At 68.0% G+C, this 227,738-nt stretch carries 194 protein-coding genes, 1 tRNA gene and 2 pseudogenes (2 of these 197 cut by a window edge); 84 read left to right on the forward strand and 113 right to left on the reverse strand.

All coding sequences use genetic code 11. The features are described from left to right. Both JJ685_RS30245 and JJ685_RS08540 read left to right on the forward strand, forming a co-directional pair. A protein-coding gene (locus JJ685_RS30245; RefSeq protein WP_201673833.1) for a methyl-accepting chemotaxis protein crosses the window boundary here: on the forward strand, window positions 1-537 show its 3' end. The gene continues 1,107 nt to the left of window position 1, outside the view; the window shows 537 of its 1,644 coding nt (coding positions 1,108-1,644); its start codon lies beyond the left edge, outside the window; its stop codon occupies window positions 535-537. Between the two features lie 216 nt (window positions 538-753). After that, on the forward strand, window positions 754-2,973 hold the full coding sequence (locus JJ685_RS08540; RefSeq protein ID WP_236598848.1) for a patatin-like phospholipase family protein: 2,220 nt from the start codon (window positions 754-756) through the stop codon (window positions 2,971-2,973). A 188-nt stretch (window positions 2,974-3,161) separates the two neighbouring features. Here JJ685_RS08540 and JJ685_RS08545 read toward each other — a convergent pair whose 3' ends face one another. Next, complete coding sequence (locus tag JJ685_RS08545) at window positions 3,162-4,295, reverse strand: RNA methyltransferase (protein ID WP_201673835.1); 1,134 nt, start codon at window positions 4,293-4,295, stop codon at window positions 3,162-3,164. 53 nt (window positions 4,296-4,348) lie between these two features. Here JJ685_RS08545 and JJ685_RS08550 point away from each other — a divergent pair, with 53 nt between their 5' ends. Beyond that, on the forward strand, window positions 4,349-4,738 hold the full coding sequence (locus JJ685_RS08550; RefSeq protein WP_236598849.1) for a hypothetical protein: 390 nt from the start codon (window positions 4,349-4,351) through the stop codon (window positions 4,736-4,738). Window positions 4,739-5,103: 365 nt separating this feature from the next. Here JJ685_RS08550 and JJ685_RS08555 read toward each other — a convergent pair whose 3' ends face one another. Further along, on the reverse strand, window positions 5,104-5,613 hold the full coding sequence (locus tag JJ685_RS08555) for a hypothetical protein (RefSeq protein ID WP_201673836.1): 510 nt from the start codon (window positions 5,611-5,613) through the stop codon (window positions 5,104-5,106). Between the two features lie 78 nt (window positions 5,614-5,691). After that, window positions 5,692-6,186 (reverse strand): DUF2938 domain-containing protein, encoded by a 495-nt coding sequence (locus JJ685_RS08560; RefSeq protein WP_201673837.1) that lies wholly within the window; start codon window positions 6,184-6,186, stop codon window positions 5,692-5,694. 194 nt (window positions 6,187-6,380) lie between these two features. Between JJ685_RS08560 and JJ685_RS08565 the strand changes: the two genes are divergently transcribed. Further along, the gene (locus tag JJ685_RS08565) at window positions 6,381-7,319 is read left to right on the forward strand and encodes an alpha/beta hydrolase family protein (protein ID WP_236598850.1); all 939 of its coding nucleotides are present in this window, start codon (window positions 6,381-6,383) and stop codon (window positions 7,317-7,319) included. 402 nt (window positions 7,320-7,721) lie between these two features. Here the strand turns inward: JJ685_RS08565 and JJ685_RS08570 are convergent, their stop codons facing one another. Beyond that, the gene (locus tag JJ685_RS08570; RefSeq protein WP_201673838.1) at window positions 7,722-8,720 is read right to left on the reverse strand and encodes a hypothetical protein; all 999 of its coding nucleotides are present in this window, start codon (window positions 8,718-8,720) and stop codon (window positions 7,722-7,724) included. A gap of 97 nt (window positions 8,721-8,817) precedes the next feature. Between JJ685_RS08570 and JJ685_RS08575 the strand changes: the two genes are divergently transcribed. The 5 genes from JJ685_RS08575 (at window position 8,818) to JJ685_RS08595 (ending at window position 14,650) form a co-directional block, all read left to right on the forward strand. Beyond that, complete coding sequence (locus tag JJ685_RS08575) at window positions 8,818-9,084, forward strand: hypothetical protein (protein ID WP_201673839.1); 267 nt, start codon at window positions 8,818-8,820, stop codon at window positions 9,082-9,084. Between the two features lie 307 nt (window positions 9,085-9,391). Beyond that, the gene (locus JJ685_RS08580; RefSeq protein WP_201673840.1) at window positions 9,392-10,039 is read left to right on the forward strand and encodes a hypothetical protein; all 648 of its coding nucleotides are present in this window, start codon (window positions 9,392-9,394) and stop codon (window positions 10,037-10,039) included. Window positions 10,040-10,109: 70 nt separating this feature from the next. Further along, window positions 10,110-12,098 carry a hypothetical protein gene (locus JJ685_RS08585; protein WP_201673841.1) on the forward strand — a complete coding sequence of 663 codons (1,989 nt, stop codon included), beginning with the start codon at window positions 10,110-10,112 and terminating at the stop codon, window positions 12,096-12,098. Between the two features lie 15 nt (window positions 12,099-12,113). Next, window positions 12,114-13,190: an ATP-binding protein gene (locus tag JJ685_RS08590; protein WP_201673842.1), complete on the forward strand. Its 1,077-nt coding sequence runs from the start codon at window positions 12,114-12,116 to the stop codon at window positions 13,188-13,190. Window positions 13,191-13,642: 452 nt separating this feature from the next. Next, window positions 13,643-14,650 (forward strand): hypothetical protein, encoded by a 1,008-nt coding sequence (locus tag JJ685_RS08595; protein ID WP_201673843.1) that lies wholly within the window; start codon window positions 13,643-13,645, stop codon window positions 14,648-14,650. A 363-nt stretch (window positions 14,651-15,013) separates the two neighbouring features. Here JJ685_RS08595 and JJ685_RS08600 read toward each other — a convergent pair whose 3' ends face one another. After that, complete coding sequence (locus JJ685_RS08600; RefSeq protein ID WP_201673844.1) at window positions 15,014-15,388, reverse strand: hypothetical protein; 375 nt, start codon at window positions 15,386-15,388, stop codon at window positions 15,014-15,016. A gap of 254 nt (window positions 15,389-15,642) precedes the next feature. After that, window positions 15,643-16,905, reverse strand: a complete 1,263-nt coding sequence (locus JJ685_RS08605) for a type II restriction endonuclease (protein WP_201673845.1) — start codon at window positions 16,903-16,905, stop codon at window positions 15,643-15,645. Between the two features lie 200 nt (window positions 16,906-17,105). On the opposite strand from JJ685_RS08605, the gene JJ685_RS08610 reads away from it, so the two are divergent. Continuing rightward, entirely contained in the window at window positions 17,106-17,573 is a 468-nt protein-coding gene (locus JJ685_RS08610; protein ID WP_201673846.1) for a DUF411 domain-containing protein, read from the forward strand. Window positions 17,574-17,829: 256 nt separating this feature from the next. On the opposite strand, the gene JJ685_RS08615 is transcribed toward JJ685_RS08610, so the two are convergent. Further along, complete coding sequence (locus JJ685_RS08615; protein WP_201673847.1) at window positions 17,830-18,087, reverse strand: hypothetical protein; 258 nt, start codon at window positions 18,085-18,087, stop codon at window positions 17,830-17,832. Window positions 18,088-18,273: 186 nt separating this feature from the next. Further along, entirely contained in the window at window positions 18,274-18,711 is a 438-nt protein-coding gene (locus JJ685_RS08620; RefSeq protein ID WP_201673848.1) for a hypothetical protein, read from the reverse strand. Window positions 18,712-18,834: 123 nt separating this feature from the next. On the opposite strand from JJ685_RS08620, the gene JJ685_RS08625 reads away from it, so the two are divergent. The 5 genes from JJ685_RS08625 to JJ685_RS08645 all read left to right on the forward strand — a co-directional run bounded on the left by JJ685_RS08625 (window position 18,835) and on the right by JJ685_RS08645 (window position 27,911). Continuing rightward, on the forward strand, window positions 18,835-20,124 hold the full coding sequence (locus JJ685_RS08625; RefSeq protein ID WP_201673849.1) for a TolC family protein: 1,290 nt from the start codon (window positions 18,835-18,837) through the stop codon (window positions 20,122-20,124). Next, on the forward strand, window positions 20,121-21,764 hold the full coding sequence (locus JJ685_RS08630; RefSeq protein ID WP_330901732.1) for an efflux RND transporter periplasmic adaptor subunit: 1,644 nt from the start codon (window positions 20,121-20,123) through the stop codon (window positions 21,762-21,764). The genes JJ685_RS08625 and JJ685_RS08630 overlap by 4 nt, the downstream gene beginning before the upstream one ends. 9 nt (window positions 21,765-21,773) lie before the next feature. After that, on the forward strand, window positions 21,774-24,962 hold the full coding sequence (locus JJ685_RS08635) for an efflux RND transporter permease subunit (RefSeq protein WP_201673850.1): 3,189 nt from the start codon (window positions 21,774-21,776) through the stop codon (window positions 24,960-24,962). Window positions 24,963-25,097: 135 nt separating this feature from the next. Next, a complete protein-coding gene (locus tag JJ685_RS08640; protein WP_201673851.1) occupies window positions 25,098-27,347 on the forward strand; it encodes a copper-transporting P-type ATPase in 2,250 nt (749 codons plus the stop codon). Between the two features lie 189 nt (window positions 27,348-27,536). Continuing rightward, on the forward strand, window positions 27,537-27,911 hold the full coding sequence (locus tag JJ685_RS08645) for a DUF4148 domain-containing protein (protein WP_201673852.1): 375 nt from the start codon (window positions 27,537-27,539) through the stop codon (window positions 27,909-27,911). Window positions 27,912-28,065: 154 nt separating this feature from the next. Here JJ685_RS08645 and JJ685_RS08650 read toward each other — a convergent pair whose 3' ends face one another. Further along, window positions 28,066-29,481 (reverse strand): bifunctional enoyl-CoA hydratase/phosphate acetyltransferase, encoded by a 1,416-nt coding sequence (locus JJ685_RS08650; protein ID WP_201674709.1) that lies wholly within the window; start codon window positions 29,479-29,481, stop codon window positions 28,066-28,068. A gap of 263 nt (window positions 29,482-29,744) precedes the next feature. On the opposite strand from JJ685_RS08650, the gene JJ685_RS08655 reads away from it, so the two are divergent. Then, window positions 29,745-30,044 (forward strand): hypothetical protein, encoded by a 300-nt coding sequence (locus JJ685_RS08655; protein WP_201673853.1) that lies wholly within the window; start codon window positions 29,745-29,747, stop codon window positions 30,042-30,044. Between the two features lie 108 nt (window positions 30,045-30,152). On the opposite strand, the gene JJ685_RS08660 is transcribed toward JJ685_RS08655, so the two are convergent. Genes JJ685_RS08660 through JJ685_RS08680 form a run of 5 tightly spaced genes read right to left on the reverse strand, consistent with a single transcriptional unit; the run spans window position 30,153 to window position 33,488 of the window. Beyond that, a complete protein-coding gene (locus JJ685_RS08660; protein WP_201673854.1) occupies window positions 30,153-31,952 on the reverse strand; it encodes a DUF3141 domain-containing protein in 1,800 nt (599 codons plus the stop codon). After that, window positions 31,952-32,221 carry a hypothetical protein gene (locus tag JJ685_RS08665; RefSeq protein ID WP_201673855.1) on the reverse strand — a complete coding sequence of 90 codons (270 nt, stop codon included), beginning with the start codon at window positions 32,219-32,221 and terminating at the stop codon, window positions 31,952-31,954. Before JJ685_RS08665 ends, JJ685_RS08660 begins: the two co-directional genes overlap by 1 nt. Before the next feature lie 55 nt (window positions 32,222-32,276). Further along, a complete protein-coding gene (locus JJ685_RS08670; RefSeq protein ID WP_201673856.1) occupies window positions 32,277-32,540 on the reverse strand; it encodes a TrbC/VirB2 family protein in 264 nt (87 codons plus the stop codon). 31 nt (window positions 32,541-32,571) lie between these two features. Next, entirely contained in the window at window positions 32,572-33,225 is a 654-nt protein-coding gene (locus JJ685_RS08675) for a methyltransferase family protein (RefSeq protein ID WP_201673857.1), read from the reverse strand. After that, window positions 33,222-33,488: a DUF2933 domain-containing protein gene (locus JJ685_RS08680; RefSeq protein WP_201673858.1), complete on the reverse strand. Its 267-nt coding sequence runs from the start codon at window positions 33,486-33,488 to the stop codon at window positions 33,222-33,224. The genes JJ685_RS08675 and JJ685_RS08680 overlap by 4 nt, the downstream gene beginning before the upstream one ends. A 302-nt stretch (window positions 33,489-33,790) precedes the next feature. On the opposite strand from JJ685_RS08680, the gene JJ685_RS08685 reads away from it, so the two are divergent. From JJ685_RS08685 to JJ685_RS08705, 5 genes are all read left to right on the forward strand, one after another. After that, complete coding sequence (locus JJ685_RS08685; RefSeq protein WP_201673859.1) at window positions 33,791-34,189, forward strand: hypothetical protein; 399 nt, start codon at window positions 33,791-33,793, stop codon at window positions 34,187-34,189. A 448-nt stretch (window positions 34,190-34,637) separates the two neighbouring features. After that, window positions 34,638-36,077 (forward strand): TolC family protein, encoded by a 1,440-nt coding sequence (locus JJ685_RS08690; RefSeq protein WP_201674710.1) that lies wholly within the window; start codon window positions 34,638-34,640, stop codon window positions 36,075-36,077. Between the two features lie 29 nt (window positions 36,078-36,106). Next, window positions 36,107-37,507, forward strand: coding sequence for a multicopper oxidase family protein (locus tag JJ685_RS08695; RefSeq protein ID WP_201673860.1), 1,401 nt, complete (start codon window positions 36,107-36,109; stop codon window positions 37,505-37,507). 35 nt (window positions 37,508-37,542) lie between these two features. Continuing rightward, window positions 37,543-38,034 carry a cupredoxin domain-containing protein gene (locus JJ685_RS08700; RefSeq protein WP_201674711.1) on the forward strand — a complete coding sequence of 164 codons (492 nt, stop codon included), beginning with the start codon at window positions 37,543-37,545 and terminating at the stop codon, window positions 38,032-38,034. A gap of 189 nt (window positions 38,035-38,223) precedes the next feature. Further along, window positions 38,224-38,571, forward strand: coding sequence for a copper-binding protein (locus tag JJ685_RS08705; RefSeq protein ID WP_201673861.1), 348 nt, complete (start codon window positions 38,224-38,226; stop codon window positions 38,569-38,571). A 53-nt stretch (window positions 38,572-38,624) separates the two neighbouring features. Here the strand turns inward: JJ685_RS08705 and JJ685_RS08710 are convergent, their stop codons facing one another. Continuing rightward, on the reverse strand, window positions 38,625-40,112 hold the full coding sequence (locus tag JJ685_RS08710) for a heavy metal sensor histidine kinase (protein WP_236598851.1): 1,488 nt from the start codon (window positions 40,110-40,112) through the stop codon (window positions 38,625-38,627). Further along, the gene (locus JJ685_RS08715) at window positions 40,112-40,786 is read right to left on the reverse strand and encodes a heavy metal response regulator transcription factor (protein WP_201673862.1); all 675 of its coding nucleotides are present in this window, start codon (window positions 40,784-40,786) and stop codon (window positions 40,112-40,114) included. Before JJ685_RS08715 ends, JJ685_RS08710 begins: the two co-directional genes overlap by 1 nt. A 207-nt stretch (window positions 40,787-40,993) precedes the next feature. Here JJ685_RS08715 and JJ685_RS08720 point away from each other — a divergent pair, with 207 nt between their 5' ends. From JJ685_RS08720 to JJ685_RS08730, 3 genes are all read left to right on the forward strand, one after another. After that, window positions 40,994-41,428, forward strand: coding sequence for a hypothetical protein (locus JJ685_RS08720; protein WP_201673863.1), 435 nt, complete (start codon window positions 40,994-40,996; stop codon window positions 41,426-41,428). 104 nt (window positions 41,429-41,532) lie between these two features. Beyond that, window positions 41,533-41,757, forward strand: a complete 225-nt coding sequence (locus JJ685_RS08725) for a hypothetical protein (RefSeq protein WP_201673864.1) — start codon at window positions 41,533-41,535, stop codon at window positions 41,755-41,757. Window positions 41,758-41,930: 173 nt separating this feature from the next. Further along, on the forward strand, window positions 41,931-42,320 hold the full coding sequence (locus tag JJ685_RS08730; RefSeq protein WP_201673865.1) for a hypothetical protein: 390 nt from the start codon (window positions 41,931-41,933) through the stop codon (window positions 42,318-42,320). Window positions 42,321-42,345: 25 nt separating this feature from the next. Here JJ685_RS08730 and JJ685_RS08735 read toward each other — a convergent pair whose 3' ends face one another. Further along, a complete protein-coding gene (locus JJ685_RS08735; RefSeq protein ID WP_201673866.1) occupies window positions 42,346-42,678 on the reverse strand; it encodes a hypothetical protein in 333 nt (110 codons plus the stop codon). Window positions 42,679-42,798: 120 nt separating this feature from the next. Next, window positions 42,799-43,059 carry a heavy-metal-associated domain-containing protein gene (locus JJ685_RS08740; RefSeq protein WP_330901755.1) on the reverse strand — a complete coding sequence of 87 codons (261 nt, stop codon included), beginning with the start codon at window positions 43,057-43,059 and terminating at the stop codon, window positions 42,799-42,801. A 132-nt stretch (window positions 43,060-43,191) separates the two neighbouring features. On the opposite strand from JJ685_RS08740, the gene JJ685_RS08745 reads away from it, so the two are divergent. Then, entirely contained in the window at window positions 43,192-43,815 is a 624-nt protein-coding gene (locus JJ685_RS08745) for a hypothetical protein (protein WP_201673868.1), read from the forward strand. Between the two features lie 151 nt (window positions 43,816-43,966). On the opposite strand, the gene JJ685_RS08750 is transcribed toward JJ685_RS08745, so the two are convergent. Then, entirely contained in the window at window positions 43,967-47,818 is a 3,852-nt protein-coding gene (locus JJ685_RS08750) for a helicase-related protein (protein WP_201673869.1), read from the reverse strand. Then, the gene (locus tag JJ685_RS08755; RefSeq protein ID WP_201673870.1) at window positions 47,811-50,705 is read right to left on the reverse strand and encodes a hypothetical protein; all 2,895 of its coding nucleotides are present in this window, start codon (window positions 50,703-50,705) and stop codon (window positions 47,811-47,813) included. The genes JJ685_RS08750 and JJ685_RS08755 overlap by 8 nt, the downstream gene beginning before the upstream one ends. A 421-nt stretch (window positions 50,706-51,126) precedes the next feature. Between JJ685_RS08755 and JJ685_RS08760 the strand changes: the two genes are divergently transcribed. Together JJ685_RS08760 and JJ685_RS08765 are read left to right on the forward strand one after the other, a co-directional pair. Further along, complete coding sequence (locus JJ685_RS08760) at window positions 51,127-51,447, forward strand: helix-turn-helix domain-containing protein (protein WP_201673871.1); 321 nt, start codon at window positions 51,127-51,129, stop codon at window positions 51,445-51,447. Between the two features lie 1,212 nt (window positions 51,448-52,659). Further along, entirely contained in the window at window positions 52,660-53,682 is a 1,023-nt protein-coding gene (locus JJ685_RS08765; protein ID WP_201673872.1) for an IS110 family RNA-guided transposase, read from the forward strand. Between the two features lie 346 nt (window positions 53,683-54,028). Here the strand turns inward: JJ685_RS08765 and JJ685_RS08770 are convergent. From JJ685_RS08770 to JJ685_RS08810, 9 genes and pseudogenes are all read right to left on the reverse strand, one after another. After that, window positions 54,029-54,241, reverse strand: a pseudogene (locus tag JJ685_RS08770) (transposase domain-containing protein); the annotation flags it as partial. Between the two features lie 287 nt (window positions 54,242-54,528). Continuing rightward, window positions 54,529-54,948 carry a BPSL0761 family protein gene (locus JJ685_RS08775; protein ID WP_201673873.1) on the reverse strand — a complete coding sequence of 140 codons (420 nt, stop codon included), beginning with the start codon at window positions 54,946-54,948 and terminating at the stop codon, window positions 54,529-54,531. Window positions 54,949-55,026: 78 nt separating this feature from the next. Next, window positions 55,027-56,139 carry a site-specific integrase gene (locus JJ685_RS08780; protein ID WP_201673874.1) on the reverse strand — a complete coding sequence of 371 codons (1,113 nt, stop codon included), beginning with the start codon at window positions 56,137-56,139 and terminating at the stop codon, window positions 55,027-55,029. Between the two features lie 314 nt (window positions 56,140-56,453). Beyond that, window positions 56,454-57,260, reverse strand: coding sequence for a DUF2971 domain-containing protein (locus tag JJ685_RS08785; RefSeq protein WP_201673875.1), 807 nt, complete (start codon window positions 57,258-57,260; stop codon window positions 56,454-56,456). Between the two features lie 208 nt (window positions 57,261-57,468). Continuing rightward, complete coding sequence (locus JJ685_RS08790; protein WP_201673876.1) at window positions 57,469-58,797, reverse strand: AAA family ATPase; 1,329 nt, start codon at window positions 58,795-58,797, stop codon at window positions 57,469-57,471. Between the two features lie 3 nt (window positions 58,798-58,800). Continuing rightward, on the reverse strand, window positions 58,801-59,727 hold the full coding sequence (locus JJ685_RS08795) for a reverse transcriptase domain-containing protein (protein ID WP_236598852.1): 927 nt from the start codon (window positions 59,725-59,727) through the stop codon (window positions 58,801-58,803). Window positions 59,728-60,095: 368 nt separating this feature from the next. Further along, on the reverse strand, window positions 60,096-60,899 hold the full coding sequence (locus JJ685_RS08800; RefSeq protein WP_236598910.1) for a DUF5677 domain-containing protein: 804 nt from the start codon (window positions 60,897-60,899) through the stop codon (window positions 60,096-60,098). A gap of 308 nt (window positions 60,900-61,207) precedes the next feature. Beyond that, a complete protein-coding gene (locus JJ685_RS08805) occupies window positions 61,208-61,957 on the reverse strand; it encodes a hypothetical protein (protein ID WP_201673879.1) in 750 nt (249 codons plus the stop codon). Between the two features lie 505 nt (window positions 61,958-62,462). Continuing rightward, the gene (locus JJ685_RS08810; RefSeq protein ID WP_201673880.1) at window positions 62,463-64,001 is read right to left on the reverse strand and encodes a recombinase family protein; all 1,539 of its coding nucleotides are present in this window, start codon (window positions 63,999-64,001) and stop codon (window positions 62,463-62,465) included. Window positions 64,002-64,302: 301 nt separating this feature from the next. Here JJ685_RS08810 and JJ685_RS08815 point away from each other — a divergent pair, with 301 nt between their 5' ends. The 5 genes from JJ685_RS08815 to JJ685_RS08835 all read left to right on the forward strand — a co-directional run bounded on the left by JJ685_RS08815 (window position 64,303) and on the right by JJ685_RS08835 (window position 70,332). Further along, entirely contained in the window at window positions 64,303-64,740 is a 438-nt protein-coding gene (locus JJ685_RS08815; protein ID WP_201673881.1) for a helix-turn-helix domain-containing protein, read from the forward strand. A 637-nt stretch (window positions 64,741-65,377) separates the two neighbouring features. Continuing rightward, the gene (locus tag JJ685_RS08820; protein WP_201673882.1) at window positions 65,378-66,067 is read left to right on the forward strand and encodes a hypothetical protein; all 690 of its coding nucleotides are present in this window, start codon (window positions 65,378-65,380) and stop codon (window positions 66,065-66,067) included. After that, the gene (locus JJ685_RS08825) at window positions 66,064-66,945 is read left to right on the forward strand and encodes a ComEC/Rec2 family competence protein (protein WP_201673883.1); all 882 of its coding nucleotides are present in this window, start codon (window positions 66,064-66,066) and stop codon (window positions 66,943-66,945) included. The genes JJ685_RS08820 and JJ685_RS08825 overlap by 4 nt, the downstream gene beginning before the upstream one ends. Before the next feature lie 451 nt (window positions 66,946-67,396). Beyond that, window positions 67,397-68,014 (forward strand): hypothetical protein, encoded by a 618-nt coding sequence (locus tag JJ685_RS08830; RefSeq protein ID WP_201673884.1) that lies wholly within the window; start codon window positions 67,397-67,399, stop codon window positions 68,012-68,014. Window positions 68,015-68,715: 701 nt separating this feature from the next. Then, complete coding sequence (locus JJ685_RS08835) at window positions 68,716-70,332, forward strand: metallophosphoesterase family protein (protein ID WP_201673885.1); 1,617 nt, start codon at window positions 68,716-68,718, stop codon at window positions 70,330-70,332. Window positions 70,333-70,456: 124 nt separating this feature from the next. On the opposite strand, the gene JJ685_RS08840 is transcribed toward JJ685_RS08835, so the two are convergent. The 5 genes from JJ685_RS08840 to JJ685_RS08860 all read right to left on the reverse strand — a co-directional run bounded on the left by JJ685_RS08840 (window position 70,457) and on the right by JJ685_RS08860 (window position 74,763). Then, complete coding sequence (locus JJ685_RS08840; RefSeq protein ID WP_201673886.1) at window positions 70,457-71,875, reverse strand: hypothetical protein; 1,419 nt, start codon at window positions 71,873-71,875, stop codon at window positions 70,457-70,459. Window positions 71,876-72,175: 300 nt separating this feature from the next. After that, on the reverse strand, window positions 72,176-72,643 hold the full coding sequence (locus tag JJ685_RS30385) for a DUF6527 family protein (RefSeq protein WP_408015468.1): 468 nt from the start codon (window positions 72,641-72,643) through the stop codon (window positions 72,176-72,178). Window positions 72,644-72,683: 40 nt separating this feature from the next. Then, window positions 72,684-74,036 (reverse strand): HesA/MoeB/ThiF family protein, encoded by a 1,353-nt coding sequence (locus JJ685_RS08850; RefSeq protein WP_201673888.1) that lies wholly within the window; start codon window positions 74,034-74,036, stop codon window positions 72,684-72,686. Further along, complete coding sequence (locus JJ685_RS30390; protein ID WP_201673889.1) at window positions 74,033-74,431, reverse strand: E2/UBC family protein; 399 nt, start codon at window positions 74,429-74,431, stop codon at window positions 74,033-74,035. The genes JJ685_RS08850 and JJ685_RS30390 overlap by 4 nt, the downstream gene beginning before the upstream one ends. Then, the gene (locus tag JJ685_RS08860; protein WP_201673890.1) at window positions 74,431-74,763 is read right to left on the reverse strand and encodes a multiubiquitin domain-containing protein; all 333 of its coding nucleotides are present in this window, start codon (window positions 74,761-74,763) and stop codon (window positions 74,431-74,433) included. Before JJ685_RS08860 ends, JJ685_RS30390 begins: the two co-directional genes overlap by 1 nt. A gap of 286 nt (window positions 74,764-75,049) precedes the next feature. On the opposite strand from JJ685_RS08860, the gene JJ685_RS08865 reads away from it, so the two are divergent. Then, entirely contained in the window at window positions 75,050-75,997 is a 948-nt protein-coding gene (locus JJ685_RS08865; protein WP_201673891.1) for a DNA-binding protein, read from the forward strand. Between the two features lie 156 nt (window positions 75,998-76,153). On the opposite strand, the gene JJ685_RS08870 is transcribed toward JJ685_RS08865, so the two are convergent. The 3 genes from JJ685_RS08870 to JJ685_RS08880 form a co-directional block, all read right to left on the reverse strand. Next, window positions 76,154-77,464 (reverse strand): HipA domain-containing protein, encoded by a 1,311-nt coding sequence (locus JJ685_RS08870; RefSeq protein ID WP_201673892.1) that lies wholly within the window; start codon window positions 77,462-77,464, stop codon window positions 76,154-76,156. Window positions 77,465-77,764: 300 nt separating this feature from the next. Beyond that, window positions 77,765-78,124, reverse strand: a complete 360-nt coding sequence (locus JJ685_RS08875) for a hypothetical protein (RefSeq protein WP_201673893.1) — start codon at window positions 78,122-78,124, stop codon at window positions 77,765-77,767. Between the two features lie 240 nt (window positions 78,125-78,364). Beyond that, window positions 78,365-78,898 carry a hypothetical protein gene (locus JJ685_RS08880; RefSeq protein WP_201673894.1) on the reverse strand — a complete coding sequence of 178 codons (534 nt, stop codon included), beginning with the start codon at window positions 78,896-78,898 and terminating at the stop codon, window positions 78,365-78,367. A gap of 476 nt (window positions 78,899-79,374) precedes the next feature. On the opposite strand from JJ685_RS08880, the gene JJ685_RS08885 reads away from it, so the two are divergent. Then, window positions 79,375-81,759, forward strand: a complete 2,385-nt coding sequence (locus JJ685_RS08885; RefSeq protein ID WP_201673895.1) for a S1/P1 Nuclease — start codon at window positions 79,375-79,377, stop codon at window positions 81,757-81,759. Window positions 81,760-82,542: 783 nt separating this feature from the next. After that, entirely contained in the window at window positions 82,543-82,911 is a 369-nt protein-coding gene (locus JJ685_RS08890) for a hypothetical protein (RefSeq protein WP_201673896.1), read from the forward strand. A 38-nt stretch (window positions 82,912-82,949) separates the two neighbouring features. On the opposite strand, the gene JJ685_RS08895 is transcribed toward JJ685_RS08890, so the two are convergent. From JJ685_RS08895 to mltG, 6 genes are all read right to left on the reverse strand, one after another. Continuing rightward, window positions 82,950-83,609 (reverse strand): ankyrin repeat domain-containing protein, encoded by a 660-nt coding sequence (locus JJ685_RS08895; protein WP_201673897.1) that lies wholly within the window; start codon window positions 83,607-83,609, stop codon window positions 82,950-82,952. After that, window positions 83,606-84,412, reverse strand: coding sequence for a TatD family hydrolase (locus tag JJ685_RS08900; RefSeq protein ID WP_201673898.1), 807 nt, complete (start codon window positions 84,410-84,412; stop codon window positions 83,606-83,608). Before JJ685_RS08900 ends, JJ685_RS08895 begins: the two co-directional genes overlap by 4 nt. Before the next feature lie 73 nt (window positions 84,413-84,485). Beyond that, entirely contained in the window at window positions 84,486-84,848 is a 363-nt protein-coding gene (locus JJ685_RS08905) for a PilZ domain-containing protein (protein ID WP_201673899.1), read from the reverse strand. Beyond that, complete coding sequence (locus tag JJ685_RS08910) at window positions 84,845-85,840, reverse strand: DNA polymerase III subunit delta' (protein WP_201673900.1); 996 nt, start codon at window positions 85,838-85,840, stop codon at window positions 84,845-84,847. The genes JJ685_RS08905 and JJ685_RS08910 overlap by 4 nt, the downstream gene beginning before the upstream one ends. Next, window positions 85,837-86,481, reverse strand: a complete 645-nt coding sequence (tmk, locus tag JJ685_RS08915; protein ID WP_201673901.1) for a dTMP kinase — start codon at window positions 86,479-86,481, stop codon at window positions 85,837-85,839. The genes JJ685_RS08910 and tmk overlap by 4 nt, the downstream gene beginning before the upstream one ends. Next, the gene (gene mltG / locus JJ685_RS08920) at window positions 86,478-87,473 is read right to left on the reverse strand and encodes an endolytic transglycosylase MltG (RefSeq protein ID WP_201673902.1); all 996 of its coding nucleotides are present in this window, start codon (window positions 87,471-87,473) and stop codon (window positions 86,478-86,480) included. The genes tmk and mltG overlap by 4 nt, the downstream gene beginning before the upstream one ends. A gap of 45 nt (window positions 87,474-87,518) precedes the next feature. Here mltG and ygfZ point away from each other — a divergent pair, with 45 nt between their 5' ends. Beyond that, the gene (gene ygfZ / locus JJ685_RS08925) at window positions 87,519-88,424 is read left to right on the forward strand and encodes a CAF17-like 4Fe-4S cluster assembly/insertion protein YgfZ (protein WP_201673903.1); all 906 of its coding nucleotides are present in this window, start codon (window positions 87,519-87,521) and stop codon (window positions 88,422-88,424) included. Here the strand turns inward: ygfZ and JJ685_RS08930 are convergent. From JJ685_RS08930 to JJ685_RS08940, 3 genes are read right to left on the reverse strand one after another with little or no spacing between them, the layout of a single operon-like run. Further along, on the reverse strand, window positions 88,400-90,652 hold the full coding sequence (locus JJ685_RS08930) for an O-antigen ligase family protein (protein WP_201673904.1): 2,253 nt from the start codon (window positions 90,650-90,652) through the stop codon (window positions 88,400-88,402). The two genes, ygfZ and JJ685_RS08930, sit on opposite strands and share 25 nt — an antisense overlap. 5 nt (window positions 90,653-90,657) lie before the next feature. Further along, window positions 90,658-91,527, reverse strand: coding sequence for a YbgC/FadM family acyl-CoA thioesterase (locus JJ685_RS08935; protein ID WP_201673905.1), 870 nt, complete (start codon window positions 91,525-91,527; stop codon window positions 90,658-90,660). Continuing rightward, window positions 91,524-92,435, reverse strand: coding sequence for an alpha/beta hydrolase (locus tag JJ685_RS08940; protein WP_201674713.1), 912 nt, complete (start codon window positions 92,433-92,435; stop codon window positions 91,524-91,526). The genes JJ685_RS08935 and JJ685_RS08940 overlap by 4 nt, the downstream gene beginning before the upstream one ends. Window positions 92,436-92,534: 99 nt before the next feature. Here JJ685_RS08940 and JJ685_RS08945 point away from each other — a divergent pair, with 99 nt between their 5' ends. Further along, window positions 92,535-93,671 (forward strand): iron-containing alcohol dehydrogenase, encoded by a 1,137-nt coding sequence (locus JJ685_RS08945; protein WP_201673906.1) that lies wholly within the window; start codon window positions 92,535-92,537, stop codon window positions 93,669-93,671. A 156-nt stretch (window positions 93,672-93,827) separates the two neighbouring features. Here JJ685_RS08945 and JJ685_RS08950 read toward each other — a convergent pair whose 3' ends face one another. From JJ685_RS08950 to JJ685_RS08965, 4 genes are read right to left on the reverse strand one after another with little or no spacing between them, the layout of a single operon-like run. Further along, window positions 93,828-94,916: a patatin-like phospholipase family protein gene (locus tag JJ685_RS08950; RefSeq protein ID WP_201673907.1), complete on the reverse strand. Its 1,089-nt coding sequence runs from the start codon at window positions 94,914-94,916 to the stop codon at window positions 93,828-93,830. A gap of 14 nt (window positions 94,917-94,930) precedes the next feature. Beyond that, window positions 94,931-96,013 carry a serine/threonine-protein kinase gene (locus JJ685_RS08955; protein WP_201673908.1) on the reverse strand — a complete coding sequence of 361 codons (1,083 nt, stop codon included), beginning with the start codon at window positions 96,011-96,013 and terminating at the stop codon, window positions 94,931-94,933. Window positions 96,014-96,030: 17 nt separating this feature from the next. Then, window positions 96,031-97,002 (reverse strand): peptidase associated/transthyretin-like domain-containing protein, encoded by a 972-nt coding sequence (locus JJ685_RS08960; protein ID WP_201673909.1) that lies wholly within the window; start codon window positions 97,000-97,002, stop codon window positions 96,031-96,033. 4 nt (window positions 97,003-97,006) lie between these two features. Continuing rightward, the gene (locus tag JJ685_RS08965; RefSeq protein ID WP_201673910.1) at window positions 97,007-99,328 is read right to left on the reverse strand and encodes a Tex family protein; all 2,322 of its coding nucleotides are present in this window, start codon (window positions 99,326-99,328) and stop codon (window positions 97,007-97,009) included. 133 nt (window positions 99,329-99,461) lie between these two features. Between JJ685_RS08965 and JJ685_RS08970 the strand changes: the two genes are divergently transcribed. Then, the gene (locus JJ685_RS08970) at window positions 99,462-100,136 is read left to right on the forward strand and encodes a hypothetical protein (RefSeq protein WP_201673911.1); all 675 of its coding nucleotides are present in this window, start codon (window positions 99,462-99,464) and stop codon (window positions 100,134-100,136) included. A 7-nt stretch (window positions 100,137-100,143) separates the two neighbouring features. Here the strand turns inward: JJ685_RS08970 and JJ685_RS08975 are convergent, their stop codons facing one another. The 14 genes from JJ685_RS08975 to JJ685_RS09040 all read right to left on the reverse strand — a co-directional run bounded on the left by JJ685_RS08975 (window position 100,144) and on the right by JJ685_RS09040 (window position 117,058). Then, window positions 100,144-100,692, reverse strand: coding sequence for a methylated-DNA--[protein]-cysteine S-methyltransferase (locus tag JJ685_RS08975; RefSeq protein WP_330901733.1), 549 nt, complete (start codon window positions 100,690-100,692; stop codon window positions 100,144-100,146). A 5-nt stretch (window positions 100,693-100,697) separates the two neighbouring features. Next, window positions 100,698-101,651, reverse strand: coding sequence for a glutathione S-transferase family protein (locus JJ685_RS08980; protein ID WP_201673912.1), 954 nt, complete (start codon window positions 101,649-101,651; stop codon window positions 100,698-100,700). A gap of 4 nt (window positions 101,652-101,655) precedes the next feature. After that, a complete protein-coding gene (locus JJ685_RS08985; protein ID WP_236598853.1) occupies window positions 101,656-103,323 on the reverse strand; it encodes an isovaleryl-CoA dehydrogenase in 1,668 nt (555 codons plus the stop codon). Between the two features lie 31 nt (window positions 103,324-103,354). Continuing rightward, a complete protein-coding gene (locus tag JJ685_RS08990; protein ID WP_201673913.1) occupies window positions 103,355-104,368 on the reverse strand; it encodes an NADP-dependent oxidoreductase in 1,014 nt (337 codons plus the stop codon). 10 nt (window positions 104,369-104,378) lie between these two features. After that, window positions 104,379-104,807, reverse strand: a complete 429-nt coding sequence (locus JJ685_RS08995; protein WP_201673914.1) for a PaaI family thioesterase — start codon at window positions 104,805-104,807, stop codon at window positions 104,379-104,381. 4 nt (window positions 104,808-104,811) lie between these two features. Then, on the reverse strand, window positions 104,812-105,600 hold the full coding sequence (locus JJ685_RS09000; RefSeq protein ID WP_201673915.1) for an SDR family oxidoreductase: 789 nt from the start codon (window positions 105,598-105,600) through the stop codon (window positions 104,812-104,814). An 82-nt stretch (window positions 105,601-105,682) separates the two neighbouring features. Beyond that, window positions 105,683-107,248 carry an ArnT family glycosyltransferase gene (locus tag JJ685_RS09005; RefSeq protein ID WP_201673916.1) on the reverse strand — a complete coding sequence of 522 codons (1,566 nt, stop codon included), beginning with the start codon at window positions 107,246-107,248 and terminating at the stop codon, window positions 105,683-105,685. Continuing rightward, window positions 107,241-108,314: a glycosyltransferase family 2 protein gene (locus JJ685_RS09010; RefSeq protein ID WP_201673917.1), complete on the reverse strand. Its 1,074-nt coding sequence runs from the start codon at window positions 108,312-108,314 to the stop codon at window positions 107,241-107,243. The genes JJ685_RS09005 and JJ685_RS09010 overlap by 8 nt, the downstream gene beginning before the upstream one ends. After that, complete coding sequence (locus tag JJ685_RS09015; RefSeq protein WP_201673918.1) at window positions 108,311-109,240, reverse strand: hypothetical protein; 930 nt, start codon at window positions 109,238-109,240, stop codon at window positions 108,311-108,313. The genes JJ685_RS09010 and JJ685_RS09015 overlap by 4 nt, the downstream gene beginning before the upstream one ends. Beyond that, on the reverse strand, window positions 109,237-110,109 hold the full coding sequence (locus JJ685_RS09020) for a phosphatase PAP2 family protein (RefSeq protein ID WP_201673919.1): 873 nt from the start codon (window positions 110,107-110,109) through the stop codon (window positions 109,237-109,239). The genes JJ685_RS09015 and JJ685_RS09020 overlap by 4 nt, the downstream gene beginning before the upstream one ends. A 101-nt stretch (window positions 110,110-110,210) precedes the next feature. Further along, entirely contained in the window at window positions 110,211-112,037 is a 1,827-nt protein-coding gene (locus JJ685_RS09025) for an acyl-CoA dehydrogenase (protein ID WP_201673920.1), read from the reverse strand. 144 nt (window positions 112,038-112,181) lie between these two features. Continuing rightward, window positions 112,182-113,357, reverse strand: a complete 1,176-nt coding sequence (locus JJ685_RS09030; protein WP_201673921.1) for an acetyl-CoA C-acyltransferase — start codon at window positions 113,355-113,357, stop codon at window positions 112,182-112,184. Between the two features lie 25 nt (window positions 113,358-113,382). Further along, complete coding sequence (locus tag JJ685_RS09035; protein ID WP_269117394.1) at window positions 113,383-114,894, reverse strand: M20 family peptidase; 1,512 nt, start codon at window positions 114,892-114,894, stop codon at window positions 113,383-113,385. A gap of 64 nt (window positions 114,895-114,958) precedes the next feature. Beyond that, window positions 114,959-117,058: a 3-hydroxyacyl-CoA dehydrogenase NAD-binding domain-containing protein gene (locus tag JJ685_RS09040; protein WP_201673923.1), complete on the reverse strand. Its 2,100-nt coding sequence runs from the start codon at window positions 117,056-117,058 to the stop codon at window positions 114,959-114,961. A 339-nt stretch (window positions 117,059-117,397) separates the two neighbouring features. On the opposite strand from JJ685_RS09040, the gene JJ685_RS09045 reads away from it, so the two are divergent. The 4 genes from JJ685_RS09045 (at window position 117,398) to JJ685_RS09060 (ending at window position 122,574) form a co-directional block, all read left to right on the forward strand. Further along, window positions 117,398-118,054, forward strand: a complete 657-nt coding sequence (locus JJ685_RS09045; protein ID WP_201673924.1) for an N-acyl amino acid synthase FeeM domain-containing protein — start codon at window positions 117,398-117,400, stop codon at window positions 118,052-118,054. 42 nt (window positions 118,055-118,096) lie between these two features. Beyond that, on the forward strand, window positions 118,097-119,839 hold the full coding sequence (locus JJ685_RS30250; protein ID WP_201673925.1) for a hybrid sensor histidine kinase/response regulator: 1,743 nt from the start codon (window positions 118,097-118,099) through the stop codon (window positions 119,837-119,839). Window positions 119,840-120,051: 212 nt separating this feature from the next. Then, window positions 120,052-120,762, forward strand: coding sequence for a hypothetical protein (locus JJ685_RS09055; RefSeq protein ID WP_201673926.1), 711 nt, complete (start codon window positions 120,052-120,054; stop codon window positions 120,760-120,762). A 42-nt stretch (window positions 120,763-120,804) separates the two neighbouring features. Further along, on the forward strand, window positions 120,805-122,574 hold the full coding sequence (locus JJ685_RS09060; RefSeq protein WP_201673927.1) for a hybrid sensor histidine kinase/response regulator: 1,770 nt from the start codon (window positions 120,805-120,807) through the stop codon (window positions 122,572-122,574). Between the two features lie 23 nt (window positions 122,575-122,597). Here the strand turns inward: JJ685_RS09060 and JJ685_RS09065 are convergent, their stop codons facing one another. The 8 genes from JJ685_RS09065 to JJ685_RS09100 form a co-directional block, all read right to left on the reverse strand. Continuing rightward, window positions 122,598-123,320 carry an ABC transporter ATP-binding protein gene (locus JJ685_RS09065; RefSeq protein ID WP_201673928.1) on the reverse strand — a complete coding sequence of 241 codons (723 nt, stop codon included), beginning with the start codon at window positions 123,318-123,320 and terminating at the stop codon, window positions 122,598-122,600. Between the two features lie 82 nt (window positions 123,321-123,402). Continuing rightward, the gene (locus JJ685_RS09070; protein ID WP_330901734.1) at window positions 123,403-124,188 is read right to left on the reverse strand and encodes an ABC transporter ATP-binding protein; all 786 of its coding nucleotides are present in this window, start codon (window positions 124,186-124,188) and stop codon (window positions 123,403-123,405) included. After that, window positions 124,185-125,483, reverse strand: coding sequence for a branched-chain amino acid ABC transporter permease (locus JJ685_RS09075; RefSeq protein ID WP_201673930.1), 1,299 nt, complete (start codon window positions 125,481-125,483; stop codon window positions 124,185-124,187). Before JJ685_RS09075 ends, JJ685_RS09070 begins: the two co-directional genes overlap by 4 nt. A gap of 4 nt (window positions 125,484-125,487) precedes the next feature. Then, complete coding sequence (locus JJ685_RS09080; RefSeq protein ID WP_201673931.1) at window positions 125,488-126,435, reverse strand: branched-chain amino acid ABC transporter permease; 948 nt, start codon at window positions 126,433-126,435, stop codon at window positions 125,488-125,490. Between the two features lie 107 nt (window positions 126,436-126,542). Further along, a complete protein-coding gene (locus JJ685_RS09085) occupies window positions 126,543-127,778 on the reverse strand; it encodes a branched-chain amino acid ABC transporter substrate-binding protein (RefSeq protein WP_201673932.1) in 1,236 nt (411 codons plus the stop codon). Window positions 127,779-127,980: 202 nt separating this feature from the next. Further along, window positions 127,981-129,609 carry a 3-(methylthio)propionyl-CoA ligase gene (locus JJ685_RS09090; protein WP_201673933.1) on the reverse strand — a complete coding sequence of 543 codons (1,629 nt, stop codon included), beginning with the start codon at window positions 129,607-129,609 and terminating at the stop codon, window positions 127,981-127,983. A gap of 74 nt (window positions 129,610-129,683) precedes the next feature. After that, complete coding sequence (locus JJ685_RS09095; protein ID WP_201673934.1) at window positions 129,684-130,850, reverse strand: hybrid sensor histidine kinase/response regulator; 1,167 nt, start codon at window positions 130,848-130,850, stop codon at window positions 129,684-129,686. Between the two features lie 33 nt (window positions 130,851-130,883). Then, window positions 130,884-131,786, reverse strand: coding sequence for a response regulator (locus tag JJ685_RS09100; RefSeq protein WP_201673935.1), 903 nt, complete (start codon window positions 131,784-131,786; stop codon window positions 130,884-130,886). Between the two features lie 203 nt (window positions 131,787-131,989). Between JJ685_RS09100 and JJ685_RS09105 the strand changes: the two genes are divergently transcribed. From JJ685_RS09105 to JJ685_RS09125, 5 genes are read left to right on the forward strand one after another with little or no spacing between them, the layout of a single operon-like run. Beyond that, window positions 131,990-133,480 carry a protein adenylyltransferase SelO gene (locus JJ685_RS09105; protein ID WP_201673936.1) on the forward strand — a complete coding sequence of 497 codons (1,491 nt, stop codon included), beginning with the start codon at window positions 131,990-131,992 and terminating at the stop codon, window positions 133,478-133,480. Continuing rightward, window positions 133,477-133,911 (forward strand): peptide-methionine (R)-S-oxide reductase MsrB, encoded by a 435-nt coding sequence (gene msrB / locus JJ685_RS09110; protein WP_201673937.1) that lies wholly within the window; start codon window positions 133,477-133,479, stop codon window positions 133,909-133,911. Before JJ685_RS09105 ends, msrB begins: the two co-directional genes overlap by 4 nt. Beyond that, window positions 133,908-134,468: a septation protein A gene (locus JJ685_RS09115; protein ID WP_201673938.1), complete on the forward strand. Its 561-nt coding sequence runs from the start codon at window positions 133,908-133,910 to the stop codon at window positions 134,466-134,468. The genes msrB and JJ685_RS09115 overlap by 4 nt, the downstream gene beginning before the upstream one ends. Beyond that, entirely contained in the window at window positions 134,468-134,752 is a 285-nt protein-coding gene (locus JJ685_RS09120) for a BolA family protein (protein WP_201673939.1), read from the forward strand. Before JJ685_RS09115 ends, JJ685_RS09120 begins: the two co-directional genes overlap by 1 nt. A 25-nt stretch (window positions 134,753-134,777) precedes the next feature. After that, window positions 134,778-135,557: a foldase protein PrsA gene (locus JJ685_RS09125; protein WP_201673940.1), complete on the forward strand. Its 780-nt coding sequence runs from the start codon at window positions 134,778-134,780 to the stop codon at window positions 135,555-135,557. Window positions 135,558-136,091: 534 nt separating this feature from the next. Here the strand turns inward: JJ685_RS09125 and JJ685_RS09130 are convergent. The 4 genes from JJ685_RS09130 to JJ685_RS09145 form a co-directional block, all read right to left on the reverse strand. Then, complete coding sequence (locus JJ685_RS09130; protein WP_201673941.1) at window positions 136,092-141,446, reverse strand: calcium-binding protein; 5,355 nt, start codon at window positions 141,444-141,446, stop codon at window positions 136,092-136,094. A 267-nt stretch (window positions 141,447-141,713) separates the two neighbouring features. After that, window positions 141,714-142,190, reverse strand: coding sequence for a hemerythrin domain-containing protein (locus JJ685_RS09135; protein ID WP_201673942.1), 477 nt, complete (start codon window positions 142,188-142,190; stop codon window positions 141,714-141,716). A 33-nt stretch (window positions 142,191-142,223) separates the two neighbouring features. Further along, window positions 142,224-144,653: a catalase gene (locus JJ685_RS09140; protein ID WP_201673943.1), complete on the reverse strand. Its 2,430-nt coding sequence runs from the start codon at window positions 144,651-144,653 to the stop codon at window positions 142,224-142,226. 136 nt (window positions 144,654-144,789) lie between these two features. After that, window positions 144,790-145,542 carry a heparan-alpha-glucosaminide N-acetyltransferase gene (locus tag JJ685_RS09145; RefSeq protein WP_330901735.1) on the reverse strand — a complete coding sequence of 251 codons (753 nt, stop codon included), beginning with the start codon at window positions 145,540-145,542 and terminating at the stop codon, window positions 144,790-144,792. Window positions 145,543-145,647: 105 nt separating this feature from the next. Here JJ685_RS09145 and JJ685_RS09150 point away from each other — a divergent pair, with 105 nt between their 5' ends. From JJ685_RS09150 to JJ685_RS09175, 6 genes are all read left to right on the forward strand, one after another. Beyond that, complete coding sequence (locus JJ685_RS09150; protein ID WP_236598854.1) at window positions 145,648-146,535, forward strand: metal-dependent hydrolase; 888 nt, start codon at window positions 145,648-145,650, stop codon at window positions 146,533-146,535. Beyond that, window positions 146,535-147,350, forward strand: coding sequence for an ABC transporter substrate-binding protein (locus JJ685_RS09155; RefSeq protein ID WP_201673945.1), 816 nt, complete (start codon window positions 146,535-146,537; stop codon window positions 147,348-147,350). Before JJ685_RS09150 ends, JJ685_RS09155 begins: the two co-directional genes overlap by 1 nt. 55 nt (window positions 147,351-147,405) lie before the next feature. Then, window positions 147,406-148,383, forward strand: coding sequence for a Bug family tripartite tricarboxylate transporter substrate binding protein (locus JJ685_RS09160; protein WP_236598855.1), 978 nt, complete (start codon window positions 147,406-147,408; stop codon window positions 148,381-148,383). 7 nt (window positions 148,384-148,390) lie between these two features. Further along, a complete protein-coding gene (locus JJ685_RS09165) occupies window positions 148,391-149,998 on the forward strand; it encodes a gamma-glutamyltransferase family protein (RefSeq protein WP_201673947.1) in 1,608 nt (535 codons plus the stop codon). 16 nt (window positions 149,999-150,014) lie between these two features. Continuing rightward, window positions 150,015-150,587: a hypothetical protein gene (locus tag JJ685_RS09170; RefSeq protein ID WP_201673948.1), complete on the forward strand. Its 573-nt coding sequence runs from the start codon at window positions 150,015-150,017 to the stop codon at window positions 150,585-150,587. Window positions 150,588-150,681: 94 nt separating this feature from the next. Further along, window positions 150,682-152,688 (forward strand): peptidase U32 family protein, encoded by a 2,007-nt coding sequence (locus JJ685_RS09175; RefSeq protein WP_201673949.1) that lies wholly within the window; start codon window positions 150,682-150,684, stop codon window positions 152,686-152,688. A 35-nt stretch (window positions 152,689-152,723) separates the two neighbouring features. Here JJ685_RS09175 and JJ685_RS09180 read toward each other — a convergent pair whose 3' ends face one another. Beyond that, the gene (locus JJ685_RS09180) at window positions 152,724-153,182 is read right to left on the reverse strand and encodes a hypothetical protein (RefSeq protein WP_201673950.1); all 459 of its coding nucleotides are present in this window, start codon (window positions 153,180-153,182) and stop codon (window positions 152,724-152,726) included. 241 nt (window positions 153,183-153,423) lie between these two features. Between JJ685_RS09180 and JJ685_RS09185 the strand changes: the two genes are divergently transcribed. Continuing rightward, window positions 153,424-156,033 carry a cation-translocating P-type ATPase gene (locus JJ685_RS09185; RefSeq protein WP_330901736.1) on the forward strand — a complete coding sequence of 870 codons (2,610 nt, stop codon included), beginning with the start codon at window positions 153,424-153,426 and terminating at the stop codon, window positions 156,031-156,033. A 1-nt stretch (window position 156,034) separates the two neighbouring features. Here the strand turns inward: JJ685_RS09185 and JJ685_RS09190 are convergent, their stop codons facing one another. The 3 genes from JJ685_RS09190 to purL all read right to left on the reverse strand — a co-directional run bounded on the left by JJ685_RS09190 (window position 156,035) and on the right by purL (window position 161,472). Further along, window positions 156,035-156,298: a hypothetical protein gene (locus tag JJ685_RS09190; protein ID WP_201673952.1), complete on the reverse strand. Its 264-nt coding sequence runs from the start codon at window positions 156,296-156,298 to the stop codon at window positions 156,035-156,037. Window positions 156,299-156,505: 207 nt separating this feature from the next. Further along, window positions 156,506-157,495, reverse strand: a complete 990-nt coding sequence (locus tag JJ685_RS09195; protein WP_201673953.1) for a Bug family tripartite tricarboxylate transporter substrate binding protein — start codon at window positions 157,493-157,495, stop codon at window positions 156,506-156,508. Window positions 157,496-157,518: 23 nt separating this feature from the next. After that, window positions 157,519-161,472 carry a phosphoribosylformylglycinamidine synthase gene (gene purL / locus JJ685_RS09200; protein WP_201673954.1) on the reverse strand — a complete coding sequence of 1,318 codons (3,954 nt, stop codon included), beginning with the start codon at window positions 161,470-161,472 and terminating at the stop codon, window positions 157,519-157,521. A gap of 96 nt (window positions 161,473-161,568) precedes the next feature. Here purL and map point away from each other — a divergent pair, with 96 nt between their 5' ends. After that, the gene (map, locus tag JJ685_RS09205; protein ID WP_201673955.1) at window positions 161,569-162,372 is read left to right on the forward strand and encodes a type I methionyl aminopeptidase; all 804 of its coding nucleotides are present in this window, start codon (window positions 161,569-161,571) and stop codon (window positions 162,370-162,372) included. After that, window positions 162,369-165,044 carry a [protein-PII] uridylyltransferase gene (locus tag JJ685_RS09210; protein WP_201673956.1) on the forward strand — a complete coding sequence of 892 codons (2,676 nt, stop codon included), beginning with the start codon at window positions 162,369-162,371 and terminating at the stop codon, window positions 165,042-165,044. Before map ends, JJ685_RS09210 begins: the two co-directional genes overlap by 4 nt. Before the next feature lie 10 nt (window positions 165,045-165,054). Here JJ685_RS09210 and JJ685_RS09215 read toward each other — a convergent pair whose 3' ends face one another. Beyond that, entirely contained in the window at window positions 165,055-166,074 is a 1,020-nt protein-coding gene (locus tag JJ685_RS09215; RefSeq protein ID WP_201673957.1) for an SGNH/GDSL hydrolase family protein, read from the reverse strand. 73 nt (window positions 166,075-166,147) lie between these two features. Then, window positions 166,148-166,684, reverse strand: a complete 537-nt coding sequence (gene def, locus JJ685_RS09220; RefSeq protein ID WP_201673958.1) for a peptide deformylase — start codon at window positions 166,682-166,684, stop codon at window positions 166,148-166,150. Window positions 166,685-166,732: 48 nt separating this feature from the next. Between def and JJ685_RS09225 the strand changes: the two genes are divergently transcribed. Beyond that, window positions 166,733-167,155 carry a YbaN family protein gene (locus JJ685_RS09225; RefSeq protein ID WP_201673959.1) on the forward strand — a complete coding sequence of 141 codons (423 nt, stop codon included), beginning with the start codon at window positions 166,733-166,735 and terminating at the stop codon, window positions 167,153-167,155. 3 nt (window positions 167,156-167,158) lie between these two features. On the opposite strand, the gene ligA is transcribed toward JJ685_RS09225, so the two are convergent. From ligA to smc, 3 genes are read right to left on the reverse strand one after another with little or no spacing between them, the layout of a single operon-like run. Then, window positions 167,159-169,237 carry an NAD-dependent DNA ligase LigA gene (gene ligA, locus JJ685_RS09230; RefSeq protein WP_201673960.1) on the reverse strand — a complete coding sequence of 693 codons (2,079 nt, stop codon included), beginning with the start codon at window positions 169,235-169,237 and terminating at the stop codon, window positions 167,159-167,161. After that, complete coding sequence (locus tag JJ685_RS09235; RefSeq protein ID WP_201674717.1) at window positions 169,234-170,259, reverse strand: cell division protein FtsZ; 1,026 nt, start codon at window positions 170,257-170,259, stop codon at window positions 169,234-169,236. Before JJ685_RS09235 ends, ligA begins: the two co-directional genes overlap by 4 nt. After that, entirely contained in the window at window positions 170,259-173,771 is a 3,513-nt protein-coding gene (smc, locus tag JJ685_RS09240) for a chromosome segregation protein SMC (RefSeq protein WP_201673961.1), read from the reverse strand. The genes JJ685_RS09235 and smc overlap by 1 nt, the downstream gene beginning before the upstream one ends. Before the next feature lie 150 nt (window positions 173,772-173,921). Between smc and JJ685_RS30395 the strand changes: the two are divergent. Both JJ685_RS30395 and JJ685_RS29725 read left to right on the forward strand, forming a co-directional pair. Further along, a pseudogene (locus JJ685_RS30395) lies at window positions 173,922-174,116 on the forward strand (DUF72 domain-containing protein); the annotation flags it as partial. Window positions 174,117-174,159: 43 nt separating this feature from the next. Next, window positions 174,160-174,291, forward strand: a complete 132-nt coding sequence (locus tag JJ685_RS29725) for a DUF72 domain-containing protein (protein ID WP_236598856.1) — start codon at window positions 174,160-174,162, stop codon at window positions 174,289-174,291. 12 nt (window positions 174,292-174,303) lie between these two features. On the opposite strand, the gene JJ685_RS09250 is transcribed toward JJ685_RS29725, so the two are convergent. Next, window positions 174,304-174,687, reverse strand: a complete 384-nt coding sequence (locus JJ685_RS09250; RefSeq protein WP_201673963.1) for a VOC family protein — start codon at window positions 174,685-174,687, stop codon at window positions 174,304-174,306. 174 nt (window positions 174,688-174,861) lie between these two features. Here JJ685_RS09250 and JJ685_RS09255 point away from each other — a divergent pair, with 174 nt between their 5' ends. Further along, window positions 174,862-175,638 (forward strand): C40 family peptidase, encoded by a 777-nt coding sequence (locus JJ685_RS09255; protein WP_201673964.1) that lies wholly within the window; start codon window positions 174,862-174,864, stop codon window positions 175,636-175,638. On the opposite strand, the gene JJ685_RS09260 is transcribed toward JJ685_RS09255, so the two are convergent. Both JJ685_RS09260 and JJ685_RS09265 read right to left on the reverse strand, forming a co-directional pair. Next, on the reverse strand, window positions 175,635-176,105 hold the full coding sequence (locus tag JJ685_RS09260) for a hypothetical protein (RefSeq protein WP_201673965.1): 471 nt from the start codon (window positions 176,103-176,105) through the stop codon (window positions 175,635-175,637). The genes JJ685_RS09255 and JJ685_RS09260 overlap by 4 nt on opposite strands. Window positions 176,106-176,223: 118 nt before the next feature. Next, window positions 176,224-177,258, reverse strand: a complete 1,035-nt coding sequence (locus JJ685_RS09265) for an alkane 1-monooxygenase (protein WP_201673966.1) — start codon at window positions 177,256-177,258, stop codon at window positions 176,224-176,226. Between the two features lie 59 nt (window positions 177,259-177,317). On the opposite strand from JJ685_RS09265, the gene dapC reads away from it, so the two are divergent. The 8 genes from dapC to JJ685_RS09305 all read left to right on the forward strand — a co-directional run bounded on the left by dapC (window position 177,318) and on the right by JJ685_RS09305 (window position 185,540). Next, complete coding sequence (gene dapC, locus JJ685_RS09270; protein ID WP_201673967.1) at window positions 177,318-178,535, forward strand: succinyldiaminopimelate transaminase; 1,218 nt, start codon at window positions 177,318-177,320, stop codon at window positions 178,533-178,535. After that, window positions 178,532-179,356: a 2,3,4,5-tetrahydropyridine-2,6-dicarboxylate N-succinyltransferase gene (gene dapD / locus JJ685_RS09275; RefSeq protein WP_201673968.1), complete on the forward strand. Its 825-nt coding sequence runs from the start codon at window positions 178,532-178,534 to the stop codon at window positions 179,354-179,356. The genes dapC and dapD overlap by 4 nt, the downstream gene beginning before the upstream one ends. 57 nt (window positions 179,357-179,413) lie before the next feature. After that, window positions 179,414-180,571 carry a PilT/PilU family type 4a pilus ATPase gene (locus JJ685_RS09280; protein WP_201673969.1) on the forward strand — a complete coding sequence of 386 codons (1,158 nt, stop codon included), beginning with the start codon at window positions 179,414-179,416 and terminating at the stop codon, window positions 180,569-180,571. A gap of 4 nt (window positions 180,572-180,575) precedes the next feature. Beyond that, the gene (gene dapE / locus JJ685_RS09285) at window positions 180,576-181,721 is read left to right on the forward strand and encodes a succinyl-diaminopimelate desuccinylase (RefSeq protein WP_201673970.1); all 1,146 of its coding nucleotides are present in this window, start codon (window positions 180,576-180,578) and stop codon (window positions 181,719-181,721) included. Next, complete coding sequence (prmB, locus tag JJ685_RS09290) at window positions 181,718-182,590, forward strand: 50S ribosomal protein L3 N(5)-glutamine methyltransferase (protein WP_408015461.1); 873 nt, start codon at window positions 181,718-181,720, stop codon at window positions 182,588-182,590. The genes dapE and prmB overlap by 4 nt, the downstream gene beginning before the upstream one ends. A 7-nt stretch (window positions 182,591-182,597) precedes the next feature. Next, a complete protein-coding gene (locus JJ685_RS09295; protein ID WP_201673971.1) occupies window positions 182,598-184,544 on the forward strand; it encodes an ABC-F family ATP-binding cassette domain-containing protein in 1,947 nt (648 codons plus the stop codon). A gap of 340 nt (window positions 184,545-184,884) precedes the next feature. Further along, window positions 184,885-185,115, forward strand: a complete 231-nt coding sequence (locus tag JJ685_RS30255) for a hypothetical protein (protein WP_330901737.1) — start codon at window positions 184,885-184,887, stop codon at window positions 185,113-185,115. Window positions 185,116-185,174: 59 nt separating this feature from the next. Continuing rightward, a complete protein-coding gene (locus JJ685_RS09305) occupies window positions 185,175-185,540 on the forward strand; it encodes a SemiSWEET transporter (protein ID WP_201673972.1) in 366 nt (121 codons plus the stop codon). A gap of 79 nt (window positions 185,541-185,619) precedes the next feature. On the opposite strand, the gene JJ685_RS09310 is transcribed toward JJ685_RS09305, so the two are convergent. After that, entirely contained in the window at window positions 185,620-186,519 is a 900-nt protein-coding gene (locus JJ685_RS09310; protein ID WP_201673973.1) for a hypothetical protein, read from the reverse strand. A gap of 190 nt (window positions 186,520-186,709) precedes the next feature. On the opposite strand from JJ685_RS09310, the gene JJ685_RS29730 reads away from it, so the two are divergent. From JJ685_RS29730 to JJ685_RS09325, 4 genes are all read left to right on the forward strand, one after another. Further along, window positions 186,710-187,690, forward strand: coding sequence for a sensor histidine kinase (locus JJ685_RS29730; protein ID WP_236598857.1), 981 nt, complete (start codon window positions 186,710-186,712; stop codon window positions 187,688-187,690). After that, window positions 187,687-188,331, forward strand: coding sequence for a response regulator (locus tag JJ685_RS29735; protein WP_236598858.1), 645 nt, complete (start codon window positions 187,687-187,689; stop codon window positions 188,329-188,331). Before JJ685_RS29730 ends, JJ685_RS29735 begins: the two co-directional genes overlap by 4 nt. Before the next feature lie 63 nt (window positions 188,332-188,394). Then, window positions 188,395-190,614: a TonB-dependent receptor gene (locus JJ685_RS09320; protein ID WP_201673975.1), complete on the forward strand. Its 2,220-nt coding sequence runs from the start codon at window positions 188,395-188,397 to the stop codon at window positions 190,612-190,614. 129 nt (window positions 190,615-190,743) lie between these two features. After that, a complete protein-coding gene (locus tag JJ685_RS09325) occupies window positions 190,744-190,983 on the forward strand; it encodes a hypothetical protein (RefSeq protein ID WP_201673976.1) in 240 nt (79 codons plus the stop codon). A gap of 280 nt (window positions 190,984-191,263) precedes the next feature. On the opposite strand, the gene JJ685_RS09330 is transcribed toward JJ685_RS09325, so the two are convergent. The 7 genes from JJ685_RS09330 to JJ685_RS09360 all read right to left on the reverse strand — a co-directional run bounded on the left by JJ685_RS09330 (window position 191,264) and on the right by JJ685_RS09360 (window position 200,562). Further along, the gene (locus JJ685_RS09330) at window positions 191,264-192,241 is read right to left on the reverse strand and encodes a VTT domain-containing protein (protein ID WP_201673977.1); all 978 of its coding nucleotides are present in this window, start codon (window positions 192,239-192,241) and stop codon (window positions 191,264-191,266) included. 351 nt (window positions 192,242-192,592) lie between these two features. After that, complete coding sequence (locus JJ685_RS09335) at window positions 192,593-194,020, reverse strand: YlbE family protein (protein WP_201673978.1); 1,428 nt, start codon at window positions 194,018-194,020, stop codon at window positions 192,593-192,595. A gap of 4 nt (window positions 194,021-194,024) precedes the next feature. Beyond that, window positions 194,025-195,566: an acyl-CoA synthetase FdrA gene (gene fdrA, locus JJ685_RS09340; RefSeq protein WP_201673979.1), complete on the reverse strand. Its 1,542-nt coding sequence runs from the start codon at window positions 195,564-195,566 to the stop codon at window positions 194,025-194,027. Between the two features lie 22 nt (window positions 195,567-195,588). Beyond that, window positions 195,589-196,566 (reverse strand): DUF2877 domain-containing protein, encoded by a 978-nt coding sequence (locus tag JJ685_RS09345; protein WP_201673980.1) that lies wholly within the window; start codon window positions 196,564-196,566, stop codon window positions 195,589-195,591. A 31-nt stretch (window positions 196,567-196,597) separates the two neighbouring features. After that, window positions 196,598-197,785 (reverse strand): ankyrin repeat domain-containing protein, encoded by a 1,188-nt coding sequence (locus JJ685_RS09350; RefSeq protein WP_201673981.1) that lies wholly within the window; start codon window positions 197,783-197,785, stop codon window positions 196,598-196,600. A 10-nt stretch (window positions 197,786-197,795) separates the two neighbouring features. Continuing rightward, complete coding sequence (locus JJ685_RS09355) at window positions 197,796-199,337, reverse strand: xanthine permease (protein WP_201673982.1); 1,542 nt, start codon at window positions 199,335-199,337, stop codon at window positions 197,796-197,798. Between the two features lie 190 nt (window positions 199,338-199,527). Continuing rightward, window positions 199,528-200,562: a carbamate kinase gene (locus JJ685_RS09360; RefSeq protein ID WP_201673983.1), complete on the reverse strand. Its 1,035-nt coding sequence runs from the start codon at window positions 200,560-200,562 to the stop codon at window positions 199,528-199,530. A gap of 322 nt (window positions 200,563-200,884) precedes the next feature. Here JJ685_RS09360 and JJ685_RS09365 point away from each other — a divergent pair, with 322 nt between their 5' ends. Continuing rightward, complete coding sequence (locus tag JJ685_RS09365; RefSeq protein WP_201673984.1) at window positions 200,885-202,111, forward strand: amidohydrolase family protein; 1,227 nt, start codon at window positions 200,885-200,887, stop codon at window positions 202,109-202,111. Between the two features lie 69 nt (window positions 202,112-202,180). Continuing rightward, a complete protein-coding gene (allS, locus tag JJ685_RS09370) occupies window positions 202,181-203,146 on the forward strand; it encodes an HTH-type transcriptional activator AllS (protein ID WP_201673985.1) in 966 nt (321 codons plus the stop codon). A 128-nt stretch (window positions 203,147-203,274) separates the two neighbouring features. Here allS and JJ685_RS09375 read toward each other — a convergent pair whose 3' ends face one another. Further along, window positions 203,275-203,994 carry a Crp/Fnr family transcriptional regulator gene (locus JJ685_RS09375; RefSeq protein ID WP_201673986.1) on the reverse strand — a complete coding sequence of 240 codons (720 nt, stop codon included), beginning with the start codon at window positions 203,992-203,994 and terminating at the stop codon, window positions 203,275-203,277. Window positions 203,995-204,373: 379 nt separating this feature from the next. On the opposite strand from JJ685_RS09375, the gene JJ685_RS09380 reads away from it, so the two are divergent. Next, window positions 204,374-204,832 carry a response regulator transcription factor gene (locus tag JJ685_RS09380; RefSeq protein ID WP_201673987.1) on the forward strand — a complete coding sequence of 153 codons (459 nt, stop codon included), beginning with the start codon at window positions 204,374-204,376 and terminating at the stop codon, window positions 204,830-204,832. 46 nt (window positions 204,833-204,878) lie between these two features. Here JJ685_RS09380 and JJ685_RS09385 read toward each other — a convergent pair whose 3' ends face one another. After that, window positions 204,879-205,508 (reverse strand): response regulator, encoded by a 630-nt coding sequence (locus JJ685_RS09385; RefSeq protein ID WP_201673988.1) that lies wholly within the window; start codon window positions 205,506-205,508, stop codon window positions 204,879-204,881. 319 nt (window positions 205,509-205,827) lie between these two features. Between JJ685_RS09385 and JJ685_RS09390 the strand changes: the two genes are divergently transcribed. Both JJ685_RS09390 and JJ685_RS09395 read left to right on the forward strand, forming a co-directional pair. Beyond that, entirely contained in the window at window positions 205,828-206,016 is a 189-nt protein-coding gene (locus tag JJ685_RS09390) for a hypothetical protein (RefSeq protein WP_201674769.1), read from the forward strand. Window positions 206,017-206,029: 13 nt separating this feature from the next. After that, window positions 206,030-206,644 (forward strand): hypothetical protein, encoded by a 615-nt coding sequence (locus tag JJ685_RS09395; RefSeq protein WP_201673989.1) that lies wholly within the window; start codon window positions 206,030-206,032, stop codon window positions 206,642-206,644. Window positions 206,645-206,895: 251 nt separating this feature from the next. Here JJ685_RS09395 and JJ685_RS09400 read toward each other — a convergent pair. The 6 genes from JJ685_RS09400 to JJ685_RS09425 form a co-directional block, all read right to left on the reverse strand. Beyond that, window positions 206,896-206,971: transfer RNA gene (locus JJ685_RS09400), tRNA-Lys, on the reverse strand. 41 nt (window positions 206,972-207,012) lie between these two features. Further along, the gene (locus tag JJ685_RS09405) at window positions 207,013-207,801 is read right to left on the reverse strand and encodes a tRNA threonylcarbamoyladenosine dehydratase (protein ID WP_201673990.1); all 789 of its coding nucleotides are present in this window, start codon (window positions 207,799-207,801) and stop codon (window positions 207,013-207,015) included. Window positions 207,802-207,817: 16 nt separating this feature from the next. Beyond that, window positions 207,818-208,603 carry a tol-pal system protein YbgF gene (gene ybgF / locus JJ685_RS09410; RefSeq protein WP_201673991.1) on the reverse strand — a complete coding sequence of 262 codons (786 nt, stop codon included), beginning with the start codon at window positions 208,601-208,603 and terminating at the stop codon, window positions 207,818-207,820. Window positions 208,604-208,608: 5 nt separating this feature from the next. Further along, window positions 208,609-209,148: a peptidoglycan-associated lipoprotein Pal gene (gene pal / locus JJ685_RS09415; protein WP_201673992.1), complete on the reverse strand. Its 540-nt coding sequence runs from the start codon at window positions 209,146-209,148 to the stop codon at window positions 208,609-208,611. A 32-nt stretch (window positions 209,149-209,180) separates the two neighbouring features. After that, window positions 209,181-210,467: a Tol-Pal system beta propeller repeat protein TolB gene (gene tolB / locus JJ685_RS09420; protein WP_201673993.1), complete on the reverse strand. Its 1,287-nt coding sequence runs from the start codon at window positions 210,465-210,467 to the stop codon at window positions 209,181-209,183. Between the two features lie 68 nt (window positions 210,468-210,535). Then, entirely contained in the window at window positions 210,536-211,291 is a 756-nt protein-coding gene (locus JJ685_RS09425; protein WP_201673994.1) for a glycosyltransferase family 2 protein, read from the reverse strand. 70 nt (window positions 211,292-211,361) lie between these two features. Between JJ685_RS09425 and JJ685_RS09430 the strand changes: the two genes are divergently transcribed. Further along, window positions 211,362-212,180 carry a glycosyltransferase family 2 protein gene (locus JJ685_RS09430; RefSeq protein ID WP_201673995.1) on the forward strand — a complete coding sequence of 273 codons (819 nt, stop codon included), beginning with the start codon at window positions 211,362-211,364 and terminating at the stop codon, window positions 212,178-212,180. Here the strand turns inward: JJ685_RS09430 and JJ685_RS09435 are convergent. Continuing rightward, on the reverse strand, window positions 212,162-213,469 hold the full coding sequence (locus JJ685_RS09435; RefSeq protein ID WP_201673996.1) for an O-antigen ligase family protein: 1,308 nt from the start codon (window positions 213,467-213,469) through the stop codon (window positions 212,162-212,164). The genes JJ685_RS09430 and JJ685_RS09435 overlap by 19 nt on opposite strands. Window positions 213,470-213,565: 96 nt before the next feature. Here JJ685_RS09435 and msbA point away from each other — a divergent pair, with 96 nt between their 5' ends. From msbA to JJ685_RS09450, 3 genes are read left to right on the forward strand one after another with little or no spacing between them, the layout of a single operon-like run. Beyond that, entirely contained in the window at window positions 213,566-215,368 is a 1,803-nt protein-coding gene (gene msbA / locus JJ685_RS09440) for a lipid A export permease/ATP-binding protein MsbA (protein WP_201673997.1), read from the forward strand. Beyond that, the gene (locus JJ685_RS09445) at window positions 215,365-216,471 is read left to right on the forward strand and encodes a glycosyltransferase family 9 protein (RefSeq protein WP_201673998.1); all 1,107 of its coding nucleotides are present in this window, start codon (window positions 215,365-215,367) and stop codon (window positions 216,469-216,471) included. Before msbA ends, JJ685_RS09445 begins: the two co-directional genes overlap by 4 nt. Next, entirely contained in the window at window positions 216,471-217,463 is a 993-nt protein-coding gene (locus JJ685_RS09450; protein WP_201673999.1) for a hypothetical protein, read from the forward strand. The genes JJ685_RS09445 and JJ685_RS09450 overlap by 1 nt, the downstream gene beginning before the upstream one ends. A 69-nt stretch (window positions 217,464-217,532) precedes the next feature. On the opposite strand, the gene rng is transcribed toward JJ685_RS09450, so the two are convergent. Beyond that, window positions 217,533-219,008: a ribonuclease G gene (gene rng / locus JJ685_RS09455; RefSeq protein ID WP_201674000.1), complete on the reverse strand. Its 1,476-nt coding sequence runs from the start codon at window positions 219,006-219,008 to the stop codon at window positions 217,533-217,535. A gap of 80 nt (window positions 219,009-219,088) precedes the next feature. On the opposite strand from rng, the gene JJ685_RS09460 reads away from it, so the two are divergent. The 3 genes from JJ685_RS09460 to JJ685_RS09470 are packed head-to-tail and all read left to right on the forward strand — an operon-like array spanning window position 219,089 to window position 222,786. Then, a complete protein-coding gene (locus tag JJ685_RS09460; RefSeq protein ID WP_201674001.1) occupies window positions 219,089-220,489 on the forward strand; it encodes a PAS domain-containing protein in 1,401 nt (466 codons plus the stop codon). Window positions 220,490-220,538: 49 nt separating this feature from the next. Then, window positions 220,539-221,882 (forward strand): DUF3300 domain-containing protein, encoded by a 1,344-nt coding sequence (locus JJ685_RS30075; RefSeq protein ID WP_201674002.1) that lies wholly within the window; start codon window positions 220,539-220,541, stop codon window positions 221,880-221,882. Window positions 221,883-221,895: 13 nt separating this feature from the next. Further along, window positions 221,896-222,786, forward strand: a complete 891-nt coding sequence (locus tag JJ685_RS09470) for a DUF2950 domain-containing protein (protein WP_201674003.1) — start codon at window positions 221,896-221,898, stop codon at window positions 222,784-222,786. A gap of 72 nt (window positions 222,787-222,858) precedes the next feature. On the opposite strand, the gene JJ685_RS09475 is transcribed toward JJ685_RS09470, so the two are convergent. The 7 genes from JJ685_RS09475 to purD all read right to left on the reverse strand — a co-directional run. Beyond that, window positions 222,859-223,479 carry a hypothetical protein gene (locus tag JJ685_RS09475; RefSeq protein WP_201674004.1) on the reverse strand — a complete coding sequence of 207 codons (621 nt, stop codon included), beginning with the start codon at window positions 223,477-223,479 and terminating at the stop codon, window positions 222,859-222,861. A gap of 82 nt (window positions 223,480-223,561) precedes the next feature. Continuing rightward, window positions 223,562-224,170 carry a Maf family protein gene (locus tag JJ685_RS09480; protein ID WP_201674005.1) on the reverse strand — a complete coding sequence of 203 codons (609 nt, stop codon included), beginning with the start codon at window positions 224,168-224,170 and terminating at the stop codon, window positions 223,562-223,564. After that, window positions 224,163-224,630, reverse strand: coding sequence for a 23S rRNA (pseudouridine(1915)-N(3))-methyltransferase RlmH (rlmH, locus tag JJ685_RS09485; RefSeq protein WP_201674006.1), 468 nt, complete (start codon window positions 224,628-224,630; stop codon window positions 224,163-224,165). Before rlmH ends, JJ685_RS09480 begins: the two co-directional genes overlap by 8 nt. A 2-nt stretch (window positions 224,631-224,632) precedes the next feature. Further along, window positions 224,633-225,364 (reverse strand): ribosome silencing factor, encoded by a 732-nt coding sequence (gene rsfS / locus JJ685_RS09490; RefSeq protein WP_201674007.1) that lies wholly within the window; start codon window positions 225,362-225,364, stop codon window positions 224,633-224,635. Continuing rightward, on the reverse strand, window positions 225,364-225,951 hold the full coding sequence (nadD, locus tag JJ685_RS09495) for a nicotinate-nucleotide adenylyltransferase (RefSeq protein ID WP_201674008.1): 588 nt from the start codon (window positions 225,949-225,951) through the stop codon (window positions 225,364-225,366). The genes rsfS and nadD overlap by 1 nt, the downstream gene beginning before the upstream one ends. A gap of 8 nt (window positions 225,952-225,959) precedes the next feature. Continuing rightward, the gene (gene hemF, locus JJ685_RS09500; RefSeq protein ID WP_201674009.1) at window positions 225,960-226,874 is read right to left on the reverse strand and encodes an oxygen-dependent coproporphyrinogen oxidase; all 915 of its coding nucleotides are present in this window, start codon (window positions 226,872-226,874) and stop codon (window positions 225,960-225,962) included. Between the two features lies 1 nt (window position 226,875). Further along, window positions 226,876-227,738: the 3' portion of a phosphoribosylamine--glycine ligase gene (gene purD / locus JJ685_RS09505; RefSeq protein ID WP_201674010.1), read on the reverse strand. It continues 421 nt past the right edge of the window; 863 of the gene's 1,284 nt are visible here — the last part of the coding sequence; its start codon lies beyond the right edge, outside the window; it ends in the stop codon at window positions 226,876-226,878.

Below are 227,738 nucleotides of genomic sequence, written 5' to 3' on the forward strand. Positions count from 1 at the left end.
CAGACCAACATCCTGGCGCTCAACGCCGCCGTGGAGGCCGCGCGCGCAGGCGACCAGGGCCGCGGCTTCGCGGTGGTGGCGGCCGAAGTGCGCACCCTGGCGCAGCGCTCGGCGAGCGCGGCCAAGGAAATCAAGCAGCTGATCACCGACTCCGTGGAGAAGGTGGACGCCGGCGGCAAGCTGGTCGATGCCGCGGGCCGCAGCATGGACGACATCGTGGCCTCGGTGAAGCGCGTGGCGGACATCATGGGCAAGATCGCCGCGTCGAGCACCGAGCAGCGGGCGGGGATCGAGGCGGTGGACGTGGCCATCGAGCAGATGGACGAGATGACCCAGCGCAACGCGGCCCTGGTGGAAGAGGCTTCGGCGGCCGCCCAGAGCATGCGCGACCAGGCGAAGACGCTGGTGCGCACCGTGAGCGCCTTCGAGCTGGGACAGGGCGACGTGCGCGTGTTCGCCGATCGCCCCGTGCCGCACGGGGGCCACGCGCGCCTTGCGGGCGCCGCGCTCGCGCTGCCGGAATCGGCGGCGGCCTGAGCGGCCCGGGGCCCAGCGCGCCTGGGCCCCGGTGCCTTCGTGGCCGGCGATCGACCGGGTGGCGCAGCAGCGCGCCACTTGGCAGCAGGCCCATGACGATCTTCGACCGGCGTAACCGGTTACCGTGACGCGCGGGCCGGAACGATGTGCCGGCCGCGGTCCAGTCGGACCAATGGGCAATTGACCCCACCTCGCCCGCCCTGCACGGTAGCGTCCATGCTCCGCGTCCTGTGCATCGCGATCGCACTGGCTACCGTTGTCGCATCGGCCCACGCCCAGCAGCCTCCACCCGGGGCGGCGGGCACGCCCTCCGTCCGCCCCCGGATCTGCCTGGTCCTTTCCGGCGGCGGCGCGCGCGGCGCGGCCCACGTCGGCGTGCTGAAGGTGCTGCACGAATTGCGCGTCCCCGTCGACTGCGTGACGGGCACCAGCATGGGTGCGATCGTCGGCGCCGCCTACGCGTCCGGCACGCCGGTGGCGGAGATGGAGGCCCTGCTCGGGAAGCTCTCCACGGAGCTCCTGTTCGAGGAACTGCCGCCCCGGGAAGAACGGGCGGTGCACCTCAAGCGGGACGACGCGACCAACCTGGCGCCGCTGGACATGGGCGTGGACTCGCGCGGCCTCATGCTGCCGCAGGGCCTGGTCTCCGGGGTGCAGCTCGAGACCGTGCTGCGCGAACTGGGACGCACGCATGGTTTCGTGCGCTTCGATGCGCTGCCGATTCCATTCCGGGCGGTGGCGACCGACCTGGTGAGCGGCAAGCCGGTCATCCTGTCGCAGGGGGAGCTGGCCTCCGCGATGCGGGCGAGCATGTCGGTGCCCGGCGTGCTGCAGCCCGTGCGCATCGACGACAAGCTGCTGGTGGACGGCGGGCTCACCAACAACCTGCCGGTCGACGTGGCGCGCGCCCTCGGGGCGCAGGTCGTGATCGCGGTCAACCTGGGCACCCCCCTGCTCAGGCCGGAGCAGCTGGGCACCGTCCTGGGCGTCACCGGCCAGATGGTGAACATCCTCACCGAGCAGAACGTGCAGGCCTCGCTCGCCTCGCTGGGCCCTCAGGACATCCTGGTGGTGCCGAAGCTGGGCGACTTCTCCGCCTCCGACTTCGACCACCTGCCCGTCACCGTCCCCATCGGCGAAGCCGCGGCGCGCGAGGTGGAGCAAAGGCTGCGGCAATACGCCGTGTCGCCGCAGGCCTATGCCGCCTGGGAGGCCCGGCGGACCACCGCGGTGGCCGCCGCCAATCCGCCGATCGACGAAATCCGGTTCAACGACCTGAAGCGGGTGAACCCGGAGATCGCCCGCGGCGTGATGGCCACCAGGCCCGGCGAGCCCATCGACCAGGCCGTCCTCGACAAGGACATGCAGCGCCTGTTCGGCACCGGCGATTTCGAGCACGTGAGCTACCGCATCCTGGAGGAGCCCGGCAAGCGCATCCTCGTCGTCGACGCGGTGGAGAAGTCCTGGGGGCCCAACTACCTGCGCCTCGGCCTCGGGCTCTCGTCCGACTTCAAGGGCGATGCCTTCTTCGACCTCGTGGGCAGCTATCGCATGACCTGGCTGAACCGGCTCGGCGCCGAATGGCGCTGGGATGCGCAGGTGGGCCGCACCACCCGCCTGTCCACCGAATTCACGCAGCCGCTGCAGCGCGGGCAGGGGCTGTTCGTCTCCCCGCGCTTCGAGTTCCTCCGCCGGCCGGTGGACGTGTTCCAGGCGGACCAGCGCATCGCCAGCTACGACACCACCGAAACCCAGGCCGGGGTGGAACTGGGCGCGCAGTTCACCCGCTACGGCGAAACCCGCGTGGGCCTGGTCCTGGCGCGCACCCGGGCCACGCTCGACACGGGCCTGCCGGTCCTGGAAGTGGCCAGCGACTATGTCTCGCATACCGCGTTCACGTGGCGCGCGTTGGTCGACCAGTTGGACAACATCAGCTTCCCCCGCAAGGGCTACGGGGCGTCGTTCGAGTTGATCGCCGCCCGCAAGGCGCTGGGCGGCGACCTCGACTACACGAAAGGGGAGCTCTCGGGAACCTATGCCCATTCGTTCGGCGAGCACACGGTCGCCCTGTCCGCGCGCCTGGGCTCCGCGCTCGGCTCGAAGCCGCTGCCGCCCGGGCGCCAGTTCCAGTGGGGCGGCTTCCTGCAGCAATCCGGCTATCCGACCGGCGCGCTGCTGGGGGAGGAACTGCGATTCGGCCGGGTGGTGTACTACAACCGCCTGCACAGCTGGAGCGTATTCGGCGGCCTCTACGGCGGCGCCTCGTTCGAAGTGGGCCGCATGGGCAAGCCGCTGGTGCCGGGCAACCAGGAGGGCACGCTCTATTCGGGCGCGCTGCTGCTGGGGGTGGACACGCCGATCGGCCCGCTGTACCTGGCCTACGGGCACGCTTCGCGCGGCCTCAATGCGTGGTACCTGTTCCTCGGCCGGCCCTGAGCGGCCACGCGCGTAAATCTCGAGGGCAGTTGCAGGTTCAGTCCGAGGGGGATGGCGCAGGTGCCGCGTCGGTCCGTGGCGCGCAGGCCACCATGGACCAAGAGCCAATGTGCGCCAGGGAGCTCTTCGGCTTCAATGCAGGCGTGCGGGGCGTCGCAGAAAGCTGGAGGGGATCCTGACCGACCGATTCACCAATCGCCCCCCTCCGGGGCTGCGTCGCCCCCGCCATCCATTCCTGCGCTGCCCGCTGTTCCTGCGGGCATCCTGGGCGGGGCCACCAATGCCTGGCGATCCGTGGAAGCCGCCGCCGGTGCGACGGACATCCTGATCACGGAGCGCGCGCGCAACTGGCCGCAGCCGCCCTCCACGTCCTGCGCCGCCGACTGGCGCAGCTTGGTGAGGATGCCGCGCTGGTGCAGCGTGCGGGCGATCCCGGCCGCGCGCTCCCACGAAGGCCGCCTGAAATCCAGCCCGTCGACCTTGTTGAAGGGGATCATGTTCAGCACGCCGTACCGGCCGGAAAGCAGCCGGACGATGCCCTCGATTTCGTCCTCGCCGTCGTTGACGCCCTCCAGCAGCGTCCACTGGTACTGGATCGGATAGCCGCTCGCGCGCCCGTAGGCATCGGCGGCTTCGACCAGAGCCTGCGGCGTCATGCGGGGGGCGCGCGGCAGCAAGGCCTCGCGCAGTTCCGGCTTCGTGGTGTGCAGCGACAGCGCCAGGGCCGGCTTCACGTGTTCGCGCGGCAGGCGCTCGAACACGCGCGGGTCGCCCACCGTGGAGAACACCAGGTTCTTGTGGCCGATGCCGCCGGCGGTGCCGAGCAGGGCGATCGCGTCCAGCACGGCGTCGAGGTTGTGGGCCGGTTCGCCCATGCCCATGAAGACCACCTTCTTCACCGGGCGGCGCGCGCGCGCCGTGGCGACCTGGGCCACCATTTCGGCACTCCCGAGCTGCCGCTCGAGGCCGCCGCGGCCGGTCATGCAGAAGCGGCAGCCGACGGCGCAGCCGACCTGCGAGGAGATGCAGAGGCCCTCGCGCGGCAGCAGCACGCTTTCGACGGTCTGGCCGTCGCGCAGCGCGACGAGCAGGCGCTCGGAGCCGTCGGCGCCGGGATGGACCGAGGCGATCCGGGCCAGGCCCTGCAGCTCGGCCTCGATGGCGGGCAGTTCGGCGCGCAGGCCGGCCGGCAGGAAGTCCTCGATGCGGCGCTTGCCGCTGTCCATGGGCAGCGCGTTGCTCCACAGGCGCAGGATGCGGCGCTCGTGGGTGGGGCCGGCGCCAGCGGCGCGCAGGCGAAGTCGCAGGGTCTCGAGATCCATGGGGTACCCCGGATTGTGCCGGCACGGCGGGAACCGCTCGCGGACAATGCCCCATGCCCCTGAAGCTCCAGCCCTTCGTCCAGGTCGACGACACCCCGTTCTCGGTGTCGCCGGAAGACATCCTGCGCACGCACGGCAAGCCCTGGCGCTCGGGCCGCAATGGCGTCGGGCTCCACGAGATGGACTACGGCCACGTCGTCTACCGCTTCCAGGACTGCGGCCGGCTGGAGGAGGTGACCCTGCAGGCACAGGTGGTGGCCATCGGCAACGTCGCGGTGCCCTTCGATGCGCTGGCCGGCTTCATTCGCGGCCAGGATCCCCGGGCCTTCGAGCGGGCCGGCTTCCTGGTCAGTCCCGGTTTCGGGATGGCCTTCGACCCGCGGGAGCCCTTCTGGGTCACGGCGCTGGCGCGCCACTGCCTGGGGGAGTGGGAGGCCTTGTGAAGGAAGAACGGGCCGCAAGCGCGGCCCGTGAAAGACCCGTGAGGAGTTTGCAGGGAACCTTCAGGAGCACGGGTGAAGGGATGCTAGGCAGCGGAGCCGCCGGACCCTAGGCACCTTCTGCGCGGTGTCGCAGCACCCCTGGGTCGGTCGACAATTCCCGGCGGTGGCCCTTGAAGGTGGGGTCAGGGCTGCCTATCAGTGGGAAAGCCGGATGCGGCGCGGCCCATCCCCGATACGCTCGGCCTGCCGTGCGTGCGCGGCGGTTCGGCACCTTGGTTCCTTGTGTCGCCGTGTAGTGGTTGTATCGGGACGTGTAGCGGCGGTCGAACCTCACCGCGCAGCCCCGCCGCGATGGGACAGCCGGCCTATTTGCGGGGGAGGGCGGACTCGCGGTCCACCATCATCTGAATCATCTGCTCCAGCATGGCCATCCGACGCTCCATGGCGCCGTGCATCCCCATCATGCCTTCCATGCCCTGGGAGCAGCCCGCTTCGGGCGCGGCCTCGGATGACTTCGGACCGGCGCCGTCGCGCTGCCCGTGCATGCCGCCCATCCGGCCCATGCCCATGCCGCGCGGGCCTGGGGCTGGTTCCGCCTCGGACAGCAGGGCCATGCCGGATCGCATCAGCTTCATGTGTTCGTCCATGAGGCCTTGGCGTTCGGCCGGCGTCCTCGCCGCCTGCATGCGCTTGTGCATGTCCCGCATCTTGTCCATCTGCGCGCTGAACTCGTCACCGGAGCCAGCCCGCGGTGCGACCGGACCCGAGGCTGCTGCCGCGGGGTGGTGCGCAGCGTGGTGGTCGGGGGAGGGGGCCTGGGCGAAGACGGGCGTCGCGAACGCGGCAACGACGAGCGCAAGTGCGTTGGCTTTCATGATGGTTCCTCCGGAACTGGAATCCAGCATGGGCGCTCGGGGCCGGGCCGTGTTGATGCGCGTCAGGAATGGGGATCGTCAGCGAGGAAACTGCGCGATGGCCACGGCGGCGAAGTACATGCCAGCGCCGAACACGGAGTGGTTTGCAATGCTTCGCAGGCAGTTCCTGAGCGGGGCAGGGGTCTTCAAGGCAAGGAATCCCGACCCCATGGCGGGCTGCATGACGAAGAGCGGCGCCACCACCGTGAGCAGACCGAAGGCCAGTGCCGGAACGAAGGTGGGCTGTTCGGCCCACTCGGCGCCCACCCATGCAATGAGCCCGGCGGCATACGCGATGCCGATGACGTAGTGGGTCATCCAGCCGAGTGCGAGTTCGCCCCGTACCGCAGGCGCCTTCGCGATGGGCGCGTGGGCAAATTGCCCTCGAGGCATATGCCCGACCCAGCGACCAACCAGGCCCCAGTTCGTCGTGGGCACTCCGAGGCGACCGAGCAAGACCAGCCACGCGTCCATGACGACCGTGGCGCCTACGCCGATGAGGAAGACGGTTCCGATGTCGTGGGCCGAGAGCATGGGGGTCCTTTGCGTTGACGGGTTTCGAGGCTCGAATTCTTCACGCTCGCGGTCATTCGGGCTTGAACGCAGAGGCTGTCTCCGCAGCCTTCTTGTACACCGCGAGCCCGCCTGTCGCAGCGCATGGCCGTCTGCTGACGGCACGCTACAGTCGTCGCTCGCCGCTGCCCCCCCGCGGTTCCTGGAGGCACTCCGTGCGCCTGCTTCGCGTCTTGCTGCGCCCCCGCGTTCTGGTCGCCTTGGCTCTGCTCTCCCTCGCGGGCCATGCGGGAGCGCAGCATGCCGGATACCGGACGTTCATCGTCGCGGAAGAGCCTCCCACGACGGTCGCGCTGTTCTATCCGACGGCAGTAGCAGCCCGTACCGTGTCCATGGGGCCCTGGCAGCCTGTGGTTGCCCCTGGTGGCGCAGTTGCCGAGGGGCAGTTCAGGGGCCTGATTCTGGTGTCGCACGGCACGGGTGGCTCGGAGTTCAATCACCACAACCTGGCCACGAGGCTGGCCAGGGACGGGTACCTCGTTGCGGCCGTGCGCCACCAAGGAGACAACTACCAGGACCGTTCCCTGGTCACTTCCGGCCGCTACTTCGCCGAACGCCCCCGGCAGCTCAGTCGAGTGCTGGATGCGCTGCTGGCGAGCACTGAATGGGGGGCCCGGATTCCCGCCGGGCGCATCGGTGCCGTAGGCCATTCCGCCGGGGGCTACAGCGTGCTCGCGCTCGCGGGTGGGCAGGCCGAGCCCGCGCGCGCGGCGCAGCACTGCCGCGCGGTGCAGGACGACCCGGGGTTCTGCTCCTTGGCCAAGGGACCGGCCGGCGCGGAGTCTCCCGGGGTACAGGACGCATCCCCCGCCAGGGTGACGTCGCCAGAACAGCGGGTATCCGTCTCCGACGGTCGCATCCGCGCGGTGGTCGTCCTCGCTCCGATGGCGGTGGTGTTCACGGCAGAAAGCCTGGCCGCCATCAAGGTGCCCGTACGCGTCATGATGGCCGAACGCGACGCTGCTCAACGGCAAGTACCACGGCGGACACGTGGTTGCCAGCCTGCCCACGGCTCAAGCCAGCACCGTGGCCGGCGCGGGGCACTTCGCCTTCATGGCGCAATCGGCAATTCCGCTGCCTTCTGCGGCAGGTGACGCCGCAGCCAATCCACCCGGTTTCGACCGTGCGGCGTTCCTGCCCGAACTGGAGAACCAGGTTTCGAGGTTCTTCGAAGACCACTTGCGTTGAGCGCGCGATCTCCGGCAGGCGCTCCTGCGGGCCCGCGGTCCGGACTGGGCGCCGCGGTGAGGGCGTAGCTGCGCGAGCCGGGTCAACTCCTCTAGTGTCGGCGAGCGATAAGTTGCTGATTTCATTGGATACTTGGTTCTGTGGGCACATGAATTAACTTCAGTGGACGCGGATGTAAGGTCGAACAGCCGGAGCCCGTAGAACGACACGTCGCAGAGCGGTCGCGGACCGATGGCAAGTCGAAGCGTTGTCCCAAGGCGGAAGTCAGGTCCTCTAGATGTCCCCGAAACCACTGCTGGGGGCGCTTGTCATCTTGCCAACGATGTGCGAGCAGGGTCAGACAGGTCAAGAAAGGCTCCAAAGCCGCGGATTCGCGCCTTGATTCCATTCAGCATGACCGGGTCCGCTGCCTCCCAGGGCGCGTTCGACGTCGCTGCGGCCTCGCTGTACCACAACGGATCAAACAAGGCTCCGCATCGGCCGTCGAAGAGTAACTGGACCATGACTTGTCGATGCTGCTCGGCAGACAGCTCTAAAGTCGAGCGCAGGTAGAACGGAGCCATTTGCAGGCAAGCGGCACTTTCTAGGAATAAGTTTGGCAAGGGCGCTACCAGCCGGCCGTCATGTCGCAGTCGCGTGAGGACTCGTTCGAACATGTTCATGACAACGATCTTCAAAATGCCACTGCGGTCCAGCAGCACGGCATCCAGCTGCATCTGCCAGTACGTCCATTTGGTGAGATCCCATATCGCCCTGCCGACGCGGCGGGCGCATGCAAGCAGGAGCAGACAGGCAAGGTGCACGAGAGCTGCGCCAGTCGAGTGGGAGAGAAGCGCTTTAGCTTCACTTGAAGTCAAACGCAGCCTCGGTCGATGGTGAGGTCCTTCCAGGATTGCAGCGAGTTCCTGAGGGTGGCTAGTGGGAAAGCGGTACTTTTGAGGGCTCTGGCGGCAATCAAGGAGCAGCAGAAGAGGATGGAAATAGGCCGAAAAACTGCCAGGTACGATGAGTTCAACCCGCAGTAGCTGGTCAAGGCTGGGGTGGGTCCTTCCGCACTGATACTGAGACCATTTACCGGTGTGCTGCCGTTTGCCTGACTCATCGCGGTAATGGCACTCGGGATCGAGCCAGCGCTGAAGTTGGGTGATCCCGTGCGCTTCGGTCGCGGCAAACAGGAAGGCAAGCCAGCTGGCAGTTCTCGCCGCATCTTCCGGGTGGCATCCCTTGGCGGCGCGCACGCTATCCCACTGTCCGGCATTGCTCAACAGCGAACGGACGCACTGGTGCATTTCCTCAAAACGGGGCATGGACGCTTGGCCAGTGAGTAGCACAGTTCCGCTGATGCTACTCAGTTGCGAGTCGCCCTGACCAGACTCATGATGTCCCGAACTAGGCGTAACCAGCATGAACGGAGAAGCCCTCGAAGCGCAGCTCTTTGCCATCCATGGCCCAGTGATGGGCGGGGAAGCATTGCGCAAGGCGCTGGCGTACCCCTCTCAGGAGGCGTTCCGCATGGCCGTTGCTCGAGGAAAGTGCCCGGTGGCGGTATTCAGCATCCCTTACCGCCGTGGTCGATTTGCACTGGTGGAAGATGTGGCGGCCTGGCTACGGAGCCAAGTACACGGCGCACAACCATCTCAGCAGCATAGCTCCTCTGGAGGAACCCAATGATCTAGCCAACAAAAAGGCCTCGCGCGCCAACGCGAGGCCTCTCTGCCCTGAATCCTCAGTACCCTGATTCCTCAGGCATGCAAACGTGCATGGCAGCAGTCACTGTCCGTGCATTATCCAGCCCCCCTCGGACGGCCGTCAAGGGCCCGCCCGCATGCCTGCCGCTCGCGTTCTTGACCTAGCGCGGGAGCTCTTCTGATCCAGAACGTCCGTGGAGGTCATCCATGGAAAACGACTCGCCTGCAAGCGCGAAGCGAGGTCACAGCTTCGCGACTCCCGTACACAAGCACCGCAAGGAGCCCGCGCCATGTGGGAGCTGAAGGACCACAAGTTCGGGGGGCTGCCGGGTGTTCACCCACGCGGAGAGGCACGCTTTATCGACCCCGTCGAAGTCCAGTTTGTCTCCGTTCGCAATGAATTGCACGCCGAGAACTGGATGTTGCGCCGCTTCGATCCCGAAACGCTCCGATTGGAGGTGCCTCAATCGGCTCACACTGCCGTCATTGGTGGCACAGCCTACCAGGAACGCTTTTCTTTGATCGTGGATCGGCGTGATGGCACGCGTTTCGCCGACGTCGTCGTTGCCCGCCCAATCTCGGACGTGCGACAGCATGCTCTGCGCGCAGTAGCCGCTGAACATGGCTTGCAGGCTTGCGTGCGAAGCCGCGAGATGGTGCGAGCGAACGGAGTCCACATAGCCAATGTCTCGATGATGCGGCAGCGCATGACGCTCTATGCAAAGATCCCGTGCGAGATCGAGCAACAAGACGTCGTGCGTTCCTTGGTCCGCGAACCGATGACGCGCATCGAACTGATGGAGGTGCTGCGGAACAGCAAGGGCCTCCAATACGTGGAGCAGATGGATTGCCTGATCTTTCGAGCTTACCTCGCCAAGCTCATCGACTTTGACATCCAAGTGCCCTATGGCCCCAGAACCGTCCTCCAAGCGCTATAAGGCTGATCGCCGCTGCTGGCCTCCAGCGCTTTTTGTACTGGAGGATTGGCCTGCCCCGGATATGGCGCGTATGGGGCCGTCCGACCGCAAGCGGTACGAACGGCTGCGTGCCGCGTTCGAGGCATACGCAGCCTGGCAGCCACTGCAGGAGTGCCTCAAGAAGGCGGGGGTGAGCTACGCCCGTTTCCATCAACTTCTTGGGCGCTGCCTGGCAATGCATCGTGACGGAAGGATCCAGGGATTCCGGGCACTTAAGCGAGGTGCACACTTGCGCCCCAAGCGCCGGCAGGCTGGTGTCACAGCCGCGAAAGACCCTCGAGGGGGATTCTCTGGAGCCTTCGGCCAACTCCTCGAACTCCATTCCGCCATCAAAGAAGGCTTGGAGGCCTTCCTGCTCGCGAAGAAGCCTCATGGTCGGCGGCCGAACAGGGCAACCCGGCACGAGCTGAAAAAGGAGCTAGAAAGGCTTTGCCGCCTCGAGGGGCTCACCGAAAGGGAGTATCCCTTCAACACCGGAGATAAGGCCGGCTGCGCGGTATGGAAATGGAAGAATACAACGTTCCTTGAGGAACACGCCCTTGATTTCATCCGTGTCGAAAATGGAGAGTTGGCGGCCAACCTCTGGGAGTTCGGCGAAGGCGACGGGGAGGGCAAGCCCTTCTACGGTCCTATGGAAGCATGGGTAATCGACGAATACACGGCGGACGCACGCGGCAAGAAGCGCATCAAGTCGGAGTCTCTCGGTTGGCTGCACGCCGAGGCCCAGCGATTCACTGGCATAGCCATGTCAGATCTCAACTCGTCGGCCTCCCTAGGGGACAGGTTGATCTTTGACAGCGCCGTCACGGTGAGCGACTTGCTGGAACTCGTTTGCGACGCCATCTTTGGGAGTCAGCCTCCGATTGCTGATCTGCCAAATGAGCTGGAGCCTGGCGCAGCATTCCCGGTGGATGCCGAAGGACTGTCTCACTATTTGCGCTACAAGGTGCCCAAGGCCATCTATCTCGATCGCGCACTTGCGCATCTTGCCAACGAGTTCCAGTTCGCGCTGCACGCACTTCTTGGCGGGTTGGTGAAACTGGACTTCCCGTACCAGCCGCACTCCCGTGCCCAGATCGAGCAAAAGAACTCGGCACGCACCCACCTGCTGCACCAACTCATCGGAACTACCGGCACAGGACCGCAAGATCCTGTGCGCAAGGTTGCTGACGCGGTTCCCAAAGACTTGATAGACGCAGACGTCCTTGCGGGAGCGGTATCGGCGTTTTCCCGCAATCAGAACGTTCTGCCGTGCGAGGCCGTTGCCTATCTCACGCCATTGGAGTACTTGCGCCGGCGCGCACAGCGAGGGGACATTACGCTGGAAAGTCTGCCCGTTGATTGTCGTCACAGGTACTTCTTCTGCCTGCCCAGAAGGGTGACCATTCGCATGGACCTCACGAAAGGCAGAAGGCCGCACTTCATATTTGAGTATGCGGAGTACCGAAGCGCGGCACTGAACAGCCGTGTGGACCTCGACAGGCGCTTCATGTGGGTGCGTTACTGGGGGGCAGACCTTCGCACCGTCATGTTGTATTACCCGGACGGCTCCCCCTTCGGAGAGGTGCATGCCGTCGGCCGATGGCAGAAGTTTCCCCACTCCATGTGGTTTCGCCTGCTCTTTGGGAAGCTCAAGAAACATAAGGCGTTAGGGCCGAGGGCTGAGGATCGGCCGCTTGAAGCCGTGTACCACTACTTGCGCGATGTAGCTACCCAGGACCGTCGGGCGGCCGCTCAGCTCGCGCGCGTGGAGCAGATGCTCATGGCTAGCGATGGAATAGAGTTCTTCGAAATTCGGCGAGACATTGAAGACCTTCGGGTTCAGGAGGCCCGGGTCGCCGAGGCACTGAACCCGGTTGGGGATCGTACACCAGACGGGTCTGTCTCTAACGATGAGACCACTGCTGCAAGCGACCAACAGCCCGTGCCCGACGCACAGAACCTTGCCCGGCCTGAGCCAGGGGTCGCGACGCCCCCCCCAACTGCGCCTGGCGCAGTGTGGAAGCCCTTGCGACGCTGACCAAGGAGTTTGCAAATGCCTTTCCCCCCTGAAATGCAGCCGAAGGAGATTTCCTTCCCACCCTTGCCACTGACAATTAGGGAGATCGCGGAAAACGACAAACGACGCGCGATTCTCGCTCCCGTGGCAGTGTGCACGCCGGAGATCATGCGATTGGCAAAGGCAATACGTGACTGGATTGCGACGGATCTTCCGGGGGCCGCGGTGTACGGAAAGATGCGCAATGGCAAGACATGGGGCGTCGAGTACGCAGTGGCCATGCTTCCGCACCTGCTCGATATGCCATTGGGTATCGTTCGCTGGGAGATGGACACTGAGCACGAACGCACTCCAAGCCGACGGGAATTCATCCAGGACCGTCTTGTGCAAGCAGGCTGCTATGCGATCTCTCACAGGGATATCGCACAACTCAAGCGGCGTCTGTACGACCATCTCGAGGGTATTGCAATGAAGGCGGGAACACATCGCCTCCTGCTGGTCATGGATGAAGCCCAGGTACTGAATCTCACCCACTACTTGGTACTCAAAGGCATCTGCATCCAACTTGTTAAGCGAAAGCTGATGCCGTTCGTGTTGCTTGTCGGCCATCCGGAACTCTCGGATGTGAGCACTGGGTTCGTGGAGACCAGCGCGGTGCACCTTCTGGCTCGATTCTTCTGTCGCGAGCATTGGTTCCGCGGTGTGGCCAAAGAAGATTTTTCCACAGTGCTGCCCGGATTCGACGAACCTGATCAGGATGATGGGACATGCTCGGTGCAGCGCGAGTTTCCCACGGCCTGGAATGCGGGTTTTCGCGTAGCTGGACTTGCGAGTTCGTACATCAAAGCCATCGAAGCGATCGAGTCAAAGCAGCAAGTAAAAGGGGGCTTACGTTTACCTATGGAGTACATGCGGATCTCGCTCGCGGTGTTGCTTCAGCAGTGTCAAGAATCCGGCAAGGATCCTGGAAAACTGGAGGCCTCGGATGTCTTGGAGGCTATCCACAGTTCAGGGTTCTTCAAAGTACTGATGTACTACACCAAAGCGGAAGAGCATGAAAGCGATCTGGACAAGAACTGGTTCAAGCATTCGACGCCGAAGAGAAAATCTTGAATAGGCCGATCTCCATGGCGCGAAGTGCGCCAGACACAGTAGCTCCTGTACCTGATGCGAGCCTGCATCTTCCCTCGACGGCCTCAATTTACATGGCGTGGTGCACCTATATCACGCGCACCGGTACGTCATTAGCGGAAGTCATGGCAAAGATTCCGGGTAAGACGGAGAAGATGCAGTTTCACTCGAGCCCCGTCTGGAGTAGCTACAGGCTGGGAACCCACAGGCTTGTGTTGGAGCGATTTGTCACTGCAGAACTCGGGCTTGATCCCGGGCGGGGACAGGTCTTGTTTGGACGCAGCATCATGGACATTCGCGGCCTCGCAGTCCTGGACAGGGATCTTCGCTCTTGCGCAGCTTGCCTGAGGCAAGGTTTTCACAGCATTGTGTACCAGCACCCGGCAGTAACTACGTGTCCGGTACATCACAGCCTATTGAACAGCCGCTGCTTCATGTGCGAATTCCGCCAGCGCGTGACCTTCGTGGACATGACGGCCGATCCATTCGCGTGCCCCGAGTGCGGCTACTTGTACCTTGACCCGACGGCCGCGTCGCAAGACAGTGCGCTGCTCAATGCGCGAACCGAAGAAATTCATCGGGCACTCCAAGTGGAGGAGAGACCTCGCGACTATGGGCTCTTTGGCGGACGCTTGAGTCATTCCTCGAGCGGAGTTGTAGTGCTGCCCGAGGAAATGGCGACCGCCGCGCGGGTTGCCAGCAGATGCGCGGCATTCCCCAACGAGGGTTCGAAAGCCGGATTTCCGCGATTTCGGGCGCTGTGTTTCGGCGTACCGTCAGAGGGCAGCGACCCCTATGGCGAGGCGCGAAAAAGGGCACGCGAGAATGTTACGAAGGAGGTCATTGGCTGGGTTCGGCGACAGTTTCCGTCACATGCGCAAGCTGCAGCGCGGGTACTGCCTCTGATCGGGAGGGAACCGGGTGGCCTGCGCCTGAACGTCCGCATGCCTATGTTGACTGCAGCCATTTGCACCATGCTTGTCAACTACCGGCTGCAGGCGCCGTTCTATCACCTCGTGGTAGAGGAATCCGGCCGTGAGTGGACGAGGCTGGTGCCATTTGATCCCATTTCTCATTCCGAAGAGCCGCTCACGGCCGGCGCGGCGGGATGCGTGATGCTGCTGGAAATGCTCGGATGCCTAGCTTTCTGCATAGCCAGACTGGCTCGCCTGAAATACACAAGGGAGGTTGCCTGGCCGTTGAGCAGCGCCGAGTGCACCTACTTCGTGGCAGCTTGTGGGCGTATGGGACACGACCGGTCACTGTTGCGCGTTCGCACGCGAGCCGACGAAGTATCGGTCATTCGGCTTGCGTGGCGATACGCAAACCGATGGCTCGATGGAGATTCAGGTGCCGTGACTGTAGGCAATCTTCTTCTGCCTCCATACGTGGGTCATATCAATATCAAACAGATCCAGCGCCTTGGTCGGTGCGTCGTCTAACCAGAGGTTTTCGACAATCTTGGCCCGGGGCGGATTTGATGTCGCGTGTCGCGCTCAACTCAATGCTCAGTGCTCGTGTGATCGACGTCTGCGCCTCGGGAACGCCGATATACACTCCCGTTGCAAGATCGCGCTCTGACGAGTTCTGAAAGATGCGCAAGCATTGACTTGCCCTGATCGTCGAACCGTTTATTCCTGGGGGACGGGTCGGATGGGGACGGGCGGATAGTGGTGGCGACGGCCCAGCGCTGCCGAGGCAAGTATGCACCGATGCGCGTGAAGGGAGCTCTTGGACCTCTGGCTGACTCGGACGTGCTGCTATCGCGCTCTCAACTTGCGGATTCCCCCCAATTAACCACACATTTATCCTGCCGGCCCAGGCCCCGCGCCGGTGATGGCGGCAGCGATCGCGCCTTGCACCTCCGGCGTCACGTCGCGCTCGGCAGAGATCATGTTGATCTCCTTCCATCGCTTCCAGGTGTGGCGCGCGTCGGCATGGCCACCTGCCTGTCCCTGCAAGCGGTAGATTCTGCCGCTGCTGGTTCGACCGCACCCCGTCGCAGGATCGAAGCTTTCGACGGCGGAGCTGACCTGGCCATGCCGATCCTCGACGGAGTGGCCGACGAAGTGCCGCGTCCACGGCTGGCCATCGCCGAGCAGCGGTACTTCGTACACGCTCCATGAGCGCAGAGTGACGCTAGGGCGGTCTTCCACGGGTGCAATGAGCCAGACAGGCATGCGGATCTCCTGTGCCCATGTACCGAACGTTCTTCCGGATAGCTCTAGGCGGGGGCCGGGAAAGGTCGATGCACGAACTGTATGTATGTACAGTCTACTATAGCCTGTTCCCCTCCGACAACAGGAAAGCCTAGCCCGTGATTACCTGCGAAATTCAGGGCGGCTCACGTACCCATGCGGCGTGCAACGACCACCGTGTCCGGATAGCGATCGCTCGATGCGGCCAAACGCAAGCAGTGCAGCGCCTGGGAAGTTCAGAGTTGCTCGGAAATCTCCAGCAGCGGCTTCAGACCAGCCCCGAAACGACGAATGGCAGGCCCGTGCTCCTTCACCTGGCTGTACGGCAAGTACCTGATGCCCAGGTCGGAAACCTTCGAGAACGCCGGACGCCGCACTTGCTGCGCGACCTCATCGCGGCGGTTGTCGGGCGCCACCAGAAACAGCTTGCCGGAGGATGCCATCGGCGTGCCGAGCGCCAGGTCAAGCATTCGGACGATCCCCGAAAAGATGGAGGTCGAATGCTCCACCTCGAACGCAGCGACGATCTGATGCGAGGCACGGTCTAACCAGACCACATCGATCAAGCGCACCGACTCCAGCCCAGAGGAAGCGGAAGTAGGCATCTCCGTGAGACAACCATCTCCCAGTACACCGTCTGCGTACGACCGGCTGCGGTCGTTCGAGGCAATCCAGACATCAAAATCCAGTGAGCGGCCGATGTCGCGCAAGGTGCCCTGCATGGCCGTATGGGTGGTATCGCCCGCATCGGCCTCCGCCCAAGCCTTTCGCGCAGCTGCGGTTTCCTCCCGTACGCGCGCCAGGTCGGTCTCCCAGCCGGCCAGCACGCTGTCGTCACCGGTCCGTGGCGGCGCAGGATAGCGGCCGCTGCCGATGTCGAACAGCAAGCCGGCAATCGCGCCGAGGTCGTTCGAAAGCTGCTGTCGATGCGTATCGTTCAGCTTCAGGACTCCGCTGCGCATCGTCAGGTAGTGATCCCAGCGACCGAGCTTCACGTTGCCACCGGTCAGGGCATTGAAACCCTTCACGATTGCTGTATTGAACGGGGGTACCAGCGTGGGATGAATGAAGTACAGCAGGTTGGCAACTGCGGGCCCAAGTCCCTTGATGCAGCGTGCGTCAATCTTTCGAATGGCTTCGATCACCTCGTCGGCGGTGCTGCAGCAGTTGCATGTATCGAGCAGCCGCGCGAAAGCGCGCTGGTTCTCCGCGTTCTCGTAGATGTCCGGGATGCGCAGCTTCGGCTTCCAGAGGAACGCGTGGTCGGCCCCCTTGAAGATCTGGCGCTGCTCCGCGACGGACCCGACCACGGTTTCGAGCGAGGAGCCGCGGTACGTCACGCCGAAGCTACCTGCTTCGATCTCCCGCACCACCTGCGAAATGCCACGCCGGATGGAGCGGAAGTTCTTCAGCCGCTGATCCCAGAGAAACCAGGTGCGGTAGGTGCTGCGCGGGTCGTCTTTCCAGCGGGAAATCAGGGTGGCTACAGGGTCGCTCATTGCTGCTTCGGGTTCCAGTGCCGAACCACTGTACTTCAACACTGGTGCCGGTCCATTCTTGCCCGTTGACGACGCGCAACCGGCACGCAGATTACGGTTTTGTCATCTTGCGCGGATCCGTCGGGCCGAGTTGCTCTCGCTCAAGTCCAGCGGCGGGTCGAACCCTAGGATCGCCTCATGCAAGTGACTTGGAGAAACCGATGAACACCGTGATCAGCCGCCGCGCGCTCTTGCTGGCCGTGGGCAGCATGCCTTTGGCCGGCTTGGCGCAGCAGTCCCGGAAAGTGCCCGTGGAGGTCTGGAAAGACCCGAGCTGCGGGTGCTGCAAGGACTGGGTCAAGCACCTGGAGCAGAACGGCTTTTCAGTGACCATGAACGACACTGGCAACAACCAAGTACGAGCTCAGCTCGGCATTCCGCAGAACCTGGGCTCCTGCCATACCGCGGTCGTCGGCGGGTATGCGATCGAGGGACACGTTCCCGCGCGGGAGATCCAGCGCCTGCTAAAGGAGAAGCCCGCGGCTATCGGGTTGAGCGTGCCTGGCATGCCGGTGGGTGGGCCTGGCATGGACGCGCCTTCGTACAACGGCCGCCGCGACCCGTACGATGTGCTTCTGGTCCTGAAGGGCGGCGGCGTCCGGACCTACGCGTCGTACAACAAGGCCTGAGTTCAGGGCGCGGCGCGGCATCACCGCGTCGCCATCATGGGGCCGGATCAGCAGCAGCCGTGTCCGCCTGGGGGATACCGGCCGGCTGTCCTCCTACAGTCACCGTCGCGCGACGCGTCTGCTCCGGGCTCGCTATCCACGCCGGATAGGGCGGCTCGCAACGCGAGCAGGATCAGGACGCCGGCACCAAGGATGATCAGGATCCAGCTGAAAGGGAGCATTCGGGTCTCGTGGTAATGCCGGGACGCACAAGTGCTCAGTCTTTCGGATGATCTGGTTCGACTCGCTTGCTCACCGGATCAATCACCGCCTTTTCCTCCTTCGACGCATGCTCTTGCGGCTGCTTCAGGCTCTTCTGCGCGTGCTTCTTGGCCACGTGTTTCGGGCCTACGGCAGTCGCGGGCTTCTCGCTTCCAGAGGTCTGCGGCTGCGCATGGCCCACGTTGCATGCAAGGCTCCCGAAAGAGGTGCCCGCAAGCAGAGCCGCGATCAGTGCCGGAACGATCTTCTTCATTGAGTCTCGGTGTGTGCGTGTTGTTCGGAACCCGCCGAGCGCGGGAGTTGTGCGGAATATAGGATTCAACCGCGCGTGCACTCGTGATTCACATCAACGTCGGCTGGAGGCGGCGAGTGAATTGAGGCGCGCCTGCCACTGATGAATTGCAGTCGCGATGAAATTGACAAATCGGTAATGTCGGTGTCACCCATTCGTTATCGCGAGCGGTAGCCGTGCTGCCAAACTCACGGCGGCTCCAAAGCCGTTGACTGACATCAACTGCAGAGCAGGTATGACACCTATGATCGATTTCACCTCCTGCGCCTCAGCATGCCACCGCTTCGCAAACACCTCCGCCATGTAGCTGCCCTCGTGCTGCTCGTGTGGCTGTTTGCGGCCGGCGCTGCCATCGCGAAGGTGTGCGTCGCGCACGTGCACATGGAGGATCCCGAGGGCTGCTGCGCCACCATGCAGGTGGCAAGCGCGCGCGTGGATGTCATGGCCGAGGCTGTTGCTCCCGCACAGCCCGCGCAGCCCTGTCTCGCGGATGTCCGCCCGGCACAGACCATTGCGGCTCCTGCACGGCAGCATGCCCAGCACCCCATTCCTCCTTCCTGGAACGACAGCGGTCAGCAGATACATCTGGTGCTCCAGCGCCTCGCGTTGTAGCGGCCAGTCCTGCCCCCGTATCCGCCACCTGCCGTGCGTAGGTGCTCGTGGACGCGGCTCTGCCGCATCCTGTCACCCGTTCCCTGGAGTATCTTCATGTCGCCCCTGTCGCGCCGTATCCGCCTTGGCACGCGCGTCCTCTTGCTCCCCCTCGCTATCGCAGCCGCGTTCGGAACCTCCGCCCAGGTCGCACCGCTTGGCTCTGACCTGCCTTCGCTTCTTGAATACGCGCGCAGCCACAACCCCGAACTAGCTGCCATGCAGCGCGAGGCCGATGCCGCCGCCCAACGCATCCAGCCCGCCGGTGCCCTGCCGGACCCCGTGCTGCGGGTGGAACTGGAAAACATCAACAACTTCGAAAACGGCGGCAACTTCAGCCTCCTGCCGAGCAAGGTTGGCGAGACCAAGTACACGCTGATGCAGCAACTGCCGTTCTCGGGCAAGCGCGAATTGCGGCGTGCCGCGGCTTCGGCCGACGCCAACCAGGCGCAGGCGCGAGCCGCCGCGACCTGGGCCGAGCAGGCCATGAAACTGCGCACCGCCTTTGCACAGTATTACCTCGCCAGCCACTCGGAACGCATCACCCGGGATCTGCTGGACTTGGTCGTGCGCCTGGAGCAGGTTGCCCAGACCCGCTACGCCGGCGGCCTCGCGCCGCAGCAGGATGCGATTCGCGCGCAGCTCGCACAAACTGCGATGCGCGCTGAGTTGATTGGACTATCAAAGGAAAAGCGCCAGTTGCAGGCCCGCATGAACGCACTGCTCGGCCGCGCGCCTGGCTCGACTCTCGCGGATCCAGTGGCGCTTCCGCCCGTACCCGCCGAAGGGGCTCTGAATCAGTCCGTCCTGCTGGAGCGCGCGCGCGCGAACAACCTGAATGTGAGGACGGAGACTGCGCGTTTGCAGGCCGCGCAGGCCAACCGCGACCTCACCGTCCGCAATCGCTACCCGGACTTCAACGTCGGGCTCTCGCCCACCCAGATGGGCTCCCGCATCACGACCTGGGGGATCATGGTGGAACTGAACATCCCCCTGCAGCAGGACACGCGCCGCTCGCAGGAAAGCGAGGCTGCCGCGATGGTGGAGGCGGCCCGGTCGCGAGCCGAAGCGGCGGCGATCCAGGCGGCAGCGGATGTCGAGGAGCAGCTGTCGGCACTCGAAGCTGCGCGCCGCAATGAGAGCCTGATCGGGACCCGCCGCTTGCCGCAGTCCCAGCTAGTGCTGCAATCGGCGATCGCTGCCTACGAAACCGGCAAGGTGGACTTCGCCACATTGATGGACGCCCAGCGCGAGACCGGCACGGCGCGGCTAGACCTGCTGAAGGCACAAGTGGAAGCGCAGCTGCGCATCGCTGAAATCGAACGTACCCTGGGAGAGCCGCTGTGAAGAACAGTACCGTCGCAACCCTCGCCGTAGCCATGGCCCTTGCCGGTGTCTTCGTCGGCAAATCGTGGGACTCGCGCCACCAGACTGCGGCGCAAAGCGCAGGGCCGGTCTCCGGCACGGCCGCGCCGGCGGCGTCGGAGCCTGCGGCCCGCAAGATTCTGTACTACCGCAATCCCATGGGCCTGCCGGACACCTCGCCGGTGCCCAAAAAGGACCCGATGGGGATGGACTACATCCCCGTGTACGAGGGCGAGGACCAGGGTGGCGGCTCCGGCGGCGCCTCGCAGGTCCGCATCAGCCCGGACAAGGTGCAGAAGCTTGGGGTCCGCGTGGAAGCTGCCGCCATGCGCCCCCTCGGGCGCCTCGTCCGCGCCAGCGGCCGGGTGGAGCCCGACGAGCGGCGCGTGTACACCGTCACGGCCAAGTTCGAAGGCTACGTCGAGAAGCTGCACGTCAACGCGACCGGCCAGCCGGTGGGCCGCGGCCAGGCCCTCTTCGAGGTGTACAGCCCCGAGCTCGTGTCGGCGCAGCGTGAATACGCGATCGCCGCGCAGGGCATGCGCGCGCTGGTCGACGCGGGCAGCGAAGCCGCCGGTGGCATGAAGCAACTCGCCGAGTCGAGTCTGCTGCGTCTTCGCAACTGGGACATCCCAGCGGAACAGGTGGAAGCGCTGGCGCGTTCCGGGGAGGTACGCCGCACCGTCACCTTCCGCTCGCCGATCTCGGGCATCGTCACCGAGAAGAAGGCTGTCCAGGGCATGCGCTTCGGGCCGGGCGAGACGCTCTACCAGGTCACCGACCTCGGCGCCGTCTGGGTGATCGCGGATGTCTTCGAGCAGGACATCGGGACGATGCGTCCTGGCGCTCGTGCCACCGTGCGGATCAACGCGTATCCGGACAAGACATTCAGCGGCACGGTGAGCTATGTGTACCCGACACTCAAGGCCGAGACGCGGACAGTGCCGGTGCGCATCGAGCTGCCGAATCCGGGGCAGTTGCTCAAGCCGGCCATGTTCGCGCAGGTGGAGCTGCCTGCGGGCGATACGCGGTCGGTGCTGGCGGTGCCCGATTCGGCGGTGATCGACAGTGGCACGCGAAGCATGGTGCTCGTGCAGGTGGGGCCGGGCCGCTTCGAGCCGCGCGAGGTGAAGCTCGGAACTCGCGGCGAGAGCCATGTGCAGGTACTGGAAGGCGTGCGCGAAGGCGAGGAGGTGGTCGTGGCGGCCAACTTCCTGATCGACGCGGAGAGTAACCTCAAGAGTGCCGTGCACTCGCTTGGCGGCCACGCCGGCCATGGCGTTCCCGCTCTCGGCGCCGCATCGGCACCCGTCCCGGCCGCCCCTGCGGGGGCGGGACACAAGGCCGAAGGGGTGGTTGACGGCATCGATGCCAAGGCCGGCACGGTGAGCCTGAACCATGGCCCGATCGCCAGCCTGAAGTGGCCGGCCATGACCATGGAGTTCAAGGTCGCCAATGATGGACTGCTGCGCGGGGTGAGTCCGGGCGCGAAGGTCCAGTTCGAGTTCGTGGAGCGCCAACAGGGCGAATGGGTCATCACGTCGATCGCCCCCATGGGCGGCACGGCTCCTGCCACGGCGCCAGCGCGACCGGCGGCCAAGCCCGGCCATTCGGGTCACTGAGGGGCCGGCATGCTATCGAAGATCATTTCCTGGTCCGGGCGCAACCCGTTCCTGATCCTGCTGGCGACGCTGTTCGTCACCATCTGGGGTGTCTACGCCGTCATGAAGACGCCGCTGGACGCCCTGCCGGATCTCTCCGACGCTCAGGTGATCGTCTACACCGAGTACCCAGGCCAGGCGCCGCAGGTCGTGGAGGACCAGGTCACCTATCCGCTCACCACCGCCATGCTGGCGGTGCCCAAGTCGAAGGTGGTGCGCGGCTTCTCGTTCTTCGGCGCATCGTTCGTGTACGTCATTTTCGAGGACGGCACCGACATCTATTGGGCACGCAGCCGGGTTCTCGAATACCTGAACTTCGCCTCGGGGCGCATGCCCAAGGGCGTATCGCCGCAGCTCGGGCCGGACGCGACCGGCGTGGGTTGGGTCTACCAGTACGTGCTGCTGGCGAAGGACCGCACGCTTGCCGAGCTGCGCAGCATCCAGGACTGGTTCGTGCGCTACCAGCTCACGAAGGCGCACGGCGTGGCCGAGGTGGCCTCCATCGGCGGCTTCGTCCAAACCTACCAAGTCACGGTCGATCCGGCCAAGCTGCGCTCCTTCGGCATCCCGCTGTCCAAGGTCACACAGGTGATCCGCGACTCGAACCGCGACGTCGGCGGCCGGGTGGTGGAGATGGCCGAGACCGAGTACATGGTGCGCGGCAAGGGCTACCTGCGCGGCCCGGCCGACATCGAGCAGCTCGCCGTCAAGAGCGAAGGTGGCACAGCGGTGCTGATCCGCGACATCGCCCGGGTCGAGCTCGTTCCTGACGAACGTCGCGGCCTCGCCGAACTGAACGGGGAGGGCGAGGCAGTCTCCGGCATTGCGATGGCACGCTATGGCCAGAACGCGCTCGAAGTGATCCACAACCTGAAGCAGAAGATCACGGAAATCTCGTCCGGGCTGCCCCCAGGCGTCACGATCGAATCGGTCTATGACCGCTCCGACCTGATCCATCGCGCCATCGACACCCTCAAGCGCACCCTGCTGGAGGAAAGCCTGATCGTGGCCGCGGTCTGCATCGTGTTCCTGCTGCACGTGCGCTCGGCGCTGGTCGCCATCCTGATGCTGCCGGTGGGCGTGCTGATCGCATTCATCGCCATGCGCTTGCTGGGCATGAACTCCAACCTGATGAGCCTGGGGGGCATCGCGATCGCCATCGGAGCGATGGTGGACGCCGCGATCGTGATGATCGAGAACGCCCACAAGCATCTGGAGCGGCTGCCCGCCAGCCACACAACCCGCGATCGGGCCACGGCGATGCTGGAGGCCTGCAAGGAGGTGGGGCCAGCGCTTTTCTTCTCGCTCCTGATCATCACCGTGTCCTTCCTGCCAGTGTTCACGCTGGAGTCCCAGGAAGGGCGCCTGTTCTCCCCGCTGGCCTACACCAAGACCTTCTCGATGGCGGGCGCAGCGCTGCTGTCGGTCACGCTCGTGCCGGTGCTCATGATGCTGTTCATCCGCGGCCGCATCATGCCGGAGGCGAAGAACCCGGTGAACCGCTTCCTGATCTGGGCGTACCGGCCGATGATCGCCTGGGTGATGCGGTGGAAGAAGACCACCATCCTGGCGGCCGTGCTGATCCTGCTGGCAACCGCGTATCCCGCGAGCAAGCTGGGCTCCGAGTTCATGCCGACGCTCAATGAAGGCACGCTCCTGTACATGCCCTCCTCGCTGCCTGGCATGTCGATCACCAAGGCGGCCGAACTGATGCAGACGCAGGACAAGATCATCAAGAGCTTCCCCGAAGTCGCCTCGGTGTACGGAAAGGCCGGACGCGCCAACACCGCGACGGACCCGGCGCCGGTGGAAATGTTCGAGACGGTGATCAACCTGAAGCCCGAATCCGAGTGGCGTCCGGGCATGACCACTGACAAGCTGATCGCCGAGCTTGACAAGGCGCTGCAGTTCCCGGGCGTGTCGAACGCCTGGACCATGCCGATCAAGGCCCGCATCGACATGCTGTCCACCGGCATCCGCACGCCGATCGGCATCAAGGTGTTCGGCAAGGACCTCGGCGAGATGGAGAGGCTCGCCAAGCAGATCGAGGCTGTCGTCAAGACGATTCCGGGCACCACCTCGGCCTTCGCCGAGCGCATCACAGGCGGCTTCTATCTGACCATCGAGCCCGATCGCGCGCAGCTCGCGCGCTACGGGTTGTCCGTTGGCGAACTGCAGGACGTGATCGGAACCGCACTGGGAGGCGAGCTGGTGACCCTCACAGTGGAGGGTCGCGAGCGCTACGGCGTGACGGTGCGCTATCCGCGTGGTCTGCGCGCGAACCCGCAGCAGATCGAGCGCGAGGTGCTGGTGGCCACCGCCGACGGCCGTACGATGGTTCCGCTGGGCCAGGTCGCGAAGGTGCAGGTGACGCGCGGAACGCCCGGCATCCGCACCGAGAACGCGCTGCTGTCGGCATACATCTACGTGGACATTCGCGACCGCGACATCGGTTCGTACGTTGCCGAGGCGCGCAAGGCAGTCGCCGATCAGGTGCAGTTCCCGGCCGGCTACTACGCCACATGGAGCGGCCAGTTCGAGTCCATGGAACGGGCGATCGAGAGGATGAAGATCGTCGTCCCCGTCACCCTCCTGATCATCTTCTTGCTGCTCTATCTCAACTTCCGGCGACTGACCGAAACGCTGATCGTCATGCTCTCGGTGCCGTTCGCACTGGTAGGTGGCGTGTGGCTGATGTGGTGGCTGGGCTACAACATGTCCGTGGCGGTCGCGGTTGGCTTCATCGCTCTAGCTGGCGTGGCGGCGGAAACCGGCGTGGTGATGCTGATCTACCTGGACAACGCCTGGCAGGAGATCCGCCAGAAGTGCGTCATCGAGGGCCGCACGCCCGGCGTGGCCGATCTGTACCACGCCATCATGGAGGGCGCCGTGGAACGCGTGCGCCCTAAGATGATGACGGTGGTGGCCATCATGGCTGGCCTGCTGCCGATCATGTGGGGGACGGGGACCGGTTCCGAGGTCATGAGCCGGATCGCGGCGCCGATGGTCGGGGGAATGATCTCCTCCACGGTACTGACGCTCGGCGTGATTCCGGCCATCTATGCCCTGGTGAAGGAGTGGGAGTTGCGCCGTGCCGGCAAGCGTGCCGCGATGCATGCCGCGCAGGCCCAGGGCGCTGCTGTTCCTGGCGGAGGCTAGCCGGACCTCCTTGGGAGCAGTCTCGGATTGTGCGCCGCCCATCGGCAGGGTGGCGCACCTGGCGGCTGGGCTTGACCTTTCCACGATGGGAAGGTTGAGACTTGGAGAGAAGCCAATCAGAACAAGAGGCTATCCATGCAAGACCATACCGCGCACAGGCACGACGGGCACGAGCATCACCATCACCACGTGCACGAGGAGGGCGGTGCGCAGCACGAGCACCAAGGCCATCCGGGTAGTCATGCTGGGCCTGGCGCCTCAACGGCGGCCGTTCCGGCTGCGCCAGCGGCCGGCACGATCTACACCTGCCCGATGCACCCGCGGATCCGCCAGGATCACCCGGGCCACTGTCCGATCTGCGGGATGTCGCTGGAACCGCTGATGCCCACCCTCGAGGAGGGTGACCCCGAGCTCGAGGACTTCCGTCGGCGCTTCTGGTGGACGCTGCCGCTGACGGTGGCCGTGACGCTCCTGGCAATGTTCGGGCACCGTCTGGGCTGGATGGATCCGGGAACGCAAAGCTGGGTCGAACTGGTGCTGACCGCGCCGGTCATCTGCTGGGCCGGGTATCCCTTCTTCGTGCGTTTCGCCCAGTCGATCGCCAACCGCAGTCCCAACATGTGGACGCTCATTGGCCTGGGGACCGGCGCTGCCTTCATCTACAGCACCGTGGCGACCATTGCGCCGCAGGTGTTCCCGCACTCCTTCGTGGAGATGGGGCGGGTGGCGGTGTATTTCGAGGCCGCGGCCGTGATCGTGTCACTCACCCTGCTTGGGCAATTGCTGGAACTGAAAGCCCGCTCCCAGACTTCGGCGGCCATCAAGGCGCTGCTGGGGCTTGCGCCCAAGACGGCACGCCGGCTAAAGCCCGATGGCAGCGAGGAGGACATCCCGCTCGATCACGTGCACGTGGGCGACCTGCTGCGTGTCCGTCCCGGCGAGAAGGTTCCAGTCGATGGCGTCGTGGTGGAGGGAAGAAGTTCAGTCGATGAATCGATGATCACCGGCGAGCCGCTCCCGGTAGGCAAGCGGCCGGGTGCCAATGTGATTGGCGCGACGATCAACACCAGCGGTGCCCTGGTCATGCGCTCGGAGCGGGTCGGCTCCGCGACCATGCTGTCGCAGATCGTGCAGATGGTGGCGCAGGCCCAGCGCTCCCGCGCGCCGATGCAGCGCATGGCCGACAGCGTGGCCGGCTGGTTCGTGATCGCTGTGGTAATGATCGCGGTGCTGACATTCTTCGTCTGGGGCATGTTCGGCCCGCAGCCCAGCTGGGTACACGGCCTGATCAACGCCGTCGCGGTCCTGATCATCGCCTGCCCCTGCGCCCTGGGGCTTGCCACGCCCATGTCGATCATGGTGGCGACGGGCCGCGGTGCGACGCAAGGGGTGTTGTTCCGGGATGCGGCGGCCATCGAAAACCTGCGCAAGGTGGACACGCTGATAGTCGACAAGACCGGAACGCTCACGGAAGGCCGGCCGGCATTCCGCCGCGCCGTGGGAAGCAATTGGTACAACGAGGAGGAAGTGCTGCGCACCGCAGCGAGCCTGGACCAGGGCAGCGAGCATCCGCTCGCGATGGCGATCGTGTCGGCCGCCCGGGAAAAGGGGCTCGTACTGGTAAAGCCTGAAGGCTTCGACTCGGAATCCGGTATCGGCGTGCGCGGCACGGTCGACGGCCGTTCGGTGGAGCTCGGCAACACCGCGCTCATGGCGCAGCTCGGGGTCGACGTGCAGTCCCTCGCGGCGGATGCGGAAGAACTGCGCACCGAGGGCGCAAGCGTAATGTACCTGGCCGTCGACGGGCAGCTCGCCGGGCTGCTGGCGGTCGCGGATCCCGTGAAGGAGACCACTCCTGCGGCACTGGCCGCGCTGCACGAGGCTGGCTTGCGCGTGGTGATGGCGACCGGGGACGGCTGGACGACGGCGCGTCACGTGGCCCAGCGCCTCGGGATCGACGAGGTGCATGGCGAGGTCAAGCCGGCCGACAAGCTCGCCCTGGTCGAGAACCTGCAAGGAGGCGGCCACGTCGTCGCCATGGCGGGCGACGGCATCAATGACGCCCCGGCGCTCGCGCGTGCCGACGTCGGGATTGCGATGGGAACCGGCACCGACGTCGCCATGAGCAGCGCGCAGCTCACGCTGGTCAAGGGCGACCTCCGCGGCATCGCCGCGGCGCGGCGGCTGTCCGACGCCACGGTGGGCAACATGAAACAGAACCTGGGCTTCGCCTTCGTCTACAACGTGGTCGGCATCCCGATCGCGGCGGGCGTGCTGTATCCGTTCACGGGGTTGCTGCTCTCGCCGATGATCGCCGCCCTTGCCATGAGCCTGAGCTCGGCCTCTGTCGTCTTCAACGCGCTTCGGCTGCGCCGGAGTGCCTGAAATCAGCATGAGAGGGCGGCATGGGAGCGTGCAGCCTGCTTCGGCCGGAAGCACCAGGCTCAGCGATGGCGAAAGCGTAATGTGCAGGTCACAGCGTGGTCAGCGCCCGACACCTACATTGAGAGCGTGAGAAGGGTTTTCTCACTGCTGCCCGAGGGCAGCCACATAACGATCCAACGGAGGTAATCCATGTTGACCCGCAAGAACACCATAGCCCTAATGCTCGCCGTCGTTGCTGCGCCTGCAGCGTTCGCCCAGGCCGATGCTGTCTGGGTTGGCGGTGAAATCGGTTGGGCCAGCCGGCAGGTGCAGGGAACCCTCACCCGCGCGCAAGTGCAGGCCGAATTCGAGCGGTTCCGCGCCAACCCGATGCTGGCCGACGGCTCTACGTACGTCGGTGGCGAGCGCGGCTACCTGGAGCACCGGCACACCTATGACGTGCGCGACGGCGTGATGGTTCATAAGCCGCCGTTCACCGCAACGATGGGCATCAATGCCGCTTCGCCGTATGAGCGCTCCCAAGTGCGCCCCGGCCGGGAGCCCTGGGAAGTGATGCCGTATTGAGCTTTGTCACACCAATGGGGCCTCCGGGCCCCTCTTGACGTTCAGCGGCATTCTCTGGCCGATCGATCCGGGGCTGGCTGCGCAGCAGTGAGCTCATACAGCCCCAGCTTGATCGAGGAGGAGCCGGCATTGAGCGCCAGCACGAGATGTTCCGTCATGCCGGCAAGCTCACGCTTTCGCGCCGCGCGGCCACGAGGCGGCCCAACGCCGCCGATGCCAGCCGCACGCGCACCGAGTCGGCACGGCTGGTGAGGATGATGGGTACGCGCGCCCCCACCACGAGCCCGGCGGCATCTGCGTTCGCCAAGTACATCAGCTGCTTCGCCAGCATGTTGCCCGATTCGAGGTCCGGAACCAGCAGCACGTCGGCCTGACCGGCTACCGGGGAGACCAGCGCCTTCGTCCGCGCCGCGTCGAGGCTGATGGCGTTGTCGAATGCAAGGGGCCCGTCTACGATGGCGCCCTCGATCTGCCCTCGGGTGCTCATCACCGTCAGGGCGGCGGCGTCCAGGGTGGCGGGCATGGCCGCGTTGACGGTTTCGACCGCCGCCAGCACCGCTACGCGCGGACACGCGACGCCCATGACATGCAACAGGTTGACGGCGTTCTGGCAGATGTCGCGCTTCTGCGCGAGCGTCGGTGCGATATTGACCGCGGCATCCGTGATCACGAACGGCTTCCCATAGCTCGGCACGTCCATCACGAAGGCGTGGCTGATGCGCCGCCCGGTGTGCAGGCCGGATCCGGGAGCCACCACCGCCGCAAGAAGTTCGTCGGTGTGCAGGCTGCCTTTCATCAATGCGCCCACGCGCCCATGCACTGCCAGTTCGACGGCACGGCAAGCTGCGGCATGGCTATGTTCCACTGGGTCGATCGCGACGCCCTCGAGCGAAACCCCAGCCTGCTCCGCCGCGAGCCGGATTCGGGGCTCTGGGCCGATCAGCACCGGGTCGAGCAGGCCCTGGTCGCGTGCTTCAATTGCGGCGACCAGCGCGTCCTTCGAGCAGGGATGGACGATCGCCGTGGGCAGGGCGCCGAGGCCGCGAGCCTCGCGCATCGCCTCCTCGTAGCGGTCATGGCGCTGCACCATCACATCCGGCCCGGGCACACGGGGCCACTCGACGGGCTGAAGCGGAGCGAGAACGGTGGCGACGCCCCTCAGCACCACTTGGCCGCGCTGGTTCGAGCATTCCGTGGCCAGCCGCACGCGCCCGTTGTCCAACTTCTCTGTCACGGTGACCGTGGCTGTGACCAGATCTCCTGGCTCCACGGGAAGTGTGAAGGAAAGCTCTTGTCCGAGGTAGATCGTGCCCGGCCCCGGAAGCTCGGTCCCCAGCACGGCCGACACGAGCGCCGCCGTCCACATCCCGTGGACGACGATGTGCCCGAAGCGCTGCGTTGCCGCGAAGCGCGAGTCGAGGTGGGAGGGGTTGACGTCGCCGGAAACCGCGGCGAACAGCGCGATGTCGCGATCGGAGGCGACCCGCGTCAGGGACGCGCTGTCCCCAATCCGAAGATCGTCGAAGACGCGGTTGCGCATGACGGCGGCGTTTCCCGCAGGAGCAAGCATCGCACTCATTGTTGTTCTCCCATGGCGCTGCGCAGCAGCGTTGCATCATGATCCGGCGCACTGCGAGGGTGTGCCTTGACGCGGGGCAAGCCCGCACGAGAGTCCACATGGAACTTTCGCAGTGATCGACGCGCGAGCGGTCGAAAATGTAATGCGAGGGTCACGGCAGCGTCGGCGCCCGCCGCCTACATTGACATCGTGAGACGGGGTTCTCACTGCCACCCGAAGGGCGGCACCCCACAACGATTCAACGGAGGTCACTCATGTTCGCGTTCAAGAGCACCATCGCCCTGCTGTCGGCGACCCTGTCCGCATCCCTCGCTATCGCTTCGCCTGCGCAGGAACCCGAAACGCCCGGCACCGAAGGCCCGAAGATGGCGGCCGAGGCGATCCACAACGCGAAGGAGCACGGCATCTCCAATGCCGCGAAGCAGCCGATCGCGCAAGCGGCCGGGAACGCGAAAGCCCAAGCGGTTGCCGAAGACATTCACCTGAAGAAGCAGCACGGCAAGATCAACGATTCCGCCGATCAGCGGATGCTGCGGGAGGCGTCCAGGCTGTAACGCGCGCAGCGGGAACGTTTCCGGTTCGTTCCTGAACAGCACCAGCATGCCCGCCAGCCGCTACGCTGGCGGGCTTTTTCATTCCACGACGTTCCTCCAGCAATGCGCTCATGCAGGACTGCCGCTCAGGATCGCGCAATGCTCGGAAAATTCGCAGCACCCGGTTGCGCCCGCGCCGAGGTGGCGCGCGCTGCAGGTGGCGCACTTACTGGCTACATTGGGTGGGTTGGGTTTCGGCACACCGGAAACCGACGCTCCGAACAGCCAAAGAAACCAGGCTTCCGCCGCCAGGTCGCGCCACTGCCGCCAAGCCTGGATGCCGTCGTGCACTGCGTCCGACGCAATGCGTTCCAGTCGGTACCACGTGTTGGTATCGCGCTGCGCCGGCTGCGCTGCGGCAGCCCGCGCGCCCTCCTTGAGCCGAGGCAGGACTGCCATGGCGGCGACTTTGCGTGGTGACCAGCATTGCCGGCTCACGCGCATGGGGTGCCAGTGCGCAAGGAGGTCGGCGCTCTCCCGCGATGCCACCAGCCGGAGCCACGGCGACAAGAAGGCTCCGTACAGCGCGTCCAGCGCCTCCGACAGTTCGTGGGCGGCTGCGAACCCGGGGGGTTGTGGGTCGAAGGCGAGGTCCTCGAGCCTGCGCGGCTCGAACACCGCGCCGCCACCCGCATCGACGCGCATCTGGTAAAGCCCGGGAGGCAATGACTGGATCTCGCGCACGTGGCGCAGGATGGCGCGATGCTGGTGCAGGGCAATGTCGGCCGAGACAAAGATGCCCAGGTGACCGATCCGCGCGTCGATGAGGTACACGATGCGCTGCCCTGCGGCGACCAGGTCCGCCGTGGAGCCGTGGATGGCGCGCAGCCAGCCGAGCGCCTGGTGCGGCGGGGTGATGTTGTCGCCCCAGGAACAGAAGATCACGAGAGGCGTGGCGAACCGCCGAAGGTCGGCGCGGCAGTGGCCGTCCACGACCACCTGGCCACGTTCCAGCTTGTTGCCGATGAAGAGATCGCGCACGATCGAAAGGATCTCCTCGCGTCCCAGGAAGTAGAAAGCGTTCCACCAGCGTTCGAACTCCAGGAAGCGGTCGTGCTCGCGTTCAGGCTGCGCCCACAGGCCGTCGTACTTCTTCCAGACCGCCTCCGGCTGGAGCAGCTCGAAGTTTTGCACCAGCCCCGCACCGTCGAAGCGCCCCGCGCCCAGGTCGGCAGCCAGGTGGGCCAGCCACGCGCCGCCGCCGAAAGCGCCGCCCAGACGCATCGGGTTCACGCCCGGCGCACCGGCCCAGTACGAGAGCGGGGAGCCATTCAGCACGGCCAGGCCCGTGCGGCGTCCGCAATGCGACAGCGCCATCATGACGGCCCAACCGCCCTGGCAGTTCCCGTAGACGATCGGCTGCTGACGGGGATGCCGGCGACACACGATGGCGATGAAGCGCGCCACGCTCTCCACGACTGCGGAGATCGTCTGGCCTTCTACCGGCAGCGGATCGAACACCACGAAGTAGACGGTATGACCCTCACGCAGGGCCATTCCCACTTCGGAGTCGCGCCGGAAGCCTCCGATACCGGGACCGTGTCCCGCGCGCGGATCCACGACGATGACGGGCGCGGCATCGGGGCGCACGAAGCGCTCGAGCCCGTCGGTGCCGCAGCGCGTGATGTGCAGCAGGCGATAGTTCGAAGGCGGCGAGAAGTCATGGGCGTCCGCCACCTCCTCGGCGTTGAAGTGGAGCAGGGGCGGCATGCCGGCCTTCTCATGCTCCTCCATGTTGTCGGAGCGCTCGCGCAGGGTGTCCATGGTGGCCGCCGTGCGCCAGAGAACGTCCCCGCAGTAGTCGATCCACTGCATGTGGAGACCTGCCGCTACGGGTCGCGCGGACGTCGTCGTTGGTTCCTTCTTCATCAACTCTCCTCCGGGGCGTTGCTGATCAGGATCGCCTTGACGGCGTCCGTCGGTCCGGCGTCCTTCCAGTGCTGCGCTATGGAACGACGAGGTGCATCCTCGGTGCTTCCATGGCGGCAGTTGATTCGCCAATGGCGCTGCAGGACGCGCAGGCAGAAGTCGAATGAGATCGTGCTCGGATCACATCCCAGCGCCGCGGCCAGTTGCTCGCACTCGCAGTGGCCGCCGTGGGTACCGCGCTGCACTTGATAAGGATCGCGCATCATCATGGCGCCGCGTTGGCGCGCGCCGCCGCGTGGGATGGGCCGGCGCGCGGGGAATGCCTTACTGGTTCTTGTGCACCTTGCCGTGATCGTGGCCCTGGATGGGGTCGGTCTTCTTCGCCTTCGGTTGGGCCTTGCCGACCTTCTCTGCGGCCTTGCAGCCAGTCTGGGGCATGGGCATCTGCCGTTCGGCACCGTGGTCATGGCGCTTCACGCAATCCTGCCTGGTTGCCGGCGACTCGGCGGGCATATCGGCGGACTGAGCGGAAGCGACGGAAGCCATCAGGGCAAAAGTGCAGGTGGCAGCGATGCGGTGGGGTTTCATGATGACCTTTCGATGAAGAAGCTGTGAGTGCTCAGGCGGAGCGGTGCGCCTGCGACCTGCTACGTGGCAGGAACCGCGGGGTACGTTTGGCGTATTCGCGCCAGGCGTCCCCGAAATCGCGCTCCATGTCCGTTTCCTCGCGCTTCGCCAGGCGTGCGTACATCAGCGTGAGGATCGGGAACATCGCCAGTGTGACGAGCGTCGGCCATTGCAGCAGGAAGCCGAACATGATCATCACGAAGCCGACGTACTGCGGATGGCGAATCCGGGCATAGATGCCGGTGGTCGCAAGCCGATGATCGCGTTGCGCGCGGTACAGCGCATTCCAGGCGGAGCCAAGCAGCATGAATCCACCGAAGATGAAGAGGCTGCTCAATAAATGGAACGGCCCGAAATGAGGGTTGCCCCGCCAGCCGAACATCACTTCCAGCAGGTGCCCGGCGTCGTGCGAAAGGAAGTCGACGCCCGGGAAGCGCGACGTGAGCCAGCCTGACAACAGGTAGATGGTCAACGGGAAGCCGTACATCTCGGTGAACAAGGCCAGCAGGAACGCGGAGAAGGCGCCGAAGGAGCGCCAGTCGCGCGAGCTCTGCGGCTTGGCGAAGCTGAACGCGAAGATGATGAACACCAGCGAGTTCAGCGCCACGAGGCTCCAGAGGCCATACGCGGGGGGTTGTCCGCTCATGATCTGTGCTCCTTCAGGTCCGACTCCGCGCTTTCGCGACGCTGCTCATGGTCATGGGCGGCATGGCCACCGTGGCCGCTGTGGTGGAACAGGTGCATCAGCGGGCAAGCGAGGATCAGCAGATACGGCAGGATGCCGACAAGGTGCGCGCGGTGCTCGAGAATGAGGAAGAACGCCGCGATTGCGAGCATGACCACGAAGGCGATCTTTCCGCGACCATATCGGGAAGGGTGCGGCCCCTCGTGGTGATGGTCATGATCCATGGTGGATGTCCTTTCGCGAAGCCCGCTGATGAACTCAAGATAGGTTCCGGTTCGACGAGACCTGTTGACACGGCTCAAGACAGGGTGCGTCGGCGGTTCAGATGACGGAACTGTCATGTTCCGGTGAGGTTCGGGCCAGCTTTGGCGGCTGAACCTTTCAGTTCTGTAATCCTGCTGTTCGCGCTCCGAAGGCGTTCGGTTCCTACACTGCGCAAGCGGTCAAGCGTTCGCTCCGAAGCCATCGTGAGCAGGTGTTGTCCGCAGGCCCACGAAAACTGCGACCCTCTCTAGAATCCATCCGCATGTCGCGCCTTCGGCTGCTGTTCTTCTGGCTGCTCGTACTCGCGGTCCCGTTCCAGGGATTTGCCGCCACGACGAAGCTGCTGTGCGGCAGTCCTGGACTGGTCGCGCACCATCGTGCTGAGGCAGAGCGCATCGGCGGAGAACACTTCTACGCGCACCACGGCAGCGGCGAGGTGCCGCCCCACAGTCAAGTGCTTCCAGTCGCCTCTGCTTCAGCGGGCATGGACGCTCCGGGACACCAGTGCGGCCTGTGCGCCGCCTGCTGCCATGCGCTGGGCTCTTCCCCCGCCTATCAGCTCGCGTTCGCTTCCCCCACCACACAGGGGAACGCTCCAGAGGTCCTGACGCGTATTGCGGACATCGGCCTGAGGCAGCCCGACAAACCGCCTCGCAGCTGAGCCGCCTCTTCCGGCTCGTTCCCGCTCCCGGCCTTCGCCGGATCCTTCCTTGCTTTGGCGCTTGCCCGCGCCGGCGCCTGCCTTTGGCCCGAGAGAAGTCCCATGTCTCGATACTTCCAGCTGCTGCCACTGGCCGCACTTTCCCTTGCCGCCGCTGCGGCAGCGCAGTCACCGCCGGCAGCGGTGACGGGCGGCGAGCCACAACTGCCAGTTGCGCCGATGTCGTACAGCGCCCCGCTGTCGGGGTACCAGCCCTTTTCCGACGAACAAGTGCAGTCCTGGAGGGATGCGAACGACATGGTCGGCCGCATTGGTGGATGGCGTGAGTACGCGCGGGAGAGCCAGCAGTCGGGCGGCGCTGCGCCGGCAAGCGTGGCTCCCGCCTCTGCGCCTGCGGCTCCCACAGGCCACGACGGCCATGCGAATCATTGAGAACCGCACGATGAGCATGCGAAGAGATCTCCGTCTCGGAGCCGTCGCCGCGGCGCTGCTCGCGCTGGCGGGCTGCGCGACAGTGAATATCGACCAGGCAGTCGCTGACACGGACCAGGCGCTGCCCGGATTCACCGAGGGCAACCTGGAACTCCGTCGCACGCCGCAGCAACTCGAGGCGAGAGAGCAGCTTGCCTCCGAGCTCCTGGCTCGCCCCCTCGCCATGGACGATGCCGTGCGACTCGCGCTCGCCAACAGTCCGACCGTGCAGGCGCTGATCGCGCAAGGCTGGAACGACATGGCGCTCGCCGATCAGGCGGGCCGCATCGCCAATCCGGTCTTCACCTTCGAGCGCATGCGCCTGGGCGAGGAGCTAGAGATCGCCCGCCTCCTGTCCATCGGCCTGCTGGACTTGATCACCCTGCCGCAGCGGCAGGCGATTGCACGCAGCCAGATCGAGCAAGGCCGGGTGCAGCTGGCCACGCGCATCGTGGAGCACGTGAACGCGGTGCGCCTGGCATGGGTACATGCCGTGACCTCCCAGCAGTCGCTGGGGTACGCGCAGCAGGTGTACCAGGCTGCCGAAGCCAGCGCGGAGCTTGCGCGCCGCATGCACCAGGTAGGCAACTTCACCCGGCTGCAGCGCGCACGACAACAGGCCTTCTATGCGGATGCGGCCGCCCAGCTGACGTCGGCCACGCACGCGCGCACCGCGGCGCGCGAGGAGCTGGTGCGGCAGCTCGGACTCAACACCACGCAGGCGGAGCAGCTGAAGCTGCCGGAGCGCCTTCCGGACCTGCCGAAGGAACCCCGCCAGCCTGCCGAAATGGTCCTCATGGCCTTCCAGCAGCGTCTCGACGTGCAGCTCGCACGGCTTCAACTCCAGGTCGCGGGCAAGGCGCAGGGTCTCAATCTCCTGAACAGCGTCGTGGACGTGGAGCTCGGCGTGCGTCACGATACCTTGTTCGACAATGCGCCCGACCAGCCTCACTTGGGCGCGGACCGCGAAAACCGCAACGGGTTCGAGCTGAGTGTCCGCATCCCGCTTTTCGACTGGGGCGGTGCCCAACGTGCAGCGATGAACGCCCAGTCGCTCGCGGCCGCGAACCGCTACGACGCGGTGATCCGCACTGCTTCGTCGCAGCTGCGCGAGAGCTATTCCGCGTATCGCAGCGCATACGACCTGGCAAGGCACTACCGGGACGAGATCGTCCCTCTGCGCCAAGCCATCTCGGAGGAAAGCCAACTTCGCTACAACGGGATGCTGATCGGCGTATTCGAGCTGCTGGCCGACACGCGCGACCAGATTGCCACCGTCACTGCCTCCATCAACGCCTTGCAGCAGTTCTGGCTGGCTGATGCTGGCCTGGCTTCCACGCTCGTGGGCAAGCCGGTGGCCAGCGGGAGCACGCGTGTGTCCACGAGTTCTGGTAGCGGCGGCGACGCAGGGCATTGAGCCCCGGCCCCGCCAACGTACGAGATTCCATGACAAGCAGACGCAACTTCCTGACGGGCGCCGGTGCGATCGCTGGTGCCGCCACTGCCGCGGCGGTGAGCAAGGTGGCCATGGCCGCGCTTCCAGACGCGGTCACGCAGGCCAAGCCGGACACCATGCCGCCGGTCGTTCCGAACACCGGCCGTCCCTACAGCCCCGTGGTGACCCTCAACGGCTGGACGCTGCCTTGGCGCATGAACGAGGGCGTCAAGGAATTCCACCTGGTCGCCGAGCCGGTCGTGCGCGAGCTCGCGCCCGGCGTGAAGGCCCACCTGTGGGGCTACAACGGGCAGTCGCCGGGACCCACCATCGAAGTGGTCGAAGGCGACCGCATGCGCATCTTCGTCACCAACCGGCTGCCCGAGCACACCAGCATCCACTGGCACGGGCAGCGCCTGCCCAATGGCATGGATGGGGTTGGCGGCTTGACGCAGAAGCACATTCCCGCCGGCAAGACCTTCGTCTACGAGTTTACCGCGCGCCGGCCAGGGACCTTCATGTACCACCCGCACGGCGACGAGATGGTGCAGCTGGCCATGGGGATGATGGGTTTTTGGGTCACGCACCCCAGGGGCGCGCACCCGCTGATCGACCGGGTGGATCGCGATTTCGTGCTCCTGCTCAATGCCTACGACATCGAGCCGGGGGCCTACACGCCCAAGGTGAGCACGATGCTGGACTTCAACCTGTTCACGTTCAACAGCCGGATCTTCCCCGGCATCGATTCGATGAACGTGCGCCAGAACGACAAGGTGCGCATCCGCATCGGCAACCTGAGCATGACCAACCACCCGATGCACCTGCACGGGCATGAATTCGTGATCACGGGAACCGACGGTGGGCCCACCCCGAAAAGCACCCGTTGGGCGGAGGTCACCACCGACGTCGGCGTCGGCCAGATGCGGCAGATCGAGTTCGTGGCGGACCAAGAAGGCGACTGGGCCTTCCACTGTCACAAGAGCCATCACACGATGAACGCGATGGGCCACGACGTGCCGACCATGATCGGCGTGGATCACCGGGGAGTGGCCAGAAAGATTACCAGCCTCATCCCCGACTACATGGTGATGGGCGAGCGGGGCATGGCCGATATGGGCGAAATGGAGATGCCCATCCCGCACAACACGGCGCGGATGATGGGCGGGGAGGGCCCCTTCGGCAACATGGAAATGGGCGGCATGTTCACCACCGTGAAGGTGCGGCGCGACCAGAAGCCGGGCGATTACAGCGACGCAGGCTGGTACCACCACCCCGCGGGCACCGTGGCCTATGAATTCACCGGCACGTTGCCGAGCGCCCCCCGCGCCGACGTGCCCGCGCGCCCCGCACCGGGCAGCAAGGATGTCGAAGTGCAGATTCGCAAGCCCTCGGGCAGGCACTTGGGCCATTGATTCACTACTACCGTCAATCACAAAGGGACTCGCACATGAGGTTCATTCACGCCCTGTTCGCCGCCGCGGTGGCCGGCCTTTCGTTCGGTGCCGCCGCGCATGGCGAAGCGGAGCACCCGAACAAGGAAGACGCACCGGTCCGCAAGGAGCAAAAGGATTGGGGCATTGCCGGCGAAGCGAGAGATGCGAGGCGCACGATCGAACTCACTATGAGTGACAACATGCGCTTCACACCCGATCACATCGAGGTGAGACAGGGCGAGACCGTGAGGCTGGTGGCCAGGAACGCGGGAAAGGTGATGCACGAGCTGGTGCTCGGAACCCGGAAGGAACTGGACGAGCACGCCGCAATGATGGCCAAGTTCCCGAGCATGGAGCACGACGAGCCGTACATGGCGCATGTCGGCCCCGGCAAGTCGCGGGAACTGGTTTGGACGTTCAACCGTGCCGGGGAATTCGACTTCGCCTGCCTGATCCCCGGCCACTACCAGGCCGGCATGGTTGGCAGGGTGGTCGTAGCCCGGTGAGCCCCCAACCGGCGGCCCCTGGGCTTCCGCGCAATTCCAACAATCTTGTAATCGGAGGGTCAGCGTCTGTTGGGGCGCCGACCCGTAAATTGGAGACATGCGTGCAGCCGTGCATGCCCGCCCGCGAGCGCGTGACCTCTGGAACTCAGCGCCCGGCCAGGGCTCGATCCAATATCCGAGGAGTAAGTGATGAAGCTGAAAGAGAAGGCGGTGGTGGCCGCGGGCGTGCTGGTGCTGGGACTGACCGGCAGTGCGATCGCTGTGGGAGAGCCGCAGCAGCTAGTGGCCGCACCTGCCGCCACTGCTGTCTCGGCCACCCTGACCGCCGGCGAAGTGCGGAAGGTGGACGTGGAGCAGGGCAAAGTGACGATCAAGCACGAGGCCATCACCAATTTGGACATGCCGCCAATGACAATGGTCTTCCGGGCCGTGAAGCCGGAACTACTCAAGGACCTGAAACCGGGTGACAAGGTGCGCTTTCATGCCGAATCGGTCGGTGGTGCCCTTGTCGTGACACAGATCGAAGCGGCCAAGTAAGCAAGCCGTTGACCCTGCGAGGAGGCCCTTGACGCCGAGCGCCAAGGGCCTCTTCATTTGGTGGCGAAACTCGAAGCCGCTGGCGGAGATTTGCGAGGCGCCTTGATGGCGGTTCGATCCTCGAACGCCGCCGCGCCGTGCGCCTGTTCAGGAAAGAACAGAGTGAAAACCGTGGTCCCCGTGGCGGGATCGCTTGCTGCCGTGACCTCGCCGCTGTGCGCTTCCATGATGGACCGCACGATGGCAAGCCCGAGCCCGGTACCGCCGCTCAGGCGCGTTCGGGAAGCATCCACGCGGTAGAAGCGGTCGAAAATCCGGTCCAGGTGCTCGGCGGCGATCGCCTCGCCGGTGTTTGCCACGTGCAGACGCGATCCGTCTGCGTCTTTGGCGATGTCCACCCGGACAGTCGAGTTCGGCCGCGCGTGCCGGGTCGCATTGGACATCAGGTTCGTGATCGCGCGCTGGACGAGCAGCCGTTCAGCGTCGACTTGCGCGTTGCCCTGCAGCACCACCCTGACTCCCTTCTCTTCCGCGACGACAGACAAATAGTCCATCACCCGGCCTGCCTCCTCGTGCAGGTCGACGGGTTCGAGCTTCAGCGCCGCGGGGCCGTGTTCGGCCTGCGCGATGAACAGCATGTCGGCGATGAGGCGGGAGAGCCTCTCGAGCTCCTCGATGTCCCCTTCCAGCACGTCGCGCAGCTGTGCTTCCGTGCGCCGCTGCGACAGGGCCACCTGGCCGCGGCCCATGACGGTCGCGATGGGCGTACGCAGTTCATGCGCCAAGTCGGCGGAGAACTCTTGAAGGCGACGGTAGCCGCGATCGATGCGCTCCAGCATGGCGTTGAACTCGCGCGCCAGCTCTGCGAGTTCCGCGGGAAGGTCTGCTTCGGAAACGCGCTGGTCGAGCGACTTTTCGCCAATTGCGGCAGCCAGCCGCCGAAAACGCAGCAACGGTGCCAGGGCCATTCGGGCGATCAACCAGGCGCCCAGCGCCACAACTGCGAGCAGAACCGGCACGGCGAGCATGCTGGCCCGCACGAACCCACTCAGAAGCTTGACGTCCTCGTGCCGGTCGATGGACAGGTAGTACCGCACAGGCGTGCCGTCGCTCAGTTCAAGCGTGGCCTTCATCGCCTCCACCCGCGTACCGCGGCCGGGGCGAGCGTGCCCCGCGATGGCTGTCGACGGGGCGCCGCCGGCAACCGGGGCGGCTTCGGCGGCAGGACCGGAGTAGTTCGCGATCAAGGTGCCCGTGCGCGCGTCCTCCAGAGCCAGATAGAGGTCGTCGTGGCCGATCAGAACGTCGGTAAATCGGTGCCGACTGGACTGCAGCCCCTGGATGGAGCTGGCCTCCGTCAGCAGATGCTCAACGAGTTCGCGCCTTCCGTTCATTTCGGCGGCCGCTCGCGCATCGAGCTGCCGTGACAGCGACCAGTAGCCGACCGCCAAGCCTACCACGATGAGTACCATGCCGAAGAGGGTGGTGGCGAGTGCAATGCGCACCGCCATCGAGAACCGCGGCAGTGCCGGGGTGGCCATCAGGTCCGCCGCTCCAGGACGTATCCCACTCCCCGGACGGTGTGGATCAGTTTCTCGTCGAAGGGGTCGTCGATCTTCGCCCGCAGGCGGCGCACCGCAACCTCCACCACGTTGGTGTCCGAATCGAAGTGGATGTCCCACACGAGGGACGCGATCTGTGTTCGCGACAGGACCTGGCCGGCCTTCTGTGCGAGCAGAGAGAGCAGGGCGAATTCCTTCGCCGACAGATCGATGCGGCGCCCCGCGCGCGTGGCGCGGTGGCGCACCGGGTCGATCTCGAGGTCCGCGACGCGCACCACTGGGTCCGCCGGAATCGCCTGGTTGCGCTTCAGCAGCGTGCGAACGCGCGCCAGCAGTTCGGGAAACTGAAAAGGCTTGACCAGGTAATCGTCGGCCCCCAGGTCGAAGCCCCGGACCTTGTCGTCCACGCGATCGCGTGCAGTGAGCATCAGGACGGGAACCTGCCGGGACGTTCGCAGCGCCGAGAGGACGGCGAAGCCGTCGATCCCCGGCAACATCACGTCCAGGACCACGAGATCGTGGTCACCGTTCGCCGCGAGGTGCAAGCCGTCGGTGCCGTTGCCCGCCACCTCCACGGCGTAGCCACTCTCCGCCAGGCCCTGGCGCAGGTATTCGGCGGCCCTGGGCTCGTCTTCTACGACAAGAATCTTCACGCATGCTCCTCGAGACTCCGGCCGCCATTGCCATTGCGACCGTAGCCGTGCCGATGTTAGCTCGACGCACTGCGGCTACGAGTGAGCCTAGTCCCAGCGCGCTCAAGAAATGCTACGGATGACCAATTTGTAATCCGGTGGTCACCCCGCAGGTGCGTTCCGCGTCCTAAGTTGAAACAACGACACGCATATCACGGGGAGGTCGTCATGGCACGCCAGATCACGCGTCGCGGATCGCCGATTGAACTTTCGATAGGCATGCTAAAGGCCACGGTGATGTCCGCGGCCGCCGCCGCACTCCTTTCCGGATGTTCCACCCTGTTCGAGGGCAAGTACGACTTCCGGGACGGATGGCGCCGGGGCAAGGTGGAGCGGATCGTCAGCGGCGAAGCAGTGCAGCAACCACGCTACTGGCGCTGCACGCGCGGATTGTCCCCCGGAGAACTGGCTGGTCACCGCTATGTGATCCTGACCTATCAGGTACCGTCCCGCGGAGGCGTCCGCCGGCACTTGGTGACTCTGCCACCGGATCTCAACCTGCATCCGGGACAGCTCGTTTACGTCAATGCGTTCCTGTGCCAGGACGCCATGGCGGTCCCCGCGGGGCTCCCGCACGCCGAACCTGCCGAGGGCCGCGGCTGATCGAACTTTGTCGCCCGTGGCATGCAAATCTGTAATCCTCCGGACAAGCCCGGGAAAGCACCTAGAGCGCACATTGGAGCCATCACATGCGGAAGGAGAACATGATGAGGACCACAACGATCACCCTGCTCGCGCTCGCGTTCCTCGGCGGACCGGCGTTCGCGCAGTCGCAGCCTGCATCGCAGGCCCCTGCCGAAGCAAAGACGTATCACTACTGGCTGCACCCAAAGCTGGGAATGGTGAAGGTCGACAAGAAGACCCACGCCATGCTCGTTGGACGGCCCGCGCAGCAGCAGACGTCCACGCCTGGTACGGCCTGCTCCAGCTGACCGCGCCGGTGGCGGGCAAATCGCCCGGTGTTGCACGGCCTTCGCGCGCCGAGCTCTGACACCTGCGATTTCGCTCGCCGCCACGTTCGTGAGAAGCCAGCCGAGTAGGATGGCGATGTCGTTGCTGCTCCGCCTGCCTGCATCGGCAGTCTGTTCCCAAACGATACGCGCCAATGAAATCGGATCGAGCATCGAGGAACTTTCGCGCGCGTCGGATTCGTCGCAATCGGGGGGCGTACGTGGTCGTGAACGGGCTGGCAGCCCTGCTCATGACGGCTGCGGCAATGCTTGTACCTGCCTGGATGACGCAGTTTTATCCCGCCGTGCTCACCTGGGTTCCCGTGGCGGGATTCTGGGGCGCGGCGCTGGCCGGCCTGAGGCTCACCCCGGGGTGGCAGTTTCTGGCACTCGCGCTCAACGCTGCCTCGGTTCTTGTTGTCGGTGGGTTCGGGTTGCTGGCCGTAAGTTATCTGGATATTGCGCGCCTCGGATTGCCATTCGCCGTGCCAGCTGCCGCTCTAGCGGGCTGGAACGTGTATCGACTATCAGCTGAAAGCCCTTAGCGTCAGCACTGTCCTCGGGCCACCTTCAGACAAAGCGGGTCAGGACCCATACTGCGAGGCCGCCCAGGCAAGCCCAGCAGAGCCAGAAGAGAACCACTTCCCACCACAGCGACTCCCGCTCCTGCTGCTCCAGCCTGTATTTCAAGGTCATGCCGACGCCGTGGACGAGGGCGCCTGCAGCGAGGATGGGGACAGCCAATTCGCGCAGTACGGCCGGCGCAAGCAATGCCAACCCCGCGCCGAGCGCGATCGCACCGAGACCGGAGGCGAGCTCGGCTGCCTTGGCCGCGCTCGCCAGAGGGGCTGAGCGTACTTCAACAGTCGGCTCGGAGAGGGGATTGTGCTGTTGCTGCTCCATGACGAACCTCAGGAAAGGCATGGACTTGCGCGCAGCATGTGTTCCTTCCTCGCGCGCTCCGTTGACTGACGTCAATAAACACCGCCCCCGGGGACCGAAACGCCCCGGTCCGCACATGCCTCAGGCGGCTGGTTCCGTCACTTCCTCGGGGGTGTACCCGGCGTCACGGATGGCCGCCAGGAGCGCAGCCGGTGGCTTCGTGGCCGAGATTCGCACAAGGCGCTGAACGATGCTGACTTCGACTTGCGCGTGAGCATCGACGGCCGCAATCGCGCGCTGGACGCGTTTCGCGCACCCGCCGCAGGTCATATCGTTGATCCGGATGGCGAGCATAGCGTTCCCCGTCTGATGTGATGCGGCTAGTATTAACCTTTCCACCATGGGAAGGTCAAGGCCCGAAGTCAACGGACATGGAACCTCGTTTCCGCCGTGAGCGCTCGCCGGCACCGCGCCAACGTACGAGGTCGTCCACAGGCCTCGTCGGAGTTAAGCTGCGGACAGGAGGTTAGTCCGATGGCGCTGACAGCATCCGCTCGTAAACTCCTCTTCACGGCTCACTTGGTGTCCTCCCTGGGCTGGGTGGGCGCTCTGGCTGTGTTCCTGGCTCATGGCCTTGTCAGTCTGTGGACGGCGGACCATCGCGTCGTCCAGGCCTTGTCGATCGCCATGGCAGCCACGGCTTGGCTCGTGATCCTTCCCCTCAGCGTGGCTTCGTTCATCACAGGATCGCTTCAGGCGCTTACCACGGCCTGGGGATTGCTGCGCCACTACTGGGTAGTCTTCAAGTTGGCCTTGACCATGCTGGCCACGGGCGTGCTCCTTATGAAGCTGGGCCCGATCAGCATGCTCGGAGAGCAGGCCTTGGTCTCGAATGCGGCAGAGGTCAGCAGCGAACTACGCCTCTCGCTTGCGGTGCACGCCGCGGCAGGACTCGTTGTGCTCCTTGCCGCCACTCTGCTCGCTGTCTACAAGCCGAGGGGACTCACGCGCATCGGAGGCCGGCGCGAAGGGCGGGAGGTCGGGCCCGCGCCGACGTGGGTCAGAATCTCGAGCGGCGTGGCGCTCGCGTTCGCTGTTGCGCTGATCTTCATGGTCGCCCTGGGAAGTCACGGCCCCGGAATGCACGTCCGCCATTGAGCCGGCGGCGGGCGCGACCCAATGCGCGTCTCGCGTCTCGCGCGGGCAGAGGGCGCATGCCTCCGCCGATCCTAAGGGCGTCGCCGACTAGAGATGGCAGCAGAGGCGCCTCTTTCAGCTCCGCCGCGTCGCGAGCGACCCGATCCCGCCGTCAATCGCCATGCCCGTCAGCCAGTAGCAGGGTGTTCAATAGGTTCAACTCGTTGGAAGCCATGAAGTACCGATCGTCGAAGACAGTTTCGAACTTCAGCGGATTGGCGTTCCCGACCGATGCGGCCCACGGGTATTCGGCGTAACGCGCAACTGGCGGCATCACTGCGCTAGTGGCGCTGAGGCTCTGGGCCAGCATATCCCGCCATGTGTCAGGGTCGTCGACCACGAATGGCTCGCCCTCCAGCCGCCGGTCATGCGCCATGAACTGGATGTACCCAGTAGGCAGGGCGACCCAAGTGTTGGGCGATTTCAGGCTCTTGAGCGTATTGAACTCGTTGGCCGCGTCCTTCTTCTCCCGCTGCAGGATGCGCAGCAGGTTGGCCGCTGGCTGCCGCAGGCCCAGCGGCAAGGACCTGTCCTTGTCGATCTCATACAACTGCGCGACGACGCGTCGGGCCGTCTGCGTCACCTCCGTCGTGTGGCCCTCGAAACTGAAGGCTTCCATCTTGTCGAAGTCGCCCCATCTCTCGATGAACGCCGGGCCGGAAACGAACAGATGCTCGGCGATCGAAGTGCCCGTGGCGGCGTGTACGAACAGCGGGCGCAGCGGCCCGGAGGCCAACTCCACCAGTTCCTTGGCGTCCTCGTAGCGCACCATCGTGCGCCGGTCCTCCGCCCGTGCCATCACGGCCTGCAGCTTCGTGTGGGAAAAGAGCTCGATGACGTTGGCTTGCGCGTTCTTCACGAGGCGCACCTTCTCTTCGTCCTTCTCCCTTCGCCATACCGCATCGGCTTCCCGAATGAACTGGGTCACGTACTGCGACATGAGGCTCACGAGTTCTTCAAGGCCCACTGCGCCTACCGGAACCAGCGCCAGGTCTTGGCGCAACTGAGCATCCCCCGTGATCCGGGTGAAGATGGTCGAGCGCAGCATCACGAGCAGCGTGAGCAGGTCAATGGACTGCCGCAGCCACTGCCGTGGATCGGGGTCCTCGTCGCCTTCGAGCAGGTAGTCGTCCACCAACATTACGAGCCGCCGCGGCACGGTGTCGCCGGAAACCGGTTCTCCCTTGTCGTTCAGGTAGCCGCCGCGCCCGCGGTAGATCAACTGCGCGATCTCCATCAGCGCGGCTTCGACCTTGAATCGCGGCACGGCTGCGATGATGCAGTCCGTCTTCGGGAATGACACGCCGCGTGCGCCGGAAGAGGTCATCAGGAAGACCTTTTTCCGGTCACGCCTGGCAGGTTCAACCAGCCTCTTGCGCACGTGCCCCGGCACCGAGGAATCCAGGATGGCCACGGAGCCGGATCCGACTTCTTCCTCGGCGCTGAGCGCGCCCGCCAGCTCGCTCAGGAAGTTCTTGTCCTGGGCGAAGTAGATCACCTGCGACGAGCCGGCGCGCAGTGCCTGCAGGATCTCATCCCGCGCGCCGTCCAGGACGGCTTCTCCGGCAACACGGCGCACCGCCTGGCGGGCGGTTTCCATTTTCCCGGTGTCGCGCGCCTGCGGGGTGACCGAGGTGAGCCGCACCTTGTATTCCACGGCAAGGGAGCTGGCCGGGAAGCTGTTGGTCATCACGTGCAGGGTGGTCTTGGGGCCGCCACTACCTATGGGAAGCCGGGACACGGCAAGGTCGAATTCCCGCTGACCGTGGGACTTGGAGACGAGGACCTTGTCGGGAGTGCGAGGGCCTGCAGCCAGATAGCGTGAAAGCACGACATCGTTGGCCAGGGACGCGTCGGAGATGACCAGCGTCACCGTGAACGGACTAGGCCCCTCCTCGAAGCACCCGATGAACTCGTTGTGCAGCCAGGAGGCCACGGCGTGGACGAACGGAGCGCCGGCGCCATCGCCAGCCAGTTCATCCACCATCACCACGATGTTGGGGATGCGGCCCGCGAAGGAGCGGCGCTCCCGTACGCCGGGCGGGTCACCGGCCTTGCTGCGAAAGAGACTCGAGAGCGCGTCCATGGTGGTCTTGCCGCCGGCCTTCTCTCGAAACCCCTGCAACGCCGCCGTCATGACGACCTGGTTCACATCGGGGTTGATGGCCAGCAACTCGCGCGTCGTAGTGGACATGCAGGCCAGTACTCCGGTCATCACGCGCTCATCGACGATGTCCTCGTTCTCCGAGATGGTCTTCTTGCCGATCCGCGAGCCCGCGTGCCCCGCCTCGATCTCCTGCTCCTCCTCAGGGCTGATCATGAGAATGGGGCCATTGGGCTTCACCAGGGAGAGAACGCCGTCCACCACGACCGCGCCGTCCACCCGCTTGGGTGCAGCTCGCCCGGCCTCCACCTCGGCCTTGTGCCAGCGCGGCGCCGAAGAGATGAGCGCCGCGTTGGTGGTTACCGTGAGAATGCCGGAGGCTGCGCCCGCCTTGCGCGCCAGGCTCTGGGTTACGTCCCGGTTGATGACAACTCGCGGACTCACGTAGAGGAACAGGTAGCCCTCCGGCTTCTTTTCCAGGTGCTCGCGCACCGCCGTCGTCTTGCCGATGCCGGGGTTTCCTTCCAGGGCGATTACGTTGACCCGTCCCGGGGCGGAACGGCCCATGGCCGCCACAATGGCCGCGGCGTGGATGTCCCGCAGCGTCACCTTCCCCTCCTTGGCGCGCCCTGCGAGCAGGGGCTCCAGCGCGCTGGCTGCCGGCTGGCCGAAGAACTCGGTCAGCCCTGGAGTGGTCGGCACGAGCCGTAGCGCTGCGTCCTGGTCGTAACGGTCCGCCGGGTTGGCGAACTTGCCCATCTCCTCCCTGAACTCGAACAGGTAGTCCTCACCGGCCCGAGGGTGCTTCCCGAGAGTTCTGAGACCGTCCTTCAGACCCTTGGGCAGCCGCCGCAGCATGTTCTCCCAGACGCTCTCAATCTGGATGCGTAGGCCTTGCTCGTCACCGTCCGGAAGCTTCCGCACCTGGCGGTAGGCGTTGCCCATCTGCTCCATGAGCTGGCGACGGGGATCGCTCGGGTTGTCCTCCAGAAAGCGCGCGCAGAGGCTTTCCAGCCCATTGGGCGTGATCGCCAGCGCGCGCACGTTACACGGCTTGATCAGCGCGCCGTCGCGGCGCAGCCAGCTGGCCGTGCTGGAGGCGTAGGCGCTGCCCTGACACAGCTTGTAGAAGGGCTTGTTGCCGCTGGTGAGCGCGCCCAGGTGGTGCCGGATGTCCTCGGAGATCTCGAAGGACTCGCCGTCGACTTCGGCGGTCACACGGGCGAAGACTCCACGGCCGTCGATGAGCCGGCGATGACGTGTGAACTCCTGCAGGTGCGCGTCCTGGTCCGCGAAGTCAGCGATCGAGCGCGGCATGTCGAACGAGTACTCCTGCACCAATAGGTAGTCCTCGCGGTAGTCCCCAGAGAGCCACAGGATGAAATCCGCGTTGGCGGGCCGGCCCTTGCCGGAGAGCTGTGGGTCGAGCACGCCCCTGAGCGTGAACTCCTTGTGGAAGGCCTCGCGGTCGCGGCGCATGCGCTCTTCGGGTTCCTGGGTGTCTCCGGGCAGCACCAGCGGACACCACAACGCGCGCAGCTTCAGCCGCAGCCGAGCGGCCTTCGGCAGGGCGAGCAGGTATTCCCGCATGGCGGTGTATCCAACCCCGAAAGCCGTCAGGGCCATGTGCTCAACGGCGCTCTTCACACGAGCGCGCAGCGTCTCATCGATGATTTCCAGACGCTGGTTTAGCGCCTTGGAGAGCTCCAGCAGCTGGTGCTGCTTCCAGGGCGCTAGTTGCGGGTGGTCCCCCGGCAGGAGCCCGTACTCGTACAGGCACGCAAGCACACCGCGCTTGACGAGGACCTCGTAGGCTTGGCCCCAGAGCTCGGCCTCCTTCTGGAACAGTAGATCACTCATCGCCCACTTTCTCCTTGTGCAGCACGCGGGTGACGTTCCACAGCAGGGCCGGCAGGGACAGCAGAATGGTGCGGCCGCCGCGCCGCGAAACCACCTCGAGCTCGCCGGCGGCCGCCGTGCGCGTGGGAGTGGCCCAGTCGAACGGGTCCAGCACCGGCAGCAGCCTGTTCTTGTCCGACGGCTTCTCGCTTTCCATGAAGTGGATGGCGCGCAGCACGCTCACCAGGGAACGGCGCTTGGCATCAGCCTCGTTGGTCCCCAGGATGTTCGCGCGGGTGCTCTCCTGCAGCCCGAAGTTGGCGATGCGGTGCTCGGAATCGAAGAAGTAGGTGCAAAAGCCCGACTGCGGGCGGGACTCGTCACCCACCACGTGCAGGGTCGCGAAGGTGTAGATGGGCCGCAGGCTTCGCAGGATGTTGGCGGCACCCTCCTGGTACATCTTCTGGTGGGCGTCGTAGCGCAGCACCTCGAAGGCGCTTTCCATTGCATCGCGCGGGCGAAGGCGCGTGGCCGGAAAGACGTCGCGGCGCAGCGGGTAGATGAAAACGTCGTCGAAGCGGGTCGTGGCTTCGTCCAGGAACTCCAGGGTGGCGTGCGGCGAGTGCCGCTCCGCGGCACGGCCGCGGTGCCGGTTGCCGTAGTGGTGCGACAGCATCAGGATGTGCTGGTAGCCCGCTTTGCGCAGCTGCGCGATCTGCTCGAGGATCAGGTGCGGGATCCCGAAGTCCTTGCGGCTGTCCACCCGGCGCGAAAGCATCTGGCCGACCTTGAGCAGGGTCTGGCCGCCCTCGCTATCGGCGAGGTAGGTGCGGCTGACGAACAGGTGCCCGTCCGAAGCAGGGTAGGCCGGGTGCACATCGCAGGGGCGGGTGACGTAACTGAGGACGGCCACCTTGTCCAAGGAGCCCTCCTGCGCGAAACGCACGGGCTGGCCGCCCAGCAGCGCTGCCAGGGAGCCGCGCTTTCTCCAGTGCGCCGAATCGTCCGCGTCGTTCAGGGTCGTTATGCCCTGCAGCTTCACAGGCAGTTCGCGGGCCAGGGCTTTTTCGAGTGCCTGGCTGAGCGCGTAGATCGCCGTGTTCCCGTCCTGGGCATCCGACTCCCGGTCCTTCTGCTTGCCACTGTGCTGCAGACGCACGAGTGTCATCGTGAGCCCCGGGCGGGCCGCCTTTGCCCGCAGCGCGAGTTCGAAGAGCACCACATACAGGAGGACTCCCATGGCTGCCACGGTGGCCGCGCGCAACTGTTCGGCGAGCGCCTTCTCGTTGTCCTTCCTTTTCGTGAGGGTCAGCGGCCGCAGGCTGTATTCGAGGTCCACGCCCCGACCCGTGTCGAACAAGCCCGCATCGGGCACGGCAGGCAGCCAGGCATCGTCGCGCCACAAGTAGGGCACCAGCCGCACTGGCAGAACCGGGAGGTCCAGGCTCTTGCCGATGGTCACCTCGTGAGGCTCGCCGGTCACCGTGAGCGAGCGCTCCTGCAGGTTCGTTTCGACCCAGATCGAGGCGACGCTGGAGGGCCAGGGCTCCCTGCTCACCCGGATGCGGCTGAACCAAGCGACCGTGTCCGGGCCGCCTTCGGACTTCTTCAGGACCTCCTCCTTCTCGGAGGCGAGACCGCGCACGACGGGCCACTCGAAGATGTCCTTCTGGATCGAGATGTACAGCTTGTCCGCCGCGCGATTGGCTAGCGTCACGAACGAGGTGGACTTCCGCTTGAGCAGCTGAACCATCTCCCTGGCGATCTCCTCCATGACGTGGACGCGCGATAGCAGACTGCGGTGGATGCGGGTGATCTCGTGCAGTGGGTCATCCTTCAGCGCAGCGGCGACGGCCGCCGCCCGTGTGCGGACGTCCCCTTTCGCCTCCTCATGGATCGAGGGCGGCAACACCAAGTAGAGGAACACGAGCTCGGCGACGTGCCGCTTCACGTTTTCCACCGTGGCAGGGGAGTCGAGCAGGCGCTCCTCGAGGCCCTTCAGCCGCGCCTCGAACGCCGAGCGGCCAGTCTCGGGCTTGATCCCGTTGACGCGGAAGCGGTAGGACACTTCGCGCACGGTGGGCTGGTTTTGCTGCGGGTCGATGCGGCGCTCGAAGAGCTGCACCGAGCCTTCACACCAGACCGGCAGACACTGGTAGAACAGCGCCTTGCGCAGCTGCTCTGCGAGGTCCGTGTCGTTCGCCACGCCGTAGACGCGACCGACCTCCAGGGGCAGGGGGTCGCCTTCGTGGCCTGCGAACGCCTCGAAGGCGTCGCGCACGCTGCGCACGTAGCTCTTAAAGCCCGCTCTCGGGCTCTGGGCGGCCACGGCGTCCATGATGCGCATGCACACCTGCATGCGCACGCGCGCCATGGCTTCGTCCTCGAGGAAATCGAGGAACTGACGAATCTGCGTGCCCGGATGCTCGCTTTGCCGCCGAATCGCACCCGTGATGGCTTCGATGTCGTCGGGGTCCTCGTGATCGGACTGGAGCTGGTTCGTAACGCCGGTGAGCATCACCTGCAACCAGTCGCGCCCGTCGACGGACTCGATGCCGGACAGCACCCGGCCGATGTCATCCTCGCGCTTGGCGAGCGGCCGCCCGGTTTCGGCGAATTCGACCGGCACCATGAACGCCTTCTGCGGCGCCGGCGGCACTGAGGCGCCCACCGTCTGCGCCATGGCCTGAAGTGCCTCTCCCAGCGACTTCTCGCAAAGGGCTGCGTAGTCGAACTCCCCCAGGGCGTCCTCGAGTTCCTTTACGACGAATTCTCGAACCCCATCGACGGCCTTCGCGATGGCGGACTCGGTTCCGTCCAGCAGGCGGCCGCCCACCTTGGCGCTCGTGCCTAAGGGCGGAAGATCGGCGTCCCGTAGGAACCCGGTTTCCTTGCCAGGCGCGAACACGACCTTGAAGTCGGGATCGGCCAGCAGGCGCTTGATCACCCCGTGTGTGTTCACCCGCACGCGGTCGCCATCGAGCGAGAACAGCTTGAGCGCGGCGACGCTGGTGTCGGCGCCCGGGACCGGGCCGATGGATTTGGAAAGGAGTTCCACCAGCTTTGCGAGGTGGATGGACGGGGCACGGTCGCGCGCGGAAATGCGCGAACCACCCCGGATGCGGGATGCCGTCATGGTCAGCTCCTTTAATGGCAGGTTGGGCCACGTCACCGTGCGAACGGACCAGGTCCACGCGGCGGGTTCAGTCAATGGGTGAGGCAATGTAACCAGTCAGCTCGAGCTCGGCGAGATCCCAAGGCCTTCGGGACGCAGTTATCCACAGATTGCAACCAGATTTGGTGCCAAAATTGGCCCACTGGGAGTCACCATGGATCCTCATCGCGAACACGAATACCTGCGCGCGTGCACGACCGTTCAGGCCTGCCAATACCTTGCGGGCAAGGTGCGGCAGTGGCGCGTGGCCGAGGGAATCTCCCAGGTGGAGCTGGCGGTGCGGGCGGAGGTGCCGCTTCGAACGTACAAGCGGTTCGAGAGCCACGGCAAGGCGAATCTAGCTACCTTCGTGCAGGTGCTGCGCGCGATCGGACGCACGAAGTACCTGTTCATGCTTTTCCCTGGCCCGGCGCCGCAGAGGGTCACCTTCGACGAGCGTCTGAAGCAGCTCACTCCGACTAAGTTCAAGGCTTGATCGAACTCCGGCGTGCGCGGCAGGTTACCGGCGCGGCAACACCCCCGGACAAAAACTGGCCATGTTCTTCTCCCGGAGCAGGCCTTCCAGCATCAGAAGGCGCGGGCTTCGTCACTCGCGACGTTGCGTGCAAGGGCAGTGTACGGGCGGAAGTCCCCTGTGGCTTGCTTCAGCGCCCAAGCAGGGCCCGGCTGGCGGGAGGGCCCAACGTGGCGGACCTAGTTCACGGTCGGGCCGGATCGCGCCCATAGATTGTGGGATCAACGACTACTGGAGCGGAACCCACCCGGACCGGGTCCTGCCGCAGTGCTGGCAGGACGCAAGGTCGCGGTCGGTCCGCTCGCCACAATGCGCGCACTTGCGAGTGGTCTGACGAACTACCATCTTCGCTGCGACTCCGAACAGCAAGCCAAGAATCAGCAGCAACGTGGCAACACGGCCGTACCAAGATCCTCCGGCCATGAATCCAGAGAACACGCACGCGACAATGATGCAAGCCCACGCAGCCCCGTAGAGAATCAATCGCATACTGAAATCAATCGCATCCTGGAATCAATCGTAGGCTCTGCGCGATCGGCTCGTCCCGGAACGAAGGTGCCGAAACGGATTGGCGGTTGTGCGCAATCTCTGGCGGTCCTGAGCCACTTTTGCGTGAACTGGGAGGCACCAAAGACTTTGCGCGAAAGGCACTGTCGCCGCGAACGAATGGACCACAATTCGCTGCCAAGGTGGGTTGGCGGCATCACTGAACACTGCGAGGATGACTTCAGTCGCGCGGCTCCTGGTCCCTCCCTCCTCACGCGAGACACTCACACGGCCGCTGCTGCGGCCGTTTTCTTTGGGCCCCTGTACGCAGGGCATCGAGGACGCCAGCTTGCTCCTCTAGGTGAGGGCACGGATGCTGGCTCGATGCCTCACCCTCCTGAGGCCTCCCGCGGGCTTGCGACCGCCATAGCGGCCGTTTCTTTTGCCGGCGCACCGCCAGAAGCTTCCGCCGGAAGGGAACCCGCGGTTGCGGGAGAGGCGGCTGGATGGGACGTCCATCCCCATCGACCTTGCGGTTTGCCGCACGCTCTCCTAGATGTTCTGAGCTACAGCCGCGGCCGCATTATCAGCGTAAGCAATGGGATGGACGCCCCCACCCGATAGCGGCAGCGCGACGTGCCAGAGTGGAAGTGTCACCGACCACTCGACCCGGAAGGAGCGTCCACCATGCAGATTACGACAGTCGGCCTCGATCTGGCCAAGAACGTGTTCCAGGTTCACGGCGTGAACCGACACGGCAAGGTCGAACTGCGCAAGCAGCTGAAGCGCGACCAGGTCGCCGCATTCTTTGCCAACCTGCCGGCCTGCATGGTGGGCATGGAGGCGTGCTCGAGCGCGCACCACTGGGCGCGCAAGCTGCAAGCCATGGGACATACCGTTCGGCTGATGGCGCCGCAGTTCGTCAAGCCCTACGTGAAGAGCAACAAGAATGATGCGGCTGATGCCGAGGCAATCTGCGAAGCTGTAGCGCGACCGTCCATGCGCTTCGTGCCAATCAAGAACATCGAACAGCAGTCAGTCCTCTCGCTGCACCGGGTTCGCCAGGGCTTCGTCAAGGCCAGAACCGCGCAGGCGAACCAGATCCGCGGTCTGCTCGGTGAGTATGGGCTGATCGTGCCGCAGGGCATTGCATATATCGCCCAGCGTGTACCGGACCTCATCGAGGATGCCACGCTCGAATTGCCTGGATCGTTCCGTCTGCTGATCGACAGACTGATCGAGCACTTGAAGCTGCTGCACCGGCAGGTCGAGGAGATCGAGGTGCAGATCAAGGCCTGGCATCGCGCCAGCGATGCGAGCCGACGACTGGAGAAGGTTCCGGGTATCGGGCCGTTGACGGCGACGGCCGTGGTGGCCAGCGTCGGCGACGCAAAGAACTTCGATAACGGGCGCCAATTCGCGGCCTGGCTCGGCGTCGTCCCTCGCCAGCACTCCAGCGGCGGCAAGCCAAACCTGCTCGGCATGAGTAAACGCGGAGATGCATACCTGCGAACGATGCTGATCCACGGCGCCAGGTCGGTCATCTACCGTGCGACACAGCGGGCCGACGCCGAGAGTTGGTTGGTGAAGCTCACCACCCGCCGCAACAAGAACATTGCAGCCGTGGCGCTGGCGAACAAGACCGCAAGGACCATCTGGGCGTTGCTCGCTCACGATCGCGAGTTCAGGGCCGACTACGCACCGGCGTAGAGGCATCCACCCATCCCCCCGCCCTTCCCGCCAGCGGGAAGGGGGCCCCAACGACGGCCAGAAGACAGGAGATTCCTACCGCCGATTGCTCTGGCGATCAGCAAGTTGATGGCACGATAGGTCAGACCGTGGTTGGCACAGCCCGCGCCAGACGAGGCACCCAGAGTGCGTGTAAGCGATCGAGGCGCCAATCAGCAGAACCCATCAGGGACAGCGAGTTCGTCTCGCACCAAAAGTCCGGATGTACGGGAGCAATCTTCTCCTTCGTGCCGCAGCAAACTGAAAGCTTGGCAAACCGGGGGCGTCCATGTACGTCCGGTGATCCCGTCTTGACGCCGTCCTCCGTTCAGGGATTCGTCGTCGGGGCGGTCCAGCGATGCAGCAGGAGTTCTTCGATGCGGTTGGCCGGCCGCGTCGGTAGCCGCTCGAGCACGTCGCGCAGGTAGGCGTGTGGTTCGTGCCCATTCATCCGGGCGGAGTGGATCAGGCTCATGATCGCTGCGGCACGTTTGCCGGCACGCAGGCTGCCCGCGAATAGCCAGTTGTTGCGCCCGATGGCCACGGAGCCGATCCAAGTGCCCAAGGTCTTCGAGCGTCAGGTGCCGCCCTGCTTGATCATCCGCGAGAGGGATTGCTACAGGGGCTGTCCGATGATCAAGGCGCTTACTGCTTGATCTTCCGAAAACCAGCTCATGGCCATGTTGGTGAGCCGGCCGCTACGAAGGGCTTCTAGGTCGCGACGCTGGTTGGCGCGCTTGAATGCCCACAGGCTGTCTGCAGGTTCTCGCTGCTCCTGGTGAGTACGCCGCTCCCGCTGCTGACGGCGCTTGAAGTTTCGAACTTTCATCAACGGGGCCGGAGATGCATAGGCTGTCCAGTGACATCCCTCTCGAGTTTTCTGTCCGCCAGCATGATGTCCCCCATCGGTGCACCGAGTTCTAGCAGTTTCCGCCAGTGAGCGAACTGTGCCGGAAGAGGGTAGTGACGCAATGTCACAGCCACCGCCCGACGAACTTCAGCGTCGGCCAGGTGCTGGCCGGCTGACGTGAACAGGTTGTAGGCAGCCTCGATAGCATCGATCGCGGCCGATATCTCGGCGTGGCCCGTGTCGTTGAGCCGGGCAATTTGATCCAGGTCGGGAACTTCAGCCAACAGGTTCAATGCCGAATCACGCAGTTCAGATCCAGCAGGCGCATGATCCGCAATGTCCTGCAGCATTGATCTCGTCCAGCCCAGATTTCGCCTGTGTTCCTCGGGTGTGGTCACTCGCAGTTCCTCCGCCCTCCATCTGTTAGTTGCTGCGGCACAGTTTCTCAGACCGTTGTTCATTGATCTTCGGAGATGCTATTCGGGGTCAGTCAGCACGGCTGCCTGCTTTCGCAATGGAGCAGAGGAGTTGAGGATCTTGCGCGCCAATGTCCCTTGAGTGTTTGCAGCGACCCGGGTGTAGCCGAGCACCGTCTGCGCACTGCGATGACCGCTCAGCGCCATGGTCTCCGCCAGTGGGGCGCCGTTCTGACCGGCCGCGGTGATGAAGCCGCTTCGCAAGGAATGCGCTGAAAAGTCGCCAGCGACACCTGCCGCTGAACAGTGCTTGCGCACGATGTCCGCAACCGCATCGCCCGAGAGACTATCGCCAAGGTGATTGCCTCGACGGACCTCGCGAAAGATCCGACCCTCGCGGATCTGCGCCGCATCGAGCCACTCGCGTAGCGCTTGCGCCGCATCACCAACGACTGGTTTGTAGTTCTCCGGGCGATCCTGTCCCGACTGGTTGGTCTTGGAGTGGCAAAGCTGATATACGAATTCCCCTTGCGGCGCGGACTTCAGAAAAGCCATATCAGCGGATGCGACTTCGGAGCGTCGGCGACCTCCCGTGGACCAGGCAAATAGCAGCAGCGCGCGATCACGCTTGCCGCGCAAGGAATCGTCGCAGGTGGCAAGAACAGCCTGCAGGGGCTCAAGCGTCAGCGCGTCCTTTTTCTGGGGTAGGGCGCCTCTTTTTGCGTAGGCCCGCCTTGTCAGGGAAAGCAGTTCGCGCACCTTGGGGTCTTGGCAAGGATTCTTCACTTCCCGCAGTTGGTGCGCTTTGCTCAGCACGGCGATCCGGTGGACGACCGTGTTGAGAGACAGTGGCCCATGTTGACCCTTGATCCCGGATTCGACGAGAAGGTGGTCGATAGCGGCCGGCAACTCGTGCAGCAGCCCGCGATCTCCCGAGCGCTGGGCGTGATCGACGATGAACTGCAGCACTGCTGCCGCAGGCACGGGTAGGGTAATGTCAACGCCATACCGCAAGGAGAACCATCCGGCCCAATATCGCAGGGCGGCACGGTAGCTTGCCAGGGTGTTCTGCGACTGGCCTTCCCGCATCAATTCATCGACGGCGCGCTGAGAAGCCGCGCAAAGCTCCTGCGGCTGAAGCGTCGTTCCGGATCTTAGAGTTGGCAATCGCATGACGTTCGGATCTTCTCGGTGTGCTGCGGCTGCTCCCAGAGGCGCCCCACCGCTCGCTGCAACATGGACCTCTGTGTCCCAAACACTACTGGACGCGTAAGGTTCCGCGTGGTGTCCCCAGCGCACACGCGCAGTGCGCACAGGATCATACGGGCGACGCTCCCAGTAATCAACGCTTATCGGGAGCGTCCGACACAAAGCCTGGGGCAGCGGCCCTACGTGCGGATGTGCGCCAAGGCGCCGAATGCAACGGCTGCAACCGGGCGAAATCGGTTGTCGCGTGGGGCTTTGAAGGGTAGGCCCTCGTCGCTCCGCTACCGATAGGTCGCTGACGACCTCCGAATGCTCACCTTTCCTAGTTCGTTGAGAGCAAGCGCCAGTTCGATGTCTGCGACCCGCGCCATCGAGCGCGGCCCGAGCCATACTTCCTTTATGAAACCAGCTGCCGGGTCGGGAAAAGGATACTCGAAGTAAGTGACGATCCGTGCATTGCTGACACGCTGGCGCGCTCTCCAACTGGCGCCGATCGCTGTGTGCGAATTAGCCTCGTTCGTCATCATCAACGGCGTGTATACCAGTCGCCATTCTTCCTCCTCGGAGAACGCGGAGTTCTTGAGTAGTGGGCCGAGCCCTGCGACTTGCATTCCGAGTGAGGCGTAGTCGCGGCTATCTGGTTGGGCACGCGCATCGAAGAAGGATCGAATAAGCTGTCTCTGGAGATGCTGGTCATATAGAACCTGCCAGAGACCGACCGTCAGCGAATCTCCCAGTCCGTGAGCAGGCAAACCTGGTCGCCGCGGAAAGCGGTTGGCATCGAATCCGATCGCAACGCCTGTGGCATCGGCCGCGTACGCTCTCCACTGGCTCAGAATGTCCCCCTTGGACGAGAGGCAGAAGAGGTACGGACGGCGCACATTCAAGTTATAGCCATGGGCGAAGGCGCGACACTCATCATCCGACAAGCTCGGCTTGATCTCGTTGAGAACTCCTTGGACAAGCTGGTCCGCCCATTTGCCCTCATGCGAATCGTTCATAGTCGACGCGTCGCCGAGCCAAACCTTTTTTGACTCGAGAATTGCCAAGAAGCTTTCGAGCGAGCAGTAGTGGTAAAGGAGGCTCATGTCAGCTGCACAGAGGCGTTTCGGACCGGTAGTTCGCCGCCCAGAGTTGAGAGCGAGCGCAATACAGCGATTGTCCTTATGCCGTCGGCGCCGTCGATCCGCAGTTCGGGGTGGAGCGGGCGATGCACAGGGCACGATTCACGCCTGCCCCCCGCGCGCAGGTAGATGGCGACTTTCGGTCGGGGTGGGTAGTGCAGACGCAGGCGCATCAGTTCGCTGCCCGCCCCAGGAACCGCGTTAGCAGGGCGGAGAACTCCCGCATCTCTGCATCGTGGGCTTGGCAGATGATGGCGAAAATTTCCGCCTCCGAAAGCAGGCTCCTCCGGACGATTTGCTTGTAGAGGCCCTTGGGATCGAGCGCCTCACCACCAAGAAACTGGACAGAAAATCCAGGCTCCCGGTAGGCGCGGTGGAGCGCGGTCTCCACGTTGACGATCGGGATGCAATGCTCCCCGCGTGCAGCAGCCTTTCTGGACATGTCGCCGTCCAGGATGGTGATCACGTTGGCATCGGGACCCAAGAACTGACTCCGGCGATTGCGACGCATCATCTCCACCGCTTGCGGGCCACTGCCCCCTGTCACGATCACGTACTTCTGGAATGGCGGCGGGCAGTACTTTCCGATCACGAATTCGAGAAATCCTTTCAGCACCTCGTCTTCGGCGATGATGAAACGGTCGTAGCCTGGAAAGCCGAACATCAGGAACTTGACAAAGCTGAAAGACATAGGCGTGAGCGAAGCTTCGGTTTCGCCCCTTTCGAGGTACAACAGTTCGCCATCCTCCAGCGTCTGCATCAAGGCGAGGGAATGACTGGTAAACACCAGCTTCACTCCGAATTCGTGGCATAGCGAGCGCAGGTGCTGTGCGAGTCGTGCCTGAGCGCTGGCATCTAACGAGATATCGATCTCGTCGATCACCACCAAGCGACTGCCTTCAGTGACCTTTCTGAATAGGCTGATCAGGAAATACTCGCCGGAGCTGAAGTAGTCCTCGCGAAGGTAGCGACCGTCCTCACGCACGATGCAGCAGCACCTTCCACCGCGGAAGGGCACCTCAATAAGGTCGTCGAAACGGCTGTCGCCATAGATGCCCGAGAGGAACGCGATGAGGCGCTCCGGGCGCTCGTATCGGCCCAGCACGATCCTGCTGCGGATGTCGTGGTCGGCATTGAACAAGGTCTTGAAGAAATTGAACCGATGCCCATGCGGCATAGGCAGCTCGACCGAAACCAGCCTTCTCAGCGCCGCCGGGACGGGTGCCCGTGTGTTGATGGTGCCCAGGGCCGAGTCATACCTGTACTCGTAGATTCCGCCATCCAGGGAATAGCGGACGACGCTGTCGGCGCTGAAGATGCCGTCGGCCGCGGTGCGCGTGAAGGTGTCTGCCAGCGTGAAGTTCATGATCGCGCGGGCAAGCGTCGTCTTTCCCGCGCCGTTCTTGCCGGCGATGCAGACGATGCCGGGCTGAGCTAAGTCGGCGGAGAACTGCAGCTTCAGTACAGGCTGGACCTGCTCGATTTCGACGGTGAACTGCATTCGTCAACCGAAGGAGCGATGGATAAACAAGTCGATGGGCGCAGCGCCGAACTTGTGGCGCAACTTGTCCAGATAGGATTGGTCCACCGTGTTCGCGTAGTTCAACAGGCCTGCCAGCCGCGCCTCCACTTTCCGCTCGTCTCCCTCCCCCATGGCGGCGAACTTGGCTCGGTCGCGCAGGTAGAAATGCAGGAGAACTTCGATTTCGGACTTCGTCGCACCGTCAATGGAAATCCGTCCGTTTGGGAGCAAGACCATCCCCAGCAACTTGATCTTCCGGCCCACATGAAGGAACTTTGACTTTTCCGGTCGCAGTTGGAATTCCCCGTGCATGGCCTCGCGCAGGTGGCATTCGCAGAAGGCTTGCGCCCGCTCGACAACGCCCGCATCCCCGCCCGAAATCACGAGATCGTCTGAATACCGGGTATAGACAAGGCCGAGTGCCCCGCACTCCTTGCGCATGGCCTGATCGAACGGCCGGAGTGCGGCGTTGCTGATGGCTGGCGACGTCGAGAAGCCGACAGGCAACTCGCCATCGAGGCACACAAGTTCGACAATCCGCTCCATCCACGCGTCCAGATCGGAGATTGGACTGATCCCGCGCCCGGTCTGGATGATGCTCAGGACGCGGTCACGCTTGATGCTGGGAAAGAAGTCCGCGATGTCGGTGACGAAGAAATGTCGGCTGCTGGCATGCTGTTTGACTGCATCAAAGGCACCCACTCCCTTGCGGTACGAAAACACGAGATCGATTTCCACGGGCAGGAAGTCGAGCAGGAAAAGCCGGATGAATTCGTGGCAACCCCTGAGCTTGTCGCTCGGGATGACGATCCCGCGGGTCCTGCCCTTATGCGTGAAGCTCTTGCGCGTGCAGCTGGCCGCAACATTCAAGGATGCGAACTCCGAGACCTTGCGCTTACCCCGGTACATGGCGGTGAAGAGCTCCTCCAGCGACCTGGGTCCTGAGGGCAGAAGAGCAGTTTTTGCACCCATAACTGATTCAATTGTTGTACAATTCGCACATGCCAGCGACCAGGAGTATCTCCGGTCACACGTGCTGGCCTCTACGGCGTCTGGATCTACTTGTGTGGTGAGCCTTCGTGGCTCCCACACAAGATGTAGAAGCCGCCAACATCTCTGCTGTCTTCCTCTCCGCCTCTGACCATGGCGCCTCACGCTCCGGTCGGCGTCGAACGACACAGGCCTGCTCTGGACGCGCGGAGCAACGTCAAAGCATCGCTGCCGCGCCCCAAGTGACACAGCTCTAAGGGCCGGCCGTTAGGACCGCCGCGGGAAACCTAGCGCCGCGCCTGCTCGTCGAACGGTCGAATGATCTCGTTCCACCGATTCTGGAAGTCCTCTCCGGCCTGCAGAGCGTCCTCTCTGCGAAAAATCCTTCCGACAAACCGTAGGCTTGCTGGGAGCGAGATGGCCAGCACAGCGAACGCTCGGGGAACCTTGTCGTAGTCCGGCCCGATGTGAATCCTGAGAACGCCACCCTGAGCCCGAAGAAGTTGGCTCACGGCCCCAACCGTCGCGTGAGCCGCCGCGCCCGACGCGCCTCGGTAGAAGATCTCGTACTCCGCTCTTAATCCCGCCTTTACAGCCGCGGCTGCCACGGCGTGCTCGTCGCGTGCGCGCAGCGATGCGGCTTCGTCAATCGCTTTGGCGATCTCCGGCCCGAACGAGCCAGCTGTATCGCCCCTCAAGAGGTCTCTTATGGCACGGGCCTGCTTCTGCTCGTGAACGCGGTGGGCAGCTTCCAGAGTATCGATGTAGCTGGGATCCGCAGCGATAGCTCCAAGGACGATGGCGCACTCAAGGGCAGTCCGGCTCAGGATTTCGCTCTCAACGGACATTCCGCGCGAGAGCAAAAGAAGTGCGCCCTGGAACGAGTTCAGGGCCTTTAGGTAAAAGAGGACCCCATACAGTTCCAGGCGCTCCGATCGCCGCGCGTGAAGTTCGGCGAGCAGCTGTATGCCGTAGCGATTCAAACCCTCGCAGAACGCGAACATCTCGCCGCGAGAGTCACCGCGAAGTATCGCCTGATCGTCGAGAGAGAGCTCGGCGAGAAATCCATCTGCAGGAATTTGGGACAGCATCGTCAATGTACTGTGGCGGGCGCCTGCATCTTAAACCCCCGCGCGGCCCCAATCCCAGCGTAGATCTAGAACGCGCCCCACATGGCCGCGGACCAATGGGCCGAAGCTGTCACGGCCGCTGGTTCGCGGCATGCAGAACGCGGGGCAGAACGAGAAGCGCAGGCCGAGCACGTCGCCTGGGTTGGAGCCTGAGCTCCTCCGCGGCATGACTACATGTCTGGTGGCAGATTCTGGCGAGTAATGGAAGCGCCGACGCTCTCAGAGGACCGAAGAGGTAGACCGAGCCTACGACAACCTTGGTGTGCCGGCTACTGGCTATACGGGCTCAGGACTGGTGCTGGCGACTCGGTGATGATCTCAAATAGCCGGCGCCGAACCCGCGCGGCCATTGAAGATTGCGCCGACGGATGATGTATTCGGTAGCAGCGGTAAGTCTCATGCAGTTCGAACTCCCAGAGATGCCCTTTCGGAATACCCTCATGTTCCCAGTCGCGACGGCCTTGGCACACCTTGTCTTCCCCAGCGATAGGGAAGAAATCGCGCCTGATTCCAACTGAGTCCATCCCGTTTGCGAAGACGATCGCGTCAGGCTGAAAGTGCTCAATTTGCGCGTCCAGCAGGAGCTTGGACACCTTTTTCACCACCGGAAAGTGAGAGGAGCGACGCGGGTCGCGCCCCATTGAGTCGAAGCAGAAAAGGTTCGAATAGATGAGGCCGCGTTGGCCGGTTTTGAACGCCAAGCGCTTCATGAAGTGAAAGAATGTCCCAGGTCGCGCCGGTTTTTCCATCTTCTCGGCGAAGAACTTGCGATGCTTCGCGAGCGCCGTGTCCACATAGGTCTGAGGGCCACCACCTTGGTACGGAACGCGCCAGCCGCGCCCACCAAATTCCCTACCGATGACCATGATCCGCCGAGCGCCAGGGTCTCTGGGGCCGCTCACTAGAAAGGGGCTGGAGAGCCTTCCCGATTCATCGGCTGTCCGCTCTAGGTATGCAGTATCGATGTCCGCAAGAATTTCAACGTATCGTTCTTCGAGGGATTTCTTCGGAGATTCCATCCAGGGGATTGTGCAAGATCGCTGCAGAGGCTCGAATGGAGAGGTGCTGTACGCCGCGACCTTCGTGGCGCCGCGGCTGTCCCGCCTTGTGAGAGGACGCGATTCAAGCCACGAGCGGCCTATGGTGCTCGGCGCCAAGGCAAAGGTGCTCGATCGTTCGATGATGGTCGCGTTCGCACGCGCCGGACGCGCCACGTGGTGGGCGGGGCCTCAGTCAGGCCCGTCGCGCGCTACTCGGCCTACATGACGACCCCACCGCCAGGCGCGCGGGAGACCTGGGCAACTTGGCGGCTGCGCCGTAATGCGGCGCGCTCCCGGTATTGCTCGGAGGGGGGCCGGATGCCCTCACGCGCGAGAATTTCACGCAGGCGCGGGGCTGGCGGGCCGATGAAGTCAGTCGGACTGGAAGAGGCTTTCCTCATGCCACCAGTATGCGGGGGGCGACGGTGCGCGCGCAGTGACGGGCTTCACCTCTTCCACGTGCGGAGTGGAGACCTTCGACCCGTCAACTCCTTGGGCCGGCGGGATCCGTCTCGATGACGCTTCTCACAGCTGAAAGCAACTCCGCGGCGTTGTGGATTTGCACCACGAACTGCGGCAAATGCTCCCAGGACCACGGCGGGGAACTGCGGTACACCGCCCGGGAAATCAAGAGGAAGTCCTGTGCGGTTTCGTCCTGGTTCATGCGGGCAATGAGGAAGTGGTCGCAGGGGCCCGACCACACGTGCTTGGATAGGTGCCATTGAGCGCAACCCTGGTGCAGCAGTTTCCACATCAGCTGGATGCGTACTCGCGTTCCATTGGCGAAGACGAACAGGTGCTGCCGCCGGGGGCGCATCCATTTGATTCCGTGGGATGTGAACAGGGCTTCCAAGTCGTGGACGATGGCCCGGGTCACTCTCCAGCCCCGCAGCTGCCGCTGCACCCTGCGGGCATGTACCGCTGCGTAGTCACGCCCGGCCAGCCGGAAAGCCGCTTCCATCGACCCGAACAGCTTGGTAAACGTCGTGCGCGCGCCGCACGCGAGCGAGGGCAGCTCCTTCACCGTGACCGACGGGTTTTCTAGCAGGGCGGCACGCAGGTGTGCCAGCAGCTGCGGCTTGCTGCGAAAGACGCCCTTCTTCCAGAAGCGCTTGGTCTGCACCCGGTCCCATGTCTCCCGATCGATGATCGGTTCAATGGTCCCAATGGTCCTGCGGAACATCGGATCCGTTTCGGTACGCCGCCGCTGGTTGCCTTCGCATCTCTTGCTCCAGACGAAGTTGCCGATGAACGATTCACAATCGAGGATGTGGCGGACCATCGTTTCGGTGAAGGGTTGCCCGTCCTTGCTTCGGATGCCTTCCGAGTTGAGGAGGTTCACGATGTCTGGCATGTGCATGCTGGTGTAGCCGTAAAGCTGGAAGATCCGTTGTACCAGCGCGACCTCGGAGGGCGGACCGGGGATCCACTTGATGTGCTCCGAAGGGCCGGCCTTGCGTTCGCCGGTCTGGAGCACGCGCGTCCTGCCCGGGTCCTTCGCCACAGCCATGCGCCGCAGGCCAATGGCAGGCAGGTTGCCCATGTGGAATCCCAGGTCGATCGCGCGGTCCTGCCCGGCCCTGACCTTGATCCCGAGCTCGCGGCTGTATTCGGCCGCCATGGCACGCTTGAAACTCTTGATCAGTGCGTTGATCGGGGACTCCTCGGTGCTGAACGGCTCGTTGACGTACCGAACCTGTACGCCATTGAGCCGGCAGTGGAATTCGTAGTAGGCCGATTCATCCGTGTCCTTGAAGCGGCCCCAGCGGCTCACGTCGTACACCAGGATCAATTCGAAGGGACAGCCTTCACCCATCACGTCCCTGAGCAGCCGCTGCATGCCACGGCGCTGCTTTAGCGTGAGGCCGCTGCGTCCCTCGTCCTCGTACTTCGCCACCAAGTGGATTCCCCGCTGCTCGGCGTACTGCCGGATGGCCTGTTCCTGGACGCCCAATGAGAGATCCTGGACATCGGTAGACATCCGCAGGTACTGCGCCGCGCGCAAACCCTCATGCTGGACCATGTCATTCTCCGGAATGCAGGGCGAAGCTGCCCCGCCTCGTACATCCGGGTCCATGACAAACTGTTTAGGGTTCGCAAATTGCGGAATCAATGGGCCAAGTCGTCGGTCTTCCGGGCGACATCTGCTCTGGCCCAAACCGTTCTGTTCAAGGCGGTCGGGTGGACGGACAGGGCTCATGCGGATCGGGTGCGGGGCCCTGTTGCGGCGAAAGAGACGAATAGCCGCGTTCTGCTAAACGGGACTCGTTTCCCCGCAACAACTCCGTGCAAGTTCAGATTAAATCCCGTCTTATGATGGGCAGATGCCAAACATCGCCGTAGCACTGAAAGAGGAAATCGCGCGAATCGCCCGCAAGGAGGTGAGGAGCGAAGCAGAGGACTTCAGGAAAGCTTCCGCTCAGTACCGCCGCCATATCGCGGCGTTGCGCCGTCGCATCGAGGAGTTGGAGCGACAACTGAAGAAGGCCGGAAAGGGGCAGCCAAAGGCCGACCCTCAGGGAGCGGCCGAAACCCCGGAAGGTGTGGCGCGGCGTTTCAGCGCGACGCGGCTTGCCGCCACGCGCAAGAAACTTGGATTGTCGGCAGCGGACTTCGGCGCCTTGGTCGGTGTCACCGGGCAGTCGATCTACAAGTGGGAAACCGGGGGAGCCCGCCCGAGGGCCAAACAGCTGGAGGCGATTGCCGCCGTGCGTGCACTGGGCAAGCGGGAGGCCGCCAGGCGGCTGGAGGCGCTCGGCTGAAGGAGGCCACGCCGTGATCGCCGCGCTGCCGCGCAGTGGTACCGAACCAAAGGTCGGTGGTGCAAAGGGGCTGCCGGCGTGGATCGCATGTTCGCCCGAGTCCGCAGGCCGGTGAAGCATCGCAACTGCGCTTGCCTGCCCGATGGGTCGTGGCCAGGCCGCCACGGCGCCGGTGCAACCCACTTCACACTTGCGAAGTGATGGAGCACGCTGCGCAGCCAGCCAGTGCGCTGGCAATCTTCCAGGATGGCGTCGTTCCTTCTTTCGCATGAATTGCACGGCAGCGCCGATCCGGCGCTCAGTGAGCGCGAGGGAGCATTGCTGCGGCCAGGCACCTGGTGCAGTTCGTGCGTGCGGGAAGGGCGCCCATTGGCGGCCAGGCGCCTGGATTTCGATCTGTTCACAAGAAGAGGCATCTCGCAGCTGGGCGCCGTCGGACTTCGGCGGGACGGCGCCAGCGAACCCGAGCGTCTGATGCGTCGAGGTCCTGACCTCATCCGGCGCCCGTAGCTCGGGCCGGACCAGTCGCTGCGCAATGGGGTTTCTAGGCGATGGAATGGCAGCAGGCACTACGAAAGGGTGATTACCGATCGCAAACGGCTAAGTAAACTGCTGAGCAAGAACTGGGAGCGTTCGATTGAACCAGAATTTCCCGTTTACCAGCTACGACTTTTGGGCGTATCTCACGTCCGGCGGATTGCTCCTCGCCGCCATAGACCTTGTCGCCGGGACCGGTTTCCTGGGACAGAAGGACTGGACCTGGGCCCAGACAGCGGTTGCCGTGGCGTCGGCATACATCGCGGGACAGCTCACGGCCGCACTCTCCTCACCCATTTTCGAGCGGGGGCTCGTTGGCACGGTCCTTGGCTACCCACGGGACAACCTTTTCGGGCAATGCATCGCGCCGTCGTGGCTCCGCAAGTGCCTGCCGGCCTACTACCAGCCCCTCCCTCCAGCTGCACAGAAAGCAGCCCTGACCAAGGGCGCAGCCCTTGGCGTTGACGGCCCCGGCGAGCGGCTGTTCTGGCCCGCGTTCAGCGTCGCCAAGGAGAGCAAGGTAGCCAAAGAGCGGATGGATAACTTCATCAACCAATACGGGTTCGCCCGCAACATCGCGTTGGTGTCGTTTGTGGACGCGGCCATCTTGGCCTGGTCCTATAACTGGCACGGCGGCAAGGCGATGCACGGCAACTTGGCGCTCGTGGCTCTGGGCGTTGGGGTGGGGATGACTTTGCGCTACATCAAGTTCTTCAGGCACTACGGCTTGGAGGTATTCACGACCTTCGCGTACTCCAAGGAGAAGGACAAGGAAAAGGAGGCGAAGTGAATTGGCTACCAGTACGTGACGGCCTGCTCCAGATTTTCGATGTGGAGCATGGCGCCTGCGCGATGTTGACGGTCAACGACGGAGCAGTGCCGCGGCGCCTGATGATTGACTGCGGGCACAACAGCACCACCGGGTTCAATCCTGGTGGGCATCTTGCAAAACTGGGGGTGCGCCACCTCGAGCAACTCGTCGTCACGAACCTGGACGAGGACCATGTCTCCGGCTACCCCACATTTGCGAAGAACGGAGTGACGATCGGCTGGCAGCTATTCAACCCGAGCGTTCGCGGCACCGATATCGCCGACTTGAAGAGCGAAACTGGCATGGGCACGGGCATGAGTGCGTTGGTCACGGGACTTGCCGGTCGCACGACGCTCACACCCGCGCAGTGCAATACCCTGGCGACGGTTCTGCCGGGTGTGGAGATGCAGTGGTTCTGGAATAAGTACCCTCACTTCGACGACGAGAACAATCTGAGTCTGATGCTACTGGTGAAGCACAGAGGCTTCTGGTTCCTGTTCCCTGGTGACATGGAGCAGACCGGCTTCAAGAACATGCTCGAGACAAACGAGGCCTTCCGGAAAGTCGTCCCGCTGGTGGACGTGCTCGTGGCCTCCCATCACGGACGCGAAAGCGGCATATACAAACCGATGTTCGAGCAGTACGGCTGCAATCCCAAGCTAACGGTCATCTCGGACGATGTGAAGAAGCACGAGACCCAGGAGACCACGAACTACTACGGCAGCAAGACGCAGGGCATTTGGTTTCAGGGGCCGACGGACAGCAGAATCCGAAGGGTGCTGACTACGCGCAGCAACGGAGAGATTCGTTTCAGCTTCCGGGACGGCGACTGCTTTGCATCATTCGAGCGAAGCTGACACATTTGGCAGATCGCGTTTGGGAGGAGCAGTATGGCTTTCTTGACCTCATACCCAAGAGGCTATGTTGCCTGGCAGCCCGGGACGCCCCAGATCCTGCAGGTGGGGCATGCGGGCAGGGCGCGACGGAGGAAGATGACGGGCTGGGTTCTCGCTGAGGCCCCGAGAGGTGAATCTCGGTAGCGAGAAGCATGCGTGGGGAACTGTGCGTTCGCGCTCAAGGAACTGGATGCCTACTTGGGAAGGGACCAGCAGCGACCACAGGCCCCGTGTGCAAGCCTAATAAGCCCCTTCGTGTTCCGCGCATTGACCCGTTCGGCGATTGTCGACCGGGCGACAGAGTGAGGGAGATTCGCGTTTTGCATAGGACGGCACGGCCTAAGAAGGTCGAGTTCTAATCGGGTTAGCCAAAGCATTCGCGTATAGTTCCACTCCGAAAAATGGGTGGGGAATGACAACGAGGAACTCAGATCACAGGCGCCTTCGGAAGGCTTGGCATACCTTCGCGCGTTGTGTCTCATTCGAGTGGCTGCTCACGCCAACGCGCCCCAATGGTGGCGATATTGTCCTGGCACGTTCTATTGCCGTCGCGACGCTTCTTTGCGCAACGTCGCTGCTCCTGCGCAACGCGATCGATCCTGACCTGAAAGGTCCGATGTCCTGGGCTGGCCTCGGAAGGCAGTTTATCGAAACGGCTCCGTGGTTCGCCGCCGCAGCCGGCGCGGTATACGCGGCCCTCTATGCTCGATTTAGCTCGCAGTGGAGCTACTTGGCAGCCCTTTACAACCAGATCAAGCAGGCTGAAATTGAGTTGTTCTGCGCGGACAGTTGCAATGAAGGGTCGGCGAAGAAGAAGTTGGCTCAATGGAAGGCCGGTTACATAGAAGATGCGCAAGACCTGCACCTTCACACGAAGGGCAACATCGCGGGAATCATTCATTTCTGGGGCGAGGATTCCGATGTTGCGGACGCCTTTACGAGCTGGGCGCCCGGCGCGGAAATGAGGTGGCAGCGGGTGCGAGCAGAAGTCGAAGCTGCTTTCAAGGCCGCGGCTGATAAGTATAAGTAATCGAAACGGGCGCTACCACCCAAAGACAGTCAACGAATCGCTCCAGTCGCAAACTGCAGCAGTTGGTCGCCTACCATACGTCCAGAGCTGCACGAGCCGGAAAAGAGCAGACCGACCGTTTGCAGGCTCCTTGCAGTACGCAAACACTAAGGAGTAGCAGGCTTGGAAACATCTCCAGTGGCATGGTACGCGGCGATTTTGTCGACCGTGGTATTCGCATGGGATCTCACCAAGTGGTGGCGTGCTGAGCCTCGCCTTCGTATCTCCGCACACGCGGAGGTGAGCTACTTGGATGCAGAGATCGTCCACCGAGACCGACAGCCCGATGGTGCTGAAGTTGCGTGCACAGCATCGTACTGCCACGTAGAGATTGTGAATACGGGCGGGCGCCCCACCACATTACTTGAAGTAGAGGCGATTGCCCGCCAGAAGAGGGGGAATAAGCCCGGTCTCGAGCTGTCAAGCAGCAACTTCAACATTCACAGGGGGAGCGATCAGCTTCCGGCGAAACTAGCGCCTGGAGAAATGTGGAGTGCAAGAATTGACATGAGAAATCTCGCGGCACTTCAGCGGATCGGCGCTGTTCACATCCGGGCACGTGCGGCGTACCGCGCCCGGGCAATCGAAGTGCAAATGCGGCAGGCCGGCAACCTGCTCGACGGAACACCCACTCCTTCTTAAGCTTGCACCGCAAACCACAGATGCCGGAATCTCAGATTTACGATTTCAACGAAGAGGACGCAGAGGACCGCTGGATCCGGGACGCGAAAGGAGTGATCGCGGATACCCGTCAACGCAGGGGCATCTGGTATTCCGCGGTCCTTGCGATTGTGGCGCTGGCTGGGATGCAAATCGTCGCGAAGAGCGTCGTAGGGGATGCGCTGCTCCTGGTTGCCGCAGTAGCGCTGTATCCTTTCCTGTACCGAGGGGACGTCCAGGCCGAAGGGAACTCGACGGGATGGATCCGCCGCTATGGCAGCTTGCTGCGAAGGGCAGCCGATCAGCTGGTGTGGCAACGGTTTTTGTCGTTCTGTTGCGTCCCGTCGGCGTTCGCACTCGTCTGGTTCGGTCCCAAGCGGCGCTACCTGCCGCTGCAGGTACCGGTTACGGCCTTCGCAGCGACGTTCGTGGCACTTCTCTGCCTGGACATGCTGTCCACAGATACCGTGGTTGGCCTCCCGCTCGTCGGCCCCCAACTGTCCGAGCTTTCTCATACTTTGTCGGTCGGGCCGTTCCTATCGCGGTGGCTGATGGGCGTTGACGCGCTCGCCTCTCGTGTTTTGTGGGGCATCGTGGGGATCGTCACCTTGCTTCTGCTGCACCTTGTGATCCTCACATTCGCCGCGTGCCTGGGCGCAGTTGCTGCGACTCTAGTCGCATCGCCGTTCGCCCGGCGAATCGAACACGAAGGCGGCGCCGACCCTGGTTGTGATCATGCTTCTGACCTTCATTTCACGAAGGCGGGCGAGGCACCGATCGAAGCGTCGTCGATAACGAACGCGCAGCTCGGTGAAAAGCTGCGCAGCGCGGCCGGTGCGGAGGCTCGTGCCCTCGTGATCTCCGGCGACATCACCGACTCGGGCGGTCGCGAAGAGTGGCTTTCCTTCTTTCACGCCCTTGAATCAGATGAATGCATGCGCGGCGTCCCAATCATCTTGGCGCCGGGCAACCACGATCTCTTCCCTTACATGCGCTCGTACGTGCCCCGGTTTGCGAGCATCCCGCTTTCATCCGCGGTGGTGCGGTTGCGCAAGATCCGATTTCTGGCGGCGGTGCTACGGGTCTGCCCGGAGATGCACGTGCTGGCGAATGGGCGAGAAAAGTCCCTTCGCGACCACCTCCACGCGCACGTGCACATGATTCAGAAGTGCGCCGAAGACGGTAACGAGGACCTGAACGCGCTAGACGAGCTGTGGGACGCGTGCTTTCCAATGCATTGCGTCGTCGGCGTGCATGCATATGTCTGCCTGGATACGAATCGCCCGACGTCCAATGTGACGACTTCAGCGTTTGGCCATTTGGCACGAGCACAGGCGAACCGGCTGGAGCTCTTGCTTACACGCTTGCGCGGCAGGCCCGGCTTGACCGTCGTCATTGTCGGGCATCATCACATGTTCACGCCATTCACGTCGCGACTGCGTGGCTGGAGAATTAAGCATCTGGAGATCGTGAGTGGTCGCCACGCGTTCAGGTCGGCGAGCTGCAGCGCCGACTATTACCTCCACGGTCATCGGCATTTGCCGTTCGGCTTCAGGATCAACCGACTCCGGGTGATCTCCGCCGCGTCTCTGCGGTTTCCGGAGCAAACATCGAAGTGAACCACGTCAGGAGAGCTGTTCAACCGGTGAGCGCTGCGAGCGTCTGGTCAAAGGTGACCTGGCCGGACGCATACGCTAAAAGCAGCCGCGGGTCCCGCGCCGCGGCCCGAGCGAGGCCTAAATGTCAGGCCAGACTTGAACGAGTCCGCTTTAGACTCTCCGCCAAGTTCGCAGCGAGTTTCATGAAAGTCGGTCTGCGGTGATCTTGCTCGCCAGGATCTTTGCGCAGCGTGTGCCGCAACAGTTGAATTGCTACCGCTTGGGCGTACTCGCCAACCGTGAGCTGTTCCGAAAGCGCGAACTGACGAATTTGTCTGATGACATTCCAAACTCCACTCAGTGGCTGTGTAGGCGCACGCGATTGTGGGAGAGTCACCAGGTTACTCCACGAATACAGCTCATCCGCAGTTCTCGCCCAATCTGCTGGATCTGACGTAATTTTTAGAAAGAGCCATGTCTCCAACGCGGCGGGGTCCTTGACAAGCGGGCCGTCTGCGACGTTGACAAAGTCAATTAGAACTGCGCGCCCGTCGACCGCTACGACGTTCTCGCCGTGCAAGTCACCATGCGCGAGCGCTCGACGATGCACAACAGGCGGCAGGGCGTCGAGCATGTCACCTATCTGCGTCGGGCTTAGTGTCAATCCATTGGACCTTCTTGACTGGGCCTCGCACTCGCTCGCCTTGCGCAGAAATCGCGCGTCACGAAACGAGCGAATGGCTCCTTCCGGTTCCATGGCCTGAGCGGGCGGCGGATCCTGCCTCCAATGGGCTTGCGCTCTCCAGCCCCTGAGCGCGTGATTAAAAAGAGAGTCGATCACGGGACAATACGACGCACTGCGCTCAACGACACGAATCAGCGCTTCCGAGCGCTCCACAAAATTGCCAACGATCAGGCCCCGCTCGGCGCCGAGCAAACACCGCCTCTCGTCGATATTCGGCCGCGCATCGAACGGAACGAACAGTGCCGTGCAGTCTGCGTAGTTCCGAAGCTCCTTCGAGGCTTTCGGATACCGATCTACCTTGATGAAAAATGGCAGCGGCACCGGGCCTGCGCGTGAGTCACGCAGTGTTACGAATCCCTGAAACACACTCGCCGTTCCGGAATCCATCTTCCGGAGCTCCAGCTGGGTGCAATCCGCAAATGCCCGCCGCAAAAGAATCTCGTCTTCGGCGGGTGCGCCGCCTGTCAGACCGATGATGTTCAGCGCGGCGGGGGGGGCATAACTCGGCCCAGCGTCGAAACGCGCGCAATTCTCCGGAATTTGCTTGAGGCGAGTGGATTCAAGAAACTGAAGCTGACTGTGGTACGCAAGCGGGCGCAGCCGCAAGTCAATGTCGCCGATACGTCCGATCTTGGCGACGATGTAGATGCGTAGCCCGTGAGCCAAACACGACCCCAGCAGTTTGCTTGACAGTACCTGAAGCAAAGTATCTGTCGGATCATGGATGATGATCGCTCGGGCGGGGGCGAGCGAACTTGCGTGCAGAGAAGGATTTGCAGCGAGGAGAGTCAGATCACGCTGGCTGAACTCTCTCGTCAAGTCCGTTGACGGAGATTGTTCGCTTAGCCAAAGAACTGTTGCTCTATGCCCTGTCACCACTGTGGCGCGCCATGCATAGTAGGCGGACGAGAATAAACCCGAACGGGCCGCTGAGTATCAAGATCCACGACGCTTTCGTCGTCGATTACCAGGTCTTCTCGTGCATCGTCGCTCTCGAGAACAAGAGCATTGGACGCAGGTACCCCCGACAAAGCACGGATATCCACACCCCGGAGACGATCAACCTCAACTATGTACGACCGACCATCGACGACGATCGTATATTGAAGCGAGGACTCGTCACTCATCGCGGTCGGCTCTGATCCGGAACCATGTGTGCCTCGCGACATCGACCTTGCCTTCGATGCGAAGGCGCCTGCATGCCCATACAACCTCCCATGGTGAGGCATCGACTCTTTCGCCCAGTTCTTCCGCCTCGTGGAACCGGTCCGGAGATTCACCCAACTCCCGCAGAATGGCAGCCGCCAACGACTGGTCCGACCACGATGGATAACCCTCGTCATCCCCGTCGCACCACAGAATTGCATTGCGCCAGATGATGAAATGTGATCTGCATCCGTCGTGACGCCAAATCGAAGGGTAGAGCGAGAGTCCTTGTGCTGCGTGGCGCCGTAGTCGCCAAGCCTTGCCTGATCTATGGTCGAGATTAACTGTTAGTGTCTCGCCACAACCGTCCGGGCACTTCATGACGATGGCGCGATCGACTCCGCGCTTGTCAATGGCCAAATCGCCGGGCCTGTGCAGCATCTTGCGAGCTGCAGCGTGCCCCTCGGTTTCCCCGAGGAAATTAATGATTCGAGCCTTCGCCACGTCTTCTCACCGGAAGAGGAAAGGCATCGCCTGTGCCAGCGGTCGAGGCATCGCCACAGAACGCGCAGGCGTGATCGCGTTGAACCTTTAACCCGTTCATTCTTGCTCGATTGCCGTCGTAGTGGATGTAGCGAGTAGGGGCCGGCACGCCGGCTACTGCGGACAGCAGCATCGTGACCGCAGCTGAAGCGACAACGCCATTCAAGCTGATAACCGCCGGTTGAACCACCGTGGCAGCACCCTGGACATACGGGTCGGCTTGTCTTTGTTCCGCAGTCATCATCTCTCGACGCAGTGCCTCCGGGTCGAGATGATTGCAGCACCACAGGCATGGCAATCCAGGGCTAAGCATCTTTACGTGGCCAGCAAATCGCGCGTGCATATTTGCATCCACAGTGACAGAGACCCCCATGTCTATCACTGGCACCATATATTGGTAAGCCGCCTGATTCAAGACATGCCTGCTCGATTGCGTGTCCGTGCAGTTGAAAATGATGTCCGCTTCGATCACGCGCCGAACCACATCTTCGGCCGTTACGTCTCCGCGTAGCACCGTCGGCTCTTTGCCACCCAGGCCTTGAATCAAGCGCTCGGCGTACCGAGTCTTGGGCTCTCCGACGTCGGCGAGCGTAGCGCCTACCACGCGGTTTAGGTTTGTGACTTCCACCGAGTCCGGATCAACGAGGATGAACTGCTGGATACCCAAGTGCGCGAGCTGCTGCAGCACGTGCGAACCGGTCCCCCCAAGCCCGACGATGGCGACAACCAATGTCGATAGTCTCGCCTGTCCATCCGGGCCAAATGCCCGCACCTGGCGATCGAATCGTTCTTCGAGCAACTCCGGCTCGGTCGCGTCGTATGCTACCTGCACGTCGTGCCCGAGCTCCATTACACGCACTGGAATTCGTGAGCCGATTTCGCGCGCGATAAGGTGGTGCATGCCAAGCAGAAGCGAGACATGCGGCACTTCGGGGCACCGCATTTGGAGGTAGGAACTCAAGCCGTTCTCAGTGTCATCGTCGATCTCAGAGAACTCGGGTGTGTGCTGCTTGGGATGTGTATGCACATAGACGAGAGACCACTTGTTCAGCCGAGCCCTCTTCTCAATGCGCAGGCAGAACTCCGTCTTTATCTGAACGCGCGTAGGCGACCTGACCTCGTAGTTAGCTTCTGTGGGAACGTGCATCTCCCGCACCATCAGTCGCCAGCCGCCAGCCGATCTGAGCTGAACAGGTACGCACAGCAAGACCGCGGCACTTTCCAGCTCGTCGTCGCGGATTGAGCCCCATAGTTCGCGCAAGGCGGGGTGCGCAAAAACCAGCGTCGTCATTGCGGCCGCCGGAACCTCTCGGCAATGATCCCTACATAGGTAGTGAGGGTGTCGCGGTTGGGGTGCCAGCTGGCCGCCGGGTCGGTAACGTGCCAAGAAAACCAGAGGCCCACGTCCCCTAGCTCAGGAATAGGGTTCGGATCTTGGCTGGCCTGCGGCATTGAGCCATTTTGAAGCCTTAGGCCCGAGCTCGCCCAAAAGCAATCTGGTGCCGGGCCCGGATACCCGACGGGCACCACGAACCTGACCACGGTTGAACTGGACGACCATCCTGCGGGAAGAGGGAAGTCCGGGATCGTCACCACTGCCGCCCCTGAAGGCATCTCGCGGAGATCTGCCTGCGGGTACCGTTGCTTCAACGACTCGAACTGCGCCAGCGTGTGCGGATGCAGCATCACGCCTTCCCGAAATTCGTCGGAGGGCGGGTGTAAAAGTGTTTCGGGCCGGTGCCGTGGCCGTGGGTCAAAGTTACGGGTTCGCCGTCGCGGATCTGCTGATCTTCTCCAGGGCCGTTGGCTTGAAGAATGAGGTCGTGCTGCAAGTTCAATGTGGGGTCAACCTTCAGGGTCGCCTCCTTGATTTGCATACCCGTCAACGATTCGGCGTCGACCTCGACCTTCTTGTCATTGCAGAAGAAGAACACGTTCGGCACAGAAACCTCCACCAGAGCGATAGGGCCATTATGTGCCAGCGCTGGCGATTTATCCAGTCCCATGTCGACTTCCAATGCGTTCGCGGGTTCCTACAACACCAGTTGGAAAGCTCGCGACAGGAGGTCAGTGCCGGCCTAGCGGCAACTGGAGACCTCTGCAGCATTGGCCGTCAACGGACTTGCTTCGGCAACAGCCGACTGCCAAGGCGATTTGGGCTCTCTTAGGCGTGCACTTCAGGCGAACGTCGCACTGGGGAACTTGAATTCTCATATGTGGCACGTATGATTTACTACGAAACCAAGCTCATGCCCCCGATAAACAGCACTTATCGGGAGCGTCAAATCACGGAGGAGGGCGGTCATGGCTCTGGAAAATTCGAGAGGCGTGCAACAGCACGAAGTGGACGCAGCAGCCGATGCGCTGGTCGCGCAGCGCCTGCGCCCGACGGTGGAGCGCGTGCGCGCCCAAATCGGGCGCGGCTCCCCGAATCGCGTGGGACCGATGCTGGAGCGCTGGTTTTCAGGGTTGGCGCCGCGGCTAGGCATCACCCCGCCAGACGGTGAGGAGGTCCCAGGCGCCGCGCCCGCGGTCGTGCGCCACGCCTTCGACACGCTTTGGTCAAGCGCGCTGCAGGCGGGCAGGGCGGCCGCCGAAGGCGAACTGCAGCGCGAACGCGATTTGCTTGCGCAACAACTTCAGGAACTCGACTCGTCCCGCGCCGCCCTGCAACGGGACGGCGAGGCCCTCGCGGCGCGCGAAGCCGATCTGCGCCAGGACCTGGAGCTGCTGCGTTCACACCTGGCCGATTCGGCCGCCCGGGTCAAGGAGCTCACGCAGACGGTTCAGGAGCGAGAAGCGGCTCTCGCGAAGTCGCGCCAAGCCACCGCCGACCTGGCGCAGGAACGCAGCAGCGAGCGGCAGCGCTACGACGAACAGCTGCAACTTCATGCCCAGGAACGCGAACGGCTGCAGCAGCACTTTGCGAGCAATGAGCGGCGCTGGCTCGAAGAAGTCGACCGCGCGCGGCAGGACGCCAAGCACGCCCGCCGCGAAGCGCTTCAAGCCGACGAGCGCTGCGCGGTGAGCGCGAAAGATAGCCAGCGCACCATCGACGCACAGGCAACGCGCCTCCAAGAGGCCCTGTTGGAATTGGCAACCATGCGCGAGCGCGCAGAAGCCGCACGGCAGCGCATCGTCACTCTCGAAGGGGCGCTGGCAAGCGCCGACCAGAAGCAGCGTGGAGCAAGCGCGAAGCCAAGGAGGCGCAAAGTGCCCGGCGCCGCAGCGGCAGCCCGTGTTCAGCGATAGCGTACCAAGCTGACCCCTGCGACTTGCAGAGGGTTCTTTATTCCGCTTTGGCTAATTTGAGTCGAGCTTCAGACAACATAATCATGAATAATCGACCATAAAGCGGCCCTTCCCCAGCGCGGGGAAAGGGGCGATCGGTGCCATCCCCATGGGTATTCAAGGCATCTCTTCCTGGATGGTTTCAGCCATCTGTTGGGCCATGATTCGCAGATCGCGACTGACTGCCTGCAGGCCCGCCAGGGCTTGCCAGAACTCCAATGCGATCGGCGCTGCTTGTGAGGCGAGCGCGCGGGCATCCGGACTGAAGCGCATGTAGTCGGCAGCGCCCCCTGACCTCGCATCGGGTCTCCAGCGCATCGGCAGCATGTCGTAGACCGGCGCGAGCCTGAAGCGGCCCTTCTTGACGTCTTGCAATTGCACGAACAAGGCCAGGTTGCCGCTGTGCATGTCCGTGTTTCCGATCAGCCGTCCGAAGTCCAGGAGCGTGCGCGCCACGCCCGCATCCTCGCGCGTGAGGCTGCCGCGGCTTGCGAGCGCGTCGCAGCTCTCTGCCCAGTTGCGGTACACGCCGTGCACAAACGCGCGATGAGCATTGCCGATCGATACAACGTGGCAGCGGCCGGTGGCACCAATGCGATCAAAGCGCTCCGAGATCAAGTACGCCCGCTGGCCAGTCAGGCGCAGTTGCGCGGCTGCGGCGGCGAGGCCGTGCTTAGCCAACGTCAAGGATGCGAGGTGCTCCGCGTGGAGCAGATCGCACCAGCGACGGCCGCCAGGCGTGTCCAGGGGCGGAGAGAACTTCACGATCACTGGCCCATGGTCTTCGAATTGCGCGAGGAACTTGGGCTGTTCGCCTCCGACCAAGGATCCTGCGGGGAGTGCCGTGGCCACAGCTCGCGCGGCACCGTCCAACTGCTCGTCAATCCCGTGTGCGGTGATCCTGGGGCTTTGGCTGCCTTCTTCCTGGAAGCCAAGGGTGATGGCCCCAGGGGAATCGTGGGCCTGCAACGCAGCGTACAGAATGGTCTCGGTCGACCAGCGGTCTGGCTCGCTCTCGACGCGCAGTGCCGCCATGGAGCGCGCGGCGATGCGACCCAGGAATCCCTCGGCACGCAAGGGCATGAGGTACCAAGGCAGCGACTCGCCCGTGTAGTCCCCCAGCTTGGCGGACTCCACATCGATGGTCCCATTGGCCAGGAGCGTCAGCGTGCCCACATCCGTGCGTCGCCCCTGCGCATCCTTCCACCACAACGATTGCTGCGCAGGCCTCCCATGAATAGATTTCGGTAAGCCATATCGGGTGGCCCTGGCCTTCCCGATCCTCACAATCTGCGCTGCCATGTCCGCCAGCAGACGCGACACGGTGGGCTGGCTCTTCCCAGTGACAGCGACCAGATCGGCTGCCGTGGCCGTGCCACGGTTCGAGAGTAATCCCAGGATCAGGTGATGGTCGGAAGTTAGGCTCACGACCGAATAGTAGATGAATAGATATATCCATCAAGCCTGCAACCTCGGTCTGCAATGACCTTCGCACGTCATCCGTCCGAATGATAAGGAATGCGAAGCGTTGCGGTTTATGGTTGCCCGATAAACTGCCAAATCTCGCTTGATCCGCACGACGTGATGTGACGGGCGACGCGGTCGACAACGAGGCTTGCGCTTCGGTGGCCTCGCAGGCTGCGTCGAACGCTCATCGTCGATGCCAACGAGGTAACGGTTCGGTCCTGAACGAACGAGGGAAGTCTCGATACGTACTGGTTGCAGACATCAGTAGTCAAGGGCCGCTGTCGCGGCCGCGAGCGCGCAGCGATGGCGGGCGAACGCCCGCGTCAACTCCAAGGGCAGGCCAGAGCGCTCGGGTACGCCACCCCAGCTCGTCCACATGCATTCCCACACCCGGTCGGAACTGGTGATGTACTCGGCCGCCTCTGCGTTCAGCTCACGCCATGAGGCAAGAACCTCCTTAGACGCCGGGTTTACTGCACCCTCGAGGTCTTGCTCCAGAAGGTCGAGGGCCTGATCCTGGATGCAGCAAAGCAACTCCTCGCCCATTCCATCCTCCGTGCACGCCGTCCACAGCCAGTCGCTGAGCGACCGCAATTCGTTGATCCACTGAAGGTTCTGCATTGCGGGCGTTTCGTGAACGAGGACAGGCCAATAGCTTGGCACTCCTGCCTAAATCGATCAAGCGACAGGCACGAAGTCGTTGCCCAGGCCGGATCCGTGAACTGGACGGGCGGCGTCCGGCGTTCTCCAGCTAACACGTGCCGAGCTTCCTTCTTGCAATGATGTCTTTATAGCCTTTTATAGCACCGAGCTTTAATTCAAGCTCAGCGGTGAAAAGCGTGCAGGTGAGGGCAATCGCGTTCAGTGGTGACACTTTCCCTTCAAGAACGGTGACACTTTCCCTTCGACGGATGCAGGCGCGTCGTGCACCTGCAGCGCGGCATACAGGATGGTCTCCAGCGACCAGCGATCTGGCTCGCTCTCGACGCCCAGTGCCGCCATGGAGCGCGCGGCGATGCGCCCCAGGAATCCCTCGGCACGCAAGGGCATGAGGTACCACGGCAGCGACTCGCCCGCGTAGTCCCCAAGCTTGGTGGACTCTACATCGACGCTCTCGTTGGCCAGGAACGTCAGCGTGCCCACACCCGTGCGTCGCCCCTGCTCATCCGTCCACCACAATGTGTGCTGCGCCGGCCTTCCATGAATAGATTTAGGTAGGCCGTATCGGGTGGCTCTGGCGTTCCCGATCCTCACAATCTGGGGTGCCATGTCCGCCAGCAGACGCGACACGGTAGGCTGGCTTTTCCCGGTTGCGGCAGCGAAGTCGGCGGCCGTAGCCGTGCCACGGCTCGACAGTAATCCCAGGATCAGGTGATGGTCGGAGGAGAGGCTCACGACAGAATAGTAGATGAATAGATATTTCCATCAACCCTGCAGCCTCGGTCTGCAATGACACTTCCACGCGTCCTCCGTCCGAACGACAAGGAATGCGAATCGTTGCGGTTTATGGTTGGCCGACAAACTGCCAGATCTCGCTTGATGCGCACCGACGTGAACTGTGTGCGACCGAGACGGAACTCCAGAGCGTGGCCCGCATCGTATCGGTCCACCACCCCGATGCAGCAGCGAGGCGGGCGCGAAGTCCTTGATGCGCCGCTTGCCGCAGTCCTGTGGCAAGGCTCGGGACCAAAGGCGGAGGACTTTGCCGTCAACGGATGGACATCGCTTGAAGGTTCGCTGTCAACGCCGATCAAGAATTGCATGGGTGCAATTTACGTCCGCCACCCACAGGTTCGCCCGCAAAACTCCTCCGAATGGGAGATGACAGTCCGGTCGCTCCTGCCTTATACCGCCCCGCGAGGAGGGGCACCATGTCGGTCTTGGACCTGGACTACAACTTTGCCGGGCTGTCGCTGCAGGATCTGCTGGAGGCACGCGAGCTGTACCACTGGCATCTTCTAAGCAAGCCCAACGTGGTGGGCACGGCGATCGGGTACTACCTGATTCGCAAGGACGAGGCCTGGCCCTCCAAGCCGGGAGAGGGCCGCAATCCACGCGCGAAAAAGAGCTACGCGCGCACCCTGTTCAATTCCGAGGTCCGAGACTACTCCTGGCCCTGCATCCTGGCGTTCGTGCGCCAGTGGGAACCGCGCAAGGCATTCGCAGAAGGTGGCTCGCGCAAGGCGTCGGAGATCGTTCCCAAAACCCTGTACATGCCGGACGGTCGAGCCGTCCCGGTTTGCGTCGTCGAAGTCGGTGATGAACAGCCCATCGCCGTCCTGCCCCCTGTGGACGGACCGCGGCCCTCGTTTCCCCTGGGGGGCGGCTGCCCGATCACGCTGGACGCGCAGGGAGAACGCCGCTCCGCCACCGCGGGTTGCCTGGTGACTGATGGGCACACCACCTATGTGTTGACGGCTCGCCATGCCTGCGGCGAGCCAGGGCAGATCGTGAGCAGCGTGTTGCGCGAGGGCGAGGAACGCATCGGCGTTACTGCCGGCAAGCAGCTCAAGCGCCTCGAGTTCTCAACGGTCTACACGCGCTTTCCGGGGGGCCGAGCGTATTCCGCCTTGGATGTCGGCCTGGTGCGTGTCGATCGCGTGGCGGACTGGACCTGCAACACCTATGGGCTGCCCGCGCTGGGGCCCCTCGCGGACGTGCACGAGGGCAACCTGTCGCTACGCCTAATTGACCAGCCGGTGGTTGGCTATGGCGCCGCGTCCGGCTTGCTTCGCGGTTCGATCAAGGCGCTGTTCTACCGTCATCGGTCGGTGGGCGGCTTTGACTACGTCGCGGACTTCATGATCGCACCAGGCGATGGCGTCCAGACGCGGCCCGGCGACAGCGGGATGGTCTGGCACCTGGACGTCACGCCCAACATCCGTGACAACCCCGATCTGCCGGTGTCGCAGCGTGTCTTGAGGCCGCTGGCCATGGAGTGGGGCGGGCAGCTGATCGGAGACAGCCCCCGCGCGCAACGCTTCGCGGTTGCCACCAGCCTGAGCAGCATCTGCCGGCTATTGGACGTCGAACTGGTCACCGACGTAGGCCGTGGCGTCTCCGGCTATTGGGGACGCACCGGTCACTACAGCATCGCGGCGCTGGCGATCGAGCACGTGCACAACGCCAAGTTGAAGAAGTTCCTACGCGCGAACGCCGCCATCCTGAGCTTCGACTTGGGGACCATCGCACAAACGGGCTTCGACAAGTCGGTGGGCCAGCTCAGTGCGGCCGACGGCTTCGTGCCGCTGGCTGACGTGCCGGACGAGATATGGAAGAAGTTGTCCAAGTCGAAGGGCGGGCGCACCGGCGGCCGCGACACCACGGGCGGCGCCCAAAGAAGCAACGGCCCCGAGCATCCGAATCACTATGCAGACATCGACGCTCCTGGCCCCACTGGGAAGTCGCTGCTCGAGCTGTGCCGCGAGGATCCCGACACTTACCTCAACCCCGATGCTTGGCTGCAGTTCTATGCCGACATGGCAATAAGGCTGAAAGAGGCTGGCCACGCGGACCAGGCCAAGCAGTACACGAGCAAACTCAAGCAGGGACTGCTTCCATTTCGGCTGTGGCAGTTTTTCGATGCCATGGTGGGATTCGTCCAGGACGGCGACATCGAGGGCTTTCTCACCGCCGCCGGCACCGCGGCCCACTATGTGGGAGACGCCTCGCAGCCTCTACATGGTTCGGTCATGGCGGACGGGAACCGAGAGATGGAGAGCCCGCGCATCGACCCAGAAACCAACGAGCCGTTCATCTACGGGAAGGGCATTCATAGCGCCTACGAGACCAAGATGGTCTCACGCTACGCCGAAGACCTGATCCAGCAGGCGGGCGCCATGTTGTCGGATGCGGCGCCACTGCAGGCCTGCAAGAGCGGTGCCCAGTACGCGCGGGCCGTGATCGAACTCATGCACATCGTCGCCAAGAAGCTGCCCCCACAGAAGATCCTCGACGAGTTCGAGGAGGCAGGCGGCGAGTCGAAGGTGGCGACCCTGGATGGGATGTACGAGAAGTTGGGGCGGCCGACGGCCGCTGTGCTGGCCGAGGGGGTTCGGTTTCTCGCGCTCTTGTGGGAGTCGGCATGGACTGCCGGTGGGGGCGCCCAGCAGGCGGCATCCAGTCTGGTGGCCTTGGAGAAGGCCGACATCCGCAAGCGCTACCTCAAGATCAACTTCGTGCCTTCGGTGACCCTCGACGAGATCGGCAACCACTTGACCGCGGACGGCGCGTCGGCTTCGGGCTGGTCCATCTAGAACGCGTAGCGTAGTTGGCCGGGCTTGGGTCGGTACACGAGCGCTTCCATGATTGTCAGCTCCCAGAGACCAAGTCCCTGGCCGGTAGTGCAACTTGCATCGCGCCAGTCGTGGCACTTTCGGTTCAAAAGAAAGTGACGCGCTCGATTCAACGGATGACCTTTGGTCGCAAGCACTCGGCCGGCCGGCTTCGTTCGGTCACGCCGGTCAACTCGGACCGATTTGCGCCAAGGCAGCTGAAGGCACGCCGGATTTCGCCCAGCTTGGACGCTGAGTTGCTCGGAATCCGTGGGCACGCGTGTGAGCCAGATCCGTGAACTGACGGGCGGAGTGCGGCATGCTCCAGCTGACACGGGGCGAGCTTCCTTCGTGCAACGATGCTTTTATAGCCTTTTATAGCACCGAGCTTTAATTCAAGCTCAGCGGTGAGCAGTCCTTGCATACCCGAGGACGCGCAGAGTCCTACCACTAGCCGATCGGCCACCTGAGTCCGAGGTCAGGCCCTATGGGTGTTCCGGATCTAATGTCATTTGCTGAAGCTGTCGCGAAAAAGCGGTGCCTGTACAGAGGCTGGAGGAGTTGCCATCCGCTATCTCTATGGAATGACTGGGTTCGAGCAGTAGCCGAGCTGAGGACGTTCCGGAACGCAGACTGGATTTGAGATTTGACATAATACGCATCGTATCAACGTGCCGGCCAGTTACAGCGGGGCCCCGATCACCGCGAACGACTGTAAAAAGTGTGGCGCCGCGGAATGAACCGCGGCCACGATTGGGAGATTCCATGCACTTGATCACGCGACTTTCCGTCGTCGCGGCCGTCGTCGTGCTGGCGGGCTGCGCCTCGCAGACCACCACCGGCGGCGCGTCGGGCGCCGGCAAGCACCTGGTTTACCGGGACAGCGCCGGCAACGTCATCCGCCAGTTCGACTATCCCGACGACGCCTTCTGCCGCCGCGTCGAGAACCTGACCGGCCGCACCGCGCGCTGCCAGGACACCCCGGCGCCCGGGCTGACCGCCAAGGCCACGCTGCGCTACAACCCGCCCGGCGTCCTGGTCGAAGGCCACTATGCGGACATGGCGCGCTGCCGCGCCGACACCGGAACCATGTCGGCCGGCGTGGAGCTGATCAATCCCTGCACAGCCAAGTAATCAAGGACCGTACTTGAAGTCCTGGCGGCAAGTGGTTGTCACCACTTGCCTTTCGGTCTCGCGTTGCGGATCGCGGCCGAGATGAGCTCGACCGCATCGCGGCGGTTCGCCTGCTGCGCGAAGTCGAGCGCCGTCAGGCCCAGCTCGTTGCGCAGGGTCGGGTCGGCGCCGGCCTCCAGCAGCAGCTTCACGGCCGAGGGCGTGCCGTATTTCGCCGCCATCATGAGCGGCGTCGACTTGTTGGGCGACTCGGCGTCGATGTAGGCGTGCTCGTCCAGCAGGATCTGCATGATCTCCAGGTGCCCGTTCGTGGCCGCGTAGTGCAGTGGCGCCCAGCCCGTCTTGTTGACGTCGGCGTCACGGGCGACCAGCTTGCGCACGATGTCGGTCTGGCCCTTCAGCGACGCCATCATCAGCGGGCTCTCGTCCTTGGGGCTGCGCCATTCCACCTTCGTCTGCGGCCAGGCGATCAGCGCCGCGGCCGCCTTCAGCGAGCCGTCCCTGACCGCCAGGAACAGCCCGTGGTTGCGGGCGGGATCGAGCGCATTGGCGTCGAAACCGCGCCGCAGCAGCTGGTTCACGGTCCCGGCGTCGTCCTGCTTGATGGCCCGGAAGAAGTCCTCGTAGGAACCCGCATGCGCCAGGGAAAGCGAAAGCAAGGCAACAAGATAGAAAAGCCTCTTGAAGTACTTTCTCATGATTTTTCCGGCTTGAACAGGGTCTCGAAATTGCGGCTGGTGAGCTCGGCCACCTGCTCCACGCCCAGCCCGCGCAGCTCCGCGATCTGCCGGGCGACGTAGGGAACGTAGGCGGGGATGTTCAGCTTGCCGCGGTACGGCACCGGCGCCAGGTAGGGGCTGTCGGTCTCGATCAGGATGCGATCCTCGGGCACGAAGCGCGCCACCTCGCGCAGGTCGGCGGCATTCTTGAACGTGATGATCCCGGAGAAGGAGATGTGGAAGCCGAGGTCCAGCGCCGCGCGCGCCACTTCCGCCGTCTCGGTGAAGCAGTGGAACACGCCGCCCACGGAGCCGGCGGAGCCGTCCTCGCCCTCCTCCTTCAGGATCGCGAGGGTGTCCGCCGACGACGCCCGGGTGTGGATGATCAGCGGCTTGCCGCAGCGGTGCGCCGCCCGGATGTGCGTGCGGAAGCGCTCCCGCTGCCACTCCAGGTCCGCGATGCTGCGCCCGCCCTTGCGCTCCTCCATCTGGTAGTAGTCCAGCCCGGTCTCGCCGATGCCCACCACGCGGGGCCGGGCGGCGAGTTCCAGCAGTTTCTCCACCGTGGGTTCGGCGATGCCTTCGTTGTCCGGGTGCACGCCGGCCGAGGCCCAGAAGTTGTCGTGATCCATCGCCAGCGCGTGGACGGCCTCGAATTCCTCCAGCGTGGTGCAGATGCAGAGGGCCCGGTCCACGCCGGCGGCGGCCATGGCCTGGCGGATCTGCGGCAGTTGGGACGCGAGCTCGGGAAAGCTCAGGTGGCAGTGGGAATCGACGAACATCGGAAGTCCAAAACGCGAGCGCCGCGCGGTCACAGTCGACCCGCGGCGCGGCCAGGGTGGGATTCTAGGGAATCTAGATGGTCTGGGTGGGACGCTCGGACGCGAGGTGGCCCCCCAGCAGTTCCTCGATCTTGATCTTGAGCAGCTTGGACTTCTCGTCCGACGGGAAGCGGACGCCGACGCCCTGCGTGCGGTTGGCCGCGGCGCGCGCCGGGGTGACCCAGGCCACCTTGCCGGCCACCGGGTAGCGCTGCGGATCGTCCGGCAGCGACAGCAGCACGTAGACGTCGTCGCCCAGCCGGTACTCGCGGGTGGTCGGGATGAACACGCCGCCGTCGGAGAACAGCGGGATGTAGGCGGCGTAGAGCGCCGCCTTTTCCTTGATGGCGAGCTGGATGACGCTCGGGCGGGGCGTGTTGGGGGCGGCGGTACTCATGGCTGGCTCCTCGAGTGTAGGGCTGCCCGCGCCTGGGTCACAAGGTCTTCCAGCAGGAGCCCGGCGTTGAAAGGGTGTTCGACCGTGCGGGAAGTCGCGGCCAGGCTGCGCCACCACGCGGTCAGGGCTTCCACCGTGGCGGCGGGCGGCAGGTCGGCGGCCTCGAAGAAGCGAGGCGCCGCCCCGGAACGCACCGCCAGCAGGTCGTGGCAGAGCTTCTGCAGCGCCTCCACCAGGTCCGCCGGCCCCCAGCCGGCGATCGCGGAGGTGTCGCCGCGGACCAACGCCTTGGGCCATTGCGACCAGGCCCGGGCGTCCAGGCCGGCCTGGTGCAGCCGCAGGGCGTCCTCCGGCCGCCCGCCGGCGGCGCGCAGCAGTACCGGCGCGGCCGCCGCGGCGACGCCCTCTTCCGCCAGCCACGCCGTGGCCTCGCCGGCCTGCGGCCAAGCCATGCCGTGACCGAGGCAGCGGCTGCGGATCGTCGGCAGCAGCAGGTGCGCGGCCTCGGTGGCGAGCACGAAGCGCACGTCGCCCGGCGGCTCCTCCAGCGTCTTCAGCAGCGCGTTGGCGGTGATGGCATTCATGCGTTCGGCCGGATAGACCAGGACGACCTTGCCGCGCCCGCGCCCGCTGGTGAGCTGGGCGAAGTCGATGGCGTCGCGCATCGCCTCGACCCGGATCTCCTTGCTCGGCTTGCGCTTCTTGTCGTCGATGTCGGCCTGCGCCTTCTCGCCCAGCGGCCAGTCGCGGGCCAGCATCTCGGTCTCGGGCATCAGCACCGCCAGGTCGGTGTGACTGCGCACCTGCACCTGGTGGCAGCTGTCGCACTGCCCGCATGCGCCGTCCGGCGTCGGCCGGTCGCACAGCCAGGCCTGCGCCATGGCCAGCCCCAGCTGGTACTGCCCCAGTCCCGACGGTCCGTGCAGCAGCCAGGCGTGGCCGCGCTGGGCGAGCAACCGCCGCAACTGGGCGCGGATCCAGGGAGCGCTCATGCGAGCAGGCCCCGCTGCTTCAGTCCGGCCTCGACATCGCGCCAGACCGCCTCGCGCGGCTGGTCCGCATCGACGCGCAGGAAGCGGCCCGGGTCGGCGGCGGCCCGCGCCCCGTAGCCGGCGGCGACGCGGGCGAAGAACGCCTGCGGCTGCGACTCGAACTTGTCCGGCACCCGGGCGCCGGCGAGGCGCTGCGCTGCCACGGCCGGCGCCAGGTCGAACCAGACCGTCAGGTCCGGCTGCCGGATCCCCGGCGCATCCACGGCCGGCACGGTCTGCACCCAGCGCTCCAACCCGGCCAGCACCTGCAGGTCGAAGCCGCGGCCGGCGCCCTGGTAGGCGAAGGTGGCGTCGGTGAAGCGGTCGCACAGCACGGCGTCGCCGCGGGCCAGGGCCGGCTCGATCACCTGCAGCAGGTGGTCGCGCCGGGCCGCGAACATCAGCAGCGCCTCGGTGAGCGGATCCATGGGGTCGTTGAGGGCCAGCGCCCGCAGCTTCTCGGCCAGCGGCGTGCCGCCCGGCTCGCGCGTGAGCACCACGCTGCGGCCGCGCGCCCGCAGCGCCGCCGCCAGGGCGTCGATGTGCGTGGACTTGCCCGCGCCGTCGATGCCTTCGAAGCTGATGAACAGGCCGCGTGTCATTGCCCGCGCTGGTATTTGTTGACGGCGCGGTTGTGCTCGTCCAGCGAGGCGCTGAAATGGCTGCTGCCGTCGCCCTTGGCCACGAAATAGAGGAAGTTGCCGGGCGCGGGCTGGACCGCGGCCAGCAGCGATGCCTTGCCGGGCAGGGCGATCGGCGTCGGCGGCAGGCCCGCGCGCAGGTAGGTGTTGTAGGCGCTGTCGGCCTGCAGGTCCGCCTTGCGCAGGTTGCCGTCGAACTTCTCGCCCAGGCCGTAGATCACGGTGGGATCGGTCTGCAGCGGCATCCCGATGCGCAGCCGGTTCTGGAACACGGCGGCGATCAGCGTGCGGTCGGCCGCCTTGCCGGTCTCCTTCTCCACGATGCTGGCCAGGATCAGCGCCTCCTCCGGCGTCTTCAGGATCGACTTCGGCGAGCGCTGGGCCCAGGCCTGCGCCAGCCGCTTGTCCATCGCCCGCAGCGCCCGCTGGAACACCTTGAGGTCGCTGGAGCCCTTGGAATAGGTGTAGGTGTCCGGGAAGAAGCGCCCTTCCGCCGGCACGCCCTCGCGCCCGAGCAGCTTCATCAGGTCCGCCTCGGCGAGATTCAGCGTGTCGCCCTTCAGCGCCTCCGCCTTGGCCAGGGCCGCGCGCATCTGCCGGAAGGTCCAGCCTTCCACCAACGTCACCGCGCGCAGCGACTCCTCGCCGCGGGCCAGTTTGTCCAGCAGGCGTTCGGGGGTGATGCCGCGCTCCAGCTCGTAGCTGCCGGCCTTGATGCGCTGGCCCTCGCCGGAGATCCGGAACCAGGCGTACAGCACGCGCGGATCGACATCGACGCCCGCCTCGCGCACGGCCTGGGCCACGCCGCGCGGCAGCGTGCCGGGTTCGATCGACAGGTCGAGGGTGGCGGCGGAAAGGCGCAGGGGCTGGTGGACCCACCACCAGCCGGCGCCGGCAACGGCAGCGGCACCCAGCAGCGCCAGCGCGAACAAAAAGGTGATGAAACGTCGCACGTCCTTGCTCGGCGTCTGGAATCAGCGGGCCATGATAATTCACCCATGTCCCATCCCCTGAATGGTGTTGCCGCCCTGCCTCACCTCGGCGTGATCCGAGCGCAGGGCGAAGAGGCGGCGAAGTTCCTGCACAACCAGCTGACCCAGGATTTCGCCCTGCTCCAGCCCGGCGAGGCGCGGCTCGCGGCTTTCTGCACGGCCAAGGGCCGCATGCTGGCGAGCTTCATCGGCTGCAAGCGAGGCAGCGACGAGATCCTGCTGGTGTGCAGCCGCGACGTGCTGCCGGCCGCGCTCAAACGGCTGTCCATGTTCGTGCTGCGCTCCAAGGTGAAGCTGAGCGACGCGACGGCGGAGCTCGCCCTGTATGGCCTCGTCGGCGAGCCCGCGGCCACGGCCGATCCGCCTTGGACCGTGCGCGAGGCCGCGGGCGCGCTTCGCGTACAGCTCTATCCGGCCGACGGCCAGCCGCGCGCGCTGTGGATCGGTCCCGCGGGCGCGCCCGCTCCCGCCCAGCCGGACCTGCCCCTGTCCCTGTGGCAATGGGCCGAGGTGCGCAGCGGCGTCGCCACCGTCACCCAGCCCATCGTCGAGGCCTTCGTGCCGCAGATGCTGAACTACGAGTCGATCGGCGGCGTGAACTTCAAGAAGGGCTGCTACCCGGGCCAGGAGGTGGTGGCGCGCAGCCAGTTCCGCGGCACCCTGAAGCGGCGCGCCTTCGTCGTGCACAGCGCGGGCGAGCTCGTCGCCGGCCAGGAGGTGTTCCGCTCGGCGGAGCCCGAGCAGCCCGCCGGCCTCGTGGCCGAGGCCGCCCCGGCGCCGGAGGGCGGCTGGGACGCGATCGCGTCGCTGCAGCTGTCGGCGGCCGACGCCGGCGACCTGCATGCCGGCCGCGCCGACGGCCCTGCCCTGAAGCTGCTGCCCCTGCCCTACCTGCTGCTGGCCGACGTCTGAGCGCCTGAAGCCGCCACCTGCGCGCGGAAGGCGGCGGGGATTTCCTCGGCCAGCACGGGCCGCTCCAGCGGCGTGGCCGCGGCAAGGCCTTCGCGGAAGTACTGGAGGGCGCGCTCGGACTGGTTCTGCTCGCTGGCGATCAGGCCCTGCTGCACCAGCCCGCGCGCGCGGCCTTCGGGCCAGCTGCGCATGCGCTCGTCCAGCAGTTGCCGCGCGAGCGCATAGTTCCTGGCGCGCCAGGCGAGCAGGAAATAGGTGTTGACCAGGTCGTAGTCCTTGATCCCGGCCTCGTAGGCCTCGCGGGCCAGCTGGGTTGCGCGCTGCTCGTTGCCCCCGCGCGCCAGCAGGATCACCTCGAGCGAGCGCACCGCCGGCGCGCGCGGCTGGATGCGCTTGGCGCGCTCCAGGTAGGCCAGCGCCTTGTCGGTGCGGCCCATGCTGGCATAGCCGCGGGCGGCGTTGCTGATGATCGCCACCACGTAAGGCCGCGATGCGAGCACGCTGTCCCAGATCCAGGTCGCGTTGGCCCAGTCGCCCCAGCGCGCCAGTTCGTCGGCGACGATGGGCGTGATCTTGCGGTAGTGCGGGTTGAGCGCGATGCCCTCGCGCACCAGTTGCAGCATCTGCTTCTTCAGCGGCGCCAGGCGCGGATCGTTGGGATTGCCGGTGGCCGTGATGGACACGGCGATCTTGGCGGCGCTGACCAGCTTGTGTTCGCTCTCGGCCGCGCGCTGCGTGATCGCCACGGCGAGCACGAGGCACGCCGCGCCCAGTCCCAGCACGACCTGGGCGATGCGGGGCGACCAGCGCAGCGGCGACGCGAGCAGCCGGCGCGCCGCGCCCAGGCGCGCATCCGAAGCCGCGAGCCCGCCCAGGCCCACGGCGAACAGCGCGCCCGTGGCCGCCATGCGCCACGGGAAACCGGCATTGCTCACCATCAGGAGGGCCAGCAGGCTGGCCAGCAGGACCGCGCGCCAGGGCTGGTCGGCCTGCCCCTCCGGCGTGGCGGGCGCCCAGCTGCGCCCGAAGGAGGCGATCAGGTAGGCGAACAGCAGCAGCACGAACACCCAGCCGACCGCGCCGTATTCCGCCACCAGCTGCAGGTACTCGTTGTGGACGTAGTAGTCCGTCTCCAGCTGCGAGCCTTCGGCCTGGTAGCGCGGGATCTCGCTCTCCCAGGCGCCGGCGCCCACCCCGGTGAGCGGCCGGTCCGCGATCGCCCGCAGCGTGGCGCGCCACATCACGAGCCGCATGTCGATGCTGGCGTCGCCCGGCTTGAGCGACTGCGCACGGTGCAGTCCGCGGTCGATCGGGGTGGCGCCGAAGTTGTCCTCGAGGATCTTCGGGTTGGTGGTCGGGATGAAGCCGAGGGCCAGCACCACCGCCGCCACGGCGCCGGCGGCGAGCAGGCGCAGCCCGGGCGACCAGCCGGACCACGCCAGCGCGCGCCGGCAGCGCCAGGCGATCAGGGGGAGCACCACGCCGGTGAACATCCCCAGCGCCAGCAGCGCGGACCGGGTGCCCGTCATGAGCAGGGCCGTCAGCACCAGGCCGATGCTGGCGGCCAGCAGGGCGACCATCGCGCTGGTGCGTGCGCGGGCCAGCAGCAGCACGCCGAAGGGCAAGGTGCAGACCGTGAATTCGGCGAAGAAGTTGCGGTTGATGAAGGTGGACGCCGGTTGCGGCCCCTGCGGGAACAGCGCCATCCCGCCCCAGAACTGCGCCATCGCCCACAGCGAGGCGATGAGCCCGGCGCCGTGGAGGGCCCAGGCGAGCAGCGGCAGCCGTTCGCGCGTGAAGGTGTTGAGCCCCACCCAAGCGATCAGGGTGAAGACGAACCAGCGCACCGCCTCCACGCCCCCGAGGTAGGCATGCGACCAGGCCATGCTGCCCAGGGCGTAGGCCATCAGCAGCAGCGGCAGCCAGAGCACCGCGTGCCAGCGCAGCGGCTCGCCGCGCGCGCGCTGGGCCAGCACGAACAGCAGCGCCGCGGCCAGCGCGCCGAAGGCGATGACGATGGACTTCAGCGTGTCCTGCAGCATCTCCTCGCCTGGCACGCCCAGCACGGGCGCGAGGAACAGCGCGACGGCCAGCACCGCGACCGCCCCGCCGTCGCGGGCGGGCTCGCGCGGCAGCGCGGATGCCGCCGGGGCGGCGCCGGCGCGGGCCCCGGCCGCAGGCGCGGGATCGGTCCCGGCCGCGGGCGCGGGGCGGCGTTTGCGGGCCACTTGCGTCAGCGCTCCAGCGGCAGCGCCCGGGTCATGGTCACGTGCGGGATGCCGGCTTCCTCGTAGGTCTCTCCCTGCGGCTCGAAGCCGAGCCGGGCGTAGAACTCCTTCGCCGTGCGTTGCGCGTGCAGTTCGATGGCGCGGTCGCCGCGCGCCTGCGCCACGGCGGACAGCGTGCGCAGCACCTGCTCGCCGAAGCCGCCGCCGCGCAGCGCCTGGTGCACCGCCATCCGGCCGATCTTCGCTACGCCGCCTGAGGCCGGCAGCAGGCGCCCGGTGGCGATCGGCTGGTCGAGGCGGTTGTAGGCCACCGCGTGGACCGCCGTGGCATCGGCCTCGTCCCACTCGAGTTCGGCCGGGATGCGCTGCTCCTGCACGAACACTTCGGTGCGGATGCGGCCGGCGTCGGCGCCGAGCTCGTCCCAGTTGCCGGTCTTCACTCGGATCATGGGCTCGCCCGCCTCGTAGCCGGTGAGCATCTCCCGCAGCAGGGGCGGCACCGGGCGCGAGGTCTGCGTCGCCGGGTCGGCGAACACGTAGACCAGCTCGCAGGTGATCAGCAGTTCCTCGCCGCGGAAGATCGCGCCGCTGAACAGCATGGAGGAGTTGCCGAGCCGGCTGCACCTGAGCGCCACGTCCAGCCGGTCGTCCATGCGGGCGGAGGCGTGGAATTCGACGGTGGCCTTCTTCACGTAGAGGTCGCCCTGCAGCTGGTGCATGGCTTCCTCGTAAGGCATGGCCAGGGCGCGCCAGTAGTCGGCCACCGCGGTGTCGAAGTACATCAGGTAGTGGCCATTGAAGACGATCTTCTGCATGTCCACCTCGGCCCAGCGCACCCGCAGCCGGTGAAAGAAACGGAACTCTTCTCTTTTCATGCTCGCATTGCGCGTTGGAGGGCCGCGGCGGCATCCGCGTGCGCCTGCCGGGCCTCGGGCAGCGCGCGACCCATCTTGATGAATTCGTGCGTGACGCCGCGGAAGATCTCCAGCTCCACGGGCACGCCCTCGGCCCGCAGTTTATCCGCGTAGGCGATGGCGTCGTCCACCAGCGGATCGCATTCCGCCAGGCCGAACCAGGCGGGCGCCACGCCTTCGAGGTCGGGCGTGTTCAGCGGGGCGAAGCGCCAGTCGTCGCGTTCCGCTTCGTGGATGTACTGGCCGAAGAAGTACTCGATGTGCGACTGCTCCAGGATCAGGCCCTGGTGGTAGCGGCGGTGCGAGCGGGCCTCCTGGCGGGCGGCGCAGCCGGGATAGAACAGCAGTTGCAGGCGCAGCGGGAGGCCGGCGTCGCGCGCCAGCGTGGCGCACACGGTGGCCAGCGTGCCGCCGGCACTGTCGCCGCCGATCGCGATGCGCTGCGGGTCCAGCCCCAGCGAGGCGGCGTGCTGTGCCAGCCAGCGGGTGGCGCTCCAGGCATCGTCGACCGCGGTGGGAAAGCGGTGCTCCGGCGCGAGCCGGTAACCCACCGAGACCACCGCGCAGCCGGAAAGGCTGGCCAGCGTGCGGCACAGCGTGTCGTGCGATTCGATGCTGCCGATCGTGAAGCCGCCGCCGTGGAAGTACAGCAGCACGGGCAGCACGCCCTGCCCCGGCGCGTAGAGGCGCGCCGGGATCGAGGCATCGCCGCCGGCCGGGATCGCCAAGTCCTGCACGCGCGCAAGGGGCGGCTCAGCCGGCTCCAGCACCTGGGCGCCCTTCTCGTAGGCGGCGCGCGCCTGCTGCGGCGAAAGCCTGTACAGCGGCACGTGGCGGGAGCGGGCCATGCCCTGCAGCACGGAGCGCATGGCGGGCGTGAGTTCGGGAAACTGCGGTAGGAAAGTCACTCGGGCGGCGGGAAGCCGGGGTTAAAGTCAAGCTCCCCATCCTAAGCGACGGAAGCGGCCATGGCTTTCATCTACTACGTCACCCAGATCCAGTTCGAGTTCGGCGCGATCCGGCTGCTGAAGTCCGAGTGCGAGCGCGTCGGCATTACGCGGCCGCTGGTGGTCACGGACGCGGGCGTGCGCGCGGCCGGCGTGCTGCAGAAGGCGCTGGACGCGCTGGGCGGCCTGCCGCATGCGGTGTTCGACGGCACGCCCTCCAACCCCACCGAGGCGGCGGTGCGCGCGGCCGCGGAGATCTACCGCGGGCAGCGCTGCGACGGCCTGGTCGCCGTGGGCGGCGGCTCGGCGATCGACTGCGCCAAGGGGGTGGCGATCCTGGCCACGCACGAGGGCCCGCTGACGCGCTACGCCACCATAGAGGGCGGATCGCCGCGCATCACCGACAAGGTGGCGCCGCTGATCGCGGTGCCCACCACCAGCGGCACCGGCAGCGAGGTCGCGCGCGGCGCGATCGTCATCGTCGACGACCATCGCAAGCTCGGCTTCCATTCCTGGCACCTGGTGCCGAAGACGGCGATCTGCGATCCGGAGCTGACCCTGGGCCTGCCGCCCAAGTTGACCGCCGCCACCGGCATGGACGCGATCGCGCACTGCATGGAGACCTTCATGTCGGCGGCCTTCAACCCGCCGGCCGACGGCATCGCGCTGGACGGGCTGGAGCGCGGCTGGTCGCACATCGAGCGGGCCACCCGCGACGGCAGCGACCGCGAGGCGCGGCTGAACCTCATGAGCGCGTCGATGCAGGGTGCCATGGCCTTCCAGAAGGGGCTGGGCTGCGTGCATTCGCTGAGCCACAGCCTGGGCGGCGTCGATCCGCGGCTGCACCACGGCACGCTCAATGCGATGTTCCTGCCGGCGGTGGTGCGCTTCAACGCGCAGTCGCCCTCGGTGCAGAAGGACCGGCGGCTGGACCGCATGGCGCATGCGATGGGGCTGCGGTCCGGCACCGACATTCCGGACGCGATCCGCGACATGAACGCGCGCCTGGGGCTGCCCGCGGGCCTGGCGGCCATGGGCGTGCAGCGCGAATCGTTCGAGAAGATCATCGACGGCGCGATGGCGGACCATTGCCACAAGACGAATCCGCGGGAGGCCTCGCGTGACGACTACCGGCAGATGCTGGAAGCGTCGATGTAAGGCGGAAAAACCAAACAGCCGAACGCAGAGGGCGCAGAGGGTTCCCAGAGGACGCAGAAGAAGACAAGAAAAACAAAAGATTCTTCTTCGGGTTCCTTCTGCGTCCTCTGCGCTTTCTCTGCGCCCTCTGCGTTCGGCTGTCTTGTTTTCAGCGGCCTACAACGCCTCCACCCGTTCCGGATCCGGCCGCTCCAGCCATTGCGCGAATTCGTCGGCGAGCTGCTGGCTCGCGGACGCCGCCCCCGTCCAGGCCCGGATCCGTGCCTGCAGGTCGGATCCGTACCGCGCGAAGTCCGTCCGGTCCGGCAGCTTCTCGTTCGGCAGCGACTTCACCCACTGCGGATCCGGCGCGAGCACGATCATCCGGTCGAGATACGCCGTGGCGCGGTGCCGCCACTTGAGGCCCTTGTCCAGCCATCCCGGAACCACCGCCTTCTGGAAGTGCGGATAGAGCACCAGCCCCGGCCCCGGGCCGCAGTCGTACTTCAGGTGCAGGTGGTAGTCCGTGATGCCGCCGTCCCAGTAGGCGCCGCGCGGCGCACCGGGAATGTCGTGCACGGCCTGCAGCAGGAAGGGGATCGAGCAGCTCGCCTGCAGCGCGGGACGGAAGTTGGCTTCGCTCAGCGCGACCTGCCGCGTCGGGAAGTCCTCGGTGCCGAAAGGCAGCGGGCACGCCGCGCCCTGCTCCGGCGCCGAGAACACCACGCGCTCCAGCCAGGCCCCCATGGCGCGCCGGTGCAGCGTGTTCGCGAGGAAGGCGCCGAGGTAGCCGAGCGGCGTGGCGAGGCGGTGCTCGCGCCGCAGCATATGGCGGCCCCGCGCGGTCACGATGTGCAGGCGGAAGCGCGGATGCTCCAGAACCTCGCGGATGCGGCCGCCGTAGAAGGCCTCCAGCCCCTCGCCGAAGCGCTGCGACACGTGCGCGGCGGTCGGCGCGCGCCGCCCCGGCGGCACGTCGTAGTGCTGCGCGATGTAGTCGCGTTCGAGCCGCTCGAAGGCCTGCACCGGTTCGCGCAGGCAGGCCGTCGCCATGCGCCAGGCGCCGATCGAGGCGCCGACGAGGTGGATGGTGTGGTCGGTGGCGGGCAGCCACTGCCCGAACAGGAAGCGGTCCAGCGGCCCGAGGACCAGGCCCTTGGGCCCGCCGGCTGCGGCCGGGACCACGCCCACGTCGCGCGCGGCCAGCCCGTGTTCCGCGATGTGGCGGCGCGCCGCCGGCCCGGCGTAGATGCGCAAGGCTTGCATCGCGCGGATTCCATTCAGCCGAACGCGAGCAGCAGGCCCACCCCGGCTGCCACGAGATAGCCGCAGGCCCAGGCCGTGGCGGCCCAGGACACGCCCTGCCGCACCGGCGCCGCCGCCCGCCCCTCGGCCAGCGCGCGCAGGCCGGCGGCGGAGTCGAAGCCGGGCGCGAGCGTCCAGCCGACCTGCCCCGCCGGGACCGTCGCGTTCAGGTCCACTGGCGCCGTCGCCGCCAGAGGATCCCCGGGCCTGGCCGGATCGCCCCCCGTGCCGGCTCGGCCCAGCAAGGCGCGGCATTGCGCCAGGTCGCGGGCCATTTCGGCGGCATCCTGGTAGCGCGCGGCCGCATTCTTCTGCAGGGCCCGCGTGATCACCAACTCGATCGAGGCCGGCAGCCCGGGCCGCACTTGCGAAGGCGGGACCGGGGTGCCGTGCATGACCGCGCCCAGCAACTGCCCGAGGTTCTCGCCCTGGAAGGCCGTCTGCCCCGTGACCATCTCGTACAGCAGCGCGCCCAGCGAGAAGACGTCGCTGCGCTGGTCCACCATGTGGCCGCCGACCTGCTCGGGCGACATGTACTTGGGCGAACCGATCATGGTGCCGGTGACGGTGCGCACCTCGGAGCTCTTCATGCGGGCGATGCCGAAGTCCATGATCTTGGCCTGCCCGCCCGGCAGCACCATGATGTTGCCCGGCTTCACGTCGCGGTGAACCACCCCGCGCTCGTGCGCCGCCGACAGGCCCGAGGCGACCTGCGCCGCGATGTCCAGCGCCCCGTCCAGCGGCAGCAGGCCGCCTTCCATGAGCTCGCGCAGTTCCACGCCCTGCAGCCGCTCCATCGCGATGTAGAGCCAGTTGCCCTCGCGGCCGAAGTCGTAGATGGTGATCGTGTTGGGATGGCTCAGCGCGCCGGCGGCCTTCGCCTCCTGCCGGAAGCGGGCCTCGAGCTCTTTGCTGTCGCGCGGGTTCTCCGGCAGCAGCAGCGTCTTGATCGCGACCTGCCGCTGCAGCGTCTCGTCCTCGGCCAGGTACACGGTGCCCATGGCGCCGCGCCCCAGCTCGCGCAGGATGCGGTAGCGGCCCAGGTGGGTGAAAGGCAATGCGTTCGCCACGGCCGTCACCAGAACCTGAAGCGCTCGAACGGGCCGGGCGCCGGTGCCGGAACCGGCTTGCCCTTGGGCGGCGCGGCCGGCCGGCGCGGCGGCAGCGGGAAGACGTGCTGCAGCGACAGCTCCTGGCCCGGCTGCAGATACACTTGCACCACCAGCGGCTTGGCACGCGCGCCGCGCACCTCGATCGTGTGCGCCCCCGGCGGTACGGGCAGGCGCGTCAGCGGCGGGCTGGTGCCCTGCGGCACGCCGTCGACGAAGATCTCGCCGGAAGGCCGGATGTCCAGCAGCACCAGGGCCGGCCGGTGCGCCGCCTCGTAGCTCTCGCGGGCGATGCGGCCGGCCGCGCCCGCGCCCAGCAGGGCCACGATGCCGCCGGCGGCCAGCAGCGAGCGCCGCTGCGCGCGCTGGCGCGCCAGGGCCATGTCATCGCGGTAGAGGGCGTCGCCGTCGTGCGTGGAGACGTCGCTGGCCGCATCCAGTTCGCGCGCGAGCCTGGGCGCGTCGGCCGCTAGCGCCTGGCGGAAGGTTTCGGAGACCAGCGTGCGGGTGCCGGCGAGACTGGCCAGGAGAGCCGCGCGCGTGAGGCTTTCGCCGGCGACGCGCTGCCCGTCCAGCACGCGCACGGGCCCGTGGTGGAGGGCCAGCACCACCTGGCCCGCCTTCGGGTGGGCCGCGGCACGGCGGGCCGCCAGCAGCGCCACCGAAGGCGCCACGAAGCCGACGAGGGCGAGCCCCTCGCCTGACTGCAGCACCGCACGGTAGCCGGCATCCCAGCCTGCCGCGGCCGCCTTGGCGACGGCGCGCAGAACGTCCTCGCCCGTGCCCGGCCCGCGAGGCCGCAGCGCCAGGATGCAGGCCGCCGCGGACCCGGGATCCTGCTTCATGGCTTCGACGACGCCACCTGCATGGGCCCCATTCTGCCCGCCGGCCATGGCGCGGCCCGGCGGCAGGGGGACGCGGGCGGCGCTCGTTGTCACGAAGCTACTTGCGCAGCCCCTGCAGCTTGGCGAAAGCGCCCTGCATCGCCGAACCGAGAGCGGGATTGCCGGGGGCGCGCTGGCCGCGGCCGGCGCCCTCGAAGCGGTTGTCGCGCGGGCGGTCGCGCCCGCCGACCGGCGTGCCCAGCTTCATCGTGAGGCTGATGCGCTTGCGGGCGGCGTCCACTTCCAGCACCTTGACCTTGACGATGTCGCCGGTCTTCACCACCTCGCGCGCGTCCTCCACGAACTTGTGCGAGAGCTGGCTGACGTGCACCAGGCCGTCCTGGTGCACGCCCAGGTCCACGAAGGCGCCGAAGGCCGCCACGTTGCTGACCGTGCCTTCCAGCTCCATGCCGGGCTGCAGGTCGGCGATGTCGTCCACGCCCTCGTTGAAGCGGGCCACCTTGAAGTCGGGACGCGGGTCGCGGCCCGGCTTCTCCAGCTCGCCCAGGATGTCCCTGACGGTGATGACGCCGAACCTTTCGTTGGCGAACAGCTCCGGCTTCAGCGTCTTGAGCATCTCGGCGCGGCCCATGAGTTCCTGCACCGGCTTCTTCACCGTCTCCAGGATCTTCTCGACGACCGGATAGGTCTCGGGGTGCACGCCGGTCATGTCCAGCGGGTTGTCGCCGCCGCGGATGCGCAGGAAGCCCGCGCTCTGCTCGAAAGTCTTGGGGCCCAGGCCGCTCACCTGCAGCAGCTGCTGGCGGTTGCGGAAGGCGCCGTTGGACTCGCGCCACTGCACCACCGCGCGCGCCACCGAGGCCGACAGGCCCGAGACGCGCGACAGCAGCGGCGCGCTGGCGGTGTTGAGGTCCACGCCGACCTTGTTCACGCAGTCTTCCACCACGGCGCCCAGCGTGCGGGCCAGCTCGCTCTGGTTCACGTCGTGCTGGTACTGGCCGACGCCGATCGACTTGGGCTCGATCTTCACCAGCTCCGCCAGCGGGTCCTGCAGGCGGCGGGCGATGCTCGCGGCGCCGCGCAGGCTCACGTCGACGTTCGGCATCTCCTGCGATGCGTACTCGCTGGCGGAATAGACCGAGGCGCCGGCCTCGCTCACCACGATGCGCTGGATCTCGCCGCCCAGCAGCTTGCACAGTTCCGCGGCCAGCTTGTCGGTCTCGCGGCTGGCGGTGCCGTTGCCGATGGCGATGAGGTTCACGCCGTGCTTCGCGCACAGCTGCGCCAGGGTGCGCAACGAGCCGTCCCAGTCGCGGCGAGGCTCGTGCGGGTACACCGTGGCGGTGTCGACCAGCTTGCCGGTGGCGTCGACGACGGCGACCTTCACCCCGGTGCGGATGCCGGGGTCCAGCCCCATCACCACGCGCGGGCCGGCCGGGGCGGCCAGCAGGAGGTCGCGCAGGTTCTCGGCGAAGACCTTGATCGCCACCTTCTCGGCCTCCTCGCGCAGGCGCGAGAACAGGTCGCGCTCGGTGGACAGCGACAGCTTCACGCGCCAGGTCCAGGCCACGCACTTGCGCAGCAGGTCGTCGGCGGGGCGCTTCTGGTGGCTCCAGCCGAGGTGCAGCGCGATCTTGCCCTCGGCGATGGAGGGCTGGCCGGGTTCGGGTTCCACCGGCAGCGCCAGCTTCACGTCGAGGATCTCCTGCGCGCGGCCGCGGAACACGGCCAGCGCCCGGTGCGAGGGCGCCTTGCCGATCGGCTCGTCGTAGTCGAAGTAGTCGCGGAACTTGGCGACGTCGGGGTTGTTCTCGTCCTTGCCGGCGGCCAGCTTCGACTTGAGCAGGCCCTCGGTCCACAGCCACTGGCGCAGCGACTGCACCAGCGCCGCGTCTTCGGCCCAGCGCTCGGACAGGAGGTCGCGCACGCCGTCGAGCACGGCGGCCACGGTCGTGAAATCCTCCCCACCTTCGCCCTTTTCCTTCTTCACGAAGGCGGCGGCTTCGGCGGCGGGGTCGCGCATGGGATCGGCCCACAGCAGGTCGGCCAGCGGCTCCAGTCCGGCCTCGCGGGCGATCTGGCCCTTGGTGCGGCGCTTGGGCTTGTACGGCAGGTAGAGGTCTTCCAGCTCCTGCTTGGTGGGCGCGGCTTCGATGGCGGCGCGCAGCGCGGGGGTGAGCTTGCCCTGCTCCTCGATGCTCTTGAGGACGGCTTCGCGGCGCTCTTCCAGCTCGCGCAGGTAGCCCAGCCGCGCCTCCAGTTCGCGCAGGTGGACGTCGTCGAGGCCGCCCGTCGCTTCCTTGCGGTAGCGGGCGATGAACGGCACGCTGGCCCCGCCATCCAGCAGGTCGACGGCGGCGCGGACCTGGCTTTCCTGGACTCGGAGTTCGGCAGCAATCTGCCTGAGGATTTTTTGCATCGTGTTACTGGCTGCGGAGCACCGGAGAGCGGGCGAGTTTGCCACACCCCTCGCACAGCCAAACAGGGCCCCCGCTGACACCTGTGGCGGGGGAACTGCAGAGAATCTTGACACGCACATCCAAGGAGATCCCATGCGCTCACGACTCGTCCTGCTCGTGGTGGCCATCCTGCTGGTGGCAGGCTTCGTCGCCCTCAACTGGTCCGAGGTGATGCGGCCTTCGCCGCTGCTGTTCGGCGCCTTCGTGGCCGATGCCCCGCTGGGGGCGATCCTGCTGGCGCTGCTCGCGCTGGCCGTCGTCGCCTTCGTGCTGTCGGCGGGCACGATCCGCACGCAGTCGCTGCTGGAATCGCGCACCCACTACAAGGAACTGCAGGCCCAGCGCTTGCTGGCCGACAAGGCCGAGGCTTCCCGTTTCACCGAGCTGCGTGCCTACCTCGAGGAGAACCTGCGCGAACTGCGCGAGCGCGACAGGATGCTGACGAGCGAACTGCAGCGCGAGATGCGCGCGCAGACCGAGACGACCAACCGCATGCTGGCGGCCCGCCTCAACGAGCTGGAAGCGCGCTTCGATCGCGGCGGCTGGAGCCGGGGCGCGGCCACGGTGCCGGTGACGCCGCTCGAACCCGTGCGCAGCGAAGTCGTGCACGAGCACGCGATGGCCGAGGAGGCCCGCCAGGCGCAGCTGCGCGAGGAAGAACGCATGCGTGACGAGCGCATGCGCGATGAGCGCATCCGCGAGGAACCGGAGCTCCGGCGCGAGGAACGGCCGGGCGAGCAGCCGACGGGCTGGCGGCGCTGGTTCTGAGGCGTCGTCAATCGAACAGGCCGGGCCCCTGCCCGAGCCGGGCCTGTTCGATCTCCAGCATCCGCAGCTTGGTGTTCGTTCCGCCCTCCGCCGAGAACCCACCCGACTTGCCGCCGGCCGCCAGCACCCGATGGCAGGGGACGACCGGCGCGAACGGGTTGTGCCCGAGCGCCTGGCCGACGGCCCGCGCGGCGCCGGGTTCGCCGAGCCGGCGGGCCACCTCGCCATAGGTCAGCACTTCGCCGGGAGGGATCGCACGCGTCACCGCGTAGACCCGCTGGTGGAAGGGCGGCACGCTCGCCAGGTCCAGCGGCAGGTCTGCGAGGTCGTCTTTCGCGCCGGCCAGCAGTGCCTGGATGCGGGCGATGGCGCCCTGCACGAAGGACGGTGGCTCGCATTCCGGCACTCCGGCGCCGACGTGCCGCCGAAGCCGCGCCAGGGTGCCCGCCCGGGTGGTTTCCGGCAACTGCACGCCCGCAAGGACGTCATCGGCCCACGCGATGGCGCAGGGCCCGATGGCCGTGTCGAACAGGCAGCAGCCCTGCGCCCGTGCCACGGCACTCAGCTCCCGGCGACCGCCCGCAGCGCGTAGCCGAGCCGCGGGAAGTGCACGTGCACGACGCCGGCGCGCGGGTCCTCGCGCCGCAGGCTGTAGTGGGTGCGCGTGGCGGCGATGAGCTCGCCTTCGGTGGGCTCGTTGCCGAAGGATTCCGGGGTCACCGTGACGCGGCTGCCCAGAGGGATGCCGTGGTCGTCCTGGAAGGCGCTGTCGATCAGCAGGTTGGACCCGGACGGCTGCGGTTCGGCGGCGCTGGCCATCGCGAGCGCGTCCTCCGGCGTGAGCCGCGTCATCGGCCCGTGCCCGATCGCCTCCACGCGGTTCGCCCATTCGGCCACCGAAGGCGTGGGGTTGAGGATGTCCGCCAGCAGCGGAACCTGCGTGCGCGTGTACCAGATGCCGTGGTAGGCCGCGAAGTCGGCCACGCAGGGCTCGACCCCGAACAGGAAGTCGTGCTCGTCGGCCATGTTGGCGATGCGCCGCAGGTAGGAGCGGTAGGCCGAGGTGGCGTCGCCGGGACGATGGCGCACCATGTTGACGGACATGGCCTTGCGGTCCTCGGCGAACGCCTTGGCCATGTCGGGCGGCGCCTTCGCGAACACGTGGGCCGCGCCCCGGGGCTGCAGGTTGTAGCCCATGGCGGCCCAGAACAGGGTCGAATCCGCCCACTGCGCGAAGATGCGGCACACGCCCTTGAGGTGCGGCGGGTACAGCGTGGGCTCGGGGCGCACATGTTCCAGCACGTCGCAAATAAGGGCCGTGTCGCAGTAGATGTCCGCCCCCACCTGCAGCACGGGCGTGCGGCGGTAGCCGCCGGTCAGCGCGGTCACGTCCGGTTTCGGCAGGATCGCCGGCACGTGCACCGACTTCCACGGCAGCTTCTTGAAGCCGAGGACGAGGCGGATCTTTTCGGAGAACGGCGAGCTGGGGTAGTGGTGCAGGATCAGGTCGTTCATGTTCTCAGCGGGGAAGCGCGCGCAGCAGGATGGCGTCGAAATCGGTGCGGCCGGACAGGGTGCCGAAGGCCTGGCCCCAGTCGCCGTCCAGGCGCGAGGCGCAGAAGGCGTCGACCACCGCCGGCGGCGCGGTCTGCGCGAGCAGCGCGGCCTGGACGGCCAGCGCGACCTCCTGCGCGAGCCGGCGCGCCTCGACCTCGGTGGCCATCTCTTCGACGCGCGCGGGCAGGCTGGAGGCCAGCCGGTCGAGGGCCGGGTGCGCGCCCCTGGCCGCGGCCAGTTCGTGGGCCAGCGCCGCGCCCGCGTCGCCGCTGCGCAGCGCCCGCAGCAGGTCCAGCGCCATGATGTTGCCGGCGCCTTCCCAGATCGAATTGACCGGCATCTCGCGGTAGATCCGGGCCATGACGCCCTCGCCGCCCTCTTCCACGTAGCCGTTGCCGCCCAGGCACTCCATCGCCTCCTGGGCGAAGGCGCTGCCGCGCTTGCAGATCCAGAACTTGGAGATCGGCGTCAGCAGGCGCGCGATGGCGGCCTCGTGGGCATCGCCGCGCTTGTCGTAGCCGCGCGCCAGCCGCAGGGCCAGCGCCGTGGCGGCCTCGCTCTCCAGCGCCAGGTCGGCCAGCACGTTGCGCATCAGCGGCTGCTCGATCAGGCGCTTGCCGAAGGCCATGCGCTGCCGCGTGTGGTCCAGCGCCAGCGCCAGCGCCTGCCGCATGAGGCCGCTGGTGCCCAGCGCGCAGTCGAGGCGCGTCAGGGTTCCCATCTCGAGGATCTTCGGCACGCCCCGCCCTTCCTCGCCCACGAGCCACGCGGTCGCTTCCTGGAATTCGACTTCGGAGCTGGCGTTGGCCTTGTTGCCGAGCTTGTCCTTCAGGCGCTGGATGCGCAGCGCGTTGCGGCTGCCATCGGGCAGCACGCGCGGCAGGAACAGGCAGCTGAGCCCGGCCGGGGTGTTGGCGAGGATCAGGAAAGCGTCGCACATGGGCGCCGAGAAGAACCACTTGTGGCCCGTGACTCGGAAGCGCGGACCCCAGCCGTCGCTGCCGTCGGCGACGGCGCGGGTGCTGTTCGAGCGCACGTCGGAGCCGCCCTGCTTCTCCGTCATGCCCATGCCCATCGTGACGCCCGGCTTCTCCGTGAAGGGCTTCAGCAGCGGGTCGTAGCTGCGGCTGGTGAGCTTGGGGGCCCAGTCCGCGTACACCGCGGCGTTGGCCCGCAGCGCCGGCGTGACCGCATAGCTCATCGAGATCGGGCACAGGATGGAGGGCTCCAGCCCGGTGAAGAGCATGAAGCCGGCCGCGCGCAGCACGTGCGCGCCGGACGCCGACGTGCCCCAAGGCGCACCGTGCAGCCCCGCCCGCACCGCCGCGGCCATCAGGGCGTGGTAACTGGGGTGGAACTCGACTTCATCGAGGCGATGGCCGAAGCGGTCGTGCGTGCGCAGCTCGGGGGTGTGCACGTTGGCGAGCCGTGCGTGCGTCTGCATCTCGGCCGAGCCGGCCAGCGCGCCGAGTTCGCGCAGCGGCGCCGGGTCGAGCTCCGGCGCGTTGAAGCGCAGCGCGTCCTGCAGGGCCCGGTGCGTCTCGAACAGGTTGACGTCGACCAGCGGCCCCGGCTGGTTGAAGACTTCGTGCGTGGCGAACTCCGGCATGGCGGCTCCCGGCGCTGGCATGACCGCCCGAGTATCCACCAGCCGGCTGTTCTCAGACCAGCTTCACCACCTGCTTGCCGAAATTGCGGCCCTTGAGCATGCCAAGGAAGGCGTCCGGCGCCGACTCCAGGCCCTGCGCCACCGATTCGCGCGGCCGGAACTTGCCCGAGCCCACCAGCTGCCCCAGCTCCTGCAGCCCCTGCGGCCACAGTTCCATGTGCTCGCTGACGATGAAGCCCTGCACCAGCAGGCGGCTGCGCAGGATCACCTGCGGGTACGCCAGCGGGATCGGCTTGCCTTCGTAGCCGGCAATCATGCCGCACACGGCGATGCGGCCGAAGTCGTTCATGCGCAGCATCACCGCATCCAGGACCATGCCGCCGACGTTCTCGAACAGGCCGTCGATTCCACCCGGGCAGGCCTCCTTGAGGGCGCGCGCCAGCGACGGCGCGTCGGCGTACTGCCGGTAGTCGACGCAGGCGTCGAAGCCCAGTTCCTGTTCGACGTAGCGGCACTTGTCCGGCCCGCCGGCGATACCGACCGCGCGGCAGCCGCGCTGCTTCGCCAGCACGCCGACCGCGCTGCCCACCGCGCCGCTGGCCGCGCTGACGACCACCGTCTGGCCCGCCTTGGGCTGGATGATCTGCGTGAGCCCGTACCACGCAGTGACGCCCGGCATGCCCACGGCGCCGAGATAGTGCGACAGCGGCACATGGGTGGTGTCCACCTTGCGCAGGCCGCCCTGCTCCGCCGACACCACGGCATATTCCTGCCAGCCGCCCATGCCGACCACCTTGTCGCCGGCCTGGAACCTCGGGCTGCGGCTCTCGACCACCTCGCCCACGGTGCCGCCCTGCATCACCTGCCCGAGCGGCTGCGGCGCCGCATAGCTCTTCGCGTCGTCCATGCGCCCGCGCATGTACGGGTCGAGGCTGAGGTAGTGGTGGCGCACGAGCACCTCACCTTCCTTCAGCGCCGGGGTGTCGCCGGTCACCAGCTTGAAGTTGTCGGCGCGCGCCTCGCCTTGCGGGCGGCTGTCCAGCAGGAACTGCCTGTTCTGGGGCATGGGGGCCTCCTCAATCGGTGGAGATGACGTTGGACTGCGCCGTGGGTGCCGGGCGCTTGACGTACTTGAAGGTGCCGGTGGCATGGGCGCAGGCCCGGCCTTCGGGATCGTAGACCGTTCCCTCGGTGAAGGCCATGGACTTCGTCCGGTGCATCAGCCGGCCCTTGCCGGTCAGCAGCCCCTGGCAGGGCTGCATGAAGGTGGTCTTCATCTCGATGGTCACGACGCCGGTCTCGAGGTCGAGGCTGCGCGCCGCCGTGGCCATGGTCACGTCGAGCAGTGTCATGATCGCGCCGCCGTGCGCCACGAAGAAGGAGTTCATGTGCTCGCGCCTCGGCTCGAAGCGCAGGATCGATTCGCCGCCTTCCATCTTCACCAGCTCGAAGCCGAGGTGCTCGACGAAAGGGATCTCGACGCCAAACAGCTTGGGGGTCGTCACTCGTTCAACCTCCCGCGATGCAGGACACGCCGCCGTCGACGGCGAGCCACTGGCCGGTGATGTGCTTGCCGGCGTCCGAGGCGAACAGCAGGCAGGCGCCCTTGAGGTCCTCGTCGTCGCCGAAGCGGTGCAGCGGCGCGTTCTTCAGCAGCTCGTCGCCCATGGTGTCCAGGGTGTGCTTCGTCATCTTGCTCGGGAAGAAGCCGGGGCAGATCGCATTGACGTTGATGCGGTGCCGGCCCCACTCGGCGGCCAGCGCCTGGGTGAAGGTGATCACCGCGCCCTTGGAGGTGTTGTAGGCGATGGTGTTGTGGCCCTCGGGGTTGCCGCCCAGCCCGGCGATGGAGGCCACGTTGAGGATGCGGCCCTGCCGGCGCGGGATCATGCTGCGCTTGCCGATCTGCTGGCTCAGGAGGAAGTAGCCGCGGATGTTGAGGTTCATCACCTTGTCCCAGGCTTCGGTCGGATGGTCCTCGGCCGGCGCGCCCCAGGCGGCGCCCGCGTTGTTCACCAGGATGTCGACCTCGCCCATGCGCGCCAGGGTCTGGTCGGCCAGGCGGCGGATGTCCTCCTCGCGGGCGCAGTCGGCGGCGATCCAGCGGGTGTCGATGCCGGCGGCCTGCAGGTCGGCGCTGGCCTCCTCCAGTTCGCCCTCCTTGCGGGCGGTGAGCATGATGCGGGCACCGGCCTCGCCGAGCGCGCGGGCCAGCTGCAGGCCCAGCCCGCGCGAGCCGCCGGTCACGAGGGCCGTCTTTCCCTTCAGGTCGAACAGCTCGAATACGCTGCGTGTCATTGTCATCCTCGGGTCGTTTCGGTCGGAAACCTCGAATCATGCCGAAACCGGCCCGACCCCGCCTGCCGCGTGAGGGACAGCGTCAGCGCCGCGGCCCCAGCAGCACCACGCCGCGCTCCTCGTACAGGCGGGCCCGCGGCTCGCCGGGCGGCACGCGGTCGGCCCGCGTCAGCACCATGTCTTCCGGCAGCGGATCGCGCTTGGGCGACACCCGAGCGAGGTAGACGGCGAAGCTGGGAAGGTGGACCTGCCACTGCGCCACCGTGCCCGGGTGCGAGGCGGCCGCGGCGGCGGCACGGCGCACCGGCCCCTGCAAGGCCTCGCCGAACCAGGGCAGCGTGGCTCCCGCGATGAACAGGGCCAGCGCGCCCGCCGCGCCGGCGAGCCGCAGCGCCGGCGCGCCTGTCTTCCAGGCCAGCAGCAGCGCCAGCACCGCCGACAGCCCTGCGACCGGCTGCCAGGACGGAGCCGGCACGCCGGACAGCAGCGCGCGGTAGAAGGGGTCGCGCACGGCGGGCGCGAAGTGCAGCACCAGCCAGGGCAGCGCCGCGACCAGCAGCGCGCCCAGGACCAGGCCCGCCGCCGCCAGGCGGTGCAGCCGCTTCGAACCTTCGGCCAGCGCGCGCGCCATCAGCAGCACCAGCGGCGCGTAGCCGTACAGCACGTAGTGCGGCAGCTTGGTGGAGGCGAAGGAGAAGAACAGCAGGACGAAGGCGCTCCACCCGAGCAGGAAGCGACCCAGCGGGTCGGCCCAGGCGGCGCGCCAGCGCCGCAGCACGCCGGCCAGCAGCGGCGTCCAGGGCAACGCGAGCAGCGGCAGCACCACGAGGTAGTACAGCGACGAGCCCGCGTGGCCGCCGATGGTCCCGGTGAAGCGCTCCACGTTGTGCCGCAGCAGGAAGCCTTCGACGAAGGCCATGCCGTGGCGGTGCAGCGCATAGGCGTACCAGGGCGCGGCCAGCGCGAGCAGCAGCGCCCAGCCCGGGAGGTCCGCCAGCGCAAGGCGCAGCGGCGCCCAGCGGCGGCTCGCGGCGCACCAGACCAGCACCGCGGCGCCGGGCACCAGCAGCGCGATGGGGCCTTTGACCAGCAGGCCGAGGCCCACCCAGGCAAACGCGCGGCGCAGCGGCGCCTTGCGGCCGGTGTCCAGGAAGCGCCAGGCATCGAGCGTGGCCAGCACCAGCAGCAGGTTCAGCACGCCGTCGGCGGTGGCGCCGCGGCCGATCATCTGCCAGCCGATGCTGGTCACCGTCATCGCGCCGGCGAGCAGGCCCGCGCGCTCGCCCCAGCGGCGGGCGGCGAAGGCGGCCAGGGCGAGCGCCATCGCCCAGCAGGCCAGCGCGGACGGCAGGCGCAGCGCGAACTCGCCGAAGCCGAACGCGGCGGCGCTGGCGGCCTGCAGCCAGTAGATCAGGATCGGCTTGTCGAAGCGGTCGGCGCCGTTGAGGGTGGTGTGGCCCCAGTCGCCGCTGGCCAGCATCTCGCGCGTGGCCTCCGAGAACGCGCCCTCGTCGACGTCGAACAGGGGCGTGCCCCCCAGCTGCCACAGCAGCGGCAGTGCGAGCAGCAGCGCGAAGGCGACGCGGCGCAGCGCGGGCACGGCGGCCCAGCCCGGCCAGCGGGCGTCCGCCGCCGCCGGGTCAGCCATGCCAGCCCGCCTCGTCCGGCGCTCCCGGGGCGTTGGTGTCGCCGCCGCGCACGCGGTACGCCCGCGCCCGACCGACATCGAAATAGACCCGCATCAGCAGCTCGGCCAGCACGCCGGTCGTGAGCAGTTGCACGCCGCCCAGCACGAGGAAAAAACCGAGCGCGAGCAGCGGCCGGGCGCCGATGGAATGGCCGGTGAGCTTGAGAAAGCCCAGGTAGGCCAGCATCAGGGAGCCTGCCAGCATGACGGCGAGCCCGATGCCGCCGAAGAAGTGGCCCGGGCGGGTACCGAAGCGCAGGAAGAAGTGCACCGCCAGCAGGTCCAGCAGGACGCGGACGGTGCGGGTGATGCCGTACTTGGAGCGGCCGGCGCGGCGCGGGTGGTGCCGCACCGGTTCCTCCGCCATGCGCGAGGGGCTGGTCACCGTGGCCAGCCAGGCGGGGATGAAGCGGTGCATCTCGCCGTAGAGGCGCACCTGGCGCAGCACGCCGGCGCGGAACACCTTGAGGCTGCAGCCCAGGTCCTGGAACTGCAGGCCGCTCACGCTGCGGATCAGCCGGTTGGCCAGCAGGGAAGGCAGCCGGCGCAGGACGAAGCCGTCCTGGCGCTCGCGCCGCCAGCCGGCGACGAGGTCCAGATCCTCGGCGAGCAGGCGCGCCACCATGCGCGGGATGTCGGCGGGGTCGTTCTGCAGGTCGCCGTCCAGGGTGGCGATCACGTCGCCGCGGGCGGCGTCGATGCCCGCCTGCATGGCCGCGGTCTGGCGGAAATTGCGCGCCAGGTGCAGCACGCGCACCCAGGAGCCCGACTCGCGCGCGCGGCGGTCCAGCGTGCGGCCGGTGCCGTCGGTGCTGCCGTCGTCGACGACGATCAGCTCCCAGGGCCAGGGATAGGCGGCGAGCGCCGATTCGACGGCGTCCACCAGGGCCGCGGCGTTGTCCACCTCGTTGAACATGGGAACGACGATCGACAGGCGGTGGGCCGGCAGCCCGGCGAAGTCGCCTGAGGCGGCCGCCGCCACAGCCGCGTCGGCTGCGGCCAGCGGAGGAAGGGAGGCGGAATTCATGAAGGCGATTCCTTGCGCACAGTGGACCCCGGCAGGCGCAACTGCGCAAGAGCGGCAGCCCCCAGCGCCACCGCCAGGCTGAACGCGTGCACCGCCAGCGCGGCGGACACGACGGCGCCGACTGCGGCGGGCGGCGCGCCCGCGGCGAGCCAGACGCCGCCTTCGTAGACGCCCAGGCCCGCTGGCGGCTGCAGGGGTTGCACGCCGGCGAGCTCGCCGCCGAGCGCGGCGCGCCAGGCGTCCGCCAGCGGCAGGCCGGCCAGCGCGGCGAGCAGGCCGCCGTTGGCCAGCACCTTGAGCGTCCAGTTGCCGACGCTGGCAGGCAGGCCCTGCCAGGGCGATGCCATGGCGTGGACGGCGCCCCCGGCCCGCGCGGACAGCCAGCGCCACAGCGGCGGCAGCAGCAGGTGCATCAGGAGCGCCGCGCCCGCGGCGAGCAGCAGGCGCAGCCCGGGCGCGAGGGGCACGAGCAGCAGCAGCGCCAGCAGCGCGAGCACGGCCGCATCCTGCACCCGCCAGCGCAGCAAGGCCAGGCCGGCCGGCCCCCAGCCGACGCCCCACTGGCGCCGCACGGCCCAGAGGTAGGCGGCCTCGCCGGCGCGCAGAGGCAGCATCACGACCATGGCGTTGTGGGTGAGCACGAGGCGCAGGCAGTCCCACCAGCGCACCGGCGCGACGTGCCGCCAGTCGCGCTGCAGGCGCACCGCCCGCAAGGCATGGCCCGCCAGCAGCGCCGCGGCGGCCGCGAACCAGTTCCAGGCCGGCAGGCGCGCGGCCTGGGACTGCAGCGCGTCCAGGCGGGCGTGGCGCAGCAGCCAGGCCCAGGCGAGCAGGCACACCAGCACGGTGAGCCCGACGCGCAGCCAGTGCAGCGGGTGGGGGCCCGGTGCGGGGCTGCCCGATTCGCCGGCCGCGGCCTCCTTCACGAGCGCTCCGCCGGTGCGTCGCGCAGGGTGCGCGTGGCGCGCGGATCGCGGGCCGCGCGCCAGCGCCAGGCAGCGCTCGCGCAGGCCATGATCGCGAGCACCACCACCGTCGGCACTCCGGCCGGATAGCCGGTGCGTTCCTCGAGCAGGACCGCCGCGGCCGCGAGCTCCGCGACCGCCACCCAGCGCTGGCCGGTGGGCGCGGCGATGCGCCGGACCAGGGCCGCGTGCAGGCGCCGGCCCGGCCCGCGCTCCCAGCCGGCCAGGCACGCGGCCACGGCCAGCAGCCCCAGGCCTGCGCCGACCAGCACGTCGGACGGCCAGTGGGCCCCGACGACCACGCGCGACCAGGCGATGCAGCCGGCCGCGGCCCCGACCAGGAGCATCGCCAGGGGCCGGCGGCCGGGCAGCGCGAGGCAGACCAGCGCCGCCGCCGCCGCGGCCGTGAGCGCATGGCCGGAAGGCATCGAGACCGCGCCCCGGAACGCCGAGCCGATCACGTGCAGCTGCGGCGCCAGCGCGCTGCCGGCCGGACGCGGCACGGCCAGCAGCCATTTGACGGCATGGGTGAGGACGCCGCCCAGCAGGAACACGGGCGGCAACAGCGCCGCCACGCGCCCGGCCCCGCGGTCGACGGCGAGCACGCAGATCACCGCGCAGGAGCCCAGCCCCATCACGGTGGTGACTGACCAGAACATGGAGGACAGCGCGGACGGCGCGCCGGCGTGCACCCGGAGCATCCAAGCCGGGTCGGCGCCCGAAAGATGGACCAGGAGGCCCGCGAGCACCAGCAGGACGCCCCCGGCGCACAGCCAAGGCAGCGGGCGCGGGCCGCCAGGGTCGGCCGTGCCGTTAGGCAAGTTCTTCATTCTCCCGAATCGACAATCAGTGCGAACCGGGCAGTATGCGGCGGAAAAATTGCGGTTGTCTTAAGACACGGCAAGGTTTCTGTGGCCGGGGAGCGCGGCCGTCAGAAGGCGTCCTCCGGCATGGTCGCGCAGGTCGGATCGCGCGTCTCGACGACCCGCAGCCAGGCCGGGATCCGGGGCAGCTCGTAGTGGAAGAAGTAGCGCGCGGCGCGCACCCGGCCCTCTTCGGCCGGCCTCTCGACCTGGGCCGGCAGGGCCAGCAGCACGTCGAGCCAGGTCCAGGCGATCACCAGGTGGCCGAAGGCCTGCATATAGGGCACGGCATTGGCCAGCGCCTCGGCCGCGTTGGCCGTGGCCCAGGCCGCCTTGGTCGCGGCGCCGACCTTCTGCAGGGCTTGGCCCAGCGCATTGGCATGCTCCGCCAGTTGCGGCTGCTGGATCGCGCGCTCGATGGTCGCATTGATGCGTGCGGCCAGCAGCGCCAGGCCCTTGCCGCCTTCCATCACCACCTTGCGCCCCAGCAGGTCGGCCGCCTGGATGCCGTGGGTGCCCTCGTGGATCATGTTCAGGCGGTTGTCGCGCCAGTACTGTTCCACCGGGAAGTCCCGGGTGTAGCCGTAGCCGCCGTGGACCTGGATGGCCAGCGAGTTGGCCTCGAGGCAGAACTCGCTGGGCCAGCTCTTGGCGACCGGCGTCAGCACCTCCAGCAGCAGGCGGGCCTCGTCGGCGGCCTCGGGCGTGCCGGTGTGCTGTTCATCCACCAGCCGCGCGCAGTACAGCAGCAGCGCCAGCGCGCCCTCGCAGTACGACTTCTGCGCCAGCAGCATGCGCTTGACGTCGGCGTGCTCGATGATGCGGACCTGCGGCTGCGCGGGGTCCTTTCCCGCGGGTCCCACGGGGCGCCCCTGCGGGCGGTTCTTCGCGTACTCCAGCGAGGCCTGGTAGCCGGCCAGCCCGAGCGAGGTCGCGGCCATGCCGATGCCGATGCGCGCCTCGTTCATCATGTGGAACATGCAGCGAAGGCCCTCGCCCGGACGGCCCACCAGGTAGCCGATCGCGCCGGCGCCGCCGCGCACCGGGAAGCTGCCTTCGCCGAAATTGAGCAGCGTGTTGGTGGTGCCGCGCCATCCCAGCTTGTGGTTCAGGCCGGCCAGGGCGATGTCGTTGCGCTCGCCGGTGAGGCGGCCTTCGGTGTCCACCAGCTTCTTGGGCACGACGAACAGCGAGATCCCGCGCGTGCCCGGCACCGGCTTGCCGTCGGGGCCGGGGATCTTCGCCAGCACCAGGTGCACGATGTTCTCGGCCAGCTCGTGTTCGCCGGCGGAGATCCACATCTTGTTGCCCCTGAGGCGGTAGCGCGGGCCGAGCGGGTCGGCCTCGAAGTCCGGGCCGTCCGGCAAGGCGCGGGTGGCGATGTCCGACAGCGAGGAGCCCGCCTGCGGTTCCGACAGGCACATGGTGCCGGAGAAGCGGCCGCTGAACTCGTTGCGGGCGAAGACCTCCCGCTGCAGCGGCGTGCCGTGCGCCATCAGCAGGTTGGCGTTGCCGATGGTGAGCAGGCCGCCGCCGATGCTGACCGAGGCCGTGGCGAAGAAGGTGCCGGCGGCCGCCTCGATGGTGTACGGCAGTTGCATGCCGCCGAGCTCGTAGTCCTGCGCGGCGCCCAGCATCCCCGAGCCGACGTAGGCGGCGTGCGCCTCGTGGGTGGCCCTGGGCAGGATCACCCTCTCGCCGTCGAAGCGCGGCTCCTCCGTATCCACCAGCCGGTTGAAAGGCGCGTACTTCTCGCGCGCGATCCGCTCGCAGATATCCATCACCGCGCCGAAGGTCTCGCGCGAATGGTCGGCGAAGCGTTCCCGCTCGGTCAGGCTTTCCGCGTGCAGCCAGTCGTAGAGGAGGAATTCGAGGGTGGGGCGCAATGTGGACATGGGAGAAAACAAAATACCGAACGCAGAGGGCGCAAAGGTTCGCAGAGGACGCAGAAAAGTCCTCTTGATTGTTCGCTTCTCTTCTTTTCTTTTCTGCGTCCTCTGCGGCTCCTCTGCGCCCTCTGCGTTCGGCTGTCAGGTTTTTTAGAGGACTTCGAACACGCCGGCAGCCCCCATCCCGCCGCCGATGCACATCGTGACGACGACGCGCTTGGCGCCGCGTCGCTTGCCTTCGATCAGGGCGTGGCCGGTCAGGCGCTGGCCGGAGACGCCGTAGGGGTGGCCCACGGCGATGGCGCCGCCGTTGACGTTGAGGCGGTCGGCCGGGATGCCCAGCTTGTCGCGGCAGTACAGCACCTGCACCGCGAAGGCTTCGTTCAGTTCCCACAGGTCGATGTCCTGCACCGTCAGTCCCAGGCGCTTGAGCACCTTGGGCACGGCGAACACCGGGCCGATGCCCATCTCGTCGGGCTCGCAGCCGGCCACCGCGAAGCCGAGGAAGCGGCCCATGGGCTTCAGGTTGTTCCGGCTGGCGTACTCCTCGCTCACCACCACGCAGGCGCCGGCGCCGTCGGAGAACTGGCTCGCGTTGCCGGCGGAGATCACACCGCCGGGCAGCGCCGGCTTGATGCCGCTGATGCCTTCCGCCGTGGTGCCGGGACGCAGGCCCTCGTCCTGCGACGCCGTCACTTCCCGGGTCGTGAGGCCCATCACCGGATCCGCCACGCCGGTCTTCACGGTGATCGGCGCGATCTCGTCCTTGAACTTGCCCGCTTCCTGGGCGGCGCAGGCCTTCTGCTGGCTGGCCGCGCCGTATTCGTCCATCCGCTCGCGCGAGATGTTGTAGCGCTTGGCGACCTGTTCCGCCGTCTGCAGCATCGTCCAGTAGATCTCGGGCTTCTTCTCCATCAGCGCCGGGTCGCGCAGCATGTGCTGGTTCATCTCCTGCTGCACGCAGGAGATGCTCTCGACGCCGCCGGCCACGTACACCTCGCCCTCGCCCGCGATGATCCGCTGCGAAGCCATCGCGATCGTCTGCAGGCCCGAGGAGCAGAAGCGGTTGACGGTGGCGCCCGACACCGTCACCGGCAGGCCGGCCATCAGCGCGATCTGGCGCGCGATGTTGGCGCCCGTGGCCCCCTCGGGATTGGCGCAGCCCATGAGGACGTCCTCGACCGCGTCGGGCGCGATGCCCGCGCGCTGGACCGCGTTCTTGACCGCGTGGCCGCCCAGCGTGGCGCCGTGCGTCATGTTGAAGGCACCCTTCCAGCTCTTGGTGAGGGGCGTGCGGGCGGTGGAGACGATGACGGCTTTGCTCATGGGAGGCCTTTCGTGAGGGTTCGGATCAGGCGGTGGGCGCGTTGAGGTTGCGCAGGAGTTGATGGTAGAAGCGCACCATGTCGGCCAGCGCGGCGACGGCGATGCGCTCGTTGGTGCCGTGCAGGCGCTGCAGGTCCTCGGACCGGGCGCGCACGGGCGAGAAACGGTAGATGTGGTCGGCGATGGGCACGAACAGCCGCGAGTCGGAACCGGCGACGTAGAGGGCCGGCGCCACGACGACCTCGGGGAACAGCGAGCGCAGCGTGCGCTGGATCTGCTGGTAGGACGCGGAGCGCGTGGAGGTGACCGGCGTGGGCTCGTAGCCGCCGGGGAGTTCCTCGACCGAGAAGCCCTCGCCCACCCGGGCCTGCACGTGCTGCCGGACGCTGGCGCGCGACTCGCCCGGCAGGATGCGGAAGTTCAGCACCGCTTCCGCCTCGGCCGGCAGTACGTTCTCCTTCTCGCCGGCGCGCAGCACGGTGAGCGCCGTGGTGGTGCGCAGCATCGCATTGCTGCCCGGCGTCTTCTCCAGCTGCGCCCGCACCAGCGGGCCGAACAGCCACAGGTTCGAGAGCGCGACCCGCTGGAAACCGCGCATCTCCGGCGCCGTGGTCTCGAACATCTCGCGCGCGACGCCCTCGAGCGCGGCGGGCAACTGCTCGCGGTCGAGCCGCCGCAGCGCCTCGGCCAGCTGCGCGATGGCGCTGGCGCCCGGGGCCGGCGGCAGCGAGGAATGTCCGCCCTGCGTCCTGACCTTGAGGAGGAAGGACGCGTAGCCCTTCTCCGCCGTGCCGACCAGCGCCACGGGCGCCTGCACGCCCGGGACCATGCCTTCGGTGATCACCAGCCCTTCGTCGAGCACGAAGTCGAGGCGGACCTGCCGCTGCTGCAGCAGCTTCACCACCTGCTGCGCGCCGCGCTCGCCGGAAACTTCCTCGTCGGCGCCGGACACCAGGTACACGGTCGGGCGGGGCTGGAAGCCCGAGCCCAGCAGCATCTCGATCGCTTCGAGCTGCGCGACCAGGTTCCCCTTGTCGTCCCAGGCGCCGCGCCCCCAGACGAAGCCGTCCCTGACGACACCCGCGAAGGGCGGCGCCTGCCAGGCCGCCTCGGTGCCGGGCGCGACGGGCACCACGTCCTGGTGGGCCAGCAAGGCGACCGCCTTCGCGTTGGGGTCGCTGCCGCGCCACGTATAGAGCAGGCTCAACCCGCCGACGACCTCGCGTTGCAGGCGCGCGTGCACCAGCGGGAAGCGCTGCTCCAGCCAGGCGTGCAGCCGGCGGAACTCGTCCGCGTTGAGCGAGGGGTCCTCCCGGCTTGCGATGGTGCGCAGGCGCACCGCGCCGGCCAGCTTCTCCGCGACCGCCTGCGCATCGACCGCCAGCGGAGGCGCGGGCGGGACGTCGAGCTGGCGCGAGCCCTGGCGCAGGGTGTTGGCCGCCAGGACAGCGGCCAGCAGCAGCACGAGTGCGGCGAGGACGAGGACTGCGCGCTTGATCATGGGGCGGGCCTGGATCCCCGCCTGCGCGGGCGACAGCCGATCCGGACCCCGCCTGCGCGGGGAGGACGGTCCGTCGCCCCGCACGCGGGGCCGTGGACCGTCAGTTGAAGGTCTTGCCTTCCGCCGCCAGCTTGAGCAGCAGCGGCGCCGGCTCCCAGAACTTCGCGTCGTCGCGCGGGTTCTTCTGGAAGCGCTTCATCGCCTGCACCACGTTGAACAGGCCCACCTGGTCGGCGTAGAGCATCGGGCCGCCACGGTGGATCGGGAAGCCGTAGCCCGTGATGTAGACCATGTCGACGTCGCTCGCGCGGGCGGCGATGCCCTCCTCCAGGATGCGCGCGGCCTCGTTGACCAGCGAGAACACCAGGCGCTGCACGATCTCGTCGTCGGAGATCTTGCGCGGCTCGACACCCAGCGACTTGCGGTGGTCGGCGATCATGTCCTCCACCAGCCTGGATGGGATGGCGTCGCGCTTGCCTTCCTTGTAGTCGTACCAGCCGGCGCCGGTCTTCTGGCCGAAGCGGCCCAGCTCGCACAGCTTGTCGGCCGTCTTGCTGTAAAGCATGTTGGGGCGCTCCTGCGCCCGGCGCTTGCGGATCGCCCAGCCGATGTCGTTGCCGGCCAGGTCGCCCATGCGGAACGGGCCCATCGCAAAGCCGAACTTCTCGATCGCCTTGTCCACCTGCTGCGGCGTGGCGCCCTCGTCCAGCAGGAAGCCGGCCTGGCGGCTGTACTGCTCGATCATCCGGTTGCCGATGAAGCCGTCGCAGACGCCGGACACGACCGCCGTCTTGCGGATCTTCTTGGCCATGGCCATCACGGTGGCGAGAACGTCCTTGCCGGTCTTGCCGCCGCGCACCACCTCCAGCAGCTTCATGACGTTGGCCGGGCTGAAGAAGTGCAGGCCGATCACGTCCTCGGGCCGCTTGGTGAAGGCCGCGATCCGGTTGACGTCGAGCGTCGAGGTGTTGCTCGCCAGGATCGCGCCCTTCTTCATCACCTCGTCGAGCTTCTCGAACACCTTTTGCTTGACGCCCATCTCCTCGAACACGGCCTCGATCACGAGGTCGGCGTCCTTGATGTCGTCGTAGGAGAGGGTCGTCTTCAGAAGGCCCACGCGCTCGTCGTACTTCTCGGGCTTGAGCTTGCCCTTCTTGACCTGCGCCTCGTAGTTCTTGCGGATGACGGCGACGCCGCGGTCCAGGGCTTCCTGCTTCATCTCGAGGAGGATCACCGGGACGCCGGCGTTGAGGAAGTTCATGGCGATGCCGCCCCCCATCGTGCCGGCGCCGATCACCGCCACCCGTTCGATCTTGCGCTGCGGCGTGTCCTCCGGCACGTCGGCGATCTTGGAGGCGGCGCGCTCGGCCACGAACAGGTGGCGCAGCGCCCGGCTCTCCGGCGTGAGCATCAGCGCCATGAAGGTCTCGCGCTCGGCGGCCAGGCCGTCGTCGAACTTCTTCTTCGTCGCCGATTCGACGGCATCGACGCACTTCGCCGGCGCCGGGAAGTTCTTCGCCATGCCCTTGACCATGTTGCGCGCGAAGCCGAAGTAGGCGTCGCCCAGCGGGTGCCGGCACGGCAGGTTGCGCACCAGGGGCAGCGGGCGCGCGTCGGCCACCGAGCGCGCGAAGGCGATCGCCTCCTCCAGCAGGCTCTCCGGCGAGGCCGCCATGCGGTCGAACAGCTTCTGCCCCGGCAGCTTCGCCAGCATCTCGCTCTTGACCGGCTCGCCGCTCACGATCATGTTCAGTGCCGGCTCGACGCCCACCACGCGCGGCAGGCGCTGCGTGCCGCCGGCGCCGGGGATCAGGCCCAGCTTGACTTCGGGCAGCGCGATGCTGGCGCCCGGCGCGGCAATGCGGTAATGGCAGCCGAGCGCCAGTTCCAGGCCGCCTCCCATGGCCACCGAATGGACCGCCGCCACGATGGGCTTGGACGAGTTCTCGCAGGCGAGGATGACCGACAGCAGGTTGGGCTCCTGGATCGCCTTGGGCGTGCCGAACTCCTTGATGTCGGCGCCCCCCGAGAAGGCCCTGCCCGCCCCGGTGAGCACGATGGCCTTGACCGCCGGGTCCGCATTCGCCTGGTCGATGCCCGCAGCGATCGCGATGCGGGTGGCGTGGCCCAGCCCGTTCACCGGCGGGTTGTTCATCGCGATCACGGCCACGTCGCCGTGGACCTTGTATTCAGCGCTCATGCTGGCTTCCTCCGGATGTGAATAGAACGGTCGTTCGCGTCGGCGATTCTAGGGGGGGTGTCCGGGCGATCGCGACGGCCATGTCCCGGCCGGGACAAGAAGCACAGGGTCTATCACAACGCAGCGGGCAATTCCAGCGGGGCCGCAGCGCATGCGCCTGCCACGGGTCGGCCAGCACGCTATGGGGCTTTCCCCAAACCGGGGCGGGGGCGAAGGGCTTGAGCCTTGCGCCGGGAGGGCCCATGCTAGTGTTTCAGCTCCGGTCCTTCCCGGTCCGGGGGCCCAGCCGCCGGGCGCAGTGGGGCGGCAACACAGATAAGCAACTCACGGAGGAATCTCATGGCTTTTACCCCCAACCTCGACCGCGAGGCACTCGTCCATGCCGGCTACGGCCGGCCCGGCGTCGGCACGCCCGCGGTTCCGGCCCTCGGGGGACTCACGGTCCGGGTCCTGAAGACGGCGACCGAACGCCTGATGATCGAGCCGCTTCGGCAATACGCCGACGTCGGCTCGGAATACCAGGTCGACCCGGGCATGGTCGCCCTGGACAAGGTCAAGGACGACCTGGGGATCGTCATGGCCATCCTGAAAGGCGGGATGCCGATCGGCACGATCCGCTTCATCCCCGGCGGCCACGGCGTGACGCTCACGGAACGCTGGTGGGCGGACGTCGCCATGGGCACCGAGGTGCTCGAATCGGACAACTGGGAAGTCGGCCGCCTGGTGATGGCGCCCGAGCACCGGCGCGCCGACCTGTTGCCGCGCTGCATGGCGATGTCGCTGATGGAACTGCTGGAACACGCCGACGTGGCCCATTTCCACGCCTCCTGCCACATGCTCATGGCGCGCCTGTACCGGCGCTTCGGATTCTCCACCCATGCCAGGAAGCTCACCCCCGGGGGGACGGAGGCCGCACTGATTCACGGGCGTGTCGCGGATGTGGCACGGGCCCTCAGGGTGCCGATGGAGCAGCCGGAAGCCGCGGTGCTACAGTAAAGCCGATAACTCGGCAGGAACCGGGGGGCTCTGGGAGGGGCGGTGCGACGGATCATCGAAGGCTTCTACGAGCGCTACCGCGCCCACCACGACATGGAGCGGCCGCTCCTGGAATGGATCGGGGTCTTCGGCTTCATCGCCTTTCCGCTGTTCTACCTGGCGCGCCGCAGCTCGGGGCTGCTGCCCACCTACGACGACCTGCACCTGCGGCTGCTAGCCTCCCTGCTCTGCCTGCTGCTGGCCCTGCGGCGCTTCTGGCCCGCGGGCCTGAAGCGCTGCTACATCGGCTACTCGTATCTCACCGTCTTCTACTGCCTGTCCTTCCTGCTGTCGTACACGATGCTCAGGAACCACGGCGGCACGCCGGGCGTGGTGAACATGCTGGTCGGGGCGATCATCATCATCCTGCTGGCCGACTGGCGCAACACGGTGACGATGCTGGTGGTGGGCTACGCGGCGGCCAGCGCGGCCTTCGCGTTCACGGTCCCCGGCACGCCGCTGCCGCCCGAATTCATGATCGCGGCGGGCGGCTCGATCCTGGTCGTGGTGGCGGGCGCGCTGACCCACTACGGCCAGAAGCGCGCCGAGCTCGAACGCATGCGCCGCCTCTATTCCGGCCTGGCCGGTTCGATCGCGCACGAGATGCGCACGCCCCTGTCGCACGTGCAGCACACCTTCGACACCATCGACGCCTACCTGGCGCGGGCGGGGCACGCCGCCGGCGGGACGCCCTCGCGCCAGCAGATCGGCGACCTGTCGCAGGCGGTGCAGCAGGGCCGGCATGCCGTGGCCCGGGGCCTGCAGGCGATCACGATGACGCTGCAGGAACTCAGCGGCAAGGCCATCGACACCAGCCGCTTCACGCTGCTCTCCGCGGCCCGCTGCGTGCAGAAGGCGGTCGACGAATATGCGTACGAAAGTCCTCAGGAGCGCGATCGCGTGAGCGTCCGCGTCCTGCAGGACTTCAGCTTCCGGGGCGACGAAACGGCTTTCGTGCTGGTGCTGTTCAACCTGCTGAAGAACGCACTCTATTACGTGCCCCTGCATCCGGACGAGACGATCACGATCACCGTCGAGGGCGGCAGCGCGCCGCGGGTGCTGGTGCACGACACCGGTCCGGGCATCGTGCCGGAGGTGATGGCGCGGCTGTTCGAGGAGTTCCGGTCGGCGGGCAAGACCGAGGGGACAGGCCTCGGGCTGGCCTTCTGCCGCCGCGTCATGCAGACCTTCGGGGGCGGGATCGGCTGCCGCTCGGTGCCCGGCCAGTTCACCGAGTTCGCGCTGGGCTTCCCGCTGCTGGAGGCCGGGATCCAGATCCCCGCCGTTAACGACGCGCCGGCCGCGGCGCCCGCCGGTCCGGTGTGCCTGTCCGGCCGCACGGTGATGGTGGTGGACGACAGCGCCTTCAACCGCACGATCGTGAAGGCCCGGCTGGGGGAACTCGGTGTGCAGGCGCTCGAAGCCCATCACGGCCACGAGGCCTTGCGGCTGCTCGACGAAGGGGCCCGTCCGGCTGCGATCCTGATGGACGTGCAGATGCCGGGGCTCAGCGGGGTGGACGCCACCCGCGCGCTGCGCGAGCGGCCCGCGCCCCTCAACGCGATCCCAGTACTGGGACTGAGCGCGAACGACCTGCCCGCGTCGCGCGAGAAGGCGCTGGCCGCCGGCATGGACGCCTACCTGACGAAACCCTTGCAGCCTGAGCTGCTGCAGGCCGAACTCGGGCGCGTGCTGAGGCACGCTTCCGGCCTCCGCGAGCCGTCCCTCCTGTCCTCGGGAACCTAGGGAAATGGATGGCGCCCCGCGTCGAAACTCCACACTCCTTCTCTGGTCAGACTCGTTTACGCATCGCTACGGGCCGTTTCCCCTAGTCGAATTCCTTAAGGAACCTTCGGTGGCATGGTCATCCTCCAGCATTCTTGGCATGCTGGAGTCTGTGCGCTTTTTCGCAATATCTGGCAGCACGACAACCATACCAATTCCAAGGAGGATCCAGAATGACGACGATGGCTAATTTCCCGACGGCACAGCATTCCGAATGGCTTGACGAGCCCCTGCTGCTGCCGCTTGCCGGTCTCGACCCGGACCAGGGAAGCCACGTCGACGGCCTGCGTTTCAAGGTGCTGCGCACCCCCCGTGAACGCCAGGCCATCGCCGGCCTGCGTCGCCATGCGGCCTTCCTCGTCGAACAGGACCTCGGCCTCGGCCTCGCTCCCTTCGAACAGACCCGCGACGACCTCGGCGTCGTGACCGCGGTGTACCGCGAGGGCCGCCCGCTCGCCAGCCTGCGCATCGTGCCGACCGGACACGGCCTCACCGGCGCCGAGCGCCTGATGGAGCAGATCCCCTTCGACCCTTCGATCCTCGGCGAGGGCAGCTGGGAAGTCGGCCGGGTCATCATGGAGCCCCGCGACCGTCGCCCGGACCTGCTGCTGGACTGCCTGACCGTCATCCTGGAGAACCTGATGCAGCGGGAAGACATGCGCCACCTCCACGCCACCACGACGCTGGCCATGGCCCGCCTGTGGCGCCGCGTCGGCATGCGCACGGTCCTCACCGCCAGCGGCGCCAGCGGAGCCCCCTACGCACTGGTGCATGGGCGCCTGGCGGACGTGGCCGCCGCCCTGCACCTGCCCGTGCACGTCGCGCGCCCGCACGTCCCGGTCACGAGGAGGGAACCTGCACTGGCGGCGGCCGTCCCGGTCTAGGCCATGCAGGGCTGAAGCAGGTCACGCGGGAGGGAACTGACCATGGAACGCATCAAACGCTTCATCCGCGGACTTTCGCGGTCCTATCGCTTCCACCACGAAACCAATCCGTCCCTGCTCGGATGGATCGGCGTGCTGGGGGTGGTGGCGCTCTCGGCCCTCTACCTGGTGCGGCTCACCGGCAAGCTCCCACCGCGCTGGGACGACGTCTGGTTCCGCCTGCCCGCGATCCTCACCTGCCTGCTCGTGGCGCTGCGGCGCTGGTGGCCGGCACCGGTGGCGCGCTACTACCTGCCCTACTCCTACTTCACCGTCTTCTACTGCCTCGCCTTCTTCATGCCGCTGTCGCTGCTGGAGAACCGCGGCGCCCCCAACACCGTCGTCAACATGATGCTGGGCGCCATGCTGGTGATCCTGCTGACCGACTGGCGCAACACCGTGGTGATGATCGTGGCGGGCTACGGCGGGGCGGCGGCGTACTTCCTGGCGACGAACCCGGCGTCGGAATTCCCGCTGGAATTCCTCTACTGGTGGGTCCCCCTGTGCCTGGTCCTGGTCGCCGGTGGCAGCATTTCCAAGTACATCGAGCGCCGCGCCGAGCTCGAGCGACTGCGCCGCCTGTACTCCGGGCTGGCCGGTTCCATCGCCCACGAGGTGCGCAACCCGCTCGCGCAGGTCCAGCATGCGATGCGCACGGCCCAATCGCTGCTGCCGCGCACTGGCGGCGGCGACATCGTCCCCGTCCCACGGCAGCAGATCGATGCCGTGGTGCGCGAACTGGCCCAGGGCACGAACGCGGCGCACCGGGGCCTGCAGGCCATCACGCTGACGCTGAACCAGGTCAACGGCAAGACCCTGGACAGCGGCAGCTTCGCGGTGCTTTCCGCCGCGATGTGCGTGCAGAAGGCGATGCACGAATACGCCTTCGAAAGCGCCGAGCAGCGTTCGCGCGTGCAGGTGCAGGTGGCCGGGGACTTCCTTTTCCTCGGCGACGAGACGGCCTGCGTGCTGATCCTGTTCAACCTGCTGAAGAACGCGCTGTACTACCTGCCGCTGCATCCGGACGCCAGCATCACGATCTCGGTGGAGAACGCGCCGGTGCACCGCATCGTGATGCGCGACACCGGCCCCGGCATCGCGCCCGAGCGCCTGCCGGAGCTGTTCGAGGAATTCCATTCCTTCGGCAAGACCGAGGGCACGGGCCTGGGCCTGGCGTTCTGCCGGCGCGCCATGCGCGCGTTCGGCGGCGACATCCGCTGCGAGTCCGAACTGGGCCGGTTCACGGAATTCACCCTCAGCTTCCCGCCCGCGCCCGCGGGCGCCGAACTGCCCGCCATGGCACCGGAGAACCTGCCGTCGGCCCCGCCGGTCAGCTTCGGCGGCCGCACCGTGCTGGTGGTGGACGACAGCGCGTTCAACCGCGCCATCGTCAAGGCCCGCCTGCGCGAACTGGACCTGCGCGTGCTGGAGGCCCGGCACGGCCAGGAGGCGCTGCAGATCATCGACGAGGGCGCGCAGCCCGCGGCGATCCTGATGGACATGGAGATGCCCGGCATCAGCGGCATCGAGGCCACCCGCGCCCTGCGCGAGCGGCCGGCCCCGGCCCGTACGATTCCCGTGCTGGCGCTGAGCGCCAACGACCTGCCGGCCTGGCGCGAGGGCGCCCTGGCGGTGGGCATGAACGGCTACCTCACCAAGCCGATCCAGCCGGAGGTCCTCAGCGCGGAACTGGCGCGGGTGCTGAACCTCGACGTGAAGCCGCCGCCGGAGCACGCCGAAGCGCGCCGGCGCGAGCCGGCGCTGAAGCGCTGAAGCGCTGAGCCCGAGGCTGGAGGCTAGACCTCCAGCCACTCCTTGCGGATGTACGCGTCCCCGCGCAGCGTCTCGGGCGTGCCCTGGAACACGATGCTGCCGTGGCCCATGACCAGGGCGCGGTCGGAGATCGACAGGGCGATGGTGAGCTTCTGTTCGATCAGCAGCACCGAGACCCCGCGCGACTTCAGCGTCTTCAGGTATTCCGCCACCAGCTCCACGATCTTGGGCGCCAGGCCCTCGGTCGGCTCGTCGATGATGATCAGCGACGGGTCGCCCATCAGGGTGCGGCACAGGGTCAGCATCTGCTGCTCGCCGCCCGAGAGCACGCCGGCCTCCGTGTGCTGCCGCTCCTTCAGGCGCGGGAACATGCCGTACATGTCGTCGAAGCTCCAGCGGCCGCGAGCGCCTGCGCTCGCTGCCTGTTTCCTGGCGCGCGCTCCCTTCTGCCCGAGCATCAGGTTCTGGTGCACCGTGAGCCGGGGAAAGATGTCCCGGTTCTCCGGCACGTAGCCGAGGCCCAGGTGGGCGATCTCGTAGGGCTTGCGGCCCACGAGGGGCTGCCCCTTCCAGAGCACGTCGCCGGTGCATTCCACCATGCCCATGACCGCCTTGGCGGTCGTGGAACGCCCCGAGCCGTTGCGTCCCAGCAGGGCCACGATCTCGCCCTCGCCCACCTCGAAGCGCACGCCGTGCAGCACGTGGCTCTTGCCGTAGAAGGCATGCAGGTTGTCGATCTGGAGCATCGTCAGCCTCCGCCGAGCCGCCTCAAGGAGGCTGAGGCCCCCTCGGGGGGCAGCGAGTACACGCAGTGACGAGCGTGGGGGCTCATGTGCTCGTCCCCGCCTGCTGCGTGGCGATGACGGAGCCGAGATAGGCTTCCTGCACCCGCTGGTTGGCCCGTACGTTCTCGGGCGTGTCGTAGGCGATGATCTCGCCGTAGACCACCACCGCGATCTTGTCGGCGAGGCCGAACACCACGCCCATGTCGTGCTCCACGGTCAGAAGGGTCTTGCCCGCCGTCACTTCCTTGATCAGGTCGATGAAGCGCCGGGTCTCCGCGCGGCTCATGCCGGCGGTGGGTTCGTCCAGCAGGATCACGTTGGCGCCGCCGGCGATGGTGATGCCGACCTCCAGCGCGCGCTGCTCCGCGTAGGTGAGGTTCACGGCCAGCACGTCGCGCTTCTTGTGCAGGCGGATCATCTCCAGCAACTGCTCGGCGCGCTCGTTGGCGTCGTCGAGGTCGGCCAGGAAGCGCAGGAAGGTGTACTTGTAGCCGAGGCTCCACAGCACGCCGCAGCGCAGGTTCTCGAACACCGACAGCTTGGGGAAGATGTTGGTGATCTGGAAGCTGCGCGAGAGGCCCAGGCGGTTGATCTCGAAGGGCTTCTTGCCCTCGATGCGGTGGCCATTGAGCAGCACCTGCCCGCTGGTGGGCGCGAAGCGGCCGCTGATCAGGTTGAACAGCGTGGACTTGCCGGCGCCGTTCGGGCCGATCACGGCGACTCGCTCGCCCTGCTGCACCTGCAGGCTGCAGCCGCGGATGATCTCGGTGCGGCCGAAACTCTTGCGCACGTCCTTCAGTTCCAGCGCGATGGGGGTGCCGTCGCTCACAAGGCTTCCCTCCGCTTCATCTCTTTTTCGATGAATTCCTGGATCTCGTCCCATTGGTGCACGTAGTGGCGGCGGGCGACCTCGAACAGGGCCACGCCGGTGAGCATCACGAAGGCGGCGCCGAACCAGCTGTCGACGCCCCTGGCATCCAGGCTGGCGCCCAGGAACTGCAGCTTCGGCCCCAGCGCCGCATTGAGCTGCAGGTGGTAGACCATCTCGATGATCGCCGCCGCGCCCAGCAGCGCCACCAGCGCCGTGAAGGCCAGCGCGAGGTAGCTGACCCACAGCTCCTTCAGCCGCCCGAAGGAGGCCACGCGCAGGTTCATCATGATCAGGCTGGCGATGCCGCCCGGCGCGTACATCACCATGAACAGGAAGATCAGGCCCAGGTACAGCAGCCAGGCCTTGGTGAGCTCCGACAGCAGCACGCCGGCCAGCACCAGCAGCACGCCGCCGATGATGGGCCCGAAGAAGAAGGTGGCGCCGCCCAGGAAGGTGAACAGCAGGTAGGCGCCGGAGCGCGGCGCGCTCACCACCTCGGAGGTCACGATCTCGAAGTTCAGGGCGGCCAGCCCGCCCGAGATCCCGGCGAAGAAGGCCGACAGGATGAAGGCGATGTAGCGCACCTTCTGCGTGTCGTAGCCGACGAACTCGACCCGCTCCGGGTTGTCGCGCACCGCGTTGAGCATGCGTCCCAGCGGCGTGCGCGTGAAGGCGAACATGGCCGCGGTGCAGACGAAGGTGTAGAAGGCGATCAGGTAATAGAGCTGGATCTGCGGCCCGAAGGTGATGCCCAGGGGCTTGGGCCCGGCGACCCGGTTGCTGGAGATGCCGCCCTCGCCGCCGAAGAACTCGGGGAACATCAGCGACGAGGCCCAGACCAGCTCGCCGATGCCCAGCGTGATCATCGCGAACGGCGTGGCCGCCTTCTTGGTCGTGACGTACCCGAACAGCACCGCGACCAGCATCCCGGAGAGGCCGCCGACGATCGGGATGAGGCTGACCGGGATCGCCCAGCCGCCCTTGGACACGAGGTTGAGCGTGTGGATCGCCAGGAAGGAGCCCATGCCCGAATAGACCGCATGGCCGAAGCTGAGCATGCCGCCCTGCCCCAGGATCATGTTGTACGAGAGGCACACGATGATCGCGATGCCCATCTGCGACAGCATGGTGTGCCCCAGGCTGCTGGTGAAGACCAGCGGCGCCACCAGCAGCAGCAGCGCGAACGCGCCCCAGATCGTCCACCGGGCGACGTTGTAGGGCTTGAATTCGTAATAGTCCTTGGTGCGCGCCATGCGTTCAGCCCTCACGGGTGCCGAGGAGGCCCTTCGGCCGGAAGATCAGGATCAGCACCAGGAACACGTACGGCAGGATGGGCGCGATCTGCGAGATCTTCAGCTTCCACAGCGCGTAGCCGAAGGTCTGCGGCGTGATGCTCCAGCCCGCGACCTGCAGCGCCCCCATCAGCGAGGCGTCCACGCCGACGGCGAAGGTCTGCAGGATGCCGATCAGCAGCGAGGCGACGAAGGCGCCGGCCAGCGAGCCCATGCCGCCCACCACCACCACCACGAAGATCACCGAGCCCACCGTGGCGGCCATGCCCGGCTCCGTGACGAAGGCATTGCCGCCGATCACGCCGGCCAGCCCCGCCAGCGCCGCGCCGCCGCCGAACACCAGCATGAACACGCGCGGCACGTTGTGCCCCAGCGCCTCCACCGTGTCGGGGTGGGTCAGCGCCGCCTGGATCACCAGCCCGATGCGCGTGCGCGTCAGCAGCAGCCAGATCGCCACCAGCATCAGCACCGCCACCAGCATCATGAAGCCGCGGTACAGGGGGAACTGCGTGCCGTACAGCGTGAACAGCGGCCCCGACAGGAGGGCCGGTACCCGGTAGTCCACCGAGCTCGTCCCCCACACCAGCTGCACCATTTCCAGCACGATGAAGGACAGGCCGAACGTGATCAGCAGTTCGGGGACGTGGCCGTACTTGTGCACGCGGCGCAGCGCGTATTTCTCGAACAGCGCGCCGAGCACCCCCACCACGAGGGGCGCCACCAGCAGCGCGGGGAAGTAGCCCAGGAACTGGGTGGCGCTGAACGCGAAATAGGCGCCCAGCATGTAGAAACTCGCGTGGGCGAAGTTGAGGACGCCCATCATGCTGAAGATCAGCGTGAGCCCGGAGCTGAGCATGAACAGCAGCAGCCCGTAGCTGATGCCGTTCAGCAGCGATATGGTGAAGAACTCCATCCGCTCGATTCTTTGGTCTCGTTGTCCCGTGGCCCGCATTCTGCCGGCTGCGGCAGCCAAAAAAAAACCGGGACGCGTCCGTCCCGGCCTCGTTCGTCGCCTTCGCGTCAGCCCGCCGACGGCCGCTTCATCTGGCAGCTGGTGGGCGTGGAGGACACGTAGGGGTCCATCTGCTTGATCGGCACGAAGGTGTAGCCGGTCTTCTCGACGCTGTATTCACCCGGCTTGGCCTTCTGCCACTTGGTGATGTACATGGCCTGCTGCAGCTGGTGGTCGGACGCCCGCATGGTCACGTCGCCGGCGAAGCTCTTGACGCTCAGGCCTTCCAGCGACTTGGCCACCTTCACCGGGTCGGTCGACTTCGCCTTGGCCATGGCCGCCGACAGCAGCTGGATGCCGTTGTAGGTGGCATAGGTGTAGTAGTCGTCGTTGAACTTCTTCAGGAACTCCTGGCCGATCTGGCCCATCTCGCCGGTCTGGTTGGCGTGCCCGTAGGCGACCACGTAGACCTCGCTGTCGCCGCCGGCCGCCAGCGCCGTGGGCGTGCCGGTCACGCCGGCGTAGTAGGTGTACATGGGGATCTTCAGGCCGGCGTCGTTCAGCGCCTTCACCAGCAGGGTCAGGTCCTGGCCCCAGTTGCCGGTGACGATGGTGTCCGCGCCCGACTGCTTGATCTTGGCGACGTAGGGGGCGAAGTCCTTGACGCTGCCGATCGGGTGCAGGTCCTCGCCGACGACCTTGACGTCGGGGCGCTTGCGCGCGATGGCGTCCCTGAAGTACTTGGCGACCTGGTGGCCGTGCGAGTAGTTCTGGTTGATCAGGAAGACGCTCTTGACCTTGGGTTGCTCCTTCATGAAGGAGGTCAGCGCCTCCATCTTCATGGAGGTGTCGGCATCCAGGCGGAAGTGCCAGTAGTCGCACTTCTCGTTGGTGAGCGCCGGGTCCACCGCCGCGTAGTTGAGGTAGACGACTTCCTTGCCGGGGTTGCGCTCGTTGTGCTTGGCCACCGCGTCGAGGATGGCCGTGGCGGCGCCGGAGCCGTTGCCCTGGGTGACGTAGCGGAAGCCCTGGTCGATGGCGGCCTTCAGCGTGTTCAGGCTCTCCTGCGGGGAGCCCTTGTTGTCGAAGCCGACCACCTCGAATTTCACGCCGGCCGCGTTCTTGCCCGAATAGCGCTCGGCGATGTACTGCCAGCTCTTGAGCTGGTTCTGGCCGACGTTGGCGAACGGCCCGGACAGGGGATCCATGAACGCGATGCGCACGGTCTCGCCCTTCTGCGCGTACGCGGCGCCGGCGGCCACGACCATGGCGGTGACGGCAATGGCCCTCAGCGTGTGCTTCATTGCGTGCTCCTTTGGTATGCAACGACTCGCGGAGGGTACAGTTTTTGGCAGGTGGAAAGGGGCAGGGAATGCCCGTAAAGAGGAAGCGGGGCTATCGCCAAAGTGACAGGGTTCGCTTGCCCTTTCCCCAGCCCTCCCCCGCAGGCGGGAGCGGGAGAGAGCCCCCTCCGCGGCCCTCCCCCGCAGGGGGAGGGAAGCCGGGTCAGGCGGAGGGCAGCTTGTAGTCCTTCAGCTGCTCGCGCAGGCGGGTCTTCAGCATCTTGCCCGTGGCGCCCAAAGGGATCGCGTCCACGAACACCACGTCGTCCGGGACCTGCCACTTGGCGATCTTGCCTTCGTAGAACTTCAGCAGCTCCTCGCGCGTGAGCTCCGTGCCCGGCTTGCGCACCACGGCGACGATGGGGCGCTCGTCCCACTTCGGGTGGCGCATGCCCACGCAGGCGGCCATCTGCACCGCGGGATGCGACATCGCGATGTTCTCGATGTCGATCGAGCTGATCCACTCGCCGCCGGACTTGATCACGTCCTTGCTGCGATCGGTGATCTGCATGTAGCCGTCGGCGTCGATGGTGGCCACGTCGCCGGTGGGGAACCAGCCGTCCACCAACGGGTCGCCGCCCTCGCCCTTGAAGTACTCGCGCACGACCCACGGGCCCTTCACGTACAGGTCGCCGTAGGTCCTGCCGTCCCAGGGCAGTTCCTCGCCGTTGTCGCCGACGATCTTCATGTCGACGCCGTAGATGGCGCGCCCCTGCTTGAGGCGGATCTTCATCTGCTCCTCGGGCCCCTGCGCGAGGTGCTTGTTCTTCAGCGTGCACAGCGTGCCGAGCGGGCTCATCTCGGTCATGCCCCAGGCATGCAGCACGTCGACGCCGTAGTCCTCGCGGAAGGCGTCGATCATGGCGGGCGGGCAGGCGGAGCCGCCGATCACCGTGCGCTTCAGCGACGAGAAGCGCAGGCCGTTCGGCTTCATGTGCCCGAGCAGCATCTGCCACACCGTCGGCACGCCCGCCGCATAGGTCACCTGCTCGCCCTCGATCAGCTCGTACACCGACTTGCCGTCCAGCGCGCCCCCGGGGAACACCACCTTGCAGCCGGTGAGCGCCGCCGAATACGGGATGCCCCAGGCGTTGACGTGGAACATCGGAACCACCGGCAGCACCGCGTCGCGGGCCGACAGGCACATCACGTCCGGCAGCGCCGCGGCGTAGGCATGCAGGATGGTGGAGCGGTGGCTGTAGAGGGCCGCCTTGGGATTGCCCGTGGTGCCGCTCGTGTAGCACATGCTCGAAGCCGAGTTCTCGTCGAACGAAGGCCACTGGTACTCCGTGGACTGGCCGCCGATCCAGTCCTCGTAGCTCACGAGGTTCGGGATCCCGCTGCCGGCCGGCAGGCGGTCGGCGTCGCACAGCGCCACGTACTGCCGGATGCCGGGGCACTTCGCGTGGACGGCCTGCACCAGCGGCAGGAAGCTCAGGTCGAAGCACAGGACCTGGTCCTCGGCGTGGTTGGCGATCCAGGCGATCTGTTCCGGATGCAGGCGCGGGTTGATCGTGTGCAGCACGCGGCCCGAGCCGCTGACGCCGAAGTACAGCTCCAGGTGGCGGTAGCCGTTCCAGGCCAGCGTCGCCACCCGGTCGGAGAACAGCAGCTTCATGCCGTCGAGCGCGTTGGCGACCTGCCGGGCCCGCCGGGCGACGTCGCGCCAGCGATAGCGGTGGATGTCGCCCTCGACGCGTCGCGACACGATCTCGCCATCGCCGTGGTGGCGTTCGGCGTGCACGATCAGCCCCGAAATGAGCAGCGGTTGGTTCTGCATCAGGCCCAGCATGGGTGGTTCTCCTCGGTGGTTCTTCCGGGGCGAATGCTATACCGAGCCGCAGGCGCGGCCTGTCGCGCGCAGCCTCAGGACGGCGCGTGCGGCTGGAAGAACAGCGTGACCGACGCGCCCTCGCCCAGCGTGGACTGCACCTCGATCGAGCCGTTGATCGTCTGCATCACGCGCTGGCAGAACATGAGGCCCATGCCGCTGCCGCCGCTGCCGCCGCGCGTGGTGACCGGCTCCCGCGTGAGCTTGGCCAGCACCTCCGGCGGGATGCCGGGGCCGTTGTCGCGCACGCGGATCCAGTAGCGCCTGCCGGCGGGCGCCTGTTCGTCCCGGTCCACCTCCAGCCAGAGGTGGCGGTCCTCGCGGCCGCGCAGGACCAGCAGCGCGTTCTTGGCCAGCGTGCACAGCACGAGGTACAGCAGGTCGCGGCGCCCCGGCAGGCGGAAGTCGTGCTGCACGTCCATCGTGACGCAGGCGCGCTCGGTTTCCTCGAAGGGGAATTCGTCCAGCAGCGCCTCGACCAGGCTGCTGGCGGTGATCGATTGCGGCGTCGCGTCCGGGTAGGCGTCGCGCGCCGACTGCACGAAGGTGGAGACCAGCGACTGGCAGTAGAGGGCGCGGCGCTCCGCGCGTTCCAGCGCCGTCACGAGCTCGCCGGGCTGGTCCTCCGAGAAGCGGGCCACGCCGGGCTCGCTGCCCGGTTCGGCCGGGAGATGCCGCGCCGCCACCGAGGCGACGTAGCCCCGCACGGTCGCCAGCGGCGTATTCAGTTCGTGGGCCAGGAAGCCGAGCGCCTCGCGCAGGGCGGCGACCCGCCCCTCGTTGACGACCCGCTCCAGGGCCTGGGTCCGGTACAGCTGGAGGGCCTCGCGCAGCGCCTCGCGGGTGGCTTCGCCGTCCAGGGGCTTTTCCAGGATGCGCAGCACCTTGCCCTGGTTGACGGCGGCGATCGCCACGTCCTTTTCGGCGTAGGCCGTCGCCAGCAGGCGGACCACGTGGCGGAAATCGCGCTGCACCGCGCGCAGCAGCTTCATGCCGTCGCGCTCGGGCATGCGGTAGTCGGTGACCAGCACGCCGAATTCCTGGCTGCGTTCGCGCAGGATGTTCAGAGCCTCCTCGGCGCCGCCGGCGGTGTGCACGCGGAATTCGTCGCCGAACTCGCGGGCGAACCACTTGCGGGAGGTGGGCTCGTCATCGACGAAAAGGATCGCCGGCACTTCGCCGGCGAAATCGGGAACCTGCATGCGAACGTCCTCAGGGGCGCGGCCCGCGCCCTTTCAAGAGGCGCTGGAGCGCGCCTGCTGAGAACAGTATGCCCTGAGGGCCTCTTCGGTGCGACGCGCCAGCTGGTTCAGCTGGGGCAGCCAGTCGGGGGCGGCGGGCCATTGCCCGTGCTCGAGCAGCGGGACATACAGCTTGCGCACCTGCTGGTACAGGCCCTGGGCGCCGGCCTCGCCGCTCATGCCCAGCAGCGAGTGCAGCGCCGCCAGGCTGGCCTGCGCGTCGGACTCGCGCGCCGCGTCGTGGACGGCGGCCACCAGGCGGGCCATCTCCGGCAGGTAGTCGTTGACCAGGTCGTCCAGCATGCCGATGCGCCTGTAGCTTTCCAGCCGCTGCAGGTTCAGCAGGGCCTCGGTGGCGACGGAGGTGGCGGTGGCCGACGCGGCCGGCTGGGCGCGCTGCGCACGCGCGGCGCCGGACGCCATGAAGCGGGTGAGGGTTTCGTACAGCAGAGTCGTCTCCACGGGCTTGAGCAGCAAGCCGTCGATGCCGGCGGCGGCCAGGGCCGCTTCGGCGGAAGCATCGGAACGCGTGGCCACGGCCACGACGGGGACTTCGGACCAGGGCGCGCCGGCGGCGCGGATGGCGCGGGCGACGGCGGGGCCGTCGAGGCCGGGCGTCTCCAGCGACAGGATCACGGCGTCCACGCCCTCGTGTGCGCGCAGGGCGTCGAACACGGCGGCGCCGGCGGGAACCACCTCGGCGCCGCCCTGGCGCAGGGCGTCAGCCAGCGCCTGCGCGCCCTCGGCGAGCAGGATGCGGCGGCCGGCGAGCGGCGCGGGACCGGGCTTGCCGGAGCGGTGTTTCATGAAGTGCTGGAGGACGCTGCGGCGCGGGGCTTGCGCCCGGCGGCGACCGATGAACAGTTCCAGCCCGAACTTTAGCGCCAGGGCGCTCATCACCGGTTCCGCGAGGGTGTGTGCGCGGCGGTCCGGGGGGCGTGCCTTCGGCACGGACCCGAATTTTTTCTCATTGCTTCTTCCTCCCTCTCTGTCCGGCCCTTCAGGTACTCGGCCGGACCATTCTGACCGACGGGCCCGGCCCGGTGCTAAGTCTTTCCCCTAGGACGCATCGGAGATGGCCCGCAGGGGACAATGGCCCGATGGATGATGCTGTCGCGGAAAGCGCACAGGCGCTGCGGCTCGGCGTGCGCTGGCACCACGGGTTCGCGGAACTGGGGCCTTCCTTCTCCACCGAGCTCGCGCCCACCCCCCTGGCCGGGCCCCATCTCGTTTCGCTCAACGTGCCCCTGGCGCGGGAGCTGGGACTGGATCCCGCCCTGCTTGCCAGCCCCCCCGGCGTCGCGGCCTGGACCGGCAACCTGCCGCTGGAAGGCAGCCGGCCGCTCGCCAGCGTGTACAGCGGGCACCAGTTCGGCGTCTGGGCCGGCCAGCTCGGGGACGGCCGTGCGATCCTGCTCGGAGGCATCGCCACGCCCGCCGGCGTGCAGGAACTGCAGCTCAAGGGCGCGGGACGCACGCCCTATTCCCGCATGGGCGACGGCCGTGCGGTGCTGCGTTCCAGCATCCGGGAGTACCTGTGCTCCGAAGCCATGCAGGGCCTGGGCATCCCCACCACCCGCGCGCTGGTCGTGACCGGCTCGCCGCAGCCGGTGCGGCGCGAGGAGGTGGAGACGGCAGCCGTCGTCACGCGGGTCGCCCCCAGCTTCGTGCGCTTCGGCCACTTCGAGCACTTCGCCGCCCGCGGCCAGGAAGAACCGCTGCGGCAGCTGGCAGACTACGTGATCGACACCTTCTATCCGGAGTGCCGCGCGGGCGCGCGCCTGGCCGGCAACCCGTACGCGGCCCTGCTGGAACAGGTCAGCGAGCGCACGGCCGCCCTGGTGGCGCAGTGGCAGGCGGCAGGCTTCTGCCACGGGGTGATGAACACCGACAACATGAGCATCCTGGGGCTCACCATCGACTACGGGCCGTTCCAGTTCCTCGATGCCTTCGTGCCGGACCACATCTGCAACCACAGCGACGACACGGGCCGCTACGCCTACAACCGGCAGCCCAACGTCGCCTACTGGAACCTGTTCTGCCTCGGCCAGGCCCTGTTGCCGCTGATCGCCGACCAGGAACTGGCCCTGGCCGCGCTGGAGTCGTACAAGACGGTCTTTCCGCGCGAACTGGAAATGCGCATGCGCGCCAAACTGGGGCTCGGGGAGGAACAGCCGGGCGACCGCGAACTGGTGGAAGGCATCCTGAAACTGCTGGCCGCGGACCGGGTAGATTACCCGGTCTTCTGGCGCCGCCTGTCGCGCTTCGTGGCGGGCGACGGGCTGGATCCCGTGCGCGACCTGTTCCTGGACCGGGAGGGCTTCGACGGCTGGCGACTACATTACGAGGCGCGCCTGCCGCACGACCGCCAGGCGGCCTCCCAGGGCATGCTGCGTACCAACCCGAACTACGTATTGCGCAACCATTTGTGCGAACTCGCGATACGGCAGGCGAAACTCGGCGACTTTTCCGAGGTCGAAGCCCTGCTGCGCCTCGTCCAGTCGCCCTTCGAGGACCATCCCGGAGACGACGACAAGGCCGGCTTCCCGCCCGACTGGGCTGCCCACATCGAGATCAGCTGCTCCTCATGACATCCAGAGACGACTTCCCGATCCAGAAGACGGACGCCGAATGGAAGGCGATCCTGGCGCAGAAAGGCGCCGAACCCGGGGCCTACCAGGTCACCCGCCAGGCCTCCACCGAGCGCCCCTTCACCGGGAAGTACGAGCGGGTCTGGGCCGACGGCAGCTATCACTGCATCTGCTGCGGCGCCAAATTGTTCGATGCGGGCACCAAATTCGACGCCGGCTGCGGCTGGCCCAGCTTTTCGCTGGCCGTGCCCGGTGCGATCCGGGAAATCCAGGACGCGAGCCACGGGATGGTACGCACCGAGACCGTGTGTGCACAATGTGGGGCCCATCTCGGCCATGTCTTCCCCGACGGCCCGGCGCCGACCGGGTTGCGTTACTGCATGAACTCCGCCTCGCTCGATTTCCATCCGGCGCCAGGAAAGCCTGAATGAAACTGTTCCTCGACTTCTTTCCCATCGTCCTGTTCTTCGTGGCTTTCAAGCTGGGGGGCATCTACGTGGCGACGGGCGTGGCGATCGTCGCCACCATCGCGCAGATCGCCTGGCTGAAGTATTCCCGCGGCAAGGTCGAACCGATGCAGTGGCTCAGCCTCGGGATCATCGTGCTGTTCGGGGGGGCGACCATCCTGGCCCACGACGAGACCTTCATCAAGTGGAAGCCCACCGTGCTCTATTGGCTGATGGGCGGTGCGCTGGCAGGCGGCCTTTTGTTCTTCCGCAAGAATCTGCTCAAGTCGCTCATGGGCTCGCAGATGGAACTGCCCGACCCGGCTTGGCGGGCGATGAACTGGAGCTGGGTGGCGTTCTTCGCGGTGATGGGCGTGCTGAACCTCTGGGTCGCCTACCACTTCGACACCAACACCTGGGTGAATTTCAAGCTGTTCGGGGGGCTGGGGCTGATGGCGCTGTTCGTGATCGCCCAGGCGCTCTACCTGAGCCGCTACATGAAGGACGGCAAGCAGGCCGAGGCGGGGGCGCGGGATTCGTGATGGCGGTCGGAACGGGGATCACCGCGGAGGCGCTGCGCGCGCGCCTGGTGGAACAACTGGGCGCCACCCGGGTCGAAGTGCTGGACGAAAGCGCAGCGCACCTGGGGCATGCGGGCCAGGACGGCACCGGCGTCGGCACCCATTTTCGGGTCCGCGTGGCGGCGCCGCGGTTCGCAGGGATGAGCAAGGTTGCCTGCCATCGCCTTGTGTATGATGCCCTGCGCGACTATATAGCCCGTGAGCGCGGCGTTCACGCGCTGGCCATCGAAACCTCCGAAACCTGACTGATTCCGTTCCAAGGGATACCCCATGAAGAAAGTGCTCCTGACCGCGGTCGCCGCGGCCTCCATCGGCCTCGCCTTGCCCGCCGCGGCGCAGAACGTGGCCATCGTCAATGGCAAGCCGGTTCCCAAGGAACGCGTCGAGATGCTGTCGGCCCAGCTGGCGAAGGCCGGCCGCCAGGTCAGCCCCGAGATGCAGGGCCAGCTGAAGGATGAGGTCATCACGCGCGAGATCTTCATGCAGGAAGCGCAGAAGCGCGGCCTGGACGCCAGCGACGACTACAAGGCTCAGCTGGAGCTGGCCCGCCAGACCATCCTGATCCGCGAGCTGTTCGCCGATTACCAGAAGAAGAACCCGGTGACGGATGCCGAGGTGAAGGCCGAGTACGACAAGTTCGTGGCGGCCAGCGGCGGCAAGGAATACAAGGCCCGCCACATCCTGGTGGAGAAGGAAGACGAGGCCAAGAAGATCCTCGCCGACCTGAAGAAGGGCTCGAAGTTCGAGGAACTGGCCAAGAAGCTGTCCAAGGACCCGGGCTCCGGCCAGAATGGCGGCGACCTGGACTGGGCCAATCCGAGCAGCTACGTGCCCGAATTCGCCGAGGCCATGATCAAGCTGAAGAAGGGCGAGACGACGCCGGCGCCGGTGAAGTCCCAGTTCGGCTGGCACGTGATCCGCGTCGACGACATCCGCGACGCCCAGATGCCCAAGTTCGACGAAGTGAAGCCGCAGATCGCGCAGCAGCTGCAGCAGCAGAAGCTGGCGCAGTTCCAGGAAAGCCTGCGCAAGGCCGCGAAGGTCGAATAAGCTTTGCTTCCCCCACCCCCGTGCAGGCGGGGACCAGAGAGGCGGCCCATCCCTGGGCCGCTTTTTTTTGGTTCTTCGCCGATCTCCGGGGAGGCTGCTGGACCTAGGTTCATTTCCGCCGGATGAGGGAAATCCACGGGTGCGCGGTGGCTTTCTTGCCGGACCAGAACGGGGCTGTCCGTCTCTGCGACTGTCCCCCGGCGCGGATGAGAGACGCGCCCCGGGGTGAGCGCCGCGCCCGCGCCTCCTCCTTTATGTCGCCGAGCCGGACAGCCCCGCTCTGGTCCTGCGCCGCGCCAGGTTCGCGCGCAGCGGCTCCGTTGACGCGCGCCGCAAGCCGTCCCCGCAAGATGCAGGTGCGCGAGGGAAGCTGCCTGGTCCGGCCCACTGGCAACGAATCGAGCCAGCGGCTGACAGCGCCAATTCGAACCACCGCTCTTCGCCGTACTCGCTTTCACCCCCTCCCGCAGATCGGCGAAGGATGCGTTAAACGGCTCAGGCGCATGCCCCCGGCGCGTCGAAACCTGCCCGGGATCAGAGGATGAAGTCGGCTGCGGCCATGGCGGTCACGCCGACCAGTTCGATCTCGAACTCGGGCGCGGCGTCCGCGTCAGTGCTGCCGTACACCATCGCGACGCCGGCACGGGCGTCGAATTCGCAGCGCAGTTGCCCGCTCGCATCGGTGGCGCTGAACGCGGTCGTGCCGATGAACGCGAGCGGCTGCAGGCCGGCCAGCGCCGTGTTGCCGTCGATTCCCGACAGGTCGATGCGGTCGCCCTCCGCGCCCAGGAAGTCGGTGATGACGTCGCAACTTCCGCGGCTCCTGCCCATGTCGGAAGCATGCGCCATGCGGAAGTGGTCGGCCCCGGTGCCGCCCGTCATCCGGTCGGCACCGCTGCCTCCGTCGAGAACGTCGTTCCCCCAGCCGCCCTGGAGCGTGTCGTTGCCCGCGCCTGCCGCGAGACGGTTGCCGGCGGCATTGCCCGTCAGCAGGTTGGCGAGCGCATTGCCGGTGCCGTCGATGGCGCTGCTGCCCGAGAGCGTCAGCTTCTCGAGGTAGTTGCCCAGCCTGTAGCTGATGCTGGCGAGGACGGTGTCATGGCCACCGCCGGCAGCGCCGGATTCGACGACGAGGTCGCCAGCGTCGTCCACAAAGTAGCGGTCGTCGCCGCTGCCGCCCGCCATGCGGTCGGCACCTGCCCCGCCCTGCAGGACGTCGTTGCCGCCGCCGCCCCAGAGCGTGTCGTTGCCGGAAGCGCCCGAGAGCATATTGGCCGCCTCGTTGCCGGTCAGCACGTTGGCGAGTGCGTTGCCCGTACCGTCGAGGGCGCTCGTGCCGGCGAGGGTCAGGTTCTCCTGGTAGGCCCCCAGGGTGCGGGTGACGCTCGAAACGAGCGTATCCACTCCGCCGAGCGCGGCGTCGGCCGACTCCGCGACCACGTCCCCCGCATCGTCCACGTAGTACGTGTCGTTGCCAGCGCCTGCGGCCATCGCATCGGCACCCCGGCCGCCGTCCAGCGTGTCGCGGCCGGCTGCGCCGTACAGCGCGTTGGCGCCGGCATTGCCGGTCAGCGCGGCCCCCGTGGAGCGCCCGATCCAGCCGATCTCCACGTTGTCGGGCAGCACGAAGGCGGCGACATGGCTCCAGGCGACGTCCTTTCCCTCCCCCGCCGCCTCGGTCACGACATCGCCGGCGGAGCGCACCGCGTAAGTGTCGTCGCCCGCGCCGCCGGCCAGTGCGTTGTTGCCAGCGCCGCCGTCGATCCAGTCGTTGCCGCCTGCGCCATGGAGTTCGTCGTCCGCTGCGCCGCCCATCAGCCTGTTGTCGACCGCGTTGCCCCACACCACGGCGCCCGCCGCCGCCAGGACCGTGGCGTTCTCGATTTCCGGCGCCAGCGTGAACGTGCCGAGATCGCTCAGGACCGTGTCGATGCCCTCGCCGGCTGATTCGACGAGCACGTCACCGGCGCGCAGCACGTAGGTGTCGTCGCCGGTGCCCCCTGCCATCCGGTCGATGCCGTCACCGCCATCGAGCAGGTCCGCGCCGTCCCCGCCGGACAAGGTGTCGTCGCCGCTGCCGCCATACAGCAGGTCGCTGCTCCGTGCACCGGAGAGGAAGTCGTTGCCTGTGCCGCCCATCAGCCTGTTGGTGTCGGCGTCGGCATCGTCGACGCTGTCGCCGAGGAAGTCCTGCAGGTCCGCCGCGAGCAGCGTGTCATTGCCGGCGCCGCCGTCGAGCGAGTCGCAGCCCGAGCCGCCAGCGAGCCTGTCGTTGCCATCCGCGCCGTAGCGGACGTCGTCGCCGGCGCCCCCCAGCACGACATCGTCACCGGCCGAGCCGTTCAGCACGTCGGCGCCCTGGTTGCCACCCAGCAAGTCGTTGCCGCCGGCACCGCTGAACCGGTCGCCGCCCCTGCCGCCGAAAAGCATGTCGTCCCCGCTGCCCGCAGGCAGGCTCGCGTTGGTATCGGCGCCCGCGCTGCCCACCCTGGCCTGGAAGGTCCCGGCGGAGAAGCTGCCGGGCGTCAGCGCCACCAGGCCGTCGAACTCGATCTTCAGGTCGGAGGCGTCCACGACGAAGTCCCGGTTGCGGTCGGCGAACAGCACCGTACGGTTGCTCGCCTCGTCATGCCAGGTCCAGAACTCCAGGAAATGCGGGTCGGCGGGGTCGCTGCCCGCCAACGCCATGCCCTGGCCCGCCGTGGCCGTGAAGCCCGCGCCTGCCTCGCCGCGCCACACCAGGGGAGCGCCGGCAGCCGTGCCACCGACGATGCCGGAGTACAGCCGGTCACCCTGGGCAGCGTCGAAATCGGTGACGCGTTGCGGCGCCGCGACGAGGCTGGTGGCGTGGGCGACGATGTTCCAGTCACTCGCGTCGTAGGGAGCGTAGGCGAACACGAAGCGATCGGCGCCCGGCCCGCCCGTGAGCACGGTCTGCGCGGGCGCGAACGACCCGGCGCCGGCCTGCGCGCCCGCCAGCCCGGCGGGCCAGCAGGGTTGCGCCTCGCCGCCATGGAGGACGTCGTCGCCTTCGCCGCCCACGAGCGTGTCGCCATCGCTGCCGCCCCAGAGCCGGTCGTCGCCCCCCTCCCCGAACAGGACGTCGGAACCCGGGCCGCCGTCCAGGTCGTCGGCGCCGATCCCGCCGTGGAGGCTGTCGCTCCCGGCGCCGCCTTGCAGCCAGTCGATGCCGTCGCCGCCATCGAGCGTGTCGTCGCCGTCGCCGCCGTCGAGGGCATCGTCGCCGGGTCCGCCGGAAAGACGATCGTTCCCCGCCTCGCCCCAGAGTCCGTCGTTCCCCGCCAGGCCGTCCAGGCGATCGTCGCCTTCGCGCGCGAAGGCGACGTCCGGCCCAGCCGACAGCGGCGGGGTGGTGTTCGCATCGGCGCCCGGCGTACCGAACTTCGTCGTGAACGTTCCGGGCGTGAAGCAGGCCGGAGTGAGCTCGATGTTCCCGTCGAACACGACCTTCAGGTCGGAGGCATCGACGCGCAGGTTGCGGTCGGAATCGACGAACAGCACGGTCTCGTGGGCCGCCGTGTCATGGATCGTCCAGAACTCCAGGAAACGCGTTCCGGCCATGCCGGCACCGGCCAGCGTCGTCCGCTCGCCCTGGCTGGCCGTGAAACCCGCTGCAGCCTCGCCGCGCCACACCAGCGGGATGGAGCCGTGAAGGCCATTGGCGATCCCCGAGGGCAGCAGGTCGCCCTGCGCGGCGTCGAAGTCGGTGATGCGTGCGGGCGCGCTGACGGGGCTGAAGCCGGAGCCGATGATGTCGGCGGCGACACCCACGTCGACCAGGAGGAAGCGATCCGCGCCGGCACCGCCGGTGAGGACCACCCGCCCTCCCTGCGCCTGGAGAACGTCGTCCCCCTCGCCGCCCGCCAGCAGGTCGGTGGACGCGAGGCTCGCGCCGGCACGCAGCACGTCGTTGCCCGTGCCACCGTCCAGGCTGTCGTTCCCCAGCCCCCCATCGAGAGTGTCCGCCCCGTCGCCGCCGTGAAGGGAGTCGATGCCCGCGCCGCCTTGCAGCCAGTCGTCGCCGGCATCCCCCTGGAGGACGTTCACGGCGTCGGCAGCGTCCCAGTCCCAGAGCGTCGTTCCGGAGTGGACCGGGCCGTCCGCGTACAGCCGGTCGTCGCCGTCGCCGCCAGACAGGGTGTCGGCACCGCTTCCGCCATTCAGGATGTCCGCCTCGCCACCGCCGTCCAGCACGTCCGCGCCGGCGCCGCCGAAGAGGCTGTCGGTGCCGGCAGCGCCCCTGAGCGTATCGTCGCCAGCATTGCCGTTGAGCGTGTCCTTGCCCTCCAGCCCTTCCAGGAGGTCGTTGCCCGCCAGCCCGAAGGTCAGGTCGTCGGCGGCCGTCAGCACCAGCGTGTCCGCGCCCGAAGTGCCGACATGCTCCGGTCCGGCAAAGGTGCCGGGCGTGAAACTCTCGGGCGAAAGCGCGACGTTGCCGTCGAACACCAACTTGGTGTCGCCCGCATCCACGGCGAAGCTGAAGTTGCTGTCGACGAACAGCACCGTCTGGGCCTGGGCCGCGTCATGGAAAGCCCAGAGGCCGTAGAAGTCCGACTCGGCCGGATCGGCGCCGGCGTGCGAGAGGCTCTGGTGCAGGGTGGCCTTGAAGCCGGCCGCGGGCGTGCCGCGCCAGATCACCGGACGGCCCTCGAACATGCCATCGGTGATGCCGGTCCGCAGGAGGTCTCCATCGGCTGCATCGAAGTCCGCGATGCGGACCGGTGCGGCGACCGTGCTGACATCATGCAACAGCGTTGCCCAGTTCGCTTCCCCGTCTGTGCTCGCGTAGGTCAAGGCGAAGCGGTCCGCTCCGGTGCCGCCAGAGAGGATGGCGCCATCGCGCGCGTAGGCCCCGTCGCCCGGGCGCACGTAGAGGACGTCGTCACCGGCGCCGCCCGCCAGGGTGTCCGTTCCGGGGGCACCGCCGAACAGGAAGTAGCTCCCGCCGATCAGCACATCGTTGCCGTCGCCGCCGTCGAGGGCATCGTTGCCCGCGCCGGCCTCCAGCACGTCGTTGCCCGCGCCCCCCCGGAGCACGTCGTCGCCCGCCGCGCCGTCCAGCACGTCGTCTCCCGAGCTGCCCTCCAGCGTGTCGTTGCCGACGCCACCACGCAGTTGGTCGGCACCCTCGCCGCCGGTGAGGGTGTCACTGCCGGCGCCGCCTTCCAGGGTGTCCGCGCCGCCCCCGCCGGACAGGCCCTCGTCCGCGTTGCCGCCCAGCAACGTGTCGGTGCCCGCCCCGCCCTGGGCCTGCACGGCCGAGAGCAGCGAGCTGCCATCGAGGTACAGCCCGTCGCCCGGCCCCTGGGCGGTGGCATCGAAGAACACAGGGCCCGTGGCGGTCGCGAAGACGTTGTCATTCAGCCGCAGCCGCACCGTCCCGCCCGGCTCGAACACGAAGCGCTCGATCTCCGTGACGGTCAGCGTGCGCAACGGCACCGCAGCGCCATAGTTGCCGCCGAGGTGCAGTTCGTCGAAACCCCCGCCGCCGCGGAACACGTCGGTGTCGCCCAGGCCCACCCCCGCCCGGATCACGTCGTTGCCCGCACCCGCCGAGACCCTGTCGTTGCCGCCGGCACGCATGTCGAACTGGTCCGCGGACGCCGTTCCACCCAGCGCGTCGTCGCCGGGGCCGCCCTGGCGGTACACGGAGCCATCCGCAAACACGAATTGCGTCCCGGCGAGCGACGGCGCCGCAACCCCGAGCAGCCGCACGGCAGCGCCGCCCTGCGACACGATCGTGTCGGCGCCCGCCGTTGCAAGCGACAGCCCCAGCGCACCCATTCCCGGACCGAAGCTCAGTGTGTCGACTGCGGGGTCGAAGGCGATGCTGGTGCCCGCGACACTCGTGAACGCATAGGTGGCCATGGCTTGCTCCCGGATTGCCGGTGCGCAAGCAGGCTGCGCCGGACGCAGGCCTTGTGCTGCCGGTTCTCCCAGCATGGACGACGGCAGCCGCGGGACCTTGATGGCGCGCAAGCTCGGGCCGCGCGCTGCGGAGCGGCGCTTCCGACCACGCCACAAGAATTGCGCAAGGTGGCGGCAGCGCCGGTGGCCGAACAAGCCCCTGGCGAACCCGGCGCGTCTTGCGGCCGCTTTGTCTTGTCCGGATCACCGGCAGCGCGAGCCGCGGCTTCAGCGTCTCACCGCCGCCTGCAGCTCCTGCTGCCGCTCCGTCAAGCGCGCCGCCAGCGCCTCCAGGTCGAGACCCGCCGCGGAGCGCGCCTTCGGGAACAGGTCGTCCCGCTCCTCCTTCACGTGTTGCTCGACGGCACGGGCCAGTTGGCTGACGAGATCGTCGACCGCCGGCGTGGCCCGTTTCGCGGCCTGGATCTGCGCGATGAGCTCCTTGGCCTCCTGGTGCTCGGCCTCGGCCACATCGAGAAGTTCGGGCGTGGCGATCGCTGCGCGCAGCGCCGGATAGAAGATCTCCTCCTCGATCTTCGCGTGCACCGTCAGCTCGGCGCAGATGCGCGCCGCGATCGGCTGCCGCTCGGCCACGGCCGCCGGGGCGGCCATCGCGAGGCGGGCGTATTCGACGAACAGGTGCTTGACCGCGATGTGGTCGGCATCGAGCAGGTCGCACGCGTCTTTCATGGCAACAGGGGGCATGGGGTTTCGGGTCCTGGTGGAAGGGATGCGGATTCAGGCCAGCGGCGGGTCCATTTCGCGGCCGAAGTGGCGGTGCTTCGCCAGCGCCCGCAGGAAGGCTTCGGTGGCGGCCTGCTCCTCGCCCTCACCGGCCAGGATCAGCCCGGTGCCGCCCTGCGCCTGCGCCTTGTCGAAGGAAGGCGGCAGTCCGGCCAGCGGCAGCAGCTCGCGCGCCGCGCCCAGCACCAGGATCGTCTTGCAGTGGCGGAACTGGTCGCGGATGAATTCCGCGGTGTGGCCATTCCGGGCCAGCGCGGCGATCGCCTCGGCCCCGTCCGGCAGCACGAGCGCGTCGAACAGGAAACCGGGCTCGTTCTCCAGCGACGCATCGGCTTCGACCGGCTCGCCGTCGGCCGTTGCCATGGGGCCGATCCGCGGGCCGACCAGGCGCCCGATGGCGCCCTGCTCCAGCAGCGCCCGCTGCACCTGCAGCAGTGGCGCGGCCCGCACGCCGGGAGCGACCAGCAGCGCCACCTTGCGGCCCTTGATCGAACCGTCGCCCGGCCGCGCCAGCAGCGACAGCGGGGGCGACTTCGTGACCTCCGGCGGCGCCGGATCGGCCAGCGCCGCCGGCAGCGGATCGGGCAACGGGTCCATGCCCAGGCCCTGCGCCACCTTCAGCGCCAGGTCTTCCGACGCATTGCGCAGCGACGCCACCATGCGCTCGCGGATCGCCGGCACGGTCACCTTGCTCAGCTCGAAGCGGAAGGCGTTGGCGATGTGGCATTGCTCCACCGGCGTCTGGCTCTCGTAGAACAGCCGCGCCTGGGTGTAGTGGTCGGCGAACTTCTCCGGCTTGGCGCGCACCTTGCCCTGCTCCTCCTCGGCGCGGATGCGCGCGGGCACGGTCACGAAGCCCTGCGCCGCCCCGGCCTGGAAGGGGCAGCCGCCGGCCAGCGAGTTCGGTTCGTAGGCCACCCGGCCGCGGAAGATCGCCTGCCGGTGCATGCCGTCGCGCTGATTGTTGTGCACCTGCACGAGGGGCGCGTTGATCGGGATCTCGTGGAAGTTGGGGCCGCCCAGGCGCGAGATCTGCGTGTCCACGTAGGAGTGGATGCGACCGGCCAGCAGCGGGTCGTTGCTGAAGTCGATGCCGGGGATCACCTGCGCGGTGCAGAAGGCCACCTGCTCGGTCTCGGAGAAGAAGTTGTCGGGGTTGCGGTTCAGTACCAGGCGGCCGACGGGGGTGAGCGGCACCAGTTCCTCGGGGATGATCTTGGTGGCGTCGAGGACGTCGAAGCTGAATCGCTCCGCCTGTTCCTCGGTGAAGATCTGCAGGCCCAGCTCGTACTCGGGGTAGTTCCCGGCCTCGATGCGCTCCCAAAGGTCGCGCCGGTGGAAGTCCGGGTCGGCGCCGGAGATCTTCACGGCCTCGTCCCACACGAGCGAATGCGTCCCGGCCACCGGCGACCAGTGGAACTTGCAGAATACCGACTCGCCCTGCGCGTTGACCAGCCGGAAGGTGTGCACGCCGAAGCCCTGCATGGTGGCGAAGCTGCGCGGGATGCCGCGGTCGCTCATCACCCACATCAGCATGTGCGTGGACTCGGGCATCAGCGACACGAAGTCCCAGAAGGTGTCGTGCGCGCTGGCGGCCTGCGGCATGGCGTGGTGCGGCTCGGGCTTCACGGCATGCACGAGGTCGGGAAACTTCATCGCGTCCTGGATGAAGAACACCGGGATGTTGTTGCCCACCAGGTCCCAGTTGCCCTCCTCCGTGTAGAACTTGGTGGCGAAGCCGCGCACGTCGCGCGCCGTGTCCTTGGAGCCGCGTTCGCCCTGCACGGTGGAGAAGCGCACGAACACGGGCGTGCGCTTGCCCGCCGACTGGAAGGGCGCGGCCTTCGTGTACCGCGTGAGCGGCGTGGTGCACTCGAAGAAGCCGTGCGCGCCGGAACCGCGCGCGTGCACGATGCGCTCCGGGATGCGCTCGTGGTCGAAGTGCGTGATCTTCTCGCGCAGGATGAAGTCTTCCAGCAGCACGGGGCCGCGCACGCCGTACTTCAGCGAGTTCTGGTTGTCCGCGACCGCCACGCCCTGGTTGGTGGTGAGCGCGCGGCCGCCGGAGTCCACGCGCACGCGGTCCAGCGTGTCGGTGCTGGAATTGAGGCCGTCGAGGGCGGCGGTGCCGGTCTTGTCCGAGTCGTTGGCCTCCGACAGCGTGCTCGCGCCCGGCAGGCGCGAGGGCGGTTCCACGCCCTGGCCGACCGGCGGCCGGGTGCCGTTGGCGAAGCCATGCTCGGCCGCCTTGTTGGCGTTGTGGGGCATGCCGGCCACGAGTTCCTGGGTGTCGGCCATCCTCCGGGCGGCGAGGTCGCGGGGAGCGTCGGCGGCGATGGCGGCCGGTCCGCTGTCGGTGTTGCGCGCGGCGGCCTTGGTGGCGGCCGGGCTGGCGGGCGGCTTCGCCCCGTTCTTCCTGGGCATGGCGAGGGATCCCTGCGAGTGCGGCGACATTGCCGGTCCGCCAAGGTACGGGGCCGGTGCGACCTCCCTTGTAGGAGCGCGCTGATTGCCGCGCGAAGGACGGCTATCGCACCGATAGGCAATGTCGATGGCGCGCCTAGCGGTGCAGCGCCATCCCCAGCAGCATCAGGGCGCCCATCATGATGGGCTGGTGCAGCATGTACCACGTGAGGCTCCAGCGCCCCAGCCACGCCAGCGGCGCGAAGGCGCGCGGGATCGTTCCCTGCACGAAGGCCGGGCGGTGCCGCAGCAGCCACTGCCCCGCGGCCATGCCCCACCACATGACGCCCAGCCAGGGAAGCACCGGCACGTAGTCCTGCGTCACCGGCTTCAGGGACACGAAGCCGATCCAGTTCAGCCAGCGCTCGTTGAGCAGGTGCAGGTTGCCGAAGTGGACGTGCACCGGCATCGCCGCCAGCGGCAGCAGGATCGCCACCAGGCCCGCAGGCCACAGCCACGGTCCCCAGCGCCCGGTGAGCCGCACGATCACCAGCATCACCGCGATGCCGTGCAGCACGCCGAAGTAGATGTAGCTGGTGGGGAACATGAACCGGGAGCCGAGCGTGACCAGCAGCGCGCAGCCGGCGACCTGCGCCCAGCGCCGCCAGAAGCGCGGCCAGCCCTGCCCCTGGCACCAGGCCACCGCCTGGCCCAGCCCGGCGCAGAACAGGAACAGGCTCACGATCGCGGTGCGCTGCCGCGTCCAGAACGGGTCGTGGAGGAAGTTCTCCCGGATCCAGCGGAAGTGGTTGAGGTCGTAGCAGAAATGGAAGACCGTCATCCAGACGATGGCGGCGCCGCGCAGGGCATCGATGCGGTCGAAGCGGCGGCTGGTGGGGACGGCGGGCACGTGCCGAGTGTAGTGGCGCGCCCGATTGACGCCCCGGGGGGCGGACGTTCCAATCGCCCCGATGCCGGCCATTCCGCGGTTGGCATGCCAACAAGAAGGAGCACCATGACGAGTTTCCGATCCCTGCTCTGCACTGCTGCCTTGGCCGCGCTCGCCGGGTGCGGCACGCCGCCCATGTTCGGCACGACGCCGCCCGCCATTCCCGCGCTGCAGGTGCTGCCGGGCGACGCCCCGCACGTCGCCGGCAAGACCGAGGTGCTGTGGCTCGGCCAGGCCACCACCCGCATCACCACGCCCGGCGGCAAGGTGATCGTGATCGATCCCTGGCTCAAGACCAACCCGAAGACACCGGCGCAATGGAAGGACCTCGCCGCGCTGGGCAAGGTCGACGCGATCCTGGTCACGCACGCGCACTTCGACCACTTCGCCGACGCGCCCGAGCTCGCGAAGATGCACAACGCGCCGCTGTACGGCCCGGCCGGGCTGGGCCAGACGATCGCCACCTACGGCATCCTGCCCGCCAACCTGGCCCCGCGCTTCGGCAAGGGCGGCACCATCCTGCCCTGGGGTCCCACCGGACCGAAGATCACCGCGGTGCACGCGGAACACTCGTCCGAACTCGGATGGAAGGACGCCGCCGGCAAGGACATCGTGCTGCCCGGCGGCGAGCCCGTGGGCTACATCATCGAGATGGAGAACGGCTTCAAGGTCTGGCACATGGGCGACACCGGCGTGTTCGGCGACATGAAGCTGATCGGCGACATGTACCGGCCCGACCTGGTGCTGATGCCGATCGGCAACCACTTCGTCATGAGCCCGCAGGACGCCGCGATGGCGATCCGCGACATGATCCGCCCGCGCTACGCGATCCCGATCCACTACGGCACCACGCCCCAGCTGCGCGGCACGCCGGTCGAACTGGTCACCGCCATGGGCACGGCGACGGTTCCCCGCATCCTGGTGCCGGAGCCGGGCCAAAGGTACGACTTCTGATGGCCACCCGGCGCTCCTTCTGCACGGCGCTGGGCGCCGCCCTCGCCGGCTGCGCCAACCCTCCGGCGGCGCCGGGGCCGTCCCTCGGTGCGGCCCGGGCCGAGCTCGGCGGCGGCGGCAAGCTGCGCGCGGCGATCAATTTCGGCAACCCGATCCTGGCCAGCCGCGGCCCGGACGGCGCGCCGCAGGGCGTGTCGGTGGACCTGGCGCGCGAGGCCGCGCGCCGGCTGGACCTGCCGTTCGAACTGGTCACCTTCACCTCGGCGGGCAACGTGGTGGAGGCGGTGAAGGCGAAGCAGGTGGACCTGGCCTTCGTCGCCATCGATCCGGTGCGAGCCGCGGACATGGAATACACCGCACCGTACGTGATCATCGAAGGCGCCTACCTGGTGCGCAACGCCTCCGCCCTGCAGCGCAACGAGGAGGTCGACCGCGCCGGCACCCGCGTCGCGGTCGGCCGCGGCAGCGCCTACGACCTGTTCCTCACGCGCGAGCTGAAGAACGCCTCGCTGGTGCGCGTGCCGACCTCGCCGGTGGTCGTCGACGAGTTCCTGAAGCAGGAGCTCGAGGTCGCCGCCGGCGTGAAGCAGCAGCTCGAAGCGGATGCACGGCGCGTGGGCGGCGTGCGCCTGCTGCCCGGCCGCTTCATGGTGATCCACCAGGCCATGGGCGTGCCCAAGGGGCGCACGGCGGCGCAGGCCTGGCTCAGCGGGTTCATCGAGGAAATGAAAGCTTCCGGCTTCGTCGCCCGTGCGCTGCAGCAGCACGGCATCCAGGGCGCGGCCGTCGCGCCGCCCGGTGGCGCGCGTTCCTGAAGGCCGTGGCACGCGGGTTGCACTTGCCGCTCCACCGAAACGACGCGAGGTCATGATGCAAGCTGTTCCCCGTTCCCTCCTGCGGCGCGCCGGCGCCGCCGCGCTGCTGGCCTCGGCCAGCTTCGCCGCGCAGGCGGAGTACCCCGAGAAGGCGGTCACGCTGATGTTGTCCTTCCCGCCCGCCGGCGCCACGGACATCCTGGCCCGCGCCATCGGCCAGCGGATGTCGGAGACGCTGAAGCAGTCCATCGTGATCGAGAACAAGCCGGGCGCGGGCGGCAACATCGGCCTGATCGCGGCGGCCAGGGCGGCGCCGGACGGCTACACCGCCTACATGGCGGCCGTCACCAACGCGGCGATCGCCGCGGCGGCCTATCCGCCGCAATCCGCGCACCTGCAGAAGGACTTCGTTGTGGTGGCCGGCGTGGCGATCGTTCCGCACATGCTGGTGGTGCCCTCGTCGCTGCCGGTGCAGAACGTGGGCCAGCTCGTCGCCATGCTCAAGGCCCAGCCCGGCAAGCACAACTTCGCTTCGCAGGGCGCGGGCACGCTGTCGCACCTGGAATCGGAAGTGTTCAAGGCCGCCACCGGGGCGGAGGTCGTGCACATTCCCTACAAGGGCAGCTCGCAGGCCCTGCCGGACCTGATGGCCGGCAGCTCCAGCATGATGTTCGACAGCATCCCCGCGTCGATGCCGCACGTGAAGGCCGGCAAGCTGCGCGTGCTGGCGGTCGCCTCCAGCAGGCGGCTCGCAATGCTGCCCGAGGTGCCCACCATCGCCGAGGCCGGCGTGAATTTCTCGGCCGACAACCACTTCGGGCTGATGGTGCCGAAGGGCACGCCGCCGCAGGCGATCGCCGCACTCGACCGCGCCGTGCGGGCCGCCGTCGAATCGCCCGAGCTGAAACAGCGGATGCAGGAACAGGGCGTGGAGTTGCGCTACACGCCGGGAGAGGACTTCACCAAGGTCGTCGACGAGGAGTTCCGCACCTGGGGCAAGGTGGTGCAGCAGGCCAAGGTGCGGCTGGAATGAGCGCCGCATGACTCCCGACACCCCCGCCGGCTTCTGGGACTTCCCCTACCCCTCGCAGCGCATGCCGCTGCTGGCGCGCAACGTCGTCAGCACCTCGCAGCCCCTCGCGTCCGCCGCCGGCGCGCTGGTGCTGGCGCGCGGCGGCAATGCGGTGGATGCCGCGCTCGCCACCGCGATCACGCTGACGGTGGTCGAGCCCTGCATGAACGGCATCGGGGGCGACGCCTTCGCCCTCGTCTGGGACGGCCAGCGCCTGCATGGCCTCGATGCGAGCGGGCGGGCGCCCCGGCGCTGGACCCGCGAACATTTCGCGCGCCACCCGTCAATGCCCTACCGGGGCTGGGACGCGGTCACGGTGCCGGGCACGGTGTCGGCCTGGCGAATGCTCTCGGAGCGCTTCGGCGCCCTGCCCTTCGCCGAGCTGTTCGAGCCCGCGCTGCGCCACGCCCGGGAGGGCTACCTGGTGTCGCCGACGGTGCGGCGCCAGTGGCAGGCCCAGGTGGCGGAACTGCTGCCGCAGCCGGGCTTCCGCGAAGCCTTCGCCCCGGGCGGCGAGGCGCCCGCCATCGGCGAGCTCTGGATCTGCCCCGGCCAGGCCGACACGCTGCAGAAGATCGCGCAGAGCAAGGGCGAGGATTTCTACCGCGGCAGCCTGGCGCGGGCGATCGCCGACCATGCCCGCCGCACCGGCGGCGTGCTGGACGAACAGGACCTGGCCGAACACGAGGCGGACTGGGTCGAACCGCTCTCGGTGTCCTACCGCGGCATGGAACTGCACGAGATCGGACCGGGCGGCCAGGGCATCGGCGCGCTGATGGCGCTGGGCATGCTGTCTCACTTCGACCTGAAGGCGGCAGGCCCCGACAGCGCGCTGTGGCACCACCTGCAGATCGAGGCGATGAAGCTGGCCTTCGCGGACCTGTACCGCTACGTGGCCGACCCGCAGGCGATGCGCGAGGTCACCTCGCAGCATCTGCTGGCCCCGGAGTACCTCGCCCGCCGCGCGAAGCAGATCGACCCGGACCGCGCCGCGCCGGCCGCCGCCGGTGCGCCTGCGAGCGGCGGCACCGTCTACCTCACGGCGGCGGATCAGGCCGGGATGATGGTCTCCTTCATCCAGTCCAACTTCAAGGGCTTCGGCTCCGGCGTCGTCGTCCCGCAGACCGGCATCGCCCTGCACAACCGCGGCTGGGGTTTCACGCTGGAGCGGGGCCACCCGAACGAGGTCGCGCCGCGCAAGCGGCCCTTCCACACCATCATTCCCGGCTTCCTCATGCAGGACGGGCGCCCGCTGGCCAGCTTCGGGCTGATGGGCGGCTCCATGCAGGCGCAGGGGCACGTGCAGCTGGCGGTGCGCATCGCCGACCAGGGCCTGAATCCCCAGGCGGCGAGCGACGCGCCGCGCTGGCGCGTGCTGGACGACAACCTCGGCGTGGCGGTAGAGTGGAACTTCCCGCCCGAGGCGATCGAGGGCTTGCGCGCCCGCGGCCACCCGATCAGGGTGGCACAGCGCTTCGACACCGAGTTCGGCTGCGCGCAGCTCGCGCTGAAGACGCGGCACGGCTACGTGGCCGCCTCGGACCATCGCAAGGACGGGTATCCAGTGGGCTTCTGAGCCCGGAGGTTCGACCATGAGCGCAAGGACTTTGCCGGCCCCCGTCCCTCTCCTGCTGGCCTGCGCGCTGCTGGCGGCCTGCGCCTCGCCGACCGCGCCCGTGGGGCCGAACCGCTGCTACGAACGGGGCATGGCCGACAAGTCCGTGTGCACCCCGGAAGCGCTGCGGCCGCTGGACGTCCTGCCCGCCGGCCAGTCGGTGCGGGTCACCGTGGACGCCCGCTGCCAATGGAACCCGACCGGCATCATCCTCGAGCGCGGCGCCACCTACGACCTCAAAGTCACCGGGCGCCGGGAGGCCTGGACGGACAGCTGGCAGTCGGAATCCGATCTCGAGACCGGCTGGACCGGCATGTACCGTTTCAGCGGCGGCTACGCCCGGCACTGGGCGCGCGCGCCGCGCCATCCGATCTACGCGCTGATGGGCGCCCAGGGCCACGAAGAGCGGTACTTCTTCGTCGTCGGCGCGGGCCGGGCCCTCAAGGCCGAGGCGGGCGAGGAACTGATGTTCTTCGCCAACGACTGGCCCGGCGCCTACGAGAACAACCACGGCTGCCTGCAACTCGAGATCCGCAAGCTCAGCCAGTAGGCCTTGCCGGGCCCGGTGCAGGGAAAGGCCGGCCCCGATAAGATTGGCGGTTCCCTCACCAGCCCGGCCGCGGCCGCCGGGCGGGCGCGCTCCCATGTCCCTGCAACACCACCAGCTGGAGCTGCTCGCTCCCGCCCGCGATGCCGACATCGGCATCGAGGCGATCAACCATGGCGCGGACGCCGTCTACATCGGCGGGCCCGAATTCGGCGCGCGCGTCTCGGCCAGCAATTCCGTGCAGGACATCGAGCGCCTGGCGAAGCACGCCCACCGCTTCGGCGCCCGCATCTTCGTCACCCACAACACGATCCTCCGCGACGACGAGCTGGAGGGCGCGCGCAAGATGGCCTGGGACGTGTACCACGCCGGCGCCGACGTCCTGATCGTGCAGGACATGGGCCTGCTGGAACTGGACCTGCCGCCGATCCAGCTGCATGCCAGCACGCAGACCGACATCCGCACGGTGGCGAAGGCGAAGTTCCTGCAGGACGTCGGCTTCTCGCAGATCGTGCTGGCGCGCGAGCTGACGCTGGAGCAGGTCCGCGAGATCCACGACGCGCTCGATGCCGAGCGCTGCAAGGTGGAGTTCTTCATCCACGGCGCGCTCTGCGTGGCCTACAGCGGCCAGTGCTTCATCAGCCACGCGCACACGGGCCGCAGCGCCAACCGGGGCGACTGCTCGCAGGCCTGCCGCCTGCCCTACCACGTGGTGGACGGCGCGGGCCGCTTCGTCGCCCACGACAAGCACGTGCTGTCCATGAAGGACAACAACCAGAGCGCCAACCTGGCCGCGCTGGTCGATGCCGGCGTGCGCAGCTTCAAGATCGAGGGCCGCTACAAGGACATGGGCTACGTGAAGAACATCACGGCCCACTACCGCAAGCTCTTCGACGAACTGATCGAAGCGCGCGAAGGCTCCGACAACCCGCTGGCCCGCGCCTCCAGCGGCCGCACCACCTTCAGCTTCACGCCCGACCCGGACCAGAACTTCAACCGCGAGTTCACCGACTACTTCGTCAACGGCCGGCAGGACGACATCGCGGCGATGGACTCCCCCAAGAACCCGGGCCGCGCGATCGGCTGGGTCACGAAGGTGGGAACGGACTCCATCGAGCTCGAACTCGACGACGCGCAGGCGCTGCTGCACAACGGCGACGGCCTGTGCTACTTCGACTTGCAGAAGGAGCTGGTGGGCGTGGCGATCAACCGCGCCGAGCCGCTCGCCAGGCTGGGCGCGTGGCGCGTCTGGCCCAAGGACCCGATCGCCGGCATGCGCGACCTGCGCAAGGGCACCCGCCTCAACCGCAACCGCGACATGGACTGGGTGCGCACCCTGGAAAGGAAATCCAGCGAGCGCCGCATCGGGGTGTGGGCTGCCCTCGGCGAGACGCCGGACGGCTTCGTGCTGCGCCTGACCGACGAGGACGGCTTCGTCGGCGAGGCCGCCGCACCCTTCGCCAAGGAACCGGCGCGCGACGCCGCCCGGGCCGAGGAAGCGCTGCGCGAGCATCTGGGCCGCTTCGGCAACACCCTGTTCGAGCCGATCGACCTGCAGGTGCAGCTGGCGCGGCCCTGGTTCGTTCCGCCCTCGCTGGTCAACGCGCTGCGGCGCGACGCCGTCGCCTCGCTGGAGGCCGCGCGCGCCGCCGGCTACGAGCGCCCGCGCCGCGCCGCGGCGGTCGAGCCGCCGGTGGCCTATCCCGAGGACACCCTCAGCTACCTCGCCAACGTCTTCAACCAGAAGGCGCACGACTTCTACGCAAAGCACGGCGTGAAGGTCATCGCCGCCGCCTACGAGTCGCACGAGGAGGAAGGCGAGGTCAGCCTCATGATCACCAAGCATTGCGTACGCTGGTCCATGAGCCTGTGCCCCAAGCAGGCCAAGGGCGTGGTGGGCGTCAAGGGCACCATCAAGGCCGAGCCCCTGCAATTGATCAACGGCAGCGAGAAACTCACGCTGCGCTTCGACTGCAAGCCCTGCGAGATGCACGTGGTCGGCCGGATCAAGAAGTCCGTGCTGAACCAGCAGGCCCGCGAAGCGCAGGCCGTGCCGATGCAGTTCTACCGGACGCGGCCCGCGAAGTCACCTTCGCAGGCCTAGGAGTCCGGGTTGCCCGGACTCCTGGCCGGCACGCTTCAGCGGCGCGTCGGGTTGTGCGGCGCGTTGTCGAAGCGGTTCGGCACGCCATCCCCGTCGGCATCGCCCGGGCGCGCCTGCATGGCGGCGCGGTGCGCGGCGCGCGGATCGTAGTAGCGCCAGTTGCGGTCGTAGACGTTGGCGATGCCGTCGTGGTCCGCGTCGCCCCAGGCATTCCGGTCGCCATTGGGGTGACGGTGCCCGCGATAGTTGCCGTAGTAGACGACCTCCGGCTGGACGTAGACCGGGCGGGGCTGCACGTAGACGGGCTGCGGCTGCACGTAGACCGGCCGCGGCTGCACATACACCGGCTGCGGCTCGACGTACACCGGCGCCGGCTGCACATAGCCGAACGGAATGCCGATCGAGAGCGACACGTCCGCGGCGCGGGCGGTGGAAGCGACGGCCAGGGTGCCGAAGGCGATGGCGGCGAGAGCGGTCTTGGCGAGGCGGTTCATGGTGGACTCCTGCATTGAATGACTCCATGGTGCACGGCCCCGCGTGAACCGAACCTGAACGGATCGCAGAATGTGGCGGGCGCGCAGCGCCGACCGGAAAGAAGGCCGCATCGGCACGGCCGCGGCGCACCCGCCCCGGCTGGAGTGCAACAAGTTGCAAGCCACACGAGGCGCGGCGCGCCTCGAGCCGCGCTTGACAGCCATCAAGGCAGGCGGGGACCCCCGGCCCATACTCGATGACGTGACCACCGCCCACTGGCACCTGCGCGAGGCCGCCGAAGTCGCGCGTGCCCAGGGCGTGGACCCCGCCCTCGGCCTGGACCTGGACGAAGTCCGCACGCGCGCCCGGCACCACGGTCCCAACGAACTTCCCACCGCCCCACCGCGCAGCCTGGCCGCGCTGGTGGCCGAGCAGTTCCGCGACCTCATGATCCTGGTGCTGGTCGGCGCCGCCCTCGTCTCGGGCGTGCTGGGCGACTGGGTCGACACCCTGGTGATCGTGCTGATCGTCCTGCTCAACGCGCTGGTCGGCGTGGTGCAGGCCTGGCGGGCCGACCGCGCGCTGCTGGCCCTGCGCCGGCTGGCCGCCGCCCAGGCGGTGGTGCTGCGCGGCGGACGCACGCACCGCGTCGCCGCCCACGAACTGGTCCCGGGCGACGTGGTCCTGCTGGAAGCCGGCAACCAGGTGCCCGCCGACCTGCGGCTGATCGAAAGCGTGCAGCTGCGGGTGGACGAATCGGCGCTCACGGGCGAGTCCGTCACGGTCGGCAAGCAGACCGCCGTGCCCGCGGGCGAAACCGGGGCGCTGGGCGACCGGGTCAACATGGCCTACAAGGGCACCACCGCGACCCAGGGCCGCGCGCGCGGGCTGGTGGTGGCCACCGGACGCTCCACCGAGCTGGGGCGGATGGCGAAGCTGCTGGCCGAAGGCGGCTGGGAGCCGACGCCGCTGCAGCGCCGCCTCTCGGTGTTCGGCAAGCGACTGGCGCTGGCGGTGCTGGCCATCTGCGCGGTGGTGTTCGGCGTCGGCCTGCTGCGCGGCGAGCCGCCGCTGCTGATGCTGATGACGGCGGTGAGCCTCGCCGTCGCCGCGATCCCCGAGGCCCTGCCGGCGGTGGTCACCGTGCTGCTGGCCCTGGGCGCGCGCCGCATGGTGGCCGTGAACGCGCTGGTGCGCCGGCTCGCCTCGGTCGAGACGCTGGGCTCGGTGACCTGGGTCTGCTCGGACAAGACGGGCACGCTGACGCAGAACCGCATGCGCGGCGAGGCCCTCGTCGAGGCGGACAGCGGCCGCTGGTCCGCCGCGCAACGCGGCGCGCCCGCCGCTTCCGAGCTGCTGCAGGCAGCCGCCCAGTGCAACGATGCGCAGGCGGCCCCAGGCGCGGGCTGGGAAGGCGATCCGACCGAGACGGCCCTGGTCGAACTCGCCGCCCTGGCGGGGGTGGACCGCACGGACCTGCAGCGGCGCTGGCCGCGGATCGCGGAGGAACCCTTCGACGCCACCGCGAAGCGCATGAGCACGTGGCACCGCGGCGGGGCGGGCGAGGTCGTCGGCTACACCAAGGGCGCGCCGGAGGTCGTGATCCCGTTGTGCGAGGCGTTGCGTGCCCAGGCGGGCGCGCGTCCCCTCGACCGCGCGCACTGGCTGCAGCTGGCCGAAGCCATGGCCGCCGAAGGGCTGCGCGTGCTCGCCTTCGCCCGCCGCGAGCGGGACGCGCCGGCGGCGCCCGGCGACACCACCGGCTTGCAGTTGCTGGGCCTGGTCGGCCTGATCGACCCGCCGCGGGCCGAGGCCGCCGCCGCCGTGCGCGAATGCCGGCAGGCCGGCATCACGGCCGCCATGATCACCGGCGACCATCCCGCCACGGCGCGCGCGATCGCGCTGCGCCTGGGCATCGTGCAGGACCCCGGGGCTGCCGTGCTCACGGGCGCGCGGCTGGCCGCGATGGACGATGCCGCGCTCGCCGCCTGCGTGCGCGAGGTGCGCGTGTTTGCGCGCGTGGATCCCCTGCAGAAGATTCGCATCGTGCGGGCCCTGCAGGCGCACGGCGAGCTGGTGGCCATGACGGGCGACGGCGTCAACGACGCGCCGGCGCTGCAGCGCGCGGACATCGGGGTGGCGATGGGCCGGGGCGGCACCGACGTGGCGCGCGAGGCCTCCAGCCTGGTGCTGCTGGACGACAACTTCGCGACCCTCGCCGCAGCCGTGCGCGAAGGCCGCCGCATCTACGACAACATCCGCAAGTTCGTGCGCTACGCGATGACGGGCAATTCGGGCGAGATCGGGGTGATCTTCCTGGCGCCGCTGGTGGGCCTGCCGCTGCCGCTGCTGCCGATCCACATCCTGTGGGTGAACCTGGTGACCGACGGCCTGCCCGGGCTCGCGCTGGCCGCCGAGCCGGCCGAGCGCGGCGTGATGCAGCGCCCGCCCCGCCCGCCGGGCGAAAGCCTGTTCGCGCGCGGGCTCTGGCAGCACGTGCTGGCCATCGGGCTGCTGCTGGCGGGGCTGTGCCTGGGCGTGCAGGCCTGGGCACTCGCCGTGGGCGACACGCACTGGCAGACCATGGTGTTCACCGTGCTCACGCTGGGCCAGATGGCCCACGTGCTGGCGATCCGCTCGGAGACGACGCCGCTGTGGCGGCTGGGGCTGCGCAGCAACCTGCCGCTGACGCTGGCGGTGCTGCTCACGTTCGCGCTGCAGCTGGCGACGATCTACCTGCCCTTCCTCAATCCCGTGTTCCACACCCACCCGCTGACGGCCACGGAGCTGGCCCTGTGCATCGCGCTGGCGGCGCTGGTCTGGGTTGCGGTGGAAGCCGAGAAGGCCTGGCGGCGGCGCAGCGCCGCCTGATTCAGGCCTGCAGCGCGTCCATGGCCATGGCCCAACGGCCCCAGGCTTCGTCGGTCTGCACGCGGGCCGCCATCCACTCGCGGAATTCGGGCGAGCGGGTCGCCTCCTCCGCCTGGCCGCGCGTGGCCAGCTCGGCGCGCAGGGCAACGAAACGCTGCTCGGCGCGATCCTCGAGCGCCTGGATGGCCAGGGCATCGCTCTCCGCGGAGGCGACGGCGGCGGACTGGGGGGCGTTGGGGAGGCTCTGCATGGCGGCGTCTTTCATTCTGGGGACCTCCCGCGCGGCGCGAGGCCGTGCGGTGCGCAACGCCAGAGGAACATCAATGGGAATTCAACGACGCCGCGCCGGCGCGGCGCCGGCGGAAGGAGAAGCAACGACCTGCAGATGCAGCGTCTCTGTGGAACGTCTTGCCCCTCCATTCTACCGGCCTTGCGGAAAGCCCGCTCGGGAGCCGCCCGCAGGCCCGGCGGCTCAGTCGATCGTCGCGCCGCTGCGCTGGATCACCGGGCCCCACTTGGCCAGTTCGGCCTTCATGAAGGCGGCGAACTGGGCCGGCGTGCCCGGGTCGGCGTCCATGTACTGCGCCTTCAGCTTCTCCTGGGTGGCGGGGTCGCGCATGGCGGCGACGAACTCGCGGTTCAGGCGTTCGATGACGGGGGCCGGCGTCCCCGCCGGCGCGACGAGGCCGATCCAGGCGCTGCCGTCCATGGGCACGCCGCCCTCGCGCAGCGTGGGAATGCTGGCCAACTGGGGCACCCGGCGCGCGGTCGACACGGCCAGCACCTTCAGCTTGCCGGCCTGCGCCTGCGGCATCACCGCGAGCGGGGCCAGGCTGGTCATGTGCGTGTCGCCCTGCAGCACGCTGGTGACGGCCGCCGGCGAGGACGCGTAGGGCACATGCACCACGAAGCTGTTCGTCAGCGACTTGAGCATCTCCATGCTCAGGTGCGAGAGGCTGCCCACCCCGATCGAGGCGTAGTTGTACTTGCCGGGGTTGCGCCGCAGCAGGTCCATCAGCTCCTTGAGCGTGTTCACGCCGAGGGACGGGCTGACCGCGATCACGTTGGCCTGGTGCACGCCGAAGGTGATGGGGGCCAGGTCCTTGAAGGGGTCGTACGGCATCTTCCTGTACAGCGCGACGTTGTTCACCAGCGGGCCGGTGATCGAGGCGCCGATGGTGTAGCCGTCCGGCGCCGCCTTGGCCACCAGGTCGGTGCCGAGGTTGCCGCCCGCGCCGGCGCGGTTGTCGACCACGATGGGCTGCCTGAGGCCCTGCGCGGCGCGCTCGCCGACGATGCGCGCGAAGACGTCCGGCGTGGAGCCGGCCGGGAACGGCACGACCAGGCGGATCGGTTTCGCGGGATAGTCCCCCTGGGCGCGCGCGGCGCTCCAGGGGCCGGCGAGGATCGCGGCCGGTGCGGCGGCCAGCGCTTTCACGAGTTCGCGTCTTTTTTGGGTCATCGACTGCCTGTGCTTGTTGTTCGTCAGCCCACCCAATGGCGCGCGTTGTGCCAGATCTGCATCCAGGGACTGAATTCCGAAGGCTTGCCCGAAGTCCAGGACATCTGGACGTTGCGGAACACGCGCTCCGGGTGCGGCATCAGCGCGGTGAAGCGGCCGTCGGCCGTGGTCACGCCGGTCAGGCCGCCGGCGCCGCCGTTCGGGTTGAAGGGATAGCGCTCCGTGGGCTGGCCCTGGTGGTCGACGAAGCGCATCGCCGCGATCGCCTTGCCGGCATCGCCGCGCCGCGCGAAGTCCGGATAGCCCTCGCCGTGCGCCACCGCGATGGGCAGCCGCGCGCCGGCCATGCCCCGGAAGAACAGGCTGGGCGACTCCAGCACTTCGACCATCGAAAGGCGCGCCTCGAAGCGTTCGCTCCGGTTCGTGGTGAAGCGCGGCCAGTCCTGCGCGCCGGGGATGATGTCGGCCAGCTCGGCGAACATCTGGCAGCCGTTGCACACGCCCAGGCCGAAAGTGTCCTGGCGGGCGAAGAAGTCCTGGAACTGGCGCGACAGGTCCGGGTTGAAGGTGATGCTGCGGGCCCAGCCGATGCCGGCGCCCAGCGTGTCGCCGTAGCTGAAGCCGCCGCAGGCGACCACGCCGAGGAAGTCGGCCAGCCGGTGGCGGCCCGTCTGCAGGTCGGTCATGTGGACGTCGACCGCGTCGAAGCCGGCCAGGGTGAAGGCGTAGGCCATTTCGACGTGGGAGTTGACGCCTTGCTCGCGGAGGATGGCGACGCGCGGGCGGGAGAGCTTGAGGGCCGGTGCGCCGGGCAGTGCCTGCGGCAGGTGCACGTGCAGCCCCGGATCCGCCGCATCCCCCGCCGCGGCGTGCTCGCTGTCGGCGCAGGCCGGGTTGTCGCGCTGCTGGCAGATCTTCCAGCTCACGCTGTCCCACACCTGGTGCAGGTCGGACAAGCTGGCGCCGAAGACCGCCTTGGTGTCGCGCCAGACCTGCAGCTGGCCCTTGCCGGCCTCGATGGCCGCATCGGCCGGGCGGGTCTTGCCGACGAAGTGCGCGTGCTTCGACAGGCCGTGGGCCCGCAGCACCTGCATCACCTCGTTGCGCTCGGACGTGCGCACCTGCAGCAGCACGCCCAGTTCCTCGCTGAACAGCGCCTTGAGGGTCAGCTCCTCGCGCCGCGCGCTGACCTGCGTGGCCCAGTTCTTGGCGTCGCCGTAGTCGGCACGGCTGTCGCTGATGCCGTCGCCTTCCGTCACCAGCAGGTCGATGTTGAGCGCCACGCCCACGCGGCCGGCGAAGGCCATCTCGCAGGCGGCCGCGAACAGGCCGCCGTCGCTGCGGTCGTGGTAGGCCAGGATGCGGCCCTGCGCCCGCAGTTCGTTGACGGCCGCCACGAGCCGGACCAGGTCCTTCGGATCGTCCAGGTCCGGCACGTCGCCGCCCGGCTGCCCCAGCACCTGCGCGAGGATGCTGCCGCCCATGCGGTTGCGGCCCCGGCCCAGGTCCACCAGCACCAGGGTCGTGTCCTCGCTCGCCTGCAGCTGCGGCGTCAGCGTGCCGCGCACGTCGGCGAGCGTCGCGAAGGCGCTCACGATCAGGCTGACCGGCGAGCTCACCTTCTTCGTCGCGCCGCCCTCGTTCCACTGGGTGCGCATGGACAGGCTGTCCTTGCCGACGGGGATGGCCACGCCCAGCTGCGGGCACAGCTCCATGCCGACGGCGCGCACGGTGTCGTACAGCGCCGCGTCCTCGCCCGGCTCGCCGCAGGCGGCCATCCAGTTGGCCGACAGCTTCACCCGCGGCAGCTCGATCGGCGCCGCCAGCAGGTTGGTGATGGCCTCGGCCGCCGCCATGCGGCCCGAGGCGGCGGCATCGGTGCTGGCCAGCGGCGTGCGCTCGCCCATGCTCATCGCCTCGCCGGCGAAGCCGCGGTAGTCGGCCAGGGTCACGGCGCAGTCGGCCACCGGCACCTGCCAGGGACCGACCATCTGGTCCCGGTGCGTGAGGCCGCCCACCGTGCGGTCGCCGATGGTGACCAGGAAGCGCTTGGAGGCGACGGTCGGATGGCCCAGGACCTGGATGGCGGCGTCCTGCAGGGCCACGCCGGTGACGTCGAGCGGGGGCACGGTGCGCTGCACGCGCCGGACGTCGCGGTGCATCTTCGGGGGCTTGCCGAGGAGGACGTCCATCGGCATGTCGACCGGCGTGTCGGCGCCCTCGTCCACCACGGCCAGCTGCCGCTGCTCCGTCGCCACGCCCACCACCGCGAACGGGCAGCGCTCGCGTTCACAGAAGGCGCGGAACTGCTCCAGCGACTCGGGCGCGATCGCCAGCACGTAGCGCTCCTGGCTCTCGTTGCACCAGATTTCCCTGGGCGCCAGGCCGGATTCCTCCAGCGGCACCCGGCGCAGGTCGAAGCGGGCGCCGCGGCCGGCGTCGTTGGTCAGTTCGGGGAAGGCATTGGACAGGCCGCCCGCGCCCACGTCGTGGATCGCCAGGATCGGGTTGTTCCCGCCCAGCGCCCAGCACCGGTTGATCACTTCCTGGGCCCGGCGCTCGATCTCCGGGTTGCCGCGCTGCACCGAGTCGAAATCGAGCTCCGCGGTGTTGGTCCCGGTGGCCATGGACGAGGCCGCGCCGCCGCCCATGCCGATGCGCATGCCGGGGCCGCCCAGCTGCACCAGCAAGGTGCCCGCCGGGAAGGGGATCTTGTGCGTGAGCCCGGCGTCGATGAGGCCGATGCCGCCCGCGATCATGATCGGCTTGTGGTAGCCGCGCGCGACGCCGGCGACTTCCTGCTCGTACTCGCGGAAATAACCCAGCAGGTTGGGCCGGCCGAATTCGTTGTTGAAGGCCGCGCCGCCCAGCGGGCCCTCCGTCATGATCTGCAGCGGGCTGGCGATGTGCTCCGGCTTGCCGAAGCGGCCGTCCCACAGCTTCGACACCGTGAAGCCGGTCAGGCCGGCCTTGGGGCGCGCACCGCGGCCGGTGGCGCCCTCGTCGCGGATCTCGCCGCCGGCGCCGGTGGAGGCGCCCGGGAAGGGCGAAATCGCCGTCGGGTGGTTGTGCGTCTCCACCTTCATGAGGACGTGGTGCGTTGCCTCGCTGGCGCGGTAGAGGCCGCCCTCGGCCGGCACGAAACGCTCCACGCCGTGGCCTTCCATGACCGCGGCGTTGTCGGAATAGGCGACCACCGTGTGCTGCGGATGCAGCTGGTGCGTGTTGCGGATCATGCCGAACAGGCTCTTCTCCTGCGGCTGGCCGTCGATGGCGAAGGAGGCGTTGAAGATCTTGTGCCGGCAGTGTTCGCTGTTGGCCTGGGCGAACATCATCAGTTCGACGTCCGTCGGGTTGCGCTGCAGGTCCTGGAAGGCGCGCACCAGGTAGTCGATCTCGTCGTCGGCCAGGGCCAGGCCGAAGCGGCGGTTGGCTTCTTCCAGCGCGGCGCGGCCGCCGGCCAGCACATCGACGTGCTCCATGGGCTGCGGCTGCAGTTCCGTGAACAGGCGCTCCGCCTCGGCCAGCCCGGGCACCACGCTTTCGGTCATGCGGTCGTGCAGCAGCCCGGCCACCGCGGCCAGCTGCGCCGGCTCCAGCGTGGCCTTGCCCAGCCAGCCGGAGGCCAGCCGCAGCCGGTATTCCACCGCCCGCTCGATGCGGCGGATGGCGAGGCCGCAGTTGTGGGCGATGTCGGTGGCCTTGGAAGCCCAGGGGGAGACCGTGCCCAGGCGCGGCGTGACCACCAGCAGGGGCCCCTCGGTGGGGCCGGTGTACGGGTCGCCATAGGTCAGCAGGGCCGCCAGGCGCTCCTTTTCCTGGGGCGTGAAGGGATGGTCGCTCGCCACCAGGTGCACGTAGCGCGCGGCGATGCCGGCGATCTTGGGGTGCACCGCTTGCAGGCGCGGCAGGAGTTGCTGGATCCGGAAGTCGCTGAGGGCCTGTCCGCCCTCGAACTCGGTGATGTGCAGGGACACTGTGCTGAAGCCTTCGGGAAAGGGGCGCCGGCCGCTGACTGGGGCCGTTCGGGGAGAGCCCGTCATTCTACCTTGGGGGGTGGGATAATCCCGACCATGGGTATCACGATCAAAGACGAAGCAGGCATCCAGGGGATGCGAACCGCCGGGCGCCTGGCCGCGGAAGTCCTGGACTACCTCACGCCCCAGATCAAGCCGGGCATCACGACGCGGGAAATCGACCAGCTGGCCGCCGAGTGCATGGCCAAGCAGGGCACCACGTCCGCCACGCTGGGCTACCAGCCGGCCGGCTACCCGCCCTACCCGGCGTCGCTGTGCACCTCGGTCAACAACGTGGTGTGCCACGGCATCCCGAACGACAAGCCGCTGAAGAAGGGCGACATCGTCAACGTCGACGTCACCGTCATCAAGGACGGCTGGTACGGCGACACCAGCCGCATGTTCGTCGTGGGCGAGGCCTCCATCGCCGCCAAGCGGCTGGTCGGCATCACCTACGACGCGATGTGGCACGGCATCGTGGAAGTCCGGCCCGGCGTCCGGCTGGGCGACATCGGCTGGGCCATCCAGAAGTTCGCCGAATCCAACGGCTTCTCCGTGGTGCGCGAGTTCTGCGGCCACGGCATCGGCCGCAACTTCCACGAGGAGCCCCAGGTGCTGCACTACGGCAAGCCGGGCACCCTGGAGGAACTGCGCCCGGGCATGGTCTTCACCATCGAGCCCATGATCAACGCCGGCCGGCGCGACGTGAAGGAATTCGGCAACGACGGCTGGACCATCGTCACCAAGGACCATTCGCTGTCGGCCCAGTGGGAGCACACGGTGCTCGTCACCGAGACCGGCTACGAGGTGCTGACCCTGTCCGAGGGCAGCCCGCCGCCGCCGGCGTTCGTCAAGGGATGAGCCGCGCTGGCGTCATTCCCGAGGAGGCCGGGGGGCAGGAAGCCCTGGATCCCCGCCTGCGCGGGAGTGACGCCGGTCCGCACGGGAAGGACGTTCCCTCGGTCGGCGCGGCGTACAAGGCGCGCAAGGGCGAGCTGCTGGCCGAATTCCGCGAGGTCGGCTCCACCCGCAGCGTCAAGGGCCTGCTGCAGGCCCTGAGCCAGCTCGCCGACGACACCCTGAAGCTCCTCTGGCAGCGCGCCGGCATCCCCGCCGGCATCGCCCTGGTGGCGGTCGGCGGCTTCGGCCGCGGCGAGCTGTTCCCCCACTCCGACGTCGACGTGCTGCTGCTGATGCCGGACGGCATCTCGCCCGACCACGACGACACACTCAAGCGCCGGATCGAGAACTTCATCGGCAGCTGCTGGGACGCCGGCCTGGAGATCGGCTCCAGCGTGCGCACGGTCGAGGAATGCGTGGCCCAGGCCGCCGGCGACGTGACCGTGCAGACGGCGCTGATCGAGTCGCGCCCGATCACCGGTTCGCGCAAGCTGTTCAAGGAGTTCCGGGACCGCACCCGGGAGCGCATCGACCCACGCGCCTTCTTCACGGCCAAGACGCTGGAGATGCGCCAGCGCCACACCAAGTTCGAGAACACGCCCTACTCGCTGGAGCCGAACTGCAAGGAGTCGCCCGGCGGCCTGCGCGACCTGCAGGTGATCCTGTGGGTGGCCAACGCCGCCGGCTTCGGCAAGAGCTGGGACGAGCTGGCCCGGCGCGGCCTGGCCACGCCCTTCGAGGCGCGCCAGATCAAGCACAACGAGGCGCTGCTGTCGATGATCCGCGCCCGCCTGCACATCGTGGCCGGCCGGCGCGAGGACCGGCTGGTGTTCGACCTGCAGAACACCGTGGCCGATTCCCTCGGCTACAAGGCCACGATGCGTGCGGACGGCCGTCTCGTGGCCCGGGCGAGCGAACGGCTGATGAAGCGCTTCTACTGGGCCGCCAAGGCGGTGGCGCAGCTCAACCAGATCCTGCTGTTGAACATCGAGGAACGGCTCAATCCGCTGGCGGCGGAGTCGCGCCCGATCAACGAGCGCTTTCTGGAGAAGGCCGGGATGATCGAGGTCGCCAGCGACGACCTGTACCTGCGCCACCCGCAGGCCATCCTCGAGACCTTCCTGCTGTTCCAGACGGCACCGGGCGTCAAGGGCCTGTCGGCGCGGACCCTGCGCGCGCTCTACAACGCGCGCAAGGTGATGGACGGCAACTTCCGCAACGACCCCGTCAACCACGCGACCTTCTGCGCGATGCTGATGGCGCCGCGCGGCATCACGCACGCCATGCGCCTGATGAACCAGACCTCGGTGCTGGGGCGCTACCTGTGGGTGTTCCGCAGGATCGTGGGGCAGATGCAGCACGACCTGTTCCACGTCTATACGGTGGACCAGCACATCCTGATGGTGCTGCGCAACGTGCGCCGCTTCTTCATCGCGGAGCACGCGCACGAGTACCCGTTCTGCTCGCAGCTCGCGGCGGGCTGGGACAAGCCCTGGATCCTCTACGCGGCGGCGCTGTTCCACGACATCGCCAAGGGCCGCGGCGGCGACCACTCCGAGCTGGGCGCGCGCGAGGTGCGGCGCTTCTGCAAGCAGCACGGCATCCAGGGCGAAGACGCCGCGCTGATCGAATTCCTCGTCCGGCACCACCTGCTCATGAGCAACGTGGCGCAGAAGAAGGACCTCGGCGACCCGGAGGTGATCAAGGCATTCGCCGCGCGCGTGGAGAACGAGCGCTACCTCACGGCCCTGTACCTGCTGACCGTGTCCGACATCCGCGGCACCAGCCCCAAGGTCTGGAACGCCTGGAAGGGCAAGCTGCTGGAGGACCTCTATCGCTACACCGTGCGCGTGCTGGGCGGCGTCGCGCCCGATCCGCGCGCCGAGGTGGAGGCGCGCAAGCGCGAGGCGCTGGTGCAACTGCAGCTGTATGCGCTGCCCTTCGAGGCGCACAAGAAGCTGTGGGACACCCTGGACGTCGGCTACTTCATGCGCCACGACGCCGGCGACATCGTGTGGCACACGCGCCATGTCTCGCGCTACGTCGGCGCGGCCAAGGCGATCGTGCGGGCGCGCATGTCGCCCGTCGGCGAAGGGCTGCAGTTGATGGTCTATACGCCGGACCAGCCGGACCTGTTCGCGCGCATCTGCGGCTATTTCGACCAGGCCGGCTTCAGCATCCTGGACGCCAAGATCCACACGGCCACCAACGGCCACGCCCTGGACACCTTTCAGGTGGTGACGGCCATGATGCCGGACCACTACCGCGAGCTCTGCACCATGGTGGAGTCCGACCTGGCCGGCGTGATCGCCGCGGCGGGCCCGCTGCCGCCGCCCAGCCGCGGCCGGGTCTCGCGCCGGGTCCGGAGCTTCCCGATCCCGCCGCGGGTGGACCTGCTCCCGGACGAGAAGGCGCAGCGCTGGCTTCTGTCCGTGTCCGCCAGCGACCGGGTCGGCCTGCTCTATTCCATCGCCCGCGTGCTGGCCCGCCACAAGCTGAACCTGCAGCTGGCCAAGGTCACGACGCTGGGCGAGCGGGTGGAAGACACCTTCCTGATCGACGGCCCCGAGCTGCAGCAGAACCGCAAGCAGATCGAGATCGAGACCGAGCTGCTCGAAGCGATCGCGTCGTAGGCCGCTCAGGCTAGGCCGTCGGCGGCTGCCAGCCCGCGAACAGCGCTTCGGCCGGGATGATGTCGTCCACCGCCGTGCTCGGCGTGTTTCCCGGTTCCGCCACCTGCAGGTCGTCCGGCGCGAAGTCCCAACCCAGTTTCTGCGCCAGCAGCACGTCCCAGCGCTGGCGCGCCAGCTTGGCGTAGCCGCGGTCGGCGGGGTGGATCTCGTCCATCCAGTCGTGGCTGGGACCTTCCGTGCCGGGCGCGGCCGGCGTGAGCAGGCCGCGCTGGTCGATGAAGGTGACGTTGCTGCGGGTGGCGCAGAAGTCCTCCAGCTGCTCGTTCAGTTCGTCGATCACGGCATCGGCCACTGCCCGCATCTGGAGGGCGTCCAGGTTGGCCCGGCGCAGCATCGGGTACAGCCACGGGCCCGTGCCCAGGCGGGTGCCGGCGAACACCTGCGCCCCGGCCGGCCGCGGCTGCAGGTAGTCGTAGCCATGCAGCAGGATGGGCGTGCTGCCGTTGAGCGGGGAATCGTCGCGCAGGTCGAAGAAGCGGCCGATGTCCTGGATCACCGGCAGGAAGAAGTCCCGATGCCGGCTGCGGTGCACCAGTTCCATCACGTCCGGCTTCGTCCAGGGCCGGGTGCGGCCCGCGAACTCGCGTTCGAACAGCGCGCGCAGGTCGTTGCCCCCGGCCGACAGGAGGATCGCGTCGAAGCGGAAGAAGCGCATCAGCGTGCGGGTCTGGCGCTCCTGCCGCCCCGAGACCATCTCGTGGATCTCGTCGCCGATGTGCGCGACGTCCACGACCGCGGTGAGGAAGGGCGCCCGCAAGGCGTCCAGGAGGTTGGTGCCGCGCAGGCCGATCGGCGTGAACTTGTCGAACCAGGAGTCGCCCTCGGCGTAGACGGCCCGTTCCGGCTGGATCGCGTCCAGGCCGCGGCTCACGTCGCTCACCAGCCCGGAGTTCGCCTCCACCCGGAACAGGCCCCGCCACGGCGCGTGCGGATGGCTGCGCGGATCGACCGTCATCGCCTGGTAGGTCATGGCACTCTCCTGGTGCGGGTTCCGCAAGAATGGTCGCCCGGGCGGGCCAGGGGCTCCGGGGAAACCCTTTGTACTAATCGTCCTCCTGCGCCAGGTCCGGAAACAGGACCTCGGTGAAGCCGAAGCGGGTGAAATCGCGCACCCGCATCGGATACAGCTTGCCCACCAGGTGGTCGCATTCGTGCTGCACCACCCGCGCATGAAAACCTTCGACCTCACGTTCCACCGGCCGGCCCTTCTCGTCGAATCCGGCGTAGCGGATGCGCCGCCAGCGCGGCACCACCCCGCGCAGGCCCGGCACCGAGAGGCAACCTTCCCAGTCTTCCTCCTCCTCGCCGCCGATCGGCGTGAGCACCGGGTTGACCAGGACGGTGCGCGGGACGGGCGGCGCGTCGGGGTAGCGCGGATTGGGCGCGTCGGTGCCGAAGATCACCACCTGCAGGTCTTCCCCGATCTGGGGCGCGGCGAGGCCGGCGCCGTTGGCGGCGCGCATCGTGTCCTGCATGTCGGCGACCAGCGCGTGCAGCTCGCGGGTGTCGAAGGCACGTACCGGCTGCGCGACGCGCAGCAGGCGCGGGTCTCCCATCTTCAGTATTTCTCTTACGGACATGGTTCCGGAGCATACGCGCGGCGCGCGCAACTGGTATCTTGTACGGTGATGGAACCCGAACTGCAGCCAGCCCCCCGAGGACTCACCGCCCCCGCCCGCTGGGCCCTGCAGGCACTGGCGGCGGTCTGCGTCGTGCTGGGAGTCATCGGCATCGTGGTGCCGGTGCTGCCCACGGTGCCCTTCCTGCTGGTGGCGGCCTGGGCCGCTTCGCGCAGCTCGCCGCGGCTGCATCGCTGGCTGCTCACGCATCCGCGCTTCGGGCGGCCGCTGCGCGAATGGGAGGAAGCGGGCGTGGTCCCGCGCGGCGCCAAGTGGCTGGCCACGGTCATGATCGCCGTCAGCGGCGTCGTGGCGCTCCTCGTCGCGCCGGCGGGCTGGCGCAACCTGGTGCTCCTGGCGCTGCTGCTCGCGGCGGCCGTCCTGCTCTGGCTGTGGCGACGGCCGGAGCGGCGCCCCGACACCGGCGCCTGAGGGTCAGGCGCCCGCCAGCAACTGGCGCAGGCCGTCTTCGTCCAGCACCGTCACGCCCAGTTCCCGGGCCTTGTCCAGTTTGCTGCCGGCCTCGGCGCCCGCGACGACAAAATCGGTCTTCTTGCTGACGGAGCCGGCGACCTTGGCGCCGGCGGCTTCCAGCATCTCCTTGGCCTCGTCGCGCGAGAGCGTCGGCAGCGTGCCGGTGAGCACCACGGTCTTGCCGGCCAGCGCCCTGGGCGCTTCCACCGCGGGCGCGCCCTCTTCCCAGTGCATGCCGCAGGCGCGCAGCTGCTCGATCACTTCGCGGTTGTGCGGCTGCGCGAAGAAGGCATGGATGCTCTCGGCCACCACGGGGCCGACGTCGGGAACCTGCAGCAGTTGCTCCACGCCCGCATCCATGATCGGGTCGAGGCGGCCGAAGTGGCGCGCGAGATCGCGCGCCGTGGACTCGCCGACGTGCCGGATGCCGAGCCCGTACAGGAAGCGCGGCAGCGTGGTGGACTTGGACTGCTCCAGCGCCGCCAGCAGGTTCTGCGCCGACTTCTCGCCCATGCGTTCCAGCGCCACGAGGCCCTGCAGGCCCAGGCGATAGAGATCGGGCAGGACGCGGATCACGCCGGTCTCCACCAGCTGGTCGACCAGCTTCTCGCCGAGGCCCTCGATGTCCATCGCCCGGCGCTGCGCGAAATGCAGGATCGCGTGCTTGCGCTGGGCGCTGCAGAACAGCCCGCCGGTGCAGCGATGGTCGGCCTCGCCCTCCTCGCGCACCGCGGCCGATCCGCAGACCGGGCACTGCGCGGGCATGGAGAAGACCGGCGCGCCGGCCACGCGCCTTTCCGGCACGACGGCGACGACCTCGGGGATCACGTCGCCCGCGCGCCGCACGATCACCGTGTCGCCGATGCGCACGTCCTTGCGGTGGACCTCGTCCTCGTTGTGCAGCGTGGCGTTGGTGACGGTCACGCCGCCGACGAACACGGGCACCAGCCGCGCCACCGGCGTGAGCTTGCCGGTGCGGCCGACGTACACGTCGATCGATTCGACGGTCGTGAGCTGCTCCTGCGCGGGAAACTTGTGCGCCACCGCCCAGCGCGGCTCGCGCGTCACGAACCCGAGCTGCTTCTGCAGCGCCAGATCGTCGACCTTGTAGACGACGCCGTCGATGTCGAACGGCAGGCCGTCGCGGTCGCGGCCGACCGCCTGGTGGTAGGCCACCAGTTCGTCGGCGCCGCGCGCGAGCACGGTGCGGTCCGAGACCGGGAAGCCCCAGGCCTTGAGCGCCTGCAGCACCTCGTAGTGGGTCGCGAAGGCCGGGCCGCCCTCGATCTCGCCCCAGCCGTAGGCGTAGAAGCTCAGGGGCCGCTGGCGGGCGATGCCGGGATCGAGCTGGCGCACCGCGCCGGCGGCGGCGTTGCGCGGGTTGACGAAGGTCTTCTCGTTCTTCGCGCCCCGGGCGATCTTCTCGCGCTGCAGCTCGTTGAGGCGCTCGAAGTCGTCGCGGCGCATGTAGACCTCGCCACGGACTTCGAGGACGGGAGGGACGGCCGCCCTCCCCCCGGCCCGCTCCCGCGCGCGGGAGAGGGTCAGCGGGATCTGCCCGATCGTGCGGATGTTCTGCGTGACGTCTTCGCCGATCTCGCCGTCGCCGCGCGTGGCGGCCTGCACCAGCACGCCGCGCTCGTAGCGCAGGCTGATCGCCAGGCCGTCGAACTTCAGTTCGGCGACGTAGTCGACCGGCGGATCGCCTTCCTTGAGGCCCATCTCGCGCCGCACCCGGGCGTCGAAGTTGCGCGCGCCGGTGGCCTCGATGTCGGTCTCGGTGCGGATCGACAGCATGGGCACGCGGTGCCGGACCTTGGCGAAGCCCTCCAGCGGCTTGCCGCCGACGCGCTGCGTGGGCGAGTCGGGCGTCCGCAGCGCCGGGTATTGCTCCTCCAGCTGCTGCAGCTCGCGGAACAGCTTGTCGTATTCGGCGTCGGGGATCGCGGGCGCATCCAGCACGTAGTACTGGTGGGCGTGGTGGTGCAGGAGCTCGCGCAGGGCGTCGGCGCGTTCCTGGATCGGGGCGGGGATGCTCATGAAAACAGCCGGCGCGCCTGCGGCGAGCCGGCCGAGAGGTCGCGCGCGTCGAGCGTGTCGTACAGGTGCTCCAGGTCCGCGCCGATCACGTCCAGGGCGTCGGCCGGGATCACGCGGCCGTCGTCGTCGGTGATCAGGCCGTCCATGGAGGCGGCCAGGGCGATCGCGGCGTCGCGCATGCGCACGAAAGGCTGCTCGGTGCGCGGCACCTGCGGCACGTCCAGGCTCAGGGTCAGTTCGCGGATGGCGGATTGCGCCGGGTCGTCGGCCAGCGCCGCCTGCGGCGCGAAGGCGAGGCCCAGCACCGGCGGGCCGCCCGCCACGCTGGCCGGCAGCACCATGCGCCCGGGGATGGCGCCGGCGACGAAGCCCAGGCGCGCCGCGCTCTGCTGCACGTAGCCGGGGCTCCAGGCGGCATTGCGCGCGCGCAGCGTGAAGCCCAGCTGGGCGTCGTGGGCGCTGGCGAACTGGTCCAGCTCGCGGGCCCGCGTCACCTCGTCGCGCATTTCGGGGAAGGCCGGCCCCCCGCCGACGGCGTCGGCGAAGGCCTGGGCCTTCACCACGAATTCCGAGAACTCGATCTCGTTGAGTGCCCCGTTGCGGTTCGCGAGCTGCACGCCGGCCTGGAAGGCGCCGTAGCGCTGGCCGGCCCGCGGCATCTCCCACTCCTGGGTGGCCTCGTTGCGGCCTTCGATGGCGAAGGGCTTGCTGCCGGCGCGGCGCGTCGGCGGCAGCACCGACAGCGCGAGTTCGCCGGAGACCGGCGCATCGACGGCGATGGGGGCCAGCACGTCGATCAGGGCATCGAGGCCGGGGCGCTTCTCCGGCACCGGCAACGGCGCCAGCGGCGCCTCGTCGAACGTCGGCTCCGTGCGCTGCGGCGGGGCCTCCACCGTGGCGGCGGCCGCCGCAGCCTCCGGCTGCCGGGGCGTGTTGCGGCGGGTGGTCCAGGCGTTCCAGGCGACCAGGGCGGCGAGCACCGAGCCGCCGAGGAGCGCGATGCCGAAGGTGAACTCGGTCATCATGCCTCGGCCATCGACACGGCGGATTCCATGTCCACCGCCACGATGCGCGAGACGCCCTGCTCCTGCATGGTCACCCCAATGAGCTGTTCGGCCATCTCCATGGCGATCTTGTTGTGGCTGATGAAGAGGAACTGCGTTTCCTTGCTCATGCTGCTCACCAGCTTGGCGTAGCGCTCGGTGTTGGCGTCGTCCAGCGGCGCGTCCACCTCGTCCAGCAGGCAGAAGGGCGCCGGATTGAGCTGGAAGATCGCGAACACCAGCGCGATGGCCGTCAGCGCCTTCTCCCCGCCCGAGAGCAGGTGGATGGTCTGGTTCTTCTTGCCCGGGGGCTGCGCCATCACCTGCACGCCGGAGTCGAGGATCTCCTCGCCGGTCATCACCAGCCTGGCGTTGCCGCCGCCGAACAGCTCCGGGAACATGCGGCCGAAGTGTTCGTTGACCGTCTGGAAGGTGCTTCCCAGCAGCTCGCGCGTCTCGCCGTCGATCTTCCGGATCGCGTCTTCCAGCGTGACCATGGCCTCCGTGAGGTCCTTGGACTGGGCGTCGAGGAACTGCTTGCGCTCGCGCGCGGTGCTCAGTTCCTCCAGCGCAGCGAGGTTCACCGCCCCCAGCGCCGCGATCTCGCGGTGGAGCCGGTCGATCTCCGCCTGCAGGCCCTGCAGGCGGACGTTGCTCTCCGCGACCGACCGGCCCACGGACTCCAGGTCGGCCTGCGCGTCGACCAGCATCTGCGTGTACTGCTCCAGGCCCAGGCGCGCGGCCTGCTCCTTCAGCTGGAATTCCGTGATGCGCTGGCGCAAGGGGTCGAGCTCGCGTTCCAGCTGCAGCCGGCGCTCGTCGCTGGCGCGCAGCTTGGCGGTGAGGTCGTCGTATTCGCTGCGCCGGGCGCCCAGCACCTTCTCGCGCTCGGACTTGAGCTCCAGCGCGGATTGCAGGCCGGCCTGCGCCGCGGCATCGGTCAGGCGCGTGAGTTCGGCGCGGGCCCGCTCCTCCTCGGCGGCGATGGACGTGGCCTGCTGCGTGGCCGTCTCGATGGCGCGCTGCAGCTCGCCGCGCCGCGCGTCCAGTGCGCGCTGCGCGAACTGCGCTTCCTGCGCCTGGCGTTCCAGGCTGCGGTGCTGCTCGCGCGCCTCGGCCAGCTTGCGCTCCGACGCGATCACCCTCTCGTCGAGCTGGGCGTGGCGCTCCTGGCTGTCGGCCAGCTGCATGTCCAGTTCCTCGAAGCGGGCCTCGGCGGAGACGCGGCGCTCCTGCAGTTCCTCCAGCAGGGCGTCGACTTCGGCGAGGTCGGAGCCGATCTGCTCGCTGCGGGCGCGGGTCTGTTCGGCCAGCTGCGTCAGCCGCAGGGTCTCGACCTGCAGCTCGTGCGCGCGGCTGCGGCCTTCGGCCGCTTCGCGCCGCGCCGTGGTGAGGCGCTGTGCGGCGTCGCTGTAGGAGGCCTCGGCGCGGACCAGGGCGGTGCGCGCCTCCTCGGCGATCAGCGCCTGGGCGCGCAGCTGCTTTTCCAGGTTCTCGATTTCCTGCTGGCGGGCCAGCAGGCCGGCCTGCTCGGAGTCCTGCGCATAGAAGCTGACGCTGTGGGCCGTCACGGCATGGCCGGACTTCACGAAGAGGGTCTCGCCGCCCTGCAGCTTGTCGCGCGCGGCCAGCGCGTCCTCCAGCGAGGCGGCGGTGTAGCAGCCGTGCAGCCAGTCGGCCAGCAGCGCCTTCTGGCCGGCATCGTTCAGGCGCAGCAAGTCGGCCAGGCGCGGCAGGGCCGAGGCCGCTTCCGGCGCGCCCGCGGCAGGGGCGTGGTAGAAGGCCAGCTTGGCCGGCGGCGCGTCGCCCGCGAAGGCGCGCACCATGTCCAGCCGCGAGACCTCCAGCGCATTCATGCGCTCGCGCAGCGCCGCTTCCAGCGCGTTTTCCCAGCCCTGCTCGATGTGGATCTTCGTCCACAGGCCCTGCAGGCCGGCGAGGCCGTGCCTGGCCAGCCAGGGCTGCAGCTTGCCATCGGTGCGGACCTTCTCCTGCAACGCCTTGAGTGCTTCCATGCGGGCCGACAGGTCGGCCTGGCGGGCGCTCTGGGCGTTCACGTCCTGCTGCCGGGCGCGCCGGTCCTCGTCCAACTGCGGCACCTGCTCCTGCAGTTCGTGCAGGCGGGCGTCGGCGGTCTCGGCGGTTTCCTGGGCCGCCGCCAGCTGCTGCTGCAGGTTGGCCAGGCGCTGTTCGTCCGGCGCGGCGAGCGCGTTGCGGTCGGCCACCAGGCGCTCGCGGCGCTGCTGGAGCTGGCGCGACTGCTCCTCGATGTTGCGCTGGTCGGCGGCCAGCACCTGAATCTGCTGCTGCACCTGCGTGACCGCGCCGCGCTGCTCGGAAGACTTCGACTGCGCCTGGCGCAGGGCCTCTTCCAGGTCCGGCATCTGCAGGCCCTGCTCCTCGACCTGCGCGGCCAGCAGGGTCGCCTTCTCCTCGGCTTCCAGGGTCTGGGCCGCCAGGTTCTCGGTCTCGGCTTCCGCTTCTTCCTTGCGGGTGGACCACTGCGCCGCCTGTTCCTTCAGCTGCAGCAGGCGCTGCTCGGCGCGCTGGCGGCCTTCCACCACGAACCGGATCTCGGCCTCCAGCCGCCCCACCTCGGCGCTGGCTTCGTAGAGCTGGCCCTGGGCCTGGTTCACCTGGTCGCCGGCGGCGTAGTGGGCCTGGCGGATCGTCTCCAGCTCGCTCTCGACCCGGCGCAGGTCGGCCACGCGCGACTCGAGGTCGTTCACCGCCTTGTCGGCGTCGGCCTTGACGCGCGACTGGTCGTTCTCGGCTTCCGTGCGCTTGAGGAACCAGAGCTGGTGCTGCTTGAGCGTGACGTCGGCCTGCAGCTGGTTGTACTTCGCCGCGACCTCGGCCTGCTTTTCCAGCTTGTCGAGGTTGGTGTTCAGTTCGCGCAGGATGTCCTCGACCCGCGTCAGGTTCTCGCGCGTGTCCTGCAGCCGGTTCTCGGTCTCGCGCCGACGCTCCTTGTACTTGGAGACGCCGGCGGCCTCTTCCAGGAACAGGCGCAGTTCCTCGGGCTTGGATTCGATGATCCGGCTGATCGTGCCCTGGCCGATGATGGCGTAGGCGCGCGGGCCCAGGCCGGTGCCCAGGAACACGTCCTGCACGTCGCGGCGGCGCACCGGCTGGTTGTTGATGTAGTAGCTGGAGGTGCCGTCGCGCGTCAGCACGCGCTTGACGGCGATCTCGGCGAACTGGCTCCACTGGCCGCCGGCGCGGTGGTCGGCGTTGTCGAAGATCAGTTCGACCGAGGAGCGCGAGGCGGGCTTGCGCGTGGTCGTGCCATTGAAGATCACGTCCTGCATGGACTCGCCGCGCAGCTCGCTGGCCTTGCTCTCTCCCAGCACCCAGCGCACGGCGTCCATGATGTTGGACTTGCCGCAGCCGTTGGGCCCGACCACCCCCACGAGCTGGCCGGGCAGCATGAAGTTGGTGGGCTCGGCAAAGGACTTGAACCCGGAAAGCTTGATCGAATTGAGACGCACGGCCCCTCGCCCCTGTGGCTGACTCGAATGAGAACGCCGGCGGGGGAGTCGCGCGACGGGACGTCGCGCAGCGCTCCGGGCGCCGGCGTCTTTGGGGGAGCATGATACCTTCTGCCGCAGGCCCTCCTGCCGGGCTGCCCGCGCCCGAAAGTGTCGCGAAATTGCCAAAATTGTGGCAATCATGGCGGGCAAAGTCCTGATCGGCGTCTCGGGCTGGCGTTACACCCCCTGGCGCGGCCACTTCTACCCTTCGTCTACATGCGGCTGCACGGCTCGACCGAGCTTTACAACAGCCGGTACACGCCGGAGGAACTGGAACGCTGGGCGCGCTTCATCCACGCCTGGCGCCCAGGGCACCGAACCGGGGGACGCGCGATTGATCTGCCCGGTGCGCTCGCGCGAACGGGCCGGCCGGGACGTCTACTGTTACTTCGACAACACCGACAAGCGCCACGCGCCCGTGAATGCGCGGGAGCTGATGCAGATGCTGGACGTCACCTGGACGCCCGAGCCGGCCTGAGCGGGGCCTCTTTCAAAGGTTCTGGTGAAGGCAAAGGTAGTTGCCTTCGGTGTCGCGGAACCAGGCGCACTTCTCGCCGCCCATGTCGCACACGTGCTCGACCGTCTTGAGCCCGGGAAAATCGTAGTCTTCGAAGACCACCCCCGCCCGCTCCAGGGTGCGGATCCCGTCGACGATGTCCTTCACCTCGAAGCTGAGCGCGGTGTGCTCCGCCTTGGTCCCGCCTTCGCGCGGCACGAGGGCCACCGAGAAGTTCGGCAGTTCATACACCCACGCCCCATCCGGCTTGGGCCTGGCGGGAGAGAACCCGAGCCTGGATTCATAGAAGGCCCGGGCGCGGTCGAGGTCCTTCACCGGCAGGATCGTGGTGACCCTGGACTCGGACAGATGCAGCATGGCGGCTCCTTCGCAAGGGGCGGGTCGCCAGAATAGTCCTCCGGGCGCCGCAGCGAAAGCCTGGGAGTCCGGGCGCCGGAGAAAGGGGTTAGCGCCGGGGCTTGGCCTCCAGCCCCCTCGCAGACCCACCGGCAGCCCCGTGTCTCTACTGCCGAGGCACCTAGAATCCGGCGCATGCCGACGCGCCGCCGCCTCCTCGCCGCAGCCCCGCTCGCCCTGCTGGCGGGCTGTGCCACCCGCTTCTACGACGAGCAGCAGCCCGAGGCGGCGCGTCCGCTGCTGCAAGTGCAGAACCCGGGCCTGCAACCGAGCACGGGCGAGGTGATCCGCGTGCAGGCGCAGGACCTGCAGGCGGGCGACATCATCCTGTCGGCCGCCAACGGGGCGACTTCGCTGGGCATCCGGCTGATGACGCTGGCCCCGGTGAGCCATGCCTCCCTTTACGTCGGCAGCGCCGAGATCGCCGAAGCTGTGGGGGAAGGCATCCGCCGCCGGACCCTGGAGCAGTTCCTCGAGGAGGAAGCCACCGCCGTCGCCTTCCGCCACCCGGGCGTGCGGGAAGAGCATGTCCTGCGCATGCAGGCCTTCGTCGGCGAGACGGTGGGGCAGAAGTACAACCTCCTGGGCGTGATGTTGCAGGCGCCCTTCGCCATCGACCGCAAGCTGTGCGAACTGCCGCTCACGCCCACGCTGGTGCGCGACTTCTGCCTGCAGGGGCTGGGCGCCTTCCACCTCGGACTGGGGAGCAGCGACACCTTCTTCTGCTCCCAGTTCGTGCTGGAGGCCTATCGGCGGGCCGGCCTGCCCCTCACCGAGGCCGACCCGCGCCTGCTCAGCCCGGCGGACCTGCTGCACATGCGCGAAGGCGACGTGCCTTCCGTGCGCACGCACCAGGCGCTGGTCTACGTGGGGCACCTGAAGTACCAGCCCCTGGGCGCTCCCATCGTCTAGGAGCCGATGTGCATCGAGAACTGCGCCCCGTCGGAGTGGCGGCAGTGGCCGCTGCCCAGGGTGGGTGAGTTCATGGTGTAGCGGCAGCTCAGGTAGCTGCCGCGGCTGCCGGCGTCGTTGGCCACGCCGTCCCGGCCCGAACCGCCGACCCGGGTCGCCTCGCCGGCGAAGCTCTCGCCGCCGATCGCCGTGGAGAAGTGCCCGCGGCCGTTGAGGTCGTTGGTGACCACCGCCGCCACCACGCCATAGGCGCTGGCCTGCTCGTTGGCGGGATACAGGCGGGCGGTGATGGTCACCGGCGCGGGCGGCGCCGCGGGCACGACGGCCGGCCCGCCCGCCGCCGGTACGACCACGGTCGGCGCGCCGGCCCCCGGCTGCATCGGGACGACGTAGCAGCCCGTGAGCAGCGTGGCGGACAAGGCGGTGGCAGCCATCAGGATGCGACGCGGAAGCGAAGCGCTCTTCATGGAGATCCTCGAAAGCCCAAGCACATGCTTGTGCGGCGGACTGTGGTCCTGGGAGCGTTCGCGGGTGGCAGGAATCGGCGCCGAGGGCGCGGCAATCTACCGGGAGTATCGCCTGGAGCTACCCGCAGGCCGCGGACGGCGTGAGCCGCGCGTCCATCAGCGCGAACCACAGGGGAGGCACGGCGGCCAGCAGGATGCACCCCGCATAGCCGGTGGGCAATTGCGGCCCGGGCAGCGGCTCCAGCTCCGCGAAGGTCTTCCAGGCGTGCACATGGTGGTCCGAATGCCGCTGCAGGTTGGCCAGCAGGCTGTTGGAGACGGCGTGGTCCGCATTCCACGCGTGCGCCACGCCGAAGGGTTCCGGCCGGCCATCCGCCTGCGTGCGCCGCTGCAGGCCGTAGTGCTCGATGTAGTTCACCGTCTCCAGCAGCCACACGGCGAAGGCGGACTGGACCAGCCAGAACGCGAGCAGCTTCCAGGCGCCCAGCGCCGCCAGCGCCACCAGCCAGGCGGCCGCGGCGAGCGTGGTCCAGAACAGCGGGCTCGCCAGCCACCCACGGTGCCTCCATCGCAGTTGCCTCGCCTCCAGCTCCCAGGCGCTGCGCAGGCTGCCGGCCAGCGTGCGCGGCAGGAAGGCCCAGAGGCTTTCGCCGTGGCGGGCCGAGGCCGGATCGTCCCGGGTGGCGGCCCGGACGTGGTGCCCGCGGTAGTGCTCCACCATGAACTGCGGGTAGCCGACCAGCGTCATCAGCACCCAGCCAAGCACCCGGTCGGCGTGATGACGGCTGTGCCCGAGCTCGTGGGCGTAGGTGATGCCCTGCGAACCCGTCATGAAGCCGACCGCGATGCCGACGCCGACGACCGTCGGCCAGCTCCCCTGCACCGCGGCGGCGGCGCCGGCCCAGAGCAGCAGCAGTTCCAGCGGTACGTACAGCCGCAGCAGCCAGCGCAGCGCGCCGCCATCCGCGTTCGGCGCCGGCGAGCGCGCCAGCGCCGGGATCCCCGCTTCGAGCCCGGCGATCAGGACCAGGACGCCGATCGCGATGAAACCGGCCGCATGCGGCAGCGCCGTCACCGAGTGCACCGTCAGTGCAGGCAGCAGCAGCCCCAGCAGGAAGCGCAGGTCGCCGGCACGCAGGCGCGTCGCGTTCATGCAGGAATTGGACTGCCCGTGCAAAGAAAGGTCAATCGCGGGGCTGGGATAATCCGCGGATGAATCCCCTGCTGTCCCGGCTGCAGCCGTATCCCTTCGCGCGCTTGCGGCAGCTCTTCTCGGACGTCACGCCGAATCCCGCCTACCGCCCCGTCAGCCTGGGCATCGGGGAGCCCAAGCACCCCACCCCCGCCTTCATCAAGCAGGCGCTGGCCGCCGCCATGGAAGTGCCCGGCAGCGACCTGGCCGGCTACCCGCCCACGGCCGGTACGCCCGAACTGCGTGCGGCCTGCATCGGCTGGCTGGAGCGCCGCTACGGCCTGCGGCTCGACGCCGAAACGCAGGTCCTGCCCGTGAACGGCTCGCGCGAGGCGCTGTTCGCCTTCGCCCAGACGGTGATCGACCCGAACCGGCCGGCCGTGGTGGTCTGCCCCAATCCCTTCTACCAGATCTACGAGGGCGCGGCCCTGCTGGCGGGCGCCGAGCCGTACTACGCGCCCAGCGACCCGGCGCGCAACTTCGCGGTGGACTGGGACAGCGTGCCGCAGGCGACCTGGGCGAAGACGCAACTGCTGTACGTCTGCTCGCCGGGCAATCCGACCGGCGCGGTGATGCCGCTGGACGAATGGCGCAAGCTGTTCGCGCTGCAGGACCGGTACGGCTTCGTCATCGCCTCGGACGAGTGCTACAGCGAGATCTACTTCCGCGACGAGCCGCCGCTGGGCGGCCTGGAAGCGGCGGCCCGGCTGGGGCGCCAGGACTTCAAGGGGCTGGTGGCCTTCACCAGCCTGTCGAAGCGCAGCAACGTGCCCGGCATGCGCAGCGGCTTCGTCGCCGGCGACGCGCAGATCCTCAAGCAGTTCCTGCTCTATCGCACCTACCACGGCAGCGCCATGAGCCCGATCGTGCAGGCGGCCAGCGTGGTCGCCTGGAACGACGAGCAGCACGTGGTGGACAACCGCGAGCAGTACCGCCGCAAGTTCGCCGAAGTCACGCCGCTGCTCGAGCGGGTGCTCGACGTGCACCTGCCCGACGCCAGCTTCTACTTGTGGGCGGGCGTGCGTGGCAGCGACACCGATTTCGCCCGCGAGCTGCTGGCTCAATACAATGTCACCGTGCTGCCGGGCAGCTACCTCGCCCGCGAAGCGGGAGGCTTCAACCCCGGCGCCGGTCGCGTGCGCATGGCGCTGGTGGCGGACACCGCCGAGTGCCTCCAAGCCGCGCAGCGCATCGTGCAATTCGTCCAATCCAGGCGGCAACAAGCCCAGAACCCATGACCCAGCAGCTCCAGCAAATCATCGACAAGGCGTGGGACGACCGCGCCAGCCTTTCGCCCAAGGGCGCCCCGAAGGAAACGAGCGAGGCCGTAGAACACGTCATCGGCGAACTCAACACCGGCAAGCTGCGCGTGGCGACCCGCGAGGCCGTCGGCAAGTGGACCGTCCACCAGTGGGTGAAGAAGGCGGTGCTGCTGTCGTTCCGCCTGAACGACAACGTGCTGATGAAGAGCGGCGAACTCGCCTTCTACGACAAGGTGCCGACCAAGTTCTCGCACCTGTCCCCCGAGGAGATGGCCGCCACCGGCGTGCGCGTGGTGCCGCCCGCCGTGGCGCGCCGCGGCAGCTACATCGCCAAGGGCGCGATCCTGATGCCTTCCTACGTCAACATCGGCGCCTACGTGGACGAAGGCACGATGGTCGACACCTGGGCGACCGTGGGCTCCTGCGCCCAGGTCGGCAAGAACGTGCACCTGTCCGGCGGCGTGGGCCTCGGCGGCGTGCTGGAGCCGCTGCAGGCCAATCCCACCATCATCGAGGACAACTGCTTCATCGGCGCCCGGTCCGAGGTCGTGGAAGGCGTGATCGTGGAGGAGAACTCCGTGATCTCCATGGGCGTGTACATCGGCCAGAGCACCAAGATCTACGACCGCGAGACGGGCGAGATCCACTACGGCCGCGTGCCGGCCGGCTCGGTGGTGGTCAGCGGCAACCTGCCCTCCAAGGACGGCAGCCACAGCCTGTATTGCGCCGTGATCGTGAAGAAGGTCACTGCGGCGACGCGCGCGAAGGTGAGCCTGAACGACCTGCTGCGCGACTGAGAAGAAAATGCCCTGGATCCCCGCCTGCGCGGGGATGACGGCAAGAGGAGTGGCTGAATGGGAACGATGGAGCGCATCCTGCGCCTGATGGCCGACAAGAAGGCCTCGGACGTGTACCTGTCCGCGCAGGCGCCGGCGATGATCAAGATCAACGGGCAGACGCTGCCGATCAACAACCAGTTGCTGCCGGCGGACGCGCCGCGCGCGCTGCTGGCCGAAGTGCTGCCCGAGCACCGCATGGAGGAACTGGACGCCACCGGCGAGCTGAACATGGCCTATGCCGTGGAAGGCGCCGGCAACTACCGCTTCTCCGCAATGCGCCAGCGCGGCACGATCGCCGCGGTGATCCGCTACATCGCCACCGAAATCCCGCCGCTCTCCACGCTGCAGGTGCCCATGATCCTGGCCGACCTGATCCTGGAGAAGCGCGGCCTGCTGCTGATGGTGGGTTCCACCGGCGCCGGCAAGAGCACCACGCTGGCGGCCATGATCGACCACCGCAACGAGTCGGCCACGGGCCACATCCTCACCATCGAGGACCCGGTCGAATTCATCTTCCGGAACAAGAAGTGCGTGGTGAACCAGCGCGAGGTGGGAAGCGACACGCAGTCGCTGCAGACCGCGCTGAAGAACGCGCTGCGGCAGGCGCCCGACGTGATCCTGATCGGCGAGATCCGCGACCGCGAGACGATGTCGGCCGCCATCGCCTACGCCCAGTCGGGCCACCTGTGCCTGGCGACCATGCACGCCAACAACAGCTACCAGGCGCTGAACCGGATCCTGTCCTTCTACCCCGTGGAAGTGCGCCCGACCATGCTGGGCGACCTGGCGGCGGCGCTGAAGGGCATCGTGTCGCAGCGCCTGCTGCGCACCGTGGCCGGCGGCCGCGCGCCGGCGGTGGAGGTGATGCTGAACACCAAGCTGGTGTCGGAACTCATCGAGAAGGGGGACTTCTCCGGCGTGAAGGAGGCGATGGAGAAGTCCATGGCCGAGGGCTCGCAGACCTTCGAGCAGGACATCGCGCGCCTCATCCTCGACGGCGTCGTGGACAAGAAGGAAGGCCTGGCCTACGCCGACTCGCCGACCAACCTCCAGTGGCGGCTGCAGAACACCGCCACCGAGGTGGAGAAGTCGCTGGGCAACGAGGGCGACAGCGCGGAAGACCTCGACGACGAACCTTCGTTCACCGAGATCACGCTCGACGTGAAACACTAGCGGGATGTCCAGAGTCCTGCACCTGGCCGAGCAGCTGATTGCCCAGCGCTCGGTGACGCCCGAAGACGGGCAATGCCAAGCCATCGTCGAAGCGCGCCTGAAGCCGCTCGGCTTCGCCTGCGAGACGATCGTCAGCGGGCCGGACGACTTCCGCGTGCGCAACCTGTGGGCCAAGCGCCCCGGCCGCTCGGGCCGCACCCTGGTGTTCGCCGGCCACACGGACGTGGTGCCGACCGGGCCGCTCGACCATTGGAAGTCGGATCCCTTCGTGCCGAGCCATCGCGACGGCATGCTGTACGGCCGCGGCGCGGCGGACATGAAGACCTCCATCGCGGCGTTCACGGTCGCCGTCGAGGAGTTCCTGGCGAAGACGCCCGATCCCTCGCTGGGCATCGCCTACCTGCTCACGAGCGACGAGGAAGGCCCCAGCGTCGACGGCACGGTGGTCGTGTGCGAGCAACTGCGCCAGCGCGGCGAGAAGCTGGACTTCTGCATCGTCGGCGAGCCCACCTCGGTGGAGCAGCTGGGCGACATGATCAAGAACGGCCGTCGCGGCAGCCTCACCGGCAAGCTCACCGTCAAGGGCATCCAGGCGCACATTGCCTACCCGCAGCTCGGAAGGAACCCGATCCACATGGCGCTGCCGGCGCTGGCGGAGATGGCCGCGACCGAGTGGGACCGCGGCAACGATTTCTTCCCGCCCACCAGCTGGCAGGTCAGCAACATCCACGGCGGCACCGGCGCGGGCAACATCATTCCCGGCTCGGTGGTGATCGACTTCAATTTCCGCTTCGCCAGCGTCAGCACGGCGGAGGACTTGCAGAAGCGCGTGCACGCGATCCTGGACCGGCACCAGGTCGATTACGAGCTCCAGTGGACGGTGGGCGGCCAGCCCTTCCTCACCACCCCGGGCGAACTGGTGGGCGCGGTGCAGTCCGCGATCCGCGGCGTGACCGGGCTGCAGACCGAGCTCTCCACCACCGGCGGCACCAGCGACGGCCGCTTCATCTCGCGCATCTGCCCGCAGGTGATCGAGTTCGGGCCGGTCAACGCCAGCATCCACAAGATCGACGAACACGTGCGGGTGGCGGACCTGGAGCCGCTGAAGGACATCTACCGAGGCGTCCTCGAGAACCTGGACCGGCCGTGAAACTGATCGCGCTGGTGGAACAGCTCGCCTCCGGGCTGGAGGCGGCGGGCGTGGCCTTCGGGCACGGCACGACCAATGCCTTCGACGAGGCGGCGTGGCTCGCGCTGTGGAAGCTCGGCCTGCCGCTCGACCAACTCGACGAGCATGCGGAGCGCGACCTGGAGCCCGGGGAAGAACAGGCCGTGCGCGCACTGTTGCAGGAGCGCATCGCCAGCCGCAAGCCGGCCGCCTACCTCACGCGCGAAGCCTGGCTGCAGGGCGTGCCCTTCTACGTCGACGAGCGGGCCATCGTTCCGCGCAGCTTCATCGCGGAGCTGCTGGCCGACGGCTCCATCGACCCCTGGCTGAGCGACGCGACGCACCGCGTGCTGGACCTGTGCACGGGCAACGGCTCGCTCGCGGTGCTGGCCGCCATGGCGTACCCGGAGGTGGAGGTGGACGGCGCCGACATCTCGCCGGAAGCGCTGGAGGTCGCCCGCATCAACGTCGACAGGCATGCGCTGGGCGGGCGCATCCGCCTGCTGCAGTCGGACGGCCTCGCGGCCCTGCCCGGCCCCTACGACCTGATCCTCTGCAACCCGCCCTACGTGAACGCGGGCAGCATGGCCGCCCTGCCCGCGGAATACCGGGCCGAACCGGGGCTGGCCCTGGCGGGCGGCGCGGACGGCATGGACTTCGTGCGCGCGCTGCTGCGCGACGCACCCGCGCGCATGAGCGAGGACGCGGTGCTGGTGCTGGAGATCGGCAACGAGCGCGCCCATTTCGAAGACGCCTTTCCGCAGCTGGAAACCGTCTGGCTCGAGACCAGCGCGGGCGAGGACCAGGTCCTGCTGCTCACGCGCGACGCGCTGGTGATCTGGACAGGATGATTCGACAGTGATCCAGCTACGCAACGTGACGCTGCGCCGCGGTGCCAAGGTGCTGCTCGACGGCGTGTCCGTCACCATCAACCCGGGCGAGAAGGTCGGCCTGGTCGGGCGCAACGGCGCCGGCAAGTCCACCCTCTTCGCCCTGCTCAATGGCAGCCTGCACGAGGACGGCGGCGACTTCTCCATGCCACCGCAGTGGCGCCTGGCCCAGGTGGCGCAACACATGCCGGAGACCGACGAAGCGGCCACCGCCTTCGTGCTGGACGGCGATACCCGCCTGCTGACGCTGCGCGAGGAACTGGCCGCGGCCGAAGCCAGCGGCGACGGCCTCGCGATCGCCCACGCGCATTCGGACCTGGCCGACGCCGGCGCCCACGACGCCGTGCCGCGCGCGCAGGCCCTGATCCTCGGCCTGGGCTTCCGTCCGGACGAACTGGATCGGCCCGTCAACAGCTTCTCCGGCGGCTGGCGCATGCGGCTGCAACTGGCGCGCGCGCTGATGTGCCCCTCGGACCTGCTGCTGCTGGACGAGCCGACCAACCACCTGGACCTCGATGCGCTGGTGTGGCTGGAGGGATGGCTGCAGCGCTACCCGGGCACGCTGGTCGTGATCAGCCACGACCGCGAGTTCCTCGACGCGGTCACCGGCGTCACGCTGCACATCGAGAACCAGCAGCTCGCGCGCTACGGCAGCAACTACAGCGGCTTCGAACTGCTGCGCGCGCAGCAGCTGGAGCAGCAGCAGTCGGCCTACTCCCGCCAGCAGGACAAGATCGCGCACCTGCAGAAGTTCATCGACCGCTTCAAGGCCAAGGCCACGAAGGCCAAGCAGGCGCAGAGCCGCGTCAAGGCGCTGGAGCGGATGGAGAAGATCGCGCCGGTGCTGGCGAGCGCCGAATTCACCTTCGAGTTCAAGGAGCCGCAGAACCTGCCGAACCCCATGCTGGTGATCCAGGACGGCGCCTTCGGCTATGGCGACAAGACGATCCTGCGCCATGTCGACCGCTCCGTGCTCGCCGGCCAGCGCATCGGCATCCTCGGCGCCAACGGCCAGGGCAAATCCACGCTGGTGAAGACGATCGCGCGCACGATGCCTGCGCTGGCGGGCCGCGTCACCGAAGGCAAGGGCCTGGGCATCGGCTATTTCGCGCAGCAGGAGCTGGACGTGCTACGTCCGCAGGACACGCCGCTGGAGCACATGGTCCGGCTCGCGCGCGAGCTGGCGGCCGCCACGGGCCAGTCCGACCGCGAGCAGGACCTGCGCAACTACCTGGGCCAGTTCCTCTTCACCGGCGACATGGTGGCGCAGGCCGTGGGCACCATGAGCGGCGGCGAGAAGGCGCGCCTCGTGCTGGCGATGATCGTGTGGCAGCGCCCCAACCTGCTGCTGCTGGACGAACCGACCAACCACCTGGACCTCAACACGCGCGAGGCCCTCTCGGTGGCCCTGAACGAGTTCGAGGGCACGGTGATGCTGGTGAGCCACGACCGCGCCCTGCTGCGCTCGGTGTGCGACGAGTTCTGGCTGGTGGGCCGCGGCAGGGTCTCGCCCTTCGACGGCGACCTCGACGACTACCAGAAGTACCTGCTGGAGGAAGCCCGGCGCCTGCGCGAGCAGGTGGCGGCCACGGCGGCGGCGGCCGCGTCCGCCGGCGGCGAGGCGCGCATCACCCCGCAGGAGCAGCGCAAGGCCCAGGCCCTGCAGAGGCAGCAGCTGGCCACGCGCCTGCGGCCGCTGAAGAAGGAGCTGGAGCAGGCCGAGCGCCGCATGGCGACGCTGGAAACCGAAAAGGGCGAGCTCGAATCGCGCCTGTCGGGCGCCCTGCCGCCGCCGGAGATCGCGCAAGCGGGCCGGCGGTTGAAGACATTGACCGACGAACTCGGCCAGCTGGAGGAGCGCTGGCTGGAGCTTTCCGGCGAGATCGAAGCCGCGGAAGCCGCCGCCAGCGGCTGACTTGCGTCCGGGCGACCCGGCCTCATCTGCAGCGAAATGGCCACCTCGCTCCAGCTCGCCGCCGGCGACCCGGCACTCCTCGCCGCGGTGCAGCGCGCCCGCAAATTCCTGACCCGCCGCGCCCTGGCCGGTGCCGCGGCCAGCGCCGTTCCGATCCCCGGGGTGGACTGGCTGGTCGATGCGGCACTGCTGTCCAGGCTGATCCCCGCCATCAACGAGGAATTCGGCCTCGCGCCCGAGCAGATCGCCGGCCTGCCCCAGCGCAAGCGCGAGCAGGTCGAGAAGGCCGTGAGCGTCGTCGGTTCGATGGGTCATAGGCAAGTTCATCACCAAGGACCTGGTGATCCGGGCGGCCGCCGCGGCGGGCAAGCGCCTGACCGTGAAGCAGGCCACCCGGTATGTGCCGCTCGTGGGCCAGGCGATCTCCGCCCTGATCGGCTACGCCGCCATCCGCTACCTCGGCGAGCAGCACATCCGGGATTGCGTGGAGGTGTGCAGGCAGGCCCACCTGCAACTGCCGCCGCCCGCCGCGCCCGCGAAGACGGGCCGCCGCGCATCAGCGTCCGGCTGACAGCGATTCGCTCGCGGCACCTATCGGGGCCGCCGCACCGTCGGGTTCCAATGCCTGCCATGGAGCTCTCCGACGTTCTCGGCTACCTCGCCGCCACCCTGACCACCGTTTCCTTCGTCCCGCAGGCCTGGCGCTGCTTCCGCACCAAGGACGTGAGCGGCATCTCGGCCAGGATGTACAGCGTGTTCACCGTCGGCGTGGCCGTGTGGCTGGCCTACGGCATCGTGCTGGGCGAGGTGCCGATGATGATCGCCAACTCCGTCACCCTGGTGCTGGCGTGCGCGGTGCTCGTGATGAAGCTGCGCTACGGCAAGAAGAAACAGCACGAAGCGGACGGGCCTGCCCAAGGCACTACCGTGCGTTCTGCCGGAGACGGGCAGGCGCGCGAGGCTTCGAGGCCGCGCGTCGCCCGGGCCGCACGCTAGGCCCCTGGATTCCCGCTGGCAAAGCCGCCTCGGCCCGACGCAAGCGGCCGCCTCCCCGCTCCGTGCAGATGCGGCGCAGCTAACGTGCCGGTGCGGCCGGTGCGGCCGGGGCCGTGCCGGGCTGGGTGCTCGCGCCCGCCTGATTCAGGACGCGCGAATTCACCACCTGTCCCGCGCTGTTCAGCGTCAGTTCGAGCAGCGTGCCGCCGGTATCGCGCACCTGCCGCACCACCTGGCCGGCCGTGTTGGTGCTTTCACGCACCACCGGCAGGTCGAGCGCCTTGCCCACCGTGCGCGAGTTCAGCACCCGGCCCGTGGTGTCCACGGTGCGTTCCAGCAGGTTGCCCGCCGTGTCCACCGTGCGCGTGACGGTCTGGCCCAGGGTGTTGACGGTCTGCGAGATCACGCCGCCGGGCTGCAGCGCCGTGTTGGCCACGCTGCCGACGGTGCCCACCGTGTTGTCGACGGTCTGCAGCAGACGGTCGACGAGCTGCGGGTTGCTGCTCAGCGTGTCCAGCGTCTTGGTGATGATCTCGCGCACGTTCTCCAGCCGTACGATCAGCAGTGCCGTCGCCTGCACGCCCTTGATCTCCAGGTGGACCTTGTCGATGCTGGCGTCCACGCCGGCCGCGATCCGCACCAGGTTGGCAACCCGCGCGTCGAGCGACACGTGCGCCTGCAAGTTCTCCACGTCCAGCTTGATTTCGTCGACGGACACGTTGGGGATGTCCAGCAGCACGTCGGGCCGGTCTTCGCCGCCCACCGGGTCCGCGGGGCGGAAGCGGCTGGTCGCCGGCGGATTGGTGCGCTGCGAACGCGGGACGTTGCGCTCAACCTGGGTCGTGATCTGGGTCTGCCGGTCCCCGCGCGTGGTGGGGCCGGTGGTGGACCCCGGGGTTTGGGTCTGGGCCTGCGCCTGCGCCGCGCCGGCCGCCAGGAGGAACACCGCAGTGGCGAGACAGCTCTTGTTCGTGGGCATCTTCTCTTCTCCCGAATGCGGCGTGCACCGCGCAGGGATTGTTGATGCCGCACCGCAGGGGCCTTGTCGGACAAGAGCGCAGCGCGGAGTCCGGGCCCGTGGAACGGAGGCGCCGACGCGGGAAGCCCCCAATCGCGGCGGCGGCAACCGGACTGCAAGATCCGGGCACCCGTCGCCACCGAGTCCCCCCTTGCAGAACACCCCGGCCCCTGCGAGCCCCCTCCCGCGCACCCGCGCGCTGGCCGACGTGTTCGCGGTCCTGGCCGTCACGGTGCTGTTCTTCGTCCTTGCCGCCCGGGTGGAGCTCTCCGAACGCGTCGCCAGCTGGACCCGGCGCCACGAGACCTGGCAGCTCGACGAGCTGCCCCTGGCGCTGCTGGTGCTCTGCGCCGGCCTGGCCTGGTTCGGCTGGCGGCGGCTGCGGGAGCGTTCGCGCGAAATGCAGGCCCGGCTGAAGCTGGAGGCGGCGATGCAGCTCGCGGTGCAGCAGAACCGCGAGCTCGCGCGGCAGCTGCTGCGCCTGCAGGAGGACGAACGAAGCCGCATCGCCCGCGAACTGCACGACGAACTGGCGCAGGATTGCGTGGCGATCCGGGTGGAGGCCGCCGGCATCGAGGACGAGGCGCGCTCGCGCGAGCTGCCCGGCGTCATCGACGGCGCGCGTGCGATCCGCGAGGCCGTCGACCGCCTGCACGGGGTCGTGCGCGACATCCTCACCCGCCTGCGGCCCCCGGTGCTGGACGCCCTGGGCCTGGAGGCCAGCCTGCGGGCCCTGGCCAGCGGATGGTCGCAGCGCCACGGCATCGCGTGCGACGTGCAGGTCGATCCCGGCTGCGAAGGCCTGGTCGACGAGGCCCGGGTGGCCCTCTACCGGGTGGCGCAGGAGGCGTTGACGAACGTGGCCCAGCACGCCCGCGCGGGCCGGGTGCAGCTCGTGCTGGGGGCGGCGCAGGATGGACGCGCCCTGCTGATGACCGTCGACGACGACGGCCGCGGCCTCGCCCATGGCCGGCCCTCCGGCGGCCTGGGCCTGGTCGGGATGGCGGAACGGGTGGGCGTGCTGGGGGGCAGCCTGGACCTGGCCCCCTCGCCGCGCGGCGGCTTGCGCGTGGCAGTCCGGGTGCCGGCGCCGCAGGCGGCCCGGCCGGACTTCGAGGAGTCGACCGCTTGATCCGCATCCTCCTGGTCGACGACCATGCCGTGGTCCGCGAAGGCTACCGGCGCTTCCTGGAACGCAGCGACGACCTGCGCGTGGTCGGCGAGGCCGAGGAGGCCGACGAAGGCCATCGCCTCTGGCTGCAATGCGCGCCCGACGTGACGGTGGTCGATCTTTCGATGCGCGGTGCGGGCGGCATGAGCCTGCTGATGCGGATCGCGGCCCGCGCGCCGGACGCCCGTTGCCTCGTGTTCAGCATGTACGAGGACGCGCTGGTGGCGCAGCGGGCCCTGGAAGCCGGCGCGCGCGGCTACGTGACCAAGAGCAGCCAGCCGGAGGTGCTGGTGCAGGCCGTGCGCGCGGTGCACGCCGGCGGCATCTACCTGAGCGCCGACATCGTGCAGCGCCGCACGGCGATGGCGGAGGATGCCCGCCGCCTCGCGACGCTGACCGGCAAGGAACACGAGACCTTCCGCCTGCTCGCCCAGGGGCGCACCGTCGCCGACATCGCCCGGCTGCTGAACCTGAGCGCCAAGACGGTGGCCAACCACCAGTCGCAGATCCGCGACAAGCTGGGCGTCGCCACCCCGGCGGCGCTGGTGCACCTCGCATTGCGCCACGGCCTGATCGAGTCGCCGGCGCCGGGTCTAGGGTGACTCCGGAGCCGGGGCGGGAAATCCTCCCTTGGTCCGGCGGCCCGTACGGATAGGCTCCGCGGGATGACGACCCCACCGCTGAGCCGCCGCCTCGTCCTGCCCTTCGTCTGCGCCGTCGCGGGTTCCGCTTCCGCCCAGGATGCGCCGACCCTCCCCGAGGTGCGCGTGATCCGGCAGGCGCCGCTGCCGGGGTTCGGCATCTCGCGCGATCGCTATCCCGGCAATGCCCAGCAGGCGGACGGGAACGAAATCCGCGACGCGGGCGGCTCCAACCTGCCGGACTTCATGAACCGGCGGCTGCAGGGCGTGGTGGCCAGCGACGTCCAGGGCAGTCCGTTCCAGGTGGACATCACCTACCGCGGCCAACGCCTGTCGCCGCTGCTCGGCACGCCGCAGGGCCTTTCGCTGTACCTCGATGGCGTGCGCATGAACCAGCCCTTCGGCGACATCGTCAGCTGGGACCTGCTGCCGGAAGCGGCCATCGCGGACCTGGTGCTGGTGCCCGGCTCCAACCCGCTGTACGGCCTGAACACGCTGGCCGGCGCGCTGGTGATGAGCACCAAGTCCGGCCGCACGCATCCCGGCGGTGAAGTGGAGTTCTCCTTCGGCAGCGGCCAGCGCAAGCGGCTGGACTTCGCCCAGGGGCGGCGCAACGACGACGGCTCGCACCTGTTCGCGGCCGCGACCCTGTTCGACGAAAACGGCTGGCGCGATCGCTCCGAGGGACAGCTGGCCAACGTGTTCCTGAAGTACGGCCGGCAGCAGGCGGACACCGACTGGAGCGTGAGCCTGCTGGTGGCGGGCAGCAAGCTCTCCGGCCTGGGCCTGCTCAACGACTCCCTGGCCGCGGTCGACTGGCGCGCGGTCTACACCTCGCCCGACCCCTCGCGCAACCGCGACACGCTGCTCACCTTCCAGGGCCTCCATGCGCTGGATGCGAAGAGCACCCTCGCGCTGCAGGCGTGGCTGCGCAGCAGCCGGCGCGACGGCAGCACCGGCGACATCGCGGAGATCGAGGACGCGGGCGTGTCGCTGAGCCCGCCGCCCGCGGTCTTCAACCGCAGCCACTCGCGCCAGGAGGAGGCCGGCCTGGGGCTGCAATGGAACCGCATCCATGGAATCCACGAGATCACGCTGGGCGCCGAACTGGCGGCCAGCCGGCTGCAGCACGACCAGTTCACCCAGGAGGCCGTGTTCGATGCCGACCGCAATGCGACGCCGGTCGCAGGCGCGCCGGAAGTTCACGAGGTCGCGCTCCAAGGACGCACGAAGCGCTACGCGCTCTTCGCTGCCGACATCGTGACGCTGTCGTCGCAGGCGCAGCTCACGCCCTCCCTGCGCTGGAACGCGGTGCGCGTCGAGAACGAGTTGGGCCAGCCCACGCCGCCCGTCACCGAATCCTTCCGCTACAGCCGGCTCAACCCGGCGCTGGGCGCGAGCTACGTCGTGCGCGACGGGCTCGCCCTGTTCGGCAACGCGGCGCAGGGCAACCGCGTGCCCACCGCGCTGGAACTGGGTTGCGCCGACCCGGCCCAGCCCTGCGTCCTGCCAACCGGGCTGCAGGCCGACCCCTTCCTGCGCCAGGTGGTCAGCCGCACGCTCGAAGCCGGGGTGCGCGGGCGCGTGGCCCGCGGCATCGAATGGTCGGCTGCGTTCTACCGGACGGACAACCGCGACGACATCATCTTCGTGCGCTCCGGCGTGTCGCAGGCCGGCTTCTTCACCAACGTCGACCGGACGCGGCGGCAGGGGCTGGAGCTCGCGGCGCAGGGCCGGCACGGCACGTGGGACTGGATGGCGAGCTACGGCTACCTGGAGGCCACCTACCAGTCCAGCGGCGTGCTGCCCGGTCCCCTGAGCACCGACGAAGCGCCCAACACCTTCCGGCCCGGCACGCGCATGGCGGGCATGCCGCGGCACGTGGCCAAGCTGGCCCTGGGCTGGCGCGCGCTGCCGCAGCTGCGGCTGGGGCTGGACCTGCTGGCGGCCAGCGACCAGGTGGTGGCCGGCAACGAGAGCGGCAACCGGCCCGAACTGGGAAAGGTGGCCGGCTATGGCGTGGTGAACGCCCGCGCGAGCTGGCTGTTCGCCCGCGGGTGGGAGGCCTGGCTGCGCGTCAACAACCTGGCCGACAAGCACTACGCGACCTCGGGGGCCGGCAACTTCGACTTCTTTCCCGCCGGCCGGACGCTGCCCCCCGGCGAGCAGCCGCAGCCCGCCCGCTTCATCGGCCCCGCCGCGCCGCGGACCGCTTTCGCCGGCGTGCGCTACACCTGGGACTAGGGAACGCGCAGCCCGCCTCCGTGGCTGGCACAACCTCAGGCAGGCGTCCTACGCCTGCCTCGGCAAGCTGAACACCCCTGCGCGCGCGGACCGGTCGAACAATGCCCGCATCAGCACGCGGAGGATTCCATGGCCGACGAAGCAGACCTCGCATTCGATTCCGAGCAGCGCCACCTGACCGACGCACTCGCGGCCCAACGCGGTCGCAGTTCCGTGTTGCGTGCCATCGGTTCCTGCCACAACTGCGGCAACAGCGACGGCATCGAAGACCGCCTGTTCTGCGACACCGACTGCGCCGCGGACTGGGAGTACGAGGACGCCTTGCGACGCAGGCTCGGATTGCCGGCCGCGCCCGCCGTGCATCATTAGGCGCACGCCGCCGTCGGCCTGCAGCCGGCAGATCTTCGAGCCCTCGATGTCGGGCCACCAGAAAGACTGCGACTGCTCGCACCAGAGGGCGCACTCGCCCAGGCGGTTGCCCGCATCGACCGCGAGCGTCACGACGCTCACGTCCCGCCCCCGTCCACGACGAAGTCCTGGGCCGTCCCCACCGCGCTGTCGTTCGCGGCGAGGGACCGGGCCAGGCGCGTCTGTCTTTGCGTCATCGGGTCCGAAACTCCACGGGCCGGCTTCCCCCGCATCGCACCTGCTACAGCGCGACGGCCGCGTCGGCCCCCGGTTGCGGCAAGGGCGCCTGCGGGGGATCCAGCGGCAGGCCCGCCGCGCGCCACGCGTCGAACCCGCCGGCCAGGACGCGCACCGGCAGCCCGCGGCGACCGAGTTCCAGCGCCGCGCGTGCAGCGGTCGCGTCGTCCGGGCAGTCGCAGTACGTCACCAGTTGCGAGTGCCCCTGCACGGCAGCCAGGCCGTCGAACGTTGCGCTTCCCAGCGGCGCGTGCAGGGAGCCCGGGAGCCGCACATCGAGAACGAGGTCCGCCGGTCCCCGCACGTCGACCAGGAGGATGGACTCTCCGCGCGCGATGCGTTCCGCCAGTTCCTGCGGCTGGATCCGCGGGGCCCGGCTCGCCGCCCGCGATGCCAGCACCCGGCGCGTCACCAGCCATGCGACGTACAGCGCGAGCACGGCACCGAGGAGAGGCAGCGCCGCGGTCCCAAGCCGCTGCACCCACCCGAGGGCCAGCTGGACCTCACGGGACAACAGGAGCCCCAGGGCCAGGCCGGCACCGGTCCAGAGGACGGTCCCGACCAGATTGAGCATGGTGAAGCGACCCGCCCGCATGCCGAGGGCGCCGGCCAGCGGCGGCGCGAGCCCGGCCACGCCTGGAATGAACTTCGCCAGCAGCACCGCCGTTTCGCCGCGCTTCGCAAAGCTGAGTTCGCTGCGACGGATGCAGGTGCCTGGAGACACGGAGATGCGGCACATGAGCCCGAGCATCGCGCGGCCGTAGCGACGACCGGCCGCGAACCACGCGGTATCGGCCAGCACCGACGCGAGCGTGGGCCCGGCAAGCGCCATCGCGGCCAGCAGCCCGTCCCCGGCGACCTGGGCACCGAGGAGCAGCAGCAGGGGAAACGCCGGGATCGGCACGCCCATGCGCTTGAGGAACAAGGCGATCGACACGGCAAGCACGCCGTGCCCCGGGAAGAACGTGGAGAAGTCCCACATCCGACGGATTCTGCGGTGCCCGAGGGCGTGCGGAACGTCCGCCGGGCGATTCACTTACGGCCGGCAGGGATTGACTTCCATTGGCGTGCTCCCGCACAAAAAAAATGGCGCTACCGACCAGGCAGCGCCATTCCCTTGTGGGGCTTGGCAGGACGCGCAGGAATCGAACCTGCGACCCACGGATTGAAGGTCAGCAGACCCGCGGGTCGCCGCACTGAAGGCGGCGCGGGAGGGCGCGAAGCCCGACCGTAGAACGCCCGGCGGCATTCGTGCCGAAGGCGAGCGCGTCGTCTCCTCCGAGGCGCGCAGGAGGCTGCCGCGTGCCCGAAGGGCGGTCGCCCTCCGCGCGACTCAATCCGCCGTACCGAACTTCTGCGCGAACGCCACGACCGCCTTCTCGAAGCAGTCGGTGGGCGGATACGTGATGCCCGCGCCGATCATGCCGATGCCGGGTTCCTTGTGCGCGATGGCCGTGTTGATCACCGGCAGGATGCCGCTTTGCATCACCTTGCGGATGTCGATGCCGGTGGCCACGCCCTTGAAGCTCAGCAACGGAATGGTGACGTTCGGGTTCTCGGTGGTGGTGATTTCGCCCATCTTGATGGAGAAGCCGACGGCCTCGTCGATGGTGCCACCCACCAGGGCGACGATCGCCGGGGCGGCCGCCATGGCGAAGCCCCCGATGCCGTAGGTCTCGGTGATCGCGCTGTCGCCGATGTCGAGCCCCGAGTCTTCCGGCTTGTAGCCGGCGAACAGCGGACCGATCACCTTCTGCGCCGGGCCCGTGAACCAGGTGTGGCCCGCCATGCCGCTCACGCGGATGCCGAACTCCACGCCGTTGCGGCACATGGTCGTGACGATGGTGCTGTACGGAACGCCGTGCGCCGCATCCAGCGCGCACTTGCACAGCGCCATCCACGTCGGGCCGGAGAAGTAGTCGCTGCTGGCGACGAAGTCGAACACCTGGCGCTTCTGTTCGACCGGGAAATCGGTCTCCAGGATGTGGGGCGTGAGCGCCTGGATCAGCAGGCAGGTGCCCGCCTGGTTGCGGTTGTGGCACTCGTCGCCCATGTGCAGGGCCTGCGACAGCAGCAGGCGCAGGTCGATCTCGCCGGCGCGCTTCATCGCCGCCGCCAGCATGGGCCCCAGCACGTCGCGCATCCAGTTCAGCCGGGCGATCACGCTCTCGTCGTTCGCGCCCATCCGCAGGATCTTGGCCATCTGCTCGGACAGGTTGGTGAAGGCGACGTTCCCGTGGGTCTTGTTCTTCACGATGTGCATGTACATCGAGGCGGACGTGACGCCGGCCATCGAGCCCACGCAGTCGTGCTCGTGGCACGGCGAGAAGGTGATCGCGCCGGAGGCCGCGACTTCCTTGGCGTGCTCGATGTCGCGCGCCAGGCCCTCGAACACCAGCGCGCCGGTGACGGCGCCCTTCATCGCGCCATTCATGCGCTCCCACGTGATCGGCGGGCCGGCATGCAGGATGGTGGTCTTCGTCATGCCGGGCACCACGTCGATGGCCCGGCCGAAGCCGACCAGAACCGGGTGCGCCTGCAAGATGCGACGCACCGCATCCGCGTTGGCTGCTTCGATGCGCCGCGCCAGCACGGGATCGGCCAGCGCGTCGAGCGCCGCGATCACCGCGGGCTTGCCGCCGCCCGGCGGACGCCAGTCCAGGTGCACCGCCGCCGCCCCCTGGCGCACGACGTCGTCCTTGAACATCTCGATGCCGACGTTGATCGCGTTGATTCCCTTGAACAGTTTCTCGATGCTCATGACGTCATTCCTTTTCGACAAAACCACGGGCCAGCAGCCCGGAGTTGGTGCAGCTGCTGGCGATGGTCACGCCCGCGTCCGCGAGTTTCTGCGTCTGCTCGGCCAGCGACGGGGTGTCGCTGTCGGTGCCGAGCACGTAGCCCAGGATCTCCAGGTGGCGGCCTTCGCGCGCCGCCGCCTCCTTGGCCTGGCGGATGGCCGGCAGCGTGACGCCGACGGGATCCGGATGCGAGCCGAAGCCCAGGATGAAATCGAGCACGATCACGCCCACGGACGGATCGGCGGCCTCGCGCAGGAAGCGTTCGATGCGCAGTGACGGATCGATCATGGGGTGCGGGCGCCCGCGCGTGAAGTCGTCGTCGCCGAAGTCGATGAAGGTGTGGTCCACGCTCTTTTCCACGTCGGCCAGCTTGTGCTCCGCCTTCTTCGCGATGTTGCTGTACACGTTGGGGTACTTCTCCAGCGCCAGGTGCATCATCTCGTCGCACAGCGTGCCGCCGCACATCAGGGCGCGGATGTAGCGCTGCTGGGGGGCCAGCTTCGCCCGGGTCTCGGCGATCAGCGGCAGGTTCAGCGCGCGCTTGTTGATCTCGCTCTCGTTGCGCCCGGCCAGGATCACGGCCTTCAGCGCGGCCTCCTTGGTCGTCTTGGCGAAGTGGCCGCCGGCCTCCAGCACGGCGCCTTCGGAGCCGCCGAGGAAGCAGACCACGACCGGCTTGCCGCAGCCGGCGATCTCCGCCAGCACCTTCTTCTCGACGCTCTTCGCCGGCGGCTTGGACACCAGCACGATGACGCGGGTCTCCTCGTCGCGGGCAAGCGCCCGCAGGCCGTCGATCATCATGATGCCGCCGACCTTCTCCGACAGGTCCCGGCCGCCGGTGCCGATCATCTGCGTGATGCCGCCGCCGAAGTCGTGGATCCGGACGCTCACTTCCTGGCTGCCGGTGCCGGAGGCGCCGACGATGCCGATGTTGCCGCGACGCACGTTGTTGGCGAAGCACAGGCCGACGCCGCCCAGGATCGCGGTGCCGCAGTCGGGGCCCATCATCAGCAGTCCCTTGTCGTGGGCGAGGTTCTTCAGCGCCACCTCGTCTTCGATGCTGACGTTGTCGCTGAACATCATGACGTTCAGGCCGTGCTCCAGTGCCTTGCGCGCCTCGCGGGCGGCATGCTCGCCCGGCACCGAGACGATGGCCAGGTTGGCCTCGGGGACGTTCTGAACGGCGCTGTCCAGCGTCGCGTACGTCACGCCAGTGCCGGACTTCGCGCTGTTGCGCTTGCCGAAGAGGGACTGGATGTCCGCCAGGGCCTGCTCGCAGCGCGCCTCGGTAGCCGCCTTGACGACGATCATGAGATCGCCCACGCCAGCGGCTTCCACTTCGGGTACGAGCAGGCCGACGTTGCGCAGCACGCCCTTGTTCATTTCGGTGCCCATGGCGACGACCGCCTGCTCGACGCCCTCCACCTGGTTGGCCTGGGTGGACAGCGCCATCAGGCTCACCGAGTCGACATATGTGTTTTTCCTGATCAGGACTTTGACTGGCATGAAGGAATCTCCTGCGGGGTATTCAAGAAGGTGCGTGCGCCGCCGCCGGCACGGCCGGTGCGGGAACACATGAAAGCTGCGTCCGCGTCGATGCCGCGGGCGCCAGATGGATGCCGGCACCGCACAGGATGCCGGCGGCGATGTCGGTGCCGGAGGTCGAGCCGATCGCAAGCACGGGCTGCAGCGCCGCCGCAGCTTGCGCCGGGGTGCCCTGCGTCAGTTCCCACAGCAGTTGCCGGATCGACTCGCGCACCCGGCCGTGCGCCGCATGGCGCAGCGCGGCCAGGCTGACCGCGTTGGTCGCGCCTGCGCTCTCCACCACGATCGCGTCGCACAGCGGTGCGAAGCGCACGCCCGGGCCGTCCAGGTGCAGGGCGGCGAACAGGCCGACCAGGAAGTCGTCGCCCGAGGGCGTGAGCCCCGGGCCGAGTCCGATGAGCGAGGCCGCGTGCGCGCGGAATGCGACTTCGTCGCCACGCAACAGGCTGAGCCGCACCTGCTCGGCGCGCGCCGCCAGCAAGCGGGCGACTTCGGCCGTCCAGGCGTCCGCCGCTCCCGCCGCAGCCAGCATGCCTCCCGGCGTGCCGGCCGCGAGGAGCCGCGCGTGGACGAATCCCAGGTTGCTGCGCAGGACACCGGCGTCGATCGGCCATGGCGGCGGATCGCCCCGCCAGCGGAGGGTGCCGTCGAACCGCACGTGCAGCCGCTGCGCGATCGCGATGCCGGCTCGGCTGGCGGTCACGACGTCGCCCGCGGCGACTTCGAAGCGCGTGAACCCGGGTGCGTCCACCACCACGGTATCCGGGGCGTTGTCGCAGTCGCGCCCGGCCAGGGTGACGAGGGTGCCGGTGGGCGTTTCGAGATTCAGGGTGCGCGTGAAGACGCTGTGCACCCGCCCGCGCCAGCCGCAAGCGGCCAGCCGGGCCAGCAGCGCCGCATCGGTCGACCTGGCCTGCAGGACGCCGGTGGCGGTGGGCTGGATTGGCTCGGAGGGTCGCATGGAAGGCTCGCGTCGCGTGGTGCCGGGCCGCTCAGGCGGCCACCCTCGCCTGCTGTTCCAGCAGCGTCAGCGACTGCGACTTGTGGTTCTGGTACAGCGGGTTGACCGGATCGACGGCGATCGCGCGCTCGATGGCCTCGATGGCTTCCCCATGCCGGCCCAGCGAACGCAGGCTGTTGGCCAGGTGGAAGGCGAAGTCGTAGCGCCGCGGCTGTTGCGACAGCAGGATCTCCATCTCGGCGATCGCCTGCTCGTGGCGCCCGAGCTCGCGCAGGTAGTTCGACTTGTGGTAGCGATGGAAGGCCAGTTGCGGCTGCGCCGCCACCGCCAGGTCGTACTCGCGCAGCGCCTCTTCGGGCTTCTTCATCAGCCGCAGGCAGTTGGCCGTGTAGAAGCGGAACTCGATGGCCTGCGGCCGCAGCGCGAGCGCGCTGCGGTACGCATCGAGGGCCTCGTCGTAGCGCTTCAATTCGGCCAGCGTGTAGCCGCGGTAGTAGTGCAGGTCGCAGACGTCCTCGGTCTCCGGGCTCGCCACGGCCAGCGCACGCAGCGCCGCCGCGTAGTCGTAGCGGCGGATCAGGTGGCGCACCTGGCGCAGCGCCGGCGACAGCGCGTCGAGCGGATTGCGGCCGGAGAGGATGTCGACCACTCGCGACTGGCCCAGCGCGCGCGCGTGCTCCAGGGAAGACTTGCCGTCGCGGTCGCGCTGTTGCGCGTCGGCGCCAGCCGAAGCCAGCACGTCGACGATGTCCGTGTAGAGCCGGCCCCCGTCGCCCAGGATCACCGCTTCCAGCAGGGCGGACCAGCCCAGGTGGTTGGCATGGTTGATCGGGAGGTCGGCGTCCACGCACAGTTGCACCGTGCGCAGGTAGCCCTTCTCGCTGGAAGGCAGGAGCGCCGTGCCGCCGAAGCGGTTGACGCTCCCGCGCTCCGCGCCGGCGCCCAGCGCTAGGGCGAGGATCTCGTGGAAGCCGTTGGCGCCGGCGCAGATGAAGGGCGTGAGTTGCACGTTGTCGCGGGCATTCACGTCCGCGCCCGCCTCCACCAGCAGCCGCGCGATCGCCAGGTTATTCCTCTGGGTCGCGATCATCAGCGCGGTGCGGCCTTCGCTGCCCCGGCTGTCCGCCGGGGCGCCGGCGCGCAGGCACTCGGCCACGGCGGCGGCGTCCTCGCGCTCCACGGCGGCAATCAGCGCCGCCGACTTGACTTGCTCGGTCATGGTGAATCCCTTACTTGGCCGTCGCGGCGCCGGCCGGCACGGTCGCGTCCTTGCGGTCGAGAACGTGCTTGAGGCCGAACAGGCCGGCGACCATGAGGTAGCCGTACACCAGGAACATGGATGCGGGCTGGCCCAGACCCACCGTGGGGGCGTGGATGAAGCCGAGGTACGTGAGCAGCGCAGCGACCAGGGCGGCGATCACGCCGCGCAGCGGCTGGTTCAGGATCGCGAAGATCGCGATGCAGCCCCACAGCAGGCTGGCCAGCGGGGCGCCGTTGCCCAGGGCCTGCAGGCCGGTGATGTACACGCCCTTCTTGGCGAGCGCGGCGGCGCCCAGCTTCCCGGCGGAGGTGCCGGCCACGGCCAGTACGTTGTTGACCGTGGTGAGCGCCCAGTTGGCGATCCAGGGGAAGAAGCAGATGAAGATCACCGGCACTTCGATCTTGGGGGTCTCGCGCACCACCTGGTTGCAGGTGACGATGCCGATGTAGATCAGGATCGGGGCGATCGCCGCCATCGGGATCACCGCGAGCAGCAAGGCGCCCAGGCCGAACAGGCCCACCAGGAACATGCTGGAGCCGCTGGCCAGGGTGTAGCCGGTGCCGGCGCCGATCGACTTCCAGGCGGCGTGGCCCACGTACACCGTGACGGGGAAGGGGTTGCCGAACATGGCGCCCAGCGTGGAGGCCAGGCCGTTGACCAGCATCACCTTGCGCGTCGGGTAGGGATCGCCGGCCGCGTGCGCGCTCTCGATGTTTTCCAGGTCGAACACGTAGTTGGCCAGGCCCAGGGGCACGGCGGAGGCGAGGTACGGCAGCGCGAACGGGATGCCGTCGATGAAGTTGCTGATGTGCGGAGTCGGCGGGTTGAAGCCGGCCTGTCCCAGCGCGGCGGTGATCGCCTCGGGCGACTGCATCCCCGACGCCCAGGCCAGCCCGGTGCCCACGGCCAGCAGCAGCAGGCCCGTGGGGATCTTGGCGAAGATGGGCGACTTGCCGAACCAGTTGATGAAGATCAGCACCATCACCACGAAGGCCACGGTGGGCGCCTCGAAGGCCTGCAGCATCGGGTTCATCGCCAGCAGCATCAGGCCCAGGCCCGCCAGGCACGACAGCAGCACGGTGCGGGGCACCATGCGGCGGATCGTCTCGCCGAGGAACGAACCGGCCACCAGGATCATGGCTTCGAAGAAGCACCAGACCAGGCCGATCTTGAGCGCGAACTCGGCGTCCTTGGTGGCCTGGTACACGGGCATCAGGACCAGGAAAGTCACCGTGAAGATCGACGGTGCGCTCGGCCCGCTGGGCAGCGCGGTGACGTCGAGGCGGCCCGTTTCCCTGGCCAGCTTCCGGGCGAACCAGGCATAGGCCACGGATGCGGCCATGATCGCGAGGCCGAAGGCGGGTGCGATGCGTCCCAGCACCATGTCCTTCGGCAGGCCCACCACGAACAGCAGCAGGCCGATCATGGTCAGCAGGTTCGTGAGGTTGTTCGTGAACAGCCCGAAGTAGGCTGCCCAGTCACCCTTTTTCCAGATTGGATTCTTGGTCATGATGCGACCCTAGAGTGGTTGTTGAAAAATCAAGGATTCCGATGTGTCGCAGGCGGTTCGAGGTTCACCCGAGGGCCGGCGGCCAGTATTCGATGTGCGGAGGTGCGGGCGGCTGACACCGGTCAACCCGGCGGGACAGTTCAGAGTCCTTCATCAATGCCGGCCCGTTTGTTGAAAGTCTTTTGCCGGTTCAGGCCACGCGCCTGAGCAGTCCATTGCGCGCGGGCTGCGCCGCGTCGCTTTCGGCCTGTTGCGCCATCACGTGATCGGGCACGATGTGGGTGCCGGTCTCGCCCTTGAGTGCAGGGACGGCTGTGTCGAGGCTGGTGACGATCACGCGCCGGCCGCCGGCGTCGAGGAAGCGCAACGCGGCCTCCACCTTCGGTCCCATGCTGCCGGCGGGGAAATGGCCTTCCGCCAGGTAGCGGCGCATGTCCGATGCGCTGACCTGCTCCAGTTCCTGCTGCTGCGGCGTGCCGAAATGGATCGCCACCCGCGGCACCGCCGTGAGGATCATCATGTCGCGGATGCCCAGCACGTTGGCCATGACGGCGGTGGTGAGATCCTTGTCGATGACCGCCTCGACACCGTGACGGCGGCCCTCTTCGTCGCGCACCACCGGAATGCCGCCGCCGCCGCCGGCGATCACCACCGTGCGCGTGCACATCAGCGACTCCACCAGCGAGATGTCGCAGACGTGCCGTGGCTTGGGCGACGGCACGACATAGCGCCAGCCTCGGCCTGAATCTTCCTGGACGGTCACGCCCAGTTCGTTCGCCAGCTTCCGGGCCTCGGCTTCGCTGAAGAAGGGGCCGACCGGCTTGGTCGGGTTGGCGAACGCGGGATCCTTGGGATCGACTTCGACCTGCGTCACCAGTCCCACCACGTGACGCGGATTGCCCGCCTCGCGCAGGGCGTTCTCGAAGGCCTGTGACAGGATGTACGCCAGCGCGCCCTGGGTCTGCGCCACGAGGATGTCGAGCGACTGCGGCGCAACCCGGTCCTGTGCGGCCGCATTGGCCAGCAGCAGCTTGCCGACCTGCGGCCCGTTGCCGTGCACGATCACCAGCTGGTTGTCCAGCTCCAGCAGGGGCAGCATGGTCTTCGCCGTGGCTTCGGCGATGGCCTTCTGTTCCTCCGGCGTGCCGCGGCTGCCGGCCGGATCGATGGCATTGCCGCCTACGGCGACGATCAGTCGGCGCGGAATGTCGAGGGACGCTTGCATGTCGAAAAGATCTCCAAGGAACGCACTGGATGGCGCGGAATGACGGGATGAAATGGATTGTGGAAGTCGCTCTCGCCTCGTTTGTGCGAAACGCTTCAACAATGGAAGACGCCGCCCCTGCCGCGGGGCTTGCCCGCTCGGGCCGCTCGCGCCGGCCCGCAGGCGAAGGACAGGCCAACGCGCGCGCTGCTCGGATTGTCGAAACCGGTCCGCGGCGTTTTCGGGATCTCTTGATCTATCGCAATTCGCTGAGGCCGTGCCTGCCGGGGAACGACAATGGAAGCTCGCGCACGAAAGCCGCCGCAACTGCAGAAGGACACCGATGGACCTGATCTTCCGCCGCGCCTGCCTGACCGACGAAGCGCCGCTCATGGACGTGGCGATTTCCGGCGGCCGCTTCGCAGCGATCGCGCCGGGCTTGCCCGACACGCGGGCCTCGCGTGAGGTCGATGCCGATGGCCGGGTGCTGGTCCCGGGACTCGTCGAGAGCCACCTGCACCTGGAGAAGGCGCTGGTCATGGAGCGCATGCCGAACCGCTCGGGCACGCTCGCCGAGGCCCTCACCGTGTCGGCCGCGCTCAAGCCGACCTTCACGCGCGAGGACATCGATGCTCGCGCCCGCCGCGTGCTGCGCATGCTGGTCGCGAACGGCACCACGCACGTGCGGGCCCATGCCGAATTCGACCCCGTCCAGGGCTTCACCGGGCTCGATGCCGTGCTGGCGCTCAAGCGCGAGTTCCGGGACGTCATCGACATCCAGGTGGTGGCCTTCCCGCAGGAAGGCATCCTGAAACTCCCCGGGATGGACGCGATGATGGCGCAGGCAATGGCGAAAGGCGCCGACGTCGTCGGGGCCATCCCCTACAACGACAGCGACGCGCGCGAGCACATCGCGTGGGTCTTCAGGCTGGCGCGCGAACATGACAAGGACCTCGACTTCCACCAGGACTTCAGCGACGACGCGCAGGGGATGTCCATCGAGGAAGTGGCGCGCCAGACCATCGCTGCGGGGTACGAAGGGCGGGTCAGCGTCGGCCACCTCACCGCGCTGGGCGCCGTCGAGCCGCAGCGACGCGACGAAATCATCGCGCTGCTGCGCGATGCCGGCATTTCCGTGATGTGCCTGCCGGCGACGGACCTGCATCTCGGCGGCCGGCAGGATCGCAGCAACGTCCGCCGCGCCCTCACCCCCGTGCGGGCCCTGCGCGACGGCGGCGTCAACGTGTGCCTCGCGACCAACAACATCCGCAATGCGTTCACGCCCTTCGGCAACGGCGACCTGTTCCAGGTCGCGATGCTGGCCGTGCCTGCCTGCCACCTGGGCGGGGCCGACGATCTCGCCACCGTGCTGCCCATGCTGACCACGAATCCCGCGCGGGCGCTGCGGCTGCCGGACTACGGCATCGTCGTGGGGCGCGAGGCGGACTGCGTGCTGCTCGACACCCGTTCGGTGGCGCGCGCGATCATCGACCTGCCGGTGCGCAAGTTCGTCGTCAAGCGGGGGCGCGTCGTGGCGCAATCGGAATGCACGACGGAGTTCTGCTTCTGAACGCCGGCGCGAATCCCCGCGGGTATCATTGGCCGCTGGAGTCGCGGTCGCGCGGCTAGCTGTCCGCCCATGTCGCTCTCGCGCCAGCCAAAGCTTCCTCCCGAATCGCTGCGGACCTTCGTCGCCGTGGCGCAGTTGCGCAGTTTCTCGGCGGCGGCGGAGGTGCTTCACAAGACCACGTCGGCGGTCAGTTACCGGATCAAGACCCTCGAGGACAGCATCGGTGTGCCGCTGTTCGAGCGCACCACCCGCTCGGTGGAACTCACCGCATCGGGCGAGTTGCTGCTGGAGAAGGCCAGCCAGATCTTCGAATGGCTGGAGACCCTGCCCGAGGAACTCAAGCAGGTCGGCGACGGGATCGAGCCGCAGTTCACGCTGGTCGTCAACAACGTGCTTTATGACGCGGACGCGGTCGCGGACCTGCTGGTGGACCTGCACGCGCGCTTTGCCCACACCGCGTTCAAGGTCACGCGGGCGGTGTACATGGGGGTCTGGGACGAACTGATGCACGGCGGCGCCCACCTGGCCATCGGCGTGCCGGGCTTCCACACGATCAACGACGACTTCCTGACCGAACCGCTGGGCGTGGTGAACTGGGTCTTCGTGGTCGCGAAGGATCATCCGCTGGCCGCGCTCGACGAACCCCTTTCGGACGAGCAACTGCGCAGGTATCCGGCGATCAACGTGGAAGACACGTCGCAACACCTGAGCAAGCGCATCGCCTGGAGGCTGCCGGGCCAGCAGGAACTGATCGTGCCGGACCTGCATGCCAAGATCGAGTGCCACCTGCGCGGCCTGGGCGTGGGCTTCCTGCCAGCGCGGAGCTTGCGTGCGGGCAAGTATCCGGGACTGCTGGTGGAGCGCATGGTGAACGCCGAGCGCTCGCCTTCGCCCCTGGCACTGGCCTGGCGGCGCCAGGGTGCCGGTCAGGTGAGCAGCTATGTGCGGAGCCTGTTCGCCAGCGGGCATCGCCTGGCCGCGCAGTTCTGCGCCGCCCTGGATTCCGCTGCAGCCGAGCGCCCTCCGAATCCCTGAGCCCGGCATCGCGTCGACCGGCGCGAGCGGACTCCGCATGCGCGACGCCTGCGGCGTGCTTCACCCTCCCGAACGGATCGGCACGTTGTGGCGGCTCGCGTTGTTGGTCGATGTCCCAACGAGGGCGTTCAAGTGGCTTCGCGCGGCGGCAGCAGGCGCACGTATTCCCGCTTCACCACGCCGTAGCACTCGCAGGTCATCCGCTCCAGCTTGGAGCGATCCAGCACCGAGATCCGACCGCGCGAGTAGCGGATGGCGCCGGCAGCCTGCAGCTTCATCGCCGCTTCCGTCACGCCGACCCGCCGCACGCCGAGCATGTTGGCGATCAGCTCGTGGGTCATCGTCAACTCGTTGCCCTCCAGCGCATCCAGGCTCAGGAGGAGCCAGCGGCACAGTTGCTGGTCCACCGAGTGATGCCGGTTGCAGACGGCGGTCTGCGCCATCTGGGTGATGAGCGCCTGGGTGTAGCGGAGCAACAGGTGCATCACCGGTTCGCAGCCATTGAACTCGCGGTAGGCGACATCGGCACGGATGCGAAAGCCCTGCCCGGCGCTCTGCACGACCGCGCGGCTCGGCGTGGACCCGCCGCCCATGAACAGCGAAATCCCGACGAGCCCTTCCTTGCCCACGACGGCAATCTCGGCCGAAGCGCCGTTCTCCATGACGTACAGCAGCGACACGATGGCCGTCGTCGGAAAGTAGACGTGCCTCATCGTCGTATTCGCCTCGTACAGCACCTCCCCGAGCGAAAGGGTAAAGGGCTCCAGCAAGGTGGCCCACCGTTGCCAGACGTCCGGAGGGAGCGAGGCGAGCAGACGGTTGCGGCGGGGATCGTGGGCGTTCTGCATGGGGGCACAGGCTTTGTACGCTATCGGACGGAGGGCTGCACCCCAACAGCGCAGGAAAACATTCGCAGGCTCGGGTGCGTGGACGGACGGCAGCGCACGGTGAACACGCTGCCCGGGCCAACGCCCGGGCTGCAGGCGGACACGGTGCCGCCGTGCAGCCGCGCCAGGCGTGACCCCGTCGAGCGCAGGATGCGGGCTCATGGACGCGCTGTACCACGCCTGTACATCAGCGTCTGTCCGGTAACGTACGGTGAGCAATGTCCGGTGCCGTACAGACGCGGGATCGGCGGTGTAGGACCATTCGCACATCGTGTTTTCCATTGCTTCCCCGACCCCGATGGGTCCCGCAGCGTTCCGACAGTCGCATAGCGTCCTTGTCGTGGATGACAACGCCGCCACGAAATATTCGGTCGCGCGGTCGCTCCGCGCCTGCGGCTACCACACCGTCGAAGCGTCCAGCGGCGCGGAGGCGCTGGAGCTGAGCGAGTTCGTTTCCGCGGTGGTTCTCGACATCCACCTGCCCGACCTGGACGGCCTGGAAGTGTGTCGCCTGCTGCGGGCGCGTCGTTCGACTGCGCGCCTGCCGGTGATCCACATGTCGGCGATTCGCATCGAGGAGTCCGACGCCGTCGCGGCGCAGGAATCGGGGGCCGACGGTTTGCTGGCCGCTCCGGTCAATCCGTCGGAACTCGCGAGCGCGCTGGACCGGCTGCTGACCACGCCGGCGGCGGCGCACGGCGCCGAGGGCGAGGTGGGCGAAACCGCGCCGGGAGCGCGCTCGGGCGCCGGGACGCAGAGCATCCTGCGGCAGATGACGGACAGCGAGAAGAAGCCCTGAACCGCGCGCTGCAACGTCGCTCGAGTGAAGCGACGAATCCGGCGGCTCACTGGATCAGGTTGTTCTTGACGGCGTAGTAGGTCAGGTCGCTGTTCGAAGACAGGTCCATCTTTTCCATCAGTCGGCTGCGGTAGGTGCTGACCGTCTTCACGCTCAGGGACAAGTCCGTCGCGATCGTGCTCGTCGTCTGGCCCCGGGACAGTTTCAGGAACACCTGGAATTCCCTCTCCGAGAGGGATTCGTGGGCCGGGCCATCCTTCCTCGTGAGGTGGTTGGCCAGGAGCTCCGACACGGCCGCCGAGAGATAGCGCCGGCCCAGCGAAACCGTGCGGATCGCCGTCACGATCTCGGTCGGTGCGCAGTCCTTGTTCAAATACCCGCTCGCGCCCTGGCGTATCAGGTTCATCGCGTAGTACTCCTCCGGATAGCCCGAGAGGATGAGGATGCCGAGGTCCGCCGCCTTGGCGCGGATCATCGCGATGGCATCGATGCCGCTCTGGCCCGGCATCGACAGGTCCATCACGAGCACGTCCATCGGAGTGTCTCGAACGAGATCGATCGCCTCGCGCCCCGAACTGGCCTCCCCCACCACGCGCAAGTCGACGTGCTGCGAGAGGTAGTCCTTCAGCCCCGCCCGCACGATGGCGTGGTCATCGACGATGCCGATATTGATCATGGTGTTCCCTCTTCCGTGCCTGTTCGACCGGAAGCCTGGAATAGGAAACCGTCAGCGGGCCGGGTTGCACTTTGGGCCCAGGCTGAGCTCGAGGCTGTGGGACGGGGCGCCGTCGCCGCGGAAGGCAGGGGCTCCTCTTGTCAGGCTTGCCGTGGTCTTCGCAGGATGCATCTCGATGGAGCCGACCGCGCCATTGGCAATCGAGCCTTTCGCATCCTAGAATGGCCGTCGGGGAAACGAGCAGGCTCCCCGCTTCAAGACGCCGCGGCGTCCAAGTTCTGTTCCTGATCGGGGCCATGCGCCCGGATAGGAGCTTGACTTGTACCATGCCTCCTTCGCCAGTGGAACGTCGACCACCTGGGCCGCGTCTCCCTCCAGCCTCTGGCAACTCGTCGCCTGCATGCTGCGGCTGGGCACGCTCGGATTCGGGAGGCCGGTCGCCCTGGTGGGCTCCGTCGCCGCAGCCGTGATCGGCCTGCCGGCCCATCCCCCTGTCGCTCATCCCTGAAGGGAGGGTCCCCATGAAGCAATCCATCATCGGCATCGCAGCTGCCACCGCCGCGGCCTGGGTGGGCGCGCAATCCATCCGCTTCGACAGCGAGCCCACCGGTGCCGCGCCCGCCGGCTGGACCTGCGGCGTGACCGGGCACGGCAGCCCCCGCTGGACGGTGGAGCCGGGCCAGGCCGGAGGGCGCGTGCTGCTGCAAAGCGGCAACGGCACTTTTCCCTGGTGCGTGCGCAGCGGCACCGCCGTCGCGGACGGCTTCGTCGAGGCGCGCTTTCAACCGATCTCGGGGCGCCAGGACCAGGCCGGTGGCGTGGTCTGGCGCTGGAAGGACGGCGACAACTACTACGTAGCACGCGCCAACGCCCTGGAGAACAACGTGTCCCTGTACTACACCGAGCACGGCTCGCGCAAGACGCTCAAGTACGTGGACGCGCCGGTCGCCCGGGGCCAGCCGCACACTCTGCGCGTGGAGTTCGCCGGCGACCAGATCGCCGTGTGGCTGGACGGCACGCGCTACATCGACATGCGCGACGCGCACATCGCCGGCCCGGGCGCCGTGGGCGTCTGGACCAAGGCGGACAGCGTGACCGCATTCTCCGAATTCAGCTACGGCCGCGCGGCGCGCTGAGCCGCTTCATTTCGCAGGATGTCCGGTGTCGATCCGGACCTGACTCGCGACGGGCCGTGAAGCAGGCGCCGGACACCCAGCGCACCGCGCCGACGCATCTCGCAGGCCATCCCCGAGGCCACATCGCGCAAGGAGAAGAACTCCGCGCTACGGGGCGACGCAGCGCTGCCAGCAGGCCGTCACCGCCCGAAGAAGCGAAAAAGCCCGCTACAGCTTCTGTAGCGGGCTTTCATTATCTGGTGCGGTCTTTCTGGTAGGACGTGCAGGATTCGAACCTGCGACCAACGGATTAAAAGTCCGCTGCTCTACCAACTGAGCTAACGTCCCGACCGGCTTCACCGCTGTTTACACAGCAGCAAAGCCCACGATTATAGCGTCACTTGCCGGGCTTTCCCGAGCGCGATGCGATCGAGCACCCAGCCCGCCGCGCACTGGCCGAAAGTCGCGGTCACGCTGACCACCGAGCCGTAGCCGTGGCAGTTGAGCGAACCGTCGCCCTCGATGGCGCAGGACGGGTCGGGCGGCGCCACCGCCTCGCGGCTGAAGACGCAGGCGACGCCGATGCGCTTGCCCTCCTTCGGCGCGCCGTGGAACTTGCGCAGGCGGTAGCGCATCTGCGCGAGCAGCGGGTCGTGGGTGGTCGCCGCGAGGTCGTCCACGTCCACCTTGTGCGCCAGGCGCTTGCCGCCGGCGGCGCCGCAGGAGACGAACAGCGCCCTCTTCTCGCGTGCCCACGCCGCCATGGCCGTCTTGGCCTTGAGCGCGTCGCAGGCGTCGATCACCGCGTCCACCCCCGCGGGCAGCAGTTGCGGCCAGTTCTCCGGCTCGACGAACTCCTCCACCGCGTGCACGCGGCAGCCGGGATGGATCTGCGCGATGCGCTCGCGCATGGCCAGCACCTTGGCCTGGCCGAGGGTGCTGTCCAGCGCGTGGATCTGGCGGTTGATGTTGGATTCGGCGACGTGGTCCAGGTCGACCAGCGTCAGCGCCCCGACGCCGCTGCGCGCCAGTGCCTCGGCGGCCCAGGAGCCCACGCCGCCGATGCCGACCACGGCGACGTGGCTGCGGCGGATCGCCGCCGCGCCCTCCATGCCATAGAGCCGTTCGAGCCCGCCGAAGCGCCGCTGCAGGTCCGCCGCTTCGTCCAGGTGCGTCATGCGCCCGGTGCGGAACTCAGCGCAGGCGCGACAGCCGCTCGCGGGCCGCGACGGCCGCTTCGGACTGCGGGTAGGCCTTGACCAGTTCGTCGAGCGTGCGGCGCGCGTTCGCGTTCTCCTTCAGCTCGATCTGGCAGTTGGCGATCGACAGCACCGCCTCCGGCGCCCGCGGGTGGTCCGGGGCCGACTGCAGCAGCGCGCGGAAGTTGGCGATGGCACCCTTGTAGTCGCGGTTCGCGTACTGCGCGTTGCCGACCCAGAACAGTGCGCTGGGGCGGTAGCCGCTGCCAGGGTACTTGCGCAGGAAATCGGCGAAGGCGGTCTGCGCCGCCAGGAAGTCGCCCTTGCGGAACGCGGCCAGGGCCGTCTCGAAGTCGCGCTGCTCGGCGGGGTCGGCGTTGAATTCGCGGCCGTCCACCGTCACCTGCACCGGCTCGAACTTGCGCAGGCGCTCCTCCACACCGGTGGCGATGTCCTTCTGGCGGCGCTGCACGTCCGCGAGGTCGCGGGCCAGTTGCTCGTCGGTCCCGCGCAGGCGGGCCAGGTCGGTGCGCAGGCTCTCGATCTGGTTCTGCAGTTCCAGCAGGCTGCGGCGCAGGCCCGCGTTCTCCTCGTTCGCGCGCTTGAGGTCCTCCGCCAGCTGCTGACGTGCGGCATCGGCGGCCAGGCGCTGCTGCTCCACCTTCTGGCGCAGCTCCAGGATGGCGCGGCGGGCCTCGTCGTCCTCGAACAGCGCGGCCTGCGCCGAAGCGGTGAACAGCGAGGCCGCGGCGAGTGCGGCGGCAAGCGCGGAACGGTTCATGGCGATCATCGGTAGGCGATCTCGGCGCGGCGGTTCTGGGACCAGGCGGATTCGTCGAAGCCGTTGGCCGCGGGCTTTTCCTTGCCGAAACTCACGGCCTCGACCTGCGCGTCCTTCACGCCCAGCAGTTCGAGCGCGCGGCGCACGGCTTCCGAGCGGCGCTGGCCCAGCGCCAGGTTGTATTCGCGGCCGCCGCGCTCGTCGGTGTGGCCCTCGATCACCACGTGCCGGGTACCGTTGGCCTTGAGGAAGCGCGCGTGCGCCTCGATGACCGACTGGAATTCCGGCTTGATGACGTTGCTGTCGTAGTCGAAGTACACGATGCGCGACACGTTGCTCGGGCCGGCGATGTTGCTCTGGCCGGCGGTGGCGTCGACGGGGGCGACGCGGCTGGTCGCGCCCGCCGGGGGCGTGCCGGTCGCGCCGCCCGGCGTGACGGCGGATGCCTGCTTGTCGTCGACCGGGACGTCGTCGAGCTTCACGCCGCTGGCGCAGCCCGCCAGCGCCGCGGCGAGTGCGACAGCCAGGAACACACGCTTCTTCATTCCGAAAACCTCCTGCACTTTCATAAGTCGAATCATCTCTGGAAGGGACCCCAATCGGGCTCGCGGATGTCGCCGCCCTTGCCGGGCAGGCGCGCCTTGATCTTGCCGTCGAGGGTTGTGGTCATCAGCGCTTCGGTCCCGCCCTGCCGGGTGGCATAAATGATCAGCCGGCCGTTGGGGGCGAAGCTCGGGCTTTCGTCGGCAGTCGTGTCGGTGACCGACTGCACGGTGCCGGTGGCGAGTTCCATCACCTGCAGCTTGAAAGCGCCGTTGATGCGGGAAATGTAGGCCAGCCATCTTCCGTCGGAACTCAAGGCCGGCGAAATGTTGTAAGTCCCTGTAAAGGTGACCCGCTGCGCATCGCCACCCGTCGCCGCCATGCGGTAGATCTGCGGCGAACCGCCGCGGTCGCTGACAAAGTAGATGTTGCGCCCGTCGGCCGCATAGACCGGCTCGGTGTCGATGTAGTCGGACTTCGTCAAGCGCTTGGGCTCACCGCCGGAGGCCGGGATCGTGTAGAGCTGCGAGCCGCCTTCGCGCGTGAGCGTCACCGCGAGGCTGCGGCCGTCCGGCGCCCACGCCGGGGCGCTGTTGGAGCCGCGGAAGTTGGCGATCAGGCGCCGCTGGCCGCTGGCGATCTCGTGCACGTACACCACGGGCTTGCGCGACTCGAAGGAGACGTAGGCCAGCTGCGTGCCGCTGGCGGACCAGGCCGGCGAGATGATCGGCTCCGGGCTCGCCAGAGCGGACTGCGCGTTCTCGCCGTCGGCGTCGGCCACCCACAGGTTGTAGCGGGTGCCCGCCTTGGTCACGTAGGCGATGCGGGTGGAGAAGATGCCCTTCTCGCCCGTGAGCTTCTCGTAGATCGCGTCGGCGATGCGGTGGGCGGCGAGGCGCAGGTCCGCCGCCGGGACCACGAAGCTCTGGCCGCCGAGGTCCTGCCCCTTCACCACGTCCCAGAGGCGGAAGCGCAGGTCGTAGCGGCCGTCCGCCAGCCGCGAGGCGCTTCCCACGGCGAGGGAGTCGGCGTTCTTCTGGCGCCACGGGCTCAGGTCGGGTCGGCTGCCCTCGTCGAGGGCGGCCGCGCCGGCCGGATCGATGGCGCGGAACTGGCCGCTGCGCTCCAGGTCGGCCTGCACGATGGAAGCGATCTTCTGCGGCAGGTCGGCCTCGCCGCGGAAGGGCGCGATGGCGATGGGCAGTTGCGTCAGCCCCACGCCGGTGACCTCGACCCGGAATTGCGCCAGCGCGGGCGCCGCCGCCGTCGCCCCGAGCAGCGCCACGAGTTCGCGCCGGCGCCAGAGTGCACGTTGGTCCATGCTGCTTCTCTTCTCCTTGGTATGTCGCAGGCCCGGCTCCCGACCGGGCCACGGCGATGTTATCCCCGTCACGTATCGGCCCGGTTGCCCAGGTGCCATAGTTTCAGGTACTTGTAATAAGTTCCTTCCGCCACCGAGACGGCCAGCACGAAGCCCATGCGGCCGTCGCGCCAGCCGGAACGCAGGACGTAGGTGCGGAAGAAGGCCCACAGGCCGCGCGCGACCGCGCCTGCCAGCGACGAGCGCCGGCCCCCGGCGTGCAGCATGCCGGCCGATGCGCTGGAGTAGCGATTGAGCTTCTCCAGCATGGTTTCGAGATCGGGATAGGTGGTGTGCAGCAGGTCGCCCGCGAGCCGCCCCACGGCGCCCTGCGTGACGAGGCGCTCGTGCACCGCATCGGGCGAGAAGCGCGCGCTGCCGCGGCGGAACAGGCGCACGACGCGGTCCGGGTACCAGCCCGAATGCGCGATGTACTGCCCGCAGTAGCTGGAGCGCCGCGGCATCGAATAGACGTCGGGGCCGCCCGCGCCCTCCACGGCGCGCACGATTTCCGCGCGCAGTTCGGGCGTGACGCGCTCGTCGGCGTCGATCGACAGCACCCAGGGTTCGGTGGCGAGGTCCAGCGCGCGGTTCTTCTGCGGGCCGAAGCCGGGCCAGTCCTGCGTCTGCGCCACGCGCGCGCCATGGGCCCGGGCAAGCTCGATCGTGCGGTCCCGGCTTCCCGAGTCCACCACCACGATCTCGCGCGCAAAGGAAACGGAGGCGAGGCACTCCGCGATGTTGGCCTCTTCATCCCGGGTGATCACGATGACGCTGACTGCCACCGCGCCCGGGCGCCCCCCGGATTCACTGGATAATCCGAGCATGAATGTCGATGATACCCGGGTCTGAAGGATGGCCGACTATGCGATCACCTTCGCCTGCTACAACCAGGTCGGCTACACGCGCCAGTGCGTGGACAGCCTGGTGCGCCACGGCTACGACCTCGGGCGCGTCGTCGCCGTCGACAACGGCTCCAGCGACGAGACGCGCGACTACCTGCAGACGCTGCCCCTCGGCGGGCGCATCCTGAACCGCCAGAACCTGGGCTGCGGCGTCGCCTGGAACCAGGGTGTGCTGGCCTTCCAGGCGGAGTGGAGCGTCGTCATGAACAACGACGTGGTGGTGTCCGCCGGCTGGCTCGAGAACCTGATCGCCGCGGCGGAAGCGCGCGGGGCGAAGGTGGTCTCGCCGGGGCTGGTGGAAGGCGCGCTCGACTACGACTTCGACGCCTTCGCCGCCGACGCGTCGAAGCGCCTGCGCGAGGTCGCGCGGGTGGGCGCGCGGCACGCGGTCTGCATGGCGGTGCACCGCTCGGTATGGGACCGCGTGGGCTTCTTCCAGGCCACGCCCAGCCTCTGGGGCTACGAGGACACCCTCTTCTTCCACACGCTGGAACGGGCCGGCATTCCCACGGCCATCGTCGGCGCTTCGTGGCTGCATCACTACGGCTCGGTCACGGTGAGCGCGATGAAGCAGGAGCGCGGCCTGTCTGCAAGGGAGGGGCTGAGCGCGCGCAACAGCTACCGGCTGCTGGGCAAGTCGATGTGGCGGCGCAAGTGGGACAAGATGGTGCGCAAGCGCCAGGAACGGCAGTGGCGCAGCGAGGAACTCGCGCGCTACGGCATGACGCTGCACGGCGAACGCCGGGACGGTCAGTTCGTCTGGCGCTGAGCGCCGGCCCGTCCCAGCACTGCGCCGCACAGCACCGCCGTCATCACGGCGTAGAAGCTGGCCGTGAACTTCAGGTCCACCACTTCCGTGCTCAGGCTGCTGACCACCAGGCAGGTGCAGTAGGCCAGGCCCATCATCGCGGCCGGGGCGCCGCGCCGCACCCCGCGCGCGCAGACCAGCAGCGGCACCAGCAGCAGCGCCGCGGTGGCGAGCAGGCCGCCGATGCCGCTGCGCACCGCGTTGGTCGCGAGCTGGTTGTGGAAGCCGGAGTTGAAGGCCCCGGCCACCGCCTCCGGCGCCGCATAGGGAAAGGCGCTGGCGGGCAGCGGCGCCAGATGCGCGGTGTCGCCGACGCCCGCGATGGGATGCAGCGCGAACACGTCGGCGGCGATGCGCAGGTAGGTGATGCGGTAGCCGAGCGAGGTCTCGTGCCGGAGCACCCCGTTCCACGGATATTCGACCACGTCGCGGATGCCCTCGTCGATCCTCACGCCGATGGCCGGCACGAACAGGTACGCCCCCGCGAGCATCAACGCGACTGCGACGACGACGCCCACGCTGCCCAGGGGATGACGCCGACCCCACTGATACCACGCCCAGAAGCCCACCACCAGGGGGGCGGCGGCCCACCCGCTGCGCGAACCCGAGAGCACCGACAGGTACAGGCCCAGGGCAAAGCCGGCGAGCCGCAGGACGACACTCCAGCGCCGGCCCGCGCGCCATTCGCCTGGCGCGATGGAAGCCAGGCACATCAGGCCGAAGGCCAGGCTGAAGTAGCCGAACACCAGCGGGTCGACCACGCGCGTGGTGACGCGTGGAGCCCATCGCATGTCCTGGCCGCCGACATGCAGGACGGCCAGGCCCAGGAGCAGCGCCACCGGAAGCGCCCACTGCATGACGCGACGCACGGGCCAGCCGGAGCGCATGACCAGCAGGAAGATCGGGATCGCCAGCACGAAGCGCAGCGGCGCATCGAACTGGGGAAGGTAGCCGTCCTGCCGCAGCAGCGCGGAAAACGAGACGGCGACCACGGGCGCCATCAGGGCGACGAGCATCGCTCGCGCCCAGCGGCGCTCCGGCGGCGCCAGTCTGGCGGCAGGCAACTGGCCCGAGGCCAGGACAAGGACGCTCGCCAGCGCGCCCAAGTACAGCACCGCATTGGCCCACCCGCGCACCGCCAGCACCAGCAGGGGCGCGCAGCAAACCAGCAGGGCGGTGATGGAGACGAGCCGTCCGTGGGCGGCCGGACCGGCGAGCTCCTGGCTTCGTGGATCGGACAGTAACAGCATCGGTAACATGGGGGCCGGGCGCCTGGCGCCTGGATCGTCGCCCCGCGGATCCCCGCGCGGGCGGCCCAGCCGTTTGGTTGGATAATGGCGGGCTGCATGCAGTCCGCCTCGCCCATTGTGCCTGACGCTACCGGAGCTGCGGCGAAGACCGAGGGCACCGCGGGCCCGGCCGGGCTCGTCCAGCGGATCCGCCGCTTCTTCCCCTACATCCGCCACGTCCAGCGTTACTGGATCGTGGTGCTGCTCGCCACCATCGTCGGCGCGGCCACCGAGCCCGCCGCGCCGGCGCTGCTGAAGGCCCTGCTCGATCGCGGCTTCCGCCCGGGCAGCTTCAATCCCTGGCTGGTGCCGGTCGCTCTTCTCCTGCTGTTCGCGATCCGCGGCAGCGCCGGCTTCATCGCCGACATCACGCTGGCGAAGATCGCCAACGAAGGCATGTTCATGCTGCGCCGCGCCCTGTTCGGCCGCATGCTGGACGCGCGCATGGACCTGTTCCGATCCGAGTCGGCCAGTTCGCTGTCCAACAGCATCGTGCACGAGGTCCAGAACGCGATCTACATGCTGGTCAATGCGCTGACCGGCCTCGTGAAGGACGGTCTCGCGCTGGTCGCCCTGCTCGGCTACCTGCTCTTCGTGAACTGGCAGCTGACCCTGGTCGTCACCTTCCTCGCGCCGGCCGTGGCCTGGCTCATGCGCACCGCCTCGCGCCGGCTGCACCGGCTGGCCAAGACCAGTCAGGCGGCCACGGTGGAGCTCGCCTACGCGGTCGAAGAGAACGTGCTGGCCAACCGCATCGTGCGCCTGCACGGCGCCGAACACGCCCAGGCCGAACGCTTCAGCGTCCTCAGCCTCGCGCTGCGCCGGCTGGCGATGAAGTCCGCCGTGGCCTCCGCCGCGATCACGCCCCTGATGCACATGCTGGCCGCGGCGGCGCTGTCGGTGGTGATCTCCATCGCGCTGGTGCAGACCGGCCAGGGCATGACGGTCGGCACCTTCGCCTCCTTCATCGCGGCCCTGATGATGCTGATCGCCCCGGTCAAGCGCCTGTCGGAGGCCACCAGCCCCATCACCCGCGCCCTCGCGGTGCTGGAGCGCTCCTTCGACCTGGTGGAAAGCACGCCGGCCGAGCGTGGCGGCAGCCACGATCCGGGCCGGGCCGAAGGCCGGATCCTGCTGGACGACGTGACGGTGCGCTATCCGGGCGCCACGGCCCCGGCGCTGGAGCACTTCAGCCTGGACATCCAGCCCGGCGAGACCCTGGCCCTGGTCGGGCCCTCGGGTTCCGGCAAGACCACGCTGGCCAACCTGCTGCCCCGCTTCGTCGAGCCCTCCGCGGGGACGATCCGGCTCGATGGCGTGGCCCTGCAGGACTGGAACCTGCACGCCCTGCGCCGCCAGTTCGCGATGGTCAGCCAGGACGTCGTGATGTTCAACGACACGCTGGCCGCCAACGTGGCACTGGGCGGCGAGATCGACCGGGCGCGCGTGCAGGCGGCGCTGGAAGCGGCCAACCTCGGCGAGGTGGTCGCGGCGCTGCCCCAGGGCATCGACAGCAACGTCGGCCACAACGCCACGGCCATGTCCGGCGGCCAGCGCCAGCGCCTGGCCATCGCCCGCGCGCTGTACAAGGACGCGCCGATCCTGATCCTCGACGAAGCCACCTCCGCGCTGGACAACGAGTCGGAGCGGCTGGTGCAGGAGGCGCTGCGCCGCCTGATGGCGGGCCGCACCACGCTGGTCATCGCGCACCGGCTCTCCACCATCGAGCACGCCGACCGCGTCGCGGTGCTGGAGCGCGGGCACCTGCTGGAGCTCGGCTCGCATGCCGAACTGATCGCGCGCGGCGGCCTCTACGCGCGCCTGCATGCCCTGAGCGGCGCCGGCGGATCGGAGCTGTGAGCACCGGACGCGTGGATTCGGTGCTCGTGATCGTCACGCGGCAGATCGGCGACGTGCTGCTCACGACCCCCCTGATCCACGCGGCCCGGCAGCGCTGGCCGGCGGCGACCATCGACGTCCTCGGCTTCGAAGGCACGCTGGGCATGCTGCGCGGCAATCCGGACATCCACGAGCTGATCGCCACCCCGCCGCGGCTGGGCCTGAAAGGCGGGCTGCGCCTGATACGACGCCTGTGGCACCGCTACGACCTGGCCCTGGTGGCGGAAGCCAGCGACCGCGCCCACCTGATCGGCGCCGTCGCCTCGCGCTGCCGCGCCGGCCTGCTGCCCCCGCGGGGCGGCAGCAACGGCTGGAAGCGGCGCCTGCTGGCGCATGCCGTCACCACCTCGGGCGACCTCGGCGACGTGCACGTGGTGCAGGAGAAGCTGCAGCTGCTCGCGCCCTGGCAGTCCGGGCCGGCGGAGGCGAAGCTGGTGGCGCCGCCTTCGGAACCCCTGCCGCCGGCGCTGTCGCAGCGGCTCGCGCCCGGCTACGTGGTCGTCCACACCCCGTCGATGTGGCCCTACAAGCAGTGGCCGCGCGAGCATTTCCGCGAGCTGGTCGGCCGGCTGGCCGAGGCCGGCCGGCAGGTGGTGCTGACCGGCGGGCCGGCGGCGGAAGACCGCGCCACCGTGGATGCGATGCGCGGCGCCGCGCCGGAAGACCGGCTGCTGGATGCCGGCGTCCTGAACTTCGGGCAGCTCGCCGGGCTGCTCCGCGGCGCCGCTCTCTACATCGGCCCCGACACCTCGGTGACTCATCTCGCGGCGGCCTGCGGCGTGCCGGTGCTCGCGATCTTCGGACCCACCAATCCGCAGCGCTGGGCGCCCTGGCCGGCGCTGCCGCGAGAACAGGTCGTGCACTGGCATCGCCGCAGCCCGGCGCAGGCCCTCGGCCAGGTCACCTTGATGCAGGCCGAACTGCCCTGCGTGCCCTGCGGCAAGGCCGGCTGCGAAGACCACCGCATGAGCCGCACCGACTGCCTGCCGGCGATCCGCCCCGAGCGCGTCGCCGACGAGGCGCTGCGGATCCTGCGCGCCCACTCCAAGACGAAGCCTTCCTGATGCCCGTGTATTCCAAGGTCCTCGTGGTCTGCCCCGGGAACGCCATGACGGCGGGACCGGAGGCGCTGCACCAGCTCGTCGCCGACGCCAATGCGCTCGGCCAGCCGGCCCAGATCGTCTACCACCCCTTCGACCGCAGCTTCGAGACCCCCGGCCCCTATCGCAAGCACGGCGCGCCGGTCGGCCGCTACGCCGACGAGCCCGGCACGCTGATCCTCTTCCCCGAGATCTTCACGCCCCAGGCCCTGCAGGTGCGGCACGCCGAGCCGGCGATCTGGTGGATGTCGATCAACAACTTCACCGGCGTGCGCTACGGCCGGCCGTGGCGCGACAAGCTGCGCTACTGGAAGTACGTGCTGCAGGGCAAGCGCCCCTGGGGCGGCGTGCGCGCCCTCGCCCACCTGCGCCAGTTCGCGCAGAGCGACTACGCGCGCGACTTCCTGGCCGGCCATGGCCTCGCTTCGGAGCCGCTGTCGGACCCGATCCCGGTCTACACCGATCCGGCCTATGTGGCTTCGCTGGCGCCCCGGCTGGCCGCCGCGCAGCGGGACGACACGATCCTGTACAACCCGACCAAGGGCGCGGCCATCACCGCGCGGCTGATGGCGGCCTATCCGCAGTGGCGCTTCCGGCCCCTGCGCGGCCTGGACCGCGAGCAGCTGGCGCAGGCCTTCCTGGACGCGAAGCTGTACATCGACTTCGGCCACCATCCGGGCAAGGACCGCCTGCCGCGCGAGGCGGCGATCCACGGCTGCTGCGTGGTCACGGCGCGGCACGGCTCGGCGGCCAACCCGGTGGACGTGCCGATCCCCGGGCGCTTCAAGCTCGACGTGAAGGACCCGCAGTTCGTGCAGCGCTTCGGCGAGCGCGTGAACGAGGTGTTCGGCAACTTCGAGGCCAGTTCGCGCGAACTGGCGGGCTACCGCGAGACGATCGCGCAGGAGCCGGCCACCTTCCGGCGGCACGTCGCCGCGGCGTTCAGGCTCTCGTAGTTCGCGTCAGAGCAGCACGATGTCGTACTGCTCTAGGTGCGCTTTGGCGGCCTGACGGCCGCCGCGCGCTCAGAGCAGCACGATGTCGTACTGCTCCTGCCCCATCGCGCTTTCGCTCTGCAGGGAGATCGGCTTGCCGATGAAGTCCGACAGCCCCGCGAGGTGCTGGCTCTCCTCGTCGAGGAACAGCTCGATCACCTTGGGGGCGGCGATCACCCGGTACTCGCGCGGGTTGAACTGGCGGGCCTCGCGCAGGATCTCGCGCAGGATGTCGTAGGCCACGGTGCGCGGGGTGCGCACCGTGCCCTTGCCCTGGCAGACCGGACAGGGCTCGCACAGCATGTGGGCCAGCGACTCGCGGGTGCGCTTGCGCGTCATCTCCACCAGCCCGAGCTGCGAGAAGCCGCCCGACATGGTCTTCACGCGGTCGCGCGCGAGCTGCTTGCGGAATTCCCCCAGCACCGCCTCGCGGTGGTCCTCGCGCTGCATGTCGATGAAGTCGAGGATGATGATGCCGCCCAGGTTGCGCAGGCGCAGCTGCCGCGCGATCGCCTGCGCGGCCTCGAGGTTGGTCTTGAAGATCGTCTCGTCGAAGTTGCGCGAGCCGACGTAGCCGCCGGTGTTGACGTCGATCGTCGTGAGCGCCTCGGTCTGGTCGACGATCAGGTAGCCGCCCGACTTCAGGTCCACCCGCCGGCCCAGCGCCTTGGCGATCTCCTCATCGATCGAGAACAGGTCGAAGATCGGCCGCTCCCCCTTGTACAGCTGCAGCTTCGCGGCGGCGGCCGGCATGAATTCCTGCCCGAAGGCCTGCAGCAGCACGAACTGCTCGCGCGAGTCGATCCGGATCGCCTGCGTCTGGTCGGTGACGAGGTCGCGCAGCACCCGCTGCAGCAGGTTCAGGTCCTGGTGCAGCATCGAGGTCGGCGGCAGGCGCGTGGCGGACTCGCGGATTCGCGCCCAGGTCTTGCGCAGGTAGGCGATGTCCTCGGCGAGCTCGGCGTCCGAGGCGTCCTCGCCGTTGGTGCGCAGGATGAAGCCGCCCCCCGCGTCGCCAACCAGCTTGTTCAGGCGCTTGCGCAGGGCGTCGCGCTGCTCGGAGGGGATCTTCTGCGACACGCCCACGTGGTCGTCCTGCGGCAGGAACACCAGCAGGCGGCCGGCGATGCTGATCTGGGTGGACAGGCGCGCGCCCTTGGTGCCGATCGGGTCCTTGATCACCTGCACCATGAGCGACTGGCCTTCGAAGACCTGCTTCTCGATCGGCACCGGCGCCTGCGCGTTGCGCGCCAGCCCCGGGGGCTCGCCATCGGGCTGCCGCTGCCACACGTCCGCCACGTGCAGGAAGGCCGCGCGTTCCAGCCCCATGTCGATGAAGGCCGACTGCATGCCGGGCAGCACGCGCGCGACCTTGCCGAGGTAGACGTTGCCGACGAGCCCGCGCTCCAGCGTGCGTTCCACGTGCAGTTCCTGCACGGCGCCGTTCTCGACGATCGCGACCCGCGTCTCCTGCGGGGACCAATTCAACAGGATGTCCTGCTGCATGTTGTTGTGTGCGGCTCCTCGGCGACAGGATAACGCATGAGCCGGTACACTGGGTCTTCCCTCGTATCCTGCAGGCACCCGTGTCCAGCCCCACCCTGAAGTTCCTCGAAGGCGGCGGCGCGATGGGCGAGCGCATCCGCAATTTCGACTGGGCCGGGCACCCGCTCGGGCCGCCCGCGCATTGGCCCGAGGCGCTGCGCATGGCGCTGAGCCTCTGCCTCCACTCCAGCTTCCCCACGGCGATCTACTGGGGCCCGGAGTTCCACATCCTCTACAACGACGCCTGGTCGGAGATCCCGGCGGAGAAGCACCCCTGGATCCTCGGCCAGCCCGGTCGCGTCGGCTGGCCCGACATCTGGGACATCGTCGGGCCGCAACTGCAGCAGGTCGTGGCGGCCGGCACCGGCCTCGCCCTGTACGACCAGATGCTGCCCATGTTCCGCGGCGGGCAGGCGCGGGAAACGTGGTGGAACTACAGCCTCACGCCGATCCGCAGCCCGGACCACAGCATCGGCGGCGTCTTCAACCAGGGCAACGAGATCACCCAGCTGGTGTTCGCCCGCCGCGAACGCGAGGCCGAGCTTGACCGCTGGCGGGACCTGTTCCAGCAGGCGCCGGTGCCGGTGGCGCTCCTGCGGGGGCCGGAACACGTCTTCGAGTTCGCCAACGGCGCCTATACGCAGCTGGTGGGCGGCCGCGAGGTCACCGGCAAGCCGCTGCGCGTGGCACTGCCCGAGGTCGTGGAGCAGGGCTTCATCGAGCTGCTGGACGGCGTCCGCCGCAGCGGCGAGGCCTACATCGGCGCCGGCGCCAGGGTGAAGCTGCAGCGCGTGGCGGAAGGCCCGGTGGAGGAGCGCGTGCTGGACTACATCTTCCAGCCCATGCGCGACGCCGCCGGCGAAGTCGACGCTGTGCTGGTGCTGGCCACCGACGTGACCGACCGGGCGCGCGCCGAATCGGCCCTGCGCCTGTCGAACTGGCAGCTCGGCGAGGAACGGGCGCGGCTGGCGGCCCTGATCGAGGCCGAACAGCGGGCCCGGCTCGCGCTGCGCCGCTTCAACGAGACGCTGGAGGCGCAGGTGAAGAGCCGCACGGCCGATCTCACGCGGGCGCTGGAGGCCCAGCACGCCGCGGCCGAAAGGCTGCGCGCCGCCTTCGCGAGCGACCTGATCTTCCAGGGCTTCATGGACGTGGACGGCACCCTGCGCGACGCCAACCCGGCCTCGCTGGCGGCGATCCGCTGCCGGCTCGAGGAGGTGGTCAGCCGGCCCTTCTGGGAGACGCCCTGGTTCACGGCGACGGAGGGCGCGCCCGAGCGCATCCGCGCGGCGGTGGTGGAGGCGCGCCAGGGCCGCACCGTGCGCGGCACCATGTCGGTCCGGCTGCCCGGCGGCGAGCGGGGCTTCCGCTTCTCGATCCGCCCGGTTTCCAACGCCCGCGGTGAGATCGTCGGCCTGGTGCCGGAGGCGATCCCCGAGTAGCCCCAAAGTCCCATTGGCCGGGCTGGGGCCGCCCCCTAGCCTCTGCAGCATGTTGTCGAACCCGTTGCGACGCTGCGGCGCTCGAGTCCCCGCGACCCTCCTCGCCATCGCGGCCGCAGCCGCGCTGGCGGCCTTCGCTCCCGTGCCGGTGTTCGCGCAGGCGCCCGCCGCCCCGGTCGCGGCTGCGCCGCCCATGAACGCGCAGGACCTGGAGCAGCTGGTGGGCCGGATCGCCCTCTACCCGGACGACCTGGTCGCGGTCATCCTGCCCGCCTCGACGAACCCGCTGCAGATCGTGCAGGCCGACCGCTTCCTCGAGCAGCGCAAGGCGAATCCCAAGCTGGAACTCCCCGCCGGCTGGGACGACCCGGTGAAGACGCTCTGCAACTACCCGGACATCGTGAAGATGATGAGCCAGGACCTCGACTGGACGGCGCAACTCGGCGAGGCGGTGGTGGCCGACACCGGCGAGGTGCTGGAGGCGGTCCAGGCGTTCCGCCGCCGCGCCCAGCAGGCGGGCAACCTCAAGTCCGACGAGAAGACCAAGGTGGTGGTGGAGCAGCAGCAGATCGTCATCCAGCCGGCCGACCCGCAGGTGATCTACGTGCCCCAGTACAACCCGCAGACCGTCGTCGTCCAGGGCGGCTATCCGGCCTATGCCTACTACCCGACGCCCTACCCGTCCTACTACTACCCGTATGCGCCGGGTGCGGCCTTCGCCACGGGCGTCATCTGGGGCGCCGCGCTGGGAGCGATCTGGAACGGTGGCCACTACCACGGCGGCGGCAACACGATCAACATCGACCGCAATACCAACATCCAGGGCGGCGACCGCGAACGCAACGTCGACCGCGGCGACCGCACCAACGTCCGCGGCGGCGACCGCACCAATGTCTCCGGCGGCGACCGCAACGTCGGCTCCGGCAACCGGGGCGGCTCGACGCAGTGGCAATCGAACAAGAAACCCGGCCAGGTGAGCGGCTCGGTCGGGGCGGGCAACCGCACCCGGGCCGGCGACTCGCGGCCGGGCGCCGGCGGCAGCGCACTGGGTGCCGGGGCGTCGGGCGGCGGCTTGGACCGCGGCGGCGCCGGCGCCGGCGGGCGCGCGGGCACCCAACCCGCGGCCGGCAACCGCGCTGGCGGGGGCGGGGGCGGCTTCGAGAACATGGGATCGGCCCGGCAGACCCAGATGGACAGCTCGCGGGGTGCCGCCAGCCGCGGGTCGGCCGGCGTCAGCAGCCGGCCTTCGCCGAGCGCCGGCGGTGGCGGCGCCCGGGCCTCCGGTGGTTTCAGCGGCGGCGGCGGCGGTGCGCGTGCCGGCGGCGGTGGCGGTGGAGGCGCACGTGGCGGCGGCGGTGGTGGTCGCGGCGGCGGCGGCGGTGGCAGACGTTAAGGAGCGAGCGACCATGCGATCCACACTGGCCCTTGCAGCAGCGCTGCTGTTCCCCCTGGCGGCGCTCGCGCAGCAGACCACCTACCCCACCCCCGAGGCGGCGGTCGACGCCTTGCAGCGCGCCCTGCAAGCCGACGACGAGGCCGCGCTCGGCGGAATGTTCGGCGAGAAGTACCGCAACGTGATCACCAGCGGCGACGCGGCTTACGACAAGGCGCGCCGCGCCGATGCGGCGGCGGCGCTGGCCACCCGCAAGCGCCTGGAGGAACTGGGCGCCGACAAGCGCATCGTGCGCATGGGCGTCCAGGACTGGCCGTTCGCGATCCCGCTCGTGCGGGAGGGCGTGGGCTGGCGCTTCGCGACCGAACAGGGCGCGGAGGAACTCCAGAACCGGCGCGTCGGCGCCAACGAGCGCAATGCCATTTACGTCATGCGCGCGATCGTCGATGCGCAGCGGCGTTACGCGGAAGTCGACCGCGCCGGCGACGGCGTGCTGCAGTACGCGAAGAAGCTGGGCAGCTCGCCGGGCAAGCACGACGGCCTCTACTGGTCGGCCGATGCCGGCGGGGACGAACCGAGCCCGCTGGGTCCGCTGGTGGCCAAGGCCTCGACCGAACTCGCGGGCCGCCACGAAGGCGAACCCTATGGCGGCTATCGCTTCCGCATCCTCACGCGCCAGGGCGCGAACGCCCCCGGCGGCGCGTACAGCTACGTGATCAACAACCGGATGATCGCCGGCTTCGCCGCCGTCGCGACGCCCGCCGAGTGGGGCAGGACGGGCGTGATGAGCTTCCTCATCAGCCACAACGGCAAGCTGTACGAGAAGAACCTGGGGCCGAAGCCGCCCGTGATCAGCAGCTTCGACCCGGGGCCGGGCTGGAAAGAGGTGCCCGCCGGGCAATGATCGCGCCACAGCCGTCAACAGGAAAACGGCCCCGGAAGGGGCCGTTTCGCTTGGCATAGTGAGCCGCGCGGGCTACTTCGCCGGTTCCACCTTCACGGCCAGCGACTCGCTGTAGAGGGCCTGCACCTGGTCGCCCTTCTTGATGTTCTTCAGCTGCTCGGCGTCTTCCACGGCGAGGTCCACCAGGTTGCCGGCGGGCCCGCGCAGGGTGACGAGCTTCTTCTTCGCGTCGACGCTCACCACGTCGGCCAGCACCGTGACCTTGCGCACGGCCTCGCCGCCCGGCTTCTGCCCCGGCTCGGCCCGCTTCACCGTCTCGCCGCCGGTGGAAGTGGCCGTGGACCCCCCGCCCTTCTTCAGTTCCAGCGCAATGGCCTGGGAGTATTCGGCCGTCACCTTGTCGCCCACCTTCAGCTGGTCGAAGTTGCGGACTTCGTCGCTCAGCGTGATGTTCACGGTCTTGCCGTCCTGGCGCTTCAGCACGATGTTGCGGGTGGCCGGCTCGATGGAAACGATGGTGGCGGTGGTCTTGAGCGTGCCTTCGCCCATCGCCTTGCCGGGCGAGGCCGAGCTCGAGCCGCTCAGGGTCGCGGGCGGCATGTCGCCGGCAGGCTTCTGTGCGGCGGCGGGCAGCCAGGCGCCGGCCAGCAATGCGCAGGCGAGGACATGTTGGGCTCTTGTAGGGAAGCGCATGGAGGTCTCCAGATGGAAGGGGAACCCCCGCAGGATCACGGCGCCCGACGGTCGCTGCAATGGGACTTCAGGCCCATGCGCGTCACGCGGCCATGCGGACGCGGGCCGCCTGCAACAGCCGGGCGGTCTCGTGCAAGGGCAGGCCCATGATGCCGGTGTAGGAGCCGTCGATGCGCGCGATGTGCGCCGCCGCGCGGCCCTGCACCGCATAGGCGCCCGCCTTGCCCATGGGCTCGCCGCTGGCCACGTAGGCGCGGATCTGCGCCGGGCTCAGGGCGGCGAAGGTCACGCGCGAATCGCTCAGCGCGTCGAGGCGACGGCGCCCCGCCTGGACGGCCACGGCGGTGAGCACCCGGTGCGTGTGGGCCGACAGCTCGCGCAGCATGCGGGCCGCGTCACGCCCGTCCTCGGGCTTGCCGTAGATGGTGCGCCCCAGCGCCACCGTGGTGTCGGAACACAGCACCGGGGCGGAAGGCAGCCCCCGGCGCGCGAGGCGGGCGACCGCGGCATCGAGCTTCAAGCCGGTGACGCGCCGCACGTAGGCGGCCGGCGCCTCGCCGGGCTTCACGGCCTCCAGGGCCTCGCTGTCCTCGCCCGCGTCGGGCAGCAGCAGCTCGTAGCGCACGCCCAGCTGCTCCAGCAGCTGGCGCCGGCGCGGGCTCTGGGAGGCGAGGTAGACGAACTCATTCACGGTGGTAGGGGTGGCCGGCGTTGATGGACCAGGCGCGATAGAGCTGCTCGGCGAGCAGCACTCGCACCATGGCGTGCGGCAGGGTCAGGTCGGACAGGCGGATGCGCTCGTGGGCGGCCTGCCGGAACGCGGGATCGAGTCCGTCGGGGCCGCCGATCACCAGCGCCACCGCGTCGTTCTCCAACTGCCAGTCCTTGAGCTTGGCGGCGAGCGCCATGGTGGCGAGCGCCGTGCCGCGCTCGTCGAGCGCGACCACCCTGGCGCCCTTCGGGATCGCGGCCTCGATGCGCTCGCGCTCGGCGGCGAGCAGCGCCGGCAGGGTCTTCGAGGCGCGCGGCTCCGTCTTGACGGCCTTGAGCTCCAGCCGCAATTCGGGCGGGAAACGCTTGGCGTAGTCGTCCCAGGCCGCCTGCGCCCAGTCGGGCACGCGCTGGCCGACTGCCACGACCAGCAGGCGCATCGTCAGCGGCGGGGAGCCGGGGACTTGGCCGCCGCCTTCTTCGCCGGGGCCTTCCTGGCCGGCGTCTTCAGCGCCGTGCGGCCGGCGGCCGTGCGTGCGGTCGCGGAGGCGCCGCTGCGGGCCGGCGCCTTCGCCGGGGTCTTCGCGGCCGCCTTCTTCGCCGCGGTCTTCACGGGCGCCCTGGCCGGCGCCTTCGCGGGGGCCGACTTGCCGGCCGCCTTCTTCGCCGGCGCCTTCTTCGCGGCGGCCGCTTCGCGGTCGGCTTCACGCGCCGCCGTCTTCGCGGCGCTGCTGCGCCTCAGCGAGGGGCTGACCTTCTTGGCCGCGACGGGGGCGACGGTCCGGGCAGGAGCGGCCGGCTTGGGCGCGCCGAGGCGCAGGCGCACCGGCTTGTCGCCCCAGATCTCCTCGAGGTGGTAGTACTGGCGGATCGCGGGCTGCATGATGTGGGCGACGGCGGCGCCGCAGTCCACGATGATCCATTCGCCGTTGTCCTCGCCCTCGATGCGCGGCTTCGGGAACCCGGCTTCACGCACGGCGTCGACCACGCTGAAGGCCAGCGCCTTGGTCTGGCGGTTCGACGTGCCCGACGCCACGATGACCCGCTCGAACAGGGGCGACAGGTGCTCGGTGTTGAAGACCTGGATGTCCTGCCCCTTCACGTCTTCCAGGCCATCGACGATGGCCCTCTGGAGTTTCTGCGTGTCCTTCTTGGCCGCGGCTTCTTGTGTCATCAGGTGTTCTTGTAAAGATGATGGGATTCAATATAACTGGCAACGGCGGTCCCAACCAGACCGGCTGCCTCCTGTCCGGCTTGCAGCCGGGCGCGGATGTCGGTGGCGCTCTCGGGCATGGCCGTCCATTGAAGCACTTCCATGCGCACGCCCGGCAGTGCGCGCAAGCGCGCCAGGCCTTCGCCCGAACCGCGCGCCACCACGCACAGCACCGCCAGGCGGGCGATTTCCTCCCAGGCGTGCCAGCTTGTGAAGCCGGCGGCCTGGTCCTCGCCCATGAGGAGGTGCAGCTGCGCGCCGGGATGCGCGGCCTGAAGCTCGCGCAGGGTGTCCACGCTGTAGCTGGGGCCGCTTCGCCGGAGCTCGCGCTCGTCGACCTGCACGGCGGGCACCTCGGCGAAGGCGAGCCGCGCCATCGCGAGGCGGTCCTCCGCCGGCGACAGCGTGCGGGCCTTGTGCCAGGCGTTGCCGGTCGGAACCACGTACAGGAGGTCCAGCGCGAGCTGCTGCACGGCCGCCTGCGCCAACGCGACGTGCGCCCGGTGCGGCGGGTCGAAAGCCCCGCCGAACATGCCGACCCGGCGCATGGCAACGTTCAAACCCAGTCCCTGCGCACCAGGAAGCGCCGCAGCAGTTCCTCCTCGCGCGAGCCCGGCTCCGGCTGGTGCTGGTAGGCCCAGCTCGCCTGCGGCGGCATGGACATGAGGATGGATTCGGTGCGGCCGCCCGACTGCAGGCCGAAGTGCGTGCCGCGGTCCCACACCAGGTTGAATTCGACGTAGCGGCCGCGGCGCACGAGTTGCCAGGCGCGCTCGCGCTCGCCCCAGGGGGTGTCCCTGCGGCGGTTCAGCACCGGCAGGTAGGCATCGAGGAAGCGGTCGCCCAGCGACTGCACCATGCCGAAGCTGCGCTCGAAGCCGTCCTCGAAGAAATCGTCGAAGAAGACGCCGCCGATGCCGCGCGGCTCGTTGCGGTGCTGGTTGAAGAAGTACTCGTCGCACCAGGCCTTGAAGCGCGGGTACTTGTCCTCGCCCCAGCCGCGCAGGCTGTCGCGGCACACCGAGTGGAAGTGCACCGCGTCCTCCTCCCAGCCGTAGTAGGGCGTGAGGTCCATGCCGCCGCCGAACCAGTACACGGGCGGGGTGTTGGCGGGCAGCGCGGCCAGCATGCGCACGTTCATGTGCACCGTGGGCGCGTACGGATTGCGGGGATGGAACACCAGCGACACGCCCATGGCCTCGAAGGAGGCCCCGACCAGTTCCGGCCGGTGCTGCGTGGCCGAGGGCGGCAGCTGCGGCCCGCGCACGTGCGAGAAGCCGACGCCGGCGCGCTCGAACACCCCGCCCTGCTCCAGGATCATGGTGACGCCTTCGCCCTGCAGCTTCTCGCCCGGTTCCTTCTTCCAGGCGTCGGCGCGGAACGCCTGGCCGTCGATCTCGCTGCAGGCGTGCGTGATGCGCTGCTGCAGGCCGGTGAGCCAGGTGCGGACGGCGGTGATGTTCCCTTCCATGTCAGGCCTTCACGGCGCGGTGCCCGATGTCGCGGCGGAACTGCGCGCCGTCGAACTGGATGCCTCGCAGCACGTCGTAGGCGCGCAGCTGGGCCGCCTTCACCGTGTCGGCCAGGGCCGTGACGCACAGCACGCGGCCGCCGGAGGTGACGGTGCCGCCGCTGCCCTGCGGCTGCGTGCCGGCATGGAACACCATGGCGTCCTCGGTCTCCTTGGGCAGACCGCGGATGACATCGCCCTTGCGCGGGTCCATCGGGTAGCCGTGGGCGGCCATCACCACGCCCAGCGCGGTGCGGCGGTCCCAGTCCAGCTGGACCTGGTCCAGCGTGCCGGAGGTGGCGGCCATCATCACGTCGAACAGGTCCGACTTCAGCCGCATCATGATCGGCTGCGTCTCCGGGTCGCCCATGCGGCAGTTGAACTCCAGCGTCTTCGGCTGGCCCTGCGCGTCGATCATCAGGCCGGCGTAGAGGAAGCCGGTGAAGGGGATGCCGTCCTTCTCCATGCCGCGGATGGTCGGCAGGACGATCTCGCGCATCGCGCGGGCGTGGACGTCCGGCGTGACCACCGGCGCGGGCGAATAGGCCCCCATGCCGCCGGTGTTGGGTCCCTGGTCCCCATCGCGCAGGCGCTTGTGGTCCTGGCTGGTCGCCAACGGCAGCACGTTGCGGCCGTCGCACATCACGATGAAGCTGGCTTCCTCGCCCTGCAGGAATTCCTCGATCACGACCCGGGCGCCGCCGGCGTTGTGCGTCACGCCCAGCTTGTCGTCCAGGAGCATGAAGTCGATCGCCTCGTGCGCCTCGGCCGCCGTCATCGCCACGACCACGCCCTTGCCCGCGGCCAGGCCGTCGGCCTTGACGA

The organism is Ramlibacter monticola (assembly GCF_016722785.1).
In the GTDB taxonomy this organism is placed as follows: domain Bacteria; phylum Pseudomonadota; class Gammaproteobacteria; order Burkholderiales; family Burkholderiaceae_C; genus Ramlibacter; species Ramlibacter monticola.

Bases quoted from the DNA above. Each gene is read 5' to 3' on its own strand.
- JJ685_RS08540 (WP_236598848.1), top strand. From the start codon at position 754: ATGCTCCGCGTCCTGTGCATCGCGATCGCACTGGCTACCGTTGTCGCA.
- JJ685_RS08545 (WP_201673835.1), bottom strand. From the start codon at position 4,295: ATGGATCTCGAGACCCTGCGACTTCGCCTGCGCGCCGCTGGCGCCGGC.
- JJ685_RS08550 (WP_236598849.1), top strand. From the start codon at position 4,349: ATGCCCCTGAAGCTCCAGCCCTTCGTCCAGGTCGACGACACCCCGTTC.
- JJ685_RS08555 (WP_201673836.1), bottom strand. From the start codon at position 5,613: ATGAAAGCCAACGCACTTGCGCTCGTCGTTGCCGCGTTCGCGACGCCC.
- JJ685_RS08560 (WP_201673837.1), bottom strand. From the start codon at position 6,186: ATGCTCTCGGCCCACGACATCGGAACCGTCTTCCTCATCGGCGTAGGC.
- JJ685_RS08570 (WP_201673838.1), bottom strand. From the start codon at position 8,720: ATGCCCCGTTTTGAGGAAATGCACCAGTGCGTCCGTTCGCTGTTGAGC.
- JJ685_RS08575 (WP_201673839.1), top strand. From the start codon at position 8,818: ATGAACGGAGAAGCCCTCGAAGCGCAGCTCTTTGCCATCCATGGCCCA.
- JJ685_RS08580 (WP_201673840.1), top strand. From the start codon at position 9,392: ATGTGGGAGCTGAAGGACCACAAGTTCGGGGGGCTGCCGGGTGTTCAC.
- JJ685_RS08585 (WP_201673841.1), top strand. From the start codon at position 10,110: ATGGGGCCGTCCGACCGCAAGCGGTACGAACGGCTGCGTGCCGCGTTC.
- JJ685_RS08590 (WP_201673842.1), top strand. From the start codon at position 12,114: ATGCCTTTCCCCCCTGAAATGCAGCCGAAGGAGATTTCCTTCCCACCC.
- JJ685_RS08595 (WP_201673843.1), top strand. From the start codon at position 13,643: ATGTGCGAATTCCGCCAGCGCGTGACCTTCGTGGACATGACGGCCGAT.
- JJ685_RS08600 (WP_201673844.1), bottom strand. From the start codon at position 15,388: ATGCCTGTCTGGCTCATTGCACCCGTGGAAGACCGCCCTAGCGTCACT.
- JJ685_RS08605 (WP_201673845.1), bottom strand. From the start codon at position 16,905: ATGAGCGACCCTGTAGCCACCCTGATTTCCCGCTGGAAAGACGACCCG.
- JJ685_RS08610 (WP_201673846.1), top strand. From the start codon at position 17,106: ATGAACACCGTGATCAGCCGCCGCGCGCTCTTGCTGGCCGTGGGCAGC.
- JJ685_RS08615 (WP_201673847.1), bottom strand. From the start codon at position 18,087: ATGAAGAAGATCGTTCCGGCACTGATCGCGGCTCTGCTTGCGGGCACC.
- JJ685_RS08620 (WP_201673848.1), bottom strand. From the start codon at position 18,711: ATGTATCTGCTGACCGCTGTCGTTCCAGGAAGGAGGAATGGGGTGCTG.
- JJ685_RS08625 (WP_201673849.1), top strand. From the start codon at position 18,835: ATGTCGCCCCTGTCGCGCCGTATCCGCCTTGGCACGCGCGTCCTCTTG.
- JJ685_RS08635 (WP_201673850.1), top strand. From the start codon at position 21,774: ATGCTATCGAAGATCATTTCCTGGTCCGGGCGCAACCCGTTCCTGATC.
- JJ685_RS08640 (WP_201673851.1), top strand. From the start codon at position 25,098: ATGCAAGACCATACCGCGCACAGGCACGACGGGCACGAGCATCACCAT.
- JJ685_RS08645 (WP_201673852.1), top strand. From the start codon at position 27,537: ATGTTGACCCGCAAGAACACCATAGCCCTAATGCTCGCCGTCGTTGCT.
- JJ685_RS08650 (WP_201674709.1), bottom strand. From the start codon at position 29,481: ATGCTTGCTCCTGCGGGAAACGCCGCCGTCATGCGCAACCGCGTCTTC.
- JJ685_RS08655 (WP_201673853.1), top strand. From the start codon at position 29,745: ATGTTCGCGTTCAAGAGCACCATCGCCCTGCTGTCGGCGACCCTGTCC.
- JJ685_RS08660 (WP_201673854.1), bottom strand. From the start codon at position 31,952: ATGAAGAAGGAACCAACGACGACGTCCGCGCGACCCGTAGCGGCAGGT.
- JJ685_RS08665 (WP_201673855.1), bottom strand. From the start codon at position 32,221: ATGATGATGCGCGATCCTTATCAAGTGCAGCGCGGTACCCACGGCGGC.
- JJ685_RS08670 (WP_201673856.1), bottom strand. From the start codon at position 32,540: ATGAAACCCCACCGCATCGCTGCCACCTGCACTTTTGCCCTGATGGCT.
- JJ685_RS08675 (WP_201673857.1), bottom strand. From the start codon at position 33,225: ATGAGCGGACAACCCCCCGCGTATGGCCTCTGGAGCCTCGTGGCGCTG.
- JJ685_RS08680 (WP_201673858.1), bottom strand. From the start codon at position 33,488: ATGGATCATGACCATCACCACGAGGGGCCGCACCCTTCCCGATATGGT.
- JJ685_RS08685 (WP_201673859.1), top strand. From the start codon at position 33,791: ATGTCGCGCCTTCGGCTGCTGTTCTTCTGGCTGCTCGTACTCGCGGTC.
- JJ685_RS08690 (WP_201674710.1), top strand. From the start codon at position 34,638: ATGCGAAGAGATCTCCGTCTCGGAGCCGTCGCCGCGGCGCTGCTCGCG.
- JJ685_RS08695 (WP_201673860.1), top strand. From the start codon at position 36,107: ATGACAAGCAGACGCAACTTCCTGACGGGCGCCGGTGCGATCGCTGGT.
- JJ685_RS08700 (WP_201674711.1), top strand. From the start codon at position 37,543: ATGAGGTTCATTCACGCCCTGTTCGCCGCCGCGGTGGCCGGCCTTTCG.
- JJ685_RS08705 (WP_201673861.1), top strand. From the start codon at position 38,224: ATGAAGCTGAAAGAGAAGGCGGTGGTGGCCGCGGGCGTGCTGGTGCTG.
- JJ685_RS08710 (WP_236598851.1), bottom strand. From the start codon at position 40,112: ATGGCCACCCCGGCACTGCCGCGGTTCTCGATGGCGGTGCGCATTGCA.
- JJ685_RS08720 (WP_201673863.1), top strand. From the start codon at position 40,994: ATGGCACGCCAGATCACGCGTCGCGGATCGCCGATTGAACTTTCGATA.
- JJ685_RS08725 (WP_201673864.1), top strand. From the start codon at position 41,533: ATGAGGACCACAACGATCACCCTGCTCGCGCTCGCGTTCCTCGGCGGA.
- JJ685_RS08730 (WP_201673865.1), top strand. From the start codon at position 41,931: ATGAAATCGGATCGAGCATCGAGGAACTTTCGCGCGCGTCGGATTCGT.
- JJ685_RS08735 (WP_201673866.1), bottom strand. From the start codon at position 42,678: ATGGAGCAGCAACAGCACAATCCCCTCTCCGAGCCGACTGTTGAAGTA.
- JJ685_RS08740 (WP_330901755.1), bottom strand. From the start codon at position 43,059: ATGGTGGAAAGGTTAATACTAGCCGCATCACATCAGACGGGGAACGCT.
- JJ685_RS08745 (WP_201673868.1), top strand. From the start codon at position 43,192: ATGGCGCTGACAGCATCCGCTCGTAAACTCCTCTTCACGGCTCACTTG.
- JJ685_RS08750 (WP_201673869.1), bottom strand. From the start codon at position 47,818: ATGAGTGATCTACTGTTCCAGAAGGAGGCCGAGCTCTGGGGCCAAGCC.
- JJ685_RS08760 (WP_201673871.1), top strand. From the start codon at position 51,127: ATGGATCCTCATCGCGAACACGAATACCTGCGCGCGTGCACGACCGTT.
- JJ685_RS08765 (WP_201673872.1), top strand. From the start codon at position 52,660: ATGCAGATTACGACAGTCGGCCTCGATCTGGCCAAGAACGTGTTCCAG.
- JJ685_RS08780 (WP_201673874.1), bottom strand. From the start codon at position 56,139: ATGCGATTGCCAACTCTAAGATCCGGAACGACGCTTCAGCCGCAGGAG.
- JJ685_RS08785 (WP_201673875.1), bottom strand. From the start codon at position 57,260: ATGAGCCTCCTTTACCACTACTGCTCGCTCGAAAGCTTCTTGGCAATT.
- JJ685_RS08790 (WP_201673876.1), bottom strand. From the start codon at position 58,797: ATGCAGTTCACCGTCGAAATCGAGCAGGTCCAGCCTGTACTGAAGCTG.
- JJ685_RS08795 (WP_236598852.1), bottom strand. From the start codon at position 59,727: ATGTACCGGGGTAAGCGCAAGGTCTCGGAGTTCGCATCCTTGAATGTT.
- JJ685_RS08800 (WP_236598910.1), bottom strand. From the start codon at position 60,899: ATGCTGTCCCAAATTCCTGCAGATGGATTTCTCGCCGAGCTCTCTCTC.
- JJ685_RS08805 (WP_201673879.1), bottom strand. From the start codon at position 61,957: ATGGAATCTCCGAAGAAATCCCTCGAAGAACGATACGTTGAAATTCTT.
- JJ685_RS08810 (WP_201673880.1), bottom strand. From the start codon at position 64,001: ATGGTCCAGCATGAGGGTTTGCGCGCGGCGCAGTACCTGCGGATGTCT.
- JJ685_RS08815 (WP_201673881.1), top strand. From the start codon at position 64,303: ATGCCAAACATCGCCGTAGCACTGAAAGAGGAAATCGCGCGAATCGCC.
- JJ685_RS08830 (WP_201673884.1), top strand. From the start codon at position 67,397: ATGACAACGAGGAACTCAGATCACAGGCGCCTTCGGAAGGCTTGGCAT.
- JJ685_RS08835 (WP_201673885.1), top strand. From the start codon at position 68,716: ATGCCGGAATCTCAGATTTACGATTTCAACGAAGAGGACGCAGAGGAC.
- JJ685_RS30385 (WP_408015468.1), bottom strand. From the start codon at position 72,643: ATGCTGCACAGGCCCGGCGATTTGGCCATTGACAAGCGCGGAGTCGAT.
- JJ685_RS08850 (WP_201673888.1), bottom strand. From the start codon at position 74,036: ATGACGACGCTGGTTTTTGCGCACCCCGCCTTGCGCGAACTATGGGGC.
- JJ685_RS30390 (WP_201673889.1), bottom strand. From the start codon at position 74,431: ATGCTGCATCCGCACACGCTGGCGCAGTTCGAGTCGTTGAAGCAACGG.
- JJ685_RS08865 (WP_201673891.1), top strand. From the start codon at position 75,050: ATGGCTCTGGAAAATTCGAGAGGCGTGCAACAGCACGAAGTGGACGCA.
- JJ685_RS08875 (WP_201673893.1), bottom strand. From the start codon at position 78,124: ATGCAGAACCTTCAGTGGATCAACGAATTGCGGTCGCTCAGCGACTGG.
- JJ685_RS08885 (WP_201673895.1), top strand. From the start codon at position 79,375: ATGTCGGTCTTGGACCTGGACTACAACTTTGCCGGGCTGTCGCTGCAG.
- JJ685_RS08890 (WP_201673896.1), top strand. From the start codon at position 82,543: ATGCACTTGATCACGCGACTTTCCGTCGTCGCGGCCGTCGTCGTGCTG.
- JJ685_RS08895 (WP_201673897.1), bottom strand. From the start codon at position 83,609: ATGAGAAAGTACTTCAAGAGGCTTTTCTATCTTGTTGCCTTGCTTTCG.
- JJ685_RS08900 (WP_201673898.1), bottom strand. From the start codon at position 84,412: ATGTTCGTCGATTCCCACTGCCACCTGAGCTTTCCCGAGCTCGCGTCC.
- JJ685_RS08905 (WP_201673899.1), bottom strand. From the start codon at position 84,848: ATGAGTACCGCCGCCCCCAACACGCCCCGCCCGAGCGTCATCCAGCTC.
- JJ685_RS08910 (WP_201673900.1), bottom strand. From the start codon at position 85,840: ATGAGCGCTCCCTGGATCCGCGCCCAGTTGCGGCGGTTGCTCGCCCAG.
- tmk (WP_201673901.1), bottom strand. From the start codon at position 86,481: ATGACACGCGGCCTGTTCATCAGCTTCGAAGGCATCGACGGCGCGGGC.
- ygfZ (WP_201673903.1), top strand. From the start codon at position 87,519: ATGTCCCATCCCCTGAATGGTGTTGCCGCCCTGCCTCACCTCGGCGTG.
- JJ685_RS08935 (WP_201673905.1), bottom strand. From the start codon at position 91,527: ATGAAAAGAGAAGAGTTCCGTTTCTTTCACCGGCTGCGGGTGCGCTGG.
- JJ685_RS08940 (WP_201674713.1), bottom strand. From the start codon at position 92,435: ATGCGCTCCGTGCTGCAGGGCATGGCCCGCTCCCGCCACGTGCCGCTG.
- JJ685_RS08945 (WP_201673906.1), top strand. From the start codon at position 92,535: ATGGCTTTCATCTACTACGTCACCCAGATCCAGTTCGAGTTCGGCGCG.
- JJ685_RS08950 (WP_201673907.1), bottom strand. From the start codon at position 94,916: ATGCAAGCCTTGCGCATCTACGCCGGGCCGGCGGCGCGCCGCCACATC.
- JJ685_RS08965 (WP_201673910.1), bottom strand. From the start codon at position 99,328: ATGCAAAAAATCCTCAGGCAGATTGCTGCCGAACTCCGAGTCCAGGAA.
- JJ685_RS08970 (WP_201673911.1), top strand. From the start codon at position 99,462: ATGCGCTCACGACTCGTCCTGCTCGTGGTGGCCATCCTGCTGGTGGCA.
- JJ685_RS08980 (WP_201673912.1), bottom strand. From the start codon at position 101,651: ATGAACGACCTGATCCTGCACCACTACCCCAGCTCGCCGTTCTCCGAA.
- JJ685_RS08985 (WP_236598853.1), bottom strand. From the start codon at position 103,323: ATGCCAGCGCCGGGAGCCGCCATGCCGGAGTTCGCCACGCACGAAGTC.
- JJ685_RS08990 (WP_201673913.1), bottom strand. From the start codon at position 104,368: ATGCCCCAGAACAGGCAGTTCCTGCTGGACAGCCGCCCGCAAGGCGAG.
- JJ685_RS09000 (WP_201673915.1), bottom strand. From the start codon at position 105,600: ATGACACGCAGCGTATTCGAGCTGTTCGACCTGAAGGGAAAGACGGCC.
- JJ685_RS09005 (WP_201673916.1), bottom strand. From the start codon at position 107,248: ATGGCTGACCCGGCGGCGGCGGACGCCCGCTGGCCGGGCTGGGCCGCC.
- JJ685_RS09010 (WP_201673917.1), bottom strand. From the start codon at position 108,314: ATGAATTCCGCCTCCCTTCCTCCGCTGGCCGCAGCCGACGCGGCTGTG.
- JJ685_RS09020 (WP_201673919.1), bottom strand. From the start codon at position 110,109: ATGAAGAACTTGCCTAACGGCACGGCCGACCCTGGCGGCCCGCGCCCG.
- JJ685_RS09025 (WP_201673920.1), bottom strand. From the start codon at position 112,037: ATGTCCACATTGCGCCCCACCCTCGAATTCCTCCTCTACGACTGGCTG.
- JJ685_RS09030 (WP_201673921.1), bottom strand. From the start codon at position 113,357: ATGAGCAAAGCCGTCATCGTCTCCACCGCCCGCACGCCCCTCACCAAG.
- JJ685_RS09040 (WP_201673923.1), bottom strand. From the start codon at position 117,058: ATGAGCGCTGAATACAAGGTCCACGGCGACGTGGCCGTGATCGCGATG.
- JJ685_RS09045 (WP_201673924.1), top strand. From the start codon at position 117,398: ATGGCTTTTACCCCCAACCTCGACCGCGAGGCACTCGTCCATGCCGGC.
- JJ685_RS09055 (WP_201673926.1), top strand. From the start codon at position 120,052: ATGACGACGATGGCTAATTTCCCGACGGCACAGCATTCCGAATGGCTT.
- JJ685_RS09060 (WP_201673927.1), top strand. From the start codon at position 120,805: ATGGAACGCATCAAACGCTTCATCCGCGGACTTTCGCGGTCCTATCGC.
- JJ685_RS09065 (WP_201673928.1), bottom strand. From the start codon at position 123,320: ATGCTCCAGATCGACAACCTGCATGCCTTCTACGGCAAGAGCCACGTG.
- JJ685_RS09075 (WP_201673930.1), bottom strand. From the start codon at position 125,483: ATGGCGCGCACCAAGGACTATTACGAATTCAAGCCCTACAACGTCGCC.
- JJ685_RS09080 (WP_201673931.1), bottom strand. From the start codon at position 126,435: ATGGAGTTCTTCACCATATCGCTGCTGAACGGCATCAGCTACGGGCTG.
- JJ685_RS09085 (WP_201673932.1), bottom strand. From the start codon at position 127,778: ATGAAGCACACGCTGAGGGCCATTGCCGTCACCGCCATGGTCGTGGCC.
- JJ685_RS09090 (WP_201673933.1), bottom strand. From the start codon at position 129,609: ATGCTGGGCCTGATGCAGAACCAACCGCTGCTCATTTCGGGGCTGATC.
- JJ685_RS09095 (WP_201673934.1), bottom strand. From the start codon at position 130,850: ATGCAGGTTCCCGATTTCGCCGGCGAAGTGCCGGCGATCCTTTTCGTC.
- JJ685_RS09100 (WP_201673935.1), bottom strand. From the start codon at position 131,786: ATGAGCGCCCTGGCGCTAAAGTTCGGGCTGGAACTGTTCATCGGTCGC.
- JJ685_RS09105 (WP_201673936.1), top strand. From the start codon at position 131,990: ATGGATGATGCTGTCGCGGAAAGCGCACAGGCGCTGCGGCTCGGCGTG.
- msrB (WP_201673937.1), top strand. From the start codon at position 133,477: ATGACATCCAGAGACGACTTCCCGATCCAGAAGACGGACGCCGAATGG.
- JJ685_RS09115 (WP_201673938.1), top strand. From the start codon at position 133,908: ATGAAACTGTTCCTCGACTTCTTTCCCATCGTCCTGTTCTTCGTGGCT.
- JJ685_RS09120 (WP_201673939.1), top strand. From the start codon at position 134,468: ATGGCGGTCGGAACGGGGATCACCGCGGAGGCGCTGCGCGCGCGCCTG.
- JJ685_RS09125 (WP_201673940.1), top strand. From the start codon at position 134,778: ATGAAGAAAGTGCTCCTGACCGCGGTCGCCGCGGCCTCCATCGGCCTC.
- JJ685_RS09130 (WP_201673941.1), bottom strand. From the start codon at position 141,446: ATGGCCACCTATGCGTTCACGAGTGTCGCGGGCACCAGCATCGCCTTC.
- JJ685_RS09135 (WP_201673942.1), bottom strand. From the start codon at position 142,190: ATGCCCCCTGTTGCCATGAAAGACGCGTGCGACCTGCTCGATGCCGAC.
- JJ685_RS09140 (WP_201673943.1), bottom strand. From the start codon at position 144,653: ATGCCCAGGAAGAACGGGGCGAAGCCGCCCGCCAGCCCGGCCGCCACC.
- JJ685_RS09150 (WP_236598854.1), top strand. From the start codon at position 145,648: ATGACGAGTTTCCGATCCCTGCTCTGCACTGCTGCCTTGGCCGCGCTC.
- JJ685_RS09155 (WP_201673945.1), top strand. From the start codon at position 146,535: ATGGCCACCCGGCGCTCCTTCTGCACGGCGCTGGGCGCCGCCCTCGCC.
- JJ685_RS09160 (WP_236598855.1), top strand. From the start codon at position 147,406: ATGCAAGCTGTTCCCCGTTCCCTCCTGCGGCGCGCCGGCGCCGCCGCG.
- JJ685_RS09165 (WP_201673947.1), top strand. From the start codon at position 148,391: ATGACTCCCGACACCCCCGCCGGCTTCTGGGACTTCCCCTACCCCTCG.
- JJ685_RS09170 (WP_201673948.1), top strand. From the start codon at position 150,015: ATGAGCGCAAGGACTTTGCCGGCCCCCGTCCCTCTCCTGCTGGCCTGC.
- JJ685_RS09175 (WP_201673949.1), top strand. From the start codon at position 150,682: ATGTCCCTGCAACACCACCAGCTGGAGCTGCTCGCTCCCGCCCGCGAT.
- JJ685_RS09180 (WP_201673950.1), bottom strand. From the start codon at position 153,182: ATGAACCGCCTCGCCAAGACCGCTCTCGCCGCCATCGCCTTCGGCACC.
- JJ685_RS09190 (WP_201673952.1), bottom strand. From the start codon at position 156,298: ATGAAAGACGCCGCCATGCAGAGCCTCCCCAACGCCCCCCAGTCCGCC.
- JJ685_RS09195 (WP_201673953.1), bottom strand. From the start codon at position 157,495: ATGACCCAAAAAAGACGCGAACTCGTGAAAGCGCTGGCCGCCGCACCG.
- map (WP_201673955.1), top strand. From the start codon at position 161,569: ATGGGTATCACGATCAAAGACGAAGCAGGCATCCAGGGGATGCGAACC.
- JJ685_RS09210 (WP_201673956.1), top strand. From the start codon at position 162,369: ATGAGCCGCGCTGGCGTCATTCCCGAGGAGGCCGGGGGGCAGGAAGCC.
- JJ685_RS09215 (WP_201673957.1), bottom strand. From the start codon at position 166,074: ATGACCTACCAGGCGATGACGGTCGATCCGCGCAGCCATCCGCACGCG.
- def (WP_201673958.1), bottom strand. From the start codon at position 166,684: ATGTCCGTAAGAGAAATACTGAAGATGGGAGACCCGCGCCTGCTGCGC.
- JJ685_RS09225 (WP_201673959.1), top strand. From the start codon at position 166,733: ATGGAACCCGAACTGCAGCCAGCCCCCCGAGGACTCACCGCCCCCGCC.
- ligA (WP_201673960.1), bottom strand. From the start codon at position 169,237: ATGAGCATCCCCGCCCCGATCCAGGAACGCGCCGACGCCCTGCGCGAG.
- JJ685_RS09235 (WP_201674717.1), bottom strand. From the start codon at position 170,259: ATGACCGAGTTCACCTTCGGCATCGCGCTCCTCGGCGGCTCGGTGCTC.
- JJ685_RS09250 (WP_201673963.1), bottom strand. From the start codon at position 174,687: ATGCTGCATCTGTCCGAGTCCAGGGTCACCACGATCCTGCCGGTGAAG.
- JJ685_RS09255 (WP_201673964.1), top strand. From the start codon at position 174,862: ATGCCGACGCGCCGCCGCCTCCTCGCCGCAGCCCCGCTCGCCCTGCTG.
- JJ685_RS09260 (WP_201673965.1), bottom strand. From the start codon at position 176,105: ATGAAGAGCGCTTCGCTTCCGCGTCGCATCCTGATGGCTGCCACCGCC.
- JJ685_RS09265 (WP_201673966.1), bottom strand. From the start codon at position 177,258: ATGAACGCGACGCGCCTGCGTGCCGGCGACCTGCGCTTCCTGCTGGGG.
- dapC (WP_201673967.1), top strand. From the start codon at position 177,318: ATGAATCCCCTGCTGTCCCGGCTGCAGCCGTATCCCTTCGCGCGCTTG.
- dapD (WP_201673968.1), top strand. From the start codon at position 178,532: ATGACCCAGCAGCTCCAGCAAATCATCGACAAGGCGTGGGACGACCGC.
- JJ685_RS09280 (WP_201673969.1), top strand. From the start codon at position 179,414: ATGGGAACGATGGAGCGCATCCTGCGCCTGATGGCCGACAAGAAGGCC.
- dapE (WP_201673970.1), top strand. From the start codon at position 180,576: ATGTCCAGAGTCCTGCACCTGGCCGAGCAGCTGATTGCCCAGCGCTCG.
- JJ685_RS09305 (WP_201673972.1), top strand. From the start codon at position 185,175: ATGGAGCTCTCCGACGTTCTCGGCTACCTCGCCGCCACCCTGACCACC.
- JJ685_RS09310 (WP_201673973.1), bottom strand. From the start codon at position 186,519: ATGCCCACGAACAAGAGCTGTCTCGCCACTGCGGTGTTCCTCCTGGCG.
- JJ685_RS09320 (WP_201673975.1), top strand. From the start codon at position 188,395: ATGACGACCCCACCGCTGAGCCGCCGCCTCGTCCTGCCCTTCGTCTGC.
- JJ685_RS09325 (WP_201673976.1), top strand. From the start codon at position 190,744: ATGGCCGACGAAGCAGACCTCGCATTCGATTCCGAGCAGCGCCACCTG.
- JJ685_RS09330 (WP_201673977.1), bottom strand. From the start codon at position 192,241: ATGTGGGACTTCTCCACGTTCTTCCCGGGGCACGGCGTGCTTGCCGTG.
- JJ685_RS09335 (WP_201673978.1), bottom strand. From the start codon at position 194,020: ATGAGCATCGAGAAACTGTTCAAGGGAATCAACGCGATCAACGTCGGC.
- fdrA (WP_201673979.1), bottom strand. From the start codon at position 195,566: ATGCCAGTCAAAGTCCTGATCAGGAAAAACACATATGTCGACTCGGTG.
- JJ685_RS09345 (WP_201673980.1), bottom strand. From the start codon at position 196,566: ATGCGACCCTCCGAGCCAATCCAGCCCACCGCCACCGGCGTCCTGCAG.
- JJ685_RS09350 (WP_201673981.1), bottom strand. From the start codon at position 197,785: ATGACCGAGCAAGTCAAGTCGGCGGCGCTGATTGCCGCCGTGGAGCGC.
- JJ685_RS09355 (WP_201673982.1), bottom strand. From the start codon at position 199,337: ATGACCAAGAATCCAATCTGGAAAAAGGGTGACTGGGCAGCCTACTTC.
- JJ685_RS09360 (WP_201673983.1), bottom strand. From the start codon at position 200,562: ATGCAAGCGTCCCTCGACATTCCGCGCCGACTGATCGTCGCCGTAGGC.
- JJ685_RS09365 (WP_201673984.1), top strand. From the start codon at position 200,885: ATGGACCTGATCTTCCGCCGCGCCTGCCTGACCGACGAAGCGCCGCTC.
- allS (WP_201673985.1), top strand. From the start codon at position 202,181: ATGTCGCTCTCGCGCCAGCCAAAGCTTCCTCCCGAATCGCTGCGGACC.
- JJ685_RS09375 (WP_201673986.1), bottom strand. From the start codon at position 203,994: ATGCAGAACGCCCACGATCCCCGCCGCAACCGTCTGCTCGCCTCGCTC.
- JJ685_RS09385 (WP_201673988.1), bottom strand. From the start codon at position 205,508: ATGATCAATATCGGCATCGTCGATGACCACGCCATCGTGCGGGCGGGG.
- JJ685_RS09395 (WP_201673989.1), top strand. From the start codon at position 206,030: ATGAAGCAATCCATCATCGGCATCGCAGCTGCCACCGCCGCGGCCTGG.
- JJ685_RS09405 (WP_201673990.1), bottom strand. From the start codon at position 207,801: ATGACGCACCTGGACGAAGCGGCGGACCTGCAGCGGCGCTTCGGCGGG.
- ybgF (WP_201673991.1), bottom strand. From the start codon at position 208,603: ATGAACCGTTCCGCGCTTGCCGCCGCACTCGCCGCGGCCTCGCTGTTC.
- pal (WP_201673992.1), bottom strand. From the start codon at position 209,148: ATGAAGAAGCGTGTGTTCCTGGCTGTCGCACTCGCCGCGGCGCTGGCG.
- tolB (WP_201673993.1), bottom strand. From the start codon at position 210,467: ATGGACCAACGTGCACTCTGGCGCCGGCGCGAACTCGTGGCGCTGCTC.
- JJ685_RS09430 (WP_201673995.1), top strand. From the start codon at position 211,362: ATGGCCGACTATGCGATCACCTTCGCCTGCTACAACCAGGTCGGCTAC.
- JJ685_RS09435 (WP_201673996.1), bottom strand. From the start codon at position 213,469: ATGCTGTTACTGTCCGATCCACGAAGCCAGGAGCTCGCCGGTCCGGCC.
- msbA (WP_201673997.1), top strand. From the start codon at position 213,566: ATGCAGTCCGCCTCGCCCATTGTGCCTGACGCTACCGGAGCTGCGGCG.
- JJ685_RS09450 (WP_201673999.1), top strand. From the start codon at position 216,471: ATGCCCGTGTATTCCAAGGTCCTCGTGGTCTGCCCCGGGAACGCCATG.
- rng (WP_201674000.1), bottom strand. From the start codon at position 219,008: ATGCAGCAGGACATCCTGTTGAATTGGTCCCCGCAGGAGACGCGGGTC.
- JJ685_RS30075 (WP_201674002.1), top strand. From the start codon at position 220,539: ATGTTGTCGAACCCGTTGCGACGCTGCGGCGCTCGAGTCCCCGCGACC.
- JJ685_RS09470 (WP_201674003.1), top strand. From the start codon at position 221,896: ATGCGATCCACACTGGCCCTTGCAGCAGCGCTGCTGTTCCCCCTGGCG.
- JJ685_RS09475 (WP_201674004.1), bottom strand. From the start codon at position 223,479: ATGCGCTTCCCTACAAGAGCCCAACATGTCCTCGCCTGCGCATTGCTG.
- rlmH (WP_201674006.1), bottom strand. From the start codon at position 224,630: ATGCGCCTGCTGGTCGTGGCAGTCGGCCAGCGCGTGCCCGACTGGGCG.
- rsfS (WP_201674007.1), bottom strand. From the start codon at position 225,364: ATGACACAAGAAGCCGCGGCCAAGAAGGACACGCAGAAACTCCAGAGG.
- nadD (WP_201674008.1), bottom strand. From the start codon at position 225,951: ATGCGCCGGGTCGGCATGTTCGGCGGGGCTTTCGACCCGCCGCACCGG.
- hemF (WP_201674009.1), bottom strand. From the start codon at position 226,874: ATGGAAGGGAACATCACCGCCGTCCGCACCTGGCTCACCGGCCTGCAG.